The sequence below is a fragment of the Brevibacillus sp. WF146 genome (assembly GCF_001673705.2).
Classification (GTDB): Bacteria; Bacillota; Bacilli; order Brevibacillales; family Brevibacillaceae; genus Brevibacillus; species Brevibacillus thermoruber.
This window is the reverse complement of record NZ_CP109943.1, coordinates 1,923,061-2,153,746: the sequence shown is the minus strand read 5'-3', so window position 1 is coordinate 2,153,746 and position 230,686 is coordinate 1,923,061. Positions and strand designations below refer to the sequence as shown.

The 230,686-nt window shown below is 54.1% G+C and carries 223 protein-coding genes, 9 pseudogenes and 1 riboswitch (2 of these 233 running past the window's edge); of the genes and pseudogenes, 47 read left to right on the top strand and 185 right to left on the bottom strand.

Features of this window, described 5'->3' with window-relative positions; genetic code table 11:
* The 19 genes from sucD to A6764_RS10595 all read right to left on the bottom strand — a co-directional run.
* On the bottom strand, window positions 1–388 hold the start of the coding sequence (sucD, locus tag A6764_RS10685) for a succinate--CoA ligase subunit alpha (protein ID WP_029098935.1). 542 nt of this gene lie to the left of the window's left edge; only the first 388 of its 930 coding nucleotides appear in the window; the start codon lies at window positions 386–388; its stop codon lies beyond the left edge, outside the window.
* A 79-nt stretch (window positions 389–467) separates the two neighbouring features.
* On the bottom strand, window positions 468–1,628 hold the full coding sequence (gene sucC, locus A6764_RS10680) for an ADP-forming succinate--CoA ligase subunit beta (protein WP_065066544.1): 1,161 nt from the start codon (window positions 1,626–1,628) through the stop codon (window positions 468–470).
* A 188-nt stretch (window positions 1,629–1,816) separates the two neighbouring features.
* On the bottom strand, window positions 1,817–2,872 hold the full coding sequence (locus tag A6764_RS10675; protein WP_065066545.1) for a hypothetical protein: 1,056 nt from the start codon (window positions 2,870–2,872) through the stop codon (window positions 1,817–1,819).
* A gap of 42 nt (window positions 2,873–2,914) precedes the next feature.
* A complete protein-coding gene (locus tag A6764_RS10670; RefSeq protein WP_065066546.1) occupies window positions 2,915–3,808 on the bottom strand; it encodes an AlbA family DNA-binding domain-containing protein in 894 nt (297 codons plus the stop codon).
* A 416-nt stretch (window positions 3,809–4,224) separates the two neighbouring features.
* Window positions 4,225–4,539 carry a YbjQ family protein gene (locus A6764_RS10665; protein WP_035297314.1) on the bottom strand — a complete coding sequence of 105 codons (315 nt, stop codon included), beginning with the start codon at window positions 4,537–4,539 and terminating at the stop codon, window positions 4,225–4,227.
* Between the two features lie 285 nt (window positions 4,540–4,824).
* The gene (locus A6764_RS10660; RefSeq protein ID WP_141669600.1) at window positions 4,825–5,169 is read right to left on the bottom strand and encodes a hypothetical protein; all 345 of its coding nucleotides are present in this window, start codon (window positions 5,167–5,169) and stop codon (window positions 4,825–4,827) included.
* Window positions 5,170–5,385: 216 nt separating this feature from the next.
* Window positions 5,386–5,835 (bottom strand): YhcN/YlaJ family sporulation lipoprotein, encoded by a 450-nt coding sequence (locus A6764_RS10655; RefSeq protein ID WP_065066548.1) that lies wholly within the window; start codon window positions 5,833–5,835, stop codon window positions 5,386–5,388.
* Window positions 5,836–6,177: 342 nt separating this feature from the next.
* On the bottom strand, window positions 6,178–7,527 hold the full coding sequence (locus A6764_RS10650; protein WP_083989732.1) for an MFS transporter: 1,350 nt from the start codon (window positions 7,525–7,527) through the stop codon (window positions 6,178–6,180).
* 92 nt (window positions 7,528–7,619) lie between these two features.
* Window positions 7,620–8,426: an enoyl-CoA hydratase/isomerase family protein gene (locus A6764_RS10645; protein ID WP_035289398.1), complete on the bottom strand. Its 807-nt coding sequence runs from the start codon at window positions 8,424–8,426 to the stop codon at window positions 7,620–7,622.
* Window positions 8,426–9,988, bottom strand: coding sequence for a class I adenylate-forming enzyme family protein (locus tag A6764_RS10640; protein ID WP_065066549.1), 1,563 nt, complete (start codon window positions 9,986–9,988; stop codon window positions 8,426–8,428). The genes A6764_RS10645 and A6764_RS10640 overlap by 1 nt, the downstream gene beginning before the upstream one ends.
* A gap of 11 nt (window positions 9,989–9,999) precedes the next feature.
* Window positions 10,000–10,494 carry a (2Fe-2S)-binding protein gene (locus tag A6764_RS10635; RefSeq protein WP_035289395.1) on the bottom strand — a complete coding sequence of 165 codons (495 nt, stop codon included), beginning with the start codon at window positions 10,492–10,494 and terminating at the stop codon, window positions 10,000–10,002.
* A complete protein-coding gene (locus A6764_RS10630; protein ID WP_065066550.1) occupies window positions 10,491–11,384 on the bottom strand; it encodes an FAD binding domain-containing protein in 894 nt (297 codons plus the stop codon). Before A6764_RS10630 ends, A6764_RS10635 begins: the two co-directional genes overlap by 4 nt.
* A 30-nt stretch (window positions 11,385–11,414) precedes the next feature.
* Entirely contained in the window at window positions 11,415–11,870 is a 456-nt protein-coding gene (locus A6764_RS10625; RefSeq protein ID WP_029098922.1) for an SRPBCC family protein, read from the bottom strand.
* A gap of 19 nt (window positions 11,871–11,889) precedes the next feature.
* Window positions 11,890–14,316: a xanthine dehydrogenase family protein molybdopterin-binding subunit gene (locus tag A6764_RS10620; RefSeq protein ID WP_255309607.1), complete on the bottom strand. Its 2,427-nt coding sequence runs from the start codon at window positions 14,314–14,316 to the stop codon at window positions 11,890–11,892.
* The gene (locus A6764_RS10615) at window positions 14,306–14,920 is read right to left on the bottom strand and encodes a nucleotidyltransferase family protein (protein WP_083989733.1); all 615 of its coding nucleotides are present in this window, start codon (window positions 14,918–14,920) and stop codon (window positions 14,306–14,308) included. The genes A6764_RS10620 and A6764_RS10615 overlap by 11 nt, the downstream gene beginning before the upstream one ends.
* Before the next feature lies 1 nt (window position 14,921).
* Entirely contained in the window at window positions 14,922–16,100 is a 1,179-nt protein-coding gene (locus A6764_RS10610) for an XdhC family protein (RefSeq protein ID WP_065066552.1), read from the bottom strand.
* Window positions 16,101–16,309: 209 nt separating this feature from the next.
* Window positions 16,310–17,101, bottom strand: coding sequence for a response regulator transcription factor (locus A6764_RS10605; protein ID WP_051188175.1), 792 nt, complete (start codon window positions 17,099–17,101; stop codon window positions 16,310–16,312).
* A 30-nt stretch (window positions 17,102–17,131) separates the two neighbouring features.
* Window positions 17,132–18,694 carry a class I adenylate-forming enzyme family protein gene (locus A6764_RS10600; RefSeq protein ID WP_255309608.1) on the bottom strand — a complete coding sequence of 521 codons (1,563 nt, stop codon included), beginning with the start codon at window positions 18,692–18,694 and terminating at the stop codon, window positions 17,132–17,134.
* A 25-nt stretch (window positions 18,695–18,719) separates the two neighbouring features.
* Window positions 18,720–19,244: a gamma carbonic anhydrase family protein gene (locus A6764_RS10595; RefSeq protein WP_035297301.1), complete on the bottom strand. Its 525-nt coding sequence runs from the start codon at window positions 19,242–19,244 to the stop codon at window positions 18,720–18,722.
* A 190-nt stretch (window positions 19,245–19,434) separates the two neighbouring features.
* On the opposite strand from A6764_RS10595, the gene A6764_RS10590 reads away from it, so the two are divergent.
* Complete coding sequence (locus A6764_RS10590; RefSeq protein ID WP_065066553.1) at window positions 19,435–21,201, top strand: adenine deaminase C-terminal domain-containing protein; 1,767 nt, start codon at window positions 19,435–19,437, stop codon at window positions 21,199–21,201.
* A 126-nt stretch (window positions 21,202–21,327) separates the two neighbouring features.
* Here the strand turns inward: A6764_RS10590 and A6764_RS10585 are convergent, their stop codons facing one another.
* Both A6764_RS10585 and A6764_RS10580 read right to left on the bottom strand, forming a co-directional pair.
* On the bottom strand, window positions 21,328–22,194 hold the full coding sequence (locus A6764_RS10585; protein ID WP_065066554.1) for a MurR/RpiR family transcriptional regulator: 867 nt from the start codon (window positions 22,192–22,194) through the stop codon (window positions 21,328–21,330).
* A gap of 87 nt (window positions 22,195–22,281) precedes the next feature.
* Window positions 22,282–23,640 carry an aspartate aminotransferase family protein gene (locus tag A6764_RS10580; RefSeq protein ID WP_065066555.1) on the bottom strand — a complete coding sequence of 453 codons (1,359 nt, stop codon included), beginning with the start codon at window positions 23,638–23,640 and terminating at the stop codon, window positions 22,282–22,284.
* 103 nt (window positions 23,641–23,743) lie between these two features.
* On the opposite strand from A6764_RS10580, the gene A6764_RS10575 reads away from it, so the two are divergent.
* On the top strand, window positions 23,744–25,006 hold the full coding sequence (locus A6764_RS10575; protein ID WP_065066556.1) for a dicarboxylate/amino acid:cation symporter: 1,263 nt from the start codon (window positions 23,744–23,746) through the stop codon (window positions 25,004–25,006).
* 477 nt (window positions 25,007–25,483) lie between these two features.
* Here the strand turns inward: A6764_RS10575 and A6764_RS22415 are convergent.
* Together A6764_RS22415 and A6764_RS10565 are read right to left on the bottom strand one after the other, a co-directional pair.
* Window positions 25,484–25,741, bottom strand: a pseudogene (locus A6764_RS22415) (amino acid permease); the annotation flags it as partial.
* Between the two features lie 109 nt (window positions 25,742–25,850).
* Window positions 25,851–25,976: riboswitch (cyclic di-AMP (ydaO/yuaA leader) on the bottom strand.
* Between the two features lie 235 nt (window positions 25,977–26,211).
* Complete coding sequence (locus A6764_RS10565) at window positions 26,212–26,886, bottom strand: SOS response-associated peptidase (protein WP_065066558.1); 675 nt, start codon at window positions 26,884–26,886, stop codon at window positions 26,212–26,214.
* A gap of 166 nt (window positions 26,887–27,052) precedes the next feature.
* Between A6764_RS10565 and A6764_RS10560 the strand changes: the two genes are divergently transcribed.
* The 5 genes from A6764_RS10560 (at window position 27,053) to A6764_RS10540 (ending at window position 30,751) form a co-directional block, all read left to right on the top strand.
* Complete coding sequence (locus A6764_RS10560; protein WP_029098910.1) at window positions 27,053–27,355, top strand: ArsR/SmtB family transcription factor; 303 nt, start codon at window positions 27,053–27,055, stop codon at window positions 27,353–27,355.
* Between the two features lie 105 nt (window positions 27,356–27,460).
* Window positions 27,461–28,426: an LLM class oxidoreductase gene (locus A6764_RS10555; RefSeq protein WP_065066559.1), complete on the top strand. Its 966-nt coding sequence runs from the start codon at window positions 27,461–27,463 to the stop codon at window positions 28,424–28,426.
* Between the two features lie 67 nt (window positions 28,427–28,493).
* On the top strand, window positions 28,494–29,102 hold the full coding sequence (locus A6764_RS10550) for an NAD(P)H oxidoreductase (RefSeq protein ID WP_065066560.1): 609 nt from the start codon (window positions 28,494–28,496) through the stop codon (window positions 29,100–29,102).
* A 99-nt stretch (window positions 29,103–29,201) separates the two neighbouring features.
* Window positions 29,202–30,050, top strand: a complete 849-nt coding sequence (locus A6764_RS10545) for a sugar phosphate isomerase/epimerase family protein (protein ID WP_029098907.1) — start codon at window positions 29,202–29,204, stop codon at window positions 30,048–30,050.
* Window positions 30,051–30,223: 173 nt separating this feature from the next.
* Window positions 30,224–30,751 carry a superoxide dismutase family protein gene (locus A6764_RS10540; RefSeq protein WP_065066561.1) on the top strand — a complete coding sequence of 176 codons (528 nt, stop codon included), beginning with the start codon at window positions 30,224–30,226 and terminating at the stop codon, window positions 30,749–30,751.
* A 311-nt stretch (window positions 30,752–31,062) separates the two neighbouring features.
* On the opposite strand, the pseudogene A6764_RS10535 reads toward A6764_RS10540, so the two are convergent.
* The 5 genes and pseudogenes from A6764_RS10535 to A6764_RS10515 form a co-directional block, all read right to left on the bottom strand.
* A pseudogene (locus A6764_RS10535) lies at window positions 31,063–31,562 on the bottom strand (TRAP transporter large permease subunit).
* Window positions 31,555–31,797 (bottom strand): TRAP transporter small permease, encoded by a 243-nt coding sequence (locus A6764_RS10530; RefSeq protein ID WP_065066562.1) that lies wholly within the window; start codon window positions 31,795–31,797, stop codon window positions 31,555–31,557. The pseudogene A6764_RS10535 and the gene A6764_RS10530 overlap by 8 nt, the downstream one beginning before the upstream one ends.
* Before the next feature lie 195 nt (window positions 31,798–31,992).
* A complete protein-coding gene (locus A6764_RS10525; RefSeq protein ID WP_065066563.1) occupies window positions 31,993–32,484 on the bottom strand; it encodes an ABC transporter permease in 492 nt (163 codons plus the stop codon).
* Window positions 32,485–32,844: 360 nt separating this feature from the next.
* Window positions 32,845–32,970, bottom strand: coding sequence for a hypothetical protein (locus tag A6764_RS10520; protein WP_255309612.1), 126 nt, complete (start codon window positions 32,968–32,970; stop codon window positions 32,845–32,847).
* The gene (locus A6764_RS10515) at window positions 32,967–34,265 is read right to left on the bottom strand and encodes a helix-turn-helix domain-containing protein (RefSeq protein ID WP_065066564.1); all 1,299 of its coding nucleotides are present in this window, start codon (window positions 34,263–34,265) and stop codon (window positions 32,967–32,969) included. The genes A6764_RS10520 and A6764_RS10515 overlap by 4 nt, the downstream gene beginning before the upstream one ends.
* A 304-nt stretch (window positions 34,266–34,569) precedes the next feature.
* On the opposite strand from A6764_RS10515, the gene A6764_RS10510 reads away from it, so the two are divergent.
* On the top strand, window positions 34,570–34,749 hold the full coding sequence (locus A6764_RS10510; protein ID WP_035289391.1) for an aspartyl-phosphate phosphatase Spo0E family protein: 180 nt from the start codon (window positions 34,570–34,572) through the stop codon (window positions 34,747–34,749).
* Between the two features lie 488 nt (window positions 34,750–35,237).
* Here the strand turns inward: A6764_RS10510 and A6764_RS22410 are convergent, their stop codons facing one another.
* Entirely contained in the window at window positions 35,238–35,357 is a 120-nt protein-coding gene (locus A6764_RS22410) for a hypothetical protein (RefSeq protein ID WP_413541989.1), read from the bottom strand.
* 105 nt (window positions 35,358–35,462) lie between these two features.
* On the opposite strand from A6764_RS22410, the gene A6764_RS10505 reads away from it, so the two are divergent.
* Entirely contained in the window at window positions 35,463–35,924 is a 462-nt protein-coding gene (locus tag A6764_RS10505; protein ID WP_029098882.1) for an OsmC family protein, read from the top strand.
* Window positions 35,925–36,137: 213 nt separating this feature from the next.
* Window positions 36,138–36,530: a VOC family protein gene (locus A6764_RS10500; RefSeq protein WP_083989736.1), complete on the top strand. Its 393-nt coding sequence runs from the start codon at window positions 36,138–36,140 to the stop codon at window positions 36,528–36,530.
* Between the two features lie 202 nt (window positions 36,531–36,732).
* Here A6764_RS10500 and A6764_RS10495 read toward each other — a convergent pair whose 3' ends face one another.
* The 18 genes from A6764_RS10495 to A6764_RS10410 form a co-directional block, all read right to left on the bottom strand.
* On the bottom strand, window positions 36,733–37,632 hold the full coding sequence (locus A6764_RS10495) for a fumarylacetoacetate hydrolase family protein (protein WP_065066565.1): 900 nt from the start codon (window positions 37,630–37,632) through the stop codon (window positions 36,733–36,735).
* 75 nt (window positions 37,633–37,707) lie between these two features.
* The gene (locus A6764_RS10490) at window positions 37,708–38,481 is read right to left on the bottom strand and encodes an IclR family transcriptional regulator (protein WP_029098879.1); all 774 of its coding nucleotides are present in this window, start codon (window positions 38,479–38,481) and stop codon (window positions 37,708–37,710) included.
* An 82-nt stretch (window positions 38,482–38,563) separates the two neighbouring features.
* Window positions 38,564–39,229: a bifunctional 4-hydroxy-2-oxoglutarate aldolase/2-dehydro-3-deoxy-phosphogluconate aldolase gene (locus A6764_RS10485; protein WP_051967898.1), complete on the bottom strand. Its 666-nt coding sequence runs from the start codon at window positions 39,227–39,229 to the stop codon at window positions 38,564–38,566.
* Between the two features lie 36 nt (window positions 39,230–39,265).
* Window positions 39,266–40,204 carry a sugar kinase gene (locus tag A6764_RS10480; protein ID WP_035297273.1) on the bottom strand — a complete coding sequence of 313 codons (939 nt, stop codon included), beginning with the start codon at window positions 40,202–40,204 and terminating at the stop codon, window positions 39,266–39,268.
* The gene (locus tag A6764_RS10475) at window positions 40,195–41,151 is read right to left on the bottom strand and encodes a U32 family peptidase (RefSeq protein WP_176703225.1); all 957 of its coding nucleotides are present in this window, start codon (window positions 41,149–41,151) and stop codon (window positions 40,195–40,197) included. The genes A6764_RS10480 and A6764_RS10475 overlap by 10 nt, the downstream gene beginning before the upstream one ends.
* 22 nt (window positions 41,152–41,173) lie before the next feature.
* Window positions 41,174–43,366, bottom strand: coding sequence for a dihydroxy-acid dehydratase domain-containing protein (locus A6764_RS10470; protein WP_065066567.1), 2,193 nt, complete (start codon window positions 43,364–43,366; stop codon window positions 41,174–41,176).
* Between the two features lie 35 nt (window positions 43,367–43,401).
* Window positions 43,402–44,550 (bottom strand): galactonate dehydratase, encoded by a 1,149-nt coding sequence (gene dgoD / locus A6764_RS10465; RefSeq protein ID WP_044898201.1) that lies wholly within the window; start codon window positions 44,548–44,550, stop codon window positions 43,402–43,404.
* 15 nt (window positions 44,551–44,565) lie between these two features.
* Window positions 44,566–45,828, bottom strand: a complete 1,263-nt coding sequence (locus tag A6764_RS10460) for a nickel pincer cofactor-dependent isomerase, group 22 (RefSeq protein ID WP_065066568.1) — start codon at window positions 45,826–45,828, stop codon at window positions 44,566–44,568.
* Window positions 45,829–45,841: 13 nt separating this feature from the next.
* Window positions 45,842–46,888, bottom strand: a complete 1,047-nt coding sequence (locus A6764_RS10455; protein WP_083989737.1) for a TRAP transporter substrate-binding protein — start codon at window positions 46,886–46,888, stop codon at window positions 45,842–45,844.
* A 33-nt stretch (window positions 46,889–46,921) separates the two neighbouring features.
* A complete protein-coding gene (locus tag A6764_RS10450; protein ID WP_065066569.1) occupies window positions 46,922–47,947 on the bottom strand; it encodes a C-terminal binding protein in 1,026 nt (341 codons plus the stop codon).
* Between the two features lie 12 nt (window positions 47,948–47,959).
* Window positions 47,960–49,237 carry a TRAP transporter large permease gene (locus A6764_RS10445; RefSeq protein WP_065066570.1) on the bottom strand — a complete coding sequence of 426 codons (1,278 nt, stop codon included), beginning with the start codon at window positions 49,235–49,237 and terminating at the stop codon, window positions 47,960–47,962.
* A complete protein-coding gene (locus A6764_RS10440; protein ID WP_255309613.1) occupies window positions 49,234–49,791 on the bottom strand; it encodes a TRAP transporter small permease in 558 nt (185 codons plus the stop codon). Before A6764_RS10440 ends, A6764_RS10445 begins: the two co-directional genes overlap by 4 nt.
* 33 nt (window positions 49,792–49,824) lie before the next feature.
* The gene (locus A6764_RS10435) at window positions 49,825–50,865 is read right to left on the bottom strand and encodes a TRAP transporter substrate-binding protein (RefSeq protein WP_255309614.1); all 1,041 of its coding nucleotides are present in this window, start codon (window positions 50,863–50,865) and stop codon (window positions 49,825–49,827) included.
* 94 nt (window positions 50,866–50,959) lie between these two features.
* Window positions 50,960–51,922 carry a 2-hydroxyacid dehydrogenase gene (locus tag A6764_RS10430; RefSeq protein ID WP_065066571.1) on the bottom strand — a complete coding sequence of 321 codons (963 nt, stop codon included), beginning with the start codon at window positions 51,920–51,922 and terminating at the stop codon, window positions 50,960–50,962.
* 36 nt (window positions 51,923–51,958) lie between these two features.
* Window positions 51,959–53,269, bottom strand: a complete 1,311-nt coding sequence (locus tag A6764_RS10425; RefSeq protein ID WP_029098866.1) for an MFS transporter — start codon at window positions 53,267–53,269, stop codon at window positions 51,959–51,961.
* A gap of 371 nt (window positions 53,270–53,640) precedes the next feature.
* Window positions 53,641–54,993, bottom strand: a complete 1,353-nt coding sequence (locus A6764_RS10420) for a sensor histidine kinase (RefSeq protein WP_065066572.1) — start codon at window positions 54,991–54,993, stop codon at window positions 53,641–53,643.
* Complete coding sequence (locus tag A6764_RS10415) at window positions 54,990–55,712, bottom strand: response regulator transcription factor (RefSeq protein WP_065066573.1); 723 nt, start codon at window positions 55,710–55,712, stop codon at window positions 54,990–54,992. Before A6764_RS10415 ends, A6764_RS10420 begins: the two co-directional genes overlap by 4 nt.
* 180 nt (window positions 55,713–55,892) lie before the next feature.
* Window positions 55,893–56,591 (bottom strand): hypothetical protein, encoded by a 699-nt coding sequence (locus A6764_RS10410; protein WP_083989738.1) that lies wholly within the window; start codon window positions 56,589–56,591, stop codon window positions 55,893–55,895.
* 215 nt (window positions 56,592–56,806) lie between these two features.
* On the opposite strand from A6764_RS10410, the gene A6764_RS10405 reads away from it, so the two are divergent.
* Window positions 56,807–58,345 carry an NAD(P)H-hydrate dehydratase gene (locus tag A6764_RS10405; protein WP_264622497.1) on the top strand — a complete coding sequence of 513 codons (1,539 nt, stop codon included), beginning with the start codon at window positions 56,807–56,809 and terminating at the stop codon, window positions 58,343–58,345.
* 165 nt (window positions 58,346–58,510) lie between these two features.
* Window positions 58,511–60,442: a sigma-54-dependent Fis family transcriptional regulator gene (locus tag A6764_RS10400; protein ID WP_065066584.1), complete on the top strand. Its 1,932-nt coding sequence runs from the start codon at window positions 58,511–58,513 to the stop codon at window positions 60,440–60,442.
* 81 nt (window positions 60,443–60,523) lie between these two features.
* On the opposite strand, the gene ltrA is transcribed toward A6764_RS10400, so the two are convergent.
* The 21 genes from ltrA to A6764_RS10295 form a co-directional block, all read right to left on the bottom strand.
* On the bottom strand, window positions 60,524–61,786 hold the full coding sequence (ltrA, locus tag A6764_RS10395) for a group II intron reverse transcriptase/maturase (protein WP_065068426.1): 1,263 nt from the start codon (window positions 61,784–61,786) through the stop codon (window positions 60,524–60,526).
* 602 nt (window positions 61,787–62,388) lie between these two features.
* Complete coding sequence (locus A6764_RS10390) at window positions 62,389–62,895, bottom strand: acetone carboxylase subunit gamma (protein ID WP_044898190.1); 507 nt, start codon at window positions 62,893–62,895, stop codon at window positions 62,389–62,391.
* A gap of 27 nt (window positions 62,896–62,922) precedes the next feature.
* Entirely contained in the window at window positions 62,923–65,193 is a 2,271-nt protein-coding gene (locus A6764_RS10385; RefSeq protein WP_413541988.1) for a hydantoinase B/oxoprolinase family protein, read from the bottom strand.
* A 60-nt stretch (window positions 65,194–65,253) separates the two neighbouring features.
* The gene (locus A6764_RS10380; RefSeq protein WP_044898215.1) at window positions 65,254–67,395 is read right to left on the bottom strand and encodes a hydantoinase/oxoprolinase family protein; all 2,142 of its coding nucleotides are present in this window, start codon (window positions 67,393–67,395) and stop codon (window positions 65,254–65,256) included.
* Window positions 67,396–67,751: 356 nt separating this feature from the next.
* A complete protein-coding gene (locus A6764_RS10375; protein ID WP_029098857.1) occupies window positions 67,752–68,765 on the bottom strand; it encodes a cytochrome d ubiquinol oxidase subunit II in 1,014 nt (337 codons plus the stop codon).
* 8 nt (window positions 68,766–68,773) lie between these two features.
* Window positions 68,774–70,129 (bottom strand): cytochrome ubiquinol oxidase subunit I, encoded by a 1,356-nt coding sequence (locus A6764_RS10370; RefSeq protein ID WP_065066585.1) that lies wholly within the window; start codon window positions 70,127–70,129, stop codon window positions 68,774–68,776.
* 381 nt (window positions 70,130–70,510) lie between these two features.
* A complete protein-coding gene (locus A6764_RS10365; RefSeq protein ID WP_065066586.1) occupies window positions 70,511–71,707 on the bottom strand; it encodes an iron-containing alcohol dehydrogenase in 1,197 nt (398 codons plus the stop codon).
* A gap of 235 nt (window positions 71,708–71,942) precedes the next feature.
* Complete coding sequence (locus A6764_RS10360; RefSeq protein ID WP_065066587.1) at window positions 71,943–72,281, bottom strand: cupin domain-containing protein; 339 nt, start codon at window positions 72,279–72,281, stop codon at window positions 71,943–71,945.
* A gap of 26 nt (window positions 72,282–72,307) precedes the next feature.
* Complete coding sequence (locus A6764_RS10355; protein ID WP_065066588.1) at window positions 72,308–73,300, bottom strand: ABC transporter ATP-binding protein; 993 nt, start codon at window positions 73,298–73,300, stop codon at window positions 72,308–72,310.
* Window positions 73,297–74,283: an ABC transporter ATP-binding protein gene (locus tag A6764_RS10350; protein WP_044898185.1), complete on the bottom strand. Its 987-nt coding sequence runs from the start codon at window positions 74,281–74,283 to the stop codon at window positions 73,297–73,299. Before A6764_RS10350 ends, A6764_RS10355 begins: the two co-directional genes overlap by 4 nt.
* 12 nt (window positions 74,284–74,295) lie before the next feature.
* Complete coding sequence (locus tag A6764_RS10345) at window positions 74,296–75,615, bottom strand: aspartate aminotransferase family protein (protein ID WP_065066589.1); 1,320 nt, start codon at window positions 75,613–75,615, stop codon at window positions 74,296–74,298.
* Between the two features lie 13 nt (window positions 75,616–75,628).
* Window positions 75,629–76,816, bottom strand: a complete 1,188-nt coding sequence (locus tag A6764_RS10340) for a hypothetical protein (protein ID WP_065066590.1) — start codon at window positions 76,814–76,816, stop codon at window positions 75,629–75,631.
* A 5-nt stretch (window positions 76,817–76,821) separates the two neighbouring features.
* Window positions 76,822–77,757: a succinylglutamate desuccinylase/aspartoacylase family protein gene (locus A6764_RS10335; protein ID WP_065066591.1), complete on the bottom strand. Its 936-nt coding sequence runs from the start codon at window positions 77,755–77,757 to the stop codon at window positions 76,822–76,824.
* A 15-nt stretch (window positions 77,758–77,772) separates the two neighbouring features.
* Window positions 77,773–78,612: a nickel transporter permease gene (gene nikC / locus A6764_RS10330; RefSeq protein ID WP_052660213.1), complete on the bottom strand. Its 840-nt coding sequence runs from the start codon at window positions 78,610–78,612 to the stop codon at window positions 77,773–77,775.
* A gap of 12 nt (window positions 78,613–78,624) precedes the next feature.
* Window positions 78,625–79,608, bottom strand: coding sequence for an ABC transporter permease (locus A6764_RS10325; protein WP_044898180.1), 984 nt, complete (start codon window positions 79,606–79,608; stop codon window positions 78,625–78,627).
* Window positions 79,609–79,663: 55 nt separating this feature from the next.
* A complete protein-coding gene (locus A6764_RS10320; RefSeq protein ID WP_065066592.1) occupies window positions 79,664–81,262 on the bottom strand; it encodes an ABC transporter substrate-binding protein in 1,599 nt (532 codons plus the stop codon).
* Window positions 81,263–81,309: 47 nt separating this feature from the next.
* Window positions 81,310–82,407 (bottom strand): M24 family metallopeptidase, encoded by a 1,098-nt coding sequence (locus A6764_RS10315; protein WP_065066593.1) that lies wholly within the window; start codon window positions 82,405–82,407, stop codon window positions 81,310–81,312.
* 550 nt (window positions 82,408–82,957) lie between these two features.
* On the bottom strand, window positions 82,958–83,320 hold the full coding sequence (locus tag A6764_RS10310; RefSeq protein ID WP_083989741.1) for a DUF3870 domain-containing protein: 363 nt from the start codon (window positions 83,318–83,320) through the stop codon (window positions 82,958–82,960).
* A 204-nt stretch (window positions 83,321–83,524) separates the two neighbouring features.
* Window positions 83,525–84,385 (bottom strand): DNA/RNA non-specific endonuclease, encoded by an 861-nt coding sequence (locus tag A6764_RS10305; protein WP_029098851.1) that lies wholly within the window; start codon window positions 84,383–84,385, stop codon window positions 83,525–83,527.
* A gap of 268 nt (window positions 84,386–84,653) precedes the next feature.
* A complete protein-coding gene (locus A6764_RS10300; protein ID WP_065066594.1) occupies window positions 84,654–85,208 on the bottom strand; it encodes a flavodoxin family protein in 555 nt (184 codons plus the stop codon).
* Between the two features lie 92 nt (window positions 85,209–85,300).
* Entirely contained in the window at window positions 85,301–85,603 is a 303-nt protein-coding gene (locus A6764_RS10295; protein WP_141669603.1) for a hypothetical protein, read from the bottom strand.
* On the opposite strand from A6764_RS10295, the gene A6764_RS10290 reads away from it, so the two are divergent.
* On the top strand, window positions 85,604–86,551 hold the full coding sequence (locus A6764_RS10290; RefSeq protein ID WP_141669604.1) for a hypothetical protein: 948 nt from the start codon (window positions 85,604–85,606) through the stop codon (window positions 86,549–86,551).
* A gap of 236 nt (window positions 86,552–86,787) precedes the next feature.
* Here A6764_RS10290 and A6764_RS10285 read toward each other — a convergent pair whose 3' ends face one another.
* A complete protein-coding gene (locus tag A6764_RS10285; protein WP_065066596.1) occupies window positions 86,788–87,201 on the bottom strand; it encodes a type 2 periplasmic-binding domain-containing protein in 414 nt (137 codons plus the stop codon).
* Between the two features lie 341 nt (window positions 87,202–87,542).
* Between A6764_RS10285 and A6764_RS10280 the strand changes: the two genes are divergently transcribed.
* A complete protein-coding gene (locus A6764_RS10280) occupies window positions 87,543–89,129 on the top strand; it encodes a copper resistance CopC/CopD family protein (protein ID WP_083989742.1) in 1,587 nt (528 codons plus the stop codon).
* Complete coding sequence (locus A6764_RS10275; RefSeq protein WP_319800809.1) at window positions 89,126–89,776, top strand: YcnI family copper-binding membrane protein; 651 nt, start codon at window positions 89,126–89,128, stop codon at window positions 89,774–89,776. The genes A6764_RS10280 and A6764_RS10275 overlap by 4 nt, the downstream gene beginning before the upstream one ends.
* A gap of 103 nt (window positions 89,777–89,879) precedes the next feature.
* Here the strand turns inward: A6764_RS10275 and A6764_RS10270 are convergent, their stop codons facing one another.
* The 9 genes from A6764_RS10270 to A6764_RS10230 all read right to left on the bottom strand — a co-directional run bounded on the left by A6764_RS10270 (window position 89,880) and on the right by A6764_RS10230 (window position 98,933).
* A complete protein-coding gene (locus A6764_RS10270) occupies window positions 89,880–90,419 on the bottom strand; it encodes a hydrolase (RefSeq protein ID WP_029098842.1) in 540 nt (179 codons plus the stop codon).
* A gap of 95 nt (window positions 90,420–90,514) precedes the next feature.
* Window positions 90,515–92,002 carry a 4-hydroxyphenylacetate 3-hydroxylase family protein gene (locus tag A6764_RS10265; RefSeq protein ID WP_065066598.1) on the bottom strand — a complete coding sequence of 496 codons (1,488 nt, stop codon included), beginning with the start codon at window positions 92,000–92,002 and terminating at the stop codon, window positions 90,515–90,517.
* A 132-nt stretch (window positions 92,003–92,134) separates the two neighbouring features.
* Window positions 92,135–92,767: a TetR/AcrR family transcriptional regulator gene (locus A6764_RS10260; RefSeq protein ID WP_065066599.1), complete on the bottom strand. Its 633-nt coding sequence runs from the start codon at window positions 92,765–92,767 to the stop codon at window positions 92,135–92,137.
* A 246-nt stretch (window positions 92,768–93,013) separates the two neighbouring features.
* On the bottom strand, window positions 93,014–93,331 hold the full coding sequence (locus A6764_RS10255; RefSeq protein WP_029098840.1) for an antibiotic biosynthesis monooxygenase family protein: 318 nt from the start codon (window positions 93,329–93,331) through the stop codon (window positions 93,014–93,016).
* 15 nt (window positions 93,332–93,346) lie between these two features.
* Window positions 93,347–94,114, bottom strand: coding sequence for an alpha/beta hydrolase (locus A6764_RS10250; RefSeq protein ID WP_065066600.1), 768 nt, complete (start codon window positions 94,112–94,114; stop codon window positions 93,347–93,349).
* A 12-nt stretch (window positions 94,115–94,126) separates the two neighbouring features.
* Entirely contained in the window at window positions 94,127–95,149 is a 1,023-nt protein-coding gene (locus tag A6764_RS10245) for a FecCD family ABC transporter permease (RefSeq protein WP_065066601.1), read from the bottom strand.
* Window positions 95,142–96,149 (bottom strand): FecCD family ABC transporter permease, encoded by a 1,008-nt coding sequence (locus A6764_RS10240; RefSeq protein WP_029098837.1) that lies wholly within the window; start codon window positions 96,147–96,149, stop codon window positions 95,142–95,144. The genes A6764_RS10245 and A6764_RS10240 overlap by 8 nt, the downstream gene beginning before the upstream one ends.
* 25 nt (window positions 96,150–96,174) lie before the next feature.
* Window positions 96,175–97,173 carry an iron-hydroxamate ABC transporter substrate-binding protein gene (locus tag A6764_RS10235; protein ID WP_413541976.1) on the bottom strand — a complete coding sequence of 333 codons (999 nt, stop codon included), beginning with the start codon at window positions 97,171–97,173 and terminating at the stop codon, window positions 96,175–96,177.
* A gap of 104 nt (window positions 97,174–97,277) precedes the next feature.
* Window positions 97,278–98,933, bottom strand: coding sequence for an AraC family transcriptional regulator (locus tag A6764_RS10230; RefSeq protein WP_065066602.1), 1,656 nt, complete (start codon window positions 98,931–98,933; stop codon window positions 97,278–97,280).
* Window positions 98,934–99,174: 241 nt separating this feature from the next.
* Between A6764_RS10230 and A6764_RS10225 the strand changes: the two genes are divergently transcribed.
* Complete coding sequence (locus tag A6764_RS10225) at window positions 99,175–99,261, top strand: YjcZ family sporulation protein (protein ID WP_035289384.1); 87 nt, start codon at window positions 99,175–99,177, stop codon at window positions 99,259–99,261.
* Window positions 99,262–99,423: 162 nt separating this feature from the next.
* On the opposite strand, the gene A6764_RS10220 is transcribed toward A6764_RS10225, so the two are convergent.
* Both A6764_RS10220 and A6764_RS10215 read right to left on the bottom strand, forming a co-directional pair.
* A complete protein-coding gene (locus tag A6764_RS10220; RefSeq protein WP_255309615.1) occupies window positions 99,424–100,185 on the bottom strand; it encodes an N-acetylmuramoyl-L-alanine amidase family protein in 762 nt (253 codons plus the stop codon).
* Window positions 100,186–100,338: 153 nt separating this feature from the next.
* Window positions 100,339–100,548, bottom strand: a complete 210-nt coding sequence (locus A6764_RS10215; RefSeq protein WP_065066605.1) for a hypothetical protein — start codon at window positions 100,546–100,548, stop codon at window positions 100,339–100,341.
* Between the two features lie 298 nt (window positions 100,549–100,846).
* Between A6764_RS10215 and A6764_RS10210 the strand changes: the two genes are divergently transcribed.
* The gene (locus A6764_RS10210) at window positions 100,847–101,608 is read left to right on the top strand and encodes a polysaccharide deacetylase family protein (RefSeq protein WP_065066606.1); all 762 of its coding nucleotides are present in this window, start codon (window positions 100,847–100,849) and stop codon (window positions 101,606–101,608) included.
* Between the two features lie 150 nt (window positions 101,609–101,758).
* On the opposite strand, the gene A6764_RS10205 is transcribed toward A6764_RS10210, so the two are convergent.
* The 17 genes from A6764_RS10205 to A6764_RS10125 form a co-directional block, all read right to left on the bottom strand.
* The gene (locus A6764_RS10205; RefSeq protein WP_044898165.1) at window positions 101,759–102,052 is read right to left on the bottom strand and encodes a hypothetical protein; all 294 of its coding nucleotides are present in this window, start codon (window positions 102,050–102,052) and stop codon (window positions 101,759–101,761) included.
* A gap of 129 nt (window positions 102,053–102,181) precedes the next feature.
* Window positions 102,182–102,274 carry a YjcZ family sporulation protein gene (locus A6764_RS10200; RefSeq protein ID WP_029098832.1) on the bottom strand — a complete coding sequence of 31 codons (93 nt, stop codon included), beginning with the start codon at window positions 102,272–102,274 and terminating at the stop codon, window positions 102,182–102,184.
* A gap of 342 nt (window positions 102,275–102,616) precedes the next feature.
* Window positions 102,617–103,333: a HoxN/HupN/NixA family nickel/cobalt transporter gene (locus A6764_RS10195; RefSeq protein ID WP_065066607.1), complete on the bottom strand. Its 717-nt coding sequence runs from the start codon at window positions 103,331–103,333 to the stop codon at window positions 102,617–102,619.
* A gap of 729 nt (window positions 103,334–104,062) precedes the next feature.
* Complete coding sequence (locus tag A6764_RS10190) at window positions 104,063–106,102, bottom strand: molybdopterin-containing oxidoreductase family protein (protein ID WP_065066609.1); 2,040 nt, start codon at window positions 106,100–106,102, stop codon at window positions 104,063–104,065.
* A 253-nt stretch (window positions 106,103–106,355) separates the two neighbouring features.
* Window positions 106,356–106,730, bottom strand: a complete 375-nt coding sequence (locus tag A6764_RS10185) for a hypothetical protein (protein ID WP_141669605.1) — start codon at window positions 106,728–106,730, stop codon at window positions 106,356–106,358.
* A 179-nt stretch (window positions 106,731–106,909) separates the two neighbouring features.
* The gene (locus A6764_RS10180) at window positions 106,910–108,451 is read right to left on the bottom strand and encodes a spore germination protein (RefSeq protein WP_264622496.1); all 1,542 of its coding nucleotides are present in this window, start codon (window positions 108,449–108,451) and stop codon (window positions 106,910–106,912) included.
* 412 nt (window positions 108,452–108,863) lie between these two features.
* The gene (locus A6764_RS10175; protein WP_065066665.1) at window positions 108,864–110,561 is read right to left on the bottom strand and encodes an L-lactate permease; all 1,698 of its coding nucleotides are present in this window, start codon (window positions 110,559–110,561) and stop codon (window positions 108,864–108,866) included.
* Between the two features lie 38 nt (window positions 110,562–110,599).
* Window positions 110,600–112,027 (bottom strand): FAD-linked oxidase C-terminal domain-containing protein, encoded by a 1,428-nt coding sequence (locus A6764_RS10170; protein WP_065066612.1) that lies wholly within the window; start codon window positions 112,025–112,027, stop codon window positions 110,600–110,602.
* A gap of 3 nt (window positions 112,028–112,030) precedes the next feature.
* Window positions 112,031–113,380 carry a (Fe-S)-binding protein gene (locus A6764_RS10165; RefSeq protein ID WP_065066613.1) on the bottom strand — a complete coding sequence of 450 codons (1,350 nt, stop codon included), beginning with the start codon at window positions 113,378–113,380 and terminating at the stop codon, window positions 112,031–112,033.
* Between the two features lies 1 nt (window position 113,381).
* A complete protein-coding gene (locus A6764_RS10160) occupies window positions 113,382–114,692 on the bottom strand; it encodes an FAD-binding oxidoreductase (RefSeq protein ID WP_065066614.1) in 1,311 nt (436 codons plus the stop codon).
* Between the two features lie 25 nt (window positions 114,693–114,717).
* Window positions 114,718–115,407, bottom strand: a complete 690-nt coding sequence (locus A6764_RS10155) for a FadR/GntR family transcriptional regulator (protein WP_065066615.1) — start codon at window positions 115,405–115,407, stop codon at window positions 114,718–114,720.
* A 15-nt stretch (window positions 115,408–115,422) separates the two neighbouring features.
* The gene (gene aceB, locus A6764_RS10150; protein WP_065066616.1) at window positions 115,423–117,030 is read right to left on the bottom strand and encodes a malate synthase A; all 1,608 of its coding nucleotides are present in this window, start codon (window positions 117,028–117,030) and stop codon (window positions 115,423–115,425) included.
* Between the two features lie 337 nt (window positions 117,031–117,367).
* Window positions 117,368–118,609, bottom strand: a complete 1,242-nt coding sequence (locus tag A6764_RS10145; protein ID WP_065066617.1) for an MFS transporter — start codon at window positions 118,607–118,609, stop codon at window positions 117,368–117,370.
* A 368-nt stretch (window positions 118,610–118,977) separates the two neighbouring features.
* The gene (locus A6764_RS10140; protein ID WP_065066618.1) at window positions 118,978–119,313 is read right to left on the bottom strand and encodes a cupin domain-containing protein; all 336 of its coding nucleotides are present in this window, start codon (window positions 119,311–119,313) and stop codon (window positions 118,978–118,980) included.
* Window positions 119,310–121,070 carry a hydantoinase B/oxoprolinase family protein gene (locus A6764_RS10135; RefSeq protein ID WP_065066619.1) on the bottom strand — a complete coding sequence of 587 codons (1,761 nt, stop codon included), beginning with the start codon at window positions 121,068–121,070 and terminating at the stop codon, window positions 119,310–119,312. The genes A6764_RS10140 and A6764_RS10135 overlap by 4 nt, the downstream gene beginning before the upstream one ends.
* A 3-nt stretch (window positions 121,071–121,073) precedes the next feature.
* Window positions 121,074–122,627, bottom strand: coding sequence for a hydantoinase/oxoprolinase family protein (locus tag A6764_RS10130; RefSeq protein ID WP_255309620.1), 1,554 nt, complete (start codon window positions 122,625–122,627; stop codon window positions 121,074–121,076).
* A 428-nt stretch (window positions 122,628–123,055) separates the two neighbouring features.
* The gene (locus tag A6764_RS10125; RefSeq protein ID WP_065066620.1) at window positions 123,056–123,499 is read right to left on the bottom strand and encodes an SRPBCC family protein; all 444 of its coding nucleotides are present in this window, start codon (window positions 123,497–123,499) and stop codon (window positions 123,056–123,058) included.
* A 295-nt stretch (window positions 123,500–123,794) separates the two neighbouring features.
* On the opposite strand from A6764_RS10125, the pseudogene A6764_RS22405 reads away from it, so the two are divergent.
* From A6764_RS22405 to A6764_RS10115, 3 genes and pseudogenes are all read left to right on the top strand, one after another.
* Window positions 123,795–124,130 (top strand): annotated as a pseudogene (locus A6764_RS22405) (alpha/beta hydrolase); the annotation flags it as partial.
* Between the two features lie 32 nt (window positions 124,131–124,162).
* Window positions 124,163–124,900: an SDR family oxidoreductase gene (locus A6764_RS10120; protein WP_255309621.1), complete on the top strand. Its 738-nt coding sequence runs from the start codon at window positions 124,163–124,165 to the stop codon at window positions 124,898–124,900.
* Between the two features lie 132 nt (window positions 124,901–125,032).
* Window positions 125,033–125,167 (top strand): hypothetical protein, encoded by a 135-nt coding sequence (locus A6764_RS10115; protein ID WP_255309622.1) that lies wholly within the window; start codon window positions 125,033–125,035, stop codon window positions 125,165–125,167.
* 349 nt (window positions 125,168–125,516) lie between these two features.
* On the opposite strand, the gene A6764_RS10110 is transcribed toward A6764_RS10115, so the two are convergent.
* From A6764_RS10110 to A6764_RS10065, 10 genes are all read right to left on the bottom strand, one after another.
* The gene (locus tag A6764_RS10110) at window positions 125,517–126,137 is read right to left on the bottom strand and encodes a malonate decarboxylase holo-ACP synthase (RefSeq protein WP_065066623.1); all 621 of its coding nucleotides are present in this window, start codon (window positions 126,135–126,137) and stop codon (window positions 125,517–125,519) included.
* Between the two features lie 231 nt (window positions 126,138–126,368).
* Complete coding sequence (deoC, locus tag A6764_RS10105) at window positions 126,369–127,055, bottom strand: deoxyribose-phosphate aldolase (protein WP_176703229.1); 687 nt, start codon at window positions 127,053–127,055, stop codon at window positions 126,369–126,371.
* A 4-nt stretch (window positions 127,056–127,059) separates the two neighbouring features.
* Entirely contained in the window at window positions 127,060–128,013 is a 954-nt protein-coding gene (gene rbsK, locus A6764_RS10100) for a ribokinase (protein WP_083989748.1), read from the bottom strand.
* Between the two features lie 111 nt (window positions 128,014–128,124).
* Window positions 128,125–129,000: a substrate-binding domain-containing protein gene (locus A6764_RS10095; RefSeq protein WP_255309624.1), complete on the bottom strand. Its 876-nt coding sequence runs from the start codon at window positions 128,998–129,000 to the stop codon at window positions 128,125–128,127.
* A 24-nt stretch (window positions 129,001–129,024) separates the two neighbouring features.
* A complete protein-coding gene (locus A6764_RS10090; RefSeq protein WP_065066668.1) occupies window positions 129,025–129,972 on the bottom strand; it encodes an ABC transporter permease in 948 nt (315 codons plus the stop codon).
* Window positions 129,973–129,998: 26 nt separating this feature from the next.
* The gene (locus tag A6764_RS10085) at window positions 129,999–131,447 is read right to left on the bottom strand and encodes a sugar ABC transporter ATP-binding protein (protein WP_255309629.1); all 1,449 of its coding nucleotides are present in this window, start codon (window positions 131,445–131,447) and stop codon (window positions 129,999–130,001) included.
* Between the two features lie 79 nt (window positions 131,448–131,526).
* Window positions 131,527–131,925, bottom strand: coding sequence for a D-ribose pyranase (gene rbsD, locus A6764_RS10080; protein WP_029098800.1), 399 nt, complete (start codon window positions 131,923–131,925; stop codon window positions 131,527–131,529).
* 53 nt (window positions 131,926–131,978) lie between these two features.
* A complete protein-coding gene (locus A6764_RS10075; RefSeq protein ID WP_065066625.1) occupies window positions 131,979–132,986 on the bottom strand; it encodes a LacI family DNA-binding transcriptional regulator in 1,008 nt (335 codons plus the stop codon).
* A gap of 311 nt (window positions 132,987–133,297) precedes the next feature.
* Complete coding sequence (gene larA, locus A6764_RS10070) at window positions 133,298–134,560, bottom strand: nickel-dependent lactate racemase (RefSeq protein ID WP_065066626.1); 1,263 nt, start codon at window positions 134,558–134,560, stop codon at window positions 133,298–133,300.
* Window positions 134,561–134,694: 134 nt separating this feature from the next.
* Window positions 134,695–135,846: a glycerate kinase gene (locus A6764_RS10065; protein WP_065066627.1), complete on the bottom strand. Its 1,152-nt coding sequence runs from the start codon at window positions 135,844–135,846 to the stop codon at window positions 134,695–134,697.
* Window positions 135,847–136,210: 364 nt separating this feature from the next.
* Here A6764_RS10065 and A6764_RS10060 point away from each other — a divergent pair, with 364 nt between their 5' ends.
* Both A6764_RS10060 and A6764_RS10055 read left to right on the top strand, forming a co-directional pair.
* Complete coding sequence (locus A6764_RS10060) at window positions 136,211–137,539, top strand: helix-turn-helix domain-containing protein (RefSeq protein WP_065066628.1); 1,329 nt, start codon at window positions 136,211–136,213, stop codon at window positions 137,537–137,539.
* A 487-nt stretch (window positions 137,540–138,026) separates the two neighbouring features.
* The gene (locus A6764_RS10055; protein ID WP_065066629.1) at window positions 138,027–138,320 is read left to right on the top strand and encodes an aspartyl-phosphate phosphatase Spo0E family protein; all 294 of its coding nucleotides are present in this window, start codon (window positions 138,027–138,029) and stop codon (window positions 138,318–138,320) included.
* A gap of 166 nt (window positions 138,321–138,486) precedes the next feature.
* Here A6764_RS10055 and A6764_RS10050 read toward each other — a convergent pair whose 3' ends face one another.
* Together A6764_RS10050 and A6764_RS10045 are read right to left on the bottom strand one after the other, a co-directional pair.
* Window positions 138,487–139,047, bottom strand: a complete 561-nt coding sequence (locus A6764_RS10050) for a GNAT family N-acetyltransferase (RefSeq protein WP_029098795.1) — start codon at window positions 139,045–139,047, stop codon at window positions 138,487–138,489.
* 340 nt (window positions 139,048–139,387) lie between these two features.
* Complete coding sequence (locus A6764_RS10045) at window positions 139,388–139,480, bottom strand: YjcZ family sporulation protein (RefSeq protein ID WP_029098794.1); 93 nt, start codon at window positions 139,478–139,480, stop codon at window positions 139,388–139,390.
* Between the two features lie 700 nt (window positions 139,481–140,180).
* Between A6764_RS10045 and A6764_RS10040 the strand changes: the two genes are divergently transcribed.
* Window positions 140,181–141,065 (top strand): AraC family transcriptional regulator, encoded by an 885-nt coding sequence (locus A6764_RS10040; protein WP_065066630.1) that lies wholly within the window; start codon window positions 140,181–140,183, stop codon window positions 141,063–141,065.
* A 344-nt stretch (window positions 141,066–141,409) separates the two neighbouring features.
* Window positions 141,410–142,888, top strand: a complete 1,479-nt coding sequence (locus A6764_RS10035) for an Lsa family ABC-F type ribosomal protection protein (RefSeq protein ID WP_065066631.1) — start codon at window positions 141,410–141,412, stop codon at window positions 142,886–142,888.
* 383 nt (window positions 142,889–143,271) lie between these two features.
* On the opposite strand, the gene A6764_RS10030 is transcribed toward A6764_RS10035, so the two are convergent.
* The 15 genes from A6764_RS10030 to A6764_RS09960 form a co-directional block, all read right to left on the bottom strand.
* Entirely contained in the window at window positions 143,272–145,221 is a 1,950-nt protein-coding gene (locus A6764_RS10030) for a methyl-accepting chemotaxis protein (RefSeq protein ID WP_176703230.1), read from the bottom strand.
* 298 nt (window positions 145,222–145,519) lie between these two features.
* Window positions 145,520–146,023 carry a DUF2179 domain-containing protein gene (locus tag A6764_RS10025; protein ID WP_035297144.1) on the bottom strand — a complete coding sequence of 168 codons (504 nt, stop codon included), beginning with the start codon at window positions 146,021–146,023 and terminating at the stop codon, window positions 145,520–145,522.
* Complete coding sequence (locus tag A6764_RS10020) at window positions 146,020–147,189, bottom strand: iron-containing alcohol dehydrogenase (protein ID WP_065066634.1); 1,170 nt, start codon at window positions 147,187–147,189, stop codon at window positions 146,020–146,022. The genes A6764_RS10025 and A6764_RS10020 overlap by 4 nt, the downstream gene beginning before the upstream one ends.
* Window positions 147,186–148,310, bottom strand: a complete 1,125-nt coding sequence (locus A6764_RS10015; protein ID WP_065066635.1) for a Zn-dependent alcohol dehydrogenase — start codon at window positions 148,308–148,310, stop codon at window positions 147,186–147,188. The genes A6764_RS10020 and A6764_RS10015 overlap by 4 nt, the downstream gene beginning before the upstream one ends.
* Window positions 148,311–148,327: 17 nt before the next feature.
* Complete coding sequence (locus tag A6764_RS10010) at window positions 148,328–149,824, bottom strand: aldehyde dehydrogenase family protein (protein ID WP_065066636.1); 1,497 nt, start codon at window positions 149,822–149,824, stop codon at window positions 148,328–148,330.
* A complete protein-coding gene (locus tag A6764_RS10005; protein ID WP_065066637.1) occupies window positions 149,821–151,116 on the bottom strand; it encodes a lyase family protein in 1,296 nt (431 codons plus the stop codon). Before A6764_RS10005 ends, A6764_RS10010 begins: the two co-directional genes overlap by 4 nt.
* The gene (locus tag A6764_RS10000; protein ID WP_255309626.1) at window positions 151,113–152,093 is read right to left on the bottom strand and encodes an ABC transporter ATP-binding protein; all 981 of its coding nucleotides are present in this window, start codon (window positions 152,091–152,093) and stop codon (window positions 151,113–151,115) included. The genes A6764_RS10005 and A6764_RS10000 overlap by 4 nt, the downstream gene beginning before the upstream one ends.
* A gap of 14 nt (window positions 152,094–152,107) precedes the next feature.
* A complete protein-coding gene (locus A6764_RS09995) occupies window positions 152,108–153,544 on the bottom strand; it encodes an NAD-dependent succinate-semialdehyde dehydrogenase (protein WP_065066638.1) in 1,437 nt (478 codons plus the stop codon).
* 13 nt (window positions 153,545–153,557) lie between these two features.
* On the bottom strand, window positions 153,558–154,484 hold the full coding sequence (locus A6764_RS09990) for an ABC transporter substrate-binding protein (protein WP_051188161.1): 927 nt from the start codon (window positions 154,482–154,484) through the stop codon (window positions 153,558–153,560).
* A 21-nt stretch (window positions 154,485–154,505) separates the two neighbouring features.
* Complete coding sequence (locus tag A6764_RS09985) at window positions 154,506–155,141, bottom strand: ABC transporter permease (protein ID WP_065066639.1); 636 nt, start codon at window positions 155,139–155,141, stop codon at window positions 154,506–154,508.
* Between the two features lie 16 nt (window positions 155,142–155,157).
* Entirely contained in the window at window positions 155,158–155,778 is a 621-nt protein-coding gene (locus A6764_RS09980; protein ID WP_065066640.1) for an ABC transporter permease, read from the bottom strand.
* Entirely contained in the window at window positions 155,775–156,908 is a 1,134-nt protein-coding gene (locus tag A6764_RS09975; protein ID WP_065066641.1) for a mandelate racemase/muconate lactonizing enzyme family protein, read from the bottom strand. Before A6764_RS09975 ends, A6764_RS09980 begins: the two co-directional genes overlap by 4 nt.
* Before the next feature lie 185 nt (window positions 156,909–157,093).
* A complete protein-coding gene (locus tag A6764_RS09970; RefSeq protein WP_083989749.1) occupies window positions 157,094–158,041 on the bottom strand; it encodes an ABC transporter substrate-binding protein in 948 nt (315 codons plus the stop codon).
* Window positions 158,038–159,363 carry a sigma-54-dependent transcriptional regulator gene (locus tag A6764_RS09965; RefSeq protein ID WP_044899870.1) on the bottom strand — a complete coding sequence of 442 codons (1,326 nt, stop codon included), beginning with the start codon at window positions 159,361–159,363 and terminating at the stop codon, window positions 158,038–158,040. The genes A6764_RS09970 and A6764_RS09965 overlap by 4 nt, the downstream gene beginning before the upstream one ends.
* Entirely contained in the window at window positions 159,360–161,435 is a 2,076-nt protein-coding gene (locus A6764_RS09960; RefSeq protein WP_065066643.1) for a PAS domain-containing sensor histidine kinase, read from the bottom strand. The genes A6764_RS09965 and A6764_RS09960 overlap by 4 nt, the downstream gene beginning before the upstream one ends.
* Window positions 161,436–161,611: 176 nt before the next feature.
* Between A6764_RS09960 and A6764_RS09955 the strand changes: the two genes are divergently transcribed.
* Both A6764_RS09955 and A6764_RS09950 read left to right on the top strand, forming a co-directional pair.
* A complete protein-coding gene (locus A6764_RS09955) occupies window positions 161,612–162,169 on the top strand; it encodes a cupin domain-containing protein (protein ID WP_029098776.1) in 558 nt (185 codons plus the stop codon).
* 14 nt (window positions 162,170–162,183) lie between these two features.
* Window positions 162,184–162,351, top strand: a complete 168-nt coding sequence (locus A6764_RS09950; protein ID WP_160297148.1) for a hypothetical protein — start codon at window positions 162,184–162,186, stop codon at window positions 162,349–162,351.
* A gap of 23 nt (window positions 162,352–162,374) precedes the next feature.
* Here A6764_RS09950 and hxlB read toward each other — a convergent pair whose 3' ends face one another.
* From hxlB to A6764_RS09915, 7 genes are all read right to left on the bottom strand, one after another.
* The gene (hxlB, locus tag A6764_RS09945; RefSeq protein ID WP_065066644.1) at window positions 162,375–162,932 is read right to left on the bottom strand and encodes a 6-phospho-3-hexuloisomerase; all 558 of its coding nucleotides are present in this window, start codon (window positions 162,930–162,932) and stop codon (window positions 162,375–162,377) included.
* A 5-nt stretch (window positions 162,933–162,937) separates the two neighbouring features.
* The gene (gene hxlA, locus A6764_RS09940) at window positions 162,938–163,573 is read right to left on the bottom strand and encodes a 3-hexulose-6-phosphate synthase (protein WP_065066645.1); all 636 of its coding nucleotides are present in this window, start codon (window positions 163,571–163,573) and stop codon (window positions 162,938–162,940) included.
* Between the two features lie 238 nt (window positions 163,574–163,811).
* Window positions 163,812–165,230: an NADP-dependent phosphogluconate dehydrogenase gene (gene gndA / locus A6764_RS09935; protein WP_065066646.1), complete on the bottom strand. Its 1,419-nt coding sequence runs from the start codon at window positions 165,228–165,230 to the stop codon at window positions 163,812–163,814.
* Window positions 165,231–165,275: 45 nt separating this feature from the next.
* Window positions 165,276–165,902 carry a cyclase family protein gene (locus tag A6764_RS09930; RefSeq protein WP_035297114.1) on the bottom strand — a complete coding sequence of 209 codons (627 nt, stop codon included), beginning with the start codon at window positions 165,900–165,902 and terminating at the stop codon, window positions 165,276–165,278.
* Window positions 165,889–167,250: a glucose-6-phosphate isomerase gene (locus A6764_RS09925; RefSeq protein WP_065066647.1), complete on the bottom strand. Its 1,362-nt coding sequence runs from the start codon at window positions 167,248–167,250 to the stop codon at window positions 165,889–165,891. Before A6764_RS09925 ends, A6764_RS09930 begins: the two co-directional genes overlap by 14 nt.
* 57 nt (window positions 167,251–167,307) lie before the next feature.
* The gene (gene zwf / locus A6764_RS09920; RefSeq protein WP_065066648.1) at window positions 167,308–168,834 is read right to left on the bottom strand and encodes a glucose-6-phosphate dehydrogenase; all 1,527 of its coding nucleotides are present in this window, start codon (window positions 168,832–168,834) and stop codon (window positions 167,308–167,310) included.
* Between the two features lie 255 nt (window positions 168,835–169,089).
* The gene (locus A6764_RS09915; protein ID WP_035297108.1) at window positions 169,090–169,761 is read right to left on the bottom strand and encodes a hypothetical protein; all 672 of its coding nucleotides are present in this window, start codon (window positions 169,759–169,761) and stop codon (window positions 169,090–169,092) included.
* 179 nt (window positions 169,762–169,940) lie between these two features.
* On the opposite strand from A6764_RS09915, the gene A6764_RS09910 reads away from it, so the two are divergent.
* Window positions 169,941–170,309: a winged helix-turn-helix transcriptional regulator gene (locus A6764_RS09910; RefSeq protein WP_029098769.1), complete on the top strand. Its 369-nt coding sequence runs from the start codon at window positions 169,941–169,943 to the stop codon at window positions 170,307–170,309.
* A 103-nt stretch (window positions 170,310–170,412) separates the two neighbouring features.
* Here the strand turns inward: A6764_RS09910 and A6764_RS09905 are convergent, their stop codons facing one another.
* From A6764_RS09905 to A6764_RS09875, 7 genes are all read right to left on the bottom strand, one after another.
* Complete coding sequence (locus A6764_RS09905) at window positions 170,413–170,763, bottom strand: hypothetical protein (protein WP_141669609.1); 351 nt, start codon at window positions 170,761–170,763, stop codon at window positions 170,413–170,415.
* A 17-nt stretch (window positions 170,764–170,780) separates the two neighbouring features.
* Window positions 170,781–170,954, bottom strand: coding sequence for a hypothetical protein (locus A6764_RS09900; RefSeq protein WP_176703232.1), 174 nt, complete (start codon window positions 170,952–170,954; stop codon window positions 170,781–170,783).
* On the bottom strand, window positions 170,951–172,366 hold the full coding sequence (locus tag A6764_RS09895; protein ID WP_065066650.1) for an FMN-binding glutamate synthase family protein: 1,416 nt from the start codon (window positions 172,364–172,366) through the stop codon (window positions 170,951–170,953). Before A6764_RS09895 ends, A6764_RS09900 begins: the two co-directional genes overlap by 4 nt.
* A 264-nt stretch (window positions 172,367–172,630) precedes the next feature.
* Window positions 172,631–173,434 carry an ABC transporter ATP-binding protein gene (locus tag A6764_RS09890; RefSeq protein ID WP_141669610.1) on the bottom strand — a complete coding sequence of 268 codons (804 nt, stop codon included), beginning with the start codon at window positions 173,432–173,434 and terminating at the stop codon, window positions 172,631–172,633.
* Complete coding sequence (locus tag A6764_RS09885) at window positions 173,427–174,245, bottom strand: ABC transporter permease (protein ID WP_029098767.1); 819 nt, start codon at window positions 174,243–174,245, stop codon at window positions 173,427–173,429. The genes A6764_RS09890 and A6764_RS09885 overlap by 8 nt, the downstream gene beginning before the upstream one ends.
* Window positions 174,246–174,262: 17 nt before the next feature.
* Complete coding sequence (locus tag A6764_RS09880) at window positions 174,263–174,802, bottom strand: nitrous oxide reductase accessory protein NosL (protein ID WP_035289358.1); 540 nt, start codon at window positions 174,800–174,802, stop codon at window positions 174,263–174,265.
* Complete coding sequence (locus A6764_RS09875; protein ID WP_255309627.1) at window positions 174,799–176,187, bottom strand: right-handed parallel beta-helix repeat-containing protein; 1,389 nt, start codon at window positions 176,185–176,187, stop codon at window positions 174,799–174,801. Before A6764_RS09875 ends, A6764_RS09880 begins: the two co-directional genes overlap by 4 nt.
* A 364-nt stretch (window positions 176,188–176,551) precedes the next feature.
* Here A6764_RS09875 and hcp point away from each other — a divergent pair, with 364 nt between their 5' ends.
* The 3 genes from hcp (at window position 176,552) to A6764_RS09860 (ending at window position 179,574) form a co-directional block, all read left to right on the top strand.
* Window positions 176,552–177,841, top strand: coding sequence for a hydroxylamine reductase (gene hcp / locus A6764_RS09870; protein WP_065066651.1), 1,290 nt, complete (start codon window positions 176,552–176,554; stop codon window positions 177,839–177,841).
* A 334-nt stretch (window positions 177,842–178,175) separates the two neighbouring features.
* Window positions 178,176–178,859, top strand: a complete 684-nt coding sequence (locus tag A6764_RS09865; RefSeq protein ID WP_029098764.1) for a Crp/Fnr family transcriptional regulator — start codon at window positions 178,176–178,178, stop codon at window positions 178,857–178,859.
* A gap of 322 nt (window positions 178,860–179,181) precedes the next feature.
* The gene (locus A6764_RS09860; RefSeq protein WP_065066652.1) at window positions 179,182–179,574 is read left to right on the top strand and encodes a DUF488 domain-containing protein; all 393 of its coding nucleotides are present in this window, start codon (window positions 179,182–179,184) and stop codon (window positions 179,572–179,574) included.
* Window positions 179,575–179,585: 11 nt separating this feature from the next.
* Here the strand turns inward: A6764_RS09860 and A6764_RS09855 are convergent, their stop codons facing one another.
* The 3 genes from A6764_RS09855 to A6764_RS09845 form a co-directional block, all read right to left on the bottom strand.
* The gene (locus tag A6764_RS09855) at window positions 179,586–179,897 is read right to left on the bottom strand and encodes a cupin domain-containing protein (protein WP_065066653.1); all 312 of its coding nucleotides are present in this window, start codon (window positions 179,895–179,897) and stop codon (window positions 179,586–179,588) included.
* 28 nt (window positions 179,898–179,925) lie between these two features.
* Window positions 179,926–180,471 (bottom strand): hemerythrin domain-containing protein, encoded by a 546-nt coding sequence (locus A6764_RS09850; protein WP_083989752.1) that lies wholly within the window; start codon window positions 180,469–180,471, stop codon window positions 179,926–179,928.
* Window positions 180,472–180,981: 510 nt separating this feature from the next.
* On the bottom strand, window positions 180,982–181,587 hold the full coding sequence (locus tag A6764_RS09845; protein ID WP_065066654.1) for a TetR/AcrR family transcriptional regulator: 606 nt from the start codon (window positions 181,585–181,587) through the stop codon (window positions 180,982–180,984).
* A 146-nt stretch (window positions 181,588–181,733) separates the two neighbouring features.
* Between A6764_RS09845 and cyoE the strand changes: the two genes are divergently transcribed.
* Entirely contained in the window at window positions 181,734–182,642 is a 909-nt protein-coding gene (gene cyoE / locus A6764_RS09840; RefSeq protein ID WP_065066655.1) for a heme o synthase, read from the top strand.
* A gap of 9 nt (window positions 182,643–182,651) precedes the next feature.
* Here cyoE and A6764_RS22400 read toward each other — a convergent pair whose 3' ends face one another.
* Together A6764_RS22400 and A6764_RS09835 are read right to left on the bottom strand one after the other, a co-directional pair.
* The gene (locus A6764_RS22400; RefSeq protein ID WP_413541987.1) at window positions 182,652–182,759 is read right to left on the bottom strand and encodes a hypothetical protein; all 108 of its coding nucleotides are present in this window, start codon (window positions 182,757–182,759) and stop codon (window positions 182,652–182,654) included.
* Between the two features lie 139 nt (window positions 182,760–182,898).
* Window positions 182,899–183,297 (bottom strand): hypothetical protein, encoded by a 399-nt coding sequence (locus tag A6764_RS09835; RefSeq protein WP_141669611.1) that lies wholly within the window; start codon window positions 183,295–183,297, stop codon window positions 182,899–182,901.
* Window positions 183,298–183,976: 679 nt separating this feature from the next.
* Between A6764_RS09835 and A6764_RS09830 the strand changes: the two genes are divergently transcribed.
* The 5 genes from A6764_RS09830 (at window position 183,977) to A6764_RS09810 (ending at window position 188,275) form a co-directional block, all read left to right on the top strand.
* Window positions 183,977–184,705: an ABC transporter permease gene (locus A6764_RS09830; RefSeq protein ID WP_083989753.1), complete on the top strand. Its 729-nt coding sequence runs from the start codon at window positions 183,977–183,979 to the stop codon at window positions 184,703–184,705.
* Between the two features lie 23 nt (window positions 184,706–184,728).
* Window positions 184,729–185,793: a taurine ABC transporter substrate-binding protein gene (locus A6764_RS09825; protein ID WP_065066658.1), complete on the top strand. Its 1,065-nt coding sequence runs from the start codon at window positions 184,729–184,731 to the stop codon at window positions 185,791–185,793.
* Between the two features lie 13 nt (window positions 185,794–185,806).
* Entirely contained in the window at window positions 185,807–186,613 is an 807-nt protein-coding gene (locus A6764_RS09820) for an ABC transporter ATP-binding protein (RefSeq protein WP_255309628.1), read from the top strand.
* A gap of 14 nt (window positions 186,614–186,627) precedes the next feature.
* On the top strand, window positions 186,628–187,560 hold the full coding sequence (locus A6764_RS09815) for a TauD/TfdA dioxygenase family protein (protein ID WP_065066660.1): 933 nt from the start codon (window positions 186,628–186,630) through the stop codon (window positions 187,558–187,560).
* A gap of 361 nt (window positions 187,561–187,921) precedes the next feature.
* Window positions 187,922–188,275: a DMT family transporter gene (locus A6764_RS09810; RefSeq protein ID WP_044898707.1), complete on the top strand. Its 354-nt coding sequence runs from the start codon at window positions 187,922–187,924 to the stop codon at window positions 188,273–188,275.
* 74 nt (window positions 188,276–188,349) lie between these two features.
* Here A6764_RS09810 and A6764_RS09805 read toward each other — a convergent pair whose 3' ends face one another.
* The gene (locus tag A6764_RS09805) at window positions 188,350–188,856 is read right to left on the bottom strand and encodes a magnesium chelatase subunit ChlI family protein (RefSeq protein ID WP_264622495.1); all 507 of its coding nucleotides are present in this window, start codon (window positions 188,854–188,856) and stop codon (window positions 188,350–188,352) included.
* A 14-nt stretch (window positions 188,857–188,870) separates the two neighbouring features.
* Between A6764_RS09805 and A6764_RS09800 the strand changes: the two genes are divergently transcribed.
* Window positions 188,871–189,278 (top strand): helix-turn-helix domain-containing protein, encoded by a 408-nt coding sequence (locus A6764_RS09800; RefSeq protein ID WP_255309631.1) that lies wholly within the window; start codon window positions 188,871–188,873, stop codon window positions 189,276–189,278.
* Here the strand turns inward: A6764_RS09800 and A6764_RS09795 are convergent.
* From A6764_RS09795 to A6764_RS09785, 3 genes are all read right to left on the bottom strand, one after another.
* Window positions 189,159–189,530 carry a hypothetical protein gene (locus tag A6764_RS09795; protein WP_065066673.1) on the bottom strand — a complete coding sequence of 124 codons (372 nt, stop codon included), beginning with the start codon at window positions 189,528–189,530 and terminating at the stop codon, window positions 189,159–189,161. The genes A6764_RS09800 and A6764_RS09795 overlap by 120 nt on opposite strands.
* Window positions 189,531–189,567: 37 nt before the next feature.
* On the bottom strand, window positions 189,568–190,368 hold the full coding sequence (locus tag A6764_RS09790) for a hypothetical protein (RefSeq protein ID WP_065066674.1): 801 nt from the start codon (window positions 190,366–190,368) through the stop codon (window positions 189,568–189,570).
* A gap of 240 nt (window positions 190,369–190,608) precedes the next feature.
* Window positions 190,609–190,920: an SOS response-associated peptidase gene (locus tag A6764_RS09785; protein WP_264622494.1), complete on the bottom strand. Its 312-nt coding sequence runs from the start codon at window positions 190,918–190,920 to the stop codon at window positions 190,609–190,611.
* A gap of 874 nt (window positions 190,921–191,794) precedes the next feature.
* On the opposite strand from A6764_RS09785, the gene A6764_RS09780 reads away from it, so the two are divergent.
* Window positions 191,795–192,514, top strand: a complete 720-nt coding sequence (locus A6764_RS09780) for a hypothetical protein (RefSeq protein WP_141669615.1) — start codon at window positions 191,795–191,797, stop codon at window positions 192,512–192,514.
* 64 nt (window positions 192,515–192,578) lie between these two features.
* Window positions 192,579–193,058: a hypothetical protein gene (locus A6764_RS09775; RefSeq protein ID WP_065066675.1), complete on the top strand. Its 480-nt coding sequence runs from the start codon at window positions 192,579–192,581 to the stop codon at window positions 193,056–193,058.
* A 568-nt stretch (window positions 193,059–193,626) separates the two neighbouring features.
* Here the strand turns inward: A6764_RS09775 and A6764_RS09770 are convergent.
* The 7 genes from A6764_RS09770 to A6764_RS09750 all read right to left on the bottom strand — a co-directional run bounded on the left by A6764_RS09770 (window position 193,627) and on the right by A6764_RS09750 (window position 197,132).
* Window positions 193,627–194,121, bottom strand: a complete 495-nt coding sequence (locus A6764_RS09770) for an IS3 family transposase (protein WP_264622320.1) — start codon at window positions 194,119–194,121, stop codon at window positions 193,627–193,629.
* Window positions 194,036–194,431, bottom strand: a complete 396-nt coding sequence (locus tag A6764_RS22395) for an IS3 family transposase (protein ID WP_413541959.1) — start codon at window positions 194,429–194,431, stop codon at window positions 194,036–194,038. Before A6764_RS22395 ends, A6764_RS09770 begins: the two co-directional genes overlap by 86 nt.
* A 50-nt stretch (window positions 194,432–194,481) precedes the next feature.
* The gene (locus A6764_RS09765) at window positions 194,482–194,772 is read right to left on the bottom strand and encodes a transposase (RefSeq protein ID WP_264622319.1); all 291 of its coding nucleotides are present in this window, start codon (window positions 194,770–194,772) and stop codon (window positions 194,482–194,484) included.
* 243 nt (window positions 194,773–195,015) lie between these two features.
* Window positions 195,016–195,108 carry a YjcZ family sporulation protein gene (locus A6764_RS09760; RefSeq protein ID WP_083989755.1) on the bottom strand — a complete coding sequence of 31 codons (93 nt, stop codon included), beginning with the start codon at window positions 195,106–195,108 and terminating at the stop codon, window positions 195,016–195,018.
* Window positions 195,109–195,223: 115 nt separating this feature from the next.
* Entirely contained in the window at window positions 195,224–195,409 is a 186-nt protein-coding gene (locus A6764_RS09755; protein ID WP_141669617.1) for a hypothetical protein, read from the bottom strand.
* Between the two features lie 629 nt (window positions 195,410–196,038).
* Entirely contained in the window at window positions 196,039–196,551 is a 513-nt protein-coding gene (locus A6764_RS22390) for a TIR domain-containing protein (protein ID WP_176703234.1), read from the bottom strand.
* Between the two features lie 47 nt (window positions 196,552–196,598).
* A complete protein-coding gene (locus tag A6764_RS09750) occupies window positions 196,599–197,132 on the bottom strand; it encodes a magnesium chelatase subunit ChlI family protein (RefSeq protein WP_264622493.1) in 534 nt (177 codons plus the stop codon).
* On the opposite strand from A6764_RS09750, the gene A6764_RS09745 reads away from it, so the two are divergent.
* On the top strand, window positions 197,132–197,539 hold the full coding sequence (locus tag A6764_RS09745; protein ID WP_083989757.1) for a helix-turn-helix domain-containing protein: 408 nt from the start codon (window positions 197,132–197,134) through the stop codon (window positions 197,537–197,539). The two genes, A6764_RS09750 and A6764_RS09745, sit on opposite strands and share 1 nt — an antisense overlap.
* A gap of 124 nt (window positions 197,540–197,663) precedes the next feature.
* On the opposite strand, the gene A6764_RS09740 is transcribed toward A6764_RS09745, so the two are convergent.
* The 17 genes from A6764_RS09740 to A6764_RS09660 all read right to left on the bottom strand — a co-directional run bounded on the left by A6764_RS09740 (window position 197,664) and on the right by A6764_RS09660 (window position 210,094).
* Window positions 197,664–197,891: a sulfurtransferase TusA family protein gene (locus A6764_RS09740; protein WP_065066678.1), complete on the bottom strand. Its 228-nt coding sequence runs from the start codon at window positions 197,889–197,891 to the stop codon at window positions 197,664–197,666.
* Between the two features lie 38 nt (window positions 197,892–197,929).
* On the bottom strand, window positions 197,930–199,054 hold the full coding sequence (locus A6764_RS09735) for an MBL fold metallo-hydrolase (protein WP_141669619.1): 1,125 nt from the start codon (window positions 199,052–199,054) through the stop codon (window positions 197,930–197,932).
* Between the two features lie 18 nt (window positions 199,055–199,072).
* The gene (locus A6764_RS09730; protein ID WP_065066680.1) at window positions 199,073–199,648 is read right to left on the bottom strand and encodes a sulfurtransferase TusA family protein; all 576 of its coding nucleotides are present in this window, start codon (window positions 199,646–199,648) and stop codon (window positions 199,073–199,075) included.
* Between the two features lie 16 nt (window positions 199,649–199,664).
* A complete protein-coding gene (locus A6764_RS09725; protein WP_065066681.1) occupies window positions 199,665–200,444 on the bottom strand; it encodes a sulfite exporter TauE/SafE family protein in 780 nt (259 codons plus the stop codon).
* Between the two features lie 68 nt (window positions 200,445–200,512).
* Entirely contained in the window at window positions 200,513–200,911 is a 399-nt protein-coding gene (locus tag A6764_RS09720) for a DsrE/DsrF/DrsH-like family protein (protein ID WP_065066682.1), read from the bottom strand.
* 59 nt (window positions 200,912–200,970) lie between these two features.
* A complete protein-coding gene (locus A6764_RS09715) occupies window positions 200,971–201,285 on the bottom strand; it encodes a rhodanese-like domain-containing protein (RefSeq protein WP_035301117.1) in 315 nt (104 codons plus the stop codon).
* A gap of 90 nt (window positions 201,286–201,375) precedes the next feature.
* Window positions 201,376–201,753: a rhodanese-like domain-containing protein gene (locus A6764_RS09710; RefSeq protein WP_065066683.1), complete on the bottom strand. Its 378-nt coding sequence runs from the start codon at window positions 201,751–201,753 to the stop codon at window positions 201,376–201,378.
* Window positions 201,754–202,453: 700 nt separating this feature from the next.
* Window positions 202,454–203,011 carry a peroxiredoxin family protein gene (locus tag A6764_RS09705; protein WP_065066684.1) on the bottom strand — a complete coding sequence of 186 codons (558 nt, stop codon included), beginning with the start codon at window positions 203,009–203,011 and terminating at the stop codon, window positions 202,454–202,456.
* 13 nt (window positions 203,012–203,024) lie between these two features.
* Window positions 203,025–203,732, bottom strand: coding sequence for a cytochrome c biogenesis CcdA family protein (locus tag A6764_RS09700; protein WP_176703235.1), 708 nt, complete (start codon window positions 203,730–203,732; stop codon window positions 203,025–203,027).
* Window positions 203,733–203,751: 19 nt separating this feature from the next.
* Window positions 203,752–204,408, bottom strand: a complete 657-nt coding sequence (locus A6764_RS09695; RefSeq protein ID WP_065066685.1) for a hypothetical protein — start codon at window positions 204,406–204,408, stop codon at window positions 203,752–203,754.
* A gap of 192 nt (window positions 204,409–204,600) precedes the next feature.
* Window positions 204,601–205,170 (bottom strand): class I SAM-dependent methyltransferase, encoded by a 570-nt coding sequence (locus tag A6764_RS09690; protein ID WP_065066686.1) that lies wholly within the window; start codon window positions 205,168–205,170, stop codon window positions 204,601–204,603.
* Entirely contained in the window at window positions 205,083–206,309 is a 1,227-nt protein-coding gene (locus tag A6764_RS09685; RefSeq protein WP_065066687.1) for a sensor histidine kinase, read from the bottom strand. The genes A6764_RS09690 and A6764_RS09685 overlap by 88 nt, the downstream gene beginning before the upstream one ends.
* A complete protein-coding gene (locus tag A6764_RS09680; RefSeq protein WP_065066694.1) occupies window positions 206,293–206,988 on the bottom strand; it encodes a response regulator transcription factor in 696 nt (231 codons plus the stop codon). The genes A6764_RS09685 and A6764_RS09680 overlap by 17 nt, the downstream gene beginning before the upstream one ends.
* A gap of 286 nt (window positions 206,989–207,274) precedes the next feature.
* Entirely contained in the window at window positions 207,275–207,661 is a 387-nt protein-coding gene (locus A6764_RS09675) for a DUF302 domain-containing protein (RefSeq protein WP_065066688.1), read from the bottom strand.
* A 67-nt stretch (window positions 207,662–207,728) separates the two neighbouring features.
* Window positions 207,729–208,208 (bottom strand): DsrE/DsrF/DrsH-like family protein, encoded by a 480-nt coding sequence (locus tag A6764_RS09670; protein WP_065066689.1) that lies wholly within the window; start codon window positions 208,206–208,208, stop codon window positions 207,729–207,731.
* A gap of 62 nt (window positions 208,209–208,270) precedes the next feature.
* The gene (locus tag A6764_RS09665) at window positions 208,271–208,531 is read right to left on the bottom strand and encodes a metal-sensitive transcriptional regulator (protein WP_065066690.1); all 261 of its coding nucleotides are present in this window, start codon (window positions 208,529–208,531) and stop codon (window positions 208,271–208,273) included.
* Window positions 208,532–209,545: 1,014 nt separating this feature from the next.
* Window positions 209,546–210,094 (bottom strand): magnesium chelatase subunit ChlI family protein, encoded by a 549-nt coding sequence (locus tag A6764_RS09660; protein WP_065066691.1) that lies wholly within the window; start codon window positions 210,092–210,094, stop codon window positions 209,546–209,548.
* Between A6764_RS09660 and A6764_RS09655 the strand changes: the two genes are divergently transcribed.
* Complete coding sequence (locus tag A6764_RS09655; RefSeq protein WP_083989760.1) at window positions 210,094–210,501, top strand: helix-turn-helix domain-containing protein; 408 nt, start codon at window positions 210,094–210,096, stop codon at window positions 210,499–210,501. The two genes, A6764_RS09660 and A6764_RS09655, sit on opposite strands and share 1 nt — an antisense overlap.
* A 267-nt stretch (window positions 210,502–210,768) precedes the next feature.
* Here the strand turns inward: A6764_RS09655 and A6764_RS09650 are convergent.
* Together A6764_RS09650 and A6764_RS09645 are read right to left on the bottom strand one after the other, a co-directional pair.
* Window positions 210,769–211,276 (bottom strand): annotated as a pseudogene (locus A6764_RS09650) (SOS response-associated peptidase); the annotation flags it as partial.
* A gap of 196 nt (window positions 211,277–211,472) precedes the next feature.
* On the bottom strand, window positions 211,473–212,600 hold the full coding sequence (locus A6764_RS09645; protein ID WP_044897897.1) for a 2-methylaconitate cis-trans isomerase PrpF family protein: 1,128 nt from the start codon (window positions 212,598–212,600) through the stop codon (window positions 211,473–211,475).
* Between the two features lie 136 nt (window positions 212,601–212,736).
* Here A6764_RS09645 and A6764_RS09640 point away from each other — a divergent pair, with 136 nt between their 5' ends.
* Together A6764_RS09640 and A6764_RS09635 are read left to right on the top strand one after the other, a co-directional pair.
* Window positions 212,737–213,600: a LysR family transcriptional regulator gene (locus A6764_RS09640; RefSeq protein WP_044897896.1), complete on the top strand. Its 864-nt coding sequence runs from the start codon at window positions 212,737–212,739 to the stop codon at window positions 213,598–213,600.
* Between the two features lie 174 nt (window positions 213,601–213,774).
* The gene (locus A6764_RS09635; protein ID WP_035298233.1) at window positions 213,775–215,085 is read left to right on the top strand and encodes a CitMHS family transporter; all 1,311 of its coding nucleotides are present in this window, start codon (window positions 213,775–213,777) and stop codon (window positions 215,083–215,085) included.
* Between the two features lie 80 nt (window positions 215,086–215,165).
* On the opposite strand, the gene yyaC is transcribed toward A6764_RS09635, so the two are convergent.
* Window positions 215,166–215,765, bottom strand: coding sequence for a spore protease YyaC (gene yyaC / locus A6764_RS09630; RefSeq protein ID WP_082059524.1), 600 nt, complete (start codon window positions 215,763–215,765; stop codon window positions 215,166–215,168).
* 360 nt (window positions 215,766–216,125) lie between these two features.
* Between yyaC and A6764_RS22385 the strand changes: the two are divergent.
* Window positions 216,126–216,295, top strand: a pseudogene (locus A6764_RS22385) (transposase); the annotation flags it as partial.
* A gap of 147 nt (window positions 216,296–216,442) precedes the next feature.
* Here A6764_RS22385 and A6764_RS09625 read toward each other — a convergent pair.
* Both A6764_RS09625 and A6764_RS09620 read right to left on the bottom strand, forming a co-directional pair.
* Complete coding sequence (locus tag A6764_RS09625) at window positions 216,443–217,360, bottom strand: IS3 family transposase (RefSeq protein WP_141669828.1); 918 nt, start codon at window positions 217,358–217,360, stop codon at window positions 216,443–216,445.
* Window positions 217,264–217,602 carry a helix-turn-helix domain-containing protein gene (locus A6764_RS09620; protein ID WP_065068431.1) on the bottom strand — a complete coding sequence of 113 codons (339 nt, stop codon included), beginning with the start codon at window positions 217,600–217,602 and terminating at the stop codon, window positions 217,264–217,266. The genes A6764_RS09625 and A6764_RS09620 overlap by 97 nt, the downstream gene beginning before the upstream one ends.
* A gap of 158 nt (window positions 217,603–217,760) precedes the next feature.
* On the opposite strand from A6764_RS09620, the pseudogene istA (A6764_RS09615) reads away from it, so the two are divergent.
* Window positions 217,761–218,984 (top strand): annotated as a pseudogene (istA, locus tag A6764_RS09615) (IS21 family transposase).
* Window positions 218,981–219,746, top strand: a pseudogene (istB, locus tag A6764_RS09610) (IS21-like element helper ATPase IstB). The pseudogenes istA (A6764_RS09615) and istB (A6764_RS09610) overlap by 4 nt, the downstream one beginning before the upstream one ends.
* A 48-nt stretch (window positions 219,747–219,794) precedes the next feature.
* Here the strand turns inward: istB (A6764_RS09610) and A6764_RS09605 are convergent.
* From A6764_RS09605 to A6764_RS09590, 4 genes and pseudogenes are all read right to left on the bottom strand, one after another.
* Entirely contained in the window at window positions 219,795–220,034 is a 240-nt protein-coding gene (locus A6764_RS09605; protein ID WP_264622492.1) for a hypothetical protein, read from the bottom strand.
* Window positions 220,035–220,361: 327 nt separating this feature from the next.
* Window positions 220,362–221,147 (bottom strand): IS21-like element helper ATPase IstB, encoded by a 786-nt coding sequence (istB, locus tag A6764_RS09600; RefSeq protein ID WP_029099487.1) that lies wholly within the window; start codon window positions 221,145–221,147, stop codon window positions 220,362–220,364.
* Window positions 221,144–222,361, bottom strand: a complete 1,218-nt coding sequence (istA, locus tag A6764_RS09595) for an IS21 family transposase (RefSeq protein ID WP_255309823.1) — start codon at window positions 222,359–222,361, stop codon at window positions 221,144–221,146. The genes istB (A6764_RS09600) and istA (A6764_RS09595) overlap by 4 nt, the downstream gene beginning before the upstream one ends.
* 1,549 nt (window positions 222,362–223,910) lie before the next feature.
* Window positions 223,911–224,342, bottom strand: a pseudogene (locus A6764_RS09590) (EamA family transporter); the annotation flags it as partial.
* 205 nt (window positions 224,343–224,547) lie between these two features.
* Here A6764_RS09590 and A6764_RS09585 point away from each other — a divergent pair.
* Window positions 224,548–225,438, top strand: a pseudogene (locus A6764_RS09585) (PLP-dependent aminotransferase family protein); the annotation flags it as partial.
* Between the two features lie 480 nt (window positions 225,439–225,918).
* Here the strand turns inward: A6764_RS09585 and A6764_RS09580 are convergent.
* From A6764_RS09580 to A6764_RS09560, 5 genes are all read right to left on the bottom strand, one after another.
* Window positions 225,919–227,460: a YifB family Mg chelatase-like AAA ATPase gene (locus tag A6764_RS09580; protein WP_264622491.1), complete on the bottom strand. Its 1,542-nt coding sequence runs from the start codon at window positions 227,458–227,460 to the stop codon at window positions 225,919–225,921.
* Window positions 227,461–227,710: 250 nt separating this feature from the next.
* The gene (locus A6764_RS09575; RefSeq protein WP_065066697.1) at window positions 227,711–228,070 is read right to left on the bottom strand and encodes a YraN family protein; all 360 of its coding nucleotides are present in this window, start codon (window positions 228,068–228,070) and stop codon (window positions 227,711–227,713) included.
* Window positions 228,067–228,360, bottom strand: coding sequence for an EscU/YscU/HrcU family type III secretion system export apparatus switch protein (locus A6764_RS09570; RefSeq protein WP_029100193.1), 294 nt, complete (start codon window positions 228,358–228,360; stop codon window positions 228,067–228,069). Before A6764_RS09570 ends, A6764_RS09575 begins: the two co-directional genes overlap by 4 nt.
* Window positions 228,357–230,336: a hypothetical protein gene (locus A6764_RS09565; protein ID WP_065066698.1), complete on the bottom strand. Its 1,980-nt coding sequence runs from the start codon at window positions 230,334–230,336 to the stop codon at window positions 228,357–228,359. The genes A6764_RS09570 and A6764_RS09565 overlap by 4 nt, the downstream gene beginning before the upstream one ends.
* A 39-nt stretch (window positions 230,337–230,375) precedes the next feature.
* Window positions 230,376–230,686, bottom strand: the 3' portion of a protein-coding gene (locus tag A6764_RS09560) for a ribonuclease HII (RefSeq protein ID WP_029100191.1). The gene runs 466 nt beyond the window's last position; only the last 311 of its 777 coding nucleotides appear in the window; its start codon lies beyond the right edge, outside the window; it ends in the stop codon at window positions 230,376–230,378.

The window sequence follows — 230,686 nt, the reverse complement described above, 5'->3', positions numbered from 1 at the left end:
CGATCAATTTGGTCTTTTTGCCTTCCATGTAGCGTTTCACTTTCACCATGTCGAGAACCGGGATGCCCTCGGTGATGCAGATGACCAGATCCAGTTCGGCATCGACCGCTTCCATGATGGCGTCGGCCGCGAACGCCGGCGGAACGTAGATGACCGACGTGTTGGCACCGGTTGCTTCTTTTGCTTCCGCTACCGTGTTAAACACCGGAACCGAAACGGTGCTGCCGTTGTCCAGCGTGAAATCGACAACCGTGCCGCCTTTGCCGGGAACTGCCCCTGCAACCATTTGGGTGCCGTACTCCAGACCGCCTTTGGTATGGAACATACCGGTTTTACCGGTCATGTTCTGGGTGATTACCTTTGTATGCTTGTTCACGAGAATACTCATCGCGTAATTGTCCCACCTTTTTCATCGCGTATAGATACTTCTCGAAAATGCCTTTTCTCCGTGCGTCCGAGACTGCGCCTTATTTTACCAGCGCTACGATCTTCTCAGCGCCATCCGCCATGGAATCGGCCGCCACGATGTTCAGCCCGGATTCGCTGAGGATTTTCTTGCCGAGGTCCACGTTGGTGCCTTCCAGACGGACAACCAGCGGACGATCCAGTTTCACTTGTTTCGCAGCAGCGACAACGCCGTTAGCGATGACGTCGCATCTCATGATGCCGCCGAAGATGTTGACAAAGATTCCTTTTACTTTCGGGTCTTTCAGGATGATCTTGAACGCTTCGGTTACCTTTTCTTCGGTAGCGCCGCCGCCTACATCGAGGAAGTTGGCCGGTTCGCCGCCGTAGAATTTGATGATGTCCATGGTCGCCATGGCCAGGCCGGCGCCGTTTACCATGCAGCCGATGTTGCCGTCCAGGGCGATGTAGGAGAGGTCGAATTTGGATGCTTCGATCTCTTTTTCGTCTTCCTCATCCAGGTCGCGCAGCGCGACGATCTCAGGGTGACGGAACAGCGCGTTGCTGTCGAAGTTCAGCTTCGCGTCAAGCGCCATGACTTCGCCGTCGCCGGTTACCACGAGCGGGTTGATTTCGGCGATGGAGCAATCTTTTTCGACAAATGCCTGGTACAGGCCCATCATGAACTTGACGGCCTTGTTTACCAGTTCGTTCGGAATATTGATCGCAAACGCCAGCTTGCGCGCTTGGAACGGCGTCAGGCCGGTAACCGGGTCGATGACTTCCTTGAAGATTTTTTCCGGCGTGCGGGCTGCCACTTCTTCGATTTCGGTACCGCCCTCTTCGGAGGCCATCATGACGACGCGTCCTGTCGAACGGTCAACCACAAGACCGACGTAGTATTCCTTTTTGATGTCGCAGCCCTGCTCAATCAGGAGGCGTTTTACCTCTTTGCCCTCCGGACCGGTTTGGTGAGTAACCAGAACCTTGCCAAGAAGCTCTTGAGCATATGTACGGACTTCGTCGAGGCTTTTCGCCACTTTTACTCCGCCCGCTTTACCGCGGCCGCCGGCGTGGATTTGCGCTTTCACGACGACTACCTGCGTGCCCAGTTCCTTGGCCGCTTCCACCGCTTCATCCACGGTGAACGCCACGCGCCCTTCGGGAACCTTTACACCGTACTGCTTCAGTATCTCTTTGCCTTGATACTCGTGAATGTTCATTCTCCATCCTCCTAATGGCAAATAAAGATCGGCAGGTTCGCCCCGGCACAAGGTTTTTCGGCCAGTCACAAAACTGCCTTTATCAGTGCAACGTAACTATTCTACGACAAAAATCGCAAAAGTGGTAGTGATATTGACATGTTCTCTTCTATCGTGACCAGAAGACGGAAATTTCATGAGGATTCGGCTTACTTTTTTGCACGCAAAAGGGTCAGCAGTTCGTCGTCCAAGCGCTCGTGGGCATACCAGTTGTCGTTGAAGCGAATGTGGCGGTCGTAGACGTGCACGGTCACTTCGCTCTCTTCGACGGAAAAGATGAGGCGGTAGCGCTCGTTGCCCGGTGACTTCGGCTGACCGGCAAGCGCCACGCCGCCTTTCAGCAGCCGGACGCACTGATGCGCTTTCCCCTGCTCCACCGTCGTTTCCGTCGCGCTTTGCTCGACAGACGCCACGCGTGCGTCCCCGGACGGCTCCACGCGGATTTTCGACGCCAGAAACAGCCTGTCAAACGCATCACCCACCGTCCGCCGCGGCGGCAGCCATTGGGTGAGCTGCGAAAACAGCGAACCCTGGATGCTGTAGTAATGAGTTTCCCGGCCGAATGGAATGGACACCAGTGTCGGCGTCAGCATGGTGATATGCAGGGAGCGTCCCCTTGTATCGATGCGCAGCCGGTAATGCGGATACAGCGGGTACTGATCGATTTCCTTGTCGCTCAGCGGGGTCGCGGCCGCAAGCATCCCCTGGAGAAATTCCGCCTGGGTTTTGCCGAGCGTAACCGTTTGGCCCAGGTCTTCGGCGGAGACCACCGCCGTTTGGACCGCTGCCGGCAGCAGCCCTTTTCCCGCCTCCCGATGGATCCATTGGTAAAAGCGGTCGGCTCCCGGCCCGCGATAGGTATTCTCTCCGTACTGGCTTGCCTGCTTGCCCACTTCCACCACCAACGGGGCCAGCTTGTGCCGGTAGAGCACCAGTGTATACCGGATCTCGTCCCGCTTCAGGGGCTGCGGGGAAACCTGCAGGTCTTTTCCCTGCTCGGGAAGTTCCTTGAGAAATTCGTCCAGGGCGAGGGGGACTTCCTGACCGTCTGTGGAGAGCACGGTTACCTTTTCCACGGCTCCCAGATCGGCGTCCAACTGCTTTTTCATGTCGGACTCCGTTCCTTTGACGCCCTCGGAGCAGCCGGCCATCAAAAGACCGGCCATCAGTACCGGAAACACATACGCACGCAAGGTCCTTTTCATGCAGGTATCCTCCCATCGTATTCGCTGGCTTGGCAGACGTTCCTACAAAAGCCCCAATCGACGGCTGATTTCACTGCCCAATTTGCGCTTGACGTATATTTCGCCGATCTGGTGCGGGTCCTTCACGATGACCGAGCGGTTGTTGGTGCGAATCGCGACGTATTTGTCGCCGTTCTTGTCCAATCCGCAAACCAGTTCGGATCCCACCTCGACGAAGATGGCCACGACGTATTTGTCCTGTACCTTTTTTAATGAAATCTTTGGAAACGGCGAAAGAAACGGTGTCGTTTTGTCCTGGATGTACTGGGTGATGGCCAGCAGGTACTTGTCCGGGTCACCGTACTGTTTCAGCTCGTGGTTGACGCCGATGATCTCGCCCTCGTCGGAGATGCCGAGGAACAAGTTGCCGTTGTTGGAGTTGGCGAACGCCACCACCGATTTGATGATGCCGCCTTTGGACAAGAGAAAATCGCGCTTGAATTCGATCATGTCGTTTTCGCCAAGCTGTGCGGCGACCACCGGATCGTCCACGCGTCCCAAATGGCGGAAGCGGCTGATCGCTCCCAACCGGTAGACGTATTCCTCAAACACGTCGGCCGCAAGCGAAAGGTCGTCCAGAAACGCGTCCGCCTTTTGCCACAGCTTGTAGGTTTGCGGCGAAAAACACATGTCGAACACCACGGTGCTTCCCAGCGACCTGATGTTCATCCCGATCGCGGCCGGCTGGGCGGGCGCAGGCACATACGGCTGCCCGCTGTCCACTTCCAGCACGCCGCTGTACAGCAGGTAGTCGAAGTAATGGCGCGGCAGCCAGGCGTTCGCCTTCAGCAGTTGGCGCACCGGCTGGGGCTGCTTCGACAGGTGGTAGAAGTCAAAATGCACGGTGTGTTCTTCCAGCTTTTTGACGACAGCCAAAAAGGTACAAAAGTGGCGCATGATTTCCCTCATTTTGGATGCGGTAGTTCGCAGGTCTTATTTTATCGCAGGGCTCCAGGGCTTGACCAGTTTTTTTCTCCCATGGGGCCGGGGCGTGGGGTTGTGTCCCACTGCCAGCCGATGACGGATTGCGCCCGGCGCTTCCGCCGTATTTTCGGAACGGCCTTGCCGCCGCCCCGCTTTCATCTGGTCCTGGTTCTTTCGTAGGATGAGCTGCTGCGTCAACGGGAGTCCGTCTCCCCTTGTGCGATGCGAAACGTTTCCGGCGGTGCTGTTTATTTGCGGACAATTTTGAAAACATCAATTCTCTTGTTAGAATAGTATTGCCAACCAGTCGGAGTAAAGCATTTTTTTGCTCCGCTTGTTTTTGCTCTCCCGCTTCGCCCCAAAGAGAAAGCCGGGCAGACGCCCGACTGTCACTTCACCCGTACCGCTGTTCCCGTCGCGATCACCATCATCATGCCTTCGCGCAGCGTTTCGAAGTCCAAATCCACGCCGATGATGGCATTTGCCCCCAGGGCTCTCGCTTTCTCCGTCATTTCCCGGATCGCCAGTTCCCTGCCTTCGGAGAGCTTGTTCTCGTACGCCCCGCTGCGGCCGCCGATGATGTCGGTGATGCCTGCCAGAAAGTCGCGGACCACGTTGGCCCCCAAAATCACTTCGCCGCTGACAATGCCCAGATACTCCTCAACGTCTTTGCCCTGCAAGGTGCTGGTGGTTGAAATGAGCATGTGAATGCCTCCCCCTATGGATCATGTTCGATTTCCTACTACTATTACGGTTGGGGCCGCGGTTTGGTTGCACACTTTCCCCACACAGCGCCGGAAGGGCTATTCCTCTCGTCCTCCACAGAAGCGGCGTGGCGCAGGTTTTGGCGTTTTGACACGGCATCCGAGACGTTGGGGATCTGCTTTCGCTCGCGAACCCCCGCTTACCGTACCTGTGGGCTGTCCGCCTGCTGCCGTTCGTTCGCGGCCACGTCCGCACGCTTTCCTTTTCTGCTTTCCCGTTGCAGGTTACGATTGTTGCTGTTGTTGTAGTTGTTGTTGCTGTTGTTGCAGTTGTTGCTGTTGCTGGCTATGACCAAGTGCTCCTTCTTGCAGATCCTGTTTGGATTCCTGGATAAATTGATTGATTTGCTGTTTGGCCGCCTGATTCTGCTGTCCCTGCTGCTGACAGGGCACGGCTGGTGGCGCCATTTGCTCGCGGGTCTGCTGCATCGCCTGCTGAACGTCCTGCGGTCCATGCTGCCGGGCTTCGTTCTGCGGCTTCTCCTGCAGGCCAATCCCGGGAATGTCCGCCCCGGGATTGCTTACGAACAGATCGCTGAACGGATTCTCTTCTTCCCGTTCGTGATTCATACGGATCCCTCCTTGTCCATGAACAGACAGACATTGTTTTCGATACAGAGTGTATTCGTATTCGTCAAATTGCGGCCGCCTATTGTCGGCCGTTTCACCATTCAAGGGTAAACGTGATCCATCCGGCAGGGTCCCGGCAGCCAACTGCCGCGGGAGGAGTGGCCAACCAAAACAAACAAAGGGAAGCCCTCCTCATTTGAGAAGGGCCATGCCGCATTATCCCTTCATCAGCTTTTCAATCCGTTTCAGGTTTTTCTTCTGTTTGCACGCTTCCTCCTGCTGTGCCGACCACGGTGTTTCGTACAGCTTCTGCAGTTCAGCCATGATCTTTTTGTCGGAGGAAACATGAACCTTTGCCTGAGGAAACGCGGCTTTCAATTTTTGCGCCACTTCTTTTTCAATGGATTCCAATCGGAGGCGATTAAAGTTGCTCACGTGGATGGCGACGTCCAATTCCTTGTCGATGTGCACGGCAACCGCGTGGTCAATGCCGTCCACCTGTTCCGCAATCGATTTCGCTTGTTGTTCCCCATCAAAATGGCGGATCGGTGTCGGCTTGCAAAGAGGATCTTCTGCCGCAGACTTGGCTTTCGTCTCCGGTTTGGATGGCTGGGTACAGCCGGTTACCAGCAGGAACAGGGACAACACACAAAGCAAGGTACGCAAATCGAAACCTCCCTATTTCAAATCGCATACCCATACCCTTCCCCTGAATATCTTTTGTATGAATAGAAAATCTTGCATTACCGGCTGCAGAAACGGTGTTGTCGACGCCGGCCTCCTGGCCGTTCATTCGCGGGTGACCACGCGGCCAAATGCCCTGTGACGCAGTCAGACCACGGGCAAACCGTGTTGTTGTGAACGGTTCGCCCGTGGTCTTCTCTTCGCGCCTCCACCATATCGGCCAAGTCCAGTCCCGGACGGATGTTTCCCCTCCGATACGCTCGGCACGTTTTTTCCACAGATTTTGTAACCGGTTTCATTTTCATGAAAGAGTAGTCGCAGCTTTTACTGAAAATTGCCCTTCGTTTCCGGAATGATCAGACTGCCCACCAGATACAAGAGGAAGAGACCAATGGAGAAATACGCCAGGAAAAAGGGAATCTCCGACGTTTGACCGCTGGCCATTGTCACGAACGTGGGCATCATCCCGCCGATGGCAAAGCCCATGTTCCAGGACAGTCCGGTACCCGTCGAACGAATTGCCGTCGGGAACCGCTCGTTTAAAAAAATCAGGACGGGCGCGTACGAGGCGTTCCCGAGAAACGCCAGTCCCATGGCATAGAGCGCAATCCGCGACAAATCCTGGGCGGCTGCCAGTTCCGTATACAGGTACGGAAGAGCCATCAGATTCAGGATCCCCAGAAGAACAAACGTTTTCTTTCTGCCGATGACGGTGCTCAGATGACCGAGCGCGACGGAAGCGATGATGGCAGCAATGCTGCTGGCGGCAAGTATCATGGAGGCTGTCGTTTGCGGGACATGGTTGATCACGTTCAAAAAGGTGGGCAGATACCCGGAGGTCAAGTAGTACGCTGATCCCCCGCCAATCACGATCAACAAATTGACCAATAAAACCGGCAGGTATTTCGTAAACACCATTTTCACCGGCGACTGCTGGCCTGCCGGTTTCGCTGCCTGCTCGTTCTTGTGCTGCACCCAGAGCGGTGATTCTTCCAGCATGCGGAATACGAACAGTCCGAGAACGGAGCATAGGATGCCGGTAAAGAACATGAAGCGCCAGCCCCACTCGCTGAATGCCTCGCCGGGAAACAGGCTGGACAAGACGAAATAGACGATGGAAGCGAGCAGCGCACCAAGACCGGCACCGCCTCCGCCGACAAGACCGGACATCAGGCCGCGCCATTTCTCCGGCACGGATTCCGTCCCGATCGTATGCGTGGAGGCGACGACCCCGCCCACGAACACCCCTTGAATGAGACGAAGAATAATGAAGAGAATCGTTGCAGCGGCGCCGATGTGAGCGACCGTCGGCAGTACGCCAAACAGCGCGGTCGAAATCCCGACCCCCGACACGGCCACCACCATGGCCCGTTTTCGGCCGTTGCGATCGGCATAGGAGCCAAACAGCGCCGAACCGAACGGACGCAGCAGCAGTGTCACGGCAAAAGAAGCGTACACCGCCGCCAAGGAAAGCGTGGGATTGTCTGCGGGGAAAAACAGCTTCCCCAGCACCGGCGTAACGTACAGCAGAATAAAGAGGTCGTACAAATCCAACGACCATCCCAAAAGGGAGGCCAAAACGGCCGTGATCATCTGCTTTCTCCCGACCGCTGCCGGCGGCCGTCCTTGGAGAGAAGAAACCCGCTGAACCTGCATTTCCGCATTTGCACTCATACGTGACCCACCTTTCCGCAACCCCCAAAATGTCAACAGTCATATGGAAACTTCAGGAAGCGGCGTGAGGCCCACTCCCTGAAGTCGTTGGCTTATTCCCCTGTGAAGTTCGGTTTTCTTTTCTCGTAGAACGCTTCCACCCCTTCACGGAAATCGCTCGTGCTGCGCAGCATGCCGTACGCATAGCCCTCGATTTCCAGACCGGCGCTGAGGGGCCCTTCCTGCGAAGCGTTCAACACCTGCTTCAACACGCGCATCGCCAGCGGCGAGAAGCGGGTCAGTTCCGCTGCAAGCGCCTCTACCGCGGCATCCAATTCCGCTTGCGGCACCACCTTGGTGACCAGTCCCCACTGGTAGGCTTCCTCAGCCGGAATCCGACGCGCGCGCATGATCATGTCCTTGGCCCGGCCCAGTCCGGCGATTCTCGCCACGCGCTGTGTACCGCCGCTTCCCGGGATCATGCCCAGGTTGATTTCCGGGAGCGCCAGCAAGGTGGTATCCGACGCGATGCGGAAGTCACACGCCATCGCAATTTCCATCCCGACCCCGAAGGTATAGCCCTGCAGTTGGGCAATGACCGGCTTGGGCGAACGTTCCGGCGCGGCCACGCATTTATGCAGGTAGGACAGCTCTTCCGGATGACGCTCCAGGAATCCGCGGATATCGCCTCCGGAGGTGAAGGCCTTGTCCCCGGCGCCCTTGATAATGATCACGCGCACGTCGTCGTCCCTGTTTACGTGGTCAAAGATTTCACTCAGGTGAGAGCGGGCGATAAAACTGACCGTGTTCATTTTCTCCGGACGGTCCAGAATAATGGTGGCCGTCTGCTTCTCCTTGTTCTTTTCCACACGGATATGGTCCCACTGCGTTTCATAAACGGTTTGATTGGTGATTTGCATCAGGATGCACTCTCCTTCATCATGGGTTCGGATTGGGTATACTCGCCGGATCGCAGCTTGCGGCGCAGTATTTTTCCAACAGGGCTTTTCGGCAGTTCGGCGACCCAGACGTATCGGCGCGGCCGCTTGAAGTTGGCCAGATCCGGGCTTTCCTTGCAGAAGGCGTCCAGCTCTTCCACCGTCAGGGAATGATCGCTCGGGACGACAAAAGCCGTAACCACCTCGCCCCAGCGTGAATCAGGCAATCCCACCACGGCGACCTCGGACACTTTGGGATGCTTGGCGATCACATCCTCCACTTCGATCGGGTGTATGTTTTCTCCGCCGGAAATGATCATGTCGTCGACCCGTCCGACCACATACAGGTCACCGTCGCTGTCGATCACCCCCATATCCCCGGTAAAATACCAGCCGCTGCGAATCGCTTTCCGGTTCGCGTCCGGGCGTTTCCAATAGCCTTGAAACGCTTCAATCGACGCTAGATTGACGATGATTTCGCCAGGTTCGCCGACCGCGACGACATCGTCCGGCGTCGATTTGCCGTCCGGATCGGGAACAACGACCCGAAGCTCCTGATGGATGCCCGGCTTGCCTGCGCATCCCGGTTTTTTGTCCAGATAGTCGCACACGGAAAACGTATACACTTCCGTGCTGCCGTAGTGGTTGACAAAGACGTCCGGCTTCAATTCCCGGAAGCAATCCTGCACCAATGCGGTCGTCATGGCGGCGCCGGCGTACCCCAGTTTGCGCAGTTTCGACAAATTGTACTTTTTAAAATCCGGGTGATATAATAAATCGTGCAGAATCGTGGGTACCAGATAGACACAGGTGATTTCTTCCTTCTCCAGCACCTCAAGGGTCAGTTGAGGGGCGTAATCTGGTATCATTACGATTTTCCCGTTGAGGAAAGCCATCGATAGGAGGGAGCGGATGCCCATCGTGTGATACAGGGGCATCACGCCTATCGTGCTTTCCTTTTTTTCATAGCGGTTCTGGATGATGTGGGCCATGGCGGCGCCGTATTCATTTCGATGAGTACGCGGAACCCCTTTGGGCCGTCCGGTGGTTCCGGACGTGTACAGCATGAGACAGTAGTCGTCATCCGAGATGAGCGGCTTTGCCCAATCGGCACTTTCGCTGGCGGCCAACCGTTCATACGTGACCTCGGCGCCTGCGGCTCCCAGCACGCCGATTCTGAGCGGGCTCCACGAGGCAGTCGCCTGCAGCACCGCCTCCTCGGAGGCGGGCTCATACACCACCGCCTTCGCCTCCGCGTCCTCGATGCAGTACCGCACCTCTTCCGCCGAAAGCCTGAAATTGATCGGCGTGAATACGGCCCCGATCTTTTGAACCGCCCAGTACAGCGCGCTCATTTCCAGGCGATTCTTGAGAACGAGCACAATCCGGTCCCCTTGAGCGATCCCCAGTGACTGCAGACCGGCCGCAATGTTCGTCGTAAGCTGGTCGAATTCCCTGTAGGTAAATCTTCGCTCGGCTTCCACAATCGCGGTCCAATCCGGATGCCGGGAAACCGCGAACTGAAAAAGGCTACCCAAATCCATACCATCATCACCTACCTGTCCTTTTGCTCCTTGGCCACCTTCGCGATCGCTTCAACGATGCCCTTGTAGCCCGTACAGCGGCACAAATGGCCTGACAGCATCTCCTCGATTTGTTCCGTCGTCGGGTCCTGATGCTCCTCCAAAAACTCCGCGGCCGACATGAGAATCCCCGGCGTGCAGAATCCGCACTGCAGCCCGTGACATTCCGACAAGGCATCCTGCAGCGGGTGGCGGCTGCCATGGAGAGAAAGCCCCTCCACCGTGGTAATCTCGGCGTCCGCAGCCTGAACGGCAAACATCAGGCAGCTCCGAACCGCGGCACCGTTTACGCGTACGGTACAGGCCCCGCACACGCCATGCTCGCAGCCGACATGGGTACCGGTCAAACCGCAATCTTCCCGGAGAAAATCGCTCAGCAGCCTGCGAGGCTCCACCTCTTCTGCGTAAAGTTTTCCGTTGATTCGGACGCGGACGAGGACTTTTTCATGTTTGGCTGCCTGAATCATGGTTCCGTCCCCCCTCCCAGCTTTTGCAGCGATCGCTCATAGGCGTTCCGGATCGCTCGCTTGGTGAAAACCTTGGCCAGATGCAGGCGGTATTCGCGGGAGGCATGAAGATCGCCCTCCGGATCGGTATTCTCGGCCGCGATTTGTCCGGCTTCCTCCAGCAGGGCATCCGTCAGCTTTTCTCCCAGCAGCACATCCATGGCCTCCTCGGCGATCATCGGAACGGCATCCACGCCGCCGATCGCGAGACGTCCTGCCGTGATCGTTCCGTCTTCGTCCGTATCGAGCAGACACGCTGCGGCGACCAACGCGAAATCGCCGTGTCTGCGGCTGAACTCCACAAACGCATAGCCTTTCGGAAGCGTGTCGACGGGAATCTGAATTTCCGTCAGCATTTCCGTGGGAGCGATATCGGTGGTCAAATAGGTGATGAAGAAATCCTGCACCGGCACTTCTCTCGTCTCTTCCGCACTCTGAATGATCGCTGTCGCATCCAGCGCGAGTAGCGAGAGCGGTATTTCCGCCGTCGGGTCGGCATGCACCAAACTGCCGCCGACCGTGCCCCGGTTGCGGGTCTGCACATGGCCGATAAACGGGACCGCTTCGCTTAACAAGGGGGCGACCTCCTTCACGGTCGGCGATTTTTCCAGGCTTCTCTGCCGGCAGAGCCCGCCGATTTTGAGTATGCCTTCCTCCAACCGGATGAAGTCCAACTCCCGCAAGCCGTTGATATCAATGACATGCTCCAGCGACGACAACCTCATGTTGAGGATCGGGATCAGGCTTTGTCCTCCGGCAATCAACTTCCCCTCGTCTCCGCAGTCCTGCAAAAGCTGAAGGGTCTCCTCCAAGGTGGAAGGGCGGTAATAATTGAAGGAAGCCGGTTTCATCTGTCTCCCCCCTTTCGATGATCGTGAGCCTTACGCGATTTGCTGTCCGCGCTCCAGGTTTTTCTTGATTTTTTTGAAAAAATCGCCGATCAGCAGTTTGGCAACCCCGCCCAGCATGCGCTGGCCGATCGCCGCCACCTTGCCGCCCACCTCTGCCTGGTAGGTATAGGTAAGCTGCGTCTTGGACTCGTCCAAGGGGGTCAGGTCGATGATGCCTTCGGCGTCCACATACCCCGGGCCGCCCTCGCCGTGTACGACCAGCTTGAAATGATGCGGCGCCTGCACCTCTTCGACGGTAATATAGGCGTCGTATTTACCTTTGACGGCGGCAATCCCCACGGACAGATCGGCGCGGTACTTTCTCTCACCGACCAGTTCCATGCTTTTGCAGCCCATGATGCACTCGGTCAGCACCTCGGGGTCCATCAGCTTGTGAAATACGTGCTCGATCGGTCCGTTCAGCTCGATGCTTCCATTTCCTGTCATGGTATGGCCTCCTTCGTGTTTATGCGGTGATCTCCATCTTCTGCTTGGCGTCCTGGATCAATGTCCAAATCCGGTTGGGCGACAGGGGCAGGGTGTCAATCGTCACGCCCAACCCGCTCAACGCATCCTCCACCGCATTGGCAATGACCGCAGGGGCGCTCATCGTGTTTCCTTCTCCCAACCCCTTGGCTCCCAGCGGCGTCAGCGGTGAAGGGGTCTCCAAATGCTTGATCGTAATCGGCGGAATCTCCGGCGCTGTCGGACAGAGGTAATCCATAAAACTGCCGGAGAGGAACTGCCCGTTGCGGTCATATGCGAGCTCCTCATACATCGCACCGCCCAGGCCGTGAACCAGGCCGCCCAATATCTGCCCGTCCACGATCAGCGGATTCAGCAGTTTTCCCGCATCGTGTACGGTCGTGTAATCCAGAATCTTGACTTCCCCCGTCTCGATGTCCACCTCAACGGTGACCGCATCCGCTACAAATCCGTACGTGACGGAGCCGTTCACCTGATCGTTCTCATCCGGCGGCATTGAGGAAGGGATGGTGTAAAAAGCGGTTTCGTGTATGCCCGGCTCCATCCCCGGCGGGAGCACGTCCGGATTCCAGTGCGTGGAGCCAATCAGGCGCTTCAAGGAAATCTCCCGCCCGGGGGTATCCTTCACCGCGATCCTGCCATGTTCCAGCACAAGCTGATCAAGCGGGACCTGCAGCAGTTCCTGCGCAATGTGAAGCAGTTTTTGACGGACCTTGTGGGCGGCTTGATACACCGCACTGGAGCCGATGGCGGCGAAGCGGCTGGAGTAGCTTCCTGACGCGACCGACCAGGGACTCGTCAGCGTATCCATTTCGGCGACCACTTTGACGGTCCGGGGATCCACCCCCAGCACCTCGCCGACAATTTGCGCCGCCACCGTTTCGTGTCCCTGCCCGGTCGGCGTTGTGCTGATGCGGACGGTGATTCCTCCCATCGGGTCGATGGAGACCGTCGCCCCTTCCGCACAGCCCGATTTCGGGAGCGACTTTGCCCGCTCCTCGGGCGTCAGGGCGATGGTGATGTAGCCCATGTTGGACCCGGAAGGCTCCACGATGCAGGCCAGCCCCATTCCCAGATACTTTCCTTCCGCTCTGGCCTGCTTTTGTTTTTGCCGAAACTCGTCGTAGTTCACGATGTCCAGCAGCATGTCGAAAGCCTTCCGGTAATCCCCGCTGTCGTAAACGCCTCCGCTTGGCGTGGTATAGGGGAATTCCTCGGCCCGAATCAGGTTTTTGCGGATCACGTCCGCCGGGTCCATCCCCAGCTTCTGAGCGATCATGTGCATCAGCCGTTCCAGCGGGAAATACAACTGCTGCCCCCCATAGCCGCGAATCAAGCCGGTTGGGCTCTTGTTCGTCATCACCGCGATCGTTTCCATCTGCAAATGCCGGATGCGATAGGGGCCGGTGGTGTTGGAATGGGTGCGGTACAGACAGGCCGGCTCCGGGGCGCGCACATAACCGCCCACGTTGTCCACCATTTTCATCTTCAATCCCGTTACGGTGCCGTCCCGTTTCACCGCCGCCTCGATCCAGGTCACCCGGTCCGTACCGCTGGAGCTCGCAGCCAGATGCTCCTGACGGTCCTCGATCCATTTGACCGGCACCCCGGCGATCCGCGAGGCAACCGCCATGAGCACCATGTAGGGATAGACGCCGGATTTGATGCCGTAGCTCCCGCCTACATCCTTCGGGATCATGATGCGCAGCCTGTTGCTGGGCGTTCGCAGGGCTGCCGCCATCACCGACTGCAGGGTAAACGGTCCGTGAAAATTGGACCAGATTGTGTACTGCTGTTCACTCGGGTCATAGTGGGCGATGACCCCATACGTCTCAACCGGGGTTGCACTGTACTTGGGATAGAAAAACGTATGCTTCACTACGAGATCCGCCTGCCGGAACGCTTCGTCCACATTGCCGTAATGAAAGTGGCGGTGATTGGCGATGTTGCTGCCCACCTCTTCATGCAGCACGGGAGCGTCCGGCTCAAGCGCCTTCTCAATGTCCACCACGGCGGGTAGCTGTTCGTATACGACTTCGATGGCCTCCAGGGCATCTTCCGCCAGATAGCGGTTCTTGGCGATGACCACGGCTACCGGTTCCCCGACAAAACGCACCTTGTCAACCGCCAGGGAATAGTACTTCACCGGGGCCGTGACGCCGACCGGAAACGGATTCGTCAGCGCCGCGATGTCCTGCCCCGTTATCACGGCCTTCACGCCGGGCATCCGCTCGGCCTTCTCCGTACGGATTTCCTTGATGCGCGCATGCGGATACGGACTTCGCAAAATGGCCGCCTGATGAATGTTCGGAAACGGATTCATGTCATCGATAAACGTGCCGCGTCCTGATGTTAAACGGATGTCCTCCACTCTCTTCATGGGTTTTCCGATGTGTTTACAGTCCACGAATCGCACCCTCCCTTCTCGTGACTCGCTCATAATCTTCCCACGTATCGATGTCCTCCAGGGGAGGAAGGGGCACGTCCACCCATTGACGCTCGTCCCCCGAAGCCTGTATGAGCTGTTTGGCGCCTTGGTCCCCCGTGATGTGCAGCAGGTGGGGAAACCATTTCCGATCGAACAGAACCGGATGCCCCGGCTTTCCGCTGTAGGCCGCCTGGATGATCGAGGCGGATGAACGCGCATAGGCATCGATCACCCGTTCGATGACAAACGGCTCGATCTCGGGCTGATCCGCCAAGAGAATGAGGGCGGCCGAGGCATCATGGGGCAGGTTTTCCACCCCTTTGACCAGAGACGTGCTCATTCCCAGATGAGCCCGTTCATTCCACACCACCCAAACTGGCAGATTCCACAGATGATGCTGCACCTCGGGCATCTCAGCGTTGGCAACCACCATCACCCCCGCGGATTGGACTTGCGCCGCTTTTTTGGCTACCTGCCGGACCAGGCTGCCGTCCCGGTACGGCAGCAGGATTTTGGGCAATCCCATCCGCCTGGAATATCCCGCAGCCAGAATGATGATCCACACCGCCGGAGAAGCCCTCACGTCAGACACTCTCCTTCATCGGCACGGATGAAAACAGGTCCCCTGTCCTTTCGTGAATCGGGCCCTTCCGCAGCCGAAGCGGCATGCCGCTCCGCCTGGTTCTTGCACAAATCATTTCCGAAAGAATGCTGAACGCGATTTCCTCCGGCGTTTCGGCCCCGATGTCCAACCCGACCGGCGAATGAAACGCTTTCATTTTGAGCGGATGCAAGCCGATCGCCTTTCGATTCGACTCGATCTTCTCCAGCAGCTTTTCTGTTCGGGCACGCGGCCCCAATATGCCCAGATACGCGATCGTGCGCGTGAGCATCTCCGCGAGAAACAATTGATCCTGCTCGAAGTGATGCGTCATGATCACCACGTTGGTCTCTTCGTCCACGTCCAGAGGAGGGACGGTCCCCATTGGCGCCACGATGATCTCATCCGCATCCGGAAATCTGTCCGTTGCGGCAAATGCGGGGCGGTGATCCACCACCGTCACATGCCACTGCAGCAGCTTCGCCCCCCGCACCAGCGGGATCGCATCCGGACCGGCACCGAAGATCACGAGCCGCGGCACTCTTCGAACCGTGTGGATAAAGCACTGGACCCGGATCGTTTCCCCGCCGCTTCCGGACTGGTCGATCCACGCCAGGCCCGAGCGGCCCGCTGCTCGATACTGTGCCGCCCGCTCGGCAATTTCTCCCCATCCGTGCAGCGCCCCGCCTTCCTCGCGATCATGCCCCAGCGCAACCAGGGTGCCCGGAGGCAGCGCGGCGGCATCGGATGATTGAATCACCGTCACCATCGAAAACGAGCGAGGTGAGGCTGCATGCAGTCTCATCACCTGGAGCAGTTGTTTTGCCTGAGCCGGATATGTGGCAGGATGAAACGGGGCAAGCCATATCGTCAGCGAGCCGTTGCAGCCGACGCCCAATCCCCACAGCAGGTCCCCGCTCCCCCGAAAATCGTACTGGAGGGTTCGCGGCACGCCGCTCTGCATCACCTCGCGCGCGTGCTCGTAGATGTCGCCTTCGACACATCCGCCGCTGACGGTTCCGATGATGCGCCCATCCTCCAGAATCAAGCACTGCGCCCCAACTCCGCGGTAGGTGGACCCTTGCGTGTCGATAATGGTCGCCAAAACGGCCGGCCTGCCGCTGCTCCAGCATTCCTCCAACCCTTTCAGCAGATCAAGCATTTGTTCACCTCCCCGAGAATGTGTGCAGGCAGCTTTGTTTCGAGTATAAAAGCAGTCCGGATGGTTTGGTTTCAAAATTTTCTTGAAACGAATTGTAGTATTTTGCTGTAACGTGACGGCCCGACAAGCAGCGCCATCCTGCACAAAAAACAAGGAAACCTCCATCCGCCGATCGGAGGTTTCCTGATGCATTCGCGCACGAAAAACGGCTATGCGCGGTGTGCAGAATGCTGCTGGCCATGGAGAAAAACCTGAAACTGGCTGCGGTATTCACTGGGCGTTTGGCCGACCATTCGTTTAAAGGTGGTGGAAAAATAGCCGGCACTGGAGAACCCGGTGTTGTTGGCGATCACATCGATCGGCAGGGAGGTCATTTTCAACAAGCTTTTTGACTTTTCGATGCGGTACTGCGTCAGGTATTCGACAAAGGTAATCCCCGTCTCCGCCTTGAAGAGCCGGCTGAAGTGAGACGGGCTCAAATAGACCAGGCTGGATACTTCCTGCAGAGTGATCGTCTGCTGAAAATTCAACTGGATGTAGCGAATGACGGTATCGATCGGATTGCCCAGGTCGGTTTCGAATGTGGCGGGGGCTGCCCCTTCTCCCATGAAATGTCGGGTCTCTCGGCAGAGCTCCGACAGCAGCAGGCGATCGAAAGCGGCCATCAGCTCATGTTTTGAAACCGGTTTCAACAAGTAGGAAGAAAAACCGGCGTTTATGCACTCCTGAACCAAATCAAACATTTTCAAATGGGACAGTACAATGATGGGGAGCTGCGGATACAGTCCCTTCGCCATTTTTCCCAACGAGACCCCATTCATGTCCGGCAGGGAAAGATCGAGGATCATGATGGTGGGCTGCATCTGTTTCAACAAGAGTCCGGCCCGGTGTGCCGTGTCCGCTTCATGGACGGCCAGATACTTGTATGGACTCTCTTCGATGACGCAACGAACGGCTTGGCGACTTTGTTCATCCGAGTCTACGAGGAAAAGCGCTGCCAAGCGAATCCCCCCAATCTTGAAACGGTTTGGTCATTGGTCAAGCACGTTGGAGATTTCTTTTTCTTCCCGTTCGATCTGCGCAAGTTTCCGGCGAAGCGTTTTCCCTGTGAGGCTTTCCGGTATCTCTGACACAAAGACGTATTCCCTCGGCCGTTTGTAGCTGGCCAGCCGGGGATGCTCCTTGCAGAACTGGTCCAGTTCCTGCGGGGTTACCTGGCTTCGGGGCACGATATAGGCAACGGGGATTTCCCCCCAGCGTTTGTCCTTCACGCCGACGACGGCCACCTGGGACACGTGCGGATGCTCCAGGAGAATCGTTTCAATTTCCTGCGGGTGAATATGCTCGCCTCCCGAGATGATCATTTCATCCACCCTGCCGATTACATACAAGTCCCCCTGCTCATCGATGTAACCGAGGTCGCCCGTGAAGTACCAGCCTTCCCGAATGGCCTTCCGGGTGGCATCCGGTCGGTTCCAGTATCCTTTAAACGCTTCCACCGAGTCGGTGTGGACGATGATTTCCCCGATCTCGCCGGGGGACACGGTATCGTCCGGATGGGACGAGCCGTCCTGATTGGGTACGATGACGCGGATCAGTTGATGAATGCCGGGTTTTCCCGCACAGCCCGGCTTTTGGAGAACTTCACTGCAGGTGGTGAAGGTATAGATTTCCGTGCTGCCGTAATGATTGACAAAGGTCTGCGGACGAAAGACCTCCTGGCACCGCTGAATCAGCTCCGCGGACATCGACGAACCGGCAAACCCGATGGTCCGCAGCGTGGAATAATCATAGCGGTCCACGTCCGGGTGATATGCCATGTCGTGATACATTTTCGGGATCATGTACAGGCTGTGGATCCCTTCCTCTTGAATCAGGCGCAGCGCTTCATGCGCATCGAAATCCGGAACCGTGACGTACGTGCCGTTGAGGACCAGCATCACCGAAAGCAGGGCGTGCAGCCCCATCGTATGATAGAGCGGCATGGCACCCAGCGTTTTATCAAACAGCAGGTAATTGTTTTGCAAAATATGGGCCATCGTGGAGGCGTATTCATTTTTATGCGTGCGCGGAACGCCTTTGGGGCGTCCCGTTGTTCCGGACGTGTACAGGATGACGGCCAGATCGTTGTCATCGATTGGAGGACGTTCACATGAACCCTTTCCCTGCTCCAGCAGTTCATGAAAGGTCAGATCGGCCCCTTCTGGTTCCAGCCCTATAAACAGCGGGCGGATATTGTACTTGTTTTTCAGGACGGAGGTGCGCACGAGGTCCTCAAAAATGATCATTTTGGCTTCCACGTCGTTGACGCAGTACTGGATATCCTTCGTGGACATTCTCAGATTGATCGGCGTGAAAACCGCCCCGATTTTTTGCAGGGCCCAGAAGGCGATGATCGTCTCCACGCGGTTTTTCATGAGCACGATCACCCGATCCCGCTTGCCCACCCCGAGCTTTTGCAGGGAAGAAGCCAATACACTGCTCTCGTGGTGCAGCTGTCCATACGTATACCGTTTCTGACCTTGGACGACGGCAATCTGGTTGGGATAGCGATTCGCCGAAAATTCAAAGAGCGACCCCAGGTTCATGTTCATCAGCTCCTTCCTCCCCTTGACGTGATCACGCCTCGATTTGTTGCAGGTCGCTGCGATACTGGATGCCTCTGTCCTTGTAAATCTGCGCGGAGATGACGATTTTTTCGATCTCTTCCGGCGTGAGGTCGCGGATGACTTTGCCCGGACTGCCGAGAATCAGGACGCCGGGCGGATAGGTTTTGCCGGCGGGAATCACGGTTCCGCTGCCGATGATTGTATGCTCGCCGATGACCGCGCCGTCCATGATGATGCTCCCCATTCCGACAATCACCCGATCGGCGATCGTACAGCCGTGAACAATCGCGGAATGCCCGATCGTCACATCGCTGCCGATGACGGTCGGATACCGGGAGTCAACGTGGATCACCGTTCCGTCCTGCACATTGCTGCCTCGTCCAATCCGGATCCCCTGCGTATCCCCGCGCAGCACGGCATTGAACCAGACGCTGGCATACTCGTCGATCGCAACGTCGCCGATGATGTTTGCCCCGGGGGCAATATACGCGGTTGGAGAAACGGTTGGCTTTTTGTCGGCAAGGATGTACTTCATCTCGTTTTCCCTCCTGATCCATGAACATGCATGCCTTTTCTCTATAAAGTAAAGGAATTTTCAAAATCTTGAAAGCGACGTCGGCAAGAAGAGCAAATTTTTAAAAAGAAAGAGTAAAAATGTGAAAATGAACCCGAACAATACGGACTATCATGAGTAACAGGAACCTATTGCCAAGGGAGTCATGAACATGTCCAAACCGATCAGACCGTTCAGCAAACAATCGTGGAAGCAGTTGATCGAAGTGTCCCGTTTTCAGCGGCCTGCAACCGCATGGATCAGGGCTGGACAGCTCCTGAACGTATATACCGGGGAAGTGTGCGAAGGCCATATTGCGATCAGTCAGGACCGAATTGCCTACGTGGGCGGAAAAGAACCCCTGACCGACGAACAGACCGTGGTCATCGACGCGGCGGATCTCACGGTCGTGCCGGGCTACATCGAGCCCCACACCCATCCCTTCCAACTGTACAACCCGCTGACCCTGGCCGAATTTGCCCTCTCCCGCGGAACAACCACGCTGATTCACGACAATTTGAATTTCTTCCAAAAGCTTGAGCCGGACCAGCTCGACAGATTGTTTGCGGTCATGTACCGCATGCCGGTCAAAAATTTCTGGTGGGCCCGCCTCGACCCGCAAACCACCGATGACAGCCTAAAACGTGCGTTTACCCCGGAGCGTGTCAAGCGCATGCTGCAGCATCCGCTCGTTCTGCAGGCGGGAGAGCTCACGGCCTGGAGGGAGCTGCTCGATGGCGCGGAAGACATCGAAGAGCTGATGTATCTGGTGCGCATGGAAGGAAAACCGATTGAGACCCATAATCCGGGGGCCTCGGCGGAGACCTTGAATGCGGTGACCGCCGCTGGCGTCACCTGCTGCCATGAAAGCATCACCGCCGAGGAGGTGCTTCGCCGTTTGCGGCTTGGCCTCTATGCAGCGCTGCGGCATTCGTCGATCCGACCCGATCTGCCGGACTTGGTCAGGGGGCTGCTTCCGGAAAAGAACCTGTCCTGGAGCCGCTTCATGCTGACAACGGACGGTTCGGCGCCGTTCTTTTTTGCGCACGGCTTCACCGATTATCTCATCCGGCTGGCGATCGAAAACGGGGTGCCGCCCGTCGACGCGTATCGGATGGCCACGCTGAATCCCGCGGTCTATTACGGATTGGATCAGGAGCTGGGAGGCATCGCGCCGGGCCGGCTTGCGGACATCCTCTTCCTGGAGGATCTTGCCTATCCCACCCCGGTCAAAGTCATGGCGGAAGGCAAAATGGCGTTGGAACAGGGCAGGGTGATCGCCCCGCTTCCCGAGATCGACTGGGCGCAGTTCGGAATCGGAAAAATTCCTGCCCCTACCTGGAAAGCGGAGCCGGAATGGTTTCGCGTGGCAAGCACCGGAGGGAAGTTTCCCGTTGCGGACATGATCAACGCGGCGATTCTCTCGCATCGAAACGAATCCCTTCCCGAAAGGAACGGCGCGATTGTACTGACCGCGCACGACGATTATCTCTATGCCGCGCTGCTGGACCGCCAGGGGAAATGGATCTGCACCGGCATCGTGAAAGGCTTCGGGAACATACATGCCTTGGCCAGCACCTACACACTGTCGCAGGATATCATCGTCCTCGGCAAGGATGCCGTGCAGATGGCCCAGGCGGTCAATCGGATCATGGAAAACGGCGGCGGCATCTGCCTCATGGAAAACGGCCAGCCGCTGTTCGAGCTCTCTCTGCCTCTGATGGGCGGGATGAGTCTGGAGAACATGGATGTCCTCATTGCCCGGACCAGCACGCTGGTTCACCTGCTGCGAGAGCGCGGGCACCGGCATGAGGACCCGATCTATTCCCTGCTGTTTTTCTCCGCCACGCATTTGCCCTCGATCCGTTTTACCCGAAAGGGGCTGTTGTCGGTCAAGACGGGTACCATTTTGATCCGCTCCCGGGAGCTGGGCGGGTAGGTACGGGATACTTTCTCCAAAAAGCGGTTGCTCACCCGGCTCGCAAACAAGACAAAAACCCTTCCGATGCTGGAAGGGTTTTTGTCATTCGTTGTCTGCGGGAAAAGTTGTCACGTACGCACACGACTATTTCCTGGGTTCTACGTAAATATCAAAGTTCATCCAGACCTCTTCCAATTCCAGAAGTACATCCTTGGCCTGCTCGGCGGACGCCTGGGTCATCGCCCGCAGCAGGGCGGTGACGACCGAAAGCGGCGCCACCAGGGAATCCATATGCGACGCAATGCCTGTCGGTGTATAGAGGACCTCGTCGGCATGACGAACCAGCGGCGAAGAGGGATAATCGGTAATGGCTGCGACTTGAACCCCTTTCTTCTTCCCGTAGGCCAGACAATCGACCGTAAAGCGGGAGTATCGCGCAAACCCGATACCCACGATCACATCGTCGGAGCCGAATCGGTGCAAATGATCGACCGTGCGCGGCTCTCCGGTAAACAAGACGGCCTCCTTGTTCAGGAAACGCAGGTAAAACTCGAAGAAGAGCCCGATGGATAGCGTGCTTCGCGAGCAAACGATCCCGATGCGTTGAGCCGTGACGAGACGTTTTACGATCCTCGCGAACGCCTCCAAATCGATCCGTTCCATCATCAGCGTAAGGTTTTGGACATCCTCTTCGAAATATTGCAGGACCGTTCGCTGCTCGGCGCTTTCAATCACGCGCGAGAGCTGGAACCGCTCGCCGGTGGTCAGCTTTGATCGGACCAGTTCCTGCAGTTCGCGCGAGAGCGCCGGATAGCCCGAACAGCCGATAAACGTGGCAAAGCGGGTAACCGTCGACTCGCTGACATTCGCCTTTCTGGACATCTCGGCGACGTTGTAAAAGGCAGCCGACTCGGGGTCCCGCAAAATCACGTCCGCAATTCGCTGCTGCGAAGGACTCATCTGTGCGTACAACTGTGACACCTTCTGGAGAATGGAAGGTCCGTGTTCCATCGTGATCACCTCAAAACGTTGTCCCGTACATCCAATACCGTTAAGTATACGAAAGGAAAGAGGCGGCGACAACGTCGAGGGAGAAGACTATACGGTCACAAATTGGCCCAGAGCGGCAAAACTTTTTTCAAACGCGTCCAGCGTCGCCTGAATTTCTGCCGGTCCGTGCGCGTCTGACATCGAAAAGCGATTGAGCGGTTTCGAATAGACGCCGTGATCCATCAGCAGATAGTCGAGCGCAAGGCGAAGCTCGTGGCGGTTGGCCCCCAGATCACGATAATTCCGCACCTCTGCCTCGGTAGCCAGGACGTTGAAGATGGTACCGACTCCCACGGTGTTTACGGGGATGCGGTACTGCCGGGCAAGCTCGTGAATGCCGTCGCGCAATTGATGTGTGCGCTGCACCAGCGATTCAAAGCGGCCCGGCTCCTTCAAATACCGAATGGTAGCCAGACCCGCCGCAAGCGAGATGGGATTCCCGTTGAAGGTGCCGCTGTGAAAGACGACTTCATGGCGATTGCTGGAGCGCAGAGGCGAACACATTTCGAGAAGGCGGCGTTTTCCCCCTACGACGCCGATCGGGAACCCTCCTCCCACCACTTTTCCCAAAGCGGTCAAATCGGGCTGGACGCCATAGTAGTCCTGGGCGCCCCCCAACGAAACACGAAAGCCTGTTTTGACTTCATCAAAGATGAGGATGATTCCGAGCCGGTCGGTCAGTTCCCGCAAATTCGCCATAAACTGGCGGTCGGCCGGGATGTATCCGGACTGCATCGGCTCCACGATGACAGCCGCAATCTGATCCTTCTTCTCCGTCACAATCTTTTCGCAAGCGTCCCAATCGTTGAACGGAAGTACGACGGTATGCCGGAGATAGTAATCCGGTGTCCCCAGGGATTCCGGTACGGACGCCGGCGACGATTGATCTCCTACGCGGTCAATGGTTGGATTTACGCTGACCAGCACATGATCATGCGCCCCGTGATAATGGCCCTCAAATTTGGCGATATGCGTTTTCCCCGTGTAGGCCATCGCCAGACGCAGGGCAAACAGCGTCGCCTCCAAACCGGAATTGGTAAACCGCACTTCCTCGAAGCTGGGATACAGGCCCGCCAGTTCTTGCGCCATCTCCAGTTCCATCGGATGAGTCGCTCCAAAACTGCTGGTCCCCTGCTGTTCCCATACCTGTTGAATCGCTTTCCGCACGACCGGATGGCCATGTCCCAAAAGCAAAGCGCCATAGGAGAGCAGGTAGTCTACGTACCCATGTCCATCCAGGTCATACAGCCAAGCATTCTGTGCCTTCTCAAAGGTAATGGGAAAGGGTTGATAGTAGCGAAGATTTCCGTTCACTCCGCCTGCAATCAGCGTATGGGCCTGCTCAAAAAACGCGGCCGATTTCGGGCGTTTTTCGCGGTAGTGCTGCTGTAAGGAAGAAAGGTTCAAGGTGAATCCCTCCACGTCTATGATGAAATAATTATTGCACCACTAAAAGATATAAGCAATAATAATTTCATATGATAGTAAAATTAAGAAAAGGGGGAATTGTATGAAAACGAGATCGGCTTTTTACATTCTCGGGGCCACCGTGCTGGGCGCGCTGTTCGGGCATGTCTTCCCGGAAGCGGGGACAGCCATAAAACCGCTGGGCGATGCGTTCATTCGCCTGATCAAGATGGTCGTGATCCCCGTGATCGTGACGACCCTGCTGGTTGGGATCACGGGCATTGGCGATATCAAACGCATGGGGCGCGTGGGCCTGAAAACGATCATTTGGTTTGAAGTGATTACGACGCTCATCCTGTTCATCGGATTGGCCGTCGGCAACCTCGTACAGCCCGGAAAGGGAATCGACCTGAGCCAGCTACCCAAAGCCGATATTACCGCGATTGCCTCGAATACCTCGAAAGTACTGGACGCGAAAACCCTTCTCCTGAACATCATTCCGACCAACATTGTCGATGTGCTTGCGAAAAGCGATCTTTTGGCCGTCATCTTTTTCTGCATCATGTTCGGCACCGCACTGGTCGGTCTCGGAAACGAAGCGAAGCCCTTCCTGTCCATCATGGAAATCGCATCGAAAGCGTCGTTTCGTCTCGTCAATCTGGTGATGAAGGTTGCCCCGATCGGCGTGTTTGCGCTCATGTCGGCTACCATTGGCACGTATGGAATCGCGCTGCTGTTCCCGCTCCTTAAACTCATCGGGACTGCCTATCTGGGGCTGGCTGTCCTCGTGTTCGGCCTCTTTCCGCTGGTCGCTGTGTTCCTTTCCATCCGCATCACTGACGTGTACAGGATGATTTGGGACCTGATGGTGATTGGCGCTTCCACCGGGAGTACCGAGACGGTCGTGCCTCAACTGATGCAGCGTCTGGAAAAATTCGGCGTCCCCACATACATCACTTCGTTTGTCATTCCGGCGGGCATGCCGTTAAATTCGGACGGCACCACGCTTTACCTGACCATTGCCGGCTTGTTTATCGCCCAAGCGTTTGGCATTGACATGAGCCTGCAGCAGCAGCTCATGATGGTGCTGTTTTTCGTTGTCACCAGCAAAGGGGTGGCCGCGGTCCCGTCGTCTTCCATGGTGATTCTGCTGGCCACCGCTACCGCCGTCGGTTTGCCTGCTGAAGGCGTAGCCCTCATTCTCGGGATTGACCGGGTCATCGACATGGCACGTACCGCGGTGAATGTGATGGGACATGTCTTTTCATGCGTAGCCGTGGCGAGATGGGAAGGCGTCTTTCAAAAGGGGCCTGTCGTCCTTGACGGGATGGCGGCTTCTTCCGAACGCGGAAGTCTTTCCTCGTGATTCATCAAGAGAGAGCGGGCACCGGTCATTCATCCGGAACCCCTGCAAAGCGGATCGAACTGGAAAGGCATGTACGGTATGGACATGAAAAAGGAAAAACCAGGTCACTGCTCTCAAGTGACCTGGTTTTGGGGAGGGTTACTCATGCAGGTGAAACGGTATCGTTGACACAACCACGTCTTTCCGATAGATCAGCGCGGCTTTCAGCAGGAATGCCGTTTGGTTGTGCAATAACGCATGCCACCATTTGCGGACGATGAACTGCGGGACGAGCACGGTAATAAACGCATCCCCTTCTTTTTCCTTCTCCAGGGTATCGATGTACTTCAAGAGCGGCGCAATCACGGTTCGGTAAGGCGAACGCAAAATAATCAACGGAACGTTCGGATTCCATTTTTCCCATTTTTCCCGCATTTGTCCCGCATGTTCATCATCAAAATCGACGGTGACCGCTACGATGTCATCCGAAATCCCCTTGGCATGGACAATCTGACGGTAGGAGAGCGTCACGACCGTCAGCAATACCAGAATCACGATGGCGATCGGGAGGGAATAAGCAAACGCGCCGAATCCAATCAGGGCCAGCACGAGCAAAATCTCTTCCGTAGCGTACGCGACCGATGAGAGCGCATCGGATGAAAAGATCGCCAGCGCTTTCCATTTCGGCAATTTTTCGTGAGCGATTTGCCTTGTTCGCAATGGTGACCCAATGAAGAAACGCTTCAACTGACCAATTGTCATTCGTGTCTGACCTTCCTTCGGGTTGGATTTACCTGGAAAACGAGAAAAAAGGCCACAAAGGTTGTATTACCCTTGCAGCCGCAGCCTCGACATCACAAGTGCATCCCCCTTTCCACAACGCTTACGAGGTTAGCTGACGGATTCGGGCAGTGGAATTAGCCCTACGCATGTTCTGCGATTCACCCCAAAAAGTGGTTCCCCCGCTCTTTCGATTCAGCGTGTCACGATATGAAATTCTCCCTCCAAACATAATCCCGTCTCCCCCAACGTGCAACGGGTACGCCGCTCAATGAAAGCGCATACAAACCTGTCTATGTTTTTCTTTCGAATGAAATCGAATGCGCACGCAATAACTCGTGATGGCGGATGGGATGAGCACACGAGGTTCTTTCCCAGGAATACGCAGCAGGATAAAATAGAAATGGCAAACGCACCGCAGCCAGGCGCTGACGGAGTTTTCCCCGCTATGACCAGGGGGCCTCTTCCAAACATTCCGGCCGGTCGTTTTTCGGATTCCCGACCATCGCCGATACGGGATATGCCTTCATCGCCTGGGGATCGTACGGTACGAGCAGCGACTGCAGCCATTCCGCATCGAACCTGTCCCGGTCGAGCCACGCGCTCTCATGTTCCGGACGCAGTATCACCGGCATCCGGTCGTGGATGTCTGCGACGACCTCGTTGGGCCGGGTGGTAATGATCGTGCAGGTGTGAAGCTTGTGGCCGTCAGGCGCCGTCCAGGTGTCAAACAGGCCGGCGAAGGCAAAGGGTTCTCCGTCCCGCATGGTGATGCGCATCGGCTGTTTCCCCCGGTCCATCTGCTTCCACTCGTAGAAGCCGTCGGCCGGGATCATGCAGCGCTTGCGTTCAAACAGCCGCCGAAAAGCCGGTTTCTCCCGCAGCGTTTCGGCGCGGGCGTTGATCATCTTGGAGCCGATCTTCTGGTCCCGCGCCCACGACGGAACCAGTCCCCAGCGCAGTTGGCCGATTCTGCGGCGACCGCCGTCGGCAAGTATGGCCGGGATGGGCTGGCCGGGCGCAATGTTGTACCGCGGCTTCCATTCAAACGGGATGTCCTGCAGGTGAAATCGGCTCATCAGTTTTTCCGGGGCGGTGACCAGCGCGAAACGGCCGCACATGGGCAATCTCCCTCCTGCCACCAGCTTTCCCGGGCTCAAGGAAAAACATCCCCGTCCAAGCGAGGGAGGGTGTGGTCCCCTGACATTGGCGGGATCATGCAGCCAGCCCGCTTTCGAAATGTGGGATACTGTAAGCGATACACGAAAGAAGAATCTGGAGGATATCATGGAACTTTTGGACGTATTGAAAGCCTTGTCCAATGAAACGAGGCTGCAGATCATACAGTGGTTAAAACAACCGGACGTTCACTTTCCCAAACCGCTTCACGGAGACATTCACGAAGACGGGGTTTGCGTGAGCGACATTCAAAAAAAGGTGGGATTGTCCCAATCCACCGTGTCCCTGTATCTGTCCATGCTGCAAAAAGCGGGATTGATAAAAGCAAAACGGATTGGGCAATTTACGTATTACAAGCGAGATGAGGAAAACATCAAAAAAGTGATGGAACGGTTATCAAGGGATCTGTAAGGGGACGGATTTTTACACATTTACACTTTTGGGCTTGTAGGTTCCCTGCCCTTTCTTTTATTATTATATCGATAATTATAGATATATAGATATGGAGGAGTCATCATGAACCGGTTTGACAACCACAAGGGTTACACGCGCATGTATCAGGAAAACAAACTGACGCTGGGGCTGTTCTTCCCGCTGGAATCATACCAAGGCAGCGTTCCGGAGATGGACATGGACAAGCAGCTGAAACTGGCCAAACGAGCGGAAGAGCTGAATTTTGCCGCATTGTGGGTCCGGGATGTTCCGCTGCATGACCCCCATTTCGGCGATGCGGGCCAAATGTATGATCCCTGGGTCTATCTGGGATATATTGCCGCCCATACCAAGGAGATCGCGCTGGGTACGGCAAGTATTATTCTCACGCTGCGTCACCCGCTGCATGTCGCGAAAGCAGCGGCATCCGTCGACAAACTGTCCGGCGAGCGCCTGATTCTCGGGGTGGCGACCGGGGACCGTCCGATCGAATTCCCGGCCTTCTCCGTCGATCCGGAAAACCGGAGTCCGTTCTTTCAGGAATCCCTGCTGGTCATGAAAAAAGTGTGGGCGGAGAGTTTCCCTGCGATCAAATCGCCGCGGGTGGACATGTGGAACGGGGACCTCTTGCCCAAGCCGCGACTCGGGGACATTCCGGTGCTGGTTACCGGCCACAGCTCCCAGTCCGTCGAATGGATCGCCCAAAACAGTGACGGCTGGCTGTACTATCCCCGAAACCTGAAATTCCAGTCGGAACTGATCAACAATTGGCGTTCGCTGACGGACGGGTTCAAGCCATTCAGCCAGTCCCTCTATGTCGATTTGACCGACGACCCGAATCATCCGCCGATCCCCATTCACTTGGGCTTTCGCATCGGGCGCAATCCCCTCATCGGGTTCATCGAAAGTCTGAAAAATGCGGGCGTCAATCACGTGATCATCAACCTGAAATACGGCCAGCGTCCGTTTGAAGAAGTGCTGGAAGAACTGGGCGAAGAAGTGGTTCCGCACTTTCCCGCACTGACCAGCAAACCGGAAAGCGTATCGTGAACAGGCAAGAATCCGGCTGCCACGTGAGCGGCCGGTTTTCACAAAATCTGGTGGGGAGTGGTTGGGAATGAAGGTGCTGACGATCGTCTCGCATCCCAGAAAAGAATCGCTTACGTTTTCCGTCGCCGAGCGTTTTGTTCAGGGACTGGCCGATGCCGGACATGAAGTGGAAGTGGCGGACTTGTACGGGGAGGAGTTTCATCCGCTCGTCCTGGAAAAAGACGAACCGGATTGGGAGAACCCCCGCAAGAGCTATTCTTCACGTGTTCAAGCCGAAATGGCAAGGCTGAAGCGAAACGATGGACTGGCGTTCATCTTTCCGTTATGGTGGTACTCCTTGCCGGCCATCACAAAAGGGTATATCGATCGCACGTGGAACTACGGCTTTGCTTACGGCGGATCGCGTCTTCCGCACAAAAAAGTCCTGTGGATTCCGCTTGTCGGAGAGACAGAGGAAAGTTTGAAAAAACGGCAATTTGACGCCATGATCTCCCACTATCTGAATGTCGGCCTGGCTGGGTATACGGGTATTTCCCAATCGGAAGTGGCATTCCTGTACAACACGCTGGCGGAAGATATGGACAGCGAGGAGGAAATCAAGCAGCATTACGACAGCCTGCTAAAGCGGGCGTACGAGTTGGGGTATACCTACAGCGATTCGGTCACGCAAACCTGACAGGCTGACGCGACAGCGCGATACGCTCCATCAGACAGATTCTGGGAAAGCATACGGGGATCGGGGAACCGAACGGCCGAAAAGGAGGAACGCGAAACGATGGCTTACCGTGTGTACGCAATGGATTTTTCCTTCTACAATTCCATGGGGATATACAGCTTCGAGGCACGCTGCGAGATGCTGAAAGAGATCGGGTATGACGCCATGCACATGTCCATCTGGCACGGAGAGCGGTGGCGGGACGCGGCGAAACTGAGCAGCGTCAAGCAGAAATACGGTCTGGACGTCGCAGGTGTGTACGTCGTATTGGATCTTTCGCTGGGCGAGAACCATCCGCGAAATGCGGGCATCCTGACGCTGCTGGAGACGATCGAAGGCTGCTCGACTGTCGAGCTGGCAATTCAATCCGTCGGAAATCATATACGCCCCTCGGACCCGGCGGGTGACGACATCGCGGTGAAGTGGCTGGAAAAGGCGCTCGAAATTTGCGAGCGGCGAAACATCAACCTGCTGCTGTACACCCACCTCTCCTTCTGGATCGAGCGGCACGAAGATGCGGTCCGGCTGTGCCGGCGAATCAATCATCCCAATCTGGGAATCGTCTTCTGTGGCTACCACTGGTACGCTGTCGACGGGACAAACCTGTCGGCTACGCTGGAAGCAGTAAAGCCGTACCTCAAGCAGGTGAACATGTCCGGCAGCCGTCGGAATCCGCACGGTTTCGGAAACGTCGCGACGATCGAGCCGCTGGACGAAGGCGAATTGGACAATTTCGCGCTGCTGGGGCAGTTGAAAAAGATCGGCTTCGATGGGATGATTGGCTTCCAGGGCTGGAGCGAGGGCGGCGACGCCTACAGCAAGCTGAGCCGCTCGCTCCGTGCATTCCGTGACATGGAACGCCGGTTGGAGGCACATCCGCACTGGGCCGAATTGCGATTGCTTCCGTAAAACAAACCTGACCCTCCCGCCGCTCTGCGGCGTTCGCCATCTGTCGCCGTTGGCACGCGGCACCTGCCGCCCGCCGACGGCGATCTTTTCTTGCCACGACTCCGAAGAACCTCATGCCTTTTCTCCACATAGGATAAAGTGGGCAGTAGACAACTACCTTTGTGGAGGGTATCATGCATCCATTCACACACCACGAACACTATGTACCTGTCGCGTCGTCTGATTCGTCCCGCCGCGTACCGACTCGCGCCTTTGCACACATACAAGGCGGTCCCCTTGCCCCCCATCTCAGGGGGGTGGTGATGTTTGTCGACGTCCCCTACGGAACCGAGGTCTTCGTGGAAGTCGCCGGACTCCCCCCCTATCAGCCCGCTGCGGCGCAACGGCAGCCAATCGGTCCTCACGGGTTCCACATTCACGAACACGGGAGCTGTGCTGTCGGAAACCCGAACAACCCGTTTCAGGCTGCCGGCGAACACTGGAATCCGACCCACCAGCCGCACGGAAATCACGCGGGGGATTTTCCTGTCCTGTTCTCCAACAACGGGTACGCTCGCATGAACTTTTTTACGAACCGGTTTCGTGCCTCCGACGTCATCGGGAAAACCATCATCATTCATCAAAACCCCGACGACTATCGCACCCAACCAGCCGGCAATTCAGGAAACCGCCTGGCATGCGGCGTGATTCAGGCGGGATAGGCCCGCCCTGACGCGAAAAAACGGGAACGCGCCAAAAAACCGCCTCTGCCCGAACAAGAGACGGTTCATTCCAAAAAAAAAAGCTCCGACCATCAACAGATGATCGGAGGAGTAGTACGTGAATGACTTCATTATACGTACGGAGGGCAGCGCCTGCCTTAGTTTGTTGATGGCAACGGAGGCAGGCCTATCCAATTGACGTCAGTGTACTGCTCAGTTTTGAACGGTAGGCGGCCGCCTTTTCCGTGATCACATCCCAATTACCTGTCTTCAGGGCTTCTTTGGTTAAATCGCTGCCGATTCCGTCGCGGTTAACCACCCCGAGATAATGCCGCAATGATAACGGCCGGGGTCAGTGACAGAAATCCATGCAGCAGGATGCCGGGCACCTCGCTGCGAGGCACGGGATCCCCTTTCTCATAGCCCCGCTTTCTGGCGATCAAGTACCCCGTCAGCAGCAAGGACACCAGCAGGATCAGCCCGGGAATGACACCTGCCATAAACAGGCTGGCGATGGAAATCCCCCCTGCCGCCAGCGAATACAGCACAAGGTTGTGACTGGGGGAACGACCACCCCTTGGATCGCGGAAGAGATGGTCACACCGACGGCAAAATCAGCATCATACCCTCTCTTTTTCATCATGGGGATCATCACCGAGCCGACGGAGGACACGTCCGCTACCGCCGAACCGGATATGTTGCCGAAAAACATGCAGGCTACGCTGTTTACCATCGCAAGGCCGCCGCGTATTCGTCCCGCAAACAGATGGGCCAGATTGACCAGACGCAGGGCCAATCCTCCTTCACTCATGATTTGTCCCGTGAGGATGAAGGATGTTTTCCCGAAACCCCAGGGCAATGCCCATAAACGCCAACCATCCAAGCAGCAGCAGCGTGACTTCTTCCGACCAGAAAAAGACGAAATTAAACAGCTTTCTGGTGAACACTTGCATGGTCACGATTACCACCAATGAGAGCAGAGCCAACAGGCCAGCGTTTTCAAAGATGGAATCAATCAACAGACCGATTTTTTTCAGGTATCTCACAGCACCCCCCGTTTCCGGCAAGCGTTTTCATGTACAATCTTACGAATATTCGATAGGCATGTGTAGCCGAACGATTTTAGGATTATTTGTGATTTTTTTGGTGATGAACGCCAAGGGGAGCGGCACAGCAAAAAGGGACAGCGTTTAACCGCTGTCCCTTGGTGTGTGATGTGGCATTGTCGCATCGCATGCCCCCTATGATTCGAGGGCGCCTTCTTTTTGTTTCAGATGTTTCTTCCCTTGCAACGTTAGACGCAGCATCCCTGCGGTACATACACAAAACGAAATGATGAGCAGGGCGCGTAAATCTCCCCAAATTTGTTCCCAACCGTTCCCCTTGATCATCACCTCCGTCAGCCCGTGTAAAAAATACGTGAGCGGCAGGAGGTGTCCGATATAGGAGAAAATGCCGGGCATCGCCATGAACGGCCATACATAGCCGGCCACAATAAATGACGGACCGGTTACCTGAAAGGTTTTCTTCGATGCATCAATCGTATTGTGCGCCGATATGGAGAGGAGAAACCCGATCGTCATGAGACAGAACACGAACAGGGCGATCAGCGTGAACAGCGGCCCCAATTGTCCCATAAACGGCACGTGAAAAACATTCGTCAAGATTCCCAACGTCATATAAATGACGACATTACCGATAATGAAGTAGGGAAGCGCCTTGGCGAAAAACACTTTCCACGGAGCCTTCCAATGAATCAAAAATTCTGTTGCCCGTACATGTCAACGGAGCCGTATGAGCGGCTCCGTTTTTGCCGGTTGAGTTTGGTCCATTCTCTCTCATTGTGAGCTTGTCCAGCGGTAATGCTTGTGTCCGAGAGGCGTTCCGAAAGCGTTAGAAACGCATAAGGACGTGTCTGGACTGATCGTTTACAGCGACCAGGCTTGCCCGTACACGTCCCAAGCTTCCCATGACATTCCGCTGAAGGTTGGCCCCCGTAACAGCATGTCCCGTCGAGGCAAATGTCCTGCCAACGCCTCAATGGAGAGCTTCTTCTCCCATCTGAAGGCGGAATCTCCGCTGCCCTGTTTCGGTTAATGCCCCGGATCGACTACATTCGGTTGTACTTCCGCTGCCGCGATACTTCCATTTGCCGGGAGAACACTCACCGCTGCAAGAAAGGCCAATGAGAGCAGCATCATTGCGATTGTCTTTTTCACCCTAACACCTCCTGTTTTTTACATTTACTGACGATTTCATTATACACTTTTTGGATCATTTCTATATATTGTAAATTTATTGATTTGGAAAAAAAGGATAAAATATCATTCAAGCATGTCATGATTTCTTCCAGAGCGTTGACCGTTCCGTATGCTTGTAAACTGATCGCGTAACTTTTCATTCCTTCATCAACGAGACCGATGCTCGTTTGAAATTTCGCTTTCTGTTGATAATACCTTCCAATCGATACATGTTTATAGGGCGTTTGCAAATTCGTGGGCAGGATCTCCTCCTCTCTTTTCAACAGTTCCGCAATGGAGTCCATCTCCCCTGTCTGGAAAAAGACTTCCATCAGTTCATTTGCCGCATGAATCTTGATGTCCCGGCTCCCTTCGTCCAGACAGTTTCTAAGGATCGGAATCGCTGCGTTAAAATCTTTCTTTTTTGCTTTAACGATGCCGCGCGTTGTTTTAGCTGCGTCGGGAACAAAGCCATAATCGAACGATTCAAACACATCCAGATGTCGTTCCACAGCATCGAAATTCTCCAAGAAATAATAGGAGTTAATCATCGCCAGATACGCTTTGGCTGTAAGTTCAGTGTCAGCCGTTTCCAACGCAAGGCCCGCTTTACAGAATTGGATACACTGCTGATATTTTTTGGTGTTGTGGGCATGGAGTGCCATTCTGTAATAGAAGAGAATCTGTTCTTCCTGCGTTAAAAAGTCAACGTAATGAATGATCTCCTCACCCATTCGGAAGGATTCTTCCAGGCGCTTCAAGTCAAGCCGTTCAATCAGATATGCCTGCAGCAAGCCCTTTGCGATGTACGGCGGCACCCCGCGTTCCCGCGAGTATTTCACGATCAAATGGTACAGGGTCAGCTTGACTTCGGCATTCGTGACAGTGCCGGCAAAGTGGTACAGTCGTTCCAACAAGGTATAGGTTTCCTCGCGCGGGGATTCGAGAAACGTTAACGCGACACGTGAAACCACCCGCATGTCAGCCAGTTTAATCGCTTCCAGCAGCAATTCCAACAACGCGTCCGGCCGCTGTTCCAGGTCCACGTAGTGCTCCACGATTTGTTGAGGAGGGATTTTCAGTACACCGGCAATGGCTTTGAGCGTCTTCCATTCAGGGCGTTTGGTATCGCCGTTTTCGATCTTGGAGATGACGGTCTTATGAATGCCCGAAACATTTGCCAGTTGTGTGATGCTTAGGCTGGCTTGTCCCCTGTATTTCCTAATGAGTTCACCGATGGTCGTGTATAGAAGTGCGCTCCCATTCCCTCCCATGGCACCCACCCTCCTCTTATTCACTTTTTTCCTTCTTTTTCCTTCTCCTGTCTATAGCACCTCTCTTTATTTTTTTGAATGGTTGTACATTTCTCGACAAAAAGCCATTGGTTCGCTGCAACTGCGTTTGTGTAACGGCCAGTGACGGTAACGCGATCAACGAGAACACAAGACAAGGATCGACAGGACTCGCCGGGAAAGGACAGTCGTTTGTCATGCTGTTGCACAGAAGCAGCTTTCGTCGTTTTCACGCAACCGTATGGTATTTTTCAAGAAAGAGTGAAAAGCTGGGGGGCGATGATGAATGACGGCACGTAAGCGAGTAAGCGACGAAGAGCTTTCACAAATCATTGCAACCCTTCAAAAGCGGCTCTGCGAGCTTGTCAAACAAAAAGGAGTGCTGACGGATGGCGCGGTGGTGCAGGTCAGCCAGGAACTCGACCAGTACATCGTGGAAAGTCAGCGAAGAAAACGAAAATCGTGAGGAAGGAGATTTACCCTCCACGCAGCGATTCGTCTCGGACAGGCACCTAACACCGTGGTGGATGTACCCCCGTTTCCACCCATAGAATAATCAAGCATATAATTCTTATGTATATTGTATCATTGATTGGGGAAACCGGGAAGCGGAACTGCGTTTTCGCCCCCGTTCAGACCAAGGTGGAAGTCGCGCTTTTCACAACCCAGTACAGGATGGCATAGTTAAGCGCAGCCAGTATGATCCATATAAAAATTTCCAAGTTGCCTCCTCCTCTTTCCTGATTTTTCCATGAACGTGTTTCTCCCATATCTTCTCGCAGGAATACAGGGTTTCCTTCTCCGGCACAAAGTCCCCTCCCTTGAGAGCTTGAGAGAAAAAATCCCCCAACGCCAGGCGAGGGGGAAAACCAAAGGTTATGAAAAATTATTAGTTATACGGTAATAAAAATGAGAGTATCCATCAACAAGTAGATTGTGGAAGATCCAATCGCTTCAGCCGAGACTGGCCGGCGCGCCCATACAGCATGGGGGTCGCAACGATTTGACCTGCCGGATGTTCTTCCGCTTTTCCGGGATGAAGGTTTGACCGGCGCAGCCTGGATCAACGGTCAGGATTGTTATACGCCGGCCAAACGTGGAACAACAGGAAATCCTTTACATTCCCACGCCCAAAGTATATAATCCCTATAAAATTACTTTGTTTTGAGGGGTGAGATCTTGGCACAGTCTTCGACATTGTTGAAGGTTTCTGCGTCAGGCAAATGGGAATCGGGCGTAAAGACGACGAATTTCGTACGGAATTTTCCCTCTTTTCAGACGGATGAGCCCGTCGAATTAGGCGGAACAGACGCAGGGCCCAATCCCTTGGAGTTTGTCGCGGCCGCACTGAATGGATGCAACGGCGTAATGATTCCCCTTGTCGCGAACGAACTGAACTTCTCGTTTTCGGCCATCGACTTTGAAACGTCGGGGATTATTGACATTCGGGGGTTGCTGGGTGAAGAAGGGGTATCTCCCCATTTTCAAAAGGTTCGCTTCCACGTGAACATCCAAACGGACGAAAGGGAAGAACGGGTGCATGAACTTCAAAAAGAGGTAGAGCGCAGGTGCCCCGTTTTTAATCTGTTGGCTGACGCTGGTGTGCAGCTCGAGGTCAAGTGGAACAAAGTCAATCGGTAAAGAAAAAGGAACCCGACTCGCTTCAAAGCAGTCGGGTTCTTTCCATGTTTGCTTGTTGCAGGGTTTATGGTAACAGGATTTTGTGAATACTTTTGAACAGACCGGTAAATTTGCAACCGTTGATAAATTATTTCCGCTCATCGATCATTCAATGAGAACACACGTTTCGTTATCGTACTGTTCGTTCCTGTACACAAAAGGAGCAGATGATCAGTGGTACATTCCACTCAAAAAATCACGACGTTTTTTATGTTCTCGGGCAAGGCGGAAGAGGCCATGAATTTTTACACCTCGTTATGTGACCAGTCAGAGATCACGAGTGTGGTGCATCATGAAGACGGAAAAGTGCTGCATACTTCCTTCACGTTAAAAGGCCAACCGTTGATGTGCATCGATAATCAAACCGGGGTTCATCATGCCTTTACTCCTGCCATGTCCCTGTTTGTCACCTGTGAGTCAGCAGAAGAAATTGATCGACTATTCGAGAAATTATCGCAAGACGGCAAAGTATTAATGCCGTTAGCTCCTTCTCCCGTCAGCGAAAAGTTCGGGTGGGTGGAAGAAAAATTCGGTGTGTCGTGGCAGGTACCCCTTCCCAAACACTAATACAAGAAAGAAGGGGCGAAGATGCTTGTCAATCGTATCTTCGCCCCTTCTTTCTATTTTGTCTGTACGAACCGCTCTCAAGGCGCTCCCCATCGTGAGGCCGCAGACGGCTGCGGTCGCTCCTGCGGGTCTGGGAGTGTGGCGTCCGCTTCTCGGTGTCTGAAGGTGCTCTGTTGACACGTCCACTACCCCCTCCCGCTTCTCACACGGTAACGCTCTTCACCGCCTGGCTTTTTACGGGATTGGCCAGCACGCCGATCCCGGATATCTCAATCTCGATGCGATCCCCGTCTGCCAACGTAAACTCATCCGGCGGGACGATGCATGTGCCGGTCAAAAGCACGGTGCCGTCAAAAATCTGGTTGTCCCGCAGCAGATACGCGACCAGATCGTCGAACCTTCGCTTCAACTGCCCGGTACTTGCCGTTCCTTCCACCACCGTGGTTCCGTTTCGGCTGATGCGGCAGGTGATCTGGAAGGCGTACGGGTCTTCCACCGTTTCCGCCAGGCGTATCGCCGGGCCGATCGAGCAGGAGCCTCGCCACATTTTCGCCTGGGGCAGATAGAGCGGGTTTTCTCCCTCGATGTCGCGGCAGCTCATGTCGTTGCCGACCGTATATCCGAGGATTCTGCCGTCACTGGCGAGGACCAGGCCAAGTTCCGGCTCCGGAATCTGCCAGTTGGAATCGCTGCGCAGGTACAGTTCCCGATTGGGGCCGACCGTGCGGGCCGCGGTCGATTTAAAGAAAATCTCCGGCCGCTCCGCCTCGTACACTTTGTCGTAAAACGTCGTGACGCCCAGCTTTCCGCCAGTCGCCTCGTAGTTTCTCGCATCCCTGCTTCTCTCGTACGTCACTCCGCACGCCCAGACTTCCGGCGCTTCCAACGGTGCCAAGAGCGGCAGTTCTTCCATTCGCTGCGGAATCGGCTGCGAGCCGGCGATCGCTTCCTGGACCACGGCAAGCGGGGTGGTCCCGCGCTGATCCGCCTCCCTGACCAGGTCGAGAAAATCACGCTGCGGCAGCACATACACTCGGGAATCATCGGGAACGGCTGCAAGCGCCGGAACAGAGTCCCCCAACAAGAATCGAATAATCCGCATATGGTACCCTCCATTTGTTTTGTATGATAAAACCGAGTTTTAAAAGAAGCCGACACCCGAGGGTGCACTCCCCTGTCATGGATGACGTGAGGCAATGCCGTACCCCATCTGCTGCGACATTTCCTCTGCGGCCGGTTTCAGCATGCCGAGAAATTCCATCAGCGTTTGATCGTCTACGCGGGAGACCAGCGTGGAGATGCTGACGGCAGCCACCACATGCCCCTTGTGATTGCGGATGGGAACGGCAATGCAGCGAACTCCCGGCTCGTTTTCCTGATTGTCGACGGCGTAACCAGCCTGCCGCACCTTCTCCAGTTCCTGCCGAAAGGCCTGTTCATTCGTAATCGTATTTGGCGTCTGCGCCACGTACTGATAGCCGTCCAGGATGTTTTGCAGCTCTTCCTCCGACAAAAAGGCGACCAGCACCTTGCCGACCGCGCTGGAGTGTACGGGGATTCTCCTGCCGATGCGCGAGTACAAAATCGTCGCCATGGGGCCTTCCACCTTGTCGATATACACGCCCTCTTTGTCGTCCAGGATGACAAGATGAGTCGTTTGCCCGGTTTTCAGGGACAAGTCGACGAGATGTCTTTTCGCTATTTTCCGAATATCCAGACCATGGATGACAAAATTTCCTCGTTCAAACAGCTTCATCCCCAGCCGATATTTGCCGTTTTCCGGGTTTTGGTCAATGTAGCCGTGTGCCTGCAGCGTCTTCAACAGGGAATGAACCGTGCTCTTGTGCAACTGCATACGCTCGCTGATCTCGGTGATTTTCAGTTCGGTTTCCTGTTCGTCAAAGAGGTCGAGTATCTTCAGCGCACGTTCCACAGCTTGAATGATCGGCATTGTATCCACCCTTTACCCATGTGATTACGGAATGATGCTGGAGATATATTACCATAGAAACGGGACCTATGAACGAGACTCTTTACTTGGTTGTTCCGCAATCAACACGGGCGCGGCGAACGGCTTCCACAATCGTTCGGGCCGATTGTTCCACGACGGCAAAGTCACCGGCGGCAATCGCCCGGCGATCCAGCAGCTTTCCGCCAATGCCGACCGCTGCGGCTCCCGCTTCGATAAAAGCGGCGGCATTGTGCTCGTCAATTCCCCCGGTGGGAATGATCGGGATGTGCGGAAACGGCGCTTTGACGTCTTTCAGATACGGTACGCCGAGCGCGGCTGCGGGGAATACCTTGACCAAATCGGCCCCCCACTCCACGGCGGTGATCATCTCGGTCGGCGTCATCACGCCCGGAACGGCGATCTTTCCATAGCGCAACGCGGCACGAATCACGTCTTGATGCAGGCTGGGACTGAAGATGAAGTCCGCTCCGCTTTTGATCGCCATCACGGCGGATTCGCTGTCGATCACCGTTCCCGCTCCGACTATCGCGCGCCCCTGATAGCGGCGGCTGAGCGTGGCGATGGACGCGTACGCGCTCTCCGAATCCACCGTAATCTCAAGCGCCGTAACGCCTCCCCGCACCAGACTGTCCGCCACCTGTTCGATCCTGTCCTCCGGAATCCGGCGGATCACGGCGATCACACCGCTTTCCACCAATCGTTCCAGCAGCATGGTTTTCGGCAGCATGGTTGGCTCTCTCCCCTCCTTAACATGTTCGATGATTCATCGATGAATGTGCGGCTTCTCTTCCGCGATCTGCGACCAGAACGGATATCCTTCCACGTCTCCGACAACCGTCAGCGCGTAGGCTCCGACGCGGTTTCCCAGCCTGACCGCGTCCCGGTACGACCACCCTCTGATCAGTCCCGACAAAAAACCGGCGGCAAAACCGTCCCCGGCTCCGATCGGGTCCACGATCTGCCGGACGGGAAAGCCGTGGACGTACGCACGATCGTTCGCGGCCGCGTAGTAAGCCCCGCGCTCTCCCAGCTTCACCACCACGGCACCCGCCCCGTTTTGCAGCAATCGTTCGGCGATTTGCTCGGGAGCGTCTTCTCCCGTCAGGATCCGGCCTTCCTCCCATCCGGGCAGGACGATGTCGCATTGGCCGGCGATGTCCATCAGCACGTCCCGCGCTTCGTCAGCAGTCCACAGCTTCAGCCGGATGTTGGGGTCGAACACGACGGTTACCCGATGTCGTTTCGCCTTCTCAATCGCCTGGTACACCGTGTCCCTGCACGATGGGCTGAGCGCCGGGGTAATCCCGGTGACGTGCAGAAACTTCGCCCGGGCAATCAGCTCCTCGCTGACGTCCTCCGGTTGGAGACAACTGGCTGCCGATCCCCGGCGGTAATAGTACACGGTGGGCTCCCGCGCGGTTTGCCGCTCTTTGAAAAAGACGGCCGTCGGGTGTTTGGCGTCGAACACGACGTGGGATGTGTCTACACCTTCACCGCGAAGAAAATTGCGGATGTACAGCCCGAACTCGTCGTCGCCGAGACGGCTCACCCAGCTTACCTGATGACCCAATCGCGCCAAGCCGATCGCCACGTTGGACTCGGCGCCGCCGATGGTTTTCTCGAATTGGGACGCGTAGCGGAGCGGTCCCACCGAGACCGGGGTAAACAGCACCATCGTCTCGCCAAAGGTGACTACGTCCATACGCGCTCTCCTTTGACCGGTACGGCAGGAACGGCCAATCCGGCGGCCCCTTTTTCGGAGGTTTTCAAATCGGGCGCGTACCGCTGAATGATGTCCAGACCGATGCGGGCGCGGCGTACCCGCTCTTTGCACAAGCTGATCGACGTTTGTTCCAAATGGGTGCCGGAGGGGTAAATGTTGGGCGAGTTGCGCAGGCCGAATTTGATGTAGACGGGAGCCGCCACCCGGATGATTTCCGGGATGTCGTATTGGCGGATAAACCCGCCCATGTCGTCCGGCGCTTCCACGTAGATATCAATCGGGATGTCGACGGCTTGCCGAATCGCCGCCAGGCGCGGCAGCGAAAGGTCGGTCGGTACGTTGTACGTGCCGGCGCCGATTTGTTCCATCAGCCGGATCGATACGGGATTCGCCTGCCCCATCTGAACGGAAATTTTTACGAGCAGGTCGGCGGGCAGCTCGCCCATTTTCTTGAACTCGTTGACCAGCCACAACAGCCCCTCGTCCGCCACCAGAATGCTGCGGATTCCCGCCTGGCAGGCCCGCTTGATGTCTTCGATCGAATAAACCAGTTGATCCATCCCCTGTACCCGCAGTCCGGCAATTTTTCCCGCGCTGGCCCAGGTCATCGGCGTAATGTCCCAGGTGCCGCGCGGGCCGACAAACAGGCTCACCTCCAGGTTTTCCCGACGACCGATGGCCGCCATCTGCTCAAGCTCGCGATCGGTCAGGAGCATGATGCCGCTGCCCTGCGAGATTCGGTGAATTGTCACCCCGTACGTTTCACACGCTTCCAGTACCGCTTCAAAAGAGGCGGGCCCTTCCACGCTGGGAATTTCCACGCGGTACTGCGCTCCGTCCGGAAATGTTTTCGCAGAGCTGGGCAGATCGTGACAATCGCCTGCCGGAAAGCCCAATTTCTCGATCACCGCACGAGTTTGTTTCAACTCTGCCTCCACCCTTTCTCTTCTATTTCTTCCGTGTTCCATAGGTGACGTCCGCGGTGTAGTCCAGGACGGCTTCCTCAAAAACGCTGAGCGGAACCACGCCGTGTGCCGCGTCGGTGTGGCCCGTCATGCGATTGCTGGCCGCCACCTGCCTTTGCCGCGTCCGGATGGTGGCAAGCCGCCTGTCGGCCAGTGCCGCCCGTTCCGCTTTGACCTCCTCAAAGGAAAACTGGAGTCTGCCGCTGCAAAATGCCGCTTGATTGACAAAGTGGATCTGCCGGTCACGCAGATTAAGGTACAGGAGATCTCCCGTCTCCAGGTACAGGATGCCTCCGCCCAGGCTGGCTTCCGGGGTCATGTGCCCGATCGCCGCTCCGTAGGTGACCCCGGAATAGCGTCCGTCGCTGATCAGCGTGGCCAGACGTTTCAGGTTGCGGTTGGCGTTGATGTGCTGCATCGGCGTGAACATCTCGGGCATCCCGAACGCAACCGGCCCCTGCCCGGAGATGACGACGGCGATTTTCAGCACCCCCTCCTCCACCATTCGGTCAAACAGCGCGTCGTAGTCGAGCGCCTGCCAGTCTTCCAAGCGGTGAGGCGCATTGTGTCGGAGCACGGCCCGCAGGTTTTCCTCCGCGAAGCGTTTCGCTCGCTTCACCGTTTCCAGCAAATGCGAATCCAGCAGGCTGCGGTTGGCGTCATCCTCGTTCTCGTAATAGAGGACAAAGGCTACTTTCTTGTCAAACTCGTCGAGCTGGGCCGTCGTCATGCCGCTGATTTTCACGACGGCCGATTCAAAAAAGTTGCCGGTGAGCACATCCACCCCGCTGAACGGACGGCGCGGTCGGGAGAGAATGATCGGATTGTCCTTGACGTGTTCCGCCGACAGGCGCGCCTGGTCGGCCAGCCGTTCACGCCACGTCGTTCCCGTCACCGTAGGCGCATCCACGTCCATCGGCACGCCGTTTTGCATCAGCTCGTAAAACAGCGTCTCCATCCCGCGGATGCTGCCGCTGCAGCACTGCACCGCCAGGGCGAAAATGTCGCGCCCCTGCGTCAAACTGTAATCAAACAGGTCGGGAACGGGATGTTCGTGGTGAATCCGGTCCAGATCCCACAGGCTGAACCTGTAGCCGCCGTACAGCATGGCCGCTACCAGGTGCATCATCAGGTTGGTCGATCCGCCCGACGCGCTGTGGATCCGGATCGCGTTTTTGATGTTGGCCGCCATCAGATTGGCCACGCCAAACACCGGGTTGTTGATCATCAGGGCGAGGCTGTCCACGACCTGGTTTACCTGCTCCTGACTGGGCGGAGCGGTCAACAGCTCCACGGCCGGATGAACCAATCCCAGGCCGGCGACGAGATGGCGGGAGCTGTTGCCCGTGCCGTTGAAGGCGCAGACCCCGCCTTTTCCGTCACACGTGGCCACAGCCAGCCGCTTTTCGTACTCCTTGTGCGCCGCCCTGCTGATGATCCCCCTATCCACTGCGCGTTCCAGCACGCCTTGAAACGCGGTGTTGGAGGAACACTGCAAAATGTAGGCCATCGCATCGCGCAAATCGTGCGCGATGTCGGGCGCTCCCCGCTCTTCCGCCGCTGCGGCCACCTGCTCCAATTCGGCATGCAGCTCGGCCGGGATCGTGCCCCCCTGCAGGACGTGCGCAGGCGCGAAGGTGGCAAAGAACGGCGCCTCTCCGCGGTAGCGGCGAATCCGGTCGAGATGGGCCAGCGCACTGACCACTCCAAGCGGCTGTTTATCGCAGCCCTGGATGACGAACGCCCCGTGGTAGCTGTGCGCCTCGATCTGGTTGACCACCATCTGGGCAACCGCGTTGCGGCTTTGCAGCGAATAGCTCATACCTTGATTGCTCTGCGCGGTGCCGTCGCACATCACCGGCGTGGAAAAGGCAAACGGCACGCCGCCGTTTTGCCAGATGCGGATGGCTGCGCGGGCGGTCGTCACACTATCCATGATGTGGGCCGGATGGTCTGGAGAACCGCCGATGATCGCAATGCGGGGCGCGTTTTCCTCCAGGCGGTTGTAGATTTCCTCCAGCGTCCAGTCCGGGGCCGGCCCGTCATAGGCGGAACCGAGAATTTGTTTCGAGCGGTCGAGCAGTCCCGCGACGCAAATCGGTTCGTTCGCTTTTCCTTGCACATTGTCCCGATAGGGGTTGGTTTGATTGTGGATCGGCGGAAATCGACGAGACATGGAATGGACCCCCTCCTTGCGATATGCGAATCGTTCTACCATTCGGCCACACTGCCGTCTTCATGGCGCCACACGGGGTTTTTCCAGTTGTGCCCCCTGCGCGCCGCTTCTTCCACCTTTTCCTCGTTGATGTCGACCCCCAAACCGGGGCCGCGGGGAATCTCCACATAGCCGTCCTTGTACGTAAACACGCTCGGATCAAGCAGATAGTCGAGTAGATCGCTTCCCCGGTTGTAGTGGATTCCCAGGCTTTGCTCCTGAATGACAGCGTTTGGCGTACAAGCGTCCACCTGCAGCGAAGCAGCCAGAGCGATGGGACCGAGCGGGCAGTGCGGCGCGACGGCTACGTCAAACGCTTCCGCCATCGCGGCGATCTTTTTCACCTCGAGGATGCCGCCGGCGTGGGACAGATCGGGTTGGATGATGTCCACGCAGCCGTCCAGCAGCAGCTGCTTGAATCCCCAGCGGGTGTATTGGCGTTCGCCTGTGGCGATCGGAATGGTGGTGTGGCGGGCGATTTCGCGAAGTGCTTCGTTGTTCTCCGGCAGCACCGGTTCCTCCAAAAACATCGGACGGTACGGCTCCAGTTCCTTGGCCAGCACTTTCGCCATCGCCTTGTGGACGCGGCCGTGGAAGTCGATGCCGATGCCCACGTCCCTGCCGACCGCTTCCCGTACGGCGGCGATGCGGTCAACAACCGCCTCCACCTTGGAAAAGGAATCGATGTAGTTCATTTCCTCGGTGGCGTTCATCTTGACCGCGGTATATCCCGCTTCCACTTTTTCCTTTGCCGCTGCCGCCACGTCGCGGGGACGGTCTCCGCCGATCCACGAGTAGACGCGTATCTTGTCACGTGCGGCCCCGCCGAGCATCTGATAGACGGGCATGTTGTAGTACTTTCCGGCGATGTCCCACAGCGCCTGCTCGATCCCGGAGATGGCGCTGGTCAGGATCGGACCGCCTCGATAAAAGCCTCCTCGGTACAGCGTCTGCCAGTGGTCTTCGATCCGCAGCGGCGATTGGCCGATCAGGTAGTCGCTCAGCTCGCGGACGCACGCTTCCACCGTGCCCGCCCTGCCTTCCACAATCGGCTCCCCCCAGCCCGCGATTCCTTCGTCGGTTTCCACCTTCAGAAACAGCCATCGGGGTTCCACCCGATACAGCTTGAAGGCCGTGATCTTCAATCCGTTCACCTGCTTTCATGGATAATGGCCCGAAAAGTCCATCGGCAGCGGCTCGGTCACGATCTCGATATCGTCCCGCTGCCTCGCCTCGTGCAGCAGACTTTCGGAAATCCAGATGTCCTTCAGATGCAGCGTATTTTTGATGCGGACCAGCCGGACACGGGTCAAGTCAAAGGCGTTGCACGTTTTGATCGCCGCTTTGACTGCCAGCTCTCCGGTATCGAGAAACATCGGCAGTTTGACCGTCCCGACAACGGTGCTGGTCAAGGCGTTGGCGTACCCTTTTTCCCAGTCGATCGACTCAAACACGTCTCGCGTGGTGATGTCGGCCAGCCCGATCCCGTTGGCGTTGCCGTGCGTTTTTTCGGTCAGGCGGAGTACGACCGTTCGCACCGCCTCCACGCCGCCGCTGGCATACGGCGTGCCATAACGGCCGGTGATGTTCGGGTCCATCCCGTCCCCGGAAATGTCCTTCCCGATCTCGTCGACCACCAGCACATCCAGCGGCGTAAAGGCGATTTTCGGCATCAGCGCCTTTGCCTCCACCAACAGCTTCGGTTCCTCATCCACCAGCTTTTCCGCCGGGATGGCCACGATTTTCGCCGGACGGTCGTAGGCGTTCTCGATCGTACCGACGCCGAAGACGATCGGCGCCCTGGCGATCACCATTTTGGCCATCTCCAGCACGTGCTCGGCCATGTACTTGAAGCTGTAGGCGTGCGCGGCCTCCGCTCCCTTTTGCTTGCCGAGACCGATCGTGATCATTTTCAGCAAACCGCTCTCCACCGGGCCGCGAAACGCGGTGTGCGGCTTGATCCGGTTGATCACCACGATCTTATCCGCCTGATACGCGTGCTTGTCGGTGTAGACCGGCAGGCCGTTCGGCAGTCTGCCCACTTCCACCACGTCCATGCTGGAGACGATCGGGGCCCCGACAAACGCTTCCGTGACGCCGAGGGATTCCAGCACCTCCCGTTGTCCCTCCGCCGTTGCTCCCCCGTGGCTGCCCATCGCGGGGACGAGAAACGGTTGACCGCCGACTGCCGCGATCGCCCTCACCACTTCCCTGGCAATCGTGGGGATGTCCGCCACGCCTCTGCTCCCGACGGCAATGGCCACCCGATCCCCCGGAGCAATCCGCGGCAGCACACCCGCTTCCGCGATCGCCCGGCGAACCGCAGACGCCACATCGTCAATCTCCGGCGCGTGAAAGTGCTGCCGAACCTTCACCATCCGGGGAAGCGGGATATCGCGGAGCAGCTCTTCCAAGATCCCCATGGCCGTTCCCCCTTTACTGTCTCGCCTTTTCTACCTGGTCGTACATCTCCTTGACGAGATCCTCGCCAAATTCCTTCGCGAACTTGTCGATCACCGGCTTGATGATCGCCTGCATGTTCGCCCGCTCTTCCTCGGACACCTCATTGACCTCCATGCCGGCGTTCTTCAGCTCTTCCAACGCCTTCCGGTTTTCCGCCCGGTTCAACTCGCGCTGGTAGATGCCCGCCTCGACGGCCGCTTCCTTCAAAATCTGCTGCTCTTCCGGGGACAGCTTATCCCAGAACTTCTTGCTCACGAGGAAGACAAACGGCGTATACACGTGCTTCGTCACGCTTAGATACTGCTGCACTTCGTTGAATTTGCTCGTCTTGATCGTTGCCAGCGGATTTTCCTGACCGTCCACGGTTTTGCTCTCCAACGCGCTAAATACTTCCGAGAACGCCATCGGCGTGGGGTTGGCGCCCAGCGCCTGGAACGCTTCGAGGTGAACCTGGTTCTGCATCGTGCGAATCTTCAGACCCTTGAAGTCTTCCGCTTTCACAACCGGATGCTTGCTGTTGGTCAGATTGCGAAACCCGTTTTCCCAATAGCCCAATCCGATCAGGTTGTGTTCCGGCAGTTTCTCCAGCAGTTTTTGGCCGAGCGGACCGTCCAGCACCGCGTCCGCCTCCTTCTCGTCGTGAAACACAAACGGAAAGTCAAAAATCCCGAATTCCTTGATCATGCCTACCAGCGGCGACGTGGACGGAATCGTAATCTCCTGCAGTCCGCCCTGCAGCGCCTCCGTCATTTTTTTGTCGTCGCCGAGCTGCGCGTCGTAAAAGGACTGCACCTTCAGCTTTCCGCCGCTCTTCTGGCTGACGAGCTCGGCGAATTTCTTCAATCCTTTCCCTTCCGGATGATCCTGGTTCAATCCGATCCCCGCTTTGATGGTCCGCTCCTGAATCCAGCTGGCCGCCGGTTGTACAGAGGAGGCGGAACTGCCTCCGCCGCACCCGGCCAACAGCAGCAGCGCCGGCACGGTACAGCAGATGACCGCGTGTTTCATCCATGTTTTCATTCACACATGTCCCCTTTCTTTCTGATCCATCGCTTACACATAGGCCGCATAGCGGTTCTGCGGACAGCTCTCTTTCAAGCGGACCTTCTCTTTTACCTGCGTGTTGACCAGGTATTTCGGATACTCTCCGTGCAGCAGAACATCGACGACCCCCATCGCTGCCTTCGTCCTCATTTCCGCGGCAGCTTCCTCCGAATACCAGGCGACATGCGGGGTGAGAATCACCTGTTCCATCGTCAGCAGGGGATTGTCCGGGGAGATCGGCTCCCGCTCGACCACGTCAAGAGCGGCTCCGGCAATCCGGCCTGTGCGCAGGGCTTCGATCAGCGCGCGTTCGTCAATTACCGGCCCGCGCGACGTGTTGATCACGACCGCGCCCGGTTTCATGGCGTCAAACTGCTCGCTGCCCACCATTCCTTCCGTCGCTTGGGTCAGCGGCGCATGGACGGAGATGAAATCGGCCTCCCGGCACAGCTCGTCAAGGGAGACGAGCTGCACTCCCTTTTCCTGCGCCAGCGCTTCCGGCACGAACGGATCGTGGGCGATCACGCGCAGCCCGAGCGGCTTCACTTTCTCGGCCAGCGCCTGCGGAATCTTTCCGAACCCGATCAAGCCGAGCACTTTGCCGCGCAGACGGGTGATCGGCTGCGTCACCTTGAAATCCCAGACGCCGCTTTTTACATGGTGATTGGCGACAACAACCTTGCGCGTCCAGGCGAGCAGCAAGGCAAGGGCGTGATCGGCCACTTCGTCCATGCAGTAATCGGGCACGTTGGCCACACAGATTCCTTTTTTCGTCGCCGCCTCGAGATCAACCGTGTTGACCCCCACGCCGTACCGGGTGATCACCCGGCATTTCTCCAGGCTGTCGATCACCTTTCTCGTGATCGGCGCGTACTGGTTGATCAGCGCGTCAGCATCGCGGCATGCCGCGATCACCTCTTCCTCCGTGCGGCACTGCGCCGGCACCAGCTCGATCCGCTCGCGGTCCAGCACCTGTTCCTCATACCGCAAATCGGCGTACTCCCAATCGGTCACGACGACTTTCCACTTTTGCATGTTCGCTCCTCCTTACGTCAACCACTCTAACGGTACAGTCACGATCGCTGGGAACAGAATCAGCAGGACGAGAATCACGATCTCGACCAGCAAAAACGGCCAGACGCCTTTCATGATGTCTTCCATGCCGATCTTCCCGACCCCGCAGGCGACGTTGAGCACGGTGCCGACGGGAGGGGTCAGCAGGCCGATGCAGTTGTTCAGGATAAACAGGACGCCGAAGTAGATCGGATCGATCCCGGCCTGTTCGATCACAGGCATCAGCACCGGCGTCAGGATCAAAATGGTCGGGGTCAGATCCATGGCTGTGCCCACCAGCAGGACCAGCACGTTGATCACAACCAGCAGAAGCAGCGGATTGTCGACCAGCGGCCCCAGCATGTCGGTCAGCGCCGCCGGGATATTGGCCACCGTGATCAACCAGGCGGACACCATCGCCGCTGCGGCGAGAAACATCACGACGCTGGTCGTCTTGGCGGAGGCCACCAGGATCTCGTACAGTTGGGTCACCTTCAACTCCCGGTAGACGACCAACCCGACGAACAGGGCGTAAAATGCGGCAACGACCGCGGCTTCCGTCGGTGTAAACACGCCTCCGCGAAGCCCCCCGACGATGATCAGCGGCAGCAGGAGTGCCCAGATGGCTCCTTTGGTCGCGGCCAGCATTTCTTTCAGCGACCGGCGAGGGTATGTCTCAAACCGGCCTTTTCTGACCATCGCCCACCAGGCGATCATCAAGCCGACGCCGATGAGCAGACCCGGCACAATTCCCGCCATGAACAGTTTGGTAATGGAGAGGCCGCTGGTCACGCCGAAGATGATCATCGGAATGCTGGGAGGAATGATGGGTGCGATAATCCCCCCTGCCGCGATCAACCCGGTGGAGCGGTTGCGGTCGTACCCCGCCTTTACCATCATCGGGATCAGGATCGCCCCGAGTGCGGCCGTGTCGGCCACGGCGGAACCGGACAGCCCGGCGAACAGGATGCTTGCCAGGATCGCCACGTAGCCCAATCCGCCGCGGATGTGGCCGACAAGCGCCAGCGCAAACTGGATGATGCGTTTGGAAATGCCCCCGGCGTTCATCAATTCCCCTGCGAGGATGAAAAACGGAATCGCCATCAGCGGAAAGTTGTCCGCGCCGTTGATCAGGTTTTGCGCGACGATTTGGCTGTCAAAGATGTCGAGGTAAATCATCAGGGCGACGCCGCTGAAGAGCAGGGCAAACGCAATCGGCATCCCCAGCGCCATCACTCCCAACAGAGACCCGAGAAACACGCCCAGCGTCATTTACCAGCCACCTCCGGCACCGCCTGCTGCTGACTCGACACCAGCAGTTCCTCTTCCGATTCCCGCGCGCGGATAAATTCTTCGACGGAACGCTTGCCAAACAGCACCCGGTACAGATTGAACGCGATGATGATCGCCATGCAGATGCTCATGACAATCCCGATGCCGTACACACACGCGAGCGGCAATCCCGTCGCCGGGGCCATGCTGTCCATGTTGATCAGCGTCATCTTCCAACTGCCGTCCAGCACCAGCCACAGCACGTAGAGCACGATCCCGTTGGTCAGCACAAAAACCGCTTTTTTCATCCGGGGCGACAGTTTCTTCACAAACATGTCGATTCCCAAATGCTCATTGTCTTTCAGCGCACTGACCGCCCCCAAAAACGTCATCCAGACAAACAGGAAGCGCGACATTTCTTCGGACCAGGTAATTCCCGAATTGAACAAATACCGCAGCACGACGTTGCCGAAAACGAGAATGGCCATAAATGCCAGCGAAACCGCAGTGACGCCATTCAGCACCCGATTCAGCATGTGCAGGACTTTCTCCACAACATCTCCTCCTTTCTCGTCATCCTTCCCGATCTACTTGGCGGCTGCCTTGATCTTCTCCACCATGTCCTTTGCCCACGGATACTTCTGAAAGATCTCGTCATAGAGCGGCTGAGCCGCGGCTTCCATCGCCTGCCGGAACGAATCGTCAGGCGTCGTGAATCGGATACCGTTCTCCTGGAGAAATTTCTTGTCCGCTTCGTAGCTCTTTTCCATAAGCTCCCACTCGTAGTCGGCCGATTCTTTCGCGGCCTGCTCGATGATCTGCCGCTGCTCGGGAGTCAGTTCGTTCCACAGTTTCGCGTTGATGATATACAGGTTGGGGCTGAACATGTGGCGGGACTCCAGCACATCCGACTGAACTTCATACCAGCCCGACGCTCTCAGGGTGGCGATCGGGTTGTCCTGCCCGTCGACCACTTTTTGCTCCAGTGCCGTAAACACTTCGGAGATGGGCATCGGCGTCACATTGGCCCCCAGCAGTTGACCCAGCGTAATGTAGTTGGGGATGTTGGGCATGCGCAGACGCAGTCCTTTGAAATCATCGAGTTTGGTGATCGTTCGGTTGCTGGAGACCATCCGGAAACCGTTGGCGCTCCATGCCAGCGGATGCACGCCGTGTTTGCTTTCCAGTTCTTCCGTCATCTCTTTGCCGATCGGGCCGGTAAAGACGGCTTTGGCATGAGCAAAATCCTTGAACAGGAACGGCCACTCACCGACAGCCATCTTGGGAATGTCGGCCTGCATGATCAATCCCGGTATGCCCATTTCGATGGTGCCGTTGCGCACCCCGTCGTAAAATTCCTTCTCCGCCCCCAGCTTGCTGTTGTCGTAGATTTGCACCTTCAGCGTGCCGCCCGACTTCTCTTCCACCATCGGTTTGAACTTTTCCCGCAGGGCCACGTTCTGCGGATGGTCGGTCGCGAAGTAGTTGGCCACTTTCAACGTGTGCGTCTTGGCTCCGCTCCCTGCGCCCGGCGAACCGCTGCCGGCCGTCTGCTGCCCTCCGCATCCGGAGAGCAGCACCGCCGCCGACAGGATGAGACTGGACAGGATCAACAGATGTTTTTTCACTTGGCATCCCACCTTGCATCCCATGTTCGATATGACAAAACTGAGTTTTATCATTTGTGTACAACCCGGCCATTCCTCGCACGTATCCACGCCTTTATTCGGTGACGAGATTGGGCGGTCGTTTCCCGTGCACGGCGGCGACGAGATTCTGCGCCGCCAGCATCGCCATGGCCAACCTCGTCTCGCGTGTGGCCGATCCGATATGCGGCAGTGTCACGACATTGGGCATGCGAAGCAGCGGATTGTCGGGCGGTGTCGGTTCCTCTTCAAACACGTCGAGTCCTGCGCCCCAGATCCGTTTCTCCTGCAGCGCTTCGATCAAAGCGGCCTCGTCTACCGTCTTGCCGCGCGACGTGTTGATGAAGATCGCGGTCGGTTTCATCAGGGCGAACTGCTCGCGGCCCATCATGCGCGTCGTCTCCTCGGTCAGCGGGACCATCAGGAGGACGAAATCGGACTGCCGCAGGAGGTCTTCCAGGGAACGGTAGGTGATCCCCAGCGTTTGCTCCGCTTCCGGCTTTCGTCTGCGATTGTGGTACAGCACATTCATGCGAAAGCCGTACACGGCCCGTCTGGCGATCGCTTCGCCGATTCGGCCCAGGCCGATGATGCCAAGCGTTTTGCCGTGCACATCCAGTCCGAAGAGCCACTCGTCGTGTTTCCTCTCCCATCTGCCGGCCTTGACGTGCTGATCCAGCTCGGGGATTCGGCGGGCAGCGGACAGGATCAGCGCAAAGGCCAGATCGGCCACCGTCTCGTCCAGTACGTGCGGCGTGTTCGTCCCCATCACGTGACGCCGTTTCATCGCCTCTAGGTCAAAATTGTTGTAGCCGACGGAGATATTGCTGACGACTTTCAGCTTGGGCGCATGGTCCAACAGTTCGCTGTCGATCCGCCCGCCGACCGTCAACAGCCCTTCCGCATCTGCAATCTCCCGCAGCAGCTCCCCGCGGGGAATCGGTGCGTCCCCCTCCCATTTTCGGTATTCGCAGTGCTCCTCCAGATACGCTTCCACTTCCGCCGGGATCGGCGCGGCCACATACACGTACGGCTTCATGTCCATCCTCCTCACACGGTGTTCGCAAATTGTCGGTCAGGCCTGTTTTTCCTCAATTGGATTCTTCACGATCAACCAGTAACACAAGGCTGCGCATCCGGCGATCAATCCCCCCGATACAAAGGCGAGCACATACGAACCGGTCGTATCGACAATCATACCGGCGACGACCGGTGAGAACGCGCCGCCAAAATAACCGCCAAAGTTTTGAATGGATCCGACCGACGCCACCATCGATGGAGGTGCGATGTCTCCGGCAAGCGCCCACGCACTGCCGGTAATCGCCGAGATAAAGCAGAGCGCCAGCGTCATCAGCGTAAGCGTTATCACAATGCCGTGCACAAAGGGAATGATCACGACGACGACGGCGGCAGCCAGCGCGCAAATGCCAATCAGCATCCGTTTTGCGTGAATCGGCGCGGCGATTCCCTTGTCCGCCAGTTTCTTCGTCAGATACCCGCCGAAGATATTGCCGAAAATGCCGCCGATCCACGGAATGCTGGCGTATATCCCCAGTTCTTTCAGTGAGATATGGTGAACTTCGACCAGATAGAGTGGGAGGAAGATGAGAAAGATGTTCCAGATCCAGATGGTGCAGAAAAAGCCGAGAATCATGCCCCACACGCTTCTGTATGTAAACAAGGTGCGCCATTTGATGCTGGATTGCTGGATGCCCTGCTCGGTTCCGGCCCCGTCCGCCTGGATGTAGGCCCGTTCTTCAGGGGACAGTTTGCGGCTTTTCTCCGGATTTTTGTAAAAGATGAGGAAGAAGATCACAAACACGATGCCGATCAAGCCCGTGATGTAAAACAGCGCCCGCCAACCGAAGCTGATCAGCAGGAACACGAGGATCGGAGGAGCAATCGCCGGACCCCATTTGGACGAGGAGTCCCAAATCCCTGTAGCCAGGCCCCGTTCTTTTTTCGGGAACCAGTACGACGTGATCTTGGCCGCCGTCGGGAAACAGGGAGCTTCTCCTATGCCGAGCAGGAGGCGGGCGCCAATCAGGGAAGACATTTTGCTCACGGCACCCGTCATGAACGTCGCGAGACTCCACCAGATCACGGCGATGGAATACACTTTTTTGGCTCCAAACCGGTCAATCAGCCATCCCGAAGGAAGCTGCATCAGCGCGTACGACCAGGAAAACACCGTTCCCAGGAGCCCGATATCCGTTTTGCTCAGCCCCAGTTCCTTCATCATTTCCGGCGCGGCGATGGACAAGTTGGCCCTGTCCAGATAATTGATGATCCCGCCGATCAACAACCACATCACGACCGTCCAGCGAACATTGTGCCTGGCCTGCAGGGAATGTTCTTCTTTTGGCGACAAGAGCGGCGAACTCATGGGGCATCCTCCTCAGTAATGGGATTTTGTTTTATAATATAAAACTCTGTTTTACAATATTGGCACATTGCAGGCACAGCATCCTGTCCGCAGACAGCCGTGAGCGCACTAATTGAAAGCGCTGTCATTATAGAGGAAACGGGTAACCTTGCGCACGCGGCCGCACCGGTTCTGTTTTATCATGTAAAACTGTGTTTTTCTTTCAGTTTATTCGATATTTTCTGTTAATACATATACTATCGGCCTCCCGAGATGATGTCAATGAATTTTTTTCCTTTTCTTCAGCTCTTTCTGCCGCGGGCCTGGAGAATCCGGCTGGCTTCCCTGATATGGACAGCCGGATTCACTCCAAGCGGCATGCCGCATGACACTCAGCCGTGAAGCAGCGGCATCCTGATCCGAAAGACAGCACCCGTCCTCCCATTCCCTGCCTCGATGGTGCCGCCCGATCGTTCGACAATCGCTCTGGAAATGGCCAGCCCCAGACCGGTTTCCCCGTTTTTCCCCTTCACGAAGCGATGGAACAAGTTGGGGAGCAGGTCGTCCGGGATTCCTTCTCCGTCGTCGATGATGTCGATCAGCACGTGCCGGTTTTTTTCCTCGATGCTGATCTCGATGTGTTCCCGTGCATGCCGCACTGCGTTTCCCAGGATGTTCAGCACGGCTTGCAGAAATTTCTCGCTGTCGACGTTGATCCGGGGATTCGCTGCGCCGCACCTCACAGCAATGTCCACGCCGTTTTGCATCATCAGCGGATGCAGCCGCTCCACCGCTTGATGCACCAGTTCCAGAACGGAGACTTCGGACGGATGGAACAGATCTTCTTCACTTTCCAACTTGGCGAGAAGAATCATTTCCGTCACGATGTTTTTCAATCGCGTGGTCTCTTTCACGATCACATCCAGTCCCTGGCGTGCGGATTCCCCTGTAAAGACGCCATCCCGTATGCCCTCCGCGTACCCTTGAATCGACATGAGCGGTGTCTTCAATTCATGCGAGGCGTTTTGAAAGAACTGCTTTTGGCTGCTGTGAAACCGATCCAATTCCTGCGCCATAAAATACACGCTCTTGGTAACCTCGGCGATCTCCCCGCTGGCCGGAATCATTTCCACCTCGGAAAATCGGCGGCGCTGCACTTTCTTGATCTCCTCCGTCAGCCTGCTCAGGGGGGTGACCAGGCTCCGCGTGATGAAAAAGCTGAGGATGATGGCGCAAATCGCCCCGAGCAGCAGACTTGCCATGATATTGCCGGTCAGTTCCATCCGCATGTCCTTTAGGCCGCGAACCGGCGTTGCCAGCAGCAGCCTCTGGTTCTCGCCGTTTTTCAAGGGAAGCGTCACCACGATATAGTCATCGCTGCCAATCATCCAAATGTTTTTATCCTGTCTCTTCTTCGCCTTCCGTTCCAACTGATCGATCCATTGATCCAGACTGGCCGACGGAAGCGTGGTGTACAGCACTTTTTTTCGTCTCCCGAGGAGCAGGATCTCCACCTTTCGATTGGAGACAACCAACCTGCTCAGCTCCTGGATCTCTTCCGGCTTGATTGTTTCGCCGGATGCTTTCACCTTTTCGATCCACACCTGGCCTTTCAAGGCAAGCTCTCTTCTTTGCTGCTCAATCAGGTTTTCCAGGAGGAACGAATTGATCAGGTAAGCGGATACCCCGGTTACCACAATCAGCAAGAGGCCAAACGCCAGCGTGATCCGGTACAGCAGTTTCATTTTGCCTGCTCCTGTTGATCCCGCAGACGGTATCCAAATCCCCAAACCGTGTCCAGTGGAATCCCGTCCAATTTTTTGCGCACCCTTCTCACAAGGTCATCGACGACGCGATCACTGCCGAAATAGTCGTCTCCCCACACCAGCGCAAGCAATTCTTCCCGGGAAAACGCGCGATTGGGATGGTCGGCAAAGAGACGCAGCAGTTGAAACTCTTTTACCGTCACCTCCACTTCTTTTCCCTGCCAGTAGACACGCCGTTTTTCCGTATCAAGCAGAAGAGCAGGAACCTCTTCCCTGTCTGCGGCAGCCTCCTTGTCCTCATTCGGCGCTGTCGTCGAACGATTCCTCATGTATTCCCAGCGGCGCAGGGATCGGTTTACCCTGGCCACCAGCTCGCGCGGACTGAACGGCTTGGTCAGGTAGTCATCGCTGCCCAATTCCAGTCCGAGAATTTTGTCTACCTCTTCGTCCCGTGCGGAAATCATGATGATCGGGGTTTCGGTCTCCCTCCGGATGCGGCGGCAAAATTCATACCCGTTCATACCCGGCAGCATGATATCCAGCACCCAAAGATCGGGAGGACGGGTTTCCCACAGACGAAGCGCCTCTTCTGCCGTCTCCAGTCCGACTGTCTGGTATCCTTCTTTTTGCAGATACGCCTCGACGATCTGGCGAATGTTGGCATCATCATCCACAATGGCAATTTGGTAGGGTTTCATGCGACTTCCTCCGCCATCTGATAGATTCACCAGCTATTGTACATCAAAATCGGGAAGGAACCGACAAAACCGGACGTTTTCCCATACATCCCACACTTTTCCCATACTTTCTTTGGGGAAAAGGCAAAAACCGGTTCCGCGGTACCGGAACCGGTGTCACATGCATACAGACGGGTACACCTATTTCAGAATCTCATAGATTGCCTGTTTCTGAGACAAAATCTCTGTTTTCACGGCGTTCAACTGCTCGAGAAGATCGGCTGCATCTCCCAGGGCGTCTTTCCATTCCGTTTCCTGGCCGTTCTTGTAAGCCTCTTTTGCATTCTTCATCGTCTCTTTTATGTCGGTACGGAGTTCGACAACCTTTTGGTGATTCGCCTTCTTCTCTTCCCGGATCGGCTTCACTTGGGATTTCGTCTCCTTCAATGCGCTACGCAGCTCTTTGACCTGCTCCCACTGCGATTGGATCGGGGCCAGCTTCGCTTCAATCGCTTGATGGTTCGCCTCCAATTCCGCTTTGATCTCGCGAATCCGCTCCTCATCTTTTGCTTGCTTGGCCTCTTTCAGTGCGGCTGCGAGTTGTTTGTTTTCTTCCCGCAGCGGCTTGATTTCGTTCATTACGCGTTTCACGGTGTCCCATACCTCTTGGGGAACGCCGCTCCGCAGGGCTTCCCATGCCGCCCGGTTCTGCTCCCCTTGGGCCTTGAGCTGGGCGTTCAACTGCTTGCGCTGTTCCTGCAGCGTTTGAATCGCCTGGTATTCCGGGGTTTGCTTCCATTTTGGCTGCGCATCCGACTGCTCTTCCGCATGGATGATCCCCGCCCCATTGACCAGCAAACTGGTCGTGAGCAGCGATACGGAAAGGATTTTTTTCATCATCATCCACACTCCTTTGGTTTGATCTTGCCTTGCACGTCCGATTGTAGGGAAAGAATGCCGGGAAAGTTCGGAAAAACGATGGAAAAATCGTGAAAAGAGTATGGGCCGTTCATCGCTGGAGAACCCGCCACACAGGCAAAATCGACCATCAAATCCCCTTCCCTGTGGTATGATGGGGTCACACGCAGTCGTTTTGGGAAAGGAGTCCGCGATCCATGTATGTGGTAACCGCCGAAGAGATGCAAAAGATGGACCGGCATGTAATCGACGTGATCGGCATTCCGGCCGCCGTGCTGATGGAAAACGCGGGCAGCGCCATCGCCCGCGACGTCCAGGAATTCTCCCGCACCCACGGGATGGACAAAGGGAAACGACCACCCCGCTGGGCGATCCTCGTCGGAAAAGGGAACAACGGCGGCGACGGACTGGTGGCGGCGCGGCATCTGATGGAAAGCGGCGTAGACGTCACCCTCCTTTTCGCACAATCGCCGGAACAGTTGACAGGGGAGGCCGCGCGGCAGCAGGAAATCGCGCGGCGATTGGGGATACCCGCCATCGTGTACGGCACTTCCCCTGTGGATTGGCGCTCATTTGACGGAATCGTCGACGCGCTGTTGGGGACGGGCAGCAAAGGCGCTCCGCACGGCCCCTACGCGGATCTGATCCGGGAAGCAAACGCGAGCGGGCTGCCGATCATTTCCGCCGACATTCCCAGCGGTCTGGACGCGGATACCGGCATGCCCCACGATCCCTGCATTCAGGCCGCGCGCACGGTGGCCCTCGCTTTTCTCAAACGGGGGCTGGTTCAGACAGGCGGCCTGGACAAGGCGGGAGAGGTCGTCGTACGCCCCATCGGCATCTGGCCGTCACTCGCCGACACATTCGGCGTGCAAACCTTCCTGCTCGGCGAACAATTGTTTCGAGAACGGTTCCGGCTGGACCCGCGATTGCCGCGTCAAGCCGACACCCACAAGGGAACCTACGGACACGTGCTTGTCGTGGCAGGCAGCCGAGAGATGAGCGGGGCAGGGCTGCTCTGCAGCAAAGCGGCGCTCCGTGCAGGCAGCGGGCTGGTGACCTGGGTAATGCCCGACGCACTCCTCCCCGCGCTGATCGGACATGTGCCCGAAGTGATGCTGGCCGGGCTTACCGGGGAGTGGAATCTGCCTGAAGCCCGGGAAAAGCTGATCGCGCTGGTCCGCAGCCGCAGCGTCACCGTCATCGGCCCGGGGCTGGGACGCTTTCCCGGCGATGCGGACTGGCTGCGCATGCTGTGGGAGGAGACGAACGGTCCGCTGGTCCTGGACGCCGACGCCTTGAACATGCTGGCTGACGCCGACCATTTCCCGTCTTGGCCGAAGCGCGAAGCACCCACCATCCTGACCCCGCATCCCGGAGAGATGGCCCGACTCGCCAAAGTGGCGACAAGCGAGGTACAGCAGAACCGGATCGAGCTGGCCCGCTCCTACGCCCGCCACCATCGGCTGACGCTGGTGCTGAAAGGAGCCGGTACGGTGGTCGCTACACCAGACGGCCGCGCGTACATAAACCCGACGGGCAACCCCGGCATGGCGACCGGCGGCGCTGGCGACGTCCTGGCCGGAATGATCGGCGGCCTGCTCGCCCAAGGACTGCCCGCCGACCACGCAGCCTGCCTCGCCGTCTGGCTCCACGGTTCCGCCGGTGATCGCGCCGCGGCCAAGCGGCCGTCGGGGTATTCGCTGATTGCGGGGGACATCCTTGAGGAATTGTAGCGGCTGACATGCGGAGAAGGGGGAATCATGTCCCCTTTTTCCCCTTTTCGACAAAACCAAAAGCCGGGAGGATCATACAAAATTTACAAAACGATATATTGTTGAAATTATTAGAATTTTGGTATAATAATGCTCAGTTCGTACATGTTCATTGGGGGGATAGTTATGACCAATCCGTATATAGCTATTCACTCAATCAGCAGCATCCACGAAGCATTGCAGAAGCTGGAAGAGGTGTGGAACCGCTTTGTTTTCGAAAAGCGCGAACCGCCAGACATGAGGATGAATGTGTACCAATCGTGGAAGCGCTGTCAAACCAAAGGCGTCAACCCTCTCCAAAAGCAGGCCTCCATCGTAATGACTGACGATGAATTGGTTGACTGGGTCAACCAGTCCCACCTCTCCCAGGTTTCCCTGCCCATCCTGCAGGATTTGGCTCGACAGATCGAAGGCACCCACTACCTCATCACCCTGTGCGACAACAAAGGAAGAATCATTCACGTCCAAGGAGAACAGCGGATCTTGCAGAAAGCGGAACGCATGAATTTTGTGCCCGGTTCTGACTGGAGCGAAGAATCGGCCGGAACCAATGCGATCGGGACCTGCATCGCGGCGAAACAGCCGATCCAGATTTTTGCCTACGAGCATTTTTGCGAAGGGGCCCACCCCTGGATCTGTTCAGCCGCCCCGGTTCAAGATCCGCTGACTGGCCAGTTGTTGGGTGTGATCGACTTGACCGGCCCCTGCGATTTGGCCCAACCTCATTCCCTGGGAACTGCGGTGATGACGGCGAAAACGATTGAACAGCAGTTTCGGGAGGCTGCCCTGGAAACGCGCCATTATCTGAAGGCCTGTTTCCTGCAGGCGGAGGAAAAGCGGAAACACGCCCCGATGATCATGCTGGACGAAGCATTGCAAGTGGTTGCCGCAACGTCCAGTGCCCTGTCCCTGCTGCAGTTGGAAGACAGGCGGGCGTTTTGGGCACGATCCGACCTGTCTCCCCTGAAGTCCGCCTTGCTGACCCTCAACGACCCGCAAGCCGACGTCTATTTACCCGCACCGCAATTGACCATCTCCATCGAAAACGTGTACAAGGACCGCAAACGGGTCGGCTTCCTCCTTCATTTCCACAAATCGACGCACCATCGCCCATCCATTCCCGTGCCCGCCAATCATTGGGCGGACATCATCGGCGAATCAAGCGTATTGAACAACGTCGTTCTCAAGAGTCAAATCGTCGCGCCCACCAATGTCCCGGTTTTGATCACGGGAGAAAGCGGCACCGGCAAGGAACGGTTCGCCCGCGCGATCCACCTGGCCAGTCCGCGTCATCGCGCCCCTTTTCTCGCGATCAACTGCGGAGCCATTCCGAAAGAATTGATCGCCAGCGAATTGTTCGGATACGAGACCGGCACCTTTACAGGCGGCAATCCGAAAGGAAAAACGGGAAAATTTGAAGAAGCGAACGGCGGGACCATCTTTCTCGATGAAATCGGTGAAATGCCGCTGGATTTGCAGGTGTTCCTGCTGCGCGTGCTGCAGGAAAAGGAAATCGTCCGCCTCGGATCGTCCAAGCCCGTTTCCGTCGATGTGCGCATTATCGCCGCCACCAACCAGAATCTTGAGCAGCTTGTCAAGGACGGAAAATTCCGCTCCGACCTGTATTACCGGCTGAATGTGGTGCAGTTGGCGCTCCCTCCCCTGCGGGAGCGGGGCGACGATGTCCTTTTGTTGTGCAGCCACCTGATCCGAACATTTGCGCAAAAACACGGCAAGCGGGTGACCGCCGCAGATGATGAGGTGCTGGCGTTCCTTCGCAGCTACCATTGGCCGGGAAATATCCGGGAACTGGAAAACGCAATCGAGCACGCGGTTCTGTTTACCGCCGGGGAGCGCATTCACCTGTCCGATCTGCCCGGCTATTTGCTGCTGGCAAACAGGGCGAACCCGTCGACGTCTCCCTTGGAGCAGGAAGAAAAACGGCTGCTCGCCCAATTGTTCCGGGAGACGAACGGAAACTTGTCGGAAATCGCCCGACGCTGCAACATCGCCCGCACCACCCTGTACCGGAAATTAAAGAAATACAACATGCTGTAAGCCGTTTAATCGAGTAGGAGGGGGCGACTAACCCCCGTCCTCTCACACCACCGTACATACCGTCCGGTATACGGCGGTTCATCAAGCTTGACGAAGTGCGAAATATCGCTGCACCAAACTCATGAGCCCTTGTTGTTGCCAGTAGGTAATACCAAGGGCTTTGTGAATGTGCGGAGATTTGGTTGTTCGCCATGCACCCTTGCGGGTATTTGCAATCTCCAGTGCTTTGCTGTGGGGAAGACCGAGGGAACGAAGTTCGCGGTATCGCGTACGGATTCGTTTCCATTGCGTCCACAGGCAGAGACGGAGCCTTCGGCGAATCCATTCCTCAATCCGCAGGAGGTGGGTTTTCGCCTCAGCCAACGCAAAATATCCGATCCATCCCATGAGGTATTGGTTGAGTTTTTGAATTCGCTCCTGTATAGGGATGCTCCAATGCGGGTTGGTCAGTTGGCGAATTCGTTCTTTTAACCGGATGATCGATTTGGGATGCAGGCGTATCCGTGCCTCTTTTCCCGGAGCAAAGCTAAAGCCGAGGAACTTTCGATTGCACGGCCGATCTACCGCACTTTTCTGTTGGTTTATCTTGAGTTTGAGCACCCTGGTCAAGTATCGCTCCACGCTCGCCTTTACCCGTTCCCCCGCGCGTTTGGTGCGGACATAGATGTTGCAGTCGTCCGCATAGCGGCAGAAACGGTGTCCCCTCCTTTCCAGTTCCTTGTCCAAGTCGTCCAGCAGAATGTTGGCCAACAACGGACTCAGGGGGCCACCTTGCGGTGTACCCTCTTCCGTTGAGACGCACACTCCGTTGACCATAACTCCGGATTGCAGGTAAGCGCGGATTAGTTTAAGGAGACGCTTGTCCTTCACCTTGCGGGCTACCCGGCTCATCAGGATGTCATGGTTGACCCGGTCGAAGAACTTCTCCAGGTCGATGTCGACCACATACCGGAATCCTTCCTTGATGTACTGTTGCGCTCTCTGCACAGCATTGTGAGCGCGGCGACCCGGGCGGAATCCGAGGCTTGAATCGGAGAATTCTGGGTCAAAGATGGGAGTCAATACCTGCAGGATGGCCTGCTGGATGAAGCGATCTACCACGGTAGGGATGCCTAGCAACCGTATTCCCCCGTCAGGTTTCGGGATTTCGACCCTGCGAACAGGAGTCGGTTTGTAGGTTTCCGTCTCGATTTGCGACCGGATGGTCGCCCAGTGCAGGCGAAGGTAGTCGCGCAGTTGTTCAGTTGAAACACCGTCGACTCCCGCAGCGCCTTTGTTGGCTTCCACTCGTTTGAGGGCGGCCGTGAGGTTGTCCCGAGACAGAACCTTCTCCAGCAGATCCATAACGATACTCCTTCCTCCGCGCACATGTCGCCAAGCTTGCCGTACGATGCTCAGCCCTTCTCTGTACCCTCGGGGCTTCACCCCTACTCTCCAGAGGAAGTTCCAGTTCTGAATTCTGCTTCGACACACCGTATCGAAAGAGGTTGGGACATATGCTGACTTGATGTTCGGCCCTTCCCCCTCAGGCGTCCCCGATTGGGGTACTATGGCCTCTGCTGACTTCTGCATGTTCAACGCCCCCTCACGGAGGCGGTTGCCAACGATAGTAGGCGTACCATGCAGACCTCCCCGGGTAAGAGCGGTAGCCTTCGTCCCATGTACCTGCCCAATTTACTGTTGTACCCTTTGGCTGTATGGGGCTTCACCTTGTGCGGCAGGCTCGCCCAAGTACAACAGCCTCAAATCGGGTTCGTGTACCTCAGGTCGGGACTTTGCCGCCGGCTTCCTTCAGATTCCGCCTCGCGGCGGACACCCTTGCCTTAGGCTAACGGTTGGTACAGCCAACCCCCGTTCGGGACTTTCACCCTATAGCTACCGCCCATGCCGGGCGCACCGCAAAAAGCGACGATCTTTGCGAAGATCGTCGCCTTTTGTCTGTTGTGCTATCCCACGTTCGGCTGGGGCACGGGACGTCCGAGCCATTCTTCATAAAACGCGTCGATGTCGGGCTCGAAATCCTTGATGACCGGATACCAGGGCGTCACGTTTTCCACTTCCAACTGCACGCCGCATGACGGGCAGTAGTATTCCCGGATCACCTGCCACTGCGGGTCGGGCGCCAGCAGTTTGGGATACAGTTCCTCCAGCTTCTCTTCCGTATCCCGGACGTATATCAGCGCATGCAGTTTCCAGTTGTCCCGGTAGTCGCAGAATTCGTGGCCGCAATCGCACTTCACGATGCGGTCGCCGCTTTCTTTTTGCACGATGTACAAGTGCAGGCCGGCCGGGAGGAGAATCCGGTCTTCCCACGGCACCCGTTCCTGCAGGATGCCGAGATAGGTGTCAAACCGCTCGGGATCTTTAAAATGGGAGAGCATCTCCTTCAGTTTGAAAAAATCAATCGTGCCGTCGATCAGTTCTTCAATCGTACGCTTGTCGTATTTGGGCATGGCTCAACCTCCTTGGCTCCCCTGTCGCTATTGGATTTGATTGCGGGCCCCGAATACCGGGATGCCCAATTCGCTTTCCTTGATGATCCACTCTTCCGGCAGATCCCAGAACTCCTTGAACTGTTTGGTGAATTTCTCGCTGAGGGCAAAGCTGCCGGCGTACATGTGACGAACCTGAATGGCCGCCTGCTTGTTGAGGATGTTCTCCCTCTCCTGCTTCATCCATTCGCGCGTGGGTTTGCCGCGCTTGATCCGCTCTTTTCTGATTTCGGCCCGGCGCTGTTCGGTCTTCACCTCATCGACCACCCAGCGGCCTTTCTGGTCCTGGGCGATGACGGCGCCGTACACTTTCTCTGCATAGGCCGGCAGCAGATGACCTTCGTTCAGGTCGGTTTCGATCGCTTTCGGATTGCGCTCGAGCGGATCGCCAAAACCGGGGCCTCCCCGCAGGTAATTCAGATACAAGTCGTAATTGTCAAAAATCTCTTCGGTCGTGATCGCCTGCTTGTCACGTTTGATTTCTTTGGCGGTGATCAGTTTTTCGTACTGCGGATTGCCGGGGTCCGGATCTCCTCCCAACGGCAGCGGCCGTTTCTTTTCGATCAGTTCCTTGATGTTGGTCCCGTGCGCTTCGAACCGGTACCCGGAAGCGGCCGGATAGCCGCCCATCAGGCCGCAATCGCTGGACATGTAGCCATTGCCCATGAAGAACATGGTCCAGTCCTTGGCTCCCCAGACCATCCGCAGGGTTTCGTACCCGTTTCCTCCCCGGTATTTTCCGTATCCGCCCGTGTTCGGCTTGATCGACCGTCCGAGGTACAAGAGCGGTTCGGCCAGCTCCCAGATTTCCATGTCCCCCATGTCGCCTTCGGGATTCCATACGGCGGCGGCGTGATCGATACCGTCCTTGACCGCACTCGCCCCGACGCCTTCTGCTGCCGATTCGAAGCTGTTGACCGCGTGGTTTTCATGAAACTGGTTGTACCCGCCGCCCTGCAGCCAGTTGCTGGTATTCGCGTTCCCCGCGTTCACTTCTTCCAGATAGCCGCGGGCAAAATAGGTCCGGCTCAGCGAACGCCACAGCGGGCTCCAGGCGGAAACGAGGAAATGCCAGGCGTAGCTGTGGGCGGTGCGGATGTCGTCGGGATTCAGCCAGGAGCCGTAGGGCAGGCCAAACCGGCTTGCGTAATAGGCGCCGTCGTTGACCCGGTCGTTCGGGATCAAGGTTTGGGAGAGCATCACCCAGATCCCGCTGGTAATCGAGACCGGCGTCGCGTTGTAGCTGTGCCAGCCCCAGCGGTTGACCCCTTCAAAGTCGATTTCCAGTTTCCCGTCCTTGTGAATCGTCATCTCGGACGGGGCGTGCATGATGGTGTTTACCCGCGCATACGGCGGCACGTCCAGATTTTGATAGGGGACGTCAACGAACGAAACGCCGCGGTATGTGCCCGGAATGGTCATCGACTTCACCTGGTTGATGAACCCGCGCCGGCCGTCCTCGATCACTTCCCGGATAAACTGTTTGTACGTGTCAATGCCTTCCTCTTCGATGATCTGCAGCACCAGGTCGCGGATCATGTGGCAGCCGGCGACGCGGGTCCGTTCATCCAGCAGCCAGTATTTGGTCGTGCGGACGGAGCGCTGGCTCTCAATCAGCCAGTCTTTCAGCAGCGTGTCGTTTTTGCCGATTTTTCGGCAGGCCACCTGATAGCCGTCATCGTATCGCGTCACGGGCCCGACCGTCATGCTGCCGGGAGCGGTGGCCCCGACATCGATCACGTGGGTGACGCCGCCCACCCAGCCGACCAGTTCATGTCCCCAGAAAATCGGCACGATGGTATGCACGTCGCACGGGTGTACGTTGCCGATCTGGCAGTCGTTGTTGCAGAAGATGTCGCCCGGTTCGATGCCCGGATTTTCCTCGTAGTCGTTTTTGATCATGTACTTGATCGCAGCGCCCATCGTTCCCACGTGGATGATGATGCCCGTCGAGGTCACGATGGAATCCGCTTCCGGCGTGTACAGGGTAAAACACAGTTCCCCTTCCTGTTCGACGATGGGGGAAGCGGCCACCCGCTTGGCCGTCTCGCGGGCATGAACCACACCTCCACGCAGTTTCGCGAATATTTTTTCGTACCGAATCGGCTCCGATTCCTTGAACGGCAGTTCCTTCAACCCGGCATAGTGACCGGTTTCGCGGCTCAGCCGGTCAATCTCTTCCCTCATTTGTTTGAGCGTTTTTCCATGAAAGCCGATCGGACGGCGGGCATTGTTTTGAACCAACCATTCACTCTGCACATTTGCCACTTCCAATCCCTCCTCCCATTTTTCTCAAGCCAATGGCGCCATCGATTGCGCTCATTTGGGTTCCTTCAGGTGAAAGATGCGGTGGCGATCCAGACGCGTCTCATACCCCGGCGGTATGACAAACGTCGTCGCGGACGATTCCAGGATGGCAAACCCCTTGATCCGATTGCCCGCTTTTAGTTTTTCCATTTCCCAGATGTCGGCCGTCGTCCACTTCCCTTTCCAATACACAGGGCGGGTGCCCAGGTACGCGTCCTGCGGAGGCTGTTCGCCGCCGAGCGGCTCTTCCGGAATTTTCGGCTTCGGCACTTCGACGATCCCGCGAACAATCGCTCCGGTCACCGAGTAGCCCAGTTCGGGGGAACGGGCGGCTTTCGCATACACGCGGCCGTACGTCTCCTCAAAGGTGTGAACCAGCACATTCCAGTCTTCCACCGTGCGCAGTGCCTGGATCGGCGATTCGATTTCCAGGTCGTTCAACTGCCCCTGATACTGCATGCGGAAGTAGAAGCGGAATTCGACCTGATTGCGCGGGAATCCGTTTTTCTCAAATTCGTCGGCCACTTTGTCCATCAGTTCCACCCATGCCTGCTGCAGTTCGCCGATCGCGTCCGTTTTCTCCTGTTCGGCCGCGGCCGCGTTTACATTGATGTCCAGCGTTTTGTCGTAGCGGTACTCGAAATCGGCCGCCCCGCATCCGAAGGCGGAAAATCCGGCAGCCCACGCCGGGACCAGGATGTCCTCAAAGCCGAGCCCTTTGGTGTAGCCGGCCGTGTGCAGCGGTCCGCCCCCGCCGTACGAGAAGCACACGTATTGGGAAGGAGAGTACCCCTTGCCGAGAATCATCGATTCCAGGTAATTGCGGAGCTGCGACTCCAGGAGATCGATCACTCCGTAGGCGGCGTCCTCCACCGTCAGGCCGAGCGGATCGGCGATTTGTTCCTTGACCGCCTGGTACGCTCGCTCCGGATACAGTTTCACCTCTCCTCCCAGGAAATTGTCGGGATTGATCAATCCGAGCACGACGTGGCAGTCGGATACGGTAACGGTTTCAATGCCGCCCGCCGGATTGCACACGCCTACCCGGTATCCGGCGCTGTCCGGCCCCAGCGTAATCGACTTGAAGTTCGGGTCGATCCGGACGAAACTGCCGGCACCGGCCCCCACCGTATCCATCGCGACCAACGGCAGAGACAGGACCAGGCGTGCCATGTCCGGACTCGTATTGATGCTCAGATCCCCCTGCGTGATCAGCGCCATGTCAAAACTGGTCCCGCCGATGTCCGAACACGCGATGTTGCGGATGCCCAGGTGCTCGCCCAAATACTTGGCCCCCACAACGCCGCCGATCGGTCCCGACACCAGCGTGCGAGCCAGTTCATTCGCCCGGTAGCTGATCGTTCCGCCATGGCTGGCCATCACCCGCAGGTCGAATTTGGCCCCTCTCTCCTTGACCCGCTTGTCGATCTTCAGCAGCGTTTCACGGGACGGATCGGCCGCATACGCCTCGATGATGGTGGTATTGGTTCGGTGCGACTCCTTGCGCAGCGGGTAGTAGTCGACCGACGCGAAAATCGGCACCTCTTGGCCCCGTTTGTTCATGATGGCCTTCGCCATGTCGCGGACCTTGCGCTCATGCGCAGGGTACTTGTAGGAATGGAGGAAGCTGATGACGATGGCTTCCACCTGCTGATCCAACAGCTCGACCACCGCTTGCTCCACTTCGTGTTCATACAGCGGAATCACCACATTGCCAAACAGGTCGACCCGTTCGGTGACCCCCCGTGTCAGCTCCCGCGGTACCAGGGGCGGGTCGTAGCGGTGTGTGTTCAGATGCAGGCGGTCCGAATACGAGTACCCGAGATAAGCCTGAATGGCTCTCCCCATCCGGTGGAAGTCTTCCATCCCTTTGTTGACGATCAGCCCGACGCGCCGTCCTTTCCGGGAAACCAGGCGGTTGAGCATCGCCGTCCCGGAATACACGCCCGCCACCAACTGGGGGAACGCCTCTTCCACCGTGGTGTTCCAGTAGGAGAGGGCATCACGCGCCGAGTTCAAGAGGCCGATCGACTCGTCGTCAGGGGTGGACTGCGCCTTGCCGACCACAAATTCCCCTTTGTCGTTGATGATGAAGGTGTCGGTCATGGTGCCTCCGGCGTCGATCGCGAGAATTTGCGCATTAATGCTTCCCATGTGGTAAATCATCTCCCTTCCATCCATGAGTCGTTGATTCGTTCACACAAGAGGCCCGCTCTTGCTGCATCTACCAGCAAGCACAAACGATGCCAACCCTGGTCCGCAGCCATGCATGGAATTTCCGCGTTCTGCGGCAGGGATTTTCCGCGCGGAGACAACCGGCCTCCTCTTCCGCAGATGGAGCTGCCTGTAGCGATTCGCTACACGTGTTCGCTACACGGGTGAACAGCTCGTCCACTGTTTTCACACCGGCTGCGGTCTGCCCGCGGCGCGCAAAAAAAAAAAAAAACAGCCGGCACTCCACTCAGAGCGCCGGCTGCCTGTGTTCTGTTCCCTCACGCTGCCCGCAGATCCTACTTCCTCCCCTGCACGTAAGTCGCGCTGAAAACAAACAGCCGCATGAGCAAAAACAAGGACGGAATCAGCAGCAGAATGCCGCCAACAAAGGCCGCAATCAGCGCCACGCCCATCGCATCGCTGGTCACCCCCGATTCTACGGTCAGATAGGGATACAGCAGATACGGCAGATGGGAACGGCCATACCCGAAGAATGCAAAGGCAAACTGCAGCATGACAAAGAGAAAGGCGGTTCCGTACCATTTCCGCTGGATGATCAACGCCAGCGCAAGGAGAAAGCAGGCGAGAGAAGCCATAAACATCCAACTCATGGAAAGCATCCGCTCAAAATGCTCGGGATTATGGGTACGGATCGTAAAGAAGGCGAGGAAACTCACAAAGATCGTCGGCAGGCTGTTGTACAGGGCAAACCGGCGCAGCACCTCCCGCGCCTCCGTATCGTTCGCCCGATCCGCATAGTAGGTTAAAAAGGACGCGCTGATGAACAGAACGCTGACAATGGCCAACAGGACGACCACCCAGGCGTACGGGCTGCGGACAAGCTGATGCAGGAGAAGTTCCACGCGCTGTCCGTCGACCGAAATAAAACCACCCTCGGAGATCGTCAACAGCGTGGCCAACGAAGCCGGGATGAACAGCCCCGTCACTCCATAGACAAACAGGTACACCGTGTTTTTTCGCGCTCCGTAATTGGCAAACGCATAGAACGACCCCCGAATCGCGATCAGCAGCAGCGCCACGCTTCCGGGAACGAGCAGCGCGACGCCATACATGTAGGCGACGTCCGGAAAAAAGCCGATGACCGCATACACGAAAAAAATCAAAAAGACATTCGTTACCTCCCACACCGGGGACAAATACCGGTCAATAATCGCGTTGATGATGTGGTCGCGTTTCGTCAGCTTTCCGTAAAAGGAGAAAAACCCGGCACCAAAATCAATGGAAGCGACGATCAGATACCCGTACAGAAAGATCCACGCGATGGCAATGCCAATCTTGTGCAGTTCCATGGCGCCCCCTACAAGATGATTTTTCTGGCTTCCAGCTCCACTTCCGGTGGTGTTTTGCGGAACAATCGAACGAGCACGCTCGTCACCAGCACAGCCAGGAATACATACAGCAAGACAAACAACACAAGCATTTCAGGCAGGTAAGCCGCCGGAGTGACTGCTTCGCCCGTTCGCAAAACCCCCCGCAAAATCCACGGCTGCCGGCCGACTTCGGCAAAAATCCAGCCGCACTCCGTGGCCAGCACGGCAAACGGGCCGCCAGCCATGATGGCGGCGAGGACGGGGCGATTGTATCTCGAAAACCGCGTCAGTTTGCCTCTCTTCTGCAAAAAGGACAAGCCGACAAACAGGAACGACACGACAAACAAATACGCCCCCAACCCCACCATCAGGTCGAAGAAGTAGTGCACGTACAGCGGCGGCCAAAGCTCGCGGGGAAACTGATCCAGCCCGATTACCTTCGCATCGGGGGTTCCTTTCGCCAGGATGCTTAACAGCAGGGGGATGCCCAACGCATACTCCGTTTCCAAGGTGTCTTCGTGTAAAATGCCGCCGACAATCAGCTTCGCCCGGGCTCCTGTATGAAAATGCCACTCCCCTGCGGCCAGTTTTTCCGGTTGGGATTCGGCCAAAAATTTTCCGGACCAGTCTCCCATCACCGTATTGAGAACGGAAAACACCAAGGCAAGGAGCATCGTAAACCCGAGCGCCTTTTGATAGTACTCATGCTGTTTCTTTCGATAGAGGTGATACGCGGCGATCGCGGCCAACACGAACGAGACCGTCAAAAACGCCGACGACAGCACATGAGCCACCTTCGACGGCGCAGCCGGATTAAACATGGCCTGCCACGGATCGATCGCGGTGATCACGCCGTTTTCCAGCCGAAAGCCTTGGGGCGTATTCATGAACGCATTGACAGAGGTAATGAAACAAGCGGAACCAACCGCCCCCATAATGATGGGAACAGACAAAACCCAATGAAGCCACGGGTTTTGGAAGCGATCCCACGTGTACAGGTACATCCCCAGAAAAATCGCTTCAAAGAAAAAGGCGAATGTCTCCAAAAACAGCGGCAACCCGATCACCTTGCCGGCGAGCTGCATAAAACCCGGCCACAGAAAGACAAGCTGCAGCGCGATGCAGGTCCCCGTCACGACTCCCACGGCAACCGTGATCACATACCCCCGTGCCCATCGTCGGGCCAGGAGAAGGTAATGGACGTCTTTTTTCCACAACCCGACGAATTCCGCCAACGAGATGCACAGGGGAATTCCCACCCCCATCGTCGCGAAAATGATGTGAAAGCCCAATGTAAGCGAGGTCAGCAGTCTGGCTGCGATCACCTGGTCAAATGCAAACACGGTTCTTCTCCTTTCGTTTACCCACGCATCCACTTCATGAGCAAAGCAATCAGCAAGAGAAAGGAAATCCCGAAACAGAAATAAGCCAGCCGAATTTCTTGCTTGCGAAAGGACTGCATGTCTGATTCCCTCCCATCCGCTGCCTTATTTTTCCCAATCCCGCTCCCCATATGCAGGAATTTCCATCTCCGCCTCTTGCCGGTTCAGCCTGCATGCGGGCCATCACATAGGAAAATGGCAGCGAGTGTACCTCGCCGCCTTTTTTGTGCGTGCTGTTCCCTACCGGGCAGTCATGCGGCCATCTTCCGCGACCCGGTTTGCGATACCGGCGTACCGTTGGTTGTCTGCTGCCGATGCCATGTTCGCCTGCTGTATGACGAGTTACCCCATGCTTTCCGTGTGTACGCTGAAATCATAGTCATAACAGACATGATAGAGCTGGACCAATTCGTCATGGGTCGGAATTCGGGGATGATTGCCCGGGCTGCCGCTGGCCAAAGCATCCGCCGCCATTTTCGATACCACCTGATTCCACCTGGTTTTGTCGATGCCCCATGTCTTCACGTTCGGAATCTGCAAATCCCGGCATAACCTTTTGATCTCCAGAATCAGCTTGTCAACCGTTTCCGCTTCCGATCGCCCCGTCCCATCCGACGCAATGATCCGTCCGATGATCGCCAACCGTTCCAGAGCGCTTTCTTTGGTAAACTCCAGTACGGCCGGAAGCAGCATGGCATTGGAAACGCCGTGCGGAACGTGAAACATGGCGCCGATCGGGCGGGACATGCCGTGGACGAGCGTCACGGATGCATTGGAAAACGCCGCACCGGCCAGCATGGACGCCAGGGCCATCTGTTCCCTCGCCTCCAGGTTGTCTCCCTGCTCATACGCCAAGCGGAGATTCTTCATGATGAGTTCGATCGCCTGCAAGGCCCATGCGTCCGTGACCGGCTGGGCGCAGCGGGAAATAAACGCCTCCATGGCATGGCATAACGCGTCCACCCCGGTGGCGGCTGTAACCGACGGCGGGCACGACAGGGTCAGGATGGGATCTACAATTGCGACAGCCGGAAGCAGTTCCGGCCGCGCCAGCATCATCTTGACGTCCTGTTCCGTGTCGATGATAACCGTCACCTTGGTCACCTCAGAGCCTGTACCTGCCGTAGTGGGTACGGCAATGAGCGGGAGCGGTTTGTTCGCAAAGGGCTTGTGGCTGCCCACATAGTCCCGGATGTGGCCCCCGTTCGTCATGAGCAAGGCTGCCGCCTTGGCGGTATCCAAACAACTGCCGCCGCCTACGGCCACCAGGGTATCGCACCCCCGTTCCCTGCACATGGTTAGCGCTTCGTCCACATGGCGGTCCGTCGGCTCGGAATCAACCCCGACGTATTTGGCGCAAGGAATGCCCTGTTCGGACAGATACTGTTCACAAGCCGCTACATTGCCCATCCTGTCCATGATCGGATCGCTGACGATCAACACGTTTTTTCCCAAAGAGGCAGCCATCCTGCCTACTTCCGCGAAGGAGCCGCGTCCGTACAAGATGCGGCCGGGCATTCGCACTTCATGAATCGCCATCGTATTCCCCCTTCATGATTCTATCGGACAAGGCCGCGCACATGACCTGCTCGTGCCGAAGCCGCGCTTTCCCATCCCTGCTCCATCTGGCGGATACACCGGCATGTCCGACTTTCCCTTTTCCGACGACGTTTGATCCTATGCCGTATCCCTTGTTTGTAGAACCGGGAAAACAAAAAACCGTCCCCTGCGAGAGCAGGGGACAGTCCACAAACGACCGGTTCTATTCAATCCGTCACGTGCGTTTTACCAGCGCCCATACCAACACGCACTCTTCGTCTCCGTCATTATGCACCGCATGTGCTTCGCCCGCCGGAATCAGCGTTGCATCACCAGCCTGCAGCCGGTATTCCCTTTCACCGATTGTGGTCACCATGGATCCTTTTACCAGGATCGAATACTCGTCCTCATCGTGCGGGGCGAGACCCGTGACGGGAATCCGGCCCCCGGGGGGAATGGTGACCATGCCAAAACGGGTCTTCCCCCCTTCGAGTGCGTGGAAGGGAAACAGGGTCTTCAGGATAACGCCCGGTACGGGTTCGGCCTGTACCTCGTTGGCGCGCGCAATCATCATGGGAAGTCCTCCTTCACCCGTATTGTCTATGCGTACAAATGGCAGGCAGCCAGTTGACCCGGAGCCGCTTCCTTGAGTGGCGGCGCCTCGGTTTTGCAGATGTCCATGCAGCGCGGACAGCGTGTATGAAACGCGCATCCTGCCGGCGGATTGGCCGGACTGGGAACGTCGCCGCGCAGAATGATCCGCTCCTTTTTGGCACCCTGCACGTCCGGAACGGCTGACATCAGCGCTTCCGTGTACGGATGCAGCGGGGTCGCAAAAAGTTTTTCCGTCTCCGCCAGTTCCACGATCCGGCCTAGGTACATGACCGCGACCCGATCGGAGATGTGACGAACAACCGACAGGTCGTGGGAGATAAACAGATACGTGAGCCTGTACTGATCCTGCAGATCCTGCAGCAGGTTGATCACCTGGGCCTGGATCGAGATATCCAGCGCGGATACGGGTTCGTCAGCGATGATCAGTTTCGGATGAAGCACCAACGCGCGGGCGATCCCGATCCGCTGCCGCTGCCCGCCGCTGAACTCATGGGGGTACCGCTTGGCATAACTCGGATTCAGCCCGACATGGGTCAGAAGCTCTTGGACCCGGTCTCTCTGCTCGCCTTTGCTCCCGATGCCATAAACAAGCATCGGCTCCAGCAGTGTACGCTCCACTGTCCAACGCGGATTCAACGATGCATACGGGTCCTGAAAAATCATCTGCATGTCCCGACGCACCGTTCGCAGTTCCCCCGCCGACAGCGCAGTCAGCTCCCGACCTTCAAACCGGATGGAACCTGCCGTCTCTTTTAACAGCCGGATGACGAGGCGGGCGGTGGTGGATTTTCCGCAGCCGCTCTCCCCGACGATGCCCAGCGTCTCCCCCCGTTTCACCGAAAAACTGACGCCATCCACTGCTTTTACCGCTCCCACCTGCCTGGAGAAAATCCCTTTCTTGATGGGATAGTGCTTCGTAAGTCCGCTTACTTCCAGCAGAACCTCTTCCGCTGATGCTGATTGCGCGGTGTCCCTCATGCTGTTCCCCCTCCCTCTTTCAAGAGCCAGCAGGCAGCCTGCGATGCCGGACCGGCTGAAAACAGGGGCGGCAGTTCCTGCCTGCACTGTTCGGTTGCCCACGAACAGCGGTCGGCAAAGCGGCATCCCCGCCCCCATTGGGTAGGCGGCGGTACCTGACCCGGGATGTACGAAAGCCGCCGGCTGGCCTTCGCGTTTTTCGGCAGTGACGCGAGAAGCCCTTTTGTGTAGGGATGCTGCGGATTGTCCAGGATCTGACGCACCGGCCCTTTTTCCACGATCATGCCGGCGTACATGACGATGACCTGGTCGCATACTTCGGACACGACGCCAAGATCATGGGTGATCAGCATCATCGCCATCTTGTTTTTGCGCTGCAGGTCTTTCATCAGCTCCAAAATCTGCGCCTGAATCGTCACGTCAAGTGCCGTCGTCGGTTCATCGGCGATCAAGAGCTCCGGAGCGCAGGCCATCGCCATAGCGATCATCACCCGCTGACGCATGCCCCCGGACAATTGATGGGGATAGTCATGGACAATTTCTTCCGCGCGGGGAATGCCAACCATCCGCAGCAATTCCACGGTGCGTGCCATGCGCTCCCGTTTCTTCAGCCTCGTGTGGATTTTGAGCACTTCGCCGATCTGATTGCCGATGGTGTAGACCGGGTTGAGCGAAGTCATCGGCTCCTGGAAAATCATCGCGATTCGATTGCCCCGGATCTCGCGCAGCTCCTTTTTGCCAAGGGTGAGCAAATCGGTTCCCTTGAACAGGATGTGCCCGCCGCTCACCTTTCCCGGCGGCTTGATCAGCCCCATGATGGACAGGGAGGTCACGCTTTTTCCACAGCCGGACTCGCCGACCACGCCAAGTGTCTCGCCTTGGTTGATCGCAAAGGAAACGCCGCTAATGGCATGAAACGATTGTCCTTGGGAGTAGAAGGTGGTGGTCAAATCCCTTACTTCCAGAACAGGTTGGCGCTCCATACTCCCTCCCCCTTACTTGGCCGCTTTCTGTTTGGCTACGTGTTCCAGACTTTCATCCATGGCGGTGATCAGCGTTTCCAGGATGGCATCGTCGTGCGCCAGCGAGATCGCGTGATGCGAGAGATAGTTGGGAAGGCAGTATACGTTTTTGTGGGCCAATTGCTCGGTGAAGCGCGTGTAATCCTCTTTGCTGCTGGCCGCGGCATCACGATAGTTCGCAATCTCCTGGTCGGTAAAATACCAGTGGAAATGGCCGCCCCGCCCTTGCATTCTGGCGGGAACCCCGTGTTTTTTCGCCAATCGGTCAAATTCTGCCATCAATTGTTCCGTTCGCGTTTGCAGCGTCTCGAAGACACGCTTTTCTTCATACAGCTCCATGAAGGCGAGTGAAGCTGCCAGTGAGACCTGATGCCCGTTGTACGTGCCGATAAACGAGCAGGCACCTTTCCCCGGTGTGACGGTTTCAAAGATTTTCGCTTTTCCGGCGACAGCGGCCAGCATATACCCGTTGGCGATGGCCTTTCCGAAGGTGGCGAGATCGGGGGTTACCCCATAGTACTGCTGTGCGCCTCCCGGGGCGTCGCGAAAGCCTGTCAGCAGTTCGTCAAAGACCAGAAGGATGCCAAGCTGGTCGCAAATGCGGCGCAGCCCCTGCAGGTAGTCGCGTTTCGCCGGAATGTACCCCACATCAATCATCGTCGGCTCAAGAATGACGGCGGCAATCCGGTGCTGATTCTCCGTCAGCAGTGTTTCCGCTGCCGTCAGATCGTTGAACGGCAACACCAGCGTGCTTTCCACCACGTCTTGCAAAAGGCCGACCGAACCGGGCAGGGATTTGGGCGCGGAAGCATCGCCCGCCTTGGTCAGATCGGGCCATGTGCTGACATAAACGGCATCGTGCCAGCCGTTGTATGCCCCTTCGATGACCGCCACATGCTGTTTGCCGGTATAGCTGCGGGCAATCATCATCGTGTGCATGGTCGCTTCGGTTCCCGTGTTCGTGAAGCGGACCTGCTCTGCCGTCTTGACAAAGGAAAGGAACCTTTCCGCCGCCTTGACGCTCAGCTCCGTTTCCAACCCGGTTACGATGCCGCTTGCCATGTAGGACGTCATGCGCTCCTTGAAATCCTTGTCGTTGTGCCCCAGAATGACGGCGCCGTTGCCCATCACCACGTCGATGTAGCGATTCTCGTCCAGGTCCCAAATATGTGCCCCCTCCGCCTGTTTGTAGTAGAGCGGATGAGGAAAGCGGAAGCGGGAATTGGAATGAACTCCTCCCGGCACCAGCATGCTCGCCTTTTCGTACAGCTCTCGCGATTTCGTATGGTTCATACATGACACCTCTTTATCCGTATTGTTTTACCGTATCCGCCGACAGCATGTTGGCATACAGGAACTGATAGAACTGCGTTCGCTCTTCCTTGGGCACCCGCCGGTATGCCTCGTGCACCGCTTCGTTGCCGCGCCAGTAACTGTAGATGAACGGCGCCCGCAGGGAATGAGTGATAAATCGCAGCCGGGAGGCGATCCAGCTCTCTTGACCGAAGGCAAACTCCCTAAGGAAGGCGCGTGCTTCCTCCAGTGTTTTGTGCTCCGCATGAATCATATGGGCAGCGTTCAATCCGGAGATCGAGCGAATCTGCTGATAGACTTCGTAGATCTCATCGTCCGGAGTCGTTCCCCACTGGATAAAGCGCATGCCGTTGTCGGCAATGCCTTCGAAAACCGGACTGGAGGCCGTATTGGTGATGACCAGACCAGCATCAAGCGGCAGGGTGCCCGCTTTGACGCCCAGCTCCCGGATGCGCATGTGCGTGGTGTGGCCGGGAAAGCATTCGTGTGTGACCAAGTGCCTGAGCGCCTCATAGGTGTAGGACAGATCACCGTTGAGGTACATCTTGCTGTTCACGTAATCACAGTAGGCCTGGTAGGGAACCCCGTAGACGATTTCCGGCGTGACCTCGATATCGGCCATCTGCGGGAACAGGTGCCGAACGACCTGTTCTTTGGCTTGATCCAGCAGTTCCTTTACGACAGATTCCAGTTCATCATGAGGCACGCGGCGCGCTTCTTCCCAGGCCGCGACCTTCTCCTGCAGGCTACCGCGAAACCCTCGCCAGGACAGCAGATCGTCCAGCTTCTGATGCAGGCGGGATCGTTCGGAACGAGGGACCGGGTTTTCGTTTACATACAGGAAGCCCCGTACTTTTTCGCGAAACGGGATGTCCCTGCCGGAGCACCATTCGGCCAGCGCGAGCAGCGAACCGATCTGCTGCTGCATGTAATTGCGGCGCATCTCATTTTCTACCGCGAGATACCGTTTTCTCAGCCCGATCAGATCCTGGCGCACTTGCTCCCAGCTCTCGTACAGATGGGGCGTTTCATCGGTCAGATTGATGGGGACCAGGCCTTCCCGGTCAAACGATGCCTCGTTCGTCGACCCGTGCCCTTCACGGTACAGCTTGTCCATTCCCAGCACGATGCGGCAGTACTCGCGGGAGAGCCTCATGTCGAGCGGATCATGCTTGACCATGCGGCTTACTCCTCCTCGGCGGTATCCAGATTTCCGATCATGAACCCATAGTCCCCCGGATTCACCTTGTGCAGAAGGCCCCGCATGAGAATGACCAGATTCCGCTTGAACGGCGTGCGAATCACTTCCAGTTCCTCAAAGGTCTGCGGATTGTACGTTCGAGCCAGCACCTGCTCGCCCTCTATAACGGAACCGACGGCGCTGAAGTCGAAAGCCGGCACCATGATGCCCCCCTGTGTCGGACGGATAATCCGGATCTCCGTCATCACCACCTGCTTGGGCGCCGGCTCCACGTCACCCGGCAGCATCTTCAGATGGCGCATGCAGTTGAAGATACCGGAAACCCCGCGCTCCACGTCCCGTTCAAAGTTGGGGCCGCCCCCTACTTCCACCGTCACGCTGGGAATGCCTTTTGCTGTGGTATAGGTCGCGGTCGTCCCCTCATACGGATGGCTTGGACGGTAGAGCACCGGAAAATTGAACGCCCGGGACAGGGCCTCGTCATTTTGGATGTACACGTAATCGACAATCGGCACCGCGCCTCCCGCGTGCAGATCGATGTAGGCGTCCAGCTTGTCAAGGAATTGGGTGGCGATCACGTGGGCCATCTGTTCCGTTATCCATCCCTGCGGGTCGCCCGGGAACACGCGATTCAAGTTGTTCATGTCGAGCGGCGTGTTTCTGGTCAACGACTCGAAGGCAAGCGGGTTCGCCACCGGCATGATCATCACCATACCGGAGAGTTCTTCTTCGTTCAGCCGTTCGTATACCCGGCGCAGGATCTCTGCGCCGATGATTTCATCCCCGTGAATGACCGCAGACAATCCCAGCACCGGTCCCGCCTTTTTTCCATAAATGGTGTGCAGGGGCAGTGTCACCTTCATCCCGTTGGACAGATGGGTGACCGGTATTTCCGTATAAGTGCGTGCTGCAGCGTTCATGTGATCATCCTCCTCTTAGTTTCGTTTCCGTTTGGTGTCCGTCAAATCCCGGATACCGTCGCCCAGCAGGTTGAACCCGAGGACGGTAATCATGATCGCGATGCCGGGATAGATGGACAGGTGGGGCGCATCCTGCAAAAATTTCATGCCGAATGCCAGCGTCCAGCCCCAGCTTGATTCCGGCGGCTGAATGCCCAAGCCGAGAAAGCTGAGAGTCGCTTCGGCCACAATCGCCTGCCCCAGCCCCAACGTCGCTACCACGACGATCGGCGCCAGGCAATTGGGCAGAATGTTGTAAAAAATGATGCGAAAATCGCTGGAGCCGATGGTGCGCGCCGCCTGCACATACTCTTCTTCCTTTATAGCGAGAACGTTGGCGCGAACCAGACGGGCGTAGCTGGTCCAATACACGAGCGCCAGCGCAATGATGACGTTTTCGATCCCCGGGCCGAGCGCCGCCACGAAAGCGATCGCCAGCAGCAGCACCGGGAAGGACAGGACGATGTCGACGATGCGCATGATCAGCGTGTCCAGCCATCCCCCGTAATAGCCAGCGATCAGGCCCAGCGTGACGCCGATCACCAGTGCCAGCCCGACGGAGACGATCCCGACTTCCAGCGACACGCGGGCCCCGTACAAGATACGCGTGTACAGATCGCGGCCAAATTGATCCGTCCCCAGCAAATGGCCTCCCTCCGTCGGCTTGAGCAGCCGGTCTTTGACGTTCATTTCATAGGGATCGTGCGTGGCCAGAATGGGGGCGCAGAGCGCAGCCAGAATCACGGCGATCACGATCGCGCCACCGATCAGCACGGCCTTGCTTTGAAGTACAGTCCGAAGCACGTGTGGATTCATCACCCTCCCTCCTTATCTCTGCTGTATCTTGGGGTTGACGACAGCGTACAGAATGTCGACGATCAGATTGGTCAATGCGAACAGGAACGCAATCACGAAGACGCTCCCCTGGACGACCGGAAAATCCCGCTGACTGATCGCCGTTACCACCAGCCGCCCGATACCCGGCCAGGCAAACACGGTTTCGGTGACGATCGCTCCGCCCAGCAGATTGCCAAACTGCAGGCCTACGATCGTAATCACCGGGATCAGCGCGTTGCGGAAGGCATGCTTGACTACCACCATAAAGCCGCTGACACCTTTGGCTTCCGCCGTCCGCACATAGTCCTCCTTCAACACCTCAAGCATCGTCGAGCGGATCATGCGGGTGATCAGCGCGGCGCTCATGACGCCCAACGTAAAAGCGGGCAGGAAGATCTTGCGCAGGCTGTTGACCAGATCGTACACATTGCCGGTGGTCATGGCCGTCCACAGCGCCTCCGTCAACGGTTCTCCCCGTCCGAACGACGGAAACCAGTTGAGATTGACGGAAAACGCGATGATGAGGAGCATCCCCATCCAGAACACAGGCATGGACACGCCCAGTTGAGCAAAAAACATGCTGACGTAATCCAGCCAGGAAGACTGCTTGACCGCCGAGAGAATCCCCAGGGGAATGGAGATGACTAGCGCGATCAGCATTGCCAAAACGGCCAGTTCCAGGGTAGCGGGCAGATGCTTGGCAATCAAATCGAGAACAGGCTCGTTTTGAAAGATGGACGTCCCCAAGTCTCCCCGGAGGATGTTTTTCAGAAACACCAGCATCTGTACATGCAGGGGTTCGTTCAACCCCAGGAGATTTCGCAGCCGTTCCATCTCGCTCGGACTGGCATCCTGACCGAGCAGGACCATCGCGGGATCACCGGGGATCATGTGAAGGAGCAAAAAGACGATGACCGAGATGCCGATGACGACAGGGATCAGTTGAAACAGTCGTTTTACGAGATACGTGACCAACGGGATCGCTCCTTACTCGTTGTGCAGGGAAGGAGGCGAAGAGCCCCTCCTTTGCTCATTTTTTCACTTCCACGTCTTTGAGGCTGTACAAGCTCCCTTTCGGATGCTCCTTGAATCCGGTCAGCTTGTTGGTGAACATGGCAACGTATCCTTGATAAAGAAGGACGTCATAGGCGACTTCGTCCGTTACAATCCGGGCGGCTTCCTGATAAATCCTGGCCCGCTCTTCCTGATTCAGTACGGCTCTGCCCTTCTCCAACAGCTCGTCCACTTTCGGATTGCTGTATTTGCCGTAGTTGTTTTCGCTCTTCGAATGGAACTGGCCGTACATCGCACGGTCCGGATCGACGAGGCTCAGCCAGCCGAGCAGCGCGATGTCAAACTTTTGCGACATTACGTTGGAAGAAAACGTCGGCCATTCGGTTGTCGAAACCTTGGCGTCGATCCCCGCCTTGCTGAATTCATGTTGCAGATATTCCACCGTTTGGATCCGGTTCGGGTCCTCCGTATGAGTGGAGAGGGTCAGGCTCAGTTTTTTGCCCCCCTTGTCCAAAATCCCGTCCCCGTCGCTGTCCTTCCACCCGGCTTCCGCGAACAGCGCCTTGGCCTTTTCAGGGTCGTAGGGGTACCCCTCGATCTTGTCGCTATACGCCCAGGATGGTGGTATCAGCGGCGATTTGCCCGGCTTGTCCATGCCCTGATAGAGTTCCTCGGAGATCACCTTCTTGTTGACGAGGTGTGCGATGGCCTGGCGTACCTTCACATCGGAAAGGATCGGGTGGGTGGTGTTGAAATTGAGATACGTGAAACCCAATCCTTCCGTTTTGATGACGGTGAAGTCGCGGTTGTTTTGGATTTTCGCAATATCCTGCGGCGACAGCGGGGAGTGGACAAAATCGACATCGCCAGCTTCCAGCGCCGATACGCGCGTGCTGTTGTCGGGAATGATGAAGTACGTCACTTTTTTGGTTTTGGGCGCTCCTCCCCAGTACTGATCATTCGCCTCAAACGAGATTTTGCTGTTTTTCTCCCATTTCACCAACTTGTACGGGCCGGTTCCCACCGGATGGGACGAGAGGGATTGATCCGGTTTTTCGGCAACATGCTTCGGCACAATCCCGAGATCCAGATAGCTGAGAAGCGGTGCGTACGGCTGTTTCAAAGTGAATTTCACCGTGTAATCGTCTACCACGTCCACTTTGGAAATGGGGGCATACAGCTTGGCGTACGGTGCCTTGACATTCGGATCGAGCAGGGAATCGTACGTATATTTGACATCCGCTGCAGTAAAGGGCGTTCCGTCGTGAAACGTTACCCCTTTGCGCAGGGTAAAAATCCATGTGGTCGGATCAGGATTTTCCCATTTTTCCGCCAAAGCCGGCTGTGGTTCCATTTTGTCGGAGAGACGTACAAGACCGTCATACACCAGATCGATGACCCTGGCTGACGACGAGTCGTGGGACAGCCGCGGATCCATCGTGCCGGCATCCACGTCCAGCCCTACTCTGATTTCGTCCGCTCTGTCGCTCGCCGCTTGCTGGTCCGAGCCCGGTTTGGACGCCGATTGGGCAGGCGGCTCATAGCTGCAGCCTGCCAAGGCGGCGGAGACGATCATCAACATGGAAACAATGGCGCTTACGCATTTCCTCTTCATCACGCAATATCCCCTTTCGTGTTTTTTGCATAGGAGCGTACCTGTTTCTATCCCTCGCGAATGTCGATGTACCTCACCTCCTTGGGACTTAGCGTCAGCACCTCGCAGCCGGTATCGGTTACCACCACAACGTCCTCGATACGGACACCGAACCGCCCCGGGAGATAGATGCCCGGCTCGATCGTGAACACCATGCCCGGCCTCATCTCATCCAGGTTGTGTTGATGCAAAAACGGCCCTTCATGGAGTTCCAGCCCCACACCATGTCCGGTTCGATGCGTAAAATAGCGGTCATAGCCCCTGGCGGCAAACTCTTTCCGGATCATTCGATCAACGTCGGCGAAGCGGACACCGGGCTTGATCATGGCAATCGCCTCCTCCTGCGCCGCTAAAACGATCCGGTAAACCTCTTCAAACTCCTTGTTGGGCCTGCCGTAAAACTGCGTTCGCGTTATGTCGGAGCAGTAATGCTGATACACGCCGCCCATGTCGATGACGATTGTCTGATCGGGAATGAGTCCGGCGGCTCCGCTCTCATGGTGCGGATGAGCGCTGTTTTTTCCGAACCCGATAATTGGCGGAAAGGACAATTCGCGCACCTGATGCTCGCCAAAGAAGCTGCGAATGGTTTCCGCCATCTGCAGTTCCGTCGTGGGGAGATGCTGCAGTTCCACCACCTGGTGCATGACCGCATCGGCGATTCGGGCCGACTGGCGCAGGATGTTGATCTCGTTTTCATCTTTGATCTCGCGCAGCTTTTCCACGATGCGGCTCTTCACCGGCTGAAGCCCGGGTTGTGCGTGCATGAGATCGATCAAAAAGGAGCTGACCCAGTTCTGGTCGATTCCGATGATGCCCGTGCCGCTGACGTATTCGCTGAGCAGGGCGATGGGATCATTCTCGTCCGACCAGACGACTAATTCGATTTCGTCGGGAAGGGTCAACTGGCCTTGGAACATCTGGTGAATGAACAAAGCAGGCGGCTTGTCTTGATCCAACAGCAGGCAGCACATGCGCTCTCCCGTATCGATCCGCTGGCCGGTCAGGTAAAACAGGTTGGCTGTTGAACTGACAATCAGTTGGCTCATCCGTTCCGCCTGCATGCTCTCCATGCAGCGCTTCAATCGTCCTACAAATGGTTTCATAACAGGATGCTCCCCTCCGATCATGGCAACAAACGAATGCAAAAAAACCAAGCCAAAACACCGTCCCGCAAGACGGCTGGGGACAGTTGAATCAGCTTGGTCGGAACATTCCGGGGTATGAATAGGGGCTGCTTATCCACTGGAATGTCAGCTCGCTGGTTGCATCTTTTGTCATCGACTACGTCAAATCTGTGATTCATTATAGATTGAATTTAATCATATTTCAATAATATTATTTTTTTAAGTATTATTAAAATATTTTGGACCGATCAAGCAGCAGACACATGAATCCTCATCGCGGGGATCATACGTCATCCTTGCATTCCTCTCTGACAAATGTTGTCACACAAAAAAACCAAGCCGAAACAATCCATCGGCCATCGAGCAGATGGATGAATCAGCTTGGTCGGCAAGTTCCTCGCGAGATGAACAGGGGACGCCTGTCCACCGGAACTTCGGCTTGCTGGTTGTATCTGTTGCAATCGCTGCCAAAAGAAGAGGCTTTATTCAGTATACTCCGATCACGCGCAATTTTCAATCTATTCGTTTTTTACCGCTGCTCCTGTTTGGCACCTGATTCCGCATAGACCATCGATTTGTAAATTTCAAATTGGTTGTAGGCATCCCGAATCGCTGATATAATTGCCTTTTTGCCCAATCCGAAATACCGTTTCTCAAATGTTTGAATAGGAAGATCCACCCCGTTCTTGAGATCATGACCTACCAAAATGCTTTTGATGAAATCGTTGCACATGTTTGTTACGAACGTACAGGAAGCGTTGACGATCTTGTCCGTTTCGGGGTCAATTTCAAATCCAACCCCCATCACCCCGTAGAGATTCTTGGCCGCCATGCCATCCGGCAGCCGGGCGTAGCCCGTGCAGAAAATCGTATGATGGTTCCCAGAACCCAAAGGCAGTGTCCTCCTTTCGCTGCTGTTTTTAAGTATATATCTTACTATTCTTTTGCTGAAATGCCTACAGCCAAAATGAAAACGTCAGAGGGCCAAAAAGCCCCGCGACCTCAACCGATCAAAACAAACGTCCTGCCCATCCGAGCAGGACTGGTCGTTTGGATCAACCGGCCAACCCAGCCGGTTTCTCCTCCATTCCGTGGATTACCCTGAAACCTCCCGATCCATGATGATGTCTGCCGGTTGTGTAATCAGATGCTTCTCCGGTGTGGACAGGCGGCTGGCGGCAGCAAGACGGCTCGTCCAGAACAACAGGGGATTCGCCTCATAAAGGCTGTGCTTGAAATGCAGCTCCGTTTCTCTGGTGATGGTCGTCAGCGGTACCTGATACGTCTGCAGCCGCCGATACTCGCACGCATCGTTGGAACGTTCTGGACTCTGCCGAATGAGAAACGACAAGCCTTTTAAGCGTTGGCGCCTGTCCACGTAAAACACGCTTTTCCAAAAGCCGAAGGGAACTTTCACCTGGCAGCCTGGTCGGCCGTGCACGCCGCAGTACTCTTCGTCGTCGTCCTTGAAAATCGGTCCGGTGATCACGATCAGTTTTTTCTCGCTTTTCAGACTGTTCAGAATCCAATCCTCCAGGCAGTTCCAGACCCCCGTGTTGAAGTTGTGGTGCTGCAGTACGATATTGGCGTAGCAGAACGAGTCGTGGTTGGCTTTTTCCGCTTCGCGCCGCTCTCCCCAGCAGACATCTCTCCTGCGCGTCAAATGTCCCTTGTCATACTCATTCTGTGCATAATATTCCGGTCCGACCTGGTTCTCCGCCCCGATGCGGTCATCCACATGCCATGATTGGTTATCGCGGGGCACGTTGATCAATCGGCTTTCATCCACGCATGCAGCGGAATAAACCGCAAACTTCCGCCGTCTGTTCATCACAATGGAGAAGTGGGTAAAGTCATACACCCTTCCGTTTTCCAACGCGTCTTCCGCCGTTTTTCCCAGCAGCAAAGGCAAAGGAACGTCGTGCGGTTCTCCCAGAAAAGCGGGATCATAGCCCATACCCGATTCCTCCCTTTCTCCGTCGTGAAAAGTGTTCAAGCCGCATTCGCTTCGCTGCGTTTACTGCGTCAGCATTTCGGCAGCCGGTCAGTCGAATCCTTTGACGAAAGAAGGGAGGTTTTGTAAACGGGAACGAACGCGCGGTTCGACAACCCGAAACGTTTCCAACAACGACGAAACCAGTGTGCCCCGGCATCATACCGACACACACTGGCCGCTTCGTTTTTTCAAGAGGTCAATGCGAAAGGGGCATCGGGCGTTTTACGTTTTACTTTCTTTGATTGAGAAGCTGAACGATCTCTTCCTTCATCTTCCGGGCTTCAAACAGCGCACGATCGTCGCCCATGATGTCCCCCGGCCGATTGGCCGAGCCGATCACATATCCGCCAAAATCGATGGAGACAAAGTCAAAAATGTACTGGAACTGCTGTACCAACGGGAGTGCCTTTACGCGCGGGTTGTCACCGCCGACGATAATCACATATCCTTTCTTTCTGCTCATCTCTTCCTTGAAGTTCGGTTTGTCGCGCAGGCTTTGCGACCAGCGATCCACAAAATCCTTCATTCTCCCCGACATGCCATACCAATACAGGGGAGTCGCAAAGATGAGAATGTCGTGGGAAAGGACCTCGGATATGACCTGATCGTAATCGTCATCAACCGGTTGAAACCCTTCTGCCGTGTGACGCCGGTCCTCGATTGCCTCGATGCGCTTGTCACGCAGGTATATTTTGGTGCAGGGGAGCCCCTCTACGACGAGATCGGTGAGGTGGCCCGTGTTGCCATTCGCACGGGAACTTCCATAGATGGCCAGAACTTTCATCCCTGTTTCTCTCCATTCCTTGTCAAGATGAATGCCAACGTTCGATTATGCCCAAAGCTGGAGTTTTTCCCTCGGCGATTGGGACAAGGCTATCATACATGAAAATCCATCGGTCCATCCACCCGCTGATGGTTGAAATACAACCGAAGAACGTAAAAAACCTGCTGCATCGCCTTTACACATTCATCCCGATTTCGGAACGAGAAATCGATCGTTCTGATATCAATTGGCAATGTCTCTTTATTTTCGTATACAAAACGGGTTAACAGCTTTTTCTCCGTATCCTCAACCAGATAAGGCACGATCCAGGCTTCTTGGGGGAAATGCGTAAACACGATCTGCATCCGGTCTCGTTGGTACACCACCTCGCCGCCAAACAACAGATGATCGTCCATATGAATCCGTTCAAACGAGTGTTCGGCCATGAATCGATCAGCCAACTCTATGTAAATGGCATTGGCGTCGAAGATTTCGATTCTGTTTTTCCTGATCCACGGATCACCGATTTTCTGAAAGAACCGCAAGATTTCTTCAAGGTGCCGCCGCAGCTCACGTTCATCGGCATAGTCAATGGAGTCTGCAGAGAACCTCTTTCTGTTTGTTGGTTCGATGAAGACAGCCCCTACTTCGTCAAGCTGGTCTTTCGAAAGTGTGGACATGTAATCAAACGACACCCAGGAAATCGTTTCAAACCCCAAAGCCTGCCGGAAATGCTCCACACTGATCAAGAGATCGTCTATTTGCGCATTTCGAGCGTGGAGACCGTTTTTCAGGCGGGCCAAAGCCACTTCATTTACAGCCAGTTTCTTCAGCAGGGAAAAATTCGCATGGTCGGTGTTGCTGTGATCGTATGTTTCATAGTTGATCTCCAGGGTGCCTTTCCGTTTGCCATGCTCAAACAGATCATAGTGCCATCCGTGATCCTCCGCATGGATGAAGTAAAACGAATGGGTCTTCAGTTCAGCGGACAAATACCGCGCCTGTTCCGCACCGCTTTCGGCTGCGTTTTCCGTTGCAACCGCAAGCCACTCGCCATTGGCCGGAAACAGTCAGGAATGAACGTGCAGCTTGCGGAGCGCGCTGCTTGCTTTCGCTTTGTTCGTTTCCCTGATCAGAATCGCAAACGTGAATTCACTCAATGGGTTTTCCTCCTTTGGTTCCGCGACAGAGCGATGCGTGGCGGTTCTCCCTTCTCCACTTTCTCGCCAGTTCCCCATGAAATCGGCGAGCGGCCATGCCAAACCGGCTGTGACGGTTCCACAATCACCCGGCGTGGCAATCAGATTTCCTGCCGTTCAACCCGCGCGAGAATGTCGGGAATTTCGTACAGATTTTTGGCTTGAAATAATGTGTGTGTGCCACATCAGGGTGGTGCCACGGAAAACCGCTGCTTACTAACGGTTGAGATCATCCAGGGTAACGTCGCAATCAGGGTCTATTTCGTGTAAGGCTTCGAGCAAGGCACTGCTCCACTTCCCCCCTCGGCGATACCCTAACGTCCCGTCAAAATCCCATAATAACACCTTGCTGGACATCCATTTCCCCCCTGCCGCTCCACAAGTGGTGAATCCACACTCTCCTAAAAAAAGACCCCTTTACACAGAGTTATCGGCGAATCGTCGCAACTCCATGAGAAAGAGGTTGGGGATCGTCCTATAAGATGTATATACAACATGAGCGTACCGACGTCGTTTCTCTCCGAAACCGTATGGCCGATATCGATGCTTCCGACATTCAACGCTTCCAGAAGCTGCGGCCCTCCCGGAAATTCGGTCCATTCCACCTTCACGCCGGCGTCGGCCAGGCGCTTCTCCAGCCAGCCCTGCGCCTTCAAAACATTCATCGTGCCGTATTTTTGAAACCCGATGCGGATGACCCGCTGCCCTTCTGCAGCAGATGTGGCGGCAGTCTCTTTTGGCGTCTGGCTGCCGCAAGCCGTCAACGCGGCGAGCAGGCAAATCGTTGTCAGCAAAGCGGCGATCACGTTCTTCATGGTTCAAACTCCTTTTACTCATGATTCAGGCACAAAAAAACACGGTTCATCATAAACCGTGTCTCCGGTGGTCCGGTCGAAACAATTACTAACAATTCCTATGTGATTAGTTGTATTTATGGTTGTATACTACCACCGCCCCTACATGCTGTCAATCCTTTTCCGGGGACGCTCGCCCTCTGTCATGGCATAGTCAATCATATGCAGTCCCTGGGCTTTTCGTTCATGAAAAAAACGCCGTCCCCATGCCGTCATAATAGCCCGAGTGAGCCATTCTCCTCTGCCCGTTTTCTTGATAGGGTAAAAAGGGAGTGATCACTCATTCAAGTCAGGTGAATCTCATGAGACGAATCGTTTTGTGCTGGATTATCCTTTTGATGCTGATTGGCACAGGTTCTCCCCCTGCGTTTGCCCATGCCGGTCTGCTGGCTACCACCCCCCGAGACGGACAGGTCGTGCAAACAAGCCCCGGGGAAATCACGCTGGAGTTCAGCGAGCCGCTGGAAGAAGGGCTCATTGATCTCAAGCTGTACGACGAAAACGGCCGCCCGATTGCGCTGGCAGGGCCGAATCTGGCTGCGGGCGACGCCGCCCGGATGCGCGCTGAACCGCCGAAGCTGCCCGATGGCACGTACACCGTGGTCTGGTCCGTCGTCTCCGAAGACGGCCATCCGGTCAACGGGTCCTTCTCGTTCTCGGTCGGGCGGTCCGCGTCCGGTACCATCGCCCCCGTATCGGATGGAACGTCCGCCCTCATCGACCGCACCCTGGCGGTGATCCGCTACGTCGTGGAAGGAACCCTGCTGTTTGGAGCCGGACTCCACTGGCTCTCCTGGCTCGGCCGACGACGCGGCTGGCCCGAAGGTGTGCGCGAGATCGGACGCGGGCGGCGGGCGGTGTGGTTCGTCCTCGTCGCCGGATTGATCGCCGAAGGGTTTCTCTATCTGGCCGCCCTGCCGGGGAACGGTCTGGCTTCCGTGTTTCAGAAAGGACAGTGGACGATCCTCGGACAGTCCCCCTTCCTCTGGATGGTCGGAGCGCAGCTTGCGCTCATGCTTCTCGCCGCCGTGCCGGGCATGATGGAAGGCTGGTACCTGGTCATGTGGGCGCTGGCCGTCGGGGCGCTGGCGTTTGGCGGGCACGCGTGGGGCATACAGCCGGTGTGGCTGGCCGCATCGTTCCGAATTCTGCACCTGTTCGCCCTGGCGCTCTGGCTGGGGGCGCTGACCTACCTGCTCCTCGCGATGCGCTGGGAAAGGAAAGCCGGCGCCGCCATCGAATGGGGGCCGTTTCGCCGGTTCTTTGTCCGGCTGGCGCTCCTCGCGTCTGCCACTGCGCTGCTCTCCGGCGCCGCCATGACCATCCAGCAAACGGATTGGGCGGTCTTGTGGACCAAAGGGCAGACGTGGAGCGTGCTGCTTGGCCTCAAGGTGACGCTGACCGCCGTGATGCTCGTGCTCGCGATCACGCAGACCCTGCGGTGGCGAAAACACGGCCGCCTGACGTCTCCCGCCCTGCTGCGCTGGGAGTGGGGGGCAGGCGCGCTGGCCCTGCTGGCCGGAGTCTGGATGAGCCAGTCGGCGTATCCCCTGCCGGTGACGTCCTACACCAAAACGTTTCCTGCCGGTGACGCGCAGGTGGTGGTGCAGATCCCGCGGGTGGCGGCCGGCACGCAGATCATGACCATCGAGTTCCCCGCACCGATGACCGAACCGCGGCAAGTCCTGGTGCAGGTATCCAAGCCGGACGCAGAGGTGAACAGGCAGCCCATCCCCGCCGAGCGGACAGGTACGGGGCGTTATCAGGCGGACATTCCGTTTTCCATGTACGGAACGTGGACTTATCGGATCGACGCCGCCTTCCACAACGGAACACATGCAGAATTCACCGACACGCTGTTTATACCTGGAGGAGGAGAAACACGATGAAAATGAACTGGAACAAATGGGTAAGCACGCTCGCCGTTGCCGGAGCGCTCCTGACCTTTGCGGGAACGGCCAGCGCCCATGTCACCGTCTGGCCGAAGGAAACGAAAGCGGACTCCTATGAACGCTATACCGTTCGTGTACCGGTAGAAAAGGACAGCAACACCGTCAAGGTGCGTCTGGAATTCCCGGCGGGTGTGAAAGTGGGCACAGTTCTGCCGGTCCCCGGATGGACCTACGAATGGGAAAAAGACGCGGACGGCCGGTTCAAGGCGATCACCTGGACGGCCACAGCCGGCGGGATCAAGCCGCATGAATTCATGGAGTTCGGCCTCTCCGCCAAAAACCCCGGCGAACCGGGCACCCTGACATGGAACGCGTATCAGACGTACGCCGACGGCACGGTCGTCGAGTGGATCGGTGCCGCAGGCTCTGACACCCCGGCGCCTACCGTCGCGGTAAAGGAAGGGACCCAGCCAGCAGATGACCACGCAGATGCGAACAAAACAGAGGGGAACCACGAGGCCGGTCACTCAGCGGCTCCTGCCGGACAGAACAGCTCTTCTGCGTCCGGCAGCACGCTGCCGCTGGTTCTCTCCGGGCTGGCGCTGCTGGTCTCGGTGATCAGCCTCTTCCGGAAAAAAGCGTAAGCGGCGCGCAGGCTGGCAACCTTGCCATCCGAGAGGTTCCTCAACCGATAGCCCTCCCGCGGACAAATCCGCAGGAGGGCTTTGCTTGTTCCATGGTCGGCATTTACTTGAGCAATTGTATGATTTGCTTAAACGTGTCGCCTTCTGCCATTCTCATCAACTCGAACAGCGCGGTTTCCACACTCGTCCAGGCAATGCCGGCCGCCTTCATTTTCTCCAGCCCGATTTGCTTGTTGGCGAAGGTACGCGACGATACGGCATCCGCAACCACCTGCACCTCATATCCCAGCTCTTGCAGCCCGATGGCCGTTTGATAGACACAGATATGGGTTTCGATTCCTGCCACCAGTATCTGCCGTCGTCCCGTCGCCTTTACCGCCCGTGTAAAGGTTTCGGTTTCGCATGCGTTAAAGGAACGTTTTCGAATCGGTTGGATCCCGGTCATCCACTGCGCCACTTCCTCGACGGTGGGCCCCAATCCCTCGGGATACTGTTCCAGCCAAACCACGGGAACGTCAAGCATGCGCAATCCCCGAATCAGCTTGACCAACTGTTCGATCATCGATTCGCTCTCATGGACAATCCGCGCCAATTTCCCTTGGACGTCAACCAGCACCAGTAACGTCTCTTCTTTCCGAAGCATACTCGCCCTCCCAAACGTCGATGGTCATCGTCATTCCTCGCACGCCCTTTTGGTCAACGATCCTGTCTGCCCGTCACGCTTTCGCATTCCTGTTCTCAGAGATCGTCATTGACACAGGTTTCACATTCCTTGCAGGTTCCTTCCCATTTCGCAAAACACTTCAACTTGTGCAAAATGTGTTTCTTCTGACTTTCCATATCGTAATGGCGAACGGCTGACATCCGCATGGCTTCCGGCGAACCGCCGCCATGAAGGCTGATCAGCGCGTAAAACCCGCCTTCCTTCGACGCTGTCAAATCCTCGAGGAACCGCGCCATTCGGATGCGTTCCTCCGCCGTTACACCGTGCTTTCCGACCAGGTACCGATCGATCAGTTCCCCGGCCTCCGGAATCGCCATGTCTTCCGGGGTGGGCGCCGTCGCCACGATCCCTCCGCTGATTTCATGGGCAAGCCGGAACAAATCATAGACCTGCTCGGCCAGCATCAGTTTGCCGATGTTGGACTGCACGGCATCGGGCACGAAATTGCCGGCCACCGTCTTGCGGCCGTAAACGGAAGCCGCGACTCCCGTTGCGTAAAACCCCTCGGTGATGCGAATCAGTTCGCCCAGGTTTCGCCGGATATGCGGAACATCCGTGTGAGGCAGGCCATTGTACTCGGCCATGAGCGCCGAGGCCCCGATGATCATGTCGCCCAGACCGGCACGGGCGCCAATGCACGAATGCCGGTGATGATTCGCAAACGCCTCGGCCAATTTCCCCGTGTATTCCCACTCTCCGCACAGAAATACCCTGTCCCACGGAACAAAAACATCGTTGAAAATGACAAGGGCAGTGGACTGTCCAAAATTGGAGCTGAACGGAGCTTCGGCGTCTTCCGGGCGTCCGGCCGGTTTTGCGATGATTTTGATCCCCGGTGCGTCAACCGGAACGGCAAAAGACACGGCGTAGTCCCCGTCTTCCTTCTGCATGGCCCGGGTGGGCAGCACAATGAATTCATGGACATACGGAGCGCCGGTGATATTGGCTTTGGCCCCGCGCACAACGATCCCGTTCCGATTCCGTTCCACCACGCGCACGTACAGGTCGGGATCGGCCTGTTCATGAGGCCGCTTGCTTCTGTCCCCTTTTGCGTCGGTAACGGCCGTTGCGCACGTCAGGTCGTGTTTCTGCACGTGCAGCAGATACTCCTGAAACGCGGAAAAATAGTTTGTGTGTTTATCCGCGTCGATCATGGCGGTGATTTCGGCCAATGCGCCAAGCGCGTCGTGCATGAGGTAGCGCTGCCCGCATCCCGTCCACTTGCAAATCAACCGCACCATTTCCAGTTTCTTCAACAAGTCGTCTGTGCTGTAGTCAAGGGCATTCAAGCGATTCACCTTTGTTCCATCCGCCAGTGCAGCCAGCATGATATCCTGGTGCTTCGGGTGGTGTGCCAGTTCGTACGTCACGGCGATGGCGTTAATGCCCGGTTGAAACAGCGGTTCGTCTGCGACGCGTGTCACTTTCTTCCCCCTCACCTGAACGTCCGGATTGTACTCGTTCAGACTGGAAACATACTCTCTGCCGGTCATGAGTTTCATGCTCGTCTCTCCTCCTTTTCCTCACAAAGTCCGTTGGCAAACACGCGAACAACCCCAACGATCAGAAGCACCACCCCTTTTGCATACTGACTAGTTAGTTGGCGCGGCGGGAAAGAAAAGGAAGCGCCTGCGTTATTGCAAAAGCGCTTGCAGCAATTCCAATCGTGTGGCGATGTAACGCTCCAGGGTAAATTTCTTCGATAGGGACCACCGCCGAAACGCCCACATTTGAGCCTGCACCAGAATATCTTCAGCGATGAGCGGAACCGATCGGGGATCGATCGAAAACACGCCGCGTTCAATCCCCAGCCTGATGTGGTTCTCCAAATGGCTGCACAGCCGTTGTTCCCGGCTGAGGAACGAGCTTCGGGCCGCTTTCTCCAACGAAGCGGTTTCCTGATACATGAGGACAACGTAATCCGAGAGCTGGTCCACAATCCGGTACAGTGCGGTAACCGATTTCGCAATCACCTCCATCGGGTCGAGATCTTCTACCGCGACGGCGTACAGCGCTTCTTCGATTCGTGAATGGATATGGCAGCAAACCAAGTACAAAATGTCCTGCTTGTTTTTGACATATTGGAACATCGTCCCCGCGTTCATGCCGGCCAAATCCGCTATTTCCTTGGTGGTTGCCGCATGATACCCCTTTTGGGTAAACACGGTTACGGCCACATCAATAATCTCCGCTCTTCTCTTTTCCACCAGATCCGGATCTTTCACTGACGTTTCCACGACATATTCTTCCGTGTGCGTTCCGCTCATCCGATTTCCTCTTTCCTGTTTGTTGACGTTTTCCCGCAAATGCCAACTGACTAGTCAGTTTTTTAAGAATTTTACCAACAGTTTCTTTCTTTTGTCAATAGCCGTGCGAAACATCCGATACATACAGGTGGCTTGAGGGAACCGCGGCGTCATCGGAATCCCCACCTTTGATCTCCTCACCCCGATGCCGTGACAAAGCCGGGCCATCCGCAGACAGCCCGGCTCTCTTCCCCTCCGATCCGACAATTACCTGCCGCTCTTGTACACTTTCACCTCGTATACATGATGGCTGGAACTGATGAGATAATCCGGCTTCGGCTTGCCTCTCGCCTGCCTGTGGCCTTCCAGATGGGCTTCGCTCAACTCCCATTTTTTCCATGCCTCTACGGATTCCCAGCGGATCATGACGATTACTTCTTCTTCTCCTTTTCTGCTCTTCTTGACCAGAACGCTCAGATCAACAAATCCCTCCGATTTTTCAACGGCTCCTTCCCGGCTGAACCGCTCCACCACTTTATCGGAGGTGCCTTCTTTTACGATCAGGTTCTTGGTTTCCACAAACACCGCACTCACTCCCTTCTATTCCTGAAACAGCCATTTCAGCGCTCCGGGGAACCGGCTGCGGAAGCAGGAAAGCTCGTGCCGGCCGCCTTTCTCCACATGAAACCTCAGTCGTTTCCCGCTCAACCCGCTGTCCTCCAAAATGGCGTACGCTTCTTTTGTTCGCGCGACCATTTCCCGCTGAATGGTCTGCTTCCCGTACCCTTCCAGACTCCCGACATCCAGATAAAGTTTCAGCCCGGTCTGCGCCATTTTCTGCGCGCGCATGTAGTCTACAAATCCTTCGTACCAGAACGAACCGGAAATCGAGCCGATTTTGCCGAACACGCCGGGATACAGGTACGCGGCGTACATCGAAACGAGGCCTCCCAGCGATTTGCCCATGATCCCCGTCTGATCGGGACGGCGATTCGTTTTGTACCTGCTGTCGATATACGGCTTCACCTGCTCGACGATGAACGAGAGGTATTCCGCTCCCCTGCCGCCAAAGTCACCGAATTGATCCGACAAGGCCTTGGCAAACCAGGGGGTGTACTCATGAATCCGGTTGACCGGTTTGATGCCGACCATGATGAGTTCGACCAGTTCTCCGCCGGCAAACATCCGCTCGATTTCATGCAGGGATTCGCAGGGACACGGGGATGAATCCGCCTGATCGGCAAACAAGTCGCCGCCATCGTGCACGTAGACGACCGGGAACGATGCGGCACCATCCGAATACGAGGGCGGCAGATAGATCGACAGTTCCCTCTCCCTGAAATGATCGGTGACGATTGTGCCCCTCACGGCAGGTACCTCCTACACTTTCGCCCGAAACAGCAAGTAGACGAAATAGGGAACGCCCACGATGGAAATGACGATTCCCACTGGCAGTTCGACCGGCGTAAAGACGGTTTTGGCAATAAAATCGGAAATGACGACAAGCAGCATGCCGACCAGTCCACAAACCGGAATCACGCGGCGATGATGCAAGCCGACCAGCCGCTTGGCGATATGCGGAGACAACAGTCCGACAAACCCGATGCTGCCGGACACGGAAACGCACGCGCTGACAAGCCCGATGCTGCCGATCAAGAGCACACTCTTCTCTTTTTCCGTACGCACGCCCAGACCTATGACGCTCTCTTCTCCCAATTGAAGCACGTCTAGGAGCGGCGCTTTGCGGAAAATCACCGGAACGAAAACAAGAAACCACGGAATCATGGACACCACATAGTCCCAGTTGGCGTTCCAAATACTCCCAGTCAGCCACACCGCCGCCATTTCGTAATCCTGTGGATTCATCTTGAGCGACAGATAGATCGTCAACGCGGACAGCCCGGATCCGACCGCAATCCCGACGAGGATCAGCGTACCGGGGTCCAGTCTTCCGCTTCTCCACGCGAACAGGTAGATGAATCCGGCGGCCATCAATCCGCCCGCCAGGCCGAACATGGGCATCGCCATAATGGAAAGCAGGCCTGCCCCGGTCATTTTCCCTTCAAACAGAAGCATGAAGAGGACGCCGGCGAACCCCGCTCCCGCATTGATGCCGAGAATGCCCGGATCGGCCAACCCGTTCTTCGTAATCCCCTGAACGACGGCTCCGGCGATCCCGAGGCCGAAACCGACAAACGCGGCAATGACAATGCGGGGAAGACGAAAATCGAAAACGACCATGTCGTGCTCCGGAACCGGATCGATGCGCATCAGCGTTTTGATCACATCGGTGACCGTCAGATCGAACACGCCGTTCGTCAGGCTGACATAGACGGCGGCAAACAAGAGTCCCACGCCGGCGAAGAGCGTCGCCCAATAGCGTCGTTCTGTGCTGCTACGCATGTTTCCCCCCTCCTCTCGTGCGGATCAGGTAGAGGAAAAAAGGAACGCCGAAGATCGCACAGACAACGCCGACCGGCGTCTCAAACGGGTCATTCAGGAAGCGGCTCAGGACATCGGCAAGCCCCAAAAAGACGGCGCCGAGCACACCGGAGCACGGGACGATCCAGCGATAGTCCAACCCGACCAGAAATCGGGCCACGTGCGGAATGATGAGTCCCACAAACCCGATTTTCCCGGCCAACGCGACGGAAATGCCGGTCAGGATGACGACGGCAGCGGTAGCGGCCGCTTTGATCAAGGTGGTCCGCTGTCCTAGGCTGACAGCGGTTTCGTCGCCCAGCGCAAGCACGGTAACCGATCGGGAAATGAGCAGGGCCGTCACGATTCCGACGAGCGCAAAGGGCACGGCCACCTTGATCATGCCGGGATCGATCTGGTGCAGCCGGGCGTTGTACCAGAAGCTTACATTTTGCGAGACTTGAAAATAGCTCGCGAGCGCCGCCGATGTGCTGCTCAGAAAGGTTCCGGTCACGGTGCCGATAATCGCCATCCGCACCGGCGACATGCCGTTCGGCAGAAGGGACGCCATTCCAAACACGATCCCCGTCCCCAGTGCCGAGCCGATGAGCGAAAACACGATCATGTCCAAAGACGAAGCGTCCGGCAGCAGGATCATGCAGAGGGTAATGACGAACGCCGAACCGTCCGTCACGCCCATAATGGAAGGGGACGCCAGATAGTTTCTTGTCATCCCCTGCATGAGTGCGCCCGACATGGCGAGGAACGCGCCGATCAGAATCGCGCCGACCGCTCTCGGCAGTCGGGAGTGCATCACAATCTGATGGTTCACGTTGCCGGCGTCAAAATGAACGAACGCCTCCCACACCATGCTTGCCTGAATATTCCGTGCGCCGTACAGAATGGATACCAGAACGACGAGTGCGATCGCAATCGGTGACAGCCCCAAAATAAGGGCCGGCATCGGAATGTTTCGTCTCATGTCCGTTTACACGCCTTGTTCAACATTATTGGTACAGCTTCTCCACGGCGGCCTTCAGAAAGTTGATTTTGCTCCATGCCGTACCGCCCTGGGCAAGCGGATCGACAACGTTGACATACACCCTGTTGTTTTTGACCGCATTGATGCTCTGCCAGATCGGATTGGCCTGTACCTCTTCCAGCGCTTTCGGATTCTCCTTGTTTTCATCCTGGGAGAACTGTACAAACAGGTAATCCGGGTTCATTTCGCTGAACCTTTCCAGGGAAATGGTCTCCTGCGCTTTTGCCGCTTTGATCGGTTCCGGCACCGGGAGGCCCAAATCCTTGTACAGGGTGTCGTTGAAGTATACATTCGCAGGGTAGATGTTGATATTGCCCTGTCTGTAGCGGATGACGACAACCTTTTTATCCTTCAGTTTCTCCCCCAACTGCGCTTTGGCCGCCTCCACATCCGCCTTGTATTTCTGCAGCGTCTGTTCGGCCAGGTCCTGTTTGCCCGTCAGTTCCGCCAGAAGGCGCAAATTGGCCTCCCAATTCGTGGAGATGTGGGAATACGGAAACGTCGGCGCGATTTTGACCAGCTTTTCCGTTACTTCCGGCTTGAACTTCGAGGTACCCAGGATGACATCCGGCTTCAACTGGAGAATCGTCTCAAAATTCGGCTGCGTCTTCTCGCCGATCGACACCGTCGACCCGGTAATCTCCTTGAACATGTCCGGGAATTTTCCCCCGACGGTAATGCCGCCGACCGGTTGAACGCCAAGCACGACGGCGTCCTCCATCGCTTCCAGGCTCCCGGTGATGACAATCCGTTCCACCTTTGCCGGGACGGTGTATTCCTTGTCCAGATAGCGGACGGTTCTCGTCGCTTGCTCAGCCGTATTTCCGGCGGGCGCCGCCACCGAATTGCCCGCGCTGTCATTCCCTCCCGCCGTGGCGGTCTTGTCAGTAGAACCGCAAGCCGCCAAAAACAGCATGAGCAGGGCGACCAGCCCCGTGCCTGCACGTTTCATTCCCATTCTCATGTGCAGCAAATCTCCTTTCAGCATGTGCTTCGATGATTGAGGATGATTCTCATTGCTAATTTTAAGGACGAACAACCATGATGAACATGGACGAAATACGGAAATCAATATGGACGATTTCCAGACAGCATCCGCACACACTCCTCCACAATCCGCTCATGGGCGGAGGCGGAATATTCGCGCCACGGGTCCGGCGGGATCACATACACGCGGTTGTTCCGAACCGCCTTCAACTGCCGCCACTCGGGGGTCTGCCGCAGTGCTTTCCAATACGACAGCGTTTCAGGCTCCTGGCGAATCATCAACAGCAGGCGATCCGCATCCACTTCCGCCAGACGGCCCAGCTCGATTCGCTGATTGTAGACGTCGCTCTCGCAGCGGTACGCGGGCACCATCCGCAGGTCTCCGTAAAAGACCGCGGCCATGCTCCGGTTGCAGTATGCATACAGGTGCTCGTTCCGCATACGTACGATGAGGAATGTGTCGCCGCCCGTCTCGTTGGCAAGCTGTTCCCGGGCAGCCTCCACCTTCCGCTCGTAGTTCTTCAGCCAATGTTCCGCCTCCGCCGATTCGCCCAAGAAGCGGGCCACCATCCGAAGCTGCTCCCGCCAATCGTTCTCCATCGACGGTACATACAAAACGGGGGCGATTTCCTCCAGCTTCTGTTTCTCGCCGGGATCCACCGTGTCCATGCTGATGATCACATCCGGCCGCGCCTGCCTGAGCATGTCGATATTGGATTCCCAGTGTTCATTTTGACGGTATGCACTGAGATGAACCGCTATATCGCTCCGGTACGTCTGGTAGTAATAGGAGGTCCATTTCGGGTGAAGCGGCGCCGCGTACGGGATGATCCGGAGCGCCAGCAGGTGACCGACAATCGGGGCGCTGTAGGCGGCGATCTTGCGGCGGCGGCTCTTCATGTACACGGTAGGCGGCACGCCGACTTCCTTTTTGAATTTTCGGCTGAAATAAAACTCGTCGTGATAACCGACCTGATGCGCGATGTCCCGCAGTTTGGCACCGGATCGCGCCATCAGCGTCTTGGCCCTGTTGACGCGAAGTTGGGTCAAATAGTCGATCGCACTGATGCCGTACGTTTTTTTGAACAGATCGACAAAGTATTTCGGGCTGACTCCGGCAAGATGGGCCAGCTTCTCAATCGTTACATTTTGGTCAAAATTCTGATCCATGTACGCTTTCGCGCGGGCAAGCGAGGATTTTGAATCTTCCGCTGGAAGGCGGCCGCTTTTCAACAGGCAGTAAAGCAGTTCCTGAAACGCGATCTGACTGCGGAACCGCTCCAGCACGTCGCCGCTCTGCCAACAACGATTCACGATCTCGCACAAAGAGAGAAGCTGGCTGCTGGCGGATGCGGGAAATTCCCCCTCGACCGGAAACGGGCGCTGTTCCCGTACAACCTGCAAATGCGAGTTCCTCTTGCCGGCCTGACGGAAGACGTCGAACCTGAACAGGAACATGTCCAGTCCGTGCGACGGATCGGCCGACACTCCGAACGTCTCCCCGGGCGGACAGACATACACGGCGTTTGGCCGCAGTCGGCCATCATAATGGTCCATCGTGATGGTTCCCCGCCCTTTGGTCACGACCAGAAGAACATGGGAAAGGGTGAATTGCTGTTCCCCCCTCAGATCGCCGTCTCCTTTTATCCGTTCGAGATCCCGAAGGCGAAACAGAAACTCATCCACCGGAAGCACGTCCGTTTCATGCGTATCCGGTTCATTGTAGAGGGATAGCACATTGGATCACCATCCTTGTTCGAAACCCGACGTTTTGATGATAATAGTTATCATTATCATTGAGATTATATCAAACTGTCCGGCGTTTTTAAACGCCGCCTCCGTTTTGCCGAGCATTTGGCCGCTCCCCCCTTTTACGGCTCGTTTTGTGTTCCGCTTACGTCCAAGGTTCCACAACGTCCAAGCAAAAATCGCCTCTTGGTAATACAGTATGCATAGTTCAAGGAAAGGAGGGAAAGCCATGGGTCTCTTTCGCCGAAGGGAAGAATTTGCGTTAGTCTTGGTGCTGTTTGTGCTGCTGACGATTGTCGGATGTTCGTGCGACTGATCCAGGGTGAACAAGAAAAGGGAGAGCGCCTGCTCTCCCTTTGCCGTTTGGCTTGCCCCTTGCGCCAGGCTGGACCATCGGGCTCATTCTTCACCCTGTCCGCTTCCAACAGTCCGTAGCCCCGTAAAAACGGAGAATCGGTCCCCTTGTGTGCGCTCAACGTTACATTTCGTGGATTTTTTCCCACAACTGCCTTCCCTTCTCCCATACGTCTTTCCAAAAATGGGTCCACGACGCTTTCTCATGGCCTTCCTTCTGCATGTCTCCTACCAGCAAGAAGTATTCGCGAATGCCGGAACAAATGGCTTTCGAAAGCTCGGCCTGCTTTTCAGGGCGGGTCATCTGCTCCCGATCCAGCGCGTTGCTGATATATCCCATTTCCACAATCACGGTCGGGCAAATGGAGTGCCGCAGCAAATAATACGTCTTCCCCACTTTCGGTTCTTCCTTTTTGCCATACAGTTCGTTTAACTGATGCTGCAGGATGTCCGCAAGCAGGAAACTTTGATGGTTTTGCTGATACAGCACAAGTCCCCCGCGCATGTTTGGGTGTCTTGACCAGTTCACATGCAGGCTGACCATGGTTTGCGGGACCAAAGCGGCGGCCAGGCCCCGCCGTTGCGCCAAATCGCGCTTGTGGCGGGATGACGTGCTGGACCACCGATTTTCGTCGCTCAGTGCATAATCCCCGGTGCGATTGAGAATCACCTGATACCCTTCGGCCGACAATTCATGATACACTCTTCGCGCGATATCCAAATTGATGTGTTTTTCGTACAGGCCTTCGTGCGAGGTTCCCCCGTCAATCCCCCCGTGTCCCGCATCAATGACGACATGGATGGGAGAAATCACCTGACTGGAGGCAGTGGCGTGCGCAGGATACAGGAGCAGAATCGCCGTGAAAACGACGTACTTTCGCATCATTCTCCCTCTACGTTCCCTTTCCGGCTTTTTTTCGTAGTATGTTCCAACGGAAAAGCGGACATGCACAAATCCCCCCTCTCGATCCGTCCCTTTTCCGCCAAAAAACCCGCCTCCGCTGGGGAGACGGGTTTTTGTGACATCGTACTCCAGTCCTCAAAGCTCCCGGGATTGATCCCGCCCCTCGGCAAGAGCGTCCAACTGCATCAGCCGTTCATTGATGACCTGAATCTTTTGATAGACCTCCGCACGCGTCTGCCAATTCACATGTGCGGCACACACTTCCTTTACCAGTTGATCGCGAAGCAGCTCCAGGGCGCTTCCATCGGTCGTGGCCAATACTTTTGCGTAAAATTCCCCGTTCATGACGTCCTGCCTCCTTTACACAGAATCAACACCATCATACGGCGAAGCATTCCGGCAGGTTGTAGGCGAAGAAACAAATTCAGGGCGGGCCTCCTCTTTTGTACTTCAGCCCGCTGCATCCTCTCCGCTTCCGCCAGGCGACCATGTACGGGCCCTGACGATCCGGGTCACGCAGCGGACAAAGGACTGCTTGACCGCTGCAGGGGGCTCCTGTAATAAACCGGAACGCTCCGTTCCATAATAAGTTGGTCACCGCTTTGCTTCAGGCGCCATCAGACACGCACAAGGAGGAAAAAACATGAAGCAAACGGCCATGCGCCTGCTGATTCCGCTGTGCCTTACGCTGGTCATGACAGGTGCCGGCGGAGATTCGGGGTTCGCAAACACAGTGGAAAAAGAGCGAAAATACTATGAGGACCGGGGCGATGTCGTCTGGGAAGTACCGACCGCGCAAAAGGTGATCGCCCTGACCTTTGACGATGGTCCCGATCCCGTCTACACCCCCCAGATCCTGGATCTGTTGAGAAGGTACCACGCGAAGGCCACCTTCTTCGTCGTCGGCCAGCGCGTGATGAACCATCCCGAAATCACCCGGCGCATCGTCGCAGAAGGACACGAAGTCGGCAACCACACGTTTAACCACGCCAATTTGATGAGGCTTCGTCCCGAGCAAATCCGCCACCAAATCGAAAAAACGTCTGGCCTCATCCATGCCGCCACCGGCAAGCATTCCGAACTGTTTCGCCCCCCGGGCGGCTACTACAATGAGACCATTGTGCACTGTGTGAGAAAAACCGGCCATCTGACGGTGATGTGGTCCTGGCATCAGGACACGCGGGATTGGAGCAATCCCGGAACGGACAAAATTGTCAACAAGGTATTGAACAACGCGCGGGGTGGGGACATTGTCATCATGCACGACTACGGCGGGAACCGGTCGCAAACCGTAACGGCTGTCGCCAGGATTCTGCCGGAACTGGCCAAACGCGGCTATCGGTTTGTCAACGTGTCCCAACTGGTCAGCATCCGCGGCAAACTGCCGGTCAACCGCTCCAAATGAGGGGATACCCCGCCCTTTCCCCTGCGAGGGCACGAGGGCGGACGGCTATTCTTTCGTATCAGAGGCGCTTCGTACGATTTGCGAGCGTCACGCCGCCAGTGACCAATTCCATACCTTCCAATCACAAAAGGAGGGACATGAGCCCCCCTTTCACAGCAGTTCATCCTGATTTTTTTTCTGAGGACGAATTAATGCACCGGCCTGATGCAGCGTTTGCAGCAGTTCGCTGACTGTCCTCACTTGATCGACAATGGTTCCCAAATCGAGGTTTATTTTGGGAAGTCCAAACAAGGATCGCTTTCGAGGCGTATTGATCTTCTTCCATTCTTGAAAGTGCTGCTGCAGCGTTTCGGGATCCCTGCGCACCCGCTTGGGAACCTTGTTCGCTCGGAGCCATTCGTGAAATTCCGGAGGAAACTCGCCACCAGGTTTGATTTTGCTCATACAATCACCTCTTTCTCCGTAACGGTGTACTCAGCGGCAATGGGCACGTACACGGGTAAAAGTGAAAAAAGCAAAGGGAGAGCCCCTTTCCCCCTTTGCACAAACACCTCGGCGCGTTCACAGCCGCCTTTAACAGTCGCAATCACACCCGACAATGACCAGCAATACAAACAATACCAACACCAGCGCAAACCCGTTAAATTCGCCATTGAAGATACCCATTTGCATTCCCTCCTTTCGCACATGTAGTCATACTGTATGTGCATCAGATGGGAAATGCTTATACGATTACCTATCGGACAAAAAAATCTTATCCACGCTGCCGGGACGAAACAGCGGACACCAAGCGCCGGTAAGCGCTTTCGATTTCCTCCAGGTCAACTCCCGAACGGCGGGCAGCCGCCAGAGAGGCTGCCACTCTGGCCGATTCCAGAACGCTGAACGCTTCCCGCACCGCGCTGCGCGAAACGGCAAGACGTTTGGCCAGATTGCCCCCGCCGTAAACATCTGATTATTGCGAATATATTGAATATGTTAGAAGGAGGCGCGTCAACGCCATCCATCCTATTGCATCCACAGCCTGAACAACCCCTCCGTATAGCCGAGGTTGTACATGTAATACAGGCCAAACGCGGCACTGATCCCTCCTGTCATTTTCGTCAGCACGCGGCTTATCTCGATGTTTTTCGCGCTGATCACGAAGGGAATCCCGATGATCGTCGTGGTCAGGAGCATGCCGATAATGGTGCCGGCACCGAACACCAGGATATACAGGCCGCCTTCCCATACACTGTTCACCGCAGCCATAGTCCACAGGACGAGGGCAGCGCTTCCCGCCAAGCCATGAACCAATCCGATCAGCAAGGACTTCCAGTACGACACCCGTTCATGCTGGTGATCATGGGACTCGCTCTGTTCATGCGAGTGAAAATGTTTGTGCGGCACCCCATCATGTTCGTGCTCATGCACGTGGATTTTCCTTTTCTTATAGGGAAAGAGGCTTGTGATGCCCAGGTAAACAAGCATGATACCGACAAGGAACTCCAGAGACATTGCCACTTTTTCGGGGATTCCGTTCTTTACGAGAAGGAATACCATGCCGACGACAAAAAGCGTGGCGGTATGTCCAATCCCCCAAAACAAACCGGCCAACGAAGCATTCCACAATCGCTTCGTCTGCGTGGCGACCGTGGATACGGCTATCACATGATCCGGTTCAATCGCATGTTTGATCCCCAAGACAAAGGCAACCGCCAACACCGACAACAAACTTGCTTCCATAACGCGATTCCGTCCTCTCTCCCATTCAGTTTGTCAAGGATTTTCTGCTGTGCGGGTCATGACGCAGTTTCCGCAGCCACTGCAGGTATCCAGTCATCTGCAGCGCCTCTCGTTCACGAAAAGGACATCCGAAACTTTCCTCCTTTTTCCTTGTTTTCACCATGATAAAGGTTTTTTACATGCTGCGAAAGAGAACACGGGGGCGTTTTTGATCCGCTTGCGATTCCCCGACGCTTTCAGACCGCCCGATAGGTGGCAACCCTATTTTCATACGTGGATGTTGCTTGCCTATGCAACCGTGTCAGCACGTGAATATACAGGTATGGTAATGCCAGAATCTAGAAAAGAGGGTGACGTGTATGTACTATTATCCTGGACAATGGCCTGATCAATCGTCCGAACAATGGTCCGCTCAATCGCCATACGATTGGTCGGTAGAATCGCAGGAACAATGGTCTTGGCCAGCCCAATCTCCATCGCAATATCCGCCGCGTCGGCGATTCTGTCCGGACTTTTGCAGACGCTGTCCTCCAGAATGCTGCCGACGTCCCAGGAGAAGGGGTTACTGACCACCACTGCAGCGTGCATCCAGCGAATAGGTCGGACACCCTCGCTGCTGCAGCCGTAAGCAGGTGATTGTTCCGGCCGAAGCAGCATACATGGATGGTGGAGCCACATCCCGCTCAAAGCGGGTGTGGCTCTTTTTCCCTCTCTCTCATTTGCAGCCGGCTATGCTTTTGCCACGTTGACTCGTCCCGAAAAGAAGGTGGCTCCGCCGCCCATATCCGCGAGACGGTCCGGCGTGAGCGCGTTCACCAACCGTTTCGTTCCCGGTATATCCGCCCAGAGCCCCTGGCTTACCACTACGCCGGGCAGCACATTTTCCCCCACAGAGGCGACCAGTTCACACTCGCCACGCTCGTTCCAGATCCGCACGTTATCCCCGTTTTTGATTCCGGCCCGTGCAGCATCGGCGGCATTCATGTGCAGCCGAGGCATTTTTTCCAGTTGAACGTGCTTGTCATTATGGGAGAAGGTCGAATTCAGGAAGTTGTGATTCGGCGCCGGAATAAACAAATAGGGGTAATCCCCGTCGTCGGCAAGCGGTGCATACGTCGGCAGCGGCGGGTATCCTTCCCGCTCCATCTTTTCCGAATACAGCTCGATTTTCCCGCTGGGCGTAGGGAGGCGTCCCGGGAACAGGGGTTTTACATTCGCCTTGACATACTGCCTCTCGACAAGCGTTTCATAGTCGATTCCTTCCAGATACGGGTTCCGGTGGTTGTGAAGCGCCTGACGGATCAGCTCCTCCTCCGTGTCCTGAAACGCCTGGTCATCAAACCCCATCGCTTTCGCCAGCAGGCGGAACACCTCCACATTGGACTTGCTTTCTCCATACGGCGGAATCACCGGCCGCTGCAGATGGATGTAGTGATGCCAGTAGGAGGTGTAAAAGTCCGTGTTTTCAAAGGAAGACGTCGCCGGAAGCACGAGATCGGCATACACGGCCGTCTCCGTCAGGAACATGTCATGCACGACGGTAAACAGATCGTCCCGGGCCAGTCCGCGGCGCACCTTGTTTGCTTCCGGGGCCACTACGGCCGGGTTGCTGTTATACACAAACAGCGAACGCACCGGCGGGTCAAGCTCAAGCAGGGCGCGGCCAAGCTGATTCATGTTGATGACGCGCGTCTGTCTGTTTGCAAGCAAATCGGGGCGCTGCAGCGCCTGCTTGTTGAACAGCAGGTATCCGCCGTTTCCCTTGATCGCTCCGCCCCCTTTTTTCAGCCATTGGCCGGTAAGCGCGGGGAGACAGGCAATCGTCCGTATGCACATGCCGCCGTTGTCATGATGCTGCAGCCCGTTTCCGATGCGGATAAAGGAAGGGGATATCCGGCCGTACATGCGGGCCAGCCGGACAATATCCTCCGCAGGAACACCCGTAATGGCGGATACGGCAGCGGGATCGTACTGCTTCACATGCTCCCGAAGCTCCTCATGCCCCACGGTATATTGTTGAAGAAAGTGTTCGTCCACCATGTTTTCGGCAAACAGGACATGCATCATGCCAAGGGCCAGCGCGCTGTCCGTCCCGGGCATAATGGGAATAAACCAGTCTGCCCAACGGCCGGTCTGGTTTTTGTGCACATCGATCACGACGACCTGGGCCCCGTTTTTGCGCGCTTTCTCGGCAAGCGCCACCTGATGCATGTTTGTGCTGACCGCATTGATCCCCCACATGATGATCAGCTTGGCATGAACCGTATCCTCGGGGTCCGTCCCGAAGCTGCCGCCCATGGTATACTCGTACCCTTTTGTTCCGGCCGCGGTGCAAATCGTTTGATCCAGCCTGCTTGCGCCCAGGCGGTGAAAAAACCGGCGGTCCATCGATTCCGCGCTGAGCCTGCCCATGTTGCCGTAGAAACTGTACGGCAGGATGCTTTCCGGTCCTTCGGTCCGAATCAGTTCCTTCCAGCGGGCAGCGATCGTTTCAATCGCTTCCTCCCAACTGATTCGTTCAAATTTGCCTTCCCCCTTGGCGCCGATGCGCTTCAACGGATATAGGAGCCGTTTTGGGTCGTAGATCCGCGCTGTCATGTTGCGTACCTTGTTGCAGATGGCTCCCTGGGTGACGGGATGATCAGGATCCCCCTCTATTTTCACAATCTTTCCATCCTGTTTGTAAACAAGCAGACCGCATTGATCGGGGCAATCCAGCGAGCAGACAGACGGAAAAACTCCATTCGGCTGATTGGCGTAGTGCTGCACGGTGCATCTCCTTTCACGTTTGAACGATGGGAACAACTGCCTGCCATACGCAGCTGCCCCGTGCGACAATCGCGAATATTTCGTTTCTTTGTTCATCTTATCACGATACGCGCTCCATTTCGCACCTGTCAACACCATTGTCGCATGCGGCCCCTGCCGTATCCGCTCCCGCCCGGTCGGCGCTGCTCCGGTTCGCTTTGACAATACGCCGCCATCGCAAAGCGGGGCACGGGTGCGGTGGGCAACGCCGGGATCATCGATCTGGGTGAGGAGACGGTGCGCTCATGAGCACGATGCACACGCCCGTCAGCCACCCGCGTCCTCCCATCAGACTGCCTGCAAACACGGCTGCAGTCCCCACCAGCATTGTGCCGGTCATCTCGACAGCCCGCTGCCGTATCGTGCCGCCGGATGAAGCCCCACTCACGACCATGGCACCGAAGGAAGCCAGCAGTCCGAGTCCCGCATGTCCGCCAGCGATGCCAAGAGCAATCGGCCCGGCCATCCCCATCATCCCTGCCACGATTTGCGGAAGATCGACCGGACCATCCTTTGACCCATGCAGCATGTCGGCTGTCATCGCCTTCACGAAGCGGTGCCGACAAGCCGCTTCGTGTTTGCTGTCCACTCCCCGGGTTTCCAGCTTGTTTTTCACCATGATTCCCCCAACTTCCGAACAAGACGTTTCAGACACCTCCATCATATAAAAAACGCGGAAGCCCGAACATAAAAACGTTCGAGACTGCCGCGTTTTCCTGTACGATCGATTCCCGCCAGGCGGGCGCTTTTCCGCGAAAAAGGCAGCCTTCACCTGTTCCGCCGGTCGCGCTGAATCATCGGGGAGTCCTCCGCTTTCTTTTTCTTGCGCGTTCTCAAAAACGTGGGGCGCGTTTGCAGCTTTTTCATCGGAATTCGAACCAGCATATCCGTCCAATCCCGCATACGCAGCGGCGAAAGCGGAGCCAGATAGGGAACGCCGAAGGAAACAAGCCGGGCTACATGGGCGTGGATGAGGAGCAGGCCCAGGATGAATCCGTACGTCCCCAAAAAACTGCTGCATACCAGCAGGAAGAACCGCAGGATCCGGTACGTGATGCCGAGATAATACACAGGCGCCGTGAAGGAGGAGATCGCGGTCAGCGCGACAATGACAAGCGTCACGGGACTGACCAGGTTGGCGTCTACAGCCGCCTGCCCAATCACAATCCCGCCGACGATGCTTACCGCCTGTCCGACCGGCTTGGGCAGCTTGACGCCGGCTTCCCGTATGATCTCAATGATGAGTTCCATGATAAAAATTTCCATAAAGATGGGAAACGCCACCTTGACACGCGCGGCGTCCATGGAGATGAGGAGCCGGGTGGGAATCAGCTCCGGGTTGTACGCGACCAGCGACAGGTACAGCCCGGGCGTCGTGATGCTGAGAAACAGGGCGATCATCCGCACGAAGCGGATCAGCGTGGCGTACTGCCAACTGGTGTAGTAATCGTCGACGGTATCCAGCAGTTGAAAGAACGTGATCGGCAGAAGCAGCGCATATGACGCCCCCTCGATCATGACGGCCACGTTTCCCTCGATCAGATAGGAGCAGACGACGTCAGGCCGTTCGGTGGGGCGCAGTTGGGGAAACAGGGAGAACGAGTCGTCCTCCAGATATTCCTGAAGCTGCATCTGGCCGATCAGGCTGTCTGTTTCGATGCAGGAAAGACGCCGCCTCACTTCTTCCACGATGCGCGGATTGGCCACGTCTGTTAGGTACAATACGGCGGTTTCCTGCTTCGTCCGTCTTCCCACCATGACGGATTCCACCCGCAGATACGGGTCGCGCAGGCGCTGGCGAACCAGTCCGATATTGGTGTTGAGGGCTTCCACAAAACTTTCTTTCGGGCCAATGACGCTGATTTCCGTCTCCGGCTGCTCGATGTTCCGGCCGTTTTCCTTCTTAACTCCCACAGCCAACCCGGCTGTCTCGCCGTCCACCAGCAGCAGCGCTTTGCCGTGCAGGATCTGCTCGATCGCGGTCTGCCAGTCCTTCACCCGATGTATGTCACTTGCGGAAACGATGCTCTCCTGGATGAGCAAGAGCAGGTCTCTCTCCTCCTTGTCCCCGGTCAGGTGGGACGCCTGAGCGGTCGGGAGCAAGCCCGCTCTCTGCTGCAGGGGCGTTATCACCTGCCGGTTCAGGCGGTCGGAATCTGCCAGACTGCGCAGGAAGAACAGGCTGACACTCCTGTCCAGACACGTGAGGTGGCAGGCGGCAAAATCGCTGCTGCCGCCCAACCGCTCCGTCAGCTCCTCCGCGTTTTTGACCAGCGACGCGTGAAGGGGCGTTTTCCCGATCGTGTTCACCGCTTGTTTTTCGCGTAACAGAAACCGTTTCGATCTATCCACCGATTTGCGCCAAAACAGGTTGAACTTCATGGTCGTTTGATAGCTGTCCTTCCACATATCCCGTAATAGGCATAGTATTGCTTAATGGAAGTTCTTCTATCATGTGAAAGGGATTGGGTCGGCTGCGTCTGGCTCCGCCTCATCCATGCTAACCTTTCCATTTCAAGTAAGAGGAAACGGCATAGTTCATTCGTAAACTAAGCCCATTCAAACAAAAAAAGGCCCTTGTCAGAAAGATTTCAAGGGCCCCGTGCAGCCAATGGTCAACGCCTGGCCAGAGAGCGGGCCATGGTTTCCCCGCCTCCACATGATTCCCCGAGTACAGAGCAGTCTCCTTTCCAAAATCGGACGAAGCGACAGTCGATCTCGTTTACGGCAGCATCCAGGCGAGGATGTTTGTCTGCAGGTAGGTCAGCACGCAAATGATCAGCAGGAGCAAAACGCTGTGCTTAAACGTAAACCGGAACAGATCGGCGTCTTTTCCCGCCAGCCCCACCGCCGCACAGGCGACGGCGATCGATTGCGGCGAGATCATTTTGCCTGTGACACCGCCGCTGCTGTTGGCCGCGATCGCCAAGGCCGGGTCCATGCCCAGTTGGATCGCCGTCACCTTTTGCAGACCGCCGAAGAGCAGGTTGGACGAAGTGTCCGACCCCGTGAGAAATACCCCCAGCCAGCCCAGGATGGGCGAAAAGAACGGGAACAGGATCCCTGTCGCCGCCAAGGTCATCCCCAGGGTCGTGCTCATCCCGGAGGCGTTGGCCACATAGGCAAAACCGACGACGGAGGCGATCGTCACGATGGCAAACCGCAGTTCGCCCAGGGTCTCGCCAAACGTCTTTCCCCACTCTCTCCAGGAAAGGCGGCCGATGAACTTGGTGATGACCGCCGCAAACAGGATGGCCGTCCCTGCCGCCACCAGCAGTTCGAGCTTGAACACCGCGTCGATCGGCTTTCCGTTCGCGCCGATGACAAGCTGGTGCAGGCCGGGAACCGGCGGCGAAAAGGTGAGGGCCTTGCCGATGGGATTGATGGCGGACAGAAGCGCATTGGCCCCTTCGTATTTGCCGATCAATGCCTTTTTTACCGAAGGAATCCCCCACAAGGAAATCAGCGCGGTCAGCACCAGAAACGGCGACCAGGCGAACAGAACCCGCCCCGCCGAATGGGTTTCCCCGTTTTTCCCTCCCGACGGCCCATGAACACCGGCCGTTCCCGCTCCGGCTTGATCCGCTTCAAACCGGAAGATCGACCGGGGCTGCCACACTTTCAAAAAGAGCGTCAGGCAGACAATCGAAACCAGGGCGGAGAGGATATCGGGAAGTTCCGGTCCCATGTAGTTGGAGGTGAAAAACTGCGTGACCGCGAAAGAAAGGCCGGAAACCAGAATGGCGGGCAGCACTTCCATCGTCCGCCGAAACCCGCACATCAGCACGACGAGATAAAACGGTACAAAGATGGAGAGCAGCGGCAGTTGGCGGCCGACGATCTGGGAAATGTCCATGGCCGGGATTCCCGTCGGACCGGATACGGCGATGATGGGCGTTCCGATGGCACCGAAGGCGACCGGCGCCGTGTTGGCGAGCAGGCAAATGCCCGCCGCATAAAGGGGATGAAAGCCGATCCCGGCCAGCAGTGCCGCCGAGATGGCGACCGGCGCTCCAAAGCCGGCCGCTCCTTCCAGAAAGGCCCCGAACGAGAAAGCGATCAGCAGGGCCTGCAGGCGGCGGTCTTCCGTAATGGACACCACGGACGAACGAATGATGTCAAACTGCCCCGACTTTACCGTCAGCTTATACAAAAAGACGGACGCGATAATAATCCAGCCGATCGGCAGGATTCCGTAAACGGCGCCTTGAATGGCAGACATGACAGCCATGCCGACCGGCATCCCGTACACCAGGATCGCGATCAGCACAGCGACCAGCAGCGTAGTCGAACCGGCCACATGTCCCTTCATTCGTTTCACGGCCAGCGCCCAGAAAAAATAGAGAATCGGGATCAACGCCACCAGAGCGGAGAGCACCAGGCTCCCTCCCACCGGGCTGAACATCTGTGACCACGTCATCATAACGCCACACCCTTAATTCGAAATAGTTTGATAATTCAACGGATATCAACCGGTGCCGCCCTCATTTCCGCGCAGCGGCCCGGTTTGGGAAACATTTTGTCCGGATTGAGCAGATTCCGCGGATTGAATACATCGCGAATCTGCAGTTGGGCCTCCAGCTCGTCATCCGTAAAGACGTACCGCATCTCCTCTTTTTTCTCGATCCCTACTCCATGCTCGCCCGTGATTGAGCCTCCCGCGTCCGCGCACACCTTCAGCACTTCCGATCCCACCCGGACCGCCAGTTCCGTTTCGCCCGGAATTCTGGCGTCAAACAGGATCAGCGGATGCAGATTGCCGTCCCCGGCGTGAAACACATTGGCGATCCTCAGCCCGGAACGTTCGCTGATCTGCCTGATTTTCTCCAGCACTTCCGGCAGCCGACTGCGCGGAATGACGCCATCCTGCACGAGATAATCGGGTGAAATGGAGCCCATCGCGGGGAAGGCCGTTTTCCGGTTGGCCCACCATCTCGCCCGTTCCTCCTCGGTCGCGGCCACCTTTACCTCCGACACCTTTCTGCCCTGGCAGACGGACACGATCTTTGCGATTTGATCGTCAATGCCGGCGGCAATCCCGTCCACTTCGATCAACAGGACCGCTTCCACCCCCTTGGGGTGCCCGACCGGATACGTGCCCGCTTCCACGCCTTCGATCGCCGTTTTGTCCATCATCTCCAGCGCCGCAGGCATGATGCCGGCAGCCACGATGTCGGAGACGGCCTGGCTTGCTTCTTCCACGCTGTCGAAATAGGCGAGCACCGTCTTTTTCCCTTCCGGATTTTTCAAGATGCGCACCGTGATCCGGGTGACGATCCCCAGGGTTCCTTCCGATCCGGTCAGAAGCCCCATCAGATCGTAGCCCGGCGCATCGGGAACGCCGCCGATTTCCGCGATCTCTCCGTTTGCCAGCACCACCTCAAGGCCGAGCACGTGGTTGGTGGTCACGCCGTACTTGAGGCAGTGGGCCCCACCCGCGTTTTCCCCCACATTGCCGCCGATCGTGCAGGCGTATTGGCTGGAAGGGTCGGGGGCGTAATAGTAGCCTTTGCCCGCTACAGAATTGGTCAGTTTCAGATTGACGAAGCCCGGTTCCACCACGGCCAGACGGTTTTCGTAATCGACGTGAAGCAGCCGTTTCATCTTCACCAGGCTGATGATCACTTCACCGCCCAGCGGTACGGCTCCGCCGCTCAAACCGGTTCCCGCCCCGCGGGGTATGAACGGGATGTTTTGGTCGTGCAGATACTTCACCACCGCGGCAACCTCTTCCGTGCAGGACGGAAAGACGACGGCCCGCGGCGGGTGTTTGTGCACGGTGTAGCCGTCGCACTCGTAGGCCGCCAGATCCTCCCGTCGATAAAGGACGGAATCCGCTCCCACAATCCGGGCCAGTTCATGGACAATCGGGTCGATGGCCGGCATGGGTCATTCCCCCTTTTCCGCTTCCGATTGGCCCGCGGCCTGCCGCGCTTCCCGCTCGTACGACCAATCCAGCAGTTGTACGGTATGGACGATTGCTGCCGTTCGTCCGTGCTTCCTCGCTCCCATCATCATCTGCAGCATGCAGCCCGGATTGCCCATCACGAGCAGATCGATCTGATCGGGAACCGCTTTCATTTTCTCGTCCAGAATTTTGCCGGCCATCTCGGGGTTGGTCAGATTGTAGATGCCGGCGCTGCCGCAGCAGCGGTCCGCGAGCTCCATCTCGATCCACTCCACACCCGGAATCTCACGCAGAAGCTGCCGCGGCTCGGAGCGCACGCCCTGCCCGTGGGCGAGATGGCAGGCATCATGATACGCCACCCTCGCCTCCACCCTGCCGCGCGGTTTCTGATAACCGCGGGCAACCAGGAACTGGGAGATGTCTTCCACTTTCTCCGCGAAGCGAACGGCCTTGTCGTGATACTCGGGATCGTTGTGCAAAAGTTCGGGGTATTCCTTGAGTGCACACCCGCAGCCCGCCGCGTTCACGACCACGCTCTCCACATCCGCCGCCAGAAACGCGTCGATGTTTTGTCTGGCCAGCGCCTTGCCCTGCTCCCGGTCGCCCGCGTGAATGTGAAGCGCTCCGCAGCATCGCTGTCCGCGCGGCACCACCACGTCGTACCCGTTTCGAATCAACACGCGGATCGTCGCCGCATTGATCTCGCCGAACATCACGTCCATCACGCATCCGGCGAGCAGGGCGACCCTCCCCCTGGCCGGGCCTTCCGCCGGAATCACCTCCGGGCGCGTTTTCATGACGGGATCGGAGACGGCCGGCAGGACGCGCTCCATCTCTCGCAGGTGCCTCGGGAGCAGGTTGAGCAGCCCCGTTTTTCGGAGGAACGACTGCAGGCCGCTTTTCTGGTACACCTTCATCAGTCTCCCCAACACGTGCAGCCGGGATGGATGCGGAAACACGCCTCTCAGGAAAAAGGAATGAAGGAACGCTTTCCACCCCGTGAGCGGAATGGCCTTGCGAATTTGTCCGCGTGCGGCCTCAATCAGCGATCCCACCTGTACGCCGGACGGGCAGGCGGTTTCACAGGCGCGGCAGTCCAGGCAGGTAAAGACAGGGTTTTCGAAACCCGCAGAGATGGGCAGCTTCCCTTCCGCCACGGACTTGATCAGGTGAACCCGGCCGCGCGGGGATTGCTGCTCATGCCCAGTCTCCAGATAGGTGGGACACGACTCCAGACAGAGCCCGCAGTGAACGCAGGCGGAATACTTCTCCTCGTCCGGCGGATCTTCCCACCGATAATTGCCTTTTGCATGAGGTACAGGCGCACTCACGTCAGATCCCCCCTATGAATCGGTTTGGGTTTAACACACGACGCGGATCGATGGAGCGCTTGATGCCCTCCATCAGGGAAAAGGCGGCAGGTTTTCGCCCCCACACGTCCAGCTCTCTCCTCCGTTCGAGCGAAGCGTGCTGCACGACCGCATACCCTCCCCTGCTTTCGGCCAGCGAACGTATCTCTGTCAGGTACGAGGCAAAGAGCGTCGGGTTTCCCGTTACATAGACGCGGGTGATGCCGTGACCGACCCCGCCGTGGGCCTGGGCGGCCAGGCCGTACCGCTCGCCAACGTCATGGCAGGCCCTGACGATTTCGAGCACATCGAGGTTTTTACTGCCGATTTTTACTGCCAGCGTTTCCTCGCGATCCCCGGAAGAAACGCCGGAGGGGGGCAGTCGGGCAAAACGCATCCACCACTCTGCGGCTTCCTCCTGTTCCCATGACTGGATCTCCGCATCTGCCGGCAGTCGCGCCTTTACCCACTCTTCCTGATAGCGGACCGCTTTCTCTTCATCTTCAAAGGCGATCGCCAGCGCATACCCGTGCCCTCCATTCATGTTCCGGTGGACAGCGGGACTGAGGAATTCCATCGAGACGGGCTCCAGCAGGGAATCGAGGAGAGAAACGGCAAAGGATCGGATCAGGGTAAAGTCGGAGCGGGAGAATGCGAGGAGCAGCAGGGTTTGAAAGGGCGGGAGCGGGCGCAGTTTCATCGTGATTTCGCTCATGACGCCCAGCGTCCCCATGGAGCCGATAAACAGCTTGTTCATGTCGTAGCCGGCTACATTTTTCACCACCTTGCCGCCTGTTCGAATGAGGCGGCCATCGGGATAGACCACGCGCATCCCGATGACGTGGTCCCTGGCCGAACCGTACCGCAGGCGCTTCGGCCCGCTGTCATTGGCAGCCACGACGCCCCCGATGGTCGCATGCCGGGGCCAGTACGGATCGAGCGGAAGCATCTGGCCATGGGCAGCCAGATGCGCATTGATCTCCTGGATGGTCGTTCCGGGCTTGACCGTCACGGTCATGTCCCCCGGCGCGTATTCGGCAATCCCTCGGCAGTCGGAGAGACCGAGCAGAATGTCCGCTTTTTCTTCGGTCCCGCCAAAGCCTCTTTTCGTCCCGCCGCCCATCGGAATGACGGTCCACCCCTGTTCGTGGGCCGCCCGCAGCACAGCCGCGATATCTTCTTCGGATTCCGGAAAGACCTCGTGCGAGCCGTGATTGCCGAGGACGTGGGATGATTCCGCCGCCGGCCGTATTCTTCCCGTACCGATGACCTGTGTGATCAGCGCCGCGTCCATCTTCCTCCCTCCCTTGCACGCAATGTCATAACGTTCCGTTCAACAAGGCTTCCACATGGGCCAAATGCTCCACCATCGCCTGTCTCGCCTGATCCGGTTCCGCATCGCGGATGGCCTCGAACACGGCCACATGCTGCTGAAAAATCGTCCGCTCCCGCTCGGCATCGGCCAAAATGATCCGGTGGCAGTCCATGATCCCCTTGCGGATCGCCGACGAAACGGTCTGCATCAACTGCACGAGGTGCTCGTTTTGCGTGGCTTCCGCGATGGCGAGATGGAAGTCGAGATCCGCTCTCCACCCTTCCAGCGTATCCGCCAGGGCCAAACGCTCCAGTGCCTCCTTCATCCTGTTCAGGTGGTCCGTTTCGCGGTGAACCGCCGCCAGCTCGGCCGTCCCCGCCTCGAGGATTTTCCTCACCGCAAACAGATTGCGGATATCCTCTTTGCGCACGAGACTGACGCCCTGAAAGACCCGGGAACAGTCAAACTGGCAGACGAATGTGCCGTTGCCGTGGCGGACTTCCACCATTCCTTTTCCTTTCAGCGTCGTGATGGCATCGCGGACAGCGGTTCGGCCCACGTCAAACAGTTGGCACAATTCCCGAACAGATGGAAGCTTGTCGCCGGGCCGCACATGTCCTGCGGTAATCCACTGCTCAATTTGGAGAGCCACCCTGTCGGAAATCTTCTGGCTGTCGATTTTGGCCGCTTCCATCTGCTCACTCCTTCCTTACTCCAGTACCTCATAGCCGGGGAGCGTCAGAAACTCGACGAATTCATCGGCCAGGACCAGTTGGGTAAACAAACGGGCAGCCTGCTCGTAGCGTCCCGCCTCATACGCCTCCCCGCCGATTGCCTCCCTGATCTTCTCCAGCTCTTCGTCCCGGATCTGTTCTGTCAACGCGGCCGTAACCTTCCGCCCGTCATCAAGGATGCCTTTCGGATGGCGAATCCACTGCCAGACCTGCGCCCGCGAGATTTCCGCGGTCGCGGCGTCTTCCATCAGGTTGAAAATGGGAACGGCGCCGGAACCGTTCAGCCAGGCCGCGATGTATTGAATGGCGACGTGGATGTTGGTGCGGAGCCCCGCTTCCGTGATGGGCCCTTCCGGAACCGCGAGCAGCTCCCCGGCTGTCACGTTCACGTCTTCCCGTTTTTTCTCCACTTGATTGGGGGCAGGCATGTGCTCGTTGAACACTTCCATCGCGACAGGCACCAATGCCGGATGAGCGACCCACGTGCCGTCGTGTCCGTCGCGCACTTCCCGGAGTTTATCCGCCCGGACCCGTTTCAGGGCCTCCTCGTTTGCCGCCGGATCGTGTTTCACCGGAATGTGGGCGGCCATTCCGCCCATCGCGTGGGCATTGCGCTTGTGGCACGTCTGGATGGTCAGGAGGGAATACGCCCGCATGAACGGGACCGTCATGGTCACGACCGAACGATCGGGCAGAATCACATCCGGGTCGCGGCGAAACTTTTTGATGTAGCTGAAGATGTAGTCCCAACGTCCGCAGTTGAGTCCGGCCATGTGCTCCCGCAGCTCCCAGATGATTTCGTCCATCTCGAAAGCGGCCAGAATCGTTTCGATCAGGACGGTCGCCTTGATGGTTCCCCGCGGGATTCCCAATTGATCCTGGGCCCAGACGAACACGTCGTTCCACAGCCGCGCCTCCAGATGGCTCTCCAGTTTGGGCAGGTAAAAATAGGGGCCGGAACCATTTGCGATCAGCGTTTTGGCATTGTGGAAGAAGTAGAGCCCGAAATCGACCAGACTGCCGGACGCCGCTTTTCCGTCGATCAGCAGGTGCTTTTCATCGAGATGCCAGCCGCGCGGCCGCACGATCAGAGTGGCTACCTGATCCGTAAGGGCATACGTCTTGCCTTCGGGACTGACGTACCGGATCGTGCGGTTGACCGCGTCCCGCAAATTGATCTGCCCCTGGATGGTATTGGCCCACGTCGGCGAATTGGCATCTTCCAAATCGGCCATAAACGCTTTTGCTCCCGAGTTCAAGGCGTTGATCACCATCTTCCGGTCTCCGGCGGGCCCGGTTATTTCCACCCGGCGATCCTGGAGATCCGCCGGAATTGGCGCAATCGTCCACGAACTCTCGCGAATGTGCTTCGTCTCCGGCAGGAAATCAGGCTTTTTGCCGGCGTCCAGTTCCGCCTGCCGCAGGGCCCGCTGCCGCAAAAGCGCGTCCCGCCTCTCGGCAAATGTCCGGGTCAACCCGGCCACAAACTTCAGGGCCTCCGGCGTCAAAATCTCGGCAAACGCCGGCGTAACCGTCCCGGCAATCTGCACTCCGTCCAACTGTTGGCCTCCTACCGCCACCATTGTCCTCACTCCATTCCTGATGGGGAATCAAATCCTGTTCAGTTATCAGATATGTGATGAGCGGCGGAAACATGTCGGGGAAATGCACGTGGCTGCCGCAGGCCACGCTGGAAGAAAAAAAGAGCGCGCCAGGATCAACTGTCCGGCGCACTCTTTGCGCATGCCCGTCCATGCAGGCCAACAAACCTCAAGGCTTCACCGTTTTCTTTCGCAGGATCGCGGGATTGATGTTGACTGCCGCCTGGTACGCAACCCCAAGTCGTCATCGGCATGAGCCGCCCGTCGCCGGTATCCCATGCGTCTGCGCCGTTTGGCTTTTCCTCACATCGAATCTCCCCTATCCCTGTGTAGAAACGGAAGATGGAACGCGATGGGCAGACCGGGTGAGCAGCAATCCAATCACGCCGCACAAAATCAACCCGACTCCTGCCGCCTTGTAACTGTCAGCCGCTCCCAGCCACCCGATCAACGCACCGGCCAGCAGGCTGGAACCGGACTCGCCGATGAAGGCGGTCGTCGACTGCATGCTGAACACTTTGCCCAGCCGTTCGTTCGGCACGGAGTTCTGCACCAGGAGAATCTGCGGCATGTCGATCAGCGATTCCGCCGCTCCGGCCAGGAACGCGAAGCCGACCGCCAAGAAAAACGTATCTGTGGAACCGATCAGGAAATAGAACACGCCCCAGAGCGCCCAGCCTGTGAAAATGACCCTCGCGTATTTCCTGATCCTGCATGTGCCGAGCAGAAGCGTCATCAGCAGGTTTCCGACCGCAAACGCGCTCAAAATGATCCCGTACCCCTTGGAGTCCATGTCCCAGACCTGATCGGAGAGAATGGGAAGGCCCAAGCGGTCAAGGCCGACAATCAGGCAAAGCCCCACCCCGAAGAAAAAGATGGACCAAAACAGCGGACGAACGGTTTTGACGAAGAGGTACGTGTCATAGATGTCCCGGAATACCGATACGTGCACGTCCTTCTTGTCCATCGGCGGTATTTTAGTCGGCAACAGGGACAGGATCGAAACGACAAAACTGGCGGCAGTGATCAGGTAGATGAAAATCGCGCTGGTCTGCGCGATCAGCACGCCCCCGATCATCGGCCCGATGGCGCGCATCAGTTGGAAGGACGCCTGCATGAACGAGTTGCCCGCCGACCAGAGTTCCTTCGGCATAAAGGTCGTAAGCGACGCCCTCATCGCCGGGAAGAAGAAGCATCGCACCGTACTGAGGACAAATGCCGTAATCGCCAGATTCCATACGTGCAGCAGATCGAGCCAGTAGAAGAAGGGAACGGTGAGAAGGGAAACGAGGCGGATGATGTCCCCGTACACCATCACGCGTTTGCGGTCCCAGCGGTCGGCATAAGCGCCGCCGAGCAGTCCGAAGAAGATGTACGGTGCCGATGTTGCGAGAGCGACAAGGCCCGCGATGAATGAGGAGTTGGTCATTTTGTAGGCGAGCCAGAAGAACGCAATCTGGTACAGGGAGTCCCCGAAATTCGCGGTCGTTTGGCCGATCCACACCAACACGTAGTTCGGGTTTGCGAACAAATGCTTATACCCGGCTTGACCTTGAGTCATGGGATCATCCTCCTCAGCTTCAGATGACAATGTGCCCCTCCTGCACCTCGGCTTCGTCAAACATCGTCGGCGATCCTGCGCCCTTTGCACAGATGCAATTTTTTTAATCTTACATCTTGTCCAAACTGTCGTGAAGTCCATTTTTTGCCGCTTCTTGGCCTTTTTTTCGACATCCCAAGCAGATTGTGACGTTCCCAGTAAAGGTCTTTCTGCAAGCATCCTCTGGTCGAACATCATCTGCTCCGATTCAACAAACCCAAACAAAGAAGGCCAGCCGGATGCTGTCCGCTGACCTTCTTCTGTTCACGCTTCGTCCCGAGCCTTGCTGCATGGAAGGGAAAGGGGCTGCCCGTTCCCCGCTCACCTGCCTACCTTTTTACAAGCACCCAGACGATCTCACACGCCTCATCGCCGTCGTTATACGCCCAGTGGGCTTCGCCCGCAGGGATCAGGGCGGCGTCACCAGCCGTCAGCCGGTATTCCTTGCCGCCCACTCCCGTAATGATGGACCCTTTTACGACCAGGGAATACTCATCTTCCTCGTGGCTTCCCGAGCCATGCAGGGGAATCCTTGCCTGAGGCGGGATGGTCACCACCCCGAATGTGGCTCTGCCGCCTTCTATGTGTGTTTCCGAAAACAATGTCTTGATCAAGACGTCCGGGCGGTCATCCGCTTTTACGGAATCCGCGTTCACAACGATCATGCCCGTTCCTCCGATTTTGCTGTTTGCCGTTGCGGGGTGACACCCTCCACTTCAAATGTGTGCGGATTGAGCACAATCCCGTAAATGTCTCTGGCCTGTTCCACGGAAATATAGCCATTCTTCGCATCCCAGGCCACTTTTTCCGCCGGGCGGTTCAGCGGATTTCCGTATCCGCCGCCGGTAGCGGTCATCAAGCGAACCACATCGCCCTTGTTGAGCGGGAAACGGGCACACTTTCCAAACGGACCGGCGACTTCCCCGTTCGCCTTGACAATGACAAACTCATTGCGGGACCCGTCATGCCCGCCGTTAAATCCCCATGGCAGGAATTTGTGACGTCCGAAGGTAGCTGTCACCGTTTGCCCGTCGCTCATTGCCCGATAAGCGCGGACAACGCCGCAGCCTCCCCGGAATTCGCCGGCACCCGCGCCGTCCGTTCGAAGGCTGTACTCCTCGACCATGATGCCGTAGCGCGTTTCGGCCACTTCCACCGGTACGTTGTAGGTTTCACCGTCACCGATGCAGAACTGTCCCGATGCGCCGTCCAAGCCGTCTCCGGCCCCCCACCCGCCGACGGAAGGCTCCACGATCAGGAACGGCTCGTTCGTATCCGGGTGGATACCGGACAGCACCACACCGCAGACGGACAACAAATGCCCGGCGTTCAACCGGTGAGGAACAACCGGCGCGAGCGCCTTCCAAACCAGGTCTGCCCCGTACAGCATCGTTTCCCAATACGTCGATACGGCAGCCGGACGTTCCGCGGAGAAAATGGAGCGGTCATCCGCGATGACTTTCAGCGGGCGGAACACCCCATCATTCACGTCTTGAGAAGGATTGGTCACGGCCAAGAAAATCGTGCGCACGGCGGAGACAAGCGCGGTATAGGAACAGTTCACCGGACCGAGCACTTGCGGATGGCTTCCGCGGAAGTCGCAGATGAACTCGTCATCCGTGATGGTCACCTTCACCTGCACGTGGAAAGGCCCGTTTCCAAGCCCATCGTCATCGATGAAGTCCTGCGCTTCAAACGTACCCTTGGGCAGCTTGGCGATTTCCTTCAAGGCGAGCTGTTCGCCGTGCCGCAAGAGGTGGTCAATCGAATCCATCACCACGTCCTTCCCGTACTTGTCGCACAGCTCACGGAAGCGCTTTTCGCCGGTACGGAGTGCGGCCACCTGCGCCCACATATCCCCCAGCGACAAATCCGGGAAGCGTACATTGGCGGCGATGATGTCCACCAATGCCTGGTTCAGCTTGCCTTCATCGAACAGCTTCACGCACGGGAATTGAAGCCCTTCCTGGAAGATCTCGGTCGAATCCGTTGTCCATGATCCCGGATCTTTTCCGCCCACTTCCGTCCAGTGCGCTTTGTTGGCGGAAAAGGCCACCAGTTCCCCTTCATGGAAAATCGGCATCACAAGCCCGACGTCGGATAAATGGGACCCTCCTCCCCCGTAGGGATCATTGATGATAAGAATGTCGCCGGGTTTCAGCTCTCCTTCTTTCCCGAACTTCTCCAAGGTTTGCTTCACCATAAAGGTCAGCATCCCGATAAACCCGGTAACCCCGTTTCCCTGGGTCAATAGCTGCCCCTTTGCATCGGTCAACCCGCTCGCAAAGTCAAGCACTTCATAGATGATCGGGCTCATGGATGTCCGGGCGAGCGTGTGAAACATCTCGTCCCCGATGGCAATCAACGAGTCTTTTACGATCTCGAGTGTAAATTGATCACGCTTCACTTTCGTCTCCGTCATGCGTCACACCTCCGTGTCAATGATCAAGTTGCCGTACTCGTCTACAACCAGGCGCTGCCCCGGATACATGACCGTGGAAGAGGATGGTTCTTCGACAATCGCCGGTCCTTCGATGACACTGCCGGCGTTCAGCACTTCTCTGGCGTAGACCTTGGTGTCGATCCATCCATGCTCTTCGAAAAATACGGGGCGAACCTCCTTCAAGGCTTGTTCTGCATTGTCCCCTGCCTGTTCCAGCCGCGCGATCTCCGGCTTTTGCACCACACCGAATGCGGTTACGTGCAGGTTCACGATTTCCGTGGGGGCCCCCTCCAGTTTAAAGGTGTAGTGCTTCTCGTGAAGATCATGGAAACGAGCCACCATCTCCTGAACAGCCGCTTCATCCATGACGCCGTTCGGCACCGGAACTTTCACGGCATGTTCTTGGCCCACATAACGCATGTCGGCATAGCGGACAAACAATACGCTGTCTTCGGCAACTCCCTCCTGGGCGTATTGCCGTACGGCTCCTTCCTCCAGCCGGCTCCACTCACCGTTCAATTCCTCCACGTTCAACCCGTTCACCCGACGGATGTACGTTTGAATGTAGTCATGCCGAAGATCGGTCATCAGCATGCCCCACGCCGAGAATACGGAAGAAGCAATCGGGATGATCACTTTCTTCACGCCCAATTCCCTGGCCAGGGCCAAAGCGTGCATCGGACCGCCGCCGCCGAATGCCACCAGGGAAAACTCGCGGGGATCATACCCTTTGCGAACGGAAATCAGCTTTAACGCATTCAGCATGTTGGAGTTGGCGATGCGAATGATGCCGAGAGCCGCCTCTTCTACGGAGATGCCAAAATGGCGGGCCACCTTTTCCTCAATTGCTTGCTTCACCGCATCCATATTGACTGTATGTTGAAAATTTTTCGGAGATAGACGTCCGGTTACGAGATTGGCATCCGTTGTCGTCGGATTTTCGCCGCCGCGACCGTACGCGACCGGCCCCGGCATGGCCCCGGCGGATTGCGGTCCGACCCTCAGCGAACCGGCATCATCGATCCAGGCAATGGACCCTCCGCCGTTCCCGATTTCCACGATGTCCACCACGGGAACCTTGATTGGATAGCCGGCATTGCGGTCATCACGCTCAATCTTGTAGTCCGTTGTCACCTTTACTTCGCCGCCGTCGATCAAGGAACACTTGGCGGTCGTTCCGCCGATGTCAAAGGCGATGATGTTGTCTTCCCCAAGGATTTTCCCCAACATGGCTGCACCAAAAATACCGGCTACGGGCCCGGACTCTACCATGTTGATGGGCGTTTCCTTCGCTTGTGCAAAGGTAGTCGTTCCGGAATTGGACTGCATGATGTACTTGTTTCCGGTCACCCCGATCTCCCGGAGGTGCTTGTCCAATCGATCGATGTAGGAAGAGGCAATCGGTTTCACATAAGCGTTCAAGACAGCCGTGCTGGTACGTTCGTACTCCCGCCACTCCTTGGTTACCTCGTGAGAAGCGGTTACGGCCACTTCCGGCCAAACCTCCTTGATCCCACCGAGAACGGTTACCTCCACGGCGGTCCGATCCTCTCTTCCTTTGGAAATAAAAAAATCACAGGCGATCTGCCTGTGATTCAGAGTAAAGGGAAGACCCATCCGTTTCAGAACGGATGGACGTCAAGAGTGCCGTCACCAACCACCCCTCCTTTTTGCTGCACAAAAGGAGGGAACCTATACAAAAAAGAAAGGCAGATCCATCCGCCTTTCTGTACGTTCCATCTTTTTTCATTCAACTTGAGAATTATGAAAAAAGGGCAGACTGGTCCCGTTTACTCTGCACACACAAGCAGAACCTTTGAACAGTATTTACTTACTTGTTCAAAGTCGGGAAACGCAATCTGATGAAGCACATGTTTTCATAATCCTCCTTCAGCAACATGAAACATTGTGGTTATTGTAGAGCTCCTTTTCGAAAAAGTCTACCCCTGCGCACATCCACAACCTCAGCCAAGCGTCGCAGCCAGTGAGTCGAGCATCTTGGTCCAGGCGTCCTCGGTGCGGCTCCGGTAGTCTGCCCAGTCCGGGGCCAATTGGTGGGTCAAGGTGAGCTCGCACCCGCTCCCCTGCGGAACAATGTCGACCATCACGCGAGAGCTGTCGATCGGGTCCGGCGCAACCGCCCAAGTGAACACGAGACGGCGGGGACGGTCGATCTCGAGGTACTCGCCGATGTGGTCGATTTCAACGCCCTGCCGCCGTACAACGAAGGAAAATGTGCCTCCCACTCGCGCGTCGGCCGCAATCTTCACCACTTCTTCTTCACGGATGGCGGGCCCGAACATCCATCTGCCGATCATCTCCGGGTTCAGCCAGGCGTCAAACACGCGCTCCGGCGATGCGTCAAAGCGCCGGGTAACGCGTGCATAGACATGGGATTCAGCGTTCATGCAAATTCTCCTTTCTTTTCAGGGGGGGCGGATCAGTCAACGCGCAAACGACGAGAGCGCTGCCTCACATCTGTACACAACCCTCACCTATCATCTTACACAATTCTACCCGTTCATTGTTGACCCGGCAAAACGTTTGATCGTTCGATTTGCTTCGTAGTGCTTCCTTGAGGATATTCGATACGCGGAGTATCATTTTCCTAGATAGAAACATAGGAGGAACATGGATGAACGGCGCCAATGACCAATTTTCGAAACACAATCGACCATCATATAAAGGTTGGAACGGACTGTTATGGAGGGGGTACAGGCGCATTGGATCTCTCCCCCTGGCGTTCATGCAAACTCCCCTGTCATTCTTTACCTGCACGGTGGATGTTATGTATCCGGACACAGCGATACCTACAATTCCATTCCGATACAGCTCTCTCACAAAAGCAGCATGAAGGTGTTGGCTGTGGATTACAGCCTGGCTCCGGAAGCCCCTTTTCCTAACGGGCTGCATGATGTGGTTCGCGTGTATCACTACCTCTGCAGCCATGGATCTCCCAATCACATTGGAATCATAGGTGATTCAGCAGGTGGAGGGCTGGCGCTCGCCTTGCTGTTACGACTCAAGGAGTTGCATACAGAATTGCCGGCAGCGATCGGCTTGTTGTCGCCTTGGGCAGACCTGAAATCACCGGAGGCGACAGCGGTATCGGCCGCGCCGTCGCGATCGGCTTCGCCAAAGAAGGGGCGGATACGGCGATTGTCTACCTGTATGAACGCGAGGACGCCGAAGAGACCAAGCGGCTGGTGGAGTGTTACGGGCGCCGCTGCCTGTTGATCGAAGGCGATTTGCGCTGGCCCGCTTTTTCCGCGGAAGTGGTACGACGAACACTGGAAAGGTACGGGCGGCTTGACGTGCTTGTTTTGAACCAAGGCGTTCAGTTCCCGCAGGAAAGCATCCTGGACATTTCCAACGAGCAGCTCGAGAATACGTACCGCACCAACATTTTTCCGCATTTCTACATGACGAAGGCAGCGCTTCCTCACCTGAAGCCGGGGAGTTCCATTATATCGACGGCATCCGTAACCGCTTTTGCGGGTGCCCCTTTGCTTGTCGATTATTCCTCGACAAAAGGGGCGATCGTCTCATTCACCCGTTCGTTGGCGCTCCAATTAGTCAGCAAGGGCATCCGGGTCAACGCTGTAGCTCCCGGTCCGATTTGGACCCCGCTCATCGTCTCGAGCTATCCGGCCGAATACGTCAAAACGTTTGGTTTGGAAACTCCCATGAAACGGGCCGGACAGCCGTTCGAACTTGCACCGACCTACATTTATTTGGCGTCAGATGATTCATCCTTCGTAACGGGACAGGTGCTTCACGTCAACGGCGGCATCATGACGGAAACCTGAACAGGAAAAGGCGTATTCGATCGGACTGTCATTTTACCGCAATCCGAACATCATAATCGGGAGCGCACCCTTGGCCAGCGAATCAAAAAGCATTACTGAATCATGGGGACACCAAAAGGAGAAATCGGGGGAATGGACATCAAAGCCCTGCTCGGACGAGAAGGGCTTGATTTTTTATTCGCAGGCGATTCTTCATCTCCTTACCCGGTTGCGCCCCATCGCGAAAGAAATGATTCTTTTACTTTTAACGGACACTTGTATGGCTAAAACAAGGGATCATGATGTCGCTTCCGCTTTCTATTTATAAATCGAATTACAAGGGAAATGTGATAGAAGAGAAGCGATGGGTAAATCGAATACCCGATGAAGAACGTTTCCGCTGTTCATCAGCAAGAAAAACAACGCCACTGTTATACCCGCCAAGGTAAACAAGCCCACCTGCATGAAATACCTTTTCACCTTGGAGCGGATGAATATTTTTTTATCAATGGATTCTATCAATAGGGAAAGTGGAATCCCTGCAACGATTGTAATGTAGCGGAACGCCACGAACGAAATTTGGAGGACCAGTCGGATGAGAAGGAACAATGTTGCGCAATACTGCCCATTCGTTCTCCTATGACCAGGGATTCCCGATAAGCCGAGGCCCTTCCTCCGTCCGAAGCAACATCGGGGGATCACCGCGGGAATATTCGATCAAGGAAATGGCTCCCTTCGGTGTCTCGAGCTGTGGATCGATCTTCACCGGGGACTTGCTGAGCTCGCAGACAATTTGTTTCGCTGTCTCCACAGACAGAAAATGGGGCGCACGCACAACAATATCCACGTCGCTCTTGTCGGTCACCGTGGGCACGCCGCTGGCAAGCTCAAAACCGACGCTGCCTGTTGGTCCCCAGGAAAGGTGATACGTCAAGAAAACGTCCTCGATGAAATCAAGTACGCGCAGCGCTTTAATCCGCTGATAGCGCGGGCTCTTTTTCCAGGCTTTTTGCGAAACGAATTGTTCGGGCGCAACATGCAGATCGACCGCATTCCGTTCCAGGAAGGCTGCAATTCGTTGGGTCCGGGACTTCCCGCGAATTCCCACAGGGATTTTCCCGTTTTCAATGGGAGCCCGGCGCACCACGACAAAGGGAGCAAGCGTCAGCGCTTCGTTCACCCATTCAGGTTCAGTCGGCCTTGTGACCAGTCGGGTGATATCTGTGACGCGCAGCAAATCGTGCGGCTTTACATCCATTGCTCGGCCAACCTTTTGCGCACCAGGATGGAAGCGGCTCGCCCACCCTTTTGCGCCTCATCAGAAGACAGACGACTGCTCAAATCACGCGAAGCGGAACGTGGTCCGTCATCCTGATGATTTCAAAAGGCGATTGCCTTCCCCTCGTGGATGAGGGAGACAATCGCCTTTTGCAGACGAATTGGCGGTCAACAGCCTGTTTTTCCGGTTACGGGTCCTATCCCCTATTCGTTAATACCCTGTTTGTTGATCAACAGCCGTCTTGGTGACGATTGTTACGCCAGCGCTTGTGCCGATCCGATTGGCTCCCGCTTTGATCATCGCGAGGCAATCTTCATAGCCGCGTATGCCTCCTGAAGCTTTCACTCCCACATCAGGTCCAACGGTTTCGCGCATGATGCGGACATGCTCCGCAAGCGCTCCGCCGGTTCCAAATCCCGTCGATGTTTTGACGAAGTCAAGGCCTGTTTCCCTCGCCAACGTGCACACCTGAACGATCTGTGCTTCGGACAGATAGCAGGTTTCCAGAATCACCTTGATCACAAGAGGCGTTTCGCTGTCGGAACGAAGCCGAACGAACCGTTCCATTTCCCTTCCGACGCTGTCATATCTGCCGTTTACGACATCGGTGATGTTGATGACATAATCGATTTCATCCGCTCCGTCCCTGATCGCCCGGCTTGCCTCGAACAGCTTCGTTTCCGCAGTTGCTGCCCCGAGCGGGAACCCAACTACCGTGCAGATTTTTACGCTTGTTCCTTGTAAAGCGGCGCGCGCCAGCGGAACGTAACAGGGGTTGATGCACACGGCGGCAAATCCATGCTGCTTCGCCTCTTCACACAAGAAATGAATCTGACGATCTGTGATGTTGGGTTTCAGCAGGGTATGGTCGATCAAATTTGCCAACGAAATAGTCATCGCGTTATGCCCCCGTCGCTGTCGTATCAATGGGCTGGTTTTGCAAGAAACGCTCCACCTCTTCTCTGGACGGCATGGCAGGAGCGGTGCCGATTTTCGTTACAGAGAGAGCGGCCACTGCGTTCGCATATTGAAGCGCCTGGCGGATGCTGCGCCCTTCCGCCAAAGCATGGGCCAACCCGCCGTTAAACGCGTCTCCGGCGCCTGTTGTATCCACCGCATCCACGTGAAAGCCGGGGTATAAAATACCTGATGGGCCGCCCTCGTAATAATAGCATCCTTTTTTTCCAAAGGTGATCACCACTTTCTCCACGCCTTTCCGGTAGAGAACGGAAGCGGCCCTGCACGCGCTTTCTTCATCCGTGATTTCGATTCCGGTTAAGAGAAAGGCTTCCGTTTCGTTGGGGGTGATGTACGTGACGCCTTTCAAGAGCTCCTCGGGAATCGGCTGGTACGGGGCTGGATTTAATATCACCGGCACGCCGTATGTCCCCGCCAGCTCCAACGTTTTCCGTACCGCCTCCATGCTGGTCTCAAGCTGAACAAGAACGACTGCAGAGTTTTTGATCATCTCCTCTGCCTGCGCCACATCCTCCGCCGACAGCTTGCCGCAAGCACCCAAGGCAACCACGATCATGTTCTCCCCGTTATCGTCTACGGCAATCAAGGCTGCACCGGTTGCTTCCGCATCATCAACAAACACATAATCCGTTGAAATGTGTTCCGCCTGGAAATGTTTCACGGCCGCCTGACCAAACGGGTCATTTCCGACTTTTGTCACCATGCACACCCGAGACCCTTGTCTGGCCGCCGCTACGGCCTGATTCCCGCCCTTTCCTCCGGGCCCCATGCGAAACGGGCCTCCCAGGACGGTCTCCCCCGGTTTCGGCATGTGCGGAGTGCGGCTCATCAAATCTACGACGTAACTCCCGACAACGGTAATGATTCCACTGCTCACTCCCGATCACTCCCCTGTGTTATCTCGTTTTCACCTGGTCGATGTTCTCCTTGGTAACCAATGTGGAGTCGAGAATCACCGATTTTTCCACCGACTCTCCCTTGGAAATGGTCACGGCCGTCTGTACGGCTTCTTTTCCAAGAAGAAGGGAGGTTCAGCAATCGTGGCTTCCAGCTTGCCCTGGCGGATCGCGTCCAATGCCGGATCAACCGCATCGCAGCCGATCACCGTGATTTGATCCAAACGCCCAGCTGCTTCAATGGCTGCAAGGGCCCCCAGCGCCATTTCATCATTAGCCGCATATACTCCATCGATTTCCGGGTTCGCTTGCAGGATGTTTTCCATGACGCTTAACGCCTTGCCGCGGTCAAAGTCGGCTGCTTGCCGGGCAATTATTTTCATGTCGGGGTATTTGGCAAGCGCTTCGTTAAATCCCTTGCTTCTGTCGCGCGCTACATTGGTTCCCATGATTCCCTGGATTTCCACGATGTTCCCTTTTCCGTTTAAGGCTTTGGCCAGAAATTCTCCGGCGATGTTTCCGGATTTGATCGCATCAAAACCAATGTGGGTGACCACTTCTCCCCCGTTCGATTGACGGTCGATGGTAAATACCGGAACCTTCGCATCATTCGCTTTTTTCACGCCTTCCACAATGGCGTCGCTGTCGGCGGGATCAATAATCAGCACATCCAGGTTTTGCTGCAGAAGATTTTCCACGTCCGCAAGCTGTTGACCGGGATTGTTCTGGGCGTCCGTGACCACCAAATCGATGCCCAGCTCTTTTGCCTGCGCTTCCGCTCCTTCCTTTACAGCAACGAAAAAGGGATTGTTTAGCGTATTCATGGCCAAGCCCACTTTCAGTTTTTTTCCTTCCGCCGACTGAGGCCCATTCGCGGCTGATTCTTTTTGTTCGGGGCCTCCGCAGCCGGCAAGCAGGAACGTGAAAACGAACACGAAAACGAGAATGGAAACGACACGTTGTTTCATGTGAACCCCTCTTTTCTTTCATTTTTAAGCAATTTTCAATTTTGCAAATGTACGGTCGGCCAGTACGGCCGCCAAGATGACCAGCCCTTTCACGATGCTTTGGTAAAACGGGGAAACGTTCATTAAATTTAAAACGTTGTCTAGAATCCCCATAATCAACGCACCGATCAATGTCCCGGCTATCCCTCCCTTCCCGCCTGCCAGACTTGTACCGCCGATGATAACGGCAGCAATCGCATCCAACTCAATGCCCGTGCCGGCCGTCGGTTGGGCGGACATTAATCGGGACGTGTACACAATGGCCGACAAGGCAGAAAGCAGACCGCAAATTCCAAAGACAGCCACTTTGATCGTATTCACCGGAATCCCCGATAAACGGGACGCTTCTTCATTGCCGCCGATCGCATACACATATCGTCCAAAGCTGGTGTTGCGCAGAACCCAATACAGGGAAGCGTAGAGGAAGAGCATGATCAAAATGGGCAAGGGAATTCCCAGCATTTTACCGTTTCCGATATAGCGGAAAGATTCATGGCTAACCACCAGCGGATACCCCTGGGTGTACACCAGCGTCATCCCTCTCGCGATCACCATGACGGCCAATGTCGTGATAAAGGAGGGGATGCCCCATCTGGTTACAAACAGACCGTTGATGATTCCAAATCCCAGGCCGACCAGCAGCGCGGCGATGAGGGCGACGCCAAGCGGCCATTGGGCAGTCAGCATGCCGGCGGCTATCGCTCCCGAAAAGGCCATCACGGATCCCACCGACAAGTCAATGCCGGCGATCAAGATGACCAGTGTCATTCCGGCCGCAATAATCGCGGTAATCGAAACCTGGCGCGCAACGTTAAGCAGGTTGTTGACGGTCAGAAACGCCTCGGAAAGCATGCTCGCAGCGGCGCACAGGGCGATGAAAATGATCAGGACGCGATACTTGTTTACCAGATGGAGCCGTGCTTCCCTGTTCATCACCACGGATTGCAACGCTTCTTGTCTCACTTTCGAACTCCCCCCGTCGCGTACAGAAATATTTTTTCCTGCGTCGCTTCTTCAATCGGCATCTCTCCGGTCACTCTCCCTTCGTGCATGACGAGAATGCGGTGACTCATTCCGAGCAGCTCCGGCATCTCCGACGAGATCATGATGATCGCGATACCCTCTTCTGTAAGCGATTTCATTAGTTGATAAATTTCAGCTTTCGCTCCGACGTCGATTCCGCGGGTAGGTTCATTCAGGATCAATACCCGCGGGTTCATTTGCAGCCATTTTCCCAGCACGACTTTTTGCTGGTTGCCGCCGCTTAACGTCCCTACGGCAACTGCCGGATCGTGCACTTTGATTTTGAGATCGGAAATCCATTTTTCGACGATGCCCGTCTGTTTTGATTTTTCCAACAGCGTTCCCATGGAAGAAATGCGGCGGTAGCTTGGCAGGAGAAGATTTTCAAACACAGACATCATCAACACCAGGCCTTCGCCTTTCCGATCATCCGTAACCAGTGCGATGCCTGCGTCAATCGCATCCCTCGGCGAAGTGATCCGGCTTTTTTCCCCGATCATGATCTTCCCCTGCAGATGGGGATACAGCCCGAACAAAGCCTTGGCCAACACGCCGCTTCCGGAACCCATCAATCCCCCTATGCCGAGAATCTCGCCTTCGTGGACGGTCAGGTTGATATCATGCAGGCGGTTCTTCAGCGACAGGTTTTCCACCCTGAGCACAGGTTTTCCAATTTTCTGATTTCTGGTCGGGTACAAGTCGGTGATGTCCCTGCCTACCATCATGCTGACCATTTGTTCCCGGGAGACGTCTCCGATCTTGGCGCTGCCGATATATGTCCCGTCGCGAAGCACGGCGATGCGATCCGCGATCTGTTCCACTTCTTCCAAACGATGGGTGATAAAGATGATGGACATTCCCTGTTGTTTCAGATCGAGCATGATCTCAAGCAAATGGCTGGCATCTTCACCGTTCAAAACGGCTGTGGGTTCGTCCATAATCAATATTTGCGAAGCGTACGAAATAGCTTTCGCGATTTCCACAAGCTGCTGCTCCGGAATGGTCAAGTCACGGATCAGGGCTTTGGGGGACAAATGCTTCAGCCCCACCCTGTTCATGATCGCCGCAGCCTGCTGATCGAGCGTTTTCCAATCGATGACTCCCTTTATTTTCCTTGGTTCGCGGCCGAGAAATATATTCTCGGCAACGCTCAGGTGGGGAATCAAGTTAAACTCCTGGTAGATGATGCTGATCCCCAATTCCTGGGAAGCGCGCGGTCCATCGATCACCACCTTTTTGCCGTTGACGTAAATCTCGCCGGCGTCGGGTTGATGCACACCTGCCAACACCTTCATGAGCGTGGATTTTCCCGCGCCGTTTTCTCCCAACAGCGCAAGGATCTCACCTTTTTTCACTTCGATGCTTACTTGATCCAATGCTTTCACGCCTGGAAAGTGCTTGCTGATCCTTTCCATTTTTAAAGCGGCTGTTTCCAACGATCACATCCCCCTTCCGTCCGCCGTATCAATAAGCGACTCCCGCGACGAGAATGACATTGGCGTAGGGTGTAAATTCTCCGGTGCGGATCAATCCGCGCGCCTGCTTTGTCCGCTGCTTGAATTCAACATGCGGCAGGTACTCTACGGGAATACCGGGAAATCTGCGCAGGATTTCCTCATTCATCTTCGGGCTGATTGATTTGATCTCTTCGGCAAGGATGATTTTCTCCACGATCAGATCTTCCAGTACGGCATCCAATGTTTCCAAAAATCCGGGCGTCCCTTCTTTTAACGCCAAATCGATGCGCGTGTTGACGTTTTCCGGAATCGGCAGCCCCGCGTCGGTCACGACAATCCAATCAGTATGACCGGTTTGGGAAATCAGCTTGTTCATGTCCGGATGTAAAATGCCGCCTTTTTTCATTGCGATTCGACCTCCAAGATGTAAACGTTTAGATTTTTACATGCGAGAGCTATTTACTTTAATCGACACGATTGGCGTATTTTTAATTCGGGCGAAAGCACGTAATGCCGTTTTGCCCCTTCCCAGCCTTCCGTCATCCGCTCATACAACATTTCAAAGGCAACCTCCCCCAGTTTCCGCATCGGACGGGAAACCACGGTTAGAGGCGGGTTGACGAAAGTGGCAATATCGACATCATCAAAGCCGATAAACGAGACCTCTTCCCCCAGCTTCCAGTCCAGTTCATACAGCGCTTTCATACATCCCACCGTCATCAGGTTGTTGGAAGAAAAGATGGCGGTCGGACGTTCCGGCAACTGATACAACTGCTTCGTCAACCGTCTTCCGCTTTCTTCCTTGAAATCCCCCTCGAGAACGTATTCCTGCACAACAGGGATGCCGTAATCGTCCAAGGCCCTTTTATAGCCGACAAAGCGCTCGTACCCGGGGGTGGTATTTTGCGGACCGCAGATAATCGCGATCCGCTTGTGCCCCTGCAGGATGAGATGACGGGTCGCCTGGTACGCCCCATCCACATTGCCCACCAGCACGGTGTCCACTTCAAATTTCTTGATGGCCCGGTCAACTGCGACAACCGGAATTTTGGCATCCATCACGGTTTGCAGCTGATCTCCCGCTTCATCGGCCGTCGTGATGATCAGCCCGTCTACGCTTCGCTCCAACAAGATGGTCAACAGCTCGCGTTCGGTGTCGGCTGATTCGTTCGTATTGCAGAGGAACGTGAAGTATCCTTTTTCCCTTGCTTTCTGCTCGATTCCCGAGACGACGGTCGGGAAAAAGGGGTTATTCACGTCGGGGATAATAATCCCGATGGTGTTTGTCGTTTTTTTTACCATGCTTCTCGCGACAGCATTGGGAATATAGTTAAGCTCCTCAATGGCTGCCAGTATGCGGGCCTCGGTTTTTTGCCTCACTCCTCCCTGCCTGTTGATCACGCGTGATACAGTTGCGATGGATACGTTGGCTCGTTTTGCTACATCTTCAATCGTTGGCTTGTGCAACTTGAATCAGCTCCAAAATGTAAACGTTTAGATTTAGAACGCCAAAAACACGCTGCTCACCCATGTTTTCGAGCAGAAATGTACAATAAAGCGCTTTCTTTTGTTTGTATTTTAAGAAATATCACAAAATTTACAAGAAATCAATCTAAACGTTTTCATTTTTTTGAAATTTCATTACCTTCCCGCTCCGCTGTTACAAAACCCCCGCCCGGCCTGATCTGTCGCTGCGCCGGGCGGGGCCTCGAACCCTTTTCAACATGCCGACGAGATGTTCAGAGTATCCTTTTCGGGATTGCCAGAATCGAATCCCCTCATTCTTCCACATACGGAATCGTCAGGGGCCCCAGCGGAAGAACAGCCACCGTCATGTTTTCTCCGTATTTTTGCTTCAACTCTTCCAGGGTTTGCTCAATGTCGTGGGTGGGGGTAAACATCGCCTTGGCCACATCCTCATCCGACAGCGTCGAATACACGTAGACATCCGCCCAGACCTGAATCACCGCCTGCTTTTGCACCTGCCACTGATCAAAGACTTCAAAGGCAGGATCGTTGATCATCGCCAGGAGCTCACGAGGGGTTTGTCTCATCTGCAGGATCTTGGCGTAGTTTCCGTGATTGGGCAAACCGTCGGAACACTCCGCCGCACAGATGATCGCGCCTCCCTGTTTCACAATCTTGTAGGCCGCGCTCATCCCTTTTACCGCTTGATACAGGTTTTGATCGAGCGGATACCCGGAATTGGACGTAATGACCACGTCAAAACGGTGGTCACAACGGATCATCGCGTGTTCCCTGGCGAAGGCGCAGCCCCGGTCATGCGCCTCAAACAGTTCCCCGGCAAACACGGCGGTAATCTCTTTGTCGCGATTTAACGTCACATTCACCATGAAATCCGGCTTACACATGCGGTTCACTTCCCGGGCCATGTCCTGAACCGGGTTGTTCACCATGTTTCCCCAGGTGGACAGCGGGTCGCCAATCATTCTGGCATTATGAAACGTCAGGATGGTTTCGATTCCGGCAATGCCCGGCATGATCCCTTTGGGGCCGCCGGAAAAGCCGGCAAAGAAATGCGGTTCGATAAAGCCTGTCACAATTTTGAAATCGGCTTCCACGTACTCCTTGTTCAAATACACCTCGCAGCCATACCGGCTTTTCCCGACTCGCACCAATTCTTCCCGGTTCTGACAGTGATGGTTGATCACGCGAACATGCTCAACCACCCATTCCCCCAGCATGTGAATGAATTCTTCTCGTGTCTGGTCGCGGTGGGTTCCCGTACCGTTGATGATCACAAACTGATCAAGCGGTACATGGGACAGCTCCTTGAGAATCCAGGGAATCAGCTTGTGGTTGGGCGTCGGACGGGTGATGTCGCTAATCACAATCGCCACTTTGTCCGTACGTTTTACCATGTCCCGCAAAGGCGGCGTTCCGATCGGGTTCCGGAGCGCCGTTGCCACCGCCGCTTCTTCATCCCGCAGTCCGGGAAGATGTTTCGGCTCCAAGATGACCGAATGTTCAGGCACTTGAACGGACAACGTTCCTTTCCCGTACAACAGCGCAGTGTTCATGAATCATCTTCTCCTTGGTAAGGATTGGGCAGAGCGCATTTCTCGCCTACGCGGCTTTTTTGTGAGTGAGGCATGCCAAGCAGTGATCAGAAGCAACGACCAATGGTTTGCTTGATGTCACGCTGCATCCCTCCTTATGATCTTGTCACACGGAACGGATGTGCCAGATACGTGCGAAGAACCTGCTCCGCCGCTTGAGCCAGCAATTCGGCGGCTCGTTCCATCGCTTCCGGAAGCGTCATGGGAGCGTTGAGAATGCTATGAATGCTGGTAATGCCGTATTGATAAAGGGAATCGATGCCGGGTCCAATCGAGCCCGCAAGCACAAACACAGGGATCCCCCGCTTCTGCGCTTCTTGTGCTACTCCCATCGGCGTTTTTCCGGACGCCGTTTGAAAATCAATCGTTCCTTCTCCCGTGATGACCAGATCGGCGTCCTGCAAATGCTGGCCGAGCTGCGTGTATTCGATGACAATATCAATCCCCCGCTTCATGGCTGCCGGAAAAAAGGCCTGAAACGCTCCGCCGATCCCGCCGGCCGCACCTGCCCCGGGCCGATCGTGAAGCCGCACCCCGGTTTTGGCTTCGACCAGATCTGCCCACCTGCGCAGGCAGCGGTCCAATCTCTCCACCATGTCAGGAGTCGCCCCTTTTTGCGGGCCAAACACATGGGACGCTCCCTGGGGACCAACGAGAGGATTCTGCACATCGGAGGCGATCACAAACTGCGACTCGTTGATGCGAGGGTCAAAATCCCGGTCATCGATTGCGGCGATCCGTTCGATTTCCCCTCCGCCAAAACCGACCTGCTTTCCCTGGGAGTCGAGCAGCTTCATGCCGAGCGCTTGCAGCATGCCAATTCCGCCGTCATTGGTCGCGCTGCCGCCAATGGCTAAAATGAAACGCCGGCAGCCGTCATCCAGCGCCCGCTTGATCAATTCGCCCGTACCGTACGTTGTCGTCACCATCGGATTGCGCTGCTCGGGCGGCACCAGACAAAGTCCGGAAGCACTGGCCATTTCAATGACACACGTCTGCCGATCTCCCAGTACGCCGTAAGCCGCGTCAACTGGCAGACCCAAAGGTCCGGTGACAGAAACGTCGACCATTCGCCCTTTCGTTGCCCCAACCAGGCTTTCCATCGTTCCTTCCCCGTCGTCTGCGACCGGAACCAGCACCGTCTTCGCATGGGGAAGAACGCGAAGCACCCCTGTTTCGATGGCGCTGGCTGCTTCAAACGCGGAAAGGCTTCCCTTGAACGAATCCGGCGCAATTACAATCTTCATGCCCACTCCCCCTTCCATACAAAACAAAGCGCCTTCTTGACCTTGCTTTCATTATAGCGACAGGCAGCGCCCAAAGCATCGTGCCATGTACATGATAATTGCAGCAATTTTCGATACTTTTTGTTTGTGTATCGACAAAAGTTCATCCACTGATTCCTGCGCCGACGACCAACGGAAAAGTTGGTAATGTGCAGAACCTTTCGCCCCATGTCTGACAGTATGGGAGTACCCCCACCAACTCGAACCTTCGGACAAGGTGCAAATGATACAAATGAAACAGGAAAAGACTTCCTCATCGACTGATTTTGTTGTAAAATACAGGAAGAAATAGACATTTTATGTATTTCGGTATGGGGGAGTGCTTATGGAATCACAAAAGGGGCACCGGTCCTTGCGATCTGAAATTGAGCATCATATAAAAAAGCACGGTTACACACTCAGGAAACTAAGTGAATTAACTGGCATTAATCAGGGACATTTAAGTGCCATCCTGAATAGAAATCCTCCTCGGGCGATAACGATTAGGCAGCTAGACGCTTTGGCTGCGGCTTTTGGTCAGGTTCCGGGATGGCTGTACGAATTGTACGAGGAAGAGTGTTTCTCCGACGGAAAAGTATCACGGCCGCGACTGGTGCCATACCTAATTCGCTGTGCGGAAATCGGAAGGCAAGATTGTATTGAGTCTATCGTCTCCAAGTTGCTGGAGAACCCGAAACATGTGTCGATTCTTTTCTCCGTGGCCGAACATCTATTTGAAAGCGGGAAACGAAAAGAGGCGGTTCCATTTTATCAGCTCGTAATTGATAACGAAAAGGATAGCCACGCCGATTGTTTTGTGTTGGCTCACTATCGATTATTTCAAACTTTGCAAGGAACAAATGCAGAGGAACATTGGGAGGCGGTTATCCGCTTTGAACCCTATCGAAAGCGGCTACCTGAACCGTATCAGTTAGATGCTTTACTAAAACTGGCTAATGTTTGCTTTATGGTACAAAAGTGGAATCAGTTTGAAACATACGCCGACGAATTGCGTGCCCTCGCAACGGCAGTTTATGAAGACGAGCTGCGCAGACGGAAAAGTAACAAGGACTGCGCACCGTTAAAAACTGAGCGTCACCTGGTTGTTTACTATGGACAAGGATTTCTTACAAAAGGCGTAGCATTACAAATGCAAGGGAGGTACGAAGAAGCCAAAAAGTATGTGCAGGGATATGCCGATCTGGGATGGTTTCCATTTTTGGACGAAGTTGGTCGAAAAGAAGTCGAAAAGTTCCGAATCTGGGCAAAAGCCAATCTCTATACCCTTGATCTGTTGATGGGGAATATCGACGTTCTACCGGAGTATGTGGATTTTCTGGTCAATCACCCCGCCGAAATACCTGCCGGATTATCAACAATCATGGAATCAGCCAGTAAATTTGACTTTTCCATCGATCACATTCTGGAACATTTCTCCGAAGAAATCAATCATTTTAAGAACTATCAAGATCCGATTAATATTAGCAGATATTCTCATTTTGGGTATTGTAAAGCTATCTATGAGTTTAAAAAGGGGCGTATTGCCAAAGCTCTAGAAGAAACGTTATGCTGCCTTTCCCTCGCGGACAGGATGAATCATCACCAAGCCTTTAAAAAATGTGCAGAATTATTTTGGGAGCATCGACCTCAAGCATCTTCACATCTAATGAAGTAAGCGGTATTTCAAATGTCGAAACGTTGCTGGTTGATACAAGTCAACGGTGACCATTCTTACACTTGGAATGGTCGGTTAAGAGATAAATCACAAGCACCCTTAGAGGTGCTTTAGTGTGTAGACAAAGTGGCTGCTGGGGGGAGAAGAACGTTTCCGTCATCCGCTCCGTGCTCGCCCAGCAAGGAAGCATAGACTGCACGCTCCGCATCGATTTGCGGGGGATCGCCAAAGTCGCATCGCTACGAAGCCCATTCAGAGGTGGCGCTCCTTTTTCCCGCAAATCGCTGCTCCGCTCGGTAGGGCTCACAAGTCACTCTGCCTGGAAACATGCTTCTCCTTCGATGCAGTCGGTTTGTCTTCAGTCTGAAGCACCCTTAGAGGTGCTTTTCATTATTCCATATTTTTCAATCTGGAAGTTTTGGGATACCATTGTATAGTTATTATTGTCCTATTTTGTCTGAAAAAGGAGGAAAAGCCCATAGATACAATGACATGTGAAAAGGACGTTCCTCCTCGCCAGAGCAAAGGAACGCACCCAAAAAGAGAGGGACGACACATTCATGTAACATGTACCATTCAGCAGTCTGAACAGGAAAGAAGCCATTTCCCACATATTCATGACTTGTCAGCGACAACAGAAGAACTGCGCCGGCAATTGATTCAATTGGTTCAGGAGACGGGCAGCCTGTCAAATGATACCGTTGTGGAGCTAAGCCAACGCTTGGACCAGTATATTCTGGCGATTCAAAACAGGATGAATGAGGAAAAGAAGCAGACGTAGAACGAATACTACCCACACTCTAGGGAACCAGTATGAGCGGCTGGTTCTCGATTTGTTTACCGGGCTTTAACGATATACGCCGCCCCACTTCTCGGCGTTGTTCCCCGCCAAAGCTGTCCGAACCGCCTTTTTCCCCGGGGACAGATTCACGCTGAATGGGTCATGGTCATTCCGGCAGCCCCGTATCAATCATATCCCGGCGGTGACACCGCAAAACGGTGATAAACCCATCCAAAATGTCATGACTGACCGAAAATCCTTTTCGTTTATAGAATTCCAAGGCGTTCGTATTGCCGTTTGAGACAAAGATAAAAAAATCGTCGACATCATCAAATTGTTTCAACCACTTCATGGACATATGGAAAAGCTTGGAGCCAATCCCCTGTTGTCTGTACTCTTCTTTCAGATAAAATTGGGATAGACACCCGACATTGTTTCTACGAACAGAAGACAGGTCAAAAAACGTGGCAAAATCGTTTGCATATGTTTCCTTGGGCGAAATGTTTGAATACACGTACCCTACAGGTCTATCATCGTCTTTCACTACTACAATATGATTGTGCAGTGCACGTTTTACGGAAGGAATCATCCGTGTTTCAAAATTCATGTTGTCAAACAATTCCGGCTTTATGTAGGCTTTCGACTTTTGATAGGCCATGAGTTCATTGCATAAATCTCTGCAGCATTCAATGTTTTCAACAGGGATACTTTCATATCGGATATTCATGAAGTTCACTCCTCACCTGTGCGAATGCGTAACGCCCTGCAAGTGTTGCAGATCCTCGATTCCCTCCCTATCATTGTAATTCATCCTTCCATGAAAACAAGTGAGCCGTATTATCCCACGTCAACCAAAAACGTCTGATGCTTGCACGACATTCGCCCTTCCTTGTTATGTTGCAGCGGAACCTGTTGGTCACCAGGCAGCCCCTGCTTTCTCCCTTGCACGTAAAAAAAGCCCTCCCCAACGTGAGGGCAGGGTTGGTTTCACAGACTGAAACATGTGAAAAAACAAAGGGAGGTACCGATTCTCCCTTTGCATAACCATTGATGCATGTGAATCCATCCTAATTGTCGCAAGAACAACCTACGATGACCAGCAGAATGAACAGTACCAGGATCAGCCCAAACTCGTCGAACCCGTTGAAGATTCCACTCATGGTTGGATGCACCCCCTCCCGTTGATTCAGTACTATGCTATGTCGTGAGGAGAAATCGGGTATAGACCGGTATCATGAAATGGAAACAATTTTTACGGAGCAGTTACAAGGGGATGAAGAGTGCCCGATTCCGGACACCCATATAAGCCCGCCAACTGGTCTGTCGTTTCGCACGCATGCCGGGTACCTCCATCGCAGGAATGGATGTTGGCAATGAGGCAACGAAAAAGCGTGTAGGCCGTTGTCTACACGCTGAAGGCTGTGCGCGATTGCGCCGGTTTTTGTGAGGATCTGCTCCTTTAGCAGAAGCGGTCTTCCCCTAAGAGAAAGAAGAATAGGAGCAGGATCAGAATGAACCCAAAGATCCCCCCTCCGAAAAAGCCGCCCTTTCGGAAATCGCTCATGTGGTTCCCTCCCTTCCATCCCGACATGAGCAGGACGTACAGTGATTGTCCCTGCCATGGTTATACTATGTAAAGCGGAATCGGCCCGTCTCGATTCTCGTCTACCTGGAAGCCAAAACAGGCGGGGACCCGTCCGATTTCACCATACAGAAAAAATAGGGAAGCTCTCGCGGGAGCCATAGAACCCGCAGAGACAAGCGGGAAGACCACTACTAGAACCCCTGCAGGATTGGGCACAAAATGTCGGATGGGTCCATTCCACTCCTGCTATGCTATGGATAAAGGAGGTCAATTCAATGGATTTGCTGACGAACATGAACAAGGCAATCAAGTATATCGAAGAAAATCTAACGAACGACATTGATTGTAAGGAAGCGGCACGGCTGGCTTTATGCTCCGAATATCACTTTAAACGGATGTTTTCCTTCCTTGCAGGGATTACCCTATCAGAATACATCCGCCGCAGGCGTCTGACACTTGCTGCATTTGAGCTTCAAAACAGCAGCGTAAAGGTCATCGACATCGCGATGAAATACGGGTACAACTCGCCTGATTCGTTTGCCCGCGCTTTTCAGAACCTGCATGGGATCACACCGTCGGAAGCCAGAACGAACGGCCATTCCCTCAAAGCCTATCCACGAATGACCTTCCAGTTATCCATTAAAGGGGGAAACGAAATGAACTACCGCATTGTAGAAAAAGAGGCATTTCGCATTGTGGGGATTATGAAAAGAGTTCCCATCATTTTCAAAGGGGTGAATCCGGAAATTGCCTCCATGTGGAAAAGCCTGGATGCCGAAACGATCCATACCCTCAAAAGCCTTTCGAATGTCGAAACGATGGGACTGATTCAAGCATCCACGAACTTTTCCGAAGGCCGTATGGAGGAAAAAGGAGAGCTCGATCACTACATTGGCGTGGCAACCACGAACGAGTGCCCGGATGGCCTCTCACAGCTTGAAGTTCCTGCCTCCACCTGGGCTGTATTCGAAGCAGTCGGCCCCTTTCCCGACACGCTGCAGGATGTCTGGGGACGCATCTATTCCGAATGGTTTCCCACCTCACACTATGAACAAACAGAAGGTCCGGAAATCCTGTGGAACGAGCATGCAGATGTAAGTTCCCCAACGTTTCGAAGTGAGATATGGATTCCGATTGCGAAAAAGGAATTGATTGCGTGAATCACCGGATTCCGGTCGTGGATGTCGAGGACAACCTGTATCGACGCTTGGCCAGGAATTATGTGTTGCAAAGAAACAACGGGTATGATACCATACTTGTAATTTATGGATGGGGGTTGAAACAGGATCATGTAATCTTTCTTGCAAACGATAAAGAATAAAACATCAAAGCGAAATGTTTCGCCTGTTTTATTTTTTGTATGCAAGAAAGTTACAATATCCTATCACGCAAACCCTGGATCCTGATCTGACTCCGTCTGGGGTTGGATTTGCTGTATGGATGTGAGCTGCAGGAATGTAACTTTCTTGCAGCTTTTCTATTTTTCATACAGGAGGATCCTTTCATGTCATTGATCAACGTGACAAACCTGACGTTTGCCTATGACGGCAGCTACGATACCATCTTCGAGAACGTCAGTTTCCAAATCGACACCGCTTGGAAGCTGGGATGTACGGGAAGAAACGGCAGAGGCAAGACAACCTTGCTCAAATTGCTGCTGGCTGAATACGAATACAGCGGAAACATTTCGGCCCCTGTCGACTTTGACTATTTCCCGTTCCCTGTCGAAAACAAGGAACATCTTACCCTTGATGTAATCAACGACATTCTGCCGGACTACCAGCACTGGGAACTCCTGCGTGAACTTTCGCTGCTGCAGGTGTCTGAGGATGTGTTGTATCGCCCCTTTGCTTCACTGTCCAACGGGGAGCAGACGAAAGTGCTGTTGGCTGCGTTGTTTCTCAAGGAAAACCGTTTTCTGCTCATCGATGAACCGACCAATCACCTTGACATGCACGCCCGAAAACTTGTCAGTGATTATCTCAACACCAAAAGCGGATATATCCTGGTGTCTCACGACCGAGCATTTCTGGATAACTGCGTCGATCACATCCTTTCCATCAACAAGACCAGCATCGACATTCAAAAAGGCACGTTCTCCGATTGGTGGGAAAACAAAAAGAGACAAGATGCCTTTGAGCTTGCCGAAAACGAAAAGCTCCGAAAAGAAATGAAGCGCTTGTCGGAGGCTGCCAAACGTACGAGCGACTGGTCGCACGCAGTGGAAAAAACGAAAAACGGCACAAGAAATTCCGGTTCCAAGGTAGACAAAGGGTATATTGGCCACAAGGCCGCCAAAATGATGAAACGCTCGAAAGCCATTGAGCACAGACAGCAATCGGCTATGGAAGAAAAGTCTCGGCTCCTGAAAAATATCGAGACCTCTGACAGCTTGAAGATTTCACAACGCGCCTTTTATAAAAACCGACTGGCCGAACTTGAGCATGTATCGATTTATTACGGAGAGAAGAAGGTTTGTGCCGATATCAGTTTTTCGATTGAGCAGGGCGAGCGGATTGCGCTTTCCGGTAAAAACGGTTCCGGAAAATCAAGTATTCTCAAACTGATTTGCGGTGAGGATATCCGCTATACCGGCACGTTCAGAAAGGGAAGCCAGCTTACCATCTCCTATGTTTCGCAGGACACCTCACACTTACAGGGCAATCTGACGGACTACGCCCGAAACAATGGGATAGAGGAAAGCCTTTTGAAATCGATTTTACGAAAACTTGATTTTTCCCGAGATCAATTTGAAAAGGACATGTCCACGTTTAGCGGCGGCCAAAAGAAGAAAGTGCTGATTGCCAAAAGTCTGTGTGAACCCGCTCATTTGCATGTCTGGGATGAACCGCTTAATTTTATTGACATCCTTTCCCGCATGCAAATCGAAGAGCTGCTGCTTGAATACTCGCCAACCATCCTGTTTGTGGAGCATGACCGTGCCTTCTGCGAAAAGATTGCCACCAAGATCATCGAACTCTAACGGAGAGCGATCGCTTCATCTCGGCAGCGGCAGTCTGGGATTTTCGTTTTTCGTCCAAAGACTGCCGCTTGTCTTTCGCTTGTATTTGTAACAAGTCAGTTTCATACGTATGTACAAAAGCTGACAATCCATGACTGCGGGTATTTTTAACGAGGGGGTCTCTGGGATGGATCCCCTTGACCGCTTCTTCCCGAAACGCGACCTTCTCGATGGACAAGATTCTTTGGGGATCACTTGGAGAATTCATAATGATCAAAGCCCTCCTCACAAACGAGAAGGGCTTTGACAGCTTTTTGCGGCTGTTTTCGTCTGGTTCAGGGGCAGGTGACCCGGCAAAAACACGTGGGAACATGCAGCGCATCGGCTCGTCGGCGGAAAGACCTCTACGTCCGAAACTTGCCGATCAGACCATTCAAATCGTCCGCCATTCTGGACAAAACACCGGAAGCGGCAGACACTTCTTCCATGGACGAGGATTGCTGTTCGGCGGCTGCAGCGACATGCTGAGCGTGCGCGGATGTCTGCTGGGAAAGGGGCGTAATATTGCGGATGGTACTCACCGCATGTTGGGAAACCTGTTCGATTTCCTGCATGGATACAACGATTTGGCTGATTTGGCACAAAACATCGTCAATCGCCGAGTGAATTTGCCTGAAGGCGTGATCCGCCTGATCTGTCATTTGCAGACCTTCGTCCACCGCTGCTCTGCCCTCGTTCATGCCCATCATGGTATTCGCCGTTTCGTTCCGAATCTGGTCAATCAAGTGTTGAATGTGATTGGCCGCCTCCGCAGACTGCTCCGCCAACTTGCGAACCTCGTCGGCCACCACTGCAAACCCTTTTCCGTTTTCGCCGGCCCGGGCCGCTTCGATGGCGGCATTCAGCGCGAGCAAGTTGGTTTGCTTGGCGATGCCGGAGATCAGGGAGACAATTTCGCCGATTTCGTTCGATTTCGCTCCCAGTGCATGGACGGCATCCACCATGCCATGAACTTTTTCGGCGATCATGCGCATGTGGCTGATCGCCCGTGACACGGCACGCGTTCCGTCGGAGGCCGTGTCGGTGGCGTGAAGGGCCGCTTCTTTCGCCTGGTTCACTGCCGTTCCGATCTGCGCCATTTTGCCTGACACATCCAGCACCATGTCCTCGGCTGTACTGATCATTTCCACCTGATGGGCGGCATCGGACGCCACCTCCGTAATCGCCGACGAAATCTGTCTGGCAGCCTTGTTGGTCTCATCGGCACTCATGTACAGTTCTTCCGATGCGGAGGCCATTTGTCGCGCGCTGTCGGACACTTTGTTGATAACGCCTCGAATCTCGTCCTGCATGGTTTGCAAGGACCGGGCCAGGGAACCGATTTCATCGGTGCGGGCAAGCAGGCGGGAAGGAAGCGTTTGCGTAAAATCGCCGGCCCCGATTCGCTGCATGTGTTGGATGGCTAAACGAAGCGGTCCCGTGATGCGGCTCGCCAAGATGAACGCGAGGACCGTCGCGACCAGGACTGCCAGAACGACCAGGGCGACGATCAAACGGTTCAAGGCGTTCAGTGTCGCGTACAGTTCATCCTTCTGAATAAAGGCGATGTACTTCCAGTTCGTCTTGTCGGATGTGTAGACATTGGCGAGGAAATCCACACCGTTCACCTTCACGTCATACTGCCCGGTTGTCAGCTTGCTGGCGTCCCCCCATCCGGAAACATTCATCTCTTTGAGAGGTTTAAAATTCATCTCCTCGTGTTTGGGATCAGCCAGAATCGTTCCGTCCTCCTGTACAATCACGACATAGCCGTTCTCCCCGATGCGGATATTCCGAATCATGTCCGTCAGTCCTTTCAAACTGACGTCAAGCCCCTGTACCCCGATCACCTCCCCCTTGTCGTCTTTGATCGTTGTCACCGTGCTCACGATGACGGTTTGGTCTTCCTTTGCGTAATAGGCACTCGTCCGGATCACGTTTCCCTGGTTTTTCATCGCTTCGATGTAATAAGGGCGCTCCGCCGGATTGTACGGCAGCGTAATGGTGTCGCCGTCCGGCCATTGAACGTACCCGCCGTACTTGGTCGCCATGTAGACGTAAGCGGCATTCGGGTGGGTCTTGGCGTAGAGTTCGTAAACCTTGTAGATTTCGGATTCGATCCCGCCGTTTTTCGACGGCGTGAAATCTCTCGTTCCCGTTCCTGTCAGGTAGCTGGTAATCGTCTGATCCGCTTTTTTGACAGTGGGATGTTCCGCAAGCATGGCGGTATTTTGACTGACTCCTTCAAAAAACGAATGGATCGTATGATCTACATGAATCAGTTCTTTCGATGTCGAACGGATAAACTGCGCCACACTTTCTTCTTCTGTTTTCTGTTGAAGAACGGCACTCAAAAGCAGGATGGGCGTAATGCTTACCATCAAACATAGAAAAATCAGCTTACCTTTCATGCCGAATCGAATGTGCAAAACCGGTCACCCCGTCATTCCTCGACTATTGGAAAAGCCGTTGCCACTCCGGCATGTTGTCGATTCTGGAGGACTGAACAGCGGACAGTCCGGCGTGGCACTCCCAAACACAGTCTTCTCAAAAACACGGCGGGCGAACGCCAGGAAGCGGCGCCGCCCGGCCAGTTTTTTTCCTCGCGACTGGCTAATGATTGGTCAAAAACCCGCCGCGAAATCCCTTCGGTTCATACGCAACCACAAAGGCATGCGGCTCAATTTCGTAGATTTCCTGAAACATGCGGTGCTGATGCTTTCGCTTGAGGACGATGGAGAGGATCAGCCGCGGCCCTCCCCTGCCCTCTCCGGTCCAGGTGGTTACCCCGTATCCCTTTTCCCGCAAACGCTGCGGCAAGGGGGAATCCAGGGATGGAGTCACCACGTTGACGGTGATGTAACCAATGGCCAGCCGCTCCTCGATCCTGACTCCAATCAGGACCCCGGCCCCGTAACTCAGGCAATACGCCAGCAAGTGAAGCGGGCGGTCCAGGTTGTCCAGCACCAGCTTGAATCCGACGAAATAGATGCCGATTTCCACGGAGCTGATCACGGCCGCCAGATAGCGGATCCCCTTGACCATCAGAATAAAGCGGACAGACAGCAGGGAAACGTACAACATCTGCAAAAGGATGATCAGCAGTACGGTTTTCATCGCGACAAGATCGCTTCCGCCAGCCGCCGCAGATCCTCCGTGGTGGAATCGCGGCAGTTGTTTTGCCGCATGGGCGCGTTTTCGACCGACTGCATCACCTCTACCAGCCGGACTTGATCCGCCAGAGACAGCCCGTCGTCTTTCAGCGAAAGGTTCAACCCGGTCGATTCCACCAACCGGGCGAACGCCTCCGCTCCGGCATAGGCTAACGCCCGTTCGTCCTGCCAGGTGTCATGTACGCCCAGGGCGCGCGCGATCTCCGCGTGCACCTCCACCGCTGCCTCCGCGTTCCAGGCGTAAGCGTGATACAAAGCAATCGCCACCGCCCGACCGTGATGAATTCGCGCCAAGGTCCCCAGGGCGTGCCCGATGCAGTGGGCGATTCCGGTACCTCCCTGTTCGATGGCAAGGCCCGCCAGCATCGCTCCCACGCTGAGACTGCCGCGAGCCTCCAAGTCGCCAGGCTCGCGGATCGCTTGCAGCAAGTGCCGGGAGATAAGCTGAATCGCCTTCATGCCAAGGCCGTGAATGACAGGATTGCGCCTTTTGCCCGCGGCCGCTTCCATGGCGTGCACGAGGGCATCCAAACCGGTGGCCGCGGTCAAGTGGGGCGGGAGCTTCACGGTCAATGCCGGATCCAATATGGCCAGATCAGGTGCCAAATCCCGGTCCCATCCCCATACCTTCCGTTTTTCGGCCGTCGAGAACACCACGGTACTCGTCACCTCTGCTCCCGTACCGGAGGTGGTCGGAATCATGATGGTGGCCACACGCTTGGGTGCGAACGGATGGGCCATGAGCGCATAATGTTCCGCAGGATGACGGTCGCCGGCGACCATCGCCGCCATCTTGGCCACATCCATGGCCGATCCTCCGCCAAGCCCGATGACGCAGGCTGCTCCCGACTGGCGAATGATGTCAGCCGCACGATCGATCGAATCGGACGTCGGATCGCTTTGCACCTCGGCAAACAACCGTGTCTCGACACCGGACTCACGCAGAGCGTCCACCACGTCCCCGGCCACGCCCGCCTGCACAAGTCCGGGATCGGTGACGAGAACCGCCTTGCCCTGGCCGCTCAGCCGTTTGACGTCTTCGCCCACTTGCCGGGACCTGCCAATGCCAAAGGAAACCTGGGTGCGAATGGCAACATCAAATGCCGTCATGCGCCATCTCCTCCCAACACGACCACCGTCCTGCCGACATTGACGGCATCCCGGTCTTCGAACGAAGCAAACGCCTTATTGATGTCTTCTAACGGAATCCGATCCAGCACCAGTTCATCCAACTGGAATTTTCCTTCCAGATACAGGCGGGCAATGATCGGGAACTCGCGAAACGGGTTGACATCTCCGTAAAAGCTTCCTTTCAGCATTTTGCCCATCCGGTGGAAACCGCCTGCAGGAAGCGTCAGTTCCTTGTGGGAAGGAAACGCCCCGACCACCACCGTCGTACCTCCCTTACGCGTCGCTTTCCAGGCCGATTGGGCTGCCGCCGTGCTGCCTGAACAATCAATCGCGGCATGCACGCCGTGCCCGTCCGTCAGTTCCCGGATGGCTTCCGCTGCGTCTACCGTCGACACGTTGACGGTATGGGTGGCTCCGAATCGCTTGGCAATCTCCAGATTCTTCTCCTTGACATCGCAGGCGATGATCCGCGACGCCCCGCAAATCCGTGCGCCCTGAATGGCGTTGACGCCAACCCCGCCGATGCCAAACACCGCGACATACGAGCCCGGCTCCACGCGGGCGGCGCGAACGGCCGCACCATACCCGGTCGCTACGCCGCACCCGATCAGGGAGGCCTGAATCAAGGGCATCCCTTCAGGCAGCTTGACGCAGCTCATCTCGGGCACAACGGCATATTCGGCAAAGGTGGACAGCAGGGAATTGTGGTAGACGATCTCTCCTCCCCGGCTCAACCGGCTGGTGCCGTCCAGCAGCGTTCCGGCGAACATCGGTCCGAAAGCGGATTCGCACAGATTGACCTTCCCCGTCTGGCAGCACTCGCACGTCCCGCAATACGGCACCCAGCTCAAGGCCACCCGGTCCCCGACTTTCACCGTTTTGACTTGGGACCCTACCTCCACAACAATGCCGGCCCCTTCGTGCCCCAGAATCGTGGGCACAGGGGTTGTCTCGTCGTGCAGCGCGTTGTAATCGCTGTGGCAAACGCCGGTTGCCACGATTTTTACCAACACTTCGTTCGCCTTGGGCGAGGCCAGCTCAACCGATTCGACAACCAGCGGCTGCCCTGCCGCCACCATGACGGCTGCCTTCATGTTCATCCCGACATGCTCCTTTCCTAATGGGCGATCCAGATTGCTTTTGCCTTGGTGTACGACTGCAGGGAATGAATGGCGTATTCCTTGCCCCAGCCGCTCTGCTTCCAGCCGCCGAACGGGCTTGCGAAGTCGTAGCAGCCGTATCGGTTGACAAACACCATTCCCGCCTGGAGCCGTTTGGCCACGCGGTGGGCACGGGCGACATCGTTGGTCCACAGGCCCGCGGCCAATCCGTACATGGTGTCGTTTGCCATACGAACCACTTCGTCTTCATCCGCAAACGGAATCACCACAAGCACCGGTCCGAAAATTTCTTCCTGGGCGATCCGCATGCCGTTTCGGACGTCGGCAAACACCGTCGGCCGCACAAAGTAGCCGTCCGCGTTGGAACCGGCGGTATCGCGATATCCTCCCGCAGCGACGGCCGCTCCTTCCTGCTTGCCGATCTCGATGTAGCGCAAAATGCTTTCCATGTGAGCTTTCGACACTTGCGGCCCCTGATCGCTCTGTGGATCGAACGGATCGCCCAGGCGGTAGGAGTCAGCCATCTGCGCCAGTCGAGCGACCACGTGATCGTAAATGCGCCGCTGCACGAACAAGCGGGTCGGCGCCGAACACTTTTCCCCCTTGTGGGTAAACAGGCCGTAGAACGAGCGTTGGATCGCGCCTTCGAGGTCCGGGGCATCTTCAAAGATGATATTGGGCGACTTGCCGCCAAGCTCCAGCGTCACCGGCTTCAGATTGGAGTCGGCGGAATCGTGCACCAGTTGTTTGCCGACCGCCGTGCTGCCCGTAAACGACACCTTGTCCACGTCCATGTGCCGGGCGATATGGGAGCCGACCTTCCCCTCCCCCAGGATCAGGTTGATCACGCCGGGCGGAAGCACGCCCGCTTCGTGAATGATCTCAAACAGGCGGATTGCCGAAAAGCTGGTTACGCTCGACGGCTTGAACACAACGGTATTGCCCATTGCCAGGGCCGGCGCGATTTTCCACACCCCCATCACGATCGGAAAATTCCACGGCACGATCTGTCCGCAGACACCGATGGGATCCCGCGTCGTAAAACTGACAAAATCACCTTCCACCGGGTTGACTTCGCCGTAGTACTTGTCCACCCAACCGGCGTAGTAGTCAAACAGGTCGGCCGCTTCCGTCACATCGTCGACGTACGACTCCTTGTACAGCTTGCCGTTGTCGAGCGATTCGATGGTGGCCAGTTCGGCATGGTGTTCGCGGATGAGTTCCGCGATCGCGTGCAAGGCCTTCCCCCGGTCCTTTCGGCTCATCCGCGCCCAAGGCCCCTGTTCGAAAGCGGCCCGTGCGGCCGCCACCGCCTTGTCGACATCACGGGCATCGGCCCCCTGGAAGCGGCCGAGCACCTGGCCGTTCGCCGGATTGACCGATTCGATCAGCGATCCGCTGCCGTTCACCCACTCGCCGTTGATGTAAAGCGACTTGACCGGTTTGAGCCACTCTTTTGCCCATTCCAGCTTGGGGGGCTGCATGTTCGTCATGGTTTTTCTCTCCTCCCGTACGTTTCTTTGATTTCCTCCGGAGTCAGGTTTTTTACCAATTCGGAAAGTTCCCGGTACCCGTACGTTTCTTTCAACGCGACGACCAGAGGCACAAAACTGTTGGCGTACGCTTCACACCGCGAAAGGTTTGCGCGAATGCCGCGAACGCAATAACGCTCAAACTTCGCTACAGCGCTGGCCAGCATCTGCATGGCCTCCATCGCCAGGATGCCGGCCAGGCCCTCCCAGACGTTCAAGTGCAGCTCGCCATGTTCGATCGCCATCTGGACGGCATGATCGTAGGCGGTCACCAAAAACCCGCACTGGATCAGCGTTTCCGGAACGACAGGATTCACTTTGCCGGGAAAGAATGAGGAGCCTGCCTGCACCGCCGGCAGCCGAATCTCGGCCAGGCCCGCTTCCGGACCGGACGACAGCAGCCGAAGATCCTTGGCACATTTGACGAGCAGGCCGGCAAGAAGGCGAAGTTCGCTGGATACCCGAGCCAGATCGTCCGGATGCTGCGCCGCATCGTACAGGTTTTTCCGGTGGCGAAGCGGCAGTCCGGTCACCTCCCGCAGCGCTTCGAGGATGTGGGCGCGGTACGCATCCGACGCGCCGGTTCCGCAGCCGATCACGGTCCCGCCCAAGTTGACGGCATGCAGTTCATCAAGGGCGGCACGCAGTGATTCAAGCCGGCGCCGCAGCGCAGCGGAAATACCGCTGAATATGACGCCGAGCGATACTTTCATCCCGTCCTGCAAGCACGTCCGGGCAATCGTCTCGACGCCTCCCAGTTCCCCGGCCTTCTCCTCCAGAGCGTCCGCCAGGGACGAAAGTGCGCGGCAAAGCGGTTCGGCCAGTTTGAGCAGGGCTACCCGGATGGCGGTATGGCACACGTCCGAGGTAGACTGGCTGGCATTCACATGGTCGACAGGATCCACCCCGGGACCGGCCAGGCGGGCAATGACCTCGTTGATGTTCATGTTGATCCCGATGCTTCCGCCGCCGTGAAAGACGTCGACCGGAAACTGGTCATGATGCCGCCCGGCGATCAACAGATCGCACGCAGCGACAATCGCGTCACGAATCGCCTCGTCGTACTGTCCGGCTCTGCCGTTCGCCAACGCGGCTGCTTTCTTCACTTCCGCCAGCGAAGAAATGTACACGGGAAAATGGGACAGTATCCGGCCGGAAAACGTCAAATTCTCCACCGTTCTCAGGGTGTTGATGCCGTACAAGGTTCCTTCGGGAAGCGCCGCCGTTCCAAAGTTGTCCGCTTCGATCCTCACGTTCGTTCACTTCCCGTACGAGACAGACTGTCGAGAATGTGGGACAACCCGATCATCCCGGCGAAGTGTCCCCGTTCGTCAACGACCGGGATCGATTTCTTCCCGGTTTCCACCAGGCGGGCAAAGGTATCAGACACACTGTCGTCCAAACCGACCGGGTCGGAAGCATCCGCGGCTGCTGCCGCTTCGGCTGCGCCCGACAGGCGAAGAACATCCCGGTTTTTCAACAGGCTCATCCGGCGGAAGAGGCTGCGTTCACCGACCAACTGCCTTACAAAATCGTTGGCCGGATTCGCCAAAATCTCGTACGGTGTACCTACCTGGACAACCCGTCCGCTCTGCATCACCACAATCCGGTCAGCCAGGCGCAGGGCTTCGTCCACGTCGTGGGTGACGAACAAAATCGTCTTTTTCAACTGCTTTTGAATCCGCAGCAGTTCATCCTGCAGGCTGGTGCGGGTGATCGGATCGATCGCGCCGAACGGTTCGTCCATCAGCAAAATGGACGGATCAGCCGCCATTGCCCGGGCAATCCCGACGCGCTGCTGCTGCCCTCCCGACAGTTGGCGCGGGTAGCGCTTGCGGTAGATGGCAGGGTCCAGATGCACCATTTCCAACAGTTCGTCTACCCGCTTGTCGATCCGATCCCGGTCCCATCCCAACAGCCGGGGAACCACCACAATGTTGTCCTCGATCCGCATGTGCGGAAACAGCCCGTTCTGCTGGATCACATAGCCGATTCGGCGGCGAAGCTCTTCCCCTTTGATGGTCGATATGTCGACACCGTCAATCTCGATGACGCCCTCCGTCGGTTCGTACAGACGATTCACCATTTTCAGCAGCGTCGTCTTGCCGCATCCGGAGGGACCGAGAAACACGATGAACTCGCCCTCGCCAAACACCAGGTCGACACCGTCGACGGCTGGTGTCTTGGCGCCGGGATACATCTTGCTCACCCGTTTAAAGACGATTCCCACTCATTTCCCTCCCTTCAGAAGTTTACGTTGAGGTATTTGATCTCCAAGAAATCGTCAATGCCCTGTCTGCCTCCTTCCCGCCCGATCCCGCTTTGTTTCATGCCGCCGAACGGCGCCTGCACGTACCCCAGGACCGACTCGTTGATCCCGATCATGCCGTATTCCAGGCGGTCGGCCACACGCATGGTGCGGGCCAAATCCCGCGTGTAGAAGTAGGCGGCCAGTCCGTACGGCGTGTCGTTGGCCAGACGGATCGCTTCCTCCTCCGTCGAAAAGGGAATCAGCGGCGCGACCGGTCCGAACGTTTCTTCGTGGAAAATCTGCATCTCGCTGGTTACGCCGGACAATACGGTCGGCGCATAGAAGCAGCCGCTTTGATAAGAATCTCCTTTCAGCCGATCGCCTCCGCACCACAGTCGGGCGCCTTTGGACACCGCGTCGACCACGTGACGATGGACCTTGTCCAACGCTTGCTCGTGGATCAGCGGCCCCATCTGAACGCCCGGCTCCAGGCCGCTGCCCACTTTGAGCGTCTGCACACGGGAGACAAGCGCTCGGGCAAAATCGTCGGCGATCGATTCGTGCACGAAGATGCGGTTTGCGCAAATGCACGTCTGCCCGCCGTTTTGAAACTTGTTGATCATCAGCCCTTCGATGGCACGGTCCACATCCGCGTCTTCAAACACGATAAACGGCGCGTGCCCGCCCAGCTCCAGCGACACTTTTTTCACCTGTTTCGCCGATTGTTCCAGCAGGTACTTCCCGACGGCGGTGGAACCGGTAAAGCTGATTTTTTGCACCAACGGGTTCTCAAGAAATTCCCGGCCGATTGCTTCCGCTTCCCCCAGCACCAGGTTGGCCACGCCTTTCGGCAAACCCGCCTGCTCGAATACCTCGAACAGGGCAATTGCCGAAAGCGGCGTTTCCGGCGCCGGCTTTACCACCACCGTACAACCCGCGGCCAGGGCCGGAGCCAGTTTGCGCGTAATCATCGAGGAGGGGAAATTCCAGGGAGTGATGGCCGCGACCACCCCCACCGGCACCCGGTGAACCAGGATGCGCTGCGTCTCCTTGCTGGGCGGAACGATCTCGCCGTACACCCGCCGGCTTTCCTCGGCGTACCACTGCAAGAAGTCCGCCCCCCAGACGACTTCCCCTTTGGCTTCCTCAAACGGTTTCCCCTGTTCCAGCGTCATGATGCGAGCCAGACGATCGGCGTTCTCCACGACCAGCCGGTACATGGTGCGCAGGAGCTCGGCCCGTTCATCAGCGCTTGTCCGTGACCACGTGCCAAACGCGCGGTGCGCCGCTGCAATCGCTTCTCTCGCTTCCTCCCTTCCGCCGTACGCGACCTCGGCGACGGTTTCGCCGTTCGCCGGATTGGTGACGGCACAGCGAAGGCCCGATTTGGCCTCTGTCCACGCTCCGTCGATATACATCCGCGTTTCCATTGGTGGATCCCCCTTACTTGACCAGTTCGTGCTGTTTCAAAAATTCCCGCGCCACTTCTTCCGGTTCTTTTTTCTCCGGACCGTCCACTTCCCAGTTCAGCTTCTGCATCACTTCGTCGGTCAACAGCGAGCTGAGCTTGTTCAGCGGCTCCTTGATCTCCGGGTACATGTCCAGCTTTTCTTTACGGATGATCGGAGCCACGTTGTACACCGGGAAAAAGCCGATGTCATCCTTGATCAGTTTCAGGTTGTGGCCGGCGATGTCGCCGTCGGTACCGACCGACACGGTGACGTCCGACTCTCCCTGCAAGAGCGGTTTGTAGCGGATGCTGTAATCGATCTGGAACTGTTTTTTGAATGTGAATCCGCCTTTGTCGGCAAACGCTTTTTGCAGTCCAGGCAGTCCGTCTTCGCGGACATCAAACTCCTGCGGGTAGGACAGCACCAGGTCTTTGGCATGCCGGGCGAGGTCGGTCAGCGTTTCAATGCCCAGCTTGTCGGCCAGATCCCGTTTCATCGCAAACCCGTACGTGCTGTTCAACGGCGCCGGATCCAGCCACTCGATGTTCCACTGCTTGAACCCTTCCTTGTTGATCTCCAGCACTTTCTGCTGGTCTTTCTCCACAGGACGCTTCAGGATGGCGAGGATCCCGGTTCCCGTGTACTCAGGGTACATGTCCACCTGACCGCTTTTGATCGCTTCGAACGTAACCATCGTTCCGCCGAGATTCAGCTTGCGCTCGACAGGAACGCCGTTCGCCTCCAGTACCTGCGCGTACATTTCTCCCTGCAGCACGTTCTCCGTGTTGTTTTTCGAACCAACGACAACCGGCTCTTTCTTGCCGCCGCCACCGTTCGCCGAATCGGACGAACCGCAGGCGGACAAGGCAAACGCCGTTGCTGCCACGAGCATCATCGAGAGCAATGTCCGTTTTTTCATGAAAATCCCCCTCTTTCCTCGTCAAGATGTGTACATGGTCACTCGCTTCAGCAGGAGCGAAAAACCGACTTCGCTCACGATCGCCAGAAGCGCGATCGGCACCGCGCCCAGCATCAAAAACGTAACATTGAACATGGCGATGCCGTTCATGATGTAGTTGCCCAGGCCTCCTCCCCCGATCAGCACCGCCAGGGAAGCGCTTGCAATGATTTCCACCGAAGCCGTTCGCACACCGGCTACAATTACCGGCAGGGCCAGCGGAAACTCCACCTTTAAAATCGTCTGCATCGGACTCATCCCCATCCCCTTTGCGGCCTCACGGATGAGCGGGTCCATTTCCTTGAACGCCGTGTACGTGTTGATCAGGATGGGCGGACAAGCAAGCACGGTCAAGGCAAGCAGCGCCGGCAGGAATCCCACCCCCAACAGCGGCATGGCCAGGGCCAGGACGGCCAGGCTGGGGACGACCCGGCAGACGTTGACCGCGTTGATGACCGCATCCGCGATCCTCGCTTTCCTGGAGATGAACACGCCCAGCGGCACGCATATCAGCATGGCCAGGACAATCGAAGTCAGACTCAACACCACGTGCTGGACGGCGTTGGTAAAAAAGACGGACGCGTTGGTCGCAAAGTACGCCTGGAGATCCTGCAGCACGATGGTTCACCTCCTTTCACGACATGTTCGGACTGAGGAGCCGCTCGATCGCCCGGAACAACAGATCGGTGCCGATGGCCAGGACGGCAATGGCAATCGTTCCGGCGACGATCTTGTCCGTATGCGTACGGTACAACCCTTCGAAGATGAGCGTGCCCAGCCCACCCGCATTGATCCAGGCAGCCACGGTGGCGATGCTGATGATCGACACGGCGGCCACCCGGATCCCCGCCACGACCACAGGGACGGCAAGCGGGATTTCGATCTGAAAGACGATCTGCGCCTTGCTCATGCCCATCCCCTTGGCCGCCTCGATGATCAGCGGGTCAATGCCTCGGATGGCAGCCGCCACGTTTCGGACGAGAATCATCTGGGAATAGGCGATCAATCCGATGATGGCCGTTTCCGGCCCCAGCCCGGTGACGGGAATCAATAACGCAAACATGGCCAAACTTGGAATGGTGTAAAGGATGCCGAACAAGCCGGTCACCGGGACGTACAGCCGCTTGTACTTGGTGATGGCGATTCCGATGGGAATGGCCAGCAGCAGGGAAATGCAGAGCGACAGGGCGGTCATGGACAAGTGCTCCAGAAACAGGTCCAGGACCCGATCCGTGTGGGTGAGCAGGTACTTCATGAGGACTCACCCACGTACACCCTGTCGTATTTGAACCGCTCCAATGCCACAAGATCCAGTTCGATCCCCAGTCCGGGCTTGTCCGGGATCACAAGATAGCCGTCCTTGTCCACCTCCACCTTCACAGCCTGCACAAAATCCCGCCGCTCCGGCGTCCAGGCCGGCGGATCATACGGGTATTCCAAATAGGGGCAGTGGCTGACCGCCGCAGCCAAGTGGAGATTGGCCAATAAACCGATCCCGTTCGACCAGGTGTGCGGACTGAACCAGGCGCCGTTCGCCTGAACCATGTCGGCCACCTTTTTAACCTGGGTAATGCCGCCGGCCAGGGCGACGTCCGGCTGGTACACATCGAGCGCTCCCAATACGCTCATCTCCCGGAAGTCGTGCCATTTGCGATTCATTTCCCCACCGGCGATGCGGATTTCCACCAGTTCCCGCAGTTTCGCCATACCGCGAAAATCGTGATGCGGCAGAGGCTCCTCCAACCAGAACACGTTTAGCTGCTCCAGTTCTTTGGCCACCTGCAAGGCCAGCTTCAGATCCCAGCACGGCTGCACGTCCCACGGCATCTTCCATCCCTGGTTGGCATCCACCATGATGTGCAGTTTGTCGCCTACCGCCTTGCGCACGGCTTCGACCACTTTAATGTCTTTTCTCGGGTCATCATGATGAAAACGGATTTTCATCGCCTTGAATCCCTGCTCGACCAGCATCTGCGCCCGTTCAGCCCGCACCTCTGGTTCGACAATCTCTCCCGTGGAAGCGTATGCAAGAATTTTGCTGTTTCTTGCCCCCAGCAGCTTGTATACAGGTTGACCGGTTGCTTTTCCGATCAGATCCCACAGCGCCAGGTCCAGCGGCCAGCATCTTCCGTAGTGGAAATCAATGTTGTCGATCACCTGCCAATGCCGTTCGATCGCAAATGGATCCTGGCCGATAAACAAGTGTTCGTGTCCGGCAAAACCCTTCATCAAATCTCCCGAACCGATTCCGGTCACTCCTTCGTCCGTGTGCACGGCGACGATCGTAGTCGCAAACTTTTTTCGCGGTTGGGGATCCCACGCCGCCTTGAACGGAGGATCCAGCGGAAGCAGATAATGTGAAATTTCAATGCCCGTAATTTTCATGCCCTCACCTCTTTTCATTCAGTCATCGGAAGACTTGAGCAAATCCCGTGCCAACTTCTCGGGCCGCGCCATTCTTGCTCGCCTGCTGCCGCACAGTCCGGAAAAGCAAAAAAATTGCACAAAAATTTTACGCCAGAGACGTAAAATTTTTGTGCAATCAACGACGTCCTTCCCACTCCGACAGATCAGTTCAGCGGTTGAATAATCCGCTGCCCAACCAGGAATTCATAAGCGGTTTTGGTCACGTCCTTGTGAAGAATGTCCACCTGGTACATCAGATCGAGCATGTTCTCCTGAGTGATCCGGATGCGGATAGGCTCGATGAGCGTTTGCAGTTCCGGATATTTTTTCAATGTCTCGCCCAGTACCACCGGGCTGGCATGATAGGGCGGGAACGCATGTTTGTCGTCCTCCAGCACAATGAGATGGGCTTCCTTGATGCGAGGATCGCTGGCCATCCCTACAGCCGCATCCACCCTCGACTCCTTGACAGCTTGCGGAAGCAGCCCGGAATCGACGGCCATTACCTGTCCGTCCGGCAGCGACAAGTCGTACAGATCCCGAAGACGCTGCATCCCGTCTTCACGATGAAGGAATTCTTCGTTGGTGGCCAGTTTCAGCCGCGGATTCCGCGTACGGACGTATTCGACCAGGTCGCTGATGGAGGAGATCCCCCACTTCTTGGCTACGTCCTCCCGCACCATCACGGCCCAACTGCTGTTGAACTCACTCCGGGGAAACCAGCTGATTCCTTTCCGTTTGTCTTCTTCCGCCACTGCTTTCCAAGCCGCGTCGGGATCGTAGATCGGCTTTTGCTTGTGGTAGTACAAGCGAGCGGTGGACGTGTACTCCCAGTACAGGTCGACGACGCCCGCCTCCATCGCGGATCGGACGGCGGGGCTGTCCAGAAACACCATCTCGTTGACATCGTAACCGTGCCAGCGGAGGACGATGGATGTCATCTTCATCAACAGGTACTGCTCCGTCAGCGATTTCGCCCCGACGGTGATGGTTTGAGCGGGCCATGAAGGCTTTTCCGGGGACACAGGGGCCGCGGCCTCACGAGGCAGACTCACTGCGAGAAGTGCGCCGAACAAAGCCGTTCCCACTGCGATGATTGCCAACCGTCTCATGGGCGCCTCATCTTCTTTAGCTTGTATATCAGCGTGTTGCGGGAAATGCCCAACAGGTGCGCAGCCTTCGTATGGTTTCCACCCGCCCGCCGGATGGCTTCCCGGATGAGGTGCTCCTCCACTTCGTCCAGTACATCCTGCAGTCGGTCGTTCAGCGGGATCTCCTCCCACACCGGCCGACGGTACGCGACCGGCTGCCGGACGGCAAAGTCCTGAACGTCCAGGGTTCCGCTTTCCTTCAAGATGTGCATGCGTTCCAGCGTGTTGATCAGTTCGCGAATATTGCCCGGCCATGGTTCGTTCAGCAGCATCTTCATGAGTTCTGATGAAATGCTGATGGTCTTGCCGTACTTTTCATTCAGCTTGCGCAAGGTTTGCTCCACAAGAAGCGGAATGTCTTCCCTGCGTTCGCGCAGCGGCGGAATCTCGATTTCCACCACGTTCAAGCGATAGTACAAATCTTCGCGAAAGCGTCCTTGCTGCACCAACTGTTTCAACGGTTTGTTCGTCGCCGCCAGGATGCGCACATCCACCTTGAGCGAAGCGTGGCTGCCAAGCCGCGTAACCGTCTTTTCCTCAATGACATGGAGGAGTTTGGCCTGCATGGCCGGAGAGATTTCGCCGATTTCGTCCAAAAAGATCGTCCCGCCATTCGCCGCCTCGAACTTGCCCGGGCGGGACTCCGTCGCTCCGGTGAACGCCCCTTTGGCATAGCCGAACAGCTCGCTTTCCAACAGCGTCTCCGGGATGGAGGCGCAATTGATGCACACAAACGGCTTGTCCTTGCGATGGCTGTACTGATGGATCCATTTCGCCAACGCCGTCTTTCCCACACCGCTTTCTCCCAGGAGCAGCATGATCGCATCCGTAGGTGTCACCTGTTCCAGCACGCGCCGGATTTGTTTCATTTTTTCGTTGGCAAAAATGATGGTGTCTTCGGACGATTCTCCCGTCGGCAGCGTCCTGCACACGCTGTCGACCACTTCCTTGATCTTGCGCAATTCGACCGGCTTGTTGAAGTAATCGGCGGCCCCCCCTTTCATCGCCATGACGGCGCTCTCGATGTTGCCGTAGGCGGTCAGCATGAATACGATCGTGTTCGGTTTCTCCCGTTTGATGACGGAAAGGACATCGAGTCCGGTCATGTCGTTCAACATGTAGTCCAAGAGCACGACGCTTATCGGATGTTTTCGGACCAGATCGATGGCCGATTTCCCGTCGTACGCTTGGTAGGTGGTGTAGCCTTCTTTCTCCAGTTTGATCGCAATGTTCCGGCACAATTTCACTTCGTCATCGACGATCAGTACGCCGTGCGCACTCATGTGGCAACCCCCTCCTTGATGGCAATTGGAAATCGACAGCGAACCGTCGTCCCTTTGTTGACAACGCTTTCAATTTGAATGTCGCCACCATGCTCGACCACGATGTCCCGAGCGATGGTCAGTCCGAGCCCATTTCCCCGTTCCTTGGTGGAGAAAAAGGGATTGAACAGCCATTGCAAGTCTTGTTCCGAAATGCCTATGCCGCTGTCCGCGATGGTGACGGTCAACCAGGGACCATCCCTTTTCATTTGAATCGTGATGGTTCCACCGTTCGGCATCGCTTCCACACTGTTCAAAAGGAGATTGAGAAAGACCTGGAGCAATTTGTTTTGACGGCCTTTGGCCGGTGGCAGAAACGGCTCGTACGAGCGAATCACCCGGACGTTGGCTTCATTCAGCTTTATGCGGAGCAGGTGCAGAACGCGGTCCATCAATCGGTCCATCTCCACTTCTCCTACCTCCTCATGTCTCATCCGGACAAACGCCAGAAACTCGGACACGATCTCGCTCATGCGTTTGATTTCTTCCTCGATGTCAGTCACCAGCGTCTGGATCATTTCCGCAGGGGCCAGGTCTGCCATCTCCTCTTTCAACAACTCGCTAGTGCTTGCCAACACGGCCAGCGGATTTTTCAGTTCGTGGGCAATTCCCGACGTAATCTGCCCCATCAGAGCCAGCCGTTCGCTTTGCCGCACATGGGCCTCCAACAGCTTTACCTGGGAAACGTCCTCCAGCACGGCCAGCACGCCGCCATTGAACGGAGACGCGACCACCCGGATGATTCGTGTCTGCTTGTTCTCGTCCTCCAGCGACACTTCGGTTTCCCCCACGAGGGACTGCAAAAACGAAAACGGAGGCAGCACGGAAATGGGTTGTCCCTTCCACGTATCGGCCGGTGCCCCGATCAGCGCCGCCATGTTGCGGTTTACGTGGGTGATTCTGCCCTGTTGATCCAAGGTGATCAGCGCATACGGAATGCCTTCGATCACATCCCTCAGGAACTGCTCTTTTTCGTGAATCTTCACGGCCATTGAGACGATGGTCCGCATCAACACCCCCAATTCGTCCTGACTTTCCACCAACATTTCGGGAAATGGGGCACGCGACGGCGATTGATGAAAGTGTCGGGCAAAACGGGTGAGTCTCACAATCGGATTGAGGATGTGCCTCATTCCCAACACGACAAGACAGAGCATGAGTGCGAAGATTACGGCAAATCCGCCCGTTAGCGTCGCAGACAATTTCGACACGGGGACGAACGCAAGTGATTCAGGCACGCCTACGACCAGTCCCCAGTTGTGGCTCATCATATAGTAGGTCATGACGCTGACCTGCCCCACATGCGGCATTACTCCCGTTCCGATCTCTCCTTTCACCACCCGTTCCACGACGGGTTCTTCCGCGTAGTTCTTGTTCCACTCTGCTTCGTCCGTAGAAGCGATCACCATCCCGTTGCGGTCTACGATGTAGCCAAATCCGCCGCGTGTAACACTGATACTTTTTAACATTTCCGATAAATATTCGCGGCTCAGCTCCGCAACAAGCGCGCCGCGAAACCGGCGATCCTCGAAAAAGACGGGTATCAGGACGGCAACCGCCTGCTCTCCGCGATGGTTTCGGATCAGTTCCGTCACAACGTAATTGTAGCTCCACCGGACGTGTTCCATTTTTGGGTATTCGTAGACGATCTCTCTCCCTTCCGTCTGAAAAGGAGCCTCAAAGCGCAGCCGTTTGGAGGCGTCAAAGAAGGAGATGGATTGGATAAACACGCTTTTGGACACAGTCTGTTTGGCCCGTTGATACATCGCTTGTTCATCGACGCGCTGATTGCCTGTTTGTCCCGCGATCAACTGCAGCTGCAGCACGACGTCGTTCAGTTCCGAACTCAGCCGCTTCGCGATCGATTCCGCGTAGATTTCATTGCTTTGTTCGATATTGATTCGCATGAGATCCTTTGCATAATTCACCACCAATTGATAGATGACCAGTGTCGGAATAATCAGAACCAACGAGAAAATCACCAGGTATTTTCGCGTGATACGGGTTGAGATCGACCGGAATAACCGTTTCATGTTTCCTCTCTATGTTGTTCGTTCATTTTGTTATTTTCAATCTTACCCGTCTGTTCTGATTTGTCAAACAACCCGAAAGGTTTCCCGCTGGCTCGGTGAGAGCTGTCCTGACACCGATGAAGAGAAAACCGCATAGGCTACAACGTACATGATGAAATCATGAGAGGAGAATATCCATGTACCGCAAAGCGTGGGGTCACCCTCAATGGCATAATCCCGTGTACGACTGGAATCCCAACCATTGGAGCTACCAGTGGAATCCTTATTATGTCTATTGGAATCCCAACCGGTTTCCTTATGGCAGAAGGATCAAACTGACCGATTATGGATCAAGACCGTTTGTCGTGAATATTGACCAAGCAGCCAAACAAAACCAGACGTACCGGACGGCTTTATGGACAGGGAAGTACTTTCAAGTGACGCTGATGAGCATCGATGTCGGCGATGACATCGGTTTGGAAGTCCATCCGACCACGGATCAATTCATTCGGATTGAAGAAGGACAGGGACTTGTTCAAATGGGTGACAGCAAAGACCACCTGGATTTTCAAGAAATGGCCTATGAGGACTATGCCATCATGATTCCTGCCGGAAAATGGCACAACGTAATCAATACGGGTCATACGCCACTGAAAGTGTACGTGATCTATGCGCCGCCTGAGCATCCGTTTGGTACCGTTCATGAAACAAAAGAAATCGCCATGGCTGCCGAAGAAAACCGGCATGAGAGATGAATCGGTGGATACGCATGGATTCCATCGGCGATCCCGATGACAAAGCCAATCACAGGGGCAGCAGCATCCACAGACGTCCGCCGGCCGTGCGAAAAGCTGAGAACGCCGGAACCGCGACAAATGAAAAAGCAGATCGCATCGCGCTGCTTCACAAACGCGATGCGATCTGTTCGTTCATGTGAATGGCTTTGTCCGGCAATTTTCCCTACTCCAGATTGGCATGTCTGCCGAACATCGCCTGGGAGTCCCATCCCTGTTTCTCCATCAACCGCAGGATGACAGCGTCGTAGAACAGCAGCAGGGTTTGCTCGAACAATGACCCCATGGGCTGGATGGTTTTGGTTCCGCTGTCCGCCTGGTCTTTCGGAGAACCCGGCAGGGTAATGACGAGATCAGCTAGCTGTCCGATGGTCGATTCCGGGAAAATCGTGACCGCCGCGACGGCACCCCCGATGCTTTTCGCTTTCGTTGCCATGGACACCAAACTTTTCGTCTCCCCCGAACCGGACCCGATGATTAACAGGTCGTCTTTTTCGAAGTTGGGGGTTACGGTTTCGCCTACGACATAAGCGCGCAGCCCCATGTGCATCAGCCGCATGGCAAAGGCGCGAACCATCAGGCCCGATCTGCCTGCACCGGCTACAAAGACCTTCTTTGATTCAAGGATGCGAGCTACAAGCTGTTCCGCTTCTGCTTCGGCGATTTGGTCAACCGTCCGAGTCAGTTCATTGACGATTTCATTGGCGTATTGACGAGTGTGCATCCTGATCACGATCCTTGTGTGATCATTTTTTTCATTTCGGCAGCGACTGCTTTTTTATCTGCTTGTCCCGTAATGCCGCCGCCGACAATGACCAGATCCGGTTGGGCCTTCACGACTTCCGGCAGCGTCTCCAGCTTGATGCCGCCCGCGATCGCCGTTTTCGCATGTTTGACCACACGTTTGATGGTCAGCAGGTCTTCCAGCGAATTTTTCCCCACGGCCTGCAGATCGTAACCGGTATGGACACAGATGTAGTCTACGCCAAACGCATCGACTTCCTTTGCCCGCTCTTCCAGGTTTTTCACACCGATCATGTCCACCAGGATTTTTTTCCCTCGTTTCTTCGCCTCTTCGACCGCACCCTTGATGGTGACGTCTTCCGCGGCGCCCAGAACCGTGATGATGTCAGCGCCGGCCTCGGAGGCCTTCATGACTTCATAGCCGGCCGCATCCATGATCTTCAGGTCTGCCAGCACGGTCATCGAAGGGAAGGCCTCCTTGATTTCCTTGACGGCGCGAAGCCCTTCATTGATCACAACCGGCGTGCCGATCTCAACGATATCCACATACTCCGCAACTTCCTTGACCAGGTCCTTGGCTTCCGGAATCGTGACAAGATCCAGCGCGAGCTGCAGCTGCATGATTGCTTCACTCCTACCTGTTTCTGTTTTTTGTCGGTACTCATCCCCGTTTCGTATGCGCTGCAAACCGCCACCCATGACGGGAGTCACGAGAAAGCGAGTTCGGCCGTCACTCCTTTCTCTGTGTGCTGCGCGTGATGTTTGGCGGCGCATGCTTTATTCTAGACCTTTACCTCCAAAACAGAAAGTACTTACTTCAAAGTGATGTAGTCACTAAAAGGATACCATTGTGTCCGTTTTACTCTTTGCCTTCCATCCAGTCGGTATGAAAGACGCCGTCCTTATCCACTCGTTGGTAGGTGTGGGCGCCGAAGTAATCGCGTTGTGCCTGCAGCAGGTTGGCCGGAAGCCTTTCCGTGCGGTAGCTGTCAAAGTAAGCGAGAGCGCTGGAGAACGCCGGTACGGGTATACCATGCTGGATCGCTGTCGTCACTACTTTTCTCCAGGCTTCCTGGTAGTTTTCCACGATGTCGCGGAAGTAGGGATCGAGCAGCAGGTTTTTCAGCTCCGGATTGCGATCGTAGGCGTCCTTGATGTTTTGCAAAAATCTCGCACGAATAATGCAGCCGCCCCGGAAGATCATGGCAATATCCCCGTACCTCAGGTTCCAGCCGTACGCCTCGGACGCCGCTCTCATCTGCGCGAAGCCTTGGGCATACGAGCAGATTTTGCTGGCGTACAGCGCCTGTCGCACCGCTTCGATGAACGCCTTCCGATCCTCCGTGAACGCGGGAGCTTGCGGCCCTTTCAGCGTTTTGCTGGCGATCACCCGCTCTTCCTTCATCGCGGAGAGGAAACGGGAAAATACGGCCTCCGTAATCATGGACAAGGGAACGCCCAAGTCCAGCGCACTTTGGCTTGTCCATTTGCCGGTTCCTTTTTGTCCGGCCGAATCCAGAATCACATCCACCAGGGGCTTGCCTGTTTCGGGGTCCATTTTCGTGAAAATATCGGCTGTGATTTCAATCAAATAGCTGTCCAATTCCCCCTTGTTCCACTCGGCAAACACCTCGTGGAGTTCACTGGCGCTGAGCCCCAAAACCTGCTGCATCACATGATAGGCTTCGGCGATCAACTGCATATCCCCGTATTCAATCCCGTTGTGTACCATTTTGACATAGTGGCCCGCCCCATCCGGACCAATGTACGTGCAGCAGGGCTCACCGTTCACGTTTGCGGCAATGGCGGTCAGGATCGGCGCAACCAGCTCATAGGCATCCTTTTGTCCTCCCGGCATGATCGCGGGTCCTTTCAATGCCCCTTCTTCCCCGCCGGAAATGCCCGCTCCGATAAACCGGATTCCTTCCTCTTCCAGTTCCTTGCTTCTGCGCAGGGTATCCTGGAAAAATGCGTTTCCGCCGTCAATGATGATGTCTCCTCGGGAGAGATGGGGTTTCAACTGCTGGATGGTATCATCCGTTGGCTGGCCTGCCTTGACCATAATCAGGATTTTTCTAGGCGTCTCTAGGGATTGGACGAATTCCTGAATGGAGTACGTGCCGATCAGGTTGCGGCCGCCCGCCGCCTGCACCAGTTCCTCCGTTTTATCCGCCGTTCTGTTGTACACGGAGACGGAAAACCCTTTGCTCAGCAGATTCAACGCCAGATTTCTGCCCATGACCGCCAATCCGATTACACCGATTTGTTGCTTTCTCATACGCTCATCCCTTCTTTTGTCCGGTAGTCAGAATCACACACGCGATTATTCCGTGGGGGACAGCCCCGTAAACAGCAGCACCCGGGCAGGCGCAGCGTCTGTTCCCACGATTTTCAGAGGGGCCGCCACCATGAAATACGCTCCTGCTTCCACTTCTTTCAATCGAAGGCCTTCCATGACAATGACGCCGTTTTGAAACAGGATGTGATGCGTCGGATGGCCCGGCTGATCTCTCTCGATGCCCAGCGCATCAATGCCTACTCCCCGTACTCCCAGCCGGGCCAGATATTCTGCTCCATCCTGCGCCAGGAAGACAAAATCAAAACGGAACGCATCGTCATCGGAATTCCTGGTTTTCAAGAGAACAAAATCGCCCTCGCGAATCGCAAAACGCTCCAAGTCCGCCTTTGTGATCCGATCGTGGACCGCTGTCAGATCCAGCACGGTACACATGCCGACCAGATTGTCCAGCGGTATGCTTTCAAACGTCTCCCCGTCTGTCATCATGTGAAGCGGCGCGTCAATATGCGTTCCCGTGTGCACATCCATGTCAATGCGAGATTCCGTTACATACCCATTCGTTACTGTTTTCAGCTTTGGCTGCTTTTCCGGTTTGTTTTTGTACACAGCCATGCCTTCAAAGATCGATCCGGTTACATCATAGATTTTCATGTTGAGTCACCTGCCTGGACAATCGTTTCTCAAGATGGTTCTTTTCCGCTTCAAACCCCGGTTTGCCCAGAAGAGCAAACATGTTCTTCTTGTAAGCCTCCACCCCCGGCTGATCAAACGGGTTCACGCCGAGCAGATGTCCGCTGATGCCGCAAGCCTTTTCAAAGAAATACACCAGTTCGCCAAACGTGAATGCATTGAGTTCGTCCAGCTCCACAAGCAAGTTGGGCACTCCTCCGTCCACATGAGCCAACAACGTGCCTTGAAATGCTTTGCGGTTCACCTCATCCATGGTTTTGCCGGCCAGGAAGTTCAAACCGTCGATGTTGGCGGGATCGTCCGGGATCGTGACGTCAATCCGCGGCTTTCGGACATGCAGGACGGTTTCGAACAGATCCCGACGCCCTTCCTGCACATACTGCCCCATCGAATGCAAATCGGTCGTATAATCTACGGATGCAGGAAAAAGCCCTTTTTGATCCTTTCCTTCACTTTCTCCAAAGAGCTGCTTCCACCATTCCGCGACGTAATGCAGAGCCGGTTCATAGTTGACCAGCAGCTCGACCGTTTTCCCCTTGCGATAGAGCGCATTTCTCACCGCGGCATACTGGTAGCACTCATTGGACAGCAGGTCCGGATTGCTGTACCTGCGCCAGGCCTCTGCGGCTCCCTGCATCATTCGATCAATATGGATGCCGGCGACGGCCATGGGCAGGAGACCGACAGCCGTTAATACGGAGTATCTCCCTCCGACGTCATCCGGAATGACAAAGGTTTCATACCCTTCTTCATCGGCAAGTTTCTTCAGCGCGCCCTTTGTCTGGTCCGTGGTGACAAATATCCGCTGTCTGGCTCCCGCTTTTCCGTACTTTCTCTCCAGGAAGCGGCGGAACACGCGGAACGCAATGGCTGGCTCCGTGGTCGTGCCCGATTTCGAAATCACGTTGACGGAGACATCCTTGTCCTCCAGGACTTCGAGGAGACGGGCGAGATAGGTGGAACTGATGTTGTGCCCCGCGTAATAAATCTGTGTCGCGTGGGGCAGTTGATTGTGAAAGGGATGGGACAAGGCTTCAATCGCCGCCCTTGCCCCAAGGTACGACCCGCCGATGCCAATCACAACAAGCGCTTGGGAATGGCTTCTGATTCTCTCGGCTGCCTGCGTAATCCGGGCCAATTCTTCCGCATCAACGTCCACCGGCAGATCCACCCATCCGAGAAAATCAGATCCGGGGCCCTTCTTTTCATGGAGAAATCCATGGGCTGTCTTCACAAATTCGCGCAGAACCTCTACTTCATGGCTGCCCATGAACGGGAACGCATTGGAGAAATCAAACGAAATGGCCATCTGGACACCCTCCTGTCAAAAAAGTATGATGGCGGACAAACGTGCAGCTTCCCTGCCCTATATACCCGATACGGACAGCGCTTCCCTGCGAACCCCCAGCGTTCCTTCTTCGACATGGCGGTTGAGTTCCCACCATGAAAAACCGTCTTCCTCCAGCAGTCGGAAAGCGGCCTCGGGGCCCTGCGTGCCGGCTTCATACATATGAAGCGGAACGCGCTGATCGGAAAAGGCGTCCAAAATGGGCTGCACCCACTTCCAGCACAATTCAACCTCTTCCCAATGGGCAAAGAAAGTGGAGTCGCCTCGCAGCGCGTCATAGAGCAGGAGCTCATAGGCTTCGGGCACATCGTTGGCATTTGCCGCAAACTCCATGGTGATCGGCTCGATCCTGCTGTGTTTCCCCGGATGTTTGCTGTTCAATTGAAACGAAACACCCTCGTACGGATTTACATGGATCACCAACAGGTTGGGAGCCGGTTTCTCATGACGGACGGGGTACGCATCCCTCAGCGGATTTTTGAATTCGATCACGATTCGGGTCGACTTTTCCCGCATGCGCTTCCCGGTCCGGATATAAAAGGGAACCCCGCTCCAAAACGCGTTGTCAATCCACAGGCGAGCCGCGACGAACGTATCGGTGTTCGAAGCCCTGTCCACCCCCGGTTCGTCCCGGTACGCCGCTGCCGGCTTCCCGTTGATCCATCCTTTTCCGTACTGACCGCGAACCACATGCGCGGCGACGTCTTCCGGACGCAGCGGCCGCAGCGCTTTCAACACCTTGATCTTTTCGTTGCGGATCTCCCGGGCCGAAAACTGCCGGGGCATCTGCATCGCCGTCATCATGAGCAGTTGGAGCAGGTGGTTTTGAAACATGTCCCGAATCGCTCCCGCCTTGTCGTAGTACCCTGCCCGTTCTTCCACCCCGACCGTTTCGCTGGCGGTAATCTGGACATTGGCGATGTGCTGATTGTTCCACAACGTCCGCAGAATGGGGTTGGCAAATTCCAATACCTCAAGGTTTTGCACCATGGGCTTGCCAAGGTAATGGTCAATGCGGAAAATCTCCTCTTCGTCGAAGAACTGCCGCAAGGAACGGTTGAGATCCCGGGCTGACTGGAGATCGTGCCCAAACGGCTTCTCGATGATCAGGCGTTTCCAGCCTGTTGCCGATCCCAACTCACTGGCTGAAATGTTGGAGGCAATCACGCCAAACAGTTCCGGTGCCACCGACAAGGAATAGATCCGGTTTTCCGGAATCTTCCCTTCCTGCTCACGCTGCCGGATGCGCTGCGCCAGCTTCCCGTAATCCTGCGGTTGGGTCACATCCATGGCACAGTAGTGAAACATGCTCAGAAACTGCCCCGCACGGTCACGATCGTCTTCCCATCGACGGGAGAAGGTTTTCACCGACTGTTCCACATGGGCACGAAAGTCCTCGTCGGACATGTCCCGTCTTCCGGTGCCAAAGACAGCGAACGCGCGAGGCAGCTTCTCATCAAGAAACAGATTGTATATGGCAGGAAAAATTTTCCGTTTTGCCAAATCCCCTGTTGCTCCAAACAGGATAAATGTCATCCCATCCATCCTAACACCCTCCGTTACTGCAAATGACTGTCCCTCTGTTGGCGGACAGCCGCGACGAAACCGATGTTTCGAACACGGAATTCATTATGATTCTTTCCTTTCAAATAAACAAGTACATACTTGCATGTGACATAGTATGTTTTTGGAAACGAAACAAACCTTCGGGGTTGCCCTGCCCGACTCCGGCAAATCAAAATGGCGTGTTCACCCGTTGTCGGGGATCACGCCATTTCGTACCTGCTCGAATGACAAATGTTACAATGGCAGCAAGCGTACCGTCTCCTGCGCCTCCAGCCGTTCGATCATTGCATGCCAGGACTCCGGCTTGTTCGAAAGCACGGAGTAGTACCGTTTGAGGAACGTGACGATCAATTCCGCAGGCAGCTCATGGACATTGTCATCCGTCGGAAGAAAACAGAGGTCAAGACCGGTCACCGCCTCGCCGTCATTGTTCCAGGAAGGGTGAACGTACGGGAAGTCAAGACGCTTGTACCCAAGATGCGACAGAACCTCGCGGCGCACAAACGGATCCATCGGCTTGATGCCGCCGAATTCGTGGTGTTCGGCTCGATACGGGTCATAGATCTCGGCAAACATGCCAACGAGCTTTTTCCCGCTCTCCGCCGCCAGGGACATCAGGTCTTCCTGTCTCTTCTGATAGAGGAAGCGGCCGATTCCCAACCCCGGCTTTCCAATGATCGTAAAATCGGTCATGGCCACCTGCAGGTCATCATAGTACCGGTATTCCGTGGCCCCGACAACTTCTCCTTCGTGAATCGCGACAAACACGCGAATACCCGGGTCTTCCAGCGGCTCTTTCCACAGCTCGAATTCCAGCACCTCCTCAGGCGGGAACACCTCCTGCATCAACCGGTGCATGCTTGCAAACCACTTGTCTTCGATATGGGTAATTCTGCGATAGTCCATCTCACATCTCTCCTTGCAGCGGTGTGGGCTTATTGGGTCAGTTGTTTTTTCTTCGTTTCTTGTTACAATAAACAGTACAAGAGAACGATACCGTTATTATTGTATGTAGCAACCTTCCCCAACAAGTACCCACTTTCAAGTAACGTAGTATCGAAAAGGATACCAAGGAGGCAGCCCGCATGGGAGACCAACGATTTAAAGACTCGGTAGAGAGTACGTTGAAAGTGATCGGCGGCAAGTGGAAACCGCTGATTCTCTGTCATCTTTCCGACGGGGCCAAACGGTTTGGCGAGTTGAAAAGGGACATGCCCGACATCACGCAAAAAATGTTGACCCAGCAACTGCGGGAATTGGAGCAGGACGGGATTATTCACCGCGAAGTGTACACCCAGGTTCCGCCGAAAGTGGAGTATTCCCTGACCGAATACGGACAATCCACACGCGAACTGCTGGATGTGATGGCGAAATGGGGAAGTCGGCACATGGAGCGGATCAGCCAAAAACCATTGGACGCGGAAGAAGAAACGCCAACCGAACCCAGCAGGTAGACTCGGGGGGCATTTCTCCTTCCACGTCCGGTATCGGATGGCCCCCGCCACACGAACGGCTTCGATCCGATACCGTCCGGCCGGCAAAGGGGGCGGGCAAGTCCTACCCGTTGCTCCGCATGTCTTCTTCCACCCATTCCAGATAGGCATCGAGAAAATGCTCCACCTTTGGAATGAATCCTTGTCCGAGGTGGTAATCGGGATCGAGCGTCGTCAGATAGAGGTTGCCCGGATACGACTCCCGGTCCGCATAGATAATCGCCTCGCCCAACTCGTTGACAAGGATGGGCTCTGCATGAGCGGGCGGCAGGTACACGCCGTGGTAGTGCCATTTTGCATCGTCGACCGTGATTTTTGCAAACAGCGGATGATGCTCGTCAGCCATGTACAGAGGCAGATCGGCCCCTTTGTTCACCCACCAGTAAAAATTGGTCGGATAAAATTTCCATTTCACGCCGGATATCCACGGCTTCACCATTTCAATTGTTCCCGCTGTTCATACAGAATGTCCTGGTTCAAGCGGGTGGGCACCACGATGTAATCGAAGGCCGTCAGGTCCTTGTCACGCAGTTCAGGCAGATACAGGACATCTTGAAACGAAAAACAGCACCTTTTTTGCTGGTGCTGCCTTGCTCTCCCCTTCATCGGACGAGCTCATCGGGTTGCGTGACCAGCCGCACCTTCGTTACGGCGCTCGTCCATTTGTCAAGCGCTACCAGATCGTCCGCATTCACGTCCCTCAAGGAAGTTTTCCCCAACGCGCGAATGGCGATTTTCATCTCTTCTGCAAAGGATCGAAAAAAGTTCTCCAAAGACTGCGCGGCCTTTTCCACTTCAAACTCGTCTTTCAGGCTCCCCGAGTAAAAGGCGAGCTGCGTGGGCGGTTCCCACGGAATGGCTTTTGTCACCTGATCATGGGCCATGCCCCACAGCAGGGCCGTTCCCATGTAAACGCCGTCCGCTCCAAGGGCGAGCGCTTTCAAACATTGGCCGGGTGCAGCATATCCTCCGCCGCTTAGGAGGGTGATCCGGTCTTTTACGCCCCGCTTTTTGAGATAATCCACCGCACGCGACAAGGCGAAAATCGTCGGCAGGCCAAAGTCGTCTTCCAGAATGGGCGCTCCCCCTTTTGCGCCGGCCTGCCCACCGTCCAGACTGATAAAATCCACCCCGGCCTGAACCGCGGCTTCCAGGTCCGCTTCCAGCTTTCCGGTGGCACACATCTTCACGCCAATGGGGATGCCTTGGGTGATGGTGCGCAGTTTCTCGACCAGGGGCTTCAAGTCCTTCGGTTCGACCAATTCCGGATGGCGGGAAGGGACGACGAGGACCTCACCGTCCGGAACCTGCAGAAGTTCACGGGCCCTCCCCTTCAAATACGCGGGCGGAATCACGGTCGCGGCCCCTCCAATCGCTCCTTGGCCGAGACGAATCTCGATCGCGTCCGCCTGCCGGAGAATCTCCGGCTCTTTGGCCCAATACCCGGAATGGTACTGCAGGATGTAATGGGCGGCGCAGGCCCTCTCTTCGGGCAGCAAAGGGCCTTCGCCCGAGTTCGTCGCGGTTCCGACCGCAGCCGTTCCTTTGGCGATGGCGATTTTCACCTTCTCGGACACCCCGATCCCGTAGCCCATCGCACCGGCCAGCAGGGGGATGTTCAGGATGAGCGGCCGTTTGGCTTGCGGGCCGATCGTGATCATCATGTCGACGGGAGCGTTTTCCGATGCGGGAAGCGTGGCAAGCTGAGCGGGAGAAAAAACCAGGCCGTCAAAGTCCAGATACGTGCGCGGGCTGCCAAACGGTCGTTCGATGACTTCTCCGCTGGCTGCCCGCAGACTGTTTTCCACGACGATCCGGGGGCTTGTCCTGGTGAGCGCCGAGACCATCTCCCAGATGTTTTCCGGGTAACGGTCAGCCATCAGCCGTTTCGTAAAGCGCCCGATCCCCCATTTGATCAATGGCCGGGCAAACACGATGGCGATCAGACCCGCACAGAGAATGGCCAGGAATGCACCGGCAAACGACCCGACGAGAAAGGCCCCCCACTTGATGGTCATGACAACCTCCTTGCACCCGTTTCTTCCATCATTATCCCGATCTTGCGCGCTGCCTATGCGCCGGTCGTCGAGGAAGAAACGTGAGTCGCGTCCCGGCTGCGTGTTCAACCATCAGCATCGCCGGTTTACCTCAACCACGGTGCAGCGGCTTGCCCGGTGTTGACGCACAGCCCCCCTGTCGGTGTGCGACGACGCCCAATGGGGAACAGCGAGGGAATCTTGCTTCCTTCATTGTCAACGCGGCGCCAGGGCCCGCGTTTCCGTTTACTTGTGTTCTTGGTTCCTGCTCTCACGCCCTCGAATCGTGACGGTCACAGAGGAGGTTTCCTCCGTTTTCTTCTCTGGCTGCTGCTGACGGGGAAACTGTTCGGAGAAAGCACGGTGCAAGGCCAGTTCCCCGTATTGCGCCCGGTATTCCTCCATCGTGGCGGAGCGGACGATTTTTCCGTTTATGACAAAAATGGCTCGATCCGCCACCTCGTTGGCCGCCTGCAACTGGTGCGTGGAGAAAATAACGGAGATGCCTTCGTTCTTGATGGTTTTCACCAGATCAACAAAGGCGCCCATCCAGTACGGATCCAATCCGTTTGTCGGCTCATCCAGCACAAGCAGTGCCGGTTTGCCCAACATGGCCTGGGCAAACAGCAGACGCTGCTGCATGCCTTTGGAAAACACGGACACCTTTTTGTTACGAGCCTCGTGAAGCCCTACCGCCTGCAGCGCCTCATCCGCTTCCGACGCGGTCCGCCCGCGAAGGGAAGCGTAAAAGCGCATGCACTCACTCGCCGTCAGTCCGGCCGAAAAATTGAAGTGGTCCGGCATATAGCCAATTTGCTGCAAATATTTCACACGATGTTCCTTCAAGTTCAACCCGTTCAGTTCGATCGTTCCCGAACTGGGTTGGGTAATTCCCACAATCATGCGGAGAATGGTGCTTTTCCCCGCCCCGTTTCCCCCGCAAACAGCGACAACCTGTCCCGGTTCGACGTGCAAATCAAACGGATGCACAATGGTTTTTCCGCCAATCGTCTTTTCTACCTGCATCATGTGCAGTCCGGTCTTAGTCACGGTATCGCCTTCTTTCCCAAACAGCTATCGCGGTCAGCATCGTCACGCAGATCCACATCAGGCAGAGCGCAGCAAAACCCGCGATGCCAAATGGGGATTCCATCCAGTTCACCCACTTGTAGTACTCCGGACCGAAGATGGCGCCTCCCCCCAGTCTGACAACGGAAAACATGCGCACAAACTCTGCGGGATTCAGGCAGGTGGCCACCTGGAGTACCGGTTTGATCCATGTGTACGGCAAAAAGCTCAAGACCGAGATCAAGAGCGTGGGCCAGGCCAGAATCAAGAAAAACCAGATGCTGACCCCGAGCGTAAGCGCCTGCCAGCGGTTCCGGCTCAGGGAGCCGACCACCATGGCGATCCCCAGAAACAACAGCACGATGCAGATGGAAAACAACAAGAAAAACAGCAGGGCGGAAAGGGTGAACCCTTTTCCCAGAAGCATGCCGAACAACCCGGCAAACCCGTAGCTAAAACACACGATGGAGACGAGCACCACAGCCAATCCCGCGTACTTCCCCCACAAAAACGAAGTGGCTGTAAGGGCGTAGGTGGACAGAAGCTCCCAGCTTCCCTCCTCCTTTTCTGCCGTAACCGAAAAGGAGGCGAGCAGCATGGTCATCAAGGGGAGCAGGTACAGGATCAGATTGAGAATGGTGCCGGTCGTATACGTGTATCCCTCCATGTAGGACTGGGATTGAATGATCAACAGGGCCAGCGTGAACAGGGAAAACAGGGCCGTGAACGAGTACGCCCACGGATTGCGAAACCCGATCTGTATTTCTCGTTTGGCAATGTTCATGATGTGCACGTGCGCCACTTCCTCTGCTAGTTGTGTGTCTGCTGTGCGTCCGACGTGCCGTGCTGGCCTGATTCCGGATGTCCGTCACTTTGCCCATGCTTTTTCATGCTGCTCTCCCAGGCATGCTTGTCCAGATCCTGAACGCTCATAACCGAACCGGTTTGCTTTTCCTTGACGAACGCTTCCGCCGCTGCCTTGTCCTTGAAGGAATAGACGCCATACCCCATTGGCGTCTGGAACGTTTTGTCGTAGACATACGTCGCCTGATCGGTGTTCACCCATTCCTTGGAGAGGTAGTCGCGGACGAACCGGGCTTCCACCTGTTCGTTCTCATGCTCCTTTGTCCAGCGGTACATACAGCCGATATCGTCAAATTTCAACACTTTCCCGTTTTGCAAAACGATTTCCGACGCGTTGTGGTCATTGGCCACATTCATATGGCAGACGTCGCATTTGTCCACGCCTTCCACGATGTCCACCGGTTTTGCTTCCTCCTTGCCGCATCCCCCCATCAACATGGAGAGGGTCATCATCATTGCGCCAATCGTCCACACCCGAGATTTCATTTTCGTCTCACTCCTCCATACATGATCAAACAGCTTCCGCTCATCAGCAGCACACTGAGTACGCCCATGGCCGTCTGCTGACCCGCCCGCTGTTCGTCCTCTTGCGCCATAACCGGAGCCAGCAATGGTGCCCCGTCCCGAATGGACGCGTCTGTCCCTGCGGTAAAAAGCCCCTCCAAAAACACAAGACCGGGTGCCTGGAAAAAGATCTGATAGGGCGGTACCGCTTCGGTCAACGCCAGGAAAAACGGGTTGAGCTCATAGGGAATATTGCTGCGGCCGTCTGCATCCAGATCAATGCCCTGCATGTCGTCCCAGTAGTTTCCCTCCAACGTGTTGGCTGTGCTGTCCTGCGCCTGCGCCTGGATGACATTGGACACAAAATGGTTGGCCGTCACCACATTCCCTGAGGCTTGTTTGAGCTGCATCCCGACAAAGTTCAGCGTGAATTCGTTACCTTCCAGACGGTTCCCTTTGGACCGTTCCATGTACAAGCCCACACGGTTTCCCTCGATGCGATTTCCCTCGATTCGCGATCCCGTTACGTCGAAAAGAAGAATCCCCTGGGCGTTCGGATTTTCCCTTTGTTTGACAAAACGATTATGCTGCACGACAGCGCCATCCGATTCCATGAGCATCGTGCCCGTCACGTTGGCGCTTCCTGTGTTGCCGAGCAGCTTCGTGGAGGACGTACCCATGAAATGATAACCGTATCGGGAGTTCTCCACGAAATTTTGCTCCATGTGGTTGAAGTTGCTGTTTTCCGCATAGATGCCGTCAAACATGTTGCTGATCCGGTTGGAGACGATCCGGTTGTGATGAGAGTGATTCAAGTCGAAGCCGTTTCCCTTTTTGGCCGTAACATCCGGATTTGTACCGGCTGCTCCCGACAGTTGGTGCGCGTGTTGGCCGTGGTTGTGGAGGCCTTCCTGTTCCTTGCCCGGGTCCGTTACCAGACCGATCACGCGGATACCGCGCAGCGTATTGTTGCTGGCATCACGAAGCTGCACCCCTGTTCCCATCGTTTCGATCACAAGGTCTTCCACAATGTTGTGGTTCCCCCTCATGACCACGGACGCTTCTGCGGCATTGATTCGGTTGTCTACGATTTTTATTCCCCGGACGACGGCATGATCGGACAGAATCGACAGAACAGGGCTGCTGCCATCACTGGCAATCTCCACGGCCCCCTCTGCCTGCAGCACGATCGGTTTGGTAATGCGAATGGGCCCCCGGTATTTTCCTGCCGGAACGGTGACGACTGCTCCCGGTTGAGCCTGGTCGATCCTCTCCTGCAAGGAGACCGATGCGGCACTGACCCGGTCGAAAAAAACGGCCCCGACCGTGAGTCCGGCGATTCCTGCGGCCAACAGCATGCGGGCCATGGTGCGGGTATTCCTTCTACCGAACAGATTTCTCCCCCCTTCGTCTTGCTTCTTTCCGAACACACCATCAACATAGCGCTCCCCGGCCTGTTCGTAAATGACTCAACCGGGCTATAAACCTTGACAAAAAAACAACAAAAGCGAGCGTTCGCGAGGCAGCACCATCCCTCCGCTGCGGGGATGGTTTCTGTACGACGTCAGTTCGCCCGCACGGCGGTATCGTGAAATTTTGTCATGTTTGTGAAATGAATCACAAAGTGTGATGCTCGTCACATCTGAACAAACGCTTTTTACGCATAATGGAAACAGACACAGGGATGGCTCACACACATCCCACATTGAACAGGAGAAGGAGGACGTATCCATGTTTTGTTATCAATGCGAGCAAACAGCGACTGGCGGCTGCAAAGTAGTCGGCGTATGCGGGAAAAATGAAGATCTGGCCAGCATCCAAGATACGATTGTATTTGCCCTCAAAGGAATCGCTGCTTATGCAACACATGCAAGGGAGTTGGGGTATACGGACCCCGAAGTGGATGCGATTACCCATGAAGCCCTGTACTTCACTTTGACAAATGTAAATTTTCATTTCCAGGAACATGTTGACATGGCCATGAAAGTTGGGTCGGCAGCGATAAAAGTGATGGAACTGCTGGACCGTGCACATACGGAACGATTTGGCATCCCTCAGCCTATTACGGTCACGCAAAATAAAATCGAAGGAAAATGTATTGTCGTCACCGGTCATAACCTGCTTGCCCTGGAAGAATTGCTGAAACAAACAGAAGGCAAAGGAATCAATGTTTATACGCACTCGGAGATGCTGCCTGCCCACGGATATCCTGCATTACGAAAATATCCTCATTTAAAGGGAAACATCGGAAAGGCCTGGTACGATCAGCGAAAACTGTTTGAAGAATTCCCTGGGGCCATATTGGCGACAACCAATTGTGTGATGCCGATTAAGGGAACCTACTCGGACCGATTCTTCTCCTATGAAGTAGCAGGACTGGAAGGCGTTACGAAAATTGAACATAACGATTTTACTCCGATCATCGAAAAAGCGTTGCAACTGCCAGCGGCACATATCGACTCGGATCAGAAACTGGTCACCGGCTATCACCACGAAACCGTGATCAGTCTGGCGCCGGAACTGATTTCGGCCGTACACGAAGGCAAGATTCGGAGGTTTTTTGTGATCGCCGGTTGTGATGCCCCTGGAAAGGGTGGAAATTACTATCGGGAGTTGGCTGCGTCGCTTCCAAATGATACGGTCATTTTAACCACCTCCTGCGGGAAATTTCGTTTTAACGATATTGATTTTGGAACCGTAGGAAATACAGGCATCCCACGGTATATTGATCTGGGGCAATGCAACAACTCCATCTCCACGGTAAAAATTGCGCGCGCGTTGGCGGACGCTCTCCACTGTGACATCAACGAGCTGCCGGTCAGCATTGTACTGTCCTGGTTCGAGCAGAAAGCGATTGCCATTTTGCTGGGATTGTTCAGCTTAGGAATCACGGACATACGGATTGGTCCGAAGGTTCCGGAATTTTTAACCCCAGGTGTAGTACACTTCCTGCAAAACACGTTTCATCTCAAGGTAATTGGGGACCCGCAAGAAGATTTGGCTGACATGCTGGCGAAATAACTTCCGCTGTACGGCATGGAATGTCATGACCGTGCACCATGTTATGCGGGGATGTCCGACGAAACCGTATCGGTCTCTTTCGCAAACCCATGGTGCACGCTTTTCTTTCCATGGCTTGAAAGGTCTGCCGTCACCGGATTCTTTCTCTATAGCTTCATCGCCGCCGCCTCCAGGCAGACGGCCCCCCCAAGGCGTTTCCCGACTCCTTGACCAGCGAATGGCAAGTCACCATGCGACCTCCATCCGGAGGTTCTCCGTTCCTTGCATGTCACTTCAAAAAGATCGCTCTGATCCGTTATAATAATGGAAGAAATTACTTGAGGAAGGACTATGTATGAGAAATGGGGATTGTTTGCAGCAGGTTCCTTTATTCCGCGACTTGAACCGACAGGAACTGGCCCGCGTCGAAGAAATCACCATGCATCGCTTGTTCCGGAAAAAGACGACCATCTTTATGGAAGGAAGCGAAAAAGAAGCGGTCTTTTTCATTCAGGACGGGCTTGTCAAAGCCTACAAAACCGACGAGGAGGGCCATGAACAAATCGTATCGCTGCTGCAGACCGGAGATATGTTTCCGCATACCGGATTCTTTACGCAAACGCCTTATCCGGCGACGACGGAAGCCCTTGTGGACACTCACGTCCTGACAATTCCCGTCCACGCTTTTGAACAGCTCATCTTGTCGATGCCGTCGATTGCCATCAAGGTCATCGATGTCATGGGGGCCAAAATTCGCGAACTCCAGCAAAAACTTCAGCAGTTTACCGGTCACGACGTGCACGGCAGGATTGCTTTCTTTCTGTTGCAATTGGCAGATAAACACGGAGAAGTGAACGATTCCCGTGTGTACATCGAGTTGCCCATGACCCATCAGGAGTTGGCCAATGCGATCGGTTCATCCAGAGAAACCGTAAATCGGTTGGTCAATCAACTGAAAAAGCAGCGAATTCTTGACACACACCGTTCGGGCATCATCATTTTGGACAAGGATGCGTTAAAACGATGGGGTGAACAGTAACCGTTGCTGCCGACATCCCCCTGTCTATCCTCCATGCAGGTCACGGCGTTCACACCCATGGTTTACTCGCTACACATACAAAGGGGTGGAAAAATGTATTGGGAGACGCTTCCGAATTGGTTTTGGCGAAAAAGCAAGATATCGGTTCAACGTAAACCACACAAAGACCTCGATGTGAGGTCTTTTCCATTCCCGTTTCGATCTTGTGCTGCTGCACGTTTCTTGGCTTGGGCACCCTACGTTCGTTTCTTGTCTCCGTCGTGTTATAATGGACTGGACGCAAGCAGCGTACTGCAAGTGACGAAAGAAGGCTGATTGTCCCATGGTGCACCAGATATCGGTAAAACGCATTTACGACCCGCCCTCCCCTGAAGACGGCGTCTGCATCCTGGTTGACCGGTTTTGGCCGCGCGGCATTTCCAAAGAGCGCGCAGCGGTCGACGCGTGGATGAAAGACATCGCCCCGAGCTCCGAACTCTGCAAGTGGTTCAGCCACCGACCGGAGCGGTTTGCCGAATTTACTGAACGATACGAACGGGAATTGGCGGAAGATCCGATCCGGAATGAACTCGCCGATCGGATATGCGGCATCGCGGTTGAAAAAAACGTCACCCTGGTCTACGCCGCGAAAGATGCCGTCCACAACCAAGCCATCGTTCTCCAGCGCTGGCTGACCCGCCGGTCCGAACGGGGAGAACGCGAGCGGCAGGTCTGAAACGATTCCATTTATGGTTTGAACATCGAATGAGCTTCCGGGCTGGGTGTCAGCACCAGAACGACCACACTGTCTTCCAATGCTTCGATAGAATGCTCGACCTGCTTCTCAAGGCTGATCATGCTGGCAGCAGCCAGTTCCACTTCTTCATGGGCGGTAAAGCGGATGGTTCCCTGCAGCACAAATAGCAGAATATCGCTCGACGTCTTGTGTTTCTGTAATCTCTTTCCTTTTGGAAACGAGAATTTCACGACTTTCGACACCCCATTATCCAGCATCGGCCGAATAAAGGTTTCTTCGAATGACAGCGGGTATCTCTTCATTCTTTCATCTCCTGCCAATCAACATCAATCAGGATCGCAGCGCACGGCTGAGCTCGTCCTTTTCTTCCGCGCTCAGCATGTTCTCCGCCATCGGAAACAGCACGTTCTCTTCTTTCGTGAAATGATCCGTTAAAACGGCATGGGCCTGCAGTGCATAGGAAGCGATCTCTTTCGCGCGTTCAGCATCCACCGGCTCCTTCACGTGTTCCATCGCTTCTTTGAACGTCTTCAGGTTACGCTTGGCCAGTTCGTGTTCGTATTCCATCACGGCAATCGGCCCCACCTGCCTGCCGATATAGTTCGCCATGAGCGGAAAAAGGGCTCCCTCTTCCCGCTCGGAGTGAGGGTCGAGCTCCCGGACAAAGGCATCCACCTTTTCTTTCAGCTCGGCAAGCTGCCGGCTCCAATCCGTTTTTGCTTGATCCATTCCAATTTGGGCTGCCAACTGGGCAAAGGCATCCATTTGTTCCCTGAGGGGGCCATGCTCTCGTTTCAACTGGGCCAGCGGTTCGCAAAGTGTCACGTGTGCATGGCTCCCCGACATCATGCTGCAATGATGGGGCACTTGGCTCATGCGAATCACTCCTTCGTTTCCGGTTTCCTGCATCTCGAGTATACATCCGAGCCGTATGGAAAAACTGTGACGGGCATCACACTTGTTTTTTCCAAATGGGACCAATTTATCGGCATATGACTGCATGCATAGGGAACAACCTGGTGAAGCCCCATACCAGTCCCTTGATCAGGCGTGAACATGGTTGTTTGCGGTCGACTGTTTTTCGTACGATCGGTCTGTTTGCAAACCAAGCATGATAATCGCAACTGACGAATGGCCTCCCGGGTTACTCGCGGTGTCGCGCCCGGAGTCATCGAAACAGCTTTTCTCTTATCCCCTGATAGCTCCACTCTCTTCCAAACACAAGCAAACAGCCTCGTACTTCGTATCCTCACGATAACGAGTAAAGATCTGTTCCTTCCTTGATGGCACGAAAAATCCCCTCCGGTCAACAGTAATGAGTTTATCCAGAACTCTTTGTTTACTGCCTACCCTGAGGGGATAATACCACCGTTTAGACTTATTTTTCTAACGTGGGAACAGGAGCATATTTTGTAGTGCTTTTCCATATAAATGAAGGGGCACGCGGTCTTCACTAATATAATAAAAAATAGCCAGACCATTTTCTAACGAAAGAATCGTCCATGCCATTTCAGTCGCAGATAGAGTAGACTCATGATTCTCTTTCGACATCAATTTCTCAATGGCCTTGGAAATTTGTTCAACCGATTGCGTTATCATGTTAGACCATTTATGGCGTACCGATTCTTCACGCATCGCATAAAGAAGAAATTCCATGGTAAGCATGCTCCATGTTCGATTTTTCTGCCTAACTGAAACGAAATATTCATTCATTGTTTCAATAAAATGTGAAAGTGATTGCTGTTGGTCTATTACTTGACGGACGTTGTTCACATGTAATTGCATTTGTTGTTCCAAAATGGCTAAAAAGAGCTCTTCTTTGGAATGAAAATGAGCATAAAACGCCCCTTTGCTAAATCCAGCATTTTCTGCAATTTTATCAACAGAAGCTCCGTGAAAGCCTAATTGAGCAAAGGTCTCAACCGCTGATTCTAAAAGTAATTGCCGTGTTTCCTTTTTTCGCTCCTCTTGGGTTAATCTGCGCCTTACCATTCTTCTTCCCTCCCTCTCTCTTGACAATCATACCATACAGCATTAATATACCACTTAGTATGTAAATACCCATTAGTATATAAATTATTTTATTATCACGTTGGAAATAAACATAGATAATCTAGTAAAAGGGGAAGAGGGTACTCATGCGAGGGGAAGGAAACCTTACTACACAAAAACAAACCATGTCAAAAATTTTGGCACAAACGATTAAAGCAGGGATTATTACATCAAACCTGATTCCGTTGTTTGCAGGATTAACATTGGCATTATATACATATCAAATCAGTATATTTGAGAAAATTCCAAAAATCATATTTGCTTTGATTGGTTCGATTTTCGTGATGGGTGCAGCGGGAGCTTTTAATAACTTATATGACCGGGATATCGATTCCATTATGGAGAGAACGAAAAACAGACCAACTGTAACAGAAGAAATAAAGCCTAAAGCAGTATTATGGCTTGGTATCTTCATGTCTATCTTCGGAATCGTAACTCTTGCATTAACAACTCCCCTAGCAGCATTCCTAGGGTTTCTAGGTTTGTTTATTTATATCGTCCCATATACGATGTGGAGTAAGAGAAAAACAATTTATAATACAGAGGTTGGAAGTATTTCTGGAGCAATGCCACCTCTCATAGGATGGGCCGCTATTTATCCAGACATAACACATCCAGCCATTCTTGTTCTTTTTGTGATTACAGTCATTTGGCAAATGCCGCATTTCTATGCTATCGCTATTTGGAAACACGATGAGTACAAGGCGGCGAAGGTTCCTATGCTTCCAGTAGTCAAAGGTGTTAAAAGAACATATCAACAAACCAATGTTTATTTACTTGTTTTAATTGCAACAAGTTTTCTTTTAGGGACGGTAAGCCTTGGACTTATGTTAGTAGCCCTTTTTTTAAGCGTTCTATGGCTTATTGTAAGTATTTTCGGTTATAAAAATATGGATTCAGAGAAATGGGCAAAATCAATGTTTATTTATTCCCTGCTTCATATGACCATCTTATTTTCAACTATCATTCTCTATACTCTTATGGGGATTTTTTGAATTTAATAATCATAAAACAATTTTGATTCCGTTTTTCTGATTCTCGTCCTGTGCCCACGACGGAACCGAGCCGCACCGCAATTGGCCGATTCTGCGGCGACGGCCGTCAGCGAGAATGGCCGGGATCGGTTGACCGGGGGCGATGTTGTGCCGCGGATCAAACGGGATATCCTGTAGTGAAATCAGCTCATCATTTTCCGGGGCGGTCCAGTTTGGATTCCTCTTCCATTAATTGTACGCTTCATACCAATTTTCCTTAATCTTGGGAAAAGTAGGTGAAGTTCAGTTCTTCTCGTTGAAGTGATGTGAATTCAGACATAAGAGATGTTGTAATTTTTTCCACATTTTCTTTTTCATAAAATTTGATATTCCAACTGCATTGGGCTTGTGCTAAGTGAGATAGAAAAACACCAGTAATGGAACAAAGCTCATCTTTTTCTGTATCATCAAGTGTACTCGTTGTTACAATATGACAGGTAATGTGGTTCTCTCTACTGTCAATTTTTTCATTTAGGTAAGGATAATCCTCTTGAGATGCGGGTCTACGTTGGTCAATAATAATGAATCTACAAATCTTCTCATTGATTTTCATTTCCCAGGCTTCTGCATCTTTGAATCTAAAAACTCTTTCAATATCCCAAAAATTCACAGACACCATATTCCATCCCTTTCACCAAATGTAAATTTCATGCAATCGGGAGGATAACATACGTAACGCAAACGGTCAACCATTCAGCTCATTCAGAAAACCCGCCACCATCTGCGTCGCAAACCTCCCACCTGGTCTTGTCCATCCGGCATTGGCTTAGCGCTGCCGCTTCTCCTCCGTCCACTCTTCTCGCGGCATACCCTCTCTTTATCACTACCGGGTTCTTTTCCCTGCTGGTCGCTGCCCGATCAAACGGACCGGGCAATCGGCGGCTTTCTGGCGAATGTCCGCGATCCAGTGTTCATCAACACTTTTTTATCATCATCTCGCCGCTTTTCGCTTTTATCGGCTCCCCTTCCATGCTTCCGGCGCACAATTCATCGGACTGCCACACGCATTTCGCTGCTTTCTCTTTTCCGTACCTGTTCGACTGACATCCTTTCCGCTTGACATCGGCAATAGCCCCTGCTAAGATAACACCAAGTAAATACATCGGAATATAATTGTTTGTACCGACCAGACGAACTGGAGGTCCACATCCTTGCATTTCTTGCTTGGGATTGGACCTCCTTGTTTTTGGGATGGGCCGTTTCTGAATGTACGATTTTTGTGAAAGGAGAAAGCGAGGTTGTTTGAACGCGAAAAGATCCTCCCCGTCAAGGCAGTATCCGCTGTCACCTTGGTTATGATCCTTCTGTTATGGACTGTTAGCACAAATTTCAAATGGGTCGATCCTCTTTTCTTACCGACTCCCCAATCGGTATGGATCGCATTGTTGGATCTTTTACAAGAAGGATATAAAGGGTCCTCCCTACTTGACCACATTGCAAACAGCCTGAATCGGTTATTTCTGGCACTGATTCTTGCTTTGGTTATGGCTGTGCCGTTAGGGATCCTGTGTGGATACTCCAAATACTTCCGTGCCATTTTTGATCCAATCGTTGAATTTTATCGGCCTCTTCCGCCATTGGCGTATTATGCCTTGCTTGTCTTATGGTTGGGGATCGATGACAAATCGAAAGTCGCACTATTATTTCTAACCGGTTTTGCCCCATTGTTCATTACAACCGTATCGAGTGTACAGAAAGTTCCGCGCGATCGAATCAATGGCGCTCTCACATTGGGAGCATCAAAGTGGAAGGTATTGGTTTACATCATCTTTCCATCTTGTCTGCCTGACATCATTACCGGGCTGCGAACAGCAATCGGCGTCACCTATGCGACATTGGTTGCCGCAGAAATGGTGGCAGCGACTTCAGGCATAGGCTGGATGGTGTTGGACGCGAGCAAATATCTGCGAAGCGATATTATTTTCGTTGGAATTATGTTGATGGGGACCATCGCCATGCTCATGGACTGGATCATCAGATGGTTTCAACGCCGTCAATTTCCATGGGTTGGAACCGAAGATTAATCTTACTTTTGGAGGAACCTGACATGTCTGTTCAACCAAACATCAAATGGTTGTTGATCTCGCTATTTGCGACAATGCTGACTCTGGCCACCGCCTGCTCGAATCAAGTGACCTCCACAGGATCACATGCTTCGCCAGAGAGATCATCATCTGCAACAGCAGACGCACCAAAAGAAATCCGGATCGGTTATCAAGTTTCACCCAATGGGGAACTGCTGGCGAAAGCATTGGGGTTATTAGAAAAGAACTACCCGAATACGAAAATAAATTGGTTGAAGTTTGATTCAGGACGAGATGTAAATACTGCGATGGCCAGCGGCAGCATTGATTTTGGCCTTGTTGGAACTCCTCCCGGCGCCATAGGAATCGCCAAGGGGTTGCCGTACCAGGTGTATTATTTGCATGATGTCATCGGGGAAAGCGAAGCATTGATCGTGAAAAAAAGTTCCGGGATTCAATCGCTACACGATCTGAAAGGGAAAAAGATCGCAACAACCTTTAGTTCGACCTCTCATTTCAGTTTACTTGGAGCCTTGAAGACGGCAGGGCTGGATCCGGAAAAAGACAAGATCACCATTCTTGATATGCAGCCGCCGGATATCTATGCTGCTTGGAAGCGAAATGACATTGACGGTGCCTATATCTGGCAGCCTACCCAAGCCAAACTTGTGAGCGATGGCGGAACGGTCATTGTCACTTCAAAAGAATTGGCCGATAAAGGGGTGGTTACCGCCGAATTCGGGATCGTTCATAAGGACTTTGTCCAAAAATATCCACATATTGTAAAAGGATATATCTCCCTCTTAGATCAAGCCGTTCATTATTATCGTGAACAACCTGAACAATCCGCTCAATTGCTCTCAAAAGAATTGGAACTGTCTCCAGAAGAAAGCCTGCAGACAATGCGGCAAATCATTTGGCTGGATGCTTCTGAACAGAAAAAATACTTTGGCGAATCCGGCCAACCCGGACAATTAGCCAAGGTGTTAAAGGATACGGGGGACTATCTGGTTACACAGAAAGCAATCGCATCTGCTCCGGATGTAACTACCTATCAGCAGGCTTTGTTACGGGATCTTTACAAATAAGGGAGTGGCGTTTGTGTTACCCTTATCTTCTCCATCAATCAGAGAACCGATGACCCGTGTTCCATTGATCGAAGTAAAGGATCTGTGCCTCCATTACCAAAGCAGGAGTCATTCGTTACATGTTCTCGATCATATCAATCTTCACATCGACAACAATGATTTTGTTTGTGTGCTGGGACCATCCGGATGCGGAAAATCATCTCTTTTGAATGTGCTGGCCGGGTTTCAGAAGCCTACATCGGGTGAAGTGATCATTCAAGGCAAGAAACATGTAAGACCAAATGCTGACGTAGGCGTCGTCTTTCAACATCACAACCTGTTTCCATGGTTATCCATTGAAAAAAACGTAGCGTTTGGTTTACAAATGAAATCTGTTTCAAAGACGGAACGGCAGAAAATTGTTTCATACTATTTGAACATGGTCGGTTTGGAATCCTCAGCCAAATTGTGGCCGTTTCAGCTTTCGGGCGGTATGAAACAACGTGCCTCCATTGCTCGAACACTGGCTGCCGATCCAAAAGTGATCTTAATGGATGAACCTTTTGGTGCACTGGATGCCTTGACGCGTGAGAGCATGCAGAACCACCTTCTTCAGATTTGGAAGAAAACAAGAAAATGCATCTTTTTTATCACTCACGACGTAGAAGAGGCCCTGTTGTTAGGAACGCGCATTGTCGTCATGCACCCCAATCCCGGAAGAATTGTAAAAGACATCGTAAATCCGTTATCCCATCACAATCGACCCGTTGACGAACTGAAACAGGCAAGGGAATTTCACGATCTACGGGATTCTATCATTTCAACGATAAAAGGTACTTGAAAGGAGCATGTCGTATGTCCAACCTTCGTCTTGACCAAACGCGCCCACTCCAATTCGAAAATCGCGAAATCCACGAAGGCCCCCGCATTTTGAGACGCCTGCCTGAAGGCGTAGAAGAAGTACCTTACTCGCTATTTGAAGTGAAGCCGCTCACCCCGCTCATTGGTGCTGAAATTGTCGGAGTAGACTTGCGAGAGACGATTACGCCGGAACTCCAAGCAGAGTTACATCGAGCCCTATTAGAGTGGAAGGTCATCTTCTTCCGCAACCAACCAATCACTAGTGAGCAGCAGTTGGCATTTGCCAGGCTGTGGGGTGAATTGGAAGTTCACCCGTTTTATAAAATCGAAAAGGGACAATCAAAAGAAATTGTACGATTCGCCAGGGACAAAAAGAAAGCCGGCTCCGAAAACGTCTGGCATGCCGACGTGACGTTTCGTATCAACCCGGCGAAAGCTGCGGTACTGAGAATGATTGAAGCGCCCCCTGTAGGCGGCGACACAATCTGGGCGGATATGGGTGCAGCATACGACAATCTGCCCGAGGACGTGAAGGAGCGAATCCAGGGTCTTACTGCGCTGCACGACTTCACGCCTGCGTTCAGTCATCTCATGACAGTGGAAGAGTTGGCTGTCAGACAGGCGGAATTCCCGGCTGTTGAGCATCCCGTGGTTCGCACCCACCCGGAAACCGGTCGGAAGACGCTCTTCGTGAATCCATCCTTTACAACCCGAATCGTCGGGCTTGACCCAGATGAAAGCGAGAAACTGCTTCAATATCTATTCCGTCAAGCGCATGTCCCCGAGTACCAGGTGCGCTTTCGCTGGGAGCCAAACTCCATTGCCTTCTGGGATAACCGGGCGACGCAACATTACGCTGTTTCCGACTATTATCCGTACCCGCGTAAAGTTGAACGCGTTGCCATTGTCGGCGATCGTCCATATTAGGTAACCATCAATCGTGAAGAGAAATGGAACCGTAACAGGTTCCATTGCAGACTGAAGACAAACCGATTGCATCGAGGAGAAGCATGTTTCCAGGCAGAGCGACTTGTGAGCCCTACCGAGCGGAGCAGCGATTTGCGGGAAAAAGGAGCGCCACCTCTGAATGGCTGCAAAGCGATGCGGCTTTGGCGATCCCCCGCAAATCGGTGCGGAGCGTGCAGTCCATGCTTCCCCGCTGGGCTAGCACGGAGCGGATGACGGAAACGTGCTTCTCCCCCAGCAGTCACTTTGTCTACACACTGAAATGGAACCGTAACAGGTTCCATTGATTGTTTGGCCATGTAAAAAATAAGGAGGGAATCGAATGAGTTGGGTACTCCTTTTGTTAGGAATTCTTTCGGAGGTAATCGGTACGACGTCCATGAAATTGTCGGAAGGCTTTACGAAGCTACTCCCCTCCATTACCATCTTTGTTTTTTATGGACTAAGTCTTACGCTTGTAACCTTGTCACTGAAGCATATTGATGTAAGTATGGCGTATGCGATATGGTCAGGAGTAGGAACCGCTATTATCGCAGCCATCGGGATTCTATATTTCAAGGAATCTGTTTCGATCATGAAAATTTTGTCTATCGCTGCGATAATCGCTGGTGTGATTGGATTACACATATCTGACGGAATACATGAAAAAAAGGCGTCTGTCTCCCATATCCAATGAAAGAAGGAGATAAAGGAATCACAGACATAAGATGGAAACGCGTCAATCCATGTGACCAGGTATAAAAATCCCCATTACCGGATCGGCTTCCGCCACATGGGCGGCCTCGATCTGCTCTGCTCCGCTCCCGCCAGGTCGGCAATGGTGCGGGCCACCTTGACGATCCGGTTGTAGGCGCGGGCGCTCAGGCCGAGCGTTTCAAAGGCGAGCTGCAGCAGCTTCCGCCCCTCTCTGTCCAGGCCGGCATACCGGCGCAGCTCCTCTCCGTTCATCGCGCTGTTGAAGGGAGCCCCTGGGCGGTGCCGGTAACGCTCGCATTGAATGGCCCTCGCCGCTTCTACTCTGCGGCGGATCTCTTCGGACGATTCCGCCTGCGGCCACTCCTGCAGCAGCGTTACCGGCACCCGAGGAACTTCCAGATGCAGGTCGATCCGGTCAAGCAGCGGGCCGGACAGCTTGGCCCGGTATTTCTGGATCTGCTGCGGCGTGCAGGTGCATTCGCGCTGGTCGCGGGAGCCGTAAAAGCCGCAGGGACAAGCGTGAAGATAACAACCTAGAAATTTCGATTCACAAGGAAACATCTCTGTCTCCTGCATTGCCGGAAGATGATACACCCGGAGGACGCATAAGACGTGCACGCTTAGAGAAAAACATGCTGCTTGTCGATCTTGCTGCTGCAACCGGTCTCAGTGTCCGATCTCTTCGTCTGGCCGAACAAAACAAGTCAACAGTAAGCCCGCCTAATCTCAGAAGGTTATCTGAAGCATTGGCAGTGCCTATCGCTTACCTTGGTTGTTTTGAGAACCTTCCGGAACAAACATTAGGCCAGCGAATTAAAAAGGCTCGTCTGTATCATGGATATAACAAAAGAGAATTTGGAGGGTCAATCTGCCTGTTTCTGTTTGAAATAAAAACGCAGAAAATCAAAGGTACGCTCCAGCGCCTGTACAAATTCATCCCGATTTTGAAACGAGAAATGAATGGTTCTGATATCGACCGGTAATGTGTCTCTGTGTTCCACTAAAAAATTTTGTAAGGACTTTTTCTCTGTCTCCTCGACCAGATACGTAACGATACTTGCTTTTTTAGGAATATGCGTAAATTCAATTTGCATCCGATTACCTTGGTAAATCACCTTGCCGCCAAACAGAATACGATCATACATGTGTATGCGTTGAACTACATAAAGGGGGTTGGCATCAAAGATCTCGATCCTGTTCTTTTTCAGCCACGAATCACCTGTTTGCTGAAACACCCGCACGATTTCCTCAAGGTGCTGGCGCAGTTCATGTTCATTCGCATACTCGAAGCTTTTTAATCCCCTCATAGCTATGTAGAACATGTTTGCCCCAGTTGCGAGGAGTAAAGAGTCTGGGCTCGATTGTATTCTTTTGCGTCATATCGATCATCAATCCGTAATCAAAGCCGTTTTCACGTTTGACAAAGTACAGCCGGTCACCCATTTCTGGCCGTTCTTCATAGACATACCCCATGTGACGTAACGGTTCATCCAGCATTTCGACAATAACTTTGTCTGCCAAAAATCTCTTTGTGGCTGGTTTGATGAAGGTTACCCCTATTTCGTCAAGCTGGCGTTTGGACATCGTGGACACGTACTCATACGAAATCCAGGAAATCTTTTCAAATCCAAACGCCTGCTTGAAATGCTCAACGCTGTACAACAGATCTTCCGCCTGAGGAGTTCTGGCGCCAAGAACGCGCTCCAGGCGTCCCAGCGCTACTTCATCAATGGCCAGTTTCTTTAAAAGGGGAACATTCGCATCGTCAATGCTACTGTGATCGCATGTTTCATAGTTGAACTCCAGCGTTCCCTTTCGCTCGCCATTTTCATACAGCTCATAGTGCCATCCGTAATCCTCTGCATGGACGAAGGAAAACGAATGGGTGTTCAGCTCAGCCGATAATTGTCGCGCCTGTTCCGATCCGGTTTCCGCTCCATCTTCCGTGACAACCGCATACCATGTTTCGTTGGCGGGAAACAGGCAAGACGGTGCTTTCCATTTACGGACTGCGCTGTTTATCTTCCTTTTGTTTACTTCCTTGACAAGAATGGCAAACGTGAATTCGCTCAAATGAATTCCCTCCTAAAAAATTCCCGGCAAGAGGGGTTATTTTTAGATACAAATTTTATGAAAAGAAGTGCATTGTAGTAAAAAGTCGATCACGCTATAAATGGGTTTAATTTCTCTCGATCAAGCAATATTTGATCATCCTCTTGCCGAAGTATCTATGTAATGGATGTTTGCGACAACCTCGTTCGGCCAGGTGTGTAATAATCGTGCAACTGTGAAGTTTCTGGCGGCCGGACGTTGTCAAAGCGTCGAAGAGGCAGGCGAAGGTGTATGGCAATTTTCATTGATTCGCCGAAAGGCTGGCTTCTTCTGCAGCGTTTCGGCGCGGACGTTGATCATCTTGTAGCCGATCTTCTCGTCCTGTGCCCACGATGGAACCAAGCCCCAGCGCAATTGGCCGATTCTGCGGTGCCCGCAGTCAGCAAGAATGGCCGGGATCGGCTGGCCAGGGGCGATATTGAACCACGGCTTTAGATCAAACGGGAACTCCTGTAGTTGAAATCGGCTCATCGGTTTTTCCGGGGCGGTGACCAACGTAAAACGTCCGCACATGGGCAGTCCCCCTCCTTCCACCATCATACCTCAACAGGGGGTCCCGCCGTCAAAACGCAGATTTTCCCCGCTAAGCAATCAAGCAATACCAAATCCCGATTTACAACCCCGCTAAGGGTGGAAGTCGGGATTTGGTATATTCTAGAAGAGATAAAACTTGCGATTCCTACGCTAAGAAACGAAAAACGCATTTGTTCCCAGCAAGGCTCGAAATAACCGATTTGAGCCAGTACAAAATGCTCTGCGTGGCTGTCCTTTTCGCTTTCAATTACGAGCTGATAAAAAGGAACGGATTCTTTCCGCATTCCGCTCTGAAATAATTGTTCAGCCACGGAATCATTGGCTATATACGAATACCGGGCCTCTGGAGAAAAGCTTTTTGGTCATCATGCTCCGGAACGATCCCTGTTGAGACGCCTCGATCGTCCCGAATCCTGACGTTCTCCGTTATATAATCCAAGGCGTTATCAGATTTTCTAAAGTCCTTTCCTACGGAATAAACTCCACCTGCACTCAATTGCCGTCAACGTCAAAAGGGACCTTGAGGCGGATCGGGCAGACAGCGCAATAGCCTCTTCTTTCGACACACCCGTCGATCACCCTATCACATCCGCCGCACTCCTGGCCACTTTTTCCGAATTCAAGCAGCCAACCAGTTATGAAGATTCCTTCTGAGTGCTTCAGTGCCTTTCGGAGGATAATGTATGGATTCTTAAGGCGCACCATATAATCGAATTGCAGAGATTTAACGTCAGAATTTTTTGGTAAATAATATTTACAATATAATCTAATTTATGGTATTAAATATAAAGAGACCTACATAATATTTCCAACAGAATGCACTGTCTCAAAATTAATTTAGGAGGTAGACTGTATGAAAGGATTGGCGAAGTCAGTTTTAACAATTGTATCACTCATTTGTCTTGTGTTAGGAGGTGGTATGGCTCAAGCTTCTACGTCACCAGAAGAAGAAGTCCTTTTTCAAGCAAAAATAAAATCTGAGAAAGAATTATTGGAAGATGCATTGGCAGGAAAACGGGACCCTGGGTTAGAAAACTTAAAGATAGAAGTTCAAGCATTGGATGACAACGGAAAAAAAGTCGACATCAATATAAAGAAATATTATACTGTTCAGAAGTTAAAACAGACAAAAAGAGGCAATGAAATTACTACTGATTATGTTGTATTAGGTTCCGCTGTTATTGATGATCCCAAAAGCAACCCAGGGGTAAACTTCACTCAAAATATTACGGGTTATTTTTCTACTACCACAATTGGCACAGATCAATATGCGAAGGCTACCCGCTATGAAGCACAATATACACTTCATGACGGAAATTTACTCAAGATCACAGATGCCGTTTTTAATGCGAGAACTGAAGGAAGAACACCATCCGGCCAAAATTACTTTAATCAACAGAACCCTACCACTATCAGCCCTGTCAACTGGGGACAAACTTATGTAAAGATTCCCTCTTGGGATTACGTTAACATATCTGGTTCTGGATATTGCGGAGGTATATTGACGACGAAATACACCGCTCGTAGTTCTTCTGGAACTCTTGTTTCTACTGTTGGACTCGGAACCCCATGAAATTAACCGCTAATAGAACCCGCGGTCGTAGACCGCGGGAATTTTTAACGAGGGGGTATATGGGTTGGATAAGGTCAATAGATATTACTTATTGTCTGGTGCCCTGTTTATTATCTTCGTTGGTTCTTATATTCTTCTCAACAATTTCCGTACCTCGCAAGAATGGTCATACCTATTTCGAGGTTCCAGCCAGCAATGGGAAGGACAATTTGTTGTGAGACCTTCGAGAGATGGGAACGAGGTGCTCTACGAGGGAACGATAAAGCCGCTAACCCCCATGAAAATCACCCAACTTACCTATAAGACAGACTTGGTAACAAACCAACCTAGGGGCACGATGGTTTCACCACTTATCGAGGAAGGTAAGCCGCTTCAATTATTTGTTACAAGTCCGGGGCGTGACTCCATACAGTTTCGAGCGGGGATGAATTCAGAAGAGATAGCCAGAATTTATTCTCGGGACCTTGTTTATGAAATCACTTGGAATGATGAGACGGGGCAGCATACCGAAAAAATCGTCTTGAAGTTCGTACCACCCTCGTGATCCGACGACGCTGGATAGTCGGAAACTTTAGGATTGCATGAACAGTAACGCACAAGTAATTGCTATAAACTGGTCCTTCGTGCGTTTTTTAGATAGAAATCGTTTCCTCTCACGGATGATCGGTCTGTTGACAAACAATCAATCATAAAGGTTTTCCAATGATCGTACCAAAAAATTCGGTATAATTATTTTCGGGAAAATGGATATGGATGAAAATTAAACCCACCACGCGCAATTTGTCTACCTAAATCTCAATGCCTTCTCAATGGCTGCCAGGGCAAACGCGGATCCGAGCGCTTCGCCATACGATCCAGGTAGATGGAAGTGGGCCCAGTTTGACCGCCGATTCGCAACGATCATCGTCTGCTCGATGTAAGCAATCACCTCATTCGCCAGGTGATGCACCAGGTCGAGCAACACGAAGTTCTTGCGCGTATCGATTCAGGCCAAAACGCGGCAATATCCCTCGGTAAGAGTGGCAAGCAGACTGATAAGCGTTCAGAATAGTTTCCACAGTTTAACACTGGACTTTCCCTAATTTACTTGACACGAAGTTAAGACCAATCTGTTATGAATGTTGTTTTTCATATTCCACTGGGCTCATATAACCCAATGCGGAATGCATTCTTTTCGTATTATAAAACATTTCGATGTACTCAAAGACTGCATTTCGTGCTTCCTTTTCATTGGTGAACTTTCTTGTTTCCGGCATCAGTTCGCGTTTTAACGTTTTGTAAAAGCTCTCCATCACGGCATTGTCATATGGATCTCCCAAGCGGGACATGCTGAGGATGGCTCCATGTGCTGCCAAGGTGCTTTGGTAACGTCGGCTTGTATATTGCGAACCTCGATCCGTATGTACAATCAGTCCTGCTGACGGGCGTTCCCTTCCAACGGCTTGCAAAAAGGCGTCTATCACCAACTGTTCGGTCATTCGGGTGTTCATTGCCCAACCGACAACTTTCCTTGGAAATACATCAAGATAAGTGGCCAGATAGAGAAATCCGAAGGGGAAGGTAAGTGATATCTCCAACCCAGAGCGTGTTTTTCGTTTGGGCTTCAAACGCACGTTTCACTAAATTGTCCATGATTCCCGATCCTTTTGGTTTTCGTCCGATCCGACTTCGTTTTCGATAAGAAACGGCAGCCAGTCCCATCCGCTGCATAAGGCGAGCGACACGGTTCTTGCTGGTAAACAAGCCGCGTTTGCACAACGCTAAAGCGATCCGGGGACTGCCATATCGACCCTTGAATTCTTTGTACACTTGCAAAATGGCTTCCTCGAGAATTTCCTGGTCGATGGTTCGTTGACTTTTTCTGCGTTTCTTCCAGTCATAATACCCTTGGGGGCTGATTCCAAGCACTTTACACATGAGCCGGACGGGATAGATTTTTACGTGGCTTTGAATAAACCGATACTTGGCTACTCGGGCTCCTTCAAGAATGCCTGAAACTTTTTTAAAATCTCATTCTCCCTTTCGAGTTCTTCCAAGCGCTTTTGTAGCCGTCTGATTTCGAGATCCTTGTTGGCGATTGGCTTCCCGTTACCTGTAAATGCTTCATCACCGTGTGTTTGATATTCATACACCCATCGGCTCAGCATCGTAGGAAGAATGCCTAAAGCCTTCGCAACATGGGAGACCTTCTTTCCTTCATCCATGATCTGCATCACGGCAACTATCTTGAAGGCTTTGTCATACTTTTTACGCACCATAGAAAAACAACCCCTTTACACAAAGTTATCCTTAGTCTTAACTCCGTGTAAAGAGGATTGATGAAAGTCCAAACTTTTGCAAATGCAACAGGATCTGAAGGAGCTTGTACAACATGTCAAGCAAAAACTTAATTCAGAATAACTGACATTCAATCATGTAAGAAGGGGCTGTACATAGTGAAAAAGTAAAGGGAGAACCCCTTCTCCCTTTACACAAACACTTTGATGCATCCACATTAACCTTTAACAGTCGCAGGAACAACCTACAATCACCAGCAATACAAACAATACCAACACCAGCGCAAAATCATCAAAATCGCCATTGAAGATACCCATTTGCATTCCCCCCTTTCGCACATGTAGTTATACTCTATGCGTCAAGGATGGAAGCTGCTTATACGAGTACCTATGTGATGAAAAAATCCCATCAGGATCATTTCCGAATGGCGAGTCAAAACAAAAACAATGCTCTTTCCCCGTCCACTGCCTCCACTGCAAACCAGTTGGTAATCAATCGCTGCTGCTCTGACGCGATCACTTGTGAACAAGCCATTTCAGAGGGAGCGATCTCGTCCTCATCCTCCAATATGTCCGGGAAGCGGCCGGCCACCGGATCCAGAACTGTTTTTTCGTTCAATCTCAATCCGGCTACTACTTGTCCTGTCCATCCAGTATTAGAGTGGCGCTGCCGCTTCTCCTCCGTCCACTCTTCTCGTGACCGGCCGTCCTGGGGTACCCAAGCTCCTCGCCCACATCGATGTAGAGTTGACATAACGTGACTCCTGTATATAATAGTGCCTCACGCACTTACGCGTGAGGACGCGACTACCCGTCGAACACAAGAAAGTCCATCTCCTTACAAGATGGGCTGAATTGTTACGACTTAACGCTTTTTTACATAGCTCGGAGGACCATACTCCACTTTTCCGTTACCCGATGCCACGATTCTAAAGTAAGGGGAGCCTGTTACGGAAGGACCGACAAAGCGAACATTTCCATAAGTTTCCCTGAGTTTCTGCGTTTTTCCACCGCTTTTTTGGCGATCTCGGCTCTATTCATACAATCGCCTCTCCTTTTAAGAACTCATGAAGTGAGCTCAAAATGTCCTCATTTACATTATAAAACACTTCATCGAAGCCTAGAAATAACGGTTTGGTCCGCCAGAGAGTGGTTCTCGTTATGGTCCCGATCTGCTCCAGCCCCTTTTCGTCATCCGTTAGACGGAATAACGTCACAGCCTTCTTTTTGTTGAACGGCGGAACCGTTTCAAACTCGTCTGTAAAAGCAGACATGATCTGATTGTATTGATTGTATGTCGGATCTCTTCGACCATTGCGACAAATAATACAGAAAACATGCATGAGATTCGAGTTTATTTACTCTTTCCGTCAAATGAACATTGTTCAATGGCCCAAGTCGATCTGCAATCCTACGGAACTGGTTACAAAATGCATTGACTGCTGAGACCAGGTTACCGTCTCGTCGGTCATCTTCGTAGATGCCCGGTGTAACTCCAATTAAATCAGTCGGTATGTGGATTCTGTTCCTTTTACTCCGCGGAAGATCATAAAATACCCTTTCCACCCCCAGACGACCGATGAACAATCCAAATTCAAACAGAACGTTGTCCCTTACCGCCGTAGATTGCTCCCCTCTACTATTCATTTCGTCGTCGGGATGGAACACAAAAATGGCGAAATCCGTATGATCCAGTTGTCGGGTCAAATCAATAATTGTAAAGCTGGAAGGGTCAAAAACACCGTTCTGCCAGACAGTCACTTCACATTCGTGTTGAATTCTTCCCTACCGCAATTTCTGCACCATTCTCATCCCACCACCCCGCGATCCAGCGCCCGATACCGGATCGCTTCCGCCACATGGGCGGCCTCGATCTGCTCCGCTCCCGCCAGGTCGGCGATGGTGCGGGCCACCTTGACGATCCGGTTGTAGGCGCGGGCGCTCAGGCCGAGCGTTTCAAAAGCGAGCTGCAGCAGCTTCTGCCCCTCTCTGTCCAGGCCGGCATACCGGCGCAGCTCCTCTCCGTTCATCGCGCTGTTGAAAGGAGCGCCGGGGCGGTGCCGGTAACGCTCGCATTGAATGGCCCTCGCCGCTTCCACCCTGCGGCGGATCTCTTCGGACGATTCCGCCTGCGGCCGCTCCTGCAGCAGCGTTACCGGCACCCGGGGAACTTCCAAATGCAGGTCGATCCGGTCAAGCAGCGGGCCGGACAATTTCGACCGATACTTTTGGATCTGCTGCGGCGTGCAGGTGCATTCGCGCTGGTCGCGGGAGCCGTAGAAGCCGCAGGGACACGCGTGAAGATAACAACCTAGAAATTTCGATTCACAGAGAAAACTCAATGTCACCTGCATTGCCAGAGGATGACACACCAGGTGGGCGCATCAGACGTGCACGAGTAGAGAAAAACATGCTGCTTGTCGATCTTGCTGCCGCAACCGGCCTTAGTGTCCGATCTCTTCGTCTGGCTGAACATAACAAGACCACAGTATGTCCGTCGAACCTCAGAAAGTTGTCTGAAGCATTAGGAGTGTCAATTGCTTACCTGGGTTGTTTCGAAAGCCTTCCGGAACATACACTTGGCCAGCGGATCAATAAGGCACGTCTCTACCATGGGTACAACAAAAGGGAGTTCGCAAAGAAAATAGGCGTAAGCGCTCGAATGATTTGGTTGTGGGAAAAAGATGAGTACCGGCCTTCCGAAAAATATATGGAGCGTCTTGATACATTTTTAGCTATTTTATATTGACATTATAGCCCTCCGTGGACAAGAAGGCCTCAGATTACAGACAAACTCCCTTTGTTGCTGCGACAGCGAGGAAGTTTATCTGCAATCTGAAAGGGCATCAACCGATGCCCTTTTCCTGCTTACGTTACCCTTTCTTTACGAAGAAACGAAATACCCCTTTGTCTTCTTCCACTTTCAGCAGTTCATGATGATTTTGTCTAGCCCATGCCTGAAAGTCGTTCAGAGACCCTTTATCCGTCGTTTCCAATTCCATGATTTGACCTTTTTGCAGTCCATCCATCGCTTTTTTTGCCCGAACGATCGGCATTGGGCAGGCCAACCCTTTTGCATCAATGACAACATCTGCTTTCATTTCAACTACCTCCCATTATGTTCAATCAATCATTTTGATTACGCGTGGTGGAGTGCGCAGCGATTTGGGCCAATTTCCAGCTCCGTTGCTTTCTCTGCTGAAACTTCGACTGTTCCGCGGTTAATTTCCACAATCTCCTCATAGTTTGGTGGCGTTGCACCTACTGTGCCGGTCACCATCTCCGTAAATTGCTCGCGATCCTCGGTACGCATGATTTCATTGCGTTTTCGGATATCTCCCAGACGAGCACCAACGTAGCCGCCTTCATTGATTTCTTTGATATCTGCATAGTGGGACGGCAATACCAAAACATCGTCAGAAAGGTTCGCAATCGTTTTAAATACGGTGTCGTACAGGGATTGTGCCCATTCTCTCGCCTTACCACCCAGGTCAGGTCTGCCAAGCCCGCCTACGAAGATCGTATCACCGGAGAGAAGATACTTGTCATTAACTAGGATGGATACACTTCCAGGCGTATGTCCTGGTGTTGGAACGGCAATCACTTGTACTTCTACCGCGCCAAATTGAAGACGCTTATGGTTTTCCAATGGCTCGTACCGCAAATGGGACCCCTGCATCTCACTGGACGAAATGTAGTAAGTGGCTCCAGTTTTTTCTGCCAGCTCATGCCCACCGGATATATGGTCAGCATGCAGATGGGTATCAATCACATGTGCAATGGTTGCGTTCTCTTTTTCTGCCAGTGTAAGGTACTCGTCAATGTGTCGGTTGGGGTCGACAACCAGTGCCTGCCCTTCGGAGATGACCATGTATGAGAGGCACCCTTTCGCCAAGCGATTGACTTGAATCAGCTTCAACCGTTCCTCTGTTACCACTGTTGCGGGGTGGTAAAACTGGCTCCATTCCTGCATCCCTTTTTCCAGGTAACTGACGTTGTATCCCTTCTCGTCAAGGATTTCTGCGACCATCTGCGCGCTGCCCCCTTTTGCACAAATAACCACAATCTCTTCGTCATTGGGAAGCTGCGCAAACACTTCGTCATTCTCCTCGAGAAAATCGAAGTAAGGAATATTGAGCGACGTCAAGTTCTTCCCTTCGATTTTCCATTCCTGATAGTCCTCAGGGTTGCGTACATCCAGGATGACGACTCCCTTTTCGATTTTCTCATGAAGTTCCTTTGCGTTAATCACTTTGACTGCCATCATTTATCACTCCCTCGTTTATGATTGTTTGACAACGGGTCCCTTCCATTCGGACATGCCGGGAACCACGTTTTTTACAGTGGTAAACCCTTTCTGCTGAAGTATCTGGCAGGCCGCGTCGCTGCGGTTGCCGGTACGGCAGACCACATAGATCTCCTGCTTTTGATAAGGCAGCAATTCATCCATCATTTCTTCCAACTTTCCGAATGGTACCAACTTCGCTCCCGGAATATGACCAAACGCGTATTCCATCGGTTCGCGAACATCCAGGATAACGGGATTCGCGTCTAGTTTTTGCTCCAATTCCTCGTTTGAAACCACATGCGGATAGGGGTGTTCCGGCTTGGTTTCAGATGGAGCGGACTTCCGGATATAGTGTTTAAAGACTCCGTTTTCTTCAATCGTTCCCAGAAACAGATGGCCAGTGCGGTCTGCCCAGCTACGGACATCGGCAACAGAACCGGGGTCGGTAGCCACTACTTCCAATACTTCCCCGCTTTTCATCTCGTCCATTGCCTTTTTGGTGCGGACGATCGGCATGGGGCAGGCAAGTCCTTTGCAGTCAATGGATTTGTCTACTGTGATGTTGTTCATCTGAAGAAATCCTCCTTTATGCCAAGATGTCAAACCATATTTTCACGGCCGTACCCAGAATCAGTACTGCCAGTATGGCTTGCAGGATTTTCGTATTGATTCGCTTGCTTAGCCGCGCTCCCAGAGGGGCGGCCAAAATGCTCGCCACTACCATGATGACCGATGGCCAGAACAGAACGTCTCCTGCCATCACTTTCCCTACCGTTGATCCAATGGATGAGAGAAAGGTAATGGCCAGCGAAGAAGCGATCGTCATGCGTGTCGGGATTTTCAGCACAAGCAGCATGATTGGTACCAGAATGAAGGCACCAGCTGCACCAACGATTCCGGAAGCGATCCCGACAACCAGGGCTGCAAGAACGGCGGTCGTTTTGTTAAACTGCACCTTTTCCAACGGAATGTCATCAATTCCCTTATTCGGAACAAACATCATAAACGCTGCAATGCTTGCCAGGACACCATATACCAGATTGATTGTCTCAGGGGCAAGAAACTTTCCGCCGTATCCCCCGGCGAAGCTCCCGATAATGATAGCCACACCCATGTAGGCAACCAGCTTGTAATTGATCAGTTTATCTTTTCGAAGCGCCCATACTCCAGAGATGGTCGCGAAGAAAACCTGCACCGCACTGATGCCCGATACCTCATGGGCTGTGTAAGCAGCAAGGCCCAAAGCTGGCGGGATATACAGCAGCATCGGATACTTAATAATGGAACCCCCGATGCCAACCAAACCGGAGATAAATGAACCGGCAAAGCCAATAAGAAACAATGTGATCATCAATGAGAGTGTCATACTCCTTCTCCCTCCTCATCGTGTGAGGCAGGTGGGAGCCGGTATGGAGATCGACTCCCTCCTTATTTCTAAAATGTAACCGTCACGTCTGCGTCGTAAGCGAAATCGAGGAACGTCATTGCACCGCCAACGTCAATCCCATCTACGAAATGTTCTTTGGTCATCCCTGTTACATCCATGGTCATTTGACAAGCAATCATCTTAACCCCGCTTTCCAGGGCAATGTTCACAAGGTCGGGGATTGACGGGACGTTGGCTCGTTTAAAGCCTTCCAGGTAATGTTCTTTCCCGGTTCCTATTGTCAGCATGTTTGCGGCGTCTTTATGAATAATGCTCAATGCTTCAAAGGTGAAGAAAATGGCCACTTCCGCGCCTGCAGCCGCAGCAGCGGTGGCGATGTTCAATACTTTGTAGGCCGTTTCAAGTCCGCCATTTGAAGCGATAATGGCTACACGTCGTTTTTTCATTTGCGTACACTCCTTGTTTGTCGTAATGGATATATGTGATCTTCCCAATTGGGAAGGAATCACTTCTCAAGGTCGCCTTCCCAGGCACTCATGCCACCCATCATGTTTTTCACATTGCGATACCCCAGGCCGTATAAATATTCGCAAGCGACAGCACTGCGGTTGCCGCTGCGGCACACCATGATCGTTTCTTCATCAGGATCAATCTCCTTGTATCGCTGCGGCAAATCATTGAGCCGGATGTGCTTGGCTCCGGGAATTTTCCCGGCTGCTACCTCCTCATCTTCACGCACATCAACGATATTCAGTTTCTCGCCACGTTTTAACCGTTCTTTCACATCGACAGGATGGATGTGTACAATCGGATTTGACATGTTGCGAACCCCCATACCCCATAAGGTATATATTTTTCCTTTTTAAAAAGGAGCTGATCCATGATCGGCCAAATCTCCTTTTTATCATTCTCATTTGGTTATATTTCCATCCCAACCGGACATGCCCGTCCGGAGATGGCTAATGTTTGTAAAGCCTTGTTTTTTCAGCAATTTTGCAGCTTGACGACTTCTCATTCCACTTTGACAAGTCAAGACAATAGGTTTTTTTCTGTCCAATTCATGTATCCGTTCTCGGAGCACACGTAACGGAATGTTTTGGAACCCCTTGATATATCCCCGTTTGTATTCAAATGGTTCCCGGACATCGACAAAAACATGCCCTTGCGGTTTCTTCAACAGCTGCTTCACATCATCAGGATTTAGGTTTTTCAAACCTTTGACGGGAAGCATTTTGTTTGCCATGAAAATCACGAACCCCGCGAGAAACAGATAAGGAATCCATTCCATATTTGCCACCCCCTTTATACCGTATAGGGTATATACCCCTATGGGTATTATTATAACCAAGTTTTTTAATTCGTCAATGGTTCGAAGAAAAAAGGGGGATCTTCATAATATCGGTAGGTGATTTGGAGGAGGTTCTTCCAGTGATACGAATTCGTTCCAAATGGAAAACGATTGCTCTGTTGATGGTCGTTTCGGTGTGCCTGATCGTGTCAAGCTTTCCCATCGACGAAGCCGTCCCTCTTAAAACTTCTGCGAAATCCGTAATCCATGAGGTTTTCCCGGGAAAGACATTGTGGTCCATATCCAAACGCTACGGCGTGCCAATCGAATCACTAAAGCGCTTAAACGAACTAAGCGTTACATCCGTCGTCCCGGGCCAAGCATTGATCATCCGTGACAAGGTTGTGGTCCGCAAAGGGGAATCGCTTTGGAATATTGCCATACGGCACGACACGGACGTCAGCCCAGCACAACCGAATGAGGGCTCCATCTCATGTCCGGACGGGCACGAAGATCCGAATTCCGCAACCAAGACGGGTTCCGATTGTAACCGGTGCCTATTTTGTTCCGACGAATCCAAAGATCCAGGAGGTACTCCTCCAACGTTATCGTCCACTAATCAACAGGGTGGGTATCTTCGAGTATCACGCGAACTGGAATGGCAATCGATCTTCTGTTGCATGTCCGCAAACTCCCTTGTTTATTTCAAGTTAGAAAACGACTGATTCATCATGTCGTAATTGATGGCTCCTTGGAATTTATGCCGGATGACCCCTTGGGAATCAATGATATAGGATGTCGGGTAAGCGATCACTTGATAGGTTTCGCTTACGTCCCCTTTCTCGTCCAATACCACGGGGAACGACAGCTCGAACTGCTTCACAAATTTAGGCACATCATCAACTGACTTTTCTGTCGTACTTACATTAACAGCAATAACAACCACGTCTTTTTCCCTGAAATCTTCATAAAACCTCTCCATATGCGGCATTTCCATCCGACATGGAGGACACCAGGTTGCCCAGAAATTAAGCAAGACTTTTTTCCCTTTTAAATCAGACAGCTTAACCTTTTTACCCTCTAAAGCCGGCAATTCAAAATCAGGGGCTCGATTTCCTATCTTTATCCCATCTTGAACATTTACCATTTGATCTCTATCATTCTCGCCCCCGACCTGATCATTTCTCATCTGATAATCAAATACCCCCCAAAGGGCAAGTCCTAATAAAACGATTAAAGCAAAGTGATTTTTTTTCACGTTTCATACCACCCTAAAAAGTAAATTGTGCTAGCCATGCGCTCAGTTTCTGAAGCTGACCTGTAAATAACAGCAATCCCATTCCGATCAAAATCCAGCCGTTTACCAAGGAAAGGACAGGAAGCCAGCGATTGATATTTTTAACCACGCTCAAGGAATACGTAATGAGTAAAGATATGAGCAAAAAAGGAATCCCCAATCCCAAGGAATAAATAAACAGCAGCAGCATTCCGTTATGCACAGTCTCTGAGGAACTAGCCAACAGTAAAATGGACGATAAGGCAAACCCGACGCATGGCGACCATCCCGACCCGAAGGCTAGCCCTAATAAAAACGAACTCAACTGCCCCTTTTTTTGAATGTTTCCGTGGTCCCAATGTTTTTCGAACATCAGAACACGAATGTTGAGAATTCTGGCCATCTGTAATCCAAACACGATAATAAAAAATCCGCCTATTTTTTCAATCAGTTCCCGATAGCCAGCAAACAGTTGCCCGATCATACTGGTGGATGCCCCCATTGCAACAAATACAAGACTAAAGCCAAGAATAAACCAAATGGAACGTATGATGAGCATTCCTTTTCCCACATGAATTTTGTTGTATTGAACTGTCGATCCCGTCAGATGCGAGACGTATGCCGGAATTAAGGGAAACACGCAAGGAGAAAAAAATGAAAGCATTCCGGCTGTAAACGCGACGATTATCGATATATTCTCCACTTACTTCCCCTCCGCTTTATCATTTTCGCTCCGCCAAGTGGGCCCATCCCACCAACAGCAATGATAATCCGATAAAAGCAAGTTGTTCTGCGGAGAACCCCAAAAACACTAGAGAGCGATTTCCATCTAGAAAGGCACTGAAAATTTGCCCCAGACTGAACCAAAGTAAAATTTGAATGTTTGCGTCTCCCATCTTTTTTCTTTTCAAAATCCACCCGGACAAGAGCACAGAAATAGTCGCTGAAACGACATGAAATATCCATTGTCCTGCTTCAATCAGCCATATCAAACCATGGTAAGCCCCGAATCCGCTCAGAAAAACGAGCGTGACGAGTTCAACAATGTCGCCGACGGGAAGTCCCGTTTTTTTCATGCTGATCCATAAATAAACCGCACTTATCGTCCCGGCCAGCCAAATTCCTTTTTCCCCGCCATGGAAATAAATCAAAGACAGCGGATCTTCTATGACCGATACAGGATCAAAAGCGATCACGCTGAACTTCCAGATGAAGAAAGAGAGGAACATGGCGTTCAGGAATTTTTCCTTCACAACTCCATAATCGACATTTGTTCGAATCAAACGGATTCTCAAAGCCATATATCCCGTTAATGCGGAAACAAAGAAAACAAGAAGATTCTCGTTCATGACAACTGGTCCGATTTGCAACGGGTTCATCGTTCACCTCCCATGTATTTCTGAGCATATCTCATCAATGTTAAGATTCGTAAAAGCGGATGAAGAAATCGTGCCACATTATGTTGGAGAAATATTTGACAGCGATTAGCGAAGTACTGTTGATGAAAGCCACGAATCATATGCATATAAAGGCAGAGAAAGAAGCCGTTTGAGGCTTCTTTCCTTCTTGGACTATTTTTGAGCAACGATGATGTAATGTGCTTCTGTTGGATAAGCGAAGTGGACGATTTGAAATCCATTCTCTTCAAATGCCTTTTTCATATCATCCGAATGAATACGATGAGCCAACGGTGGTCCTTGTTCCGTTGGTTTCTTCTTCCATTCAATGCACAAGCAGCGTCCGCCCGATTTTAAAACGCGCCGGATTTCCCGTATTCCTTTCGAGAGAGGATCTACCTCGTGCAATACAAAAGATGCAATGATCCGATCCACTTGATTGTTTTCCATCGGGATGTCTTCGATTTTCCCTTCAACCAGTTCAACATGATTGAATTGTTGCTCCTTTACCCTTTGTTCAAGGACTTCAAGCATTTTGGGTTCCACATCCAAAGCGTAAACCTTTCCAGAGGTAAGTCTTGCGGCAGGCAACGTAAAATATCCCGTCCCAGCCCCAAGATCCAAGACAATGTCATTTGCCCTTATTTCTAGCGTAGCTAATATTTTTTCTGGCGGAAGAGCTTTTCTGCGCTCCGGATTATCCAATTTTTCCATGTGGGATGGATCAAAACGACGTTCTGACATACATGCTCCTCCTTAAAATGGTAGTAATTTGATTTTTTCGCTTCTTCAGTTTGTGAACAATAAACAGGCAGTGAAAACCAAAAGGAATGAACCTTGCCATTCGTTTGTAACCCTACTTTCCCTCCATGACGGGATACGATTTCTTTAACAATAGCCAAACCTAAGCCTGATCCACCGGTTTCCCGGTTTCTTGAAGGTTCCAACCGAAAAAACCGTTCAAAAATTTGTTTGGCCTTCTGAGGCGGAATTTCTCGACCCGAATTTTTGATCATGATTCTATATTCTTTCCCTGCCAGTTCTCCATAAACCTCTATTACTCCCCCTTCATCGTATTGGATCGCATTTTTCATCAAATTGTTAACGATTTGCTTAAGTCCCATCGGATCCGCTAAGACCGTTGCAGGTTGCAGTTTTACAGGACAGAGGATGTTTTTGTTCTTCAATTCCATTTCAAAATGCCGAACGCTCGTTTCGACAAATGAGAAAATATCAATTATTTGCAAGTCGGCTTCGCGCATTTTCTTTGCTTCCCAAGCAGAAAGCTGATGCAATTGATCAACCAAATCCGAAAAGTGAACGGCTTCTTCGTACAGCGAATGATAAAGCTCTTTGTTTCCGTTTATCACCCCTTCTCTTAACGCTTCCAGATAACCTTTGATATTGCTCAACGGAGTCCGCAACTCATGAGATATATCACTGATCATTTGCTTGCGTCTTTCCTCTCCCTGCCGCATCACTTGAACCAATTGGTTACAATTTTGGGCCAGTTGACCTATTTCATCATTCGATCTTTTTGTTATGGGTTCGGGGTATACCCCATTCATGATTTGTCTAAAAAAAAACGCTAATTGACGCAGACGCGTCACGATACGTCGTGCCAAAAAATAATGGATGATGGCAGCGGTAGCTGCGGCAATCACGCTTGCCCGTATCAAGTAATCCCGCATCGTACTGTTAAACAGCTCGCTGTTTACATTGCCGGAAAATTGATTCTGGTTGACCAAATAACAAGCGAAATCCTTCACGGTCACACCTGCTATCCAAATCACTAAACCGATGACCAAAGCGTTAATCAGAACCAATTTCCAAATGATACTTTTTGTCCAGAAACCAACAAGGTTTTTACGTAACCGCCACAAATCGATACCCCATTCCCCTGATGGTTTCTATAAAGTCTGGCATTCCATTGATGTCTTTCATCTTTTCCCTGAGCTTGCTGACATGTACGTCAATCGTTCTATCCACAACGATTTTTTCACCGTTCGGGTAAAGTTCCTGTAATATCTGCTCTCTAGTTAAAATCTGATTCGGATTCCTCATGAAAAAATACAGCAGACGGAACTCGTGATGCGTTAAAGGCAATACCTGACCGTTAAATTTTACCTCCCCCTTTAATGGCTTTATGGTAAGCCCTTTGTAACTGATCTTGCTGCATCTTTGAGCGGTTCGCTTGAGAATGGTCTCAACCCGTGCCACTAATTCTCGAGGACTAAATGGTTTCGTGACGTAATCATCGGCTCCCATCTGCAACCCTTTGATTCGGTCTTCTTCCGTCACCTTGGCTGTAAGCATGATCATCGGAACGTCGCTTTTTAACTCTTCCCTAATCCATTCGCACAGTTCTTCTCCTGAAAGTTTCGGTAGCATTAGATCCACAACGACAAAACAGGGGTCGTTTTTTTCAAACATTTCTTTGGCGGTCAATCCGTCCCCGGCCTCCCACACTTCGTATCCTGCATTTTCCAAATAGATTTTAACCAAGTTTCTGATTTTCGGGTCATCCTCAACAACCAGTATCGTTTTTCCTTTTAGATCCAGCGGAATCAACCCTCCTTAACAGGAGCTTAACCATGCAATATTAAGATTTGTTAAAGCTCTCTAGGAAGTGATCGATCTTGGAAAAATATACCCTTTTCTTGAGTTGGCTGTGTCTGTACATCTTCCGGTTGTTTCGGTCAAACCAAAATGGGTTGGATTTCCATGACGTTTTTTTGATTGCCTGCTTCATTTGAGCATATATACACCACAAACTCCCTCTGCTGCTGCGGCAGCGTTGGGAGTTTGTCTTCATTTTGACGATGCCAAGTTACTTGGGATCTTTCCGTTATTTACTCGACTCAAGCACCTGTATCAGAGTCAGCTCAATCTTCTCTGCAATCGCCTGCAACTCCCGGTCCTTGAGCAGCCCAATCAACGCCGTTGGTTTCGGCAAGCCGATATGCGTTTGGCCGTTTTGCTCATATACGACAACTTTGCAGGGTAAAAAGTACCCGACAAGATCATTCTTTGCAAGTACATTTGCTGCCTCGAACGGATTGCACACCTCTAGTACGCGGTACTGCCTCTCAAACGGGATTCCTTTGCTTTGCAGCTTGGCTGTTAGATCCAATTGCCAAAGCACTCCAAATTTATGTGTTTGTAAATTTTGTTCAATCGCTTGTACTGCTTCTTCAACACTTTTCGTGGTTGAAACGCTGTAATGAAAATCCACGATACCACTCCTTCATTCTTTCCGCCATTTTTGCGTCTAGTGTTACCAAAAACGATGTGTTCCATATTTAGATAAACAGATTAATGTTCGCCTGATCGGCTTCCCCCAGATACGTTGCTACTCCAGCAAATTTAAGTCCGTCAATAAGTTCTTCTTCCTTGATGCCCATTACATCCATCGACATTGTGCAAGCGATCATTTCCACGTCAAGTTCTTTCGCCATCTGCATCAACTCAGCGAGAGTGGCTACATTCTTTTTCTTCATAATATACTTCATCATCTTGGCACCCAGTCCGCCGAAGTTCATTTTGGAGATGCCCAACTTTTCTGGCCCACGCGGCATCATCCAAGCAAACATTTTTTCCAAAAATCCTTTTTTGACCGGGACAACCTGGTCTTTTCTCAGGATGTTCAGCCCCCAGAAAGTAAAGAACATTGTCACTTTTTTCCCCATTGCCGCCGCGCCTGTGGCAATGATAAAGCTGGCTATTGCTTTATCAAGATCACCGTCAAATACAATAAGAGTTGTTCTATCTTGTTTGTTCATGGCTAATTGTCTCCTCCTCGCAATATACATATACGGGTATGGGTATTTTTGATATTATAAAATTACCTGCTTTTTATAAGCAAGTCAATCGCTTCGTCTAATAACGGATTGGTATCTTTCCCTGCCGCCATTTCTTCGCGTATACAAGCAGACAGGTTTTCCGCTACAATGACGGCTATCGTCTTGTCAACTGCAGATCTAACCGCGGACAACTGACTAACTACTTCCCTGCAGTCTTTCTCCGCATCCATCATATTTACAATTCCTTTGATTTGTCCTTCCACACGCTTCAGTCTATGCATAATGTTTCTACCGTATTTCATTTTGGGTCCCTCCTTTCATCATATTCATGCCAGTTCATACACAAGCGACATTTTCCCCTAAGGTACTTCTCTCTTTCGGACAGAAGAAACCGATCACCGAGAATCCGTTTTTCTTGAGAAGGTGAATCCCTTCTCTCAATGTACGCTTATTAGGTGCAATAACAATTAATTTTTTCTTTGGTATTTGTGATACATTTCGGTGTAAGTAAGCATATGGAATGTTTAAAGCGCCATCAACAGGAGTGTGAAAAGCAACATGATAATCCCTTATATCAAGAATTAGAAAATCAGGTTCCACGTTTTCCAGTGACTCAAAATGCCGTACTTTCAAGAGTATTGTCGTTTTTCTTATATAATTGATGAATAAGATGAGACCAACGAGCAATAATACCTTCATACTAACAGTTATAACATTTTCACCACCTCTACAGAATATACATATACCCCTATAGGTATAATAGCCAGTCATTCTTGTTCTGTCAATTGTATATTTTAGAATAAAAACTCTCCATCATCATGTGGAGCATTCCTTTTCTGCTTTTTACAAGCAAGTTTATAACTTTTTAAACAATTTGATCCCCATCTTTAACCCTATGGATTTCATCACGAATACAAGTAGCCACGTTCTCCGCAACAATAACAGCAACAATCTTATCAACAGCTGATCGTAAGTTACCCAATCTTCTAGCAGATTCCGTCATATTCAAAAAATTAAAACCGTACCAAGTTGGCTAGTGCGATACTTCACTTCGGTCAATGTTGACAAATACCACAAACTCCCTCTGTTGCTGCGCGCTGCGGCTCGGACGCGATCATCTGTGAGCAAGCCATTTTAGAGGAAGCGATCTCGCCCTCTCATTCCAGTATGTCCGGGAAGCGGCCAGCCGCCGGTATCAGAACGGTTTTTCCGTTCAATCTCAAACCGACTGCCACTTGCCCCGTTTATCCGGTATTGACTTCGCACTGCCGCTCCTCCCCCCACTCTTTCTCGTGGCCGGCATGCTTGCTCCCCCGTTAGTCGCTGATATGATCTGGGCTCGTTTTCCTTCCTACCGCAATCTCTGCAACCATTCTCATCCCTTCACCCCGCGATCCAACGTCCGGTACCGCCAGGTCGACGAAGGTGCGGGCCACCTTGACGATCCGGTTGTAGGCGCGGGCGCTCAGGCCGAGCGTTTCAAAAGCGAGCTGCAGCAGCTTCTGCCCTTCTCTGTCCAGGCCGGCATACCGGTGCAGTTCCTCTCCGTTCATCGCGCTGTTGAAGGGAGCACCGGGGCGGTGCCGGTAACGCTCGCATTGAATGGCTCTCGCCGCTTCCACCCTGCGGCGGATTTCCTCGGACGATTCCGCCTGCGGCCGCTCCTGCAGCAGCGTTACCGGCACACGGGGGACTTCCAGATGCAGGTCGATCCGGTCAAGCAGCGGACCGGACATTTTGGCCCGGTATTTTTGGATCTGCTGCGGCGTGCAGGTGCATTCGCGCTGGTCGCGGGAGCCGTAAAAGCCGCAGGGACAAGCGTGAAGATAACAACCTAGAAATTTCGATTCACAGGAAGACTTCAATGTCTCCTGCATTGCCGGAAGATGACACACCCGGAGGACGTATCAGACGTACACGATTAGAGAAAAACATGTTACTTGTCGAGCTTGCTGCTGCAACCGGTCTTAGTGTCCGATCTCTTCGTCTGGCCGAACAGAACAAGTTAACAGTAAGCCCACCTAGCCTCAGAAAGTTGTCTGAGGCATTGGGGATGTCAATCGCTTACCTCGGTTGTTTTGAGAACCTTCCGGAACATACACTAGGCCAGCGGATCAAAAAGGCTCGACTGTATCATGGATATACCAAGAGAGAATTTGGAGAAATTCTTGGGTTGAGCCCGCGTATGATATTAGGATGGGAAAAAGATGAGTACCGGCCTTCCGAAAAATATATGAAGCGTCTTGATACATTCTTAGCTATTTTGCATTAACATCAAAGCCCCCCTCGGACGAGAAGAGCTTGATTCATTACTCGTACGCGATTCAATCCTGGTCTAAATCCTGCATTGCCTCGATGCAGGGGACCCGTCCAGTTCCTCAATTACTTTTCCGTTTAGGTAGACATACTTCGTCTGATTCTCGTTCTCTACCTTCGTCGCGCGCAAACCGTCCCGAGTGGATGATCTTGACATCACTCCATACCTTCATTTCGGCACTCTGAGTGTCGAATCCTTAGACGAAAAGACAGGAGGTTGTGGCTACTGCCAAGCAACCTCCACAATGCATTCAGGGAAATCATTTTTCGGGCTTCCAACAATCATTGATACTGGATACGCTCGCATCTGACCGGCATCATATGGCACGAGCAGCGACTGCAGCAGATCGGCATCGTACTTTTCCCGGTCGAGCCAAATGCTTTCATCCTCCCGCCGTAGAATCACCGGCATCCGGTCGTGGATGTCTGCTACAACCTCGTTGGGCTGGGTGGTAATGATCGTGCAGGTGTGAAGTTTCTGGCCGTTGGGCGAAGTCCAGGTGTCAAAGAGGCCGGCGAAGGCAAAGGGTTCTCCGTCCCGCATGGTAATTCTCATCAGCTGTTTTCCCCGGTCCATCTGCTTCCACTCGTAGAAGCCGTCGGCAGGGATCATACAGCGCTTGCGTTCAAACAGCCGCCGAAATGCCGGCTTCTCCCGCAGTGTTTCGGCGCGCGCATTGATCATCTTGTAGCCGATTTTGTGCCCAAGAAGGAACCAGGCCCCAAAGCAACAGGCAATTCCTGATGCCCGTAACTTGCAACTCAGGTAGAGAAACTCCATGCCTTTCTCCCAGAAAAAACGGATCATAGCCCTTCACATCGTCCCCCTATCGAGTTGCATGTGCGCAAAGGGTGATTCGCATGATTCTTCTTTCTGGGCCCAGTTACGAATCCTCCGCCAAATAGTAACAGATTTTCTAACCCGATTTACGCGAAATGATAGGACTGTAAATAATTCCTTTTCGTATATACGTAGCCTTCCAATATCGTTCTCGCTGTACGCACGACTTTGATGGCGCTGATGTGACCTGCTACGAAATCCACTTTCGTCTCCATAATTCCTGCCGGGTGAGCCAGTCGAAACACTTCCTGCTTGATCTCGACCAGTTCGGATAGAATCGTGTCCGGCAGAAAAGCGGCCGCAGTTGTGCAGATCGCTCCGGTGATCGCCAACGCCTGATGCGGTTTTTGCATGGACATCATGCGAATTACAATGTCCATGTCAGCAGCTTTTCTTTCGCTCCCGGTAACGTCCGTGTAATCCGCCGGCGATGCGACGATGGTCATTTTCGGCACTGCCGGAGATTTTGCAGTCGCCTCTTTCCGGTCGGCAAACCTGCACATTTCAGCTGCGATCGAGCGAATCTCTTCCAGCTCTTTCAGTTTTTCAGGTGTATACTCGTCGGGGAGTTCCGTCCCTTTCAGTCCGATGTCGGCCGCCCGAACGAATACAAGTGGGTTAGCAACATCAACGATGGAGACCGGAATGAGACGATTTTTTGTTTTGATCATATCCACCGGGTTTCCCGTCGGAAAGAGCTTTCCCGTAACCGCTCCCTCAGCCTGCGTAAACGAGAGGTAAATCGGAGAGCCTGTACCGGGAACGCCCGGAATCGAGCAACTTCCATCCACTTTTACACGGCCGTTTTCGACCTCTACTTCGGCGATGATCAGCTTTTTCGTATTGGTGTTGAATATTCGTACAGTCGTGACCGGCTCTTTGATCGGAACCATCCCCTGCTCGATCGCATACGGACCGACCGCGGATGATATATTCCCGCAGTTTCCCTTGAAATCAACCATTTGATGATCGATGCTTACTTGTGCAAATGTGTATTCCACATCAAATTCAGGTGATTCCGCCTTTTTGATGATCGCCGCCTTGCTTGTCAGCGAATTGGCTCCGCCCAGACCGTCTATCTGGCGATGATCCGGGCTGCCCATGATGTCGAGTAGGAATTCCTCCCACAGCAACTTGTTTTTCGGCATATGCTCATAGTTCAAAAAAACAGCCTTGCTTGTACCGCCTCTCATGATCACGACTGGCACTTTCATCGGCATTCCCTCCTACCCTTTCTGATTGCGAATTCGGTAAACGTATCGTAAAATAAACGGAATCATAAGTGAAATACATATTTTATTTGGATTCTGACAAAAAAAATTTATTATCAGGAGCTGAGGTGTTGGAAGAATGGACGAAAAAGACTGGATCGCCATTCGCGTGTTGTATGAAGAGAAAAATATAAGCCGCGCTGCCGAGCGTTTGTACATCTCGCAGCCAGCCCTGACATACCGTCTGAAAAACCTGGAGAAGGAATTTGGCACACGCCTGTTTTTCAAAATCAAAAACGGGATTGAATTTACATCGGAAGGAATTTACCTGGCGGATTATGCCGAGGAAATGATCAAAAAGCTACAGAAGACAAAAGATTACATACTAAACATGCAGAAAGAAGTAAGAGGCACTTTGCGTCTCGGGGTTTCCAGCAACTTCGCTCAGTACAAGCTGCCGAAAATTTTAAAAAAGTTTTCCGATCAGTTTCCTCACGTCCAGTTCAGCGTAAACACGGGATGGAGCACAGAAATCATGCATCTGTTGAACTCATCCAGCGTTCAGGTGGGGATCTTGCGGGGCAATTATGAATGGTACGGGATCAAAACGCTTTTGCACAGAGAACGTCTTTTTCTCATTTCGAAGGATGAGGTCGACTTGGACAATTTGCCGCAGCTTCCGTTTATCAACTACAAAACCGACAGCTCGCTAAAAAATCTGATCAACGGCTGGTGGCATGACCGCTTCTCCGATCCGCCGATGGTAACCATGGAAAACGACCGCCAGGAAACGTGCAAAGAAATGGTAAAACACGGACTTGGCGTCTCCATACTGCCGGAAATCTGTCTGCAGCCTTCAGACAATTTGCACACGTATGGCCTGTCTTATAAAAATGGGGAGCCTGTACTTAGAGATACATGGCTGATGTACAACCCGGATGTCCTTCGCTTGTCCACCGTCAAACATTTTGTCGACTTCCTAAACAAAGAGACGAGCATTTAACCGGCTGTAAACGCAGGACAAAAGTTTGCGTTTTAGTTATAAGTTTTTTTTTCGAAAACTGCAAAAAAATATGTATTTCCTTTATTTTTTCGTTTGCACTACCCTAGATGGTAACAGCACACAAATTTCAACAAGCAGATTTGTAAGCGATTGCTTGTTGGAGGAGGGGTTCATATTCTTACGTTACTCGGTATATCCATGGTGGTCGTCTTTACGTATCTTATTATGGCCAAACGGTTGTCTCCTGTCACCGCTCTCACAGTAGTCCCGATTCTCTTTGCGGTGATCGGCGGCTTCGGTTCGCAGCTTGGAGACATGATGCTGGCAGGATTAAAAACGGTTGCACCGTCTGCAGCGCTGCTCCTGTTTGCCATTTTGTTCTTTGGTGTCCTCATCGATGCGGGATTGTTTGACCCATTGATTCGGAAAATATTGAAGATTGCAAAAGGAGATCCGGTCAAGATCGCCATCGGTACAGCGGTATTGGCCCTCACCGTTGCACTGGATGGAGATGGCACAACCACTCATATGATTACGATCTCTGCGATGTTTCCGCTTTACAAGCGTTTGGGGATGAGACCGCTAGTGCTGGCTACGATTTCCCTGCTTTCGTTGAGCATTATGAGCGGAATGACACCCTGGGGCGGTCCCGCTACGAGAGCGATCACCGCACTGGGACTGGACGCCGGAGAATTTTTCATCCCGCTCCTGCCAACCATGTTTGGCGGAATTATCTGTGTGATCAGCATCGCGTATCTACTTGGCAAAAAAGAGCGTGAACGTATCGGTGTCATTGATATCGAACTCGACGGGCGGAATGAATCTTTCCTTTCCGAAGCTGCCGCTACCTACGCGTTGCAGGAAGATATCAAGCGCCCCAAGCTGGTATGGGTCAATTTGCTGTTGGTGCTTTCGGTTATGGTAATTCTCGTGTCCAGCCTTCTTCCGGTACCTGTTTTGTTCTTAATCGGGTTTGTGCTGGCATCGATGATCAATTACCCCAATCTGGATGAGCAGAAGGAGCGCGTGCTGTCCCATGCCGGAAACGCTCTCACCGTCGTTACACTTGTGTTTGCCGCCGGTATTTTCACAGGCATTTTTGAAGGAACGAAGATGGTAGACGCCATCGCCAATTCACTCGTTGCCATCATTCCGGAATCATTGGGTAACTTCTTCCCGCTCGTTGTCGCACTGACGAGCATGCCATTTACTTTCGTCTTATCCAACGACGCCTACTATTTCGGTGTCCTGCCGATTTTGGCTGAAGCCGCTTCCGCATATGGTATCGATCCTGTCGAAGTAGCGCGGGCCTCTGTGCTCGGGCAGCCAGTCCATTTTCTCAGCCCTCTCGTCGCTTCCACTCTACTGTTGGTCGGCATGGTCAAAACCGATCTGGGCGAATTTCAGCGATACGCGATCAAATGGGCACTCCTCTGTTCCCTCGTTATCATCGTGTTGGCTGTACTGACTGGAGCGATTATCTAACAAATCGGGTAAGATGGAGATAACTGCCGATCCTTTATCCCGCCATCTTCATGGCGCCATCCATAAACCAGGGTTGCTGCTTACCTCGCGCAGCCCTGGTTGTTTGTAACGTTTGTAATTGCTTGAACAATCGTTCTGGCCAGCTTCATCACTGTAAATAGACGGGTATCATTTAAAAACTGCGCTGCTGGCAGCGGATCGAGATAATTGACAACCCCGGTCAGGTGATAATCGCCCACTGCCGGAAGCACTTTTTGCAGGGCCCGCCCCGGAAGCAGCGGTCCCTCTTTCAACAAAACAGCTCCAACCTGCTCCCTTTCCCCCAGCCCGGCATCGATGCTGATGATGAACGGCTGCCGGAACTGCCGCTGGATCGTCTTCAATGTATGTTCCAGGTTAAAGGCATGAACCGGCTCCTCCAGCGTACCGTACACCTGGTACGCAATCCCGTTTTCTTTCAGCATCGTCCCGACCAACGGCCCCAATGCGTCGCCAATTGAGCGATCCGAGCCAACACATAAAAACACGATCTCCTTGTTTTCCCTTGTGGCCCGCTGAATCAGATCGGACAAAATTGAAGACATGACATCTATTTCCTGATGGTAGGTCCGTTCATTGTCATGCACCCAACAGAGCACTTTTTGTTTTACCTCTGGTTCTTTTCTGCCGAAAAAACCCATGCTTTTCCCCCTTGGCTTCGGTGCTTCCATAGCATTTATTATAAACGAAGGGAGGTTTCGGGATATGGAAATAATTTTTGCGAGCTATACCTCGAATTTCGAAGTCGTTTGCAGTACTTTTCAGGGAGTAGAAGAACGGCTGTGGCATCATATATACCATTCTCCAAACGGAAATCGCCTTTGCAGCTTTGTCCTCTTACCTTTCCACTGTTTGTTGCTACAACAATTGTGCCGTCTCAAGATCAGGAGCATCCAATATCGCACGAACGCGGGTATACAATTCCTTCTGCAGTTGTTGGGCGTGGCATCTAGGATAATCCGCACAAAATGAGTCTGACACAGTTGCCACGAATGAGTCCGAATGGCATGGAGCGACTCAACGAAGAAATTCGCCTACGAGAACGTGTCATTCGCATGTTTCCTACCCGAGAATCGATTATTCGCCTCATCGAAGCTTTACTGATGGAGATTAACAAAAAAGGGTAAGCAGCAAAAAGTATCACAATATGGGAGAGTATGCGGAATGGTGAGAACCGCAGGCAACAACTTAGGAGTCTATATTGACTCGGATTGGCTAATTTACTTCTCTAACCGAGAGGAATTGTCACCGCCGGGATATAATTGACCCAGGTTCGCTGATCTGACCCCCATTTTGTGGACTGATTGATTTTGACCCATCAGGCACTTTGGAGGAAAAGGTTTCGGAATTCGCTTGGCGACATGCCGTTCAATCGCATTTGTGGCCTTTCGTGGTTATAAAATTCAATATACTTCTTGATTGCTGTTCCCACATCGACGGCTTCATCAAACAAATGCGGGCGCAGTTCTGCTTTCAAGTGGCCGAAAAAGGATTCGATGCAGGCATTATCCAGACAATTCCCTTTTCGAGACATACTCTGAATAATCCCATGCTTTCGCAGCAAGCGGTAATATGCTTTTGTTGTGTAATGCATTCCTTGATCACTGTGAATCAGCAGTTGATGCGTCGAACGGTTTTGGACGGCCTCTTGTACCGTCTCTAGCACAAACTGGACGTCAAGACTGTCACTTAAGCGGTATGAGACCACTTCATTGTTGAAAAGGTCCAAGATGACGGAAAGAAAATATCGTTTTTTTCCAGCTTGCAAATACGTGATGTCAGTAACCCACTTTTGATTGGGATGAGCTGCTTGAAAATGCCGATCCAGAAGATTGGGCGCCAGGGTATGTCTTTTGTATTGAATCCGTGGATAACGTCTACGCCGTATGATCGCCTGCATGTTCATTTGCTTCATCAGCCGATACACACGCTTACGATTGAGATGCAAACCGTATTTTGTGAGCAGTATAGCCTTCATACGACGATAACCATAAATGCCGCCCAGTCTTCGATGCTCAAAGGATATGATTTCACAAACAGCAGCATCTTTTTGCTTTATCCCAGTTTTAAGCCATTTATAATAGCTGCTCCTGGCAATTCCTGCGGCAGCGCACAGCAAAGATACGGGGAATTGGCTGCTTAGTGCTTGAATAACGGCGTATTTTCCGTGTCTGGAGCATCTCTCCTTTCGGTTTTCAATAACTTTTTTAAAAATGCATTTTGAGCTCGTAGCCACTTGTTTTCCTGTTCCAAAGTGAGATTAGAAGGGATTTTTGACAAAGCCTTTTTAAGCCCCTGTCCTCTCCGGTCTTTCAATCCTTCTACTCCATGGATTTTGTATGCATGTACCCAATTTTTCACGTTAGAGTGAGTTTTAAAGCCAAACCGTTTGGCTGCCTCTCGATAGGACAAACCTTCTTCCAATATAGATTTTACAACTTCCAGCTTACATTCAATCGTATGATTTTCATAAGTCATTATCGCTCACTCCCCTTTAAGTCGAAATTCGACCAAATGGGTCAATTTCCTCTGTCTACCATTTGGGGAGCAGTTCACGCCGGAAAGAAAATGACCCACCCTTAGCGAATATATCCCCTTCGTAATTAACGGCCAAGTTAATCTTCGGAGGGAGACACATGCTAAGGAGTGGGATAGTGATATCGTTACATACCATGAGGGCAGAAGGCAAGAGTATTCGTGAAATTGCCCGTCTAACGGGGCATTCTCGAAATACAGTTCGCCGATATCTCCGGGGTGAATTCTCCCCCGAAAAGGGAACCCGTAAATCTCGTGGTTCCAAGCTTGATCCGTATAAACCGTTCCTGCAGGAACGTCTTCAAGAAGGTATCTATAACTGCGAGGTTTTATTCGATCTTCTACGAGAAAAGGGGTATACCGGGGGACGTACCATCTTGAAAGACTATGTGAAGGACTTCCGTCCTCCCAAACAAGTTCCCGCTGTTCTTCGTTACGAGACGAAACCTGGTGAATATGCACAGGTCGACTGGGGACTGTGTGATTACGTAGATTTGGACGGTACAGTCCGAAAAGTGCCGGTATTTGTCATGGTATTGGGGTACTCTCGTTCCACCTATATAGAGTTCACTAAGCGTTGTGACATTCACAGCTTTCTTCGTTGCTTGATTCATGCTTTTGAATATTTTGGGGGCATCCCAAAGGTAATGCTGACCGACCAGATGAAAACCGTCGTACTGGGCATGGGAGATGATCGAAAACCTCGCTGGCATCCGCTTTTTGCCGACTTTGCTGCAGCGATTGGGCTTGTTCCAAAAGTATGCAAAGTTCGACGCCCCGAAACAAAGGGAAAAGTGGAACGAGGCGTTCAATACGTAAAAAACAACTTTCTTCCTGGCAAACGCTTCGTTGATTTACAGGATCTCAATCAACAAGCCCTACACTGGTGCGAGCGGATTAACCGCCGTATTCATGGAACAACCGGCGAACGTCCCATCGACCGACTCCGTGAGGAAAATCTGTCGCCTATCCCTTCAGCTGAACGATGGGAAAAATACTTGCATGAACCAAGACAGGTCAGCCGAGACGGATTTGTTAGCTACGATGGTGTACGATATGGGGTTCCATGGAGGTACAGTGGACGTGAGGGTACCGTGCGAGAAGTGAATGGGTGGGTGGAAATCTGGGCCGACGGCACATGTATTGCTCGACACCAAAAGGTCTATCGATCCCGTGCAACTGTTTTTTGTGAAAACCAGTATGCAGGTCTTACGACTGCTTAAGGATATGCCTATCCACGTCCGCAAGCCCGACAGATTTCATCGCAGCAAGTGGAAGTGCGTTCGCTGGATGTCTATGAGCAGCTGACGGGGGTGGGAGCATGATTGAACTGGAACAGGCACGGCTACGTCTCGAGGAACTTGGGCTTCAGCAAGCGGCTCTACTCTTGGATGCCCATTTGGAAGCGGCAAGTCATGGACAGCCCACCTATCTGTCCTTTCTCAACATACTTCTAGATGCAGAGATAGCGGAACGTCAAAAACGGAATATGGAGGTACGCACCAAACTCGCACACTTGCCTTACCGAAAAACGCTGGAGGAGTTCGATTTTGCTTTCCAACCCAGCATTGACGAACGGTTGATTCGAGAGCTGGCCACGATGACTTTTGTAACCCGACACGAGAATGTCTTGTTCTTAGGGCCTCCCGGAGTAGGAAAAAGTCATCTGGCGGTGGCGTTGGCTGTAGAAGCCATCTCGCAAGGGATATCCGTTTACTTTGTCAGTCTCTCGCAACTCATCGAAGATCTGCGAAAAGCTTACACGGAAAACAGGCTGGATAAACGCCTACGCATCTATATTCGACCAAAGCTCCTGATTATTGACGAAATTGGTTACTTACCGTTTGACAGTTTGGCAGCTAACCTCTTTTTCCAGGTAGTAAGTGCAAGATACGAGAGAGGGAGTATTCTGTTGACCAGCAACAAGAGTTTCGGTGAATGGGGGGAAGATGGGCGATCCGATACTTGCTACGGCTATCCTGGATCGGCTCTTACACCATTCCCACATCGTCAATATTAGGGGGAATAGTTACCGACTTCGTGAGAAGATGAGGACTGGAGCCTACGGCTCCCCCTCTACCACCTAACCAACAAAAAATCGCCGGGTGGGTCAATTCTAAACCGGCGATGGTGGGTCAAAATAAAGTCGGCGTTGACACCTCTTCCATCACTTCATAAAGACCAAATAAAACAGCCCCTTTTTGAAAGAGACTGTCGTCAGGAGTATTACGGTATCGTTTTTTTGAAGTGGGGACAATGGACCGGTACGTAAACCCAAGCACATCTCCTGTTACTGCGTCTCGGTTGGGGAATACGATACTGTTGGTCTGCTGATCCCATCCAATGCCATACGTTCGGATGGTATTGGCATCCAAGCCCCTTTCTCTTAGATAGCTCTGGGCATCATGGGAGAGACAAAGATCAGAAGCATACTTATGGGCCTGTTCCCGTCGTTGCATTTTGAGGAGTCTATTTGAAACGAAGGTCGTCTCCCGCTTGTGCATTGTTTGACTATGGGTTCTCCTGGATTTCCCCCAATCAAGCCAAGCTCGATAAACCTCCCTGGTTTTGCTAAGAGGACCGGGTGTCACCTTTGAGCAATAGCTGTCTGTCAAGATCAAAAGAAAGCTCCTCAAAAAAATCAATCGAAAATTCCCCAGTAAGAGTTATTTTATACGCCCCTTAGGGGGCGGAAACAAGGACTACTCCTTTGGGTGTTCTTCATGCCCTTCTGGTCGGAAGAAACCCGCCTTTTTCTTTTCTTTGATGCGGTAACTTTCCCCCTTGATATTGATTGTGGTGGAATGATGCAGCAAACGATCCAGGATGGCTGTGGCCAGTATAGAGTCTCCAAAGATTTCTCCCCATGAACCATACGACTTGTTGGAAGTCAGGATGATAGAGCCGGTCTCGTATCGTTCGGAGATGATTTGGAAGAAGAAATGGGCTGCCGGTTCGTCCATCTTGCGATAGCCGATCTCATCGATGATCAACAGACGCGGCTTGGTGTACATGCGAATTTTTTGTTTGATCGTATGGTTCTGATCGGCCTGCTGAAGCGTTTGCACGAGATCATGGGCGGTTGTAAAATACACCGTATACCGCTGCTTAATCGCCTCCAAAGCCAGTGCAACGGCCAAATGTGTTTTCCCCACACCGGGCGGGCCGAGGAAAATGAGATTCTCCTGGTGCTCGATAAACCGAAGGGTCGCCAGATCCCGGATTCGCCGTTCATCGATGGATGGTTGGAAACGAAAGTCGAATTGATCCAGGGTCTTGTGAAAGGGCAAGTTGGCTAGACGTGTCCGGGTCCGGATATACCGATCCCATTTTGCCGCCAACTCCTCCTGCAGCAGCTTGTCCAGAAATTCCAGATACGATATATTGTGTTTGGAAGCTTCTTCGGCGTGGTGGTGAAGCACCTCGGGAATGCGAGTCCATCCGAATTGGTGGAAGGCATCCTCAAGACGTTCTTGCAGCCCAATCATTGGAGCCTCACCGCCTCGTCGAGGAATTGTTCATACACGGATAAGTTTCGTTCCAGCACTTCAGGGGCTGGTCGGTCAACAAGTTTGGGCATTGGGGCAGGAACTCGATGTTGACCGGTTGGGCGCAGTCCTTCGAAGTGCTTTTTGTTGATGACCAGCTGCCCTTTTTGGACGGCCTTGGGATATTCAGCGATGAGTGTGTCTCCACTGTAAATCCGGATGCGTCCGTTCTTGTCGTCCTGGACATGCACGATTTGCCCCATAAAACGGAAGGGAACGGAGTAACGGTTGGCCTCAAACGATACCAGGCAGTCGGCTGATACCTTCCGAGCATGACGGTCGACGACCGCAAACGGCGTTGGGTTCATGGGTTTCAGCTTTTCCTCATGCCAGCGGTCAACCGGCCTGACGTGCGTGGTTCCATGAATCCTCACGTTAGCTACTTGATTCAACCACTCGCGTGCTTGGCGATTCAGATCGTCCAATCCGGTAAATGCCCGAACGCGCGGCCAAAAGTTCTTGCGAACATAGCCAATTCCGTTTTCGACCTTTCCTTTAGTGCGAGCGCGATAGGGCCGGCAGCTCGTAAGAAGGAAGCCGTGGTGGCTGGCAAATCGGGAAAAACGCTCATTCCAGACGGGATGGCCCTGTTCATCTCTGTCTTTCACAACGGTCTTCATGTTGTCGTACAGCATCACCTCCGTACCCCCTCCAAAATACTCAAAAGCCCGATGGTGACAACTGATGAGCGTATCCAACTTCTCATCTTCAGTGAACTCCAGATACATCATGCGAGAATAGCTGAGGACCATGACAAACGCATAGAGCCGTTTTGGTTTGCCGTGCCAGTCCACCGTAAACCGTCCCCAATCGACTTGGGCTTGGTATCCGGGATCTGTTTCAAATCGGACGGTGGTTTTGCTGATGACGGTGGGCCGGAACGGTTTCATGAAGACTCGCAGAGTGGTAATCCCACCGGTATACCCTTTTGCCTTGATTTCTTCCAGGATAACTCTCGCATTCAGGCAACCTTCCTCCATTCGGCGGCGAACGTAATCCTTGAACGGATCCAGCTTGCCGAGACGAGTGACCTTTCGCTGATAGGATTCAGGTTCCTTCTTGTTTAGCCACTTACGAATGGTTTTTCGATCCCTCCCTATTTCCTGCGCGATCCGAGTAATACTCATGCCACGTTTCCTCATCTCGTGAATCATGTAAAACTCCCCATTCTTTACCATAATTTCTCTCTCCTCCAAGGAGAGAGTCTGCGATGAAAATGGGGAATTTTCAACCGATTCTATTGGGGATTTTATCGCTGATCTTCACAGTCGGACGTCCTTTAGCACCTTACGTACCGCGTCTCCAAAGCGCATCCCATACATGAGTCGGACCATTCCGCAGCATCGCCAGAAATGGAGCAGAAAAAAAGTACCAGATGCCTTTTTCCCTGTTGGCATACATACTAGGTTTGGTATCCCCATGAAGCGGGTACAAGTAGGGATGCTCACCCGATCGGTTTTCCCTTTGAACCGTAATCCCAAGATGACACAGATTTACAGGGAGGTCAATGTACTCACGTATCCATGTTACTTCGACATCAGGAACAGATTTCCTATAGTATAAAAAGAAACCCGTCCAGTTTCCCAAGTGGTAATGTAGGGGTTCATCGTGCTAGAACAGATTCTTCCACTTAGAGCGGGCTCTCGAATGGCAAAACAAGGGTTTAATGATTTTGTCCAGAACCTTTAATTATTAATCTAATTAAAATGGAAATGTGATAGAAAAGAAGTGATGGGAATATAAATATAATGTAACTATATAAATCGAACAACCTATTCAGAAAATTCCCGCCATTAATCAAAGAGAAAAACAATGCCACTGTTATACCAGCCAAAGTAAACAAGCTAACATTTACTAAATACCTCTTAACCTTGGAGTGTATTAATATTTTTTTATCAATTGATTCAATTAATAAGGAAAGTGGAATCCCTACAACAATTGTAATTGGAAATGCATATATTAAATAAATAATTACTAAACTAAAGAATGTGAAATAATATGTTAGTTCATCACGCTCGTTAATAGGCGTGTATTCCATAAAAGCAAGTAGTATGCATAAAAAAAATGATGTTAATGAAGCAGACAAGAGTTTATTTAACATTTTCCTCCCCCTAATCCCCGTCATATTGTTTAATTTATGAAAAAGAACGATAAATCATGAAACAAAACATCCTTGTTTCCTTGAGCCACACCCCAACATGAAAATGGTTCGACTTCGTTTCTTCCTAAGCTAGTGGATAATCTTGGGTGCACTGTTTGCAGAGCATTCTCTAAACGACAACCAATACAGTACATTAATGACACCTTACTAAGCGAAGCGAACTTTGTTCAGCCGTGGTAGACTTCTTCTATTTTCCGCTTACTTTCTCAAGCTTCTGAATCCCGTCCGCTTCTCTTTTGATTCGCTCGACCGTTTTTTCACCTAGGATCCTGTTTTTCTCAATACACATTAAATAAATCTCGGAGGAAATTACCTTTTTTAAGATGCAACGTCATCAAAATGGATCATAAGGACGAAACAATCACGAAAGAGAAAGGATACAGCGGATAGTACCCCTATTCCAATATGTGTAATAAGGGGCTGCCATTTAGACCCTTGCTCGGCTCGAGTCTAAACATACAACCCATTTTTCTCCATACTTATCCATCAGACTCCCAAAAATAAGCATAAAAAAATCGGCCTGATATTGATTACTGATACGATTAATCCTGTTTCAAACTGTGACAAATCATATTTTTGTTGAAAAAAGTAGCTAATAGCCCCATCCTATATGTCACAAAAGTAGCGCACATTTGTGAAAATTTGTCTACATTCAAATGAATGAACATAACTCCAGATAGAGTGATTACCCCTCCTATCACAGAGAGAAGGGGTGGTTTCTCTCCAAGCCACATCCATGCAAGTACAAATGCAAGAGCTGGCGTTACGTAAAGGGAACTTGTTGCCTCCGAAGCCCCTACACGTGATGTTACATAGGCTAATGCAAGATAAGGAATAACCGTAGGGAAGAGACCTAAGTACAAGATGCTAAGTGTTGATGCTATAGAAAGTTTCGTCATTTCACTTGATAATCCTGGGAGAAAGAAGAACATGAAAAACGTACCCGCCCAAATCGTATAGGTAGTACATGCAAGAAAGCCATATTTTTTTTACATAACGGGTTTGAAAAACGAAATATAAACTTTCTGAAAATGACGCTAATAGAATGAACAAAATTCCACTGGTATACTCAACATCTCCCTCAGTTCCAAACGACTAAAAAAGCTTGTAATAGATCCAATCCACCTTGATAATCCAAATCGTTCACGAAGAAACCAAACGGCTAAAATAGCTGAAAAAATTTCTGGGTCGTTACAGGCTTTACATTTGATTTCAGTTGGGCTGCTGCACAGAGGATCAACCGTTTTACTTGAAAACCCTTCCTATCTTTATTCTCTGCAGGTGTTTCAATCAGCAGGGATGAAGCTTACCGGTCTCCCGATAGATGAACATGGCCTATTGCCCAACGCCGTTTCCGTATCAAAAAAACAGCGAGGCAGAGTGATTTTATACTCCATCCCTTGTTTTCATAATCCAACGGGGATTTTACTGTCAGAAAAACGACGTCAAGAGCTCATTCAAGTATGTAACATGGAACAACTTCCTATGATTGAAGATGACGTTTACCGGGAGTTATGGATCGATGAACCACCTCCTCCCCCTTTAAAGGCGATGGATAAACATGGACACGTATTGTATCTGGGCAGTTTGTCCAAAACGTTAAGCCCAGGTTTAAGGATCGGTTGGATTGTTGGTCCTGAACCTGTCATTGATCGATTATCCGATATTAAAATGCAAATCGACTATGGTTCTAGTTCGTTATCTCAAAGAGTCGCTGCTGAATGGTTAACAAGCGGGTTATATGAGCAGCACCTTGTGTTTGTACGGGAACAGCTTAGAACACGGCGGACAATCGTTTTGGATGCTTTAGAAACGTATTTACATGATATAGCGACATGGAATGTACCGCAGGGCGGGTTTTTTATTTGGTTAAAAATACTACCAAAACTATCGATGAGGGAGCTTTACGTAAAGGCTTTATCTGAAGGCATTCTGCTTAACCCGGGGAATATTTATGGCCAAGAGTCCAACCGTTATCTTCGCCTCTCTTATGGCTATGCTCCATTAGAAGATTTGAAGCAGGGAATCTACCGGATTAGTCGAATCATTCGAGAACTGGCAAAAAGTTAATGAAACTCCTCAACCATGTCTCTTTCGGGAAGAGAACCATGTAAACCGTTACGGTTCAGCGTTTACTTGCAGGTTATCCCAAACCGATAAAATAAAAGCCGATGATTCCTTGGCGTAGGAAAAATCGGCTTTCTTCATGTCGAATTTGCTTACCTTTCATTTCTCCTCAATCACTTCACTCCATTTCATAGGATGAGCAACTTGTTATATGTCCCTGATCGTAACAGTTATCCTTGTTGTCGGTTGGCATTTTCCTTTCAGACCAATAATGTCAGCGGCCGCCACCGGATTCAGAACCTTTTTTCCATTTCCATTCAATCTCAATCCGGCTACTCCTTATCCTGTACATCCAGTATTCGCGTGGAACGGCCGCTCCTCCACCTACTCTTTCTCATGGTCGGCATGCTTGTTCCCCCGTAAGTAGCTGTCATGATCATGCCCCGCTTCTGCATCCCCTATCGCCAAAATCGATAACCATCCTCATCCCACCACCCCGCGATCCAGCGCCCGATACCGGATCGCTTCCGCCACATGGGCGGCCTCGATCTGCTCCGCTCCCGCCAGGTCGGCGATGGTGCGGGCCACCTTGACGATCCGGTTGTAGGCGCGGGCGCTCAGGCCGAGCGTTTCAAACGCGAGCTGCAGCAGCTTCTGCCCCTCTCTGTCCAGGCCGGCATACCGGCGCAGCTCCTCTCCGTTCATCGCGCTGTTGAAAGGAGCGCCGGGGCGGTGCCGGTAACGCTCGCATTGAATGGCCCTCGCCGCTTCTACTCTGCAGCGGATCTCTTCGGACGATTCCGCCTGCGGCCGCTCCTGCAGCAGCGTTACCGGCACCCGGGGAACTTCCAGATGCAGGTCGATCCGGTCAAGCAGCGGGCCGGACAATTTCGACCGATACTTTTGGATCTGCTGCGGCGTGCAGGTGCATTCGCGCTGGTCGCGGGAGCCGTAAAAGCCGCAGGGACACGGATTCATTGATCCCACCAGCAGGAAGCGGGCGGGAAACGTAAACACCTGTCTCGACCGCCCGATCGTCACCAGGCCCGCTTCCAACGGCTGTCTGAGCACCTCCAGCACGTGGCGGGAGAACTCCGGCAGCTCGTCCAGGAACAAAATGCCGCCGTGAGCCAGACTGCACTCTCCAGGGCGCGGAATCTGTCCGCCTCCCCCGATCAGGGCGGCAGCCGTGATCGTATGGTGCGGCGAGCGGAACGGCCGCTCGCGGATCAGACCGCTGTTCCGCGTCAACTGGCCGGCGATGCTGTATATTTTGGTCACGTCGTACGACTCGTCCGTGGTCATGTCCGGCATGATGGAGGGCAGACAGGTGGCGAGCATGGTCTTGCCGGAGCCGGGAGGGCCGACCAGCAGCACGTTATGAAATCCGGCGGCCGCCACTTCCAACCCTCGTTTTACAAACGTCTGCCCGCAGACATGGGCGAAGTCCGAATGATTCACCTGCACCTGCACGGACCTTTTTTGAGGGTCGCGGCGAGATTCGGCAGCAGGCGGCTCCAATCCCCGTGTCCAGTACCCGATGGCGGCAGCCAAATTGGGGGCCGGAAGCACGCAGATGTCCACCAGGCGCGCTTCCGCGGCGTTTTCCTCCGGCAGGATCACATGGGTAAACCCCTGCTTCCTGGCTTCCAGCAAGATGGGCAGCACGCCGGAAACCGGGCGCAGCGCCCCGTCCAGCGCCAGTTCGCCGAGCACCAGCACGGCTTCCGGGCGCGGCGGTATTTGTTTGGAAGCCTGCAAAATGCCGATCGCGATGGCCAGGTCAAACCCTGATCCCTCCTTGCGCAGGTCGGCCGGAGCCAGATTGACCGTAATCCGCTGCATCGGATAGTCAAACCCGCCATTGCGCAGCGCCGCTCTCACCCGGTCGCGCGCTTCCTTCACGGCTGAGCCGCCCAGCCCGACCAGATCGAACTGGGGCAATCCGTTGGCGATGTCCGTTTCCACCGCAACCAGCATCCCGTCGATACCGTAGACGGTACCGGCAAAACTGCGTGCATACATATGGCTTCCCCCCGACTACATCTCCCGTTCCTTACCTCAACCGTACGAAAAGACAGCAGCCTGCCGCAAGAAAATCAGCGGAAACACCGTGCCTTGCACAAAAAAACGCCTTCCAGCATAAGCCGGAAGGCCAAGTGATGGTGCTTGGAGGAGTTTCATCGCGTCGAGTACACTACATTCTACGCCGCCCAACAGGCATCTGCTGTAGACATATCCCCAGTGGGCGGCCGAATTGGCGCCCGTTTTTGCGTTAAAAGGCGTGGACGATGTGTTCGATCTCCGGCGATTGGTCCGGGCGGCAGCAGATCGCCACAACGTCAAAGCGAAAACGGGGCACCGGTTGAGCGCGATTCTGCAGGTACGCGAGGGCCAGTTCCCGCAATTTTCGCTGCTTTCGCCACGTAACCGACTCGGCTGCCGTGCCGTACGCCGTGCCCGTCCGCGTTCGCACCTCCACGAATACGAGAACATCACCGTCCCGGGCGATCAGGTCGATTTCTCCCTGCCGCGTGCGCACATTCCGTTCCAGGACGCGGTACCCTTTTTGCTGCAAAAACAGTTCGGCCATCTGTTCGCCGCGCTGCCCCAGCGCGCGCCGTCCGCGGCTCATCGCTTGTTTCGCCCTCCCTTGTCGAGGCGGTAGACAAACGCAAGCACTTCCGCCACCACCTGGTACAGCTCGGGCGGGATCTGCTGGTTGAGGTCCAATTTGCCCAACACCTCCACCAGCGACGGGTCCTCCTGAACAGGGATGCCGTTTTCCTTTGCGGTTTTCAGGATGTTTTCCGCCACATATCCTTTTCCTTTGGCCACGACGACGGGCGCTTCCATCGTTTTGGCCTGGTAGCGGAGGGCGACCGCCTGCTTGCGCTTCACATTCGCATCGGAGGCGTTGTTCATATGCGAATGTCCACTCCCTTGTAATCGGCCAGGAACCCGGTTCTGCTTCCCGTGGCGGCAGCCGCCGCCTGGGGCTGGCTGTCCGGCATTCCCTGCACCCGGAGTCCGGACAATTGGTATCCCGCTTCATGGAGCTGGCGGGCAAATCCCTCTTTCATTTCCTGGGCCAGCGCCTCCACCCACGGCGTGTTGTTGAAGAGCTGGACGCTGACGATCCGGTTGACGATGGCCACGTCGACCATCGTCGTGCCGAGCTCGTTCAGTTCGAGATGGAAAAACAGGCGGCAGTTGTCCGGGTCCAGCTCTCCTCCCCCGCGCTTCTTGGCTTCAATCTGCACATACGCCGTCTCATCCCCCTGCTGCGTGCGAATGGGAATCTGCATGACCACCTGCGACAGCGTCTGACTGGAGGGCTGCACCAGCATCAACTGCTGTCCGGTGATGTGTTGAAGCAGCGCGTCCGCCGTGTCGCGAAGCGCGGCGGGAACGGCGTTGGCCGTCTCGTGGGAAAGCTGCAGCAGCAGCGCTTTCACGCTGTCCAACTGCCGCTGGGCAGCGGCATCCATCCCGTGGGCCAGCGCACGGCTCATCAGATCCCGCTCGTGCCCAAGCCCCAGGCGCTGAAACAGCTCCTGAATCGGATGGCCATGCGCCGAAGCCGCCTGTGCATGAGCGGCTGCATTTGTCCCGGTCGTACCGCCGGCTGCCGGAGACGGAACAGACAAGTGGCTGCTTCCGGCTGCCTGATTGGTCGAGGCCGGATTTGCCACACTCGTTGCGCCGTTGACCGTCGCCGCTGCGGTGTTCGGCGTTCCCGTACCGTGCGGACCGGACGTGGCTGCCTGAGCCGTCTGCCCCCCGTTACGGGTTGGCACTGAATCAGCAGCGGTTCCTCCAGCGGGCAGACCGCTGCTGCCTGCAAGCGGAACGCCTTGCTGACGGTCGTTCGGCGCCAGCGCCTCCCCTGTCTTCGCTGTCCCGCTGCCCAAAGGGGGGGCCCCGGCAATGGTACCGTCTGAAGCAGCCGTCATCCCCTGCCGCGGAGCGTCCATTCCGTTTGACCCGCTGCCGCCGGTGGCCGCAGTCATCGCATGGGGAGACGTTTCCGGCCGAAGGGCACCCGCCGCTGCGGAGGACGGAAGCGGTGCTTGCGCCTTTCCGTTTGTCCCGGTCGCATTTGCCGTCCCTGCGGAAGGCTGTGCGTTTCCGCCATGGGCCATCCCGTCGTCCGTTCCCTGGTGATCGGGCAGCAGCACCGCCAAACCGGCCACCGCCTGTTTTAACTGGCCGACCAGGGTGAGGAGCGGAGCGGCAGCGGGTGCCGAAGGGGACGGAGCGAAGGACGCTGCGGCCGATCCATGCTTGCCCGCCTGTCCTCCCGCACGCTCCCCGTGCGTCTGTAAAAACTGCTCCGCCTGCTGCAAAAATGCCTGAATCGCCTGACTGATCGGCTGTTTCGACAAAAAGGTACGCAGCCCGGCCACGACGTCAGGCGTCAGCGGCAGGTTTCGTTTTGCCGCCAGAAGAAAAGCGTCGACGGTCTCCTTGCTCATGCCCAGGCGCTGCGCGACGGCGGCAAACGCCTGCACCGTCTCGCGGGTAACCGGCAGCCTGGCCTGCACCAGCTCCTGCACGATCGCCCTGTTCTCCTTCGTGTCGTTGAGGCCCAGGGAGCGGATCAGCCCTTCCAGCGACGCGTCCGCCGCTCCTCCGTCCCGCGTCGTGTCCAGCACTTTCAACGTAACCACTCCGACAGACGGCTGCACCTGCAGCCACGCTTTCTGTCCCGCTTCCAGATTGGCCTCCAGCCTGGCCTGGACCTGCATGCCGCCGATCTGGACCAACGCCATGCTGTCGGGGTACGTTCTCAGCACGGTGCCGGTAAAGACCTGGCCCGGCGTGAGCTCGACCGGCTTGGGCGCGGAGACGTTGGCGCGTTGAACGAGCGACTGTACCAATTGCGAGGGGGAAAACATGGGAAACCTCCTCCTTTGTAACCCGGACGGGAACGCTTCTCAGGCCCGCTCCTTCACCCCTGTAAACGTCCGCCGGTGAATCGGCGACGGGCCGTACCGCTGAAGGGCGGCCAGGTGTTCCGCCGTCCCGTAGCCGGCATTTTTGTCAAAGCCGTATTGGGGATACTGTACGGCGTATTCCGCCATCAGCCGGTCGCGCGTCACCTTGGCGACGACCGAGGCGGCGGCGATGGAGACGCTCTTGCCGTCCCCGCCGATGATCGGCAGTTGTTTGCAGGGCAGATCGGGAAGCTGTACGGCATCGATCAGGCATACGTCCGGTTCGATCGCCGCATCCTGGATCGCCAACC

Coding starts and splice junctions, on each gene's coding strand:
- sucC (WP_065066544.1), bottom strand. CDS start 1,628: ATGAACATTCACGAGTATCAAGGCAAAGAGATACTGAAGCAGTACGGT.
- A6764_RS10675 (WP_065066545.1), bottom strand. CDS start 2,872: ATGAAAAGGACCTTGCGTGCGTATGTGTTTCCGGTACTGATGGCCGGT.
- A6764_RS10670 (WP_065066546.1), bottom strand. CDS start 3,808: ATGCGCCACTTTTGTACCTTTTTGGCTGTCGTCAAAAAGCTGGAAGAA.
- A6764_RS10665 (WP_035297314.1), bottom strand. CDS start 4,539: ATGCTCATTTCAACCACCAGCACCTTGCAGGGCAAAGACGTTGAGGAG.
- A6764_RS10660 (WP_141669600.1), bottom strand. CDS start 5,169: ATGAATCACGAACGGGAAGAAGAGAATCCGTTCAGCGATCTGTTCGTA.
- A6764_RS10650 (WP_083989732.1), bottom strand. CDS start 7,527: ATGAGTGCAAATGCGGAAATGCAGGTTCAGCGGGTTTCTTCTCTCCAA.
- A6764_RS10645 (WP_035289398.1), bottom strand. CDS start 8,426: ATGCAAATCACCAATCAAACCGTTTATGAAACGCAGTGGGACCATATC.
- A6764_RS10640 (WP_065066549.1), bottom strand. CDS start 9,988: ATGGATTTGGGTAGCCTTTTTCAGTTCGCGGTTTCCCGGCATCCGGAT.
- A6764_RS10635 (WP_035289395.1), bottom strand. CDS start 10,494: ATGATTCAGGCAGCCAAACATGAAAAAGTCCTCGTCCGCGTCCGAATC.
- A6764_RS10630 (WP_065066550.1), bottom strand. CDS start 11,384: ATGAAACCGGCTTCCTTCAATTATTACCGCCCTTCCACCTTGGAGGAG.
- A6764_RS10625 (WP_029098922.1), bottom strand. CDS start 11,870: ATGACAGGAAATGGAAGCATCGAGCTGAACGGACCGATCGAGCACGTA.
- A6764_RS10610 (WP_065066552.1), bottom strand. CDS start 16,100: ATGCTTGATCTGCTGAAAGGGTTGGAGGAATGCTGGAGCAGCGGCAGG.
- A6764_RS10600 (WP_255309608.1), bottom strand. CDS start 18,694: ATGAACATGAACCTGGGGTCGCTCTTTGAATTTTCGGCGAATCGCTAT.
- A6764_RS10595 (WP_035297301.1), bottom strand. CDS start 19,244: ATGAAGTACATCCTTGCCGACAAAAAGCCAACCGTTTCTCCAACCGCG.
- A6764_RS10590 (WP_065066553.1), top strand. CDS start 19,435: ATGTCCAAACCGATCAGACCGTTCAGCAAACAATCGTGGAAGCAGTTG.
- A6764_RS10585 (WP_065066554.1), bottom strand. CDS start 22,194: ATGGAACACGGACCTTCCATTCTCCAGAAGGTGTCACAGTTGTACGCA.
- A6764_RS10575 (WP_065066556.1), top strand. CDS start 23,744: ATGAAAACGAGATCGGCTTTTTACATTCTCGGGGCCACCGTGCTGGGC.
- A6764_RS10565 (WP_065066558.1), bottom strand. CDS start 26,886: ATGTGCGGCCGTTTCGCGCTGGTCACCGCCCCGGAAAAACTGATGAGC.
- A6764_RS10560 (WP_029098910.1), top strand. CDS start 27,053: ATGGAACTTTTGGACGTATTGAAAGCCTTGTCCAATGAAACGAGGCTG.
- A6764_RS10555 (WP_065066559.1), top strand. CDS start 27,461: ATGAACCGGTTTGACAACCACAAGGGTTACACGCGCATGTATCAGGAA.
- A6764_RS10550 (WP_065066560.1), top strand. CDS start 28,494: ATGAAGGTGCTGACGATCGTCTCGCATCCCAGAAAAGAATCGCTTACG.
- A6764_RS10545 (WP_029098907.1), top strand. CDS start 29,202: ATGGCTTACCGTGTGTACGCAATGGATTTTTCCTTCTACAATTCCATG.
- A6764_RS10540 (WP_065066561.1), top strand. CDS start 30,224: ATGCATCCATTCACACACCACGAACACTATGTACCTGTCGCGTCGTCT.
- A6764_RS10515 (WP_065066564.1), bottom strand. CDS start 34,265: ATGGGAGGGAATGGGAGCGCACTTCTATACACGACCATCGGTGAACTC.
- A6764_RS10510 (WP_035289391.1), top strand. CDS start 34,570: ATGACGGCACGTAAGCGAGTAAGCGACGAAGAGCTTTCACAAATCATT.
- A6764_RS10495 (WP_065066565.1), bottom strand. CDS start 37,632: ATGCGGATTATTCGATTCTTGTTGGGGGACTCTGTTCCGGCGCTTGCA.
- A6764_RS10490 (WP_029098879.1), bottom strand. CDS start 38,481: ATGCCGATCATTCAAGCTGTGGAACGTGCGCTGAAGATACTCGACCTC.
- A6764_RS10485 (WP_051967898.1), bottom strand. CDS start 39,229: ATGCTGCCGAAAACCATGCTGCTGGAACGATTGGTGGAAAGCGGTGTG.
- A6764_RS10480 (WP_035297273.1), bottom strand. CDS start 40,204: ATGGACGTAGTCACCTTTGGCGAGACGATGGTGCTGTTTACCCCGGTC.
- A6764_RS10470 (WP_065066567.1), bottom strand. CDS start 43,366: ATGTCTCGTCGATTTCCGCCGATCCACAATCAAACCAACCCCTATCGG.
- A6764_RS10460 (WP_065066568.1), bottom strand. CDS start 45,828: ATGGGGATCTTGGAAGAGCTGCTCCGCGATATCCCGCTTCCCCGGATG.
- A6764_RS10455 (WP_083989737.1), bottom strand. CDS start 46,888: ATGAAAACATGGATGAAACACGCGGTCATCTGCTGTACCGTGCCGGCG.
- A6764_RS10450 (WP_065066569.1), bottom strand. CDS start 47,947: ATGCAAAAGTGGAAAGTCGTCGTGACCGATTGGGAGTACGCCGATTTG.
- A6764_RS10445 (WP_065066570.1), bottom strand. CDS start 49,237: ATGACGCTGGGCGTGTTTCTCGGGTCTCTGTTGGGAGTGATGGCGCTG.
- A6764_RS10430 (WP_065066571.1), bottom strand. CDS start 51,922: ATGAAGCCGTACGTGTATGTGGCCGCGCCGATCCCGGCGGAAGTGGAA.
- A6764_RS10425 (WP_029098866.1), bottom strand. CDS start 53,269: ATGAGTTCGCCGCTCTTGTCGCCAAAAGAAGAACATTCCCTGCAGGCC.
- A6764_RS10420 (WP_065066572.1), bottom strand. CDS start 54,993: ATGAAACTGCTGTACCGGATCACGCTGGCGTTTGGCCTCTTGCTGATT.
- A6764_RS10415 (WP_065066573.1), bottom strand. CDS start 55,712: ATGAAACCCTACCAAATTGCCATTGTGGATGATGATGCCAACATTCGC.
- A6764_RS10410 (WP_083989738.1), bottom strand. CDS start 56,591: ATGATGAAAAAAATCCTTTCCGTATCGCTGCTCACGACCAGTTTGCTG.
- A6764_RS10405 (WP_264622497.1), top strand. CDS start 56,807: ATGTATGTGGTAACCGCCGAAGAGATGCAAAAGATGGACCGGCATGTA.
- A6764_RS10400 (WP_065066584.1), top strand. CDS start 58,511: ATGACCAATCCGTATATAGCTATTCACTCAATCAGCAGCATCCACGAA.
- ltrA (WP_065068426.1), bottom strand. CDS start 61,786: ATGGATCTGCTGGAGAAGGTTCTGTCTCGGGACAACCTCACGGCCGCC.
- A6764_RS10390 (WP_044898190.1), bottom strand. CDS start 62,895: ATGCCCAAATACGACAAGCGTACGATTGAAGAACTGATCGACGGCACG.
- A6764_RS10380 (WP_044898215.1), bottom strand. CDS start 67,395: ATGGGAAGCATTAATGCGCAAATTCTCGCGATCGACGCCGGAGGCACC.
- A6764_RS10375 (WP_029098857.1), bottom strand. CDS start 68,765: ATGGAACTGCACAAGATTGGCATTGCCATCGCGTGGATCTTTCTGTAC.
- A6764_RS10365 (WP_065066586.1), bottom strand. CDS start 71,707: ATGGCGATTCATGAAGTGCGAATGCCCGGCCGCATCTTGTACGGACGC.
- A6764_RS10360 (WP_065066587.1), bottom strand. CDS start 72,281: ATGATGATTGCGCGCGCCAACGAGGTACAGGCCGAACCCGTACCGGGC.
- A6764_RS10355 (WP_065066588.1), bottom strand. CDS start 73,300: ATGAGGGACACCGCGCAATCAGCATCAGCGGAAGAGGTTCTGCTGGAA.
- A6764_RS10350 (WP_044898185.1), bottom strand. CDS start 74,283: ATGGAGCGCCAACCTGTTCTGGAAGTAAGGGATTTGACCACCACCTTC.
- A6764_RS10345 (WP_065066589.1), bottom strand. CDS start 75,615: ATGAACCATACGAAATCGCGAGAGCTGTACGAAAAGGCGAGCATGCTG.
- A6764_RS10340 (WP_065066590.1), bottom strand. CDS start 76,816: ATGGTCAAGCATGATCCGCTCGACATGAGGCTCTCCCGCGAGTACTGC.
- A6764_RS10335 (WP_065066591.1), bottom strand. CDS start 77,757: ATGAACGCTGCAGCACGCACTTATACGGAAATACCGGTCACCCATCTG.
- nikC (WP_052660213.1), bottom strand. CDS start 78,612: ATGAATCCACACGTGCTTCGGACTGTACTTCAAAGCAAGGCCGTGCTG.
- A6764_RS10320 (WP_065066592.1), bottom strand. CDS start 81,262: ATGAAGAGGAAATGCGTAAGCGCCATTGTTTCCATGTTGATGATCGTC.
- A6764_RS10315 (WP_065066593.1), bottom strand. CDS start 82,407: ATGAAACCATTTGTAGGACGATTGAAGCGCTGCATGGAGAGCATGCAG.
- A6764_RS10305 (WP_029098851.1), bottom strand. CDS start 84,385: ATGGGCTATGATCCCGCTTTTCTGGGAGAACCGCACGACGTTCCTTTG.
- A6764_RS10300 (WP_065066594.1), bottom strand. CDS start 85,208: ATGAAAGTTCTGGCCATCTATGGAAGTTCCCGTGCGAATGGCAACACG.
- A6764_RS10295 (WP_141669603.1), bottom strand. CDS start 85,603: ATGGACGATCATCTGTTGTTTGGCGGCGAGGTGGTGTACCAACGAGAC.
- A6764_RS10290 (WP_141669604.1), top strand. CDS start 85,604: ATGAATCCGTTCAAACGAGTGTTCGGCCATGAATCGATCAGCCAACTC.
- A6764_RS10285 (WP_065066596.1), bottom strand. CDS start 87,201: ATGAAGAACGTGATCGCCGCTTTGCTGACAACGATTTGCCTGCTCGCC.
- A6764_RS10280 (WP_083989742.1), top strand. CDS start 87,543: ATGAGACGAATCGTTTTGTGCTGGATTATCCTTTTGATGCTGATTGGC.
- A6764_RS10275 (WP_319800809.1), top strand. CDS start 89,126: ATGAAAATGAACTGGAACAAATGGGTAAGCACGCTCGCCGTTGCCGGA.
- A6764_RS10270 (WP_029098842.1), bottom strand. CDS start 90,419: ATGCTTCGGAAAGAAGAGACGTTACTGGTGCTGGTTGACGTCCAAGGG.
- A6764_RS10265 (WP_065066598.1), bottom strand. CDS start 92,002: ATGAAACTCATGACCGGCAGAGAGTATGTTTCCAGTCTGAACGAGTAC.
- A6764_RS10260 (WP_065066599.1), bottom strand. CDS start 92,767: ATGAGCGGAACGCACACGGAAGAATATGTCGTGGAAACGTCAGTGAAA.
- A6764_RS10245 (WP_065066601.1), bottom strand. CDS start 95,149: ATGCGTAGCAGCACAGAACGACGCTATTGGGCGACGCTCTTCGCCGGC.
- A6764_RS10240 (WP_029098837.1), bottom strand. CDS start 96,149: ATGAGACGAAACATTCCGATGCCGGCCCTTATTTTGGGGCTGTCACCG.
- A6764_RS10235 (WP_413541976.1), bottom strand. CDS start 97,173: ATGAGAATGGGAATGAAACGTGCAGGCACGGGGCTGGTCGCCCTGCTC.
- A6764_RS10225 (WP_035289384.1), top strand. CDS start 99,175: ATGGGTCTCTTTCGCCGAAGGGAAGAATTTGCGTTAGTCTTGGTGCTG.
- A6764_RS10220 (WP_255309615.1), bottom strand. CDS start 100,185: ATGATGCGAAAGTACGTCGTTTTCACGGCGATTCTGCTCCTGTATCCT.
- A6764_RS10215 (WP_065066605.1), bottom strand. CDS start 100,548: ATGAACGGGGAATTTTACGCAAAAGTATTGGCCACGACCGATGGAAGC.
- A6764_RS10210 (WP_065066606.1), top strand. CDS start 100,847: ATGAAGCAAACGGCCATGCGCCTGCTGATTCCGCTGTGCCTTACGCTG.
- A6764_RS10205 (WP_044898165.1), bottom strand. CDS start 102,052: ATGAGCAAAATCAAACCTGGTGGCGAGTTTCCTCCGGAATTTCACGAA.
- A6764_RS10200 (WP_029098832.1), bottom strand. CDS start 102,274: ATGGGTATCTTCAATGGCGAATTTAACGGGTTTGCGCTGGTGTTGGTA.
- A6764_RS10195 (WP_065066607.1), bottom strand. CDS start 103,333: ATGGAAGCAAGTTTGTTGTCGGTGTTGGCGGTTGCCTTTGTCTTGGGG.
- A6764_RS10175 (WP_065066665.1), bottom strand. CDS start 110,561: ATGACGTGGTCACAGATGTTCAGCCCGGTGGGAGGGAGCCTGGTGCTC.
- A6764_RS10170 (WP_065066612.1), bottom strand. CDS start 112,027: ATGCCGGCCATCGACCCGATTGTCCATGAACTGGCCCGGATTGTGGGA.
- A6764_RS10160 (WP_065066614.1), bottom strand. CDS start 114,692: ATGGACGCGGCGCTGATCACACAGGTCATCGGTACGGGAAGAATACGG.
- A6764_RS10155 (WP_065066615.1), bottom strand. CDS start 115,407: ATGGAAGCGGCCAAAATCGACAGCCAGAAGATTTCCGACAGGGTGGCT.
- aceB (WP_065066616.1), bottom strand. CDS start 117,030: ATGGTGGCGGTAGGAGGCCAACAGTTGGACGGAGTGCAGATTGCCGGG.
- A6764_RS10145 (WP_065066617.1), bottom strand. CDS start 118,609: ATGACTCAAGGTCAAGCCGGGTATAAGCATTTGTTCGCAAACCCGAAC.
- A6764_RS10140 (WP_065066618.1), bottom strand. CDS start 119,313: ATGATCGTTGTGAACGCGGATTCCGTAAAAGCGGATGACCGCCCGGAC.
- A6764_RS10135 (WP_065066619.1), bottom strand. CDS start 121,070: ATGACGGAGACGAAAGTGAAGCGTGATCAATTTACACTCGAGATCGTA.
- A6764_RS10125 (WP_065066620.1), bottom strand. CDS start 123,499: ATGAACGCTGAATCCCATGTCTATGCACGCGTTACCCGGCGCTTTGAC.
- A6764_RS10115 (WP_255309622.1), top strand. CDS start 125,033: ATGGACATCAAAGCCCTGCTCGGACGAGAAGGGCTTGATTTTTTATTC.
- A6764_RS10110 (WP_065066623.1), bottom strand. CDS start 126,137: ATGGATGTAAAGCCGCACGATTTGCTGCGCGTCACAGATATCACCCGA.
- deoC (WP_176703229.1), bottom strand. CDS start 127,055: ATGACTATTTCGTTGGCAAATTTGATCGACCATACCCTGCTGAAACCC.
- A6764_RS10095 (WP_255309624.1), bottom strand. CDS start 129,000: ATGAAACAACGTGTCGTTTCCATTCTCGTTTTCGTGTTCGTTTTCACG.
- A6764_RS10090 (WP_065066668.1), bottom strand. CDS start 129,972: ATGAACAGGGAAGCACGGCTCCATCTGGTAAACAAGTATCGCGTCCTG.
- rbsD (WP_029098800.1), bottom strand. CDS start 131,925: ATGAAAAAAGGCGGCATTTTACATCCGGACATGAACAAGCTGATTTCC.
- larA (WP_065066626.1), bottom strand. CDS start 134,560: ATGAACACTGCGCTGTTGTACGGGAAAGGAACGTTGTCCGTTCAAGTG.
- A6764_RS10065 (WP_065066627.1), bottom strand. CDS start 135,846: ATGAAGATTGTAATTGCGCCGGATTCGTTCAAGGGAAGCCTTTCCGCG.
- A6764_RS10060 (WP_065066628.1), top strand. CDS start 136,211: ATGGAATCACAAAAGGGGCACCGGTCCTTGCGATCTGAAATTGAGCAT.
- A6764_RS10055 (WP_065066629.1), top strand. CDS start 138,027: ATGACATGTGAAAAGGACGTTCCTCCTCGCCAGAGCAAAGGAACGCAC.
- A6764_RS10050 (WP_029098795.1), bottom strand. CDS start 139,047: ATGAATATCCGATATGAAAGTATCCCTGTTGAAAACATTGAATGCTGC.
- A6764_RS10045 (WP_029098794.1), bottom strand. CDS start 139,480: ATGAGTGGAATCTTCAACGGGTTCGACGAGTTTGGGCTGATCCTGGTA.
- A6764_RS10040 (WP_065066630.1), top strand. CDS start 140,181: ATGGATTTGCTGACGAACATGAACAAGGCAATCAAGTATATCGAAGAA.
- A6764_RS10035 (WP_065066631.1), top strand. CDS start 141,410: ATGTCATTGATCAACGTGACAAACCTGACGTTTGCCTATGACGGCAGC.
- A6764_RS10025 (WP_035297144.1), bottom strand. CDS start 146,023: ATGAAAACCGTACTGCTGATCATCCTTTTGCAGATGTTGTACGTTTCC.
- A6764_RS10020 (WP_065066634.1), bottom strand. CDS start 147,189: ATGACGGCATTTGATGTTGCCATTCGCACCCAGGTTTCCTTTGGCATT.
- A6764_RS10015 (WP_065066635.1), bottom strand. CDS start 148,310: ATGAACATGAAGGCAGCCGTCATGGTGGCGGCAGGGCAGCCGCTGGTT.
- A6764_RS10010 (WP_065066636.1), bottom strand. CDS start 149,824: ATGACGAACATGCAGCCCCCCAAGCTGGAATGGGCAAAAGAGTGGCTC.
- A6764_RS09995 (WP_065066638.1), bottom strand. CDS start 153,544: ATGGAAACGCGGATGTATATCGACGGAGCGTGGACAGAGGCCAAATCG.
- A6764_RS09990 (WP_051188161.1), bottom strand. CDS start 154,484: ATGAAAAAACGGACATTGCTCTCGATGATGCTCGTGGCAGCAACGGCG.
- A6764_RS09980 (WP_065066640.1), bottom strand. CDS start 155,778: ATGAAGTACCTGCTCACCCACACGGATCGGGTCCTGGACCTGTTTCTG.
- A6764_RS09975 (WP_065066641.1), bottom strand. CDS start 156,908: ATGAAAATTACGGGCATTGAAATTTCACATTATCTGCTTCCGCTGGAT.
- A6764_RS09970 (WP_083989749.1), bottom strand. CDS start 158,041: ATGAGACGGTTGGCAATCATCGCAGTGGGAACGGCTTTGTTCGGCGCA.
- A6764_RS09965 (WP_044899870.1), bottom strand. CDS start 159,363: ATGAGTGCGCACGGCGTACTGATCGTCGATGACGAAGTGAAATTGTGC.
- A6764_RS09960 (WP_065066643.1), bottom strand. CDS start 161,435: ATGAAACGGTTATTCCGGTCGATCTCAACCCGTATCACGCGAAAATAC.
- A6764_RS09955 (WP_029098776.1), top strand. CDS start 161,612: ATGTACCGCAAAGCGTGGGGTCACCCTCAATGGCATAATCCCGTGTAC.
- A6764_RS09950 (WP_160297148.1), top strand. CDS start 162,184: ATGGATTCCATCGGCGATCCCGATGACAAAGCCAATCACAGGGGCAGC.
- hxlB (WP_065066644.1), bottom strand. CDS start 162,932: ATGCACACTCGTCAATACGCCAATGAAATCGTCAATGAACTGACTCGG.
- hxlA (WP_065066645.1), bottom strand. CDS start 163,573: ATGCAGCTGCAGCTCGCGCTGGATCTTGTCACGATTCCGGAAGCCAAG.
- gndA (WP_065066646.1), bottom strand. CDS start 165,230: ATGAGAAAGCAACAAATCGGTGTAATCGGATTGGCGGTCATGGGCAGA.
- A6764_RS09930 (WP_035297114.1), bottom strand. CDS start 165,902: ATGAAAATCTATGATGTAACCGGATCGATCTTTGAAGGCATGGCTGTG.
- A6764_RS09925 (WP_065066647.1), bottom strand. CDS start 167,250: ATGGCCATTTCGTTTGATTTCTCCAATGCGTTCCCGTTCATGGGCAGC.
- zwf (WP_065066648.1), bottom strand. CDS start 168,834: ATGGATGGGATGACATTTATCCTGTTTGGAGCAACAGGGGATTTGGCA.
- A6764_RS09915 (WP_035297108.1), bottom strand. CDS start 169,761: ATGGACTATCGCAGAATTACCCATATCGAAGACAAGTGGTTTGCAAGC.
- A6764_RS09910 (WP_029098769.1), top strand. CDS start 169,941: ATGGGAGACCAACGATTTAAAGACTCGGTAGAGAGTACGTTGAAAGTG.
- A6764_RS09900 (WP_176703232.1), bottom strand. CDS start 170,954: ATGAAGGGGAGAGCAAGGCAGCACCAGCAAAAAAGGTGCTGTTTTTCG.
- A6764_RS09895 (WP_065066650.1), bottom strand. CDS start 172,366: ATGACCATCAAGTGGGGGGCCTTTCTCGTCGGGTCGTTTGCCGGTGCA.
- A6764_RS09880 (WP_035289358.1), bottom strand. CDS start 174,802: ATGAAATCTCGGGTGTGGACGATTGGCGCAATGATGATGACCCTCTCC.
- A6764_RS09875 (WP_255309627.1), bottom strand. CDS start 176,187: ATGGCCCGCATGCTGTTGGCCGCAGGAATCGCCGGACTCACGGTCGGG.
- hcp (WP_065066651.1), top strand. CDS start 176,552: ATGTTTTGTTATCAATGCGAGCAAACAGCGACTGGCGGCTGCAAAGTA.
- A6764_RS09865 (WP_029098764.1), top strand. CDS start 178,176: ATGAGAAATGGGGATTGTTTGCAGCAGGTTCCTTTATTCCGCGACTTG.
- A6764_RS09860 (WP_065066652.1), top strand. CDS start 179,182: ATGGTGCACCAGATATCGGTAAAACGCATTTACGACCCGCCCTCCCCT.
- A6764_RS09855 (WP_065066653.1), bottom strand. CDS start 179,897: ATGAAGAGATACCCGCTGTCATTCGAAGAAACCTTTATTCGGCCGATG.
- A6764_RS09850 (WP_083989752.1), bottom strand. CDS start 180,471: ATGAGCCAAGTGCCCCATCATTGCAGCATGATGTCGGGGAGCCATGCA.
- A6764_RS09845 (WP_065066654.1), bottom strand. CDS start 181,587: ATGGTAAGGCGCAGATTAACCCAAGAGGAGCGAAAAAAGGAAACACGG.
- cyoE (WP_065066655.1), top strand. CDS start 181,734: ATGCGAGGGGAAGGAAACCTTACTACACAAAAACAAACCATGTCAAAA.
- A6764_RS09830 (WP_083989753.1), top strand. CDS start 183,977: ATGATCCTTCTGTTATGGACTGTTAGCACAAATTTCAAATGGGTCGAT.
- A6764_RS09825 (WP_065066658.1), top strand. CDS start 184,729: ATGTCTGTTCAACCAAACATCAAATGGTTGTTGATCTCGCTATTTGCG.
- A6764_RS09815 (WP_065066660.1), top strand. CDS start 186,628: ATGTCCAACCTTCGTCTTGACCAAACGCGCCCACTCCAATTCGAAAAT.
- A6764_RS09810 (WP_044898707.1), top strand. CDS start 187,922: ATGAGTTGGGTACTCCTTTTGTTAGGAATTCTTTCGGAGGTAATCGGT.
- A6764_RS09805 (WP_264622495.1), bottom strand. CDS start 188,856: ATGTTTCCTTGTGAATCGAAATTTCTAGGTTGTTATCTTCACGCTTGT.
- A6764_RS09785 (WP_264622494.1), bottom strand. CDS start 190,920: ATGTGCGGACGTTTTACGTTGGTCACCGCCCCGGAAAAACCGATGAGC.
- A6764_RS09780 (WP_141669615.1), top strand. CDS start 191,795: ATGAAAGGATTGGCGAAGTCAGTTTTAACAATTGTATCACTCATTTGT.
- A6764_RS22395 (WP_413541959.1), bottom strand. CDS start 194,431: ATGTGTAAAGTGCTTGGAATCAGCCCCCAAGGGTATTATGACTGGAAG.
- A6764_RS09765 (WP_264622319.1), bottom strand. CDS start 194,772: ATGGTGCGTAAAAAGTATGACAAAGCCTTCAAGATAGTTGCCGTGATG.
- A6764_RS09760 (WP_083989755.1), bottom strand. CDS start 195,108: ATGGGTATCTTCAATGGCGATTTTGATGATTTTGCGCTGGTGTTGGTA.
- A6764_RS09745 (WP_083989757.1), top strand. CDS start 197,132: ATGTCACCTGCATTGCCAGAGGATGACACACCAGGTGGGCGCATCAGA.
- A6764_RS09740 (WP_065066678.1), bottom strand. CDS start 197,891: ATGAAAGCAGATGTTGTCATTGATGCAAAAGGGTTGGCCTGCCCAATG.
- A6764_RS09735 (WP_141669619.1), bottom strand. CDS start 199,054: ATGGCAGTCAAAGTGATTAACGCAAAGGAACTTCATGAGAAAATCGAA.
- A6764_RS09730 (WP_065066680.1), bottom strand. CDS start 199,648: ATGAACAACATCACAGTAGACAAATCCATTGACTGCAAAGGACTTGCC.
- A6764_RS09725 (WP_065066681.1), bottom strand. CDS start 200,444: ATGACACTCTCATTGATGATCACATTGTTTCTTATTGGCTTTGCCGGT.
- A6764_RS09720 (WP_065066682.1), bottom strand. CDS start 200,911: ATGAAAAAACGACGTGTAGCCATTATCGCTTCAAATGGCGGACTTGAA.
- A6764_RS09715 (WP_035301117.1), bottom strand. CDS start 201,285: ATGTCAAATCCGATTGTACACATCCATCCTGTCGATGTGAAAGAACGG.
- A6764_RS09710 (WP_065066683.1), bottom strand. CDS start 201,753: ATGGAATGGATTCCTTATCTGTTTCTCGCGGGGTTCGTGATTTTCATG.
- A6764_RS09695 (WP_065066685.1), bottom strand. CDS start 204,408: ATGAACCCGTTGCAAATCGGACCAGTTGTCATGAACGAGAATCTTCTT.
- A6764_RS09690 (WP_065066686.1), bottom strand. CDS start 205,170: ATGTCAGAACGTCGTTTTGATCCATCCCACATGGAAAAATTGGATAAT.
- A6764_RS09670 (WP_065066689.1), bottom strand. CDS start 208,208: ATGAACAAACAAGATAGAACAACTCTTATTGTATTTGACGGTGATCTT.
- A6764_RS09665 (WP_065066690.1), bottom strand. CDS start 208,531: ATGAAATACGGTAGAAACATTATGCATAGACTGAAGCGTGTGGAAGGA.
- A6764_RS09655 (WP_083989760.1), top strand. CDS start 210,094: ATGTCTCCTGCATTGCCGGAAGATGACACACCCGGAGGACGTATCAGA.
- A6764_RS09645 (WP_044897897.1), bottom strand. CDS start 212,600: ATGAAAGTGCCAGTCGTGATCATGAGAGGCGGTACAAGCAAGGCTGTT.
- A6764_RS09640 (WP_044897896.1), top strand. CDS start 212,737: ATGGACGAAAAAGACTGGATCGCCATTCGCGTGTTGTATGAAGAGAAA.
- yyaC (WP_082059524.1), bottom strand. CDS start 215,765: ATGGGTTTTTTCGGCAGAAAAGAACCAGAGGTAAAACAAAAAGTGCTC.
- A6764_RS09620 (WP_065068431.1), bottom strand. CDS start 217,602: ATGACTTATGAAAATCATACGATTGAATGTAAGCTGGAAGTTGTAAAA.
- istB (WP_029099487.1), bottom strand. CDS start 221,147: ATGATTGGGCTGCAAGAACGTCTTGAGGATGCCTTCCACCAATTCGGA.
- istA (WP_255309823.1), bottom strand. CDS start 222,361: ATGATTCACGAGATGAGGAAACGTGGCATGAGTATTACTCGGATCGCG.
- A6764_RS09580 (WP_264622491.1), bottom strand. CDS start 227,460: ATGTATGCACGCAGTTTTGCCGGTACCGTCTACGGTATCGACGGGATG.
- A6764_RS09575 (WP_065066697.1), bottom strand. CDS start 228,070: ATGAGCCGCGGACGGCGCGCGCTGGGGCAGCGCGGCGAACAGATGGCC.
- A6764_RS09570 (WP_029100193.1), bottom strand. CDS start 228,360: ATGAACAACGCCTCCGATGCGAATGTGAAGCGCAAGCAGGCGGTCGCC.
- A6764_RS09565 (WP_065066698.1), bottom strand. CDS start 230,336: ATGTTTTCCCCCTCGCAATTGGTACAGTCGCTCGTTCAACGCGCCAAC.